Source organism: Allobosea sp. UC22_33 (assembly GCF_042700715.1).
Classification (GTDB): Bacteria; Pseudomonadota; Alphaproteobacteria; order Rhizobiales; family Beijerinckiaceae; genus Allobosea.
Genome location: NZ_CP170556.1, coordinates 5,213,668 through 5,441,217, shown reverse-complemented (window position 1 = coordinate 5,441,217; position 227,550 = coordinate 5,213,668). Strand labels below are relative to the sequence as shown.

Sequence of the window (227,550 nt, the reverse complement as noted above, 5' to 3'; positions counted from 1 at the left end):
CCGATTTCCTCGCGACCAAGGCCGGCGCCCGGCTGGTCGGCGAAGCCCGCGGCATCGACGCCGCTGGCCTCGTGCCGACCGTCGCGATCAAGAGCGCGGCCTGAACGCTCGCGCTCTCCAGTCAGGCTCTGCTGGTCAGAGCCTGACGCCCAGGCCGCGCAATTCGGCGCGCAGGTCGATGGGCTCGACGAAATGGACGGCCCGCATGCCGGCGGCGCGGGCCCCCACGATATTCTTCTCGCTGTCGTCGACGAAGATGCAGTCACCGGCCTTCAGGCCGTAGCGATCGAACAGCACCTCGTAGATCGCGCGCTCCGGCTTCAGCATCCGCTCATGGGCGGAGACGACGACGCCGTCGAAGCTCTGCAGGAACGGGAAGCGGATCAGGCACTCGGCCCATTTCTCGCGCGAGAAATTGGTGATGGCGTAGACCTTCTCGCCCTGCCGTTTCAGCTCCTCCAGCACCGCGACGCTGTCGGCGATGGTATGAGGCACGCTGTCATGCCAGCTTTCGTCGAAGGCGCGGATCTCGCGCTCCCATTCCGGATGCTGCTTGACCAGCAGGGCCACGCCCTCCTCCCAGCTCCGGCCGCGATCCTGCTCCAGATTCCAGTCGCCGGTGCAGATGTTCTGCATGAACCAGTCGAGCCGCTCGGGCTCGGGGATCAACGAGCGATAGATCAGCCGCGCATCCCAGCGCAGCAGGACGTTGCCGACATCGAAGACGACGGTGGGTGAGCTGGAAGCCATGACCAAACCCGGTTGAAAGGGCCGGCAGGACAACCCATTCACACGCTTGTGTCCAGACGTGCAGGACAGCGGCCGACCCCATCGTTTATGCCGGGGTGATGAGCACCCGCCCCACCAATACCGGCTTCCGCACCTGGCTGCCCTGGACCGACCGGCAGGGCCGGTTCTCGACCCTGCGTGGGCTGGCCTTCGCGCTGCTGCTCGTGCCGGCGCTCATGCTGCTCTACGCCGCCTGGATGCACCAGCTCGGCTCCAAGCCCTGGACGCAGGCGATCCACCAGACCGGCACCTGGACGGTGCGTATCCTCATCGCCACGCTGGCGGTCTCGCCGTTCCGCAGGCTGTTCGACTGGGGCAAGCTGATCGGCATCCGCCGCATGCTCGGCCTCGGCGTGATGGCCTATGCGCTCGGCCATCTCGCACTCTACTGCATCGACATGGCCTTCGACTGGGGGCTGATCGTCTCCGAGATCGTCAAGCGCTTCTACCTGACGATCGGCTTCGTCGCGCTGATCGGCCTCGTCGCGCAGGGCGTGACCTCGACCGACGGCATGATCCGCCGGCTCGGCAAGAACTGGCAGCGCCTGCACAATCTCGTCTATCCGATCGCGATGCTGGCGCTGCTGCATTTCGCGCTGCAATCGAAGATCGACGTTACCGAGCCGGTGCTGATGAGCGGGCTGCTCCTGCTGCTGATGCTCTATCGCGGGCTCTATCGCTGGAAGCTGCCGGTATCCGTGCCCGTGCTCGCGGGCCTGGCGCTTCTTGCTGGACTGCTCACCGCCGGCCTCGAAGCCGGCTGGTATGCGGCGACCTCGGGCGTCTCGGCCTGGCTGGTCTTCCAGGCCAATGCCGACATCCTGACCTATCAGGATTACGCCTCGATCCGGCCGGCGCATTGGGTCGTGCTCGCCGGTCTGGCAGTGGCGCTCAGTCACGGCCTGCGCGCCCGCAAGGCCCGTCCGCCACGGCAGGCGCGCGAGACCGCTGCCGCGCGGGCCGCGTGAGAGAAAAACTTTCCAAGTTTCGACATCTTCCAGATGGAAAGGGTTTCCCCCTCCAGCACTCATGCTCTAACCCTATGACATGCCTGACGACCAGCACGCCCAGCCCACGGCCGATGTCGTAGAAGCCGAGCTCGCCTCGGAGGGCATCAAGCCTACCCAGGCCCGGGTTTCGCCCTTCGTTCCGCTGCAGCAGCCGATCTTCCGCGCCGTCTGGTTCGCCAGCCTGGTCTCGAATTTCGGCGGCCTCGTCCAGGCGGTCGGCGCCTCCTGGATGATGGCCTCGATCTCGCCTTCGGCCGAGCTGGTGGCGCTGGTCCAGGCCTCGACGACACTGCCGGTGATGCTGTTCTCGCTGGCGGCCGGCGCCATCGCCGACAATTACGACCGGCGCAAGATCCTGCTGACAGCCCAGGTCTTCATGCTGCTGGTTTCGATCGGGCTTGCGGTCAGTGCCTGGTTCGGCCTGATCACGCCCTGGCTGCTGCTGACCTTCACCTTCCTGATCGGCTGCGGCACGGCGCTGAACAACCCGGCCTGGCAATCCTCGGTCGGCGACATGGTTCCGCGCCGCGACGTGCCGGCGGCGGTGACGCTGAACAGCGTCGCCTTCAACATCGCCCGCAGCGTCGGCCCCGCGATCGGCGGCGCGATCGTCGCGGCGGCCGGCGCGGTCGCCGCCTTCATCATCAACGCCTTCAGCTATATCCCCCTGCTGATCGTGCTGGCGCGCTGGTCGCCGCCCAAGGTCGAGCGGCTCCTGCCGCGCGAGACGCTGTTCATCGCGATGGGCGCGGGCATCCGCTATGTCGCGATGTCCCCGAACATCCGCACGGTCACGCTGCGCGCCTTCGTCTATGGCTTCGGCGCCATCGTGGGGCTGGCGCTCTTGCCGCTGATCGCGCGCGACCTCGTGCGCGGCGGCCCGCTGACCTATGGCGTGCTGCTCGGCGCCTTCGGCGCGGGCGCCGTCGCCGGCGCCTTCATGAGCGCGCGCCTGCGCCGGGCGATGAGCACGGAGGCGCTCGTGCGCTCGACCTTCATCGCCTATGCCTGCGGCGTCACCCTGATCGCCTTCAGCAAGACGATCTGGCTGGCGATGGCGGGCCTATGCGTCTGCGGCGCCTGCTGGGTGCTGGCGCTCTCGACCTTCAACGCGACGGTGCAGCTCTCGGCGCCGCGCTGGGTCGTCGGCCGGGCGCTGGCGATGTACCAGATGGCGACCTTCGGCGGCATGGCGATGGGCAGCTGGGCCTGGGGCCGCTCGGCACAGCATTTCGGCGTCGAGAAGGCGCTGCTGATGTCGGCGGCTGTCTTACTGGTCGGCGCCGCGCTCGGACTGCGCTACCGCCTGCCGCCGCTGGAAGAGCTCAATCTCGACCCGCTCAGCCGCTGGCGCGAGCCGAAGGTCGCGGTCGATATCGAGCCGCGCTCGGGCCCGGTCATCGTCACCATCGAATACATCATCAAGCCCGAGGACGTCGTCGCCTTCCTGACCGTGATGGCGGAGCGCCGGCGCATCCGGCGCCGCGACGGCGCCCGGCACTGGACCCTGCTGCGCGACCTGACCGACCCGACGCTCTGGATCGAGCGCTACGACAGCCCGACCTGGGTCGAATATGTCCGACAGAACCAGCGCGTCACCCAGGCGGATGCCGAGATCGGCGAGCAGGTCCGCGCGCTGCATAGCGGCCCGAACCCGCCGGTGGTCCATCGCATGATCGAGCGGCAGACGGCCTCGCTGCCGCAATTCGCGGCGAGCCGGACGCCGACGCTGGCGGACTCGCTCAACGACCCCACGCGGCCCGCGTAGGAAGTCGGCCTCAGCCGACGATCCAGAGGCCGGCGAGGCCGACCATGCCGACGATGATCCGCCACCAGGCGAAGGGCGCGAAGCCGCGCTTCGAGACGAAATCGAGGAAGCTGCGCACCACGATCAGTGCCGAGATGAAGGCGGCGACGAAGCCGACGCCGATCATGACGCCATCGTCGAAGGTGAGGAACTTGTAGCTCTTGAGCAGGTCGTAGGCGAAGGCGCCGGCCATGGTCGGCATCGCCAGGAAGAAGGAGAACTCGGCCGCCGCGCGCTTGCTGGCGCCGAGCAGCATGGCGCCGACGATTGTCGAGCCCGAGCGCGAGACCCCGGGTACCATCGCCAGGCACTGGATCAGGCCGATCTTGAAATACATCGGCAGCGGGAAGGTGGTCGCGTCGGTATGCTTCTCCTGCAGCTCCAGCTCATCGACGACGAGCAGGATCAGGCCGCCGGCGATCAGCGTGCAGCAGACGATGAAGGGGTTGAACAGCACGGTCTTGATGAAGCCGTGCAGCAGCGCGCCGATCACGGCCGCCGGCAGGAAGGCGATGAGCACGCCGATGACGAAACGCCGCGCCGAGGGGTCGCTGAGGATGCGCAGGGCGATATCGAGCAGGCGGCGGAAATAGACCAGCGTGATCGCCAGGATCGCGCCGAGCTGGACCAGCACCTCGAAGGTCTTGCCATTGGATTCGAAGCCGAGGAAATGGCCGAGCAGGAGCAGATGCCCGGTCGAGGAGACGGGTAGGAACTCGGTCAAGCCCTCGACGATGCCGAGGATGAAGGCTTCGATCAGGTTGTGCATGGAAGACTTTCCTCGCGCGAATCGGGCCTTGCGGATTTCAATCCGCGCCGGCCTGTCGCCGGCTTACGCCCAGCTCTTTGCAAATTGGTTACCACTTTGCGAAGCAGCAGAGGCAAATTGCAGGCATCGCCGTCGTCGCGGGTTGTGGCGTTTTTCCGGCATGATTATAGCAAGCCGCCGTCGCCTATCGGGTCGCTGCAAGCCCGGCGGCCCTGCTTCCGTCGCATTTTGCCTGCTTCACAGTCTTCATGAGTGCCATGGCGACCCTTTATCATTATCCGCTATGCCCGCATTCGCGTTTCATCCGCCTCGCGCTCAGCGAGTTCGGCATGGAGGCCGAACTGGTCGAGGAACGCGTCTGGGAGCGCCGGCGGGAGTTCATCGAGCTCAACACCGCGGGCACCACGCCTGTCTTTCAGGAGCAGAACGGGCTTGCCGTCCCCGGCGCCGGGCCGATCGCGGAATATCTCGACGAGACGCGGGGCCTGGCGCTCGGCGATCGCCGCCTGCTGCCGGAAGGCCCGGGCGAGCGCGTCGAGGTGCGCCGCCTGCTCGACTGGTTCAACATTAAGTTCCATGAGGAGATCACCGGCCCGCTCGTGCTGGAAAAGGTGATGAAGCGGTTCATGAGCCGCGACGATGGCGGCGGCTCGCCCGACATGAGCACGATCCGCGCGGCGCGCGCCAATGTGCGCTATCATCTGCGCTATATCTCCTGGCTGCTGGCCAAGCGGAACTGGCTCGCGGGGGCGCAGATGAGCTATGCCGATCTGGCGGCGGCGGCGCATCTGTCCTGCGTCGACTATCTCGGCGACGTGCCCTGGGAAGAGGATGAGGCGGCTCGCGCATGGTATGCGAGGATCAAGTCGAGACCGAGCTTCCGGCCGCTGCTGAGCGACCGCGTGCCGGGCATGGCTCCGAGCGCCCATTACGACAATCTGGATTTTTGAAGGCCGAGAAGCTGAAGCGCGCCGTCGCCGAGCGCGCGCTCACTGAGGGCTTCGCGGTGATGCGCGTCGCCGGCGCCGATGCGATCCCGCAGGCGCCGGAGCGGCTCGAAGCCTGGCTCGCCAACGGCTACCAGGGCGAGATGGGCTGGATGGCGGAACGGCAGGCGCAGCGCGCCGATCCACGCCAGCTCTGGAGCGAGGTTCGCTCCGTCGTCATGCTCGGCATGAACTATGCCGGCGAGGGCGATCCGCTCGCCATGCTCGCCCAGCCCGACAAGGCGGCGATCTCGCTCTATGCGAGACGGCGCGACTATCACGACGTCATCAAGGGCAAGCTGAAGAGCGTCGCGGGCCTGCTCGCGGCGCGTGGCGGCGCCGACGTCAAGGTCTTCGTCGACACCGCCCCCGTCATGGAGAAGCCGCTGGCGCAGGCGGCCGGGCTCGGCTGGCAGGGCAAGCACACCGTGCTGGTCTCGCGCGAGCACGGCTCCTGGCTGCTGTTAGGGGCGATCTACACCACCGCCGAACTGCCGGCCGACACGGCGGAGCGTGACCATTGCGGCTCCTGCCGGCGCTGCCTCGACATCTGCCCGACCGACGCCTTTCCGGCGCCCTATCAGCTCGATGCGCGCCGCTGCATCTCCTATCTCACCATCGAACACGCGGGCCATATCGATGCGAGCCTCCGGCCCGGCATCGGCAACCGCGTCTTCGGCTGCGACGATTGCCTCGCCGTCTGCCCCTGGAACAAGTTCGCCGCGACGGCGCAGGAAACCCGGCTCGCGCTCAAGGACGAGCTCGACGGGCTCGACCTCGCCGCACTGGCCCAGCTCGACGATCCCGCCTTCCGAGTGCTCTTCGCGGGCACGCCGGTGAAGCGCACCGGGCGCGACCGCTTCCTGCGCAATGTGCTGATCGCGATCGGCAATAGCGCCCGCCCCGAGCTGATCGACAGCGCCCTGCCCCATCTCGCCGACCCCTCCCCGCTCGTCCGTGCCATGGCGGTCTGGGCGCTGGGCAGGCTCAATGCCGAACGCGCCAGAGACCTTGCCAGCGCAGGGCTCCGAGACGAAACCGACCCGCAGGTGCGCGCCGAATGGCATGCGCTCGTGCCCCAGACGGAAGACGCCGCATGAACATCCTGATCCTCGGCCTCGGCTATTCCGCCGGGTTCTTCGCGCGTGCCGCGCGGGCGCGGGGCTGGGAGGTGACGGGCACCGTACGCTCCGCCGAGAAGGCGGCGGAACTCAGCCGCCAGGGCATCCGGACGCTGGTCTTCGGCGGCTTCGCGGTCTCGTCAGCGCTCGCCAAGGCTGTGGCGGAGGCCGATGCCGTGCTGGTCTCGGTGCAGCCGGCGGAGGATGGCGACCCCGCGCTCGGCCCCTTGAGCACCGCGCTTGCCGCAGCCCCCAACCTGCGCTGGATCGGCTATCTCTCGACCATCGGCGTCTATGGCGACCAGGGCGGCACCTGGATCGACGAAGCCACCCCGCCGGCCCCGACCAATGCCCGCACCCGCCAGCGCGTCGAGATCGAGGAGGCCTGGCTGCAGCTTGGCCGCGACAGCGGCAAGTCCGTGCAGATCTTCCGCCTCTCGGGCATCTATGGGCCCGGCCGCAACGCCATCACCAAGCTGCGCGCGGGCACGGCGAACCGGCTGGTCAAGCCGGGGCAGGTCTTCAACCGCATCCATGTCGACGATATCGCGGGCGTCTTGATGGCCTCGCTGGCGCAGCCGCGGCAGGGCGCGATCTACAACGTCACCGATGACGAGCCCGCCCCGCCGCAGGATGTCATCACCTTGGCCGCGGAGCTGACCGGTCTCGAACCGCCGCCAGAAGTCCCGTTCGAACAGGCCAGACTCTCGCCGATGGCGGCGAGCTTCTATGGCGAGAGCAAGCGCGTCTCGAACGCGCTGGTGAAGCGGGAATTCGGCTATGCCTTCCGCTATCCGACCTATCGCGAGGCGCTGCGCGCGCTGGCCGAAGCCGGCGAGTAAGCCGGCTCAGGCGGCGTGGCGCGGGCCTTCGCCGCCGTAATAATCGGCATAGCGCTTGTCGATCGCCGAGACCGGCAGCACGACGAGCACGTCGGTGGTACCGAACTGGCGATCGATGACGGCGCCGGTGCCGAAGCGGGCGCCGAGCCGCAGGTAACCCTTGATCAAGGGCGGCAATTGCTTGAGCGCGAGTTTGGCATCGACCATCTCGGGCGGCAGGCGGTCCATGCCGACAAAATGCTCGGCATGTGCGGTCGCGGCCCAGTCGCCCTCCGAGCGGGCGTGGTGATGCAGGAAGCTCAGCGGCAGTGCCAGAGCATCGGGCTCGACGCCGTCGAAGGAAGCGCAGCCGAACATGGCATCGATGCGGTGATGCTGGAGATAGGCCCAGATGCCGGACCAGAGCAGTTCCACCGTCCGCTTGGTGCGATAGGGCTTCAGCACACAGGAGCGGCCGAGCTCGAGGAAGCGCTGGCCTGAATGCTGCGCCAGCATCGGGCCGAGATCGAACTCGCCCTGGGTGTAGAAGCCGCCGAGCCGTTCTGCCGCACTCTGGCGCATCAGGCGATAGGTGCCGACAACCTTGGGCTTGATGCCGCCGAAGCGGCCACGCGCCGCATGGTCGATGACGAGGAGATGGTCGCAGGCCTTGTCGAAGCGATCGGCATCGCGGCGGAACATGCGCGAGATCACGTCGGGCTTAGCCGACATTTCCTGATAGAAGACGCGATAGCGCAGGCGCTGCGCCCGCCAGATCTCGCGCGGACCGCGCGCAAGGCGAACCTCAAGCGAGCCGATTCGGCCGAGAGTGCCAGATAGCGGTGGCGTTTCATCGATCTCGGCGCCCGGCCGGCGCATGGCTCCACCCTTCATCAATATCAACGGGGCGAACCGCGAGAACGGATTGCCGGCTGAATACCGGCTCGGCAGCGCGTTCTTGCCTCCAGAAACGTGCAATGCCATCGCTTCTCTCATCTCCTGCCGCTACCGGCATGAGGTAGGCTTGCTCCGGTGATCTTACAACTTCGCGACGAAACTGCGTCGGAGCGATGACGGTCGTCAAGCCGACAGGCTGCCGGCCGCGCTTTGCGACAGGCGTTCCAGCCAGCGCAGCAGCGCTTCGCGCTCCAGCGGCTTCGCCAGGCAATCGTCCATCCCGGCGGCGAAAGCGGCCGCCCGGTCGGCGGCAGAGACATTGGCGGTGACCGCCACCAGCGGCAGCGTGGCGGCACGGCCGAGCCGTCTTTCCAGGGCGCGGACGGCGCGGGCGCAATCGAGCCCCGTCATCAGGGGCATGCGGATATCGAGCAGAGCGAGCGCCAATGGCGGCGCCGTGCCGGCAAAGCTGGCCTCGATCCGCTTCAGAGCCTCGCGCCCGTCGCGCGCCCAGATCGCCGTGCAGCCGAAGCGCTCCAGCGTGCGCGTCGCCAGCAGGGCGTTGATCTCGTTGTCTTCCGCGACCAGCACCGTCAGGCCGGTGCCGGGTTGGCGCCCGGACGTCGCGGCGAGCGCGGGGGGCCCGCCAATGGCCGACGCCCCCGGCTGGAGCCCGTTGCCCAGTCGTTCGTAGAGCGAGCGCGTCCGCACCGGCTTGATCAGGAAACCGGAGAAGCCGGCCGCCCGGGGCGAGCCGAACTGCCGGCGGGCATGGGGCGAGAGCAGGATGAGGCAATCGCGAATGCCGACAGCCGACGCAGCCGATGCCAGCTCCTTTGCCGGCACATCACCGAGCGCATGATCGATCAGCACCGCCGTGACCGGGACCTGCCCGACGAGCTTCGCCCGCGCCGCCTCTGCCGTTCCGGCGACGGAGACCGAGGCTCCCGTCACCCGGATCGTCTCGGCCAGGAAGCGAACAGCGAAGGGCGCAGGCGAAACAAGCAGGACATGGTGCTGCGGCCAATGCGGAATCCGGGCCGCCGGCACATCGAGCGCGGCCACAAGCGGCAAGCTGACGCGGAATACCGCGCCCTCGCCGAGCCTGCTTTCGGCGCGAACCTCGCCTCCCATCAGGCGGGCGAGGCGGCGAACGATGGCGAGGCCGAGGCCGGTGCCGGCCTGCCCCGCGGCTGCGCCATGGTCGAGCTGCTCGAACTCGCCGAAGATGGTGTCGAGCCGGTCAGCCGGGATGCCCGGCCCGGTATCGGCGACGGTGATCTCGAGGCGATCATCCACCTGGGCCAGACTGAGGCCGACGCCGCCCGCTTCCGTGAACTTCACGGCATTGCCGACGAGGTTCAGCAGGATCTGGCGCAAACGGTCGCGGTCGCCGACGAGCCGCGCCGGCAGGTCTGGTGCGATATGGGCCGCGAGCTCGAGCCCCTTGGCCTGCGCGCGCGGCGCCATCAATTCCGCGACCGTCTCGACGAGCTGGACCGGATCGAAAGCCTCCTCGAACAGCTCGAGCTTGCCGGCCTCGACCTTGGCGAAGTCGAGGATGTCGTCGACCAGCGCCAGCAAGGCCTCTCCCGAGGTGCGCAAGGCCGCGACATAGGTCGCCTGCTCCGCATCGGGGCCTGTATCCGTCAGGAGGTCGGCCATCCCGAGAATGCCGTTGAGCGGCGTCCGGAACTCGTGGCTGACGGTCGCGAGGAAGCGCGACTTCGCCTCGTTCGCCGCTTCGGCCCGCGCCCGCGCCTCGACCAGCGCATCCTCGCCGGCGATGCGTGCCGAGATGTCGCGGCCGACGCGCTGGATCAGCGTGCGCCCGTCCGGGCCGGGCACGGCGGTCTCGACCCAGGAAATCCAGCGCTCGCCCTCATAGGTCGCGAGGCATTCGTCGAAGCTGCGGGTCCCGCCCTCAAGCAGGACGACAGGCCGGCTGGCGAGCTGCGGCAGCAGCATCTCGCTGCCGACAAGGTCCTGCTCCCCGGCCCCGAACAAGGCCGCATAGGCCCGGTTGGCATAGACGATCCGCACGCCGTCGCGCCGGACGATCAGGTCGCCCTGGGCTTCGATCAGGCTGCGATAGCGTTCCTCGCTATCGGCGAGATTCCAGAGCCGGTCGTTGAGCGCCTCGGCGTCGTGGACGAGCGCAGCCACCTGATCGCGCAGGCCGCTGCGCTGACGCAGCAGCCACAGCACGGCCCCTCCCGCCGGGAGAAGCAGTGTCGCGAAGGCAAGGGCGAGCCATGACCAGATCGAAGAAGCCATGCCCTTCGATCTACGCAGATCGCCTTGAAAAAGCCGCCTGGGAAAGCCGCGAATTCGACCGGTCGGATGCGAGGACCTGTTAACCCTGCAGCCGTCACGCAGCCTGGACGAGATCCTCCCCGCGCGCCCGATACGATAGCGCTTCCGCCAGATGACGCCGGCCGACCTTCGCTTCTCCGTCGAGATCGGCGAGGGTGCGTGCGACCTTCAGCACGCGATGATAGGCGCGTGCCGTCAATCGCAAGGCCTCGGCCGCGTCCCGCAGCAGCGCGAGGCCGGCATTATCCGGCCGCGCGACCTCCTCGATCACCGGCACCGGGCAGGCGGCATTGGTCATGACGTGGCCGAGGCCCAGGCTCTCGAAGCGCGATGCCTGGATTTCGCGGGCCGCGGCGACACGCGCGGCGACCGTTGCCGAGCTTTCGCCCGCGGCCGGGCGGATCAGGTCCGCCGCCGTCACCGCGGGCACGTCGATCGCGATGTCGATCCGGTCGAGCAGCGGGCCGGAGACGCGCGCCTGGTACTGCGCCATGCAGCGCTCGTTCGGCTGGCGGCGGCAGGCGAAACCTGGCTCGGTCGCCCGGCCGCAGCGGCACGGGTTCATCGCCGCGACGAGCTGGAAGCGCGCGGGATAGACGACGCGATGATTGGCACGGGAAATCAGCACATCGCCGGTCTCCATCGGCTGACGCAGGGCGTCGAGCGCCTGCGGCTGGAACTCCGGCAATTCGTCGAGGAAGAGCACGCCGTGATGGGCGAGCGAGACCTCGCCCGGCCGGGCCTGCAAGCCGCCACCGACCAGCGCCGCCATCGAGGCCGAATGATGCGGGGCCCGGAATGGCCGCCGATCGGTCAGGGCGCCGTCAGCAAGCTTTCCGGCCACCGAGAGCACCATAGAGACCTCAAGCAACTCGCGCGGCGAGAGCGGCGGCAGGATCGAGGGCAGGCGGCTCGCCAGCATCGACTTGCCGGCGCCGGGCGGGCCGTTCATCAGGAGATTGTGCCCGCCCGCCGCCGCGATCTCCAGAACGCGCCTTGCACTTTCCTGGCCCTTGACGTCGGCGAGATCGGGCAAGGGGCCGGCCTGACGCGCCACCGCCGGCTCTGGCCGGGCCATGACCTGCGTGCCCTTGAAATGATTGGCGAGCTGGATCAGCGAGCGCGGCGCCAGGATATCGATATCCGCAGCCGCCCAGGCTGCTTCCGGACCGGAGGCGGCCGGGCAGATCAGCCCCTGGCCTTTCGCATAGGCAGCGATGGCCGCAGGCAGGACACCCGCCACGGGCGTGATCGAACCGTCGAGCGCCAACTCGCCGAGGACCGCGTAGCCGGACAGAGCATCGGCGGGGATCGCGCCGATCGCGGCCATCACGGCGAGCGCGATCGGGAGATCGTAATGGCTGCCTTCCTTGGGCAGGTCGGCCGGGGCGAGATTGACCGTGACGCGCTTGGCCGGGAGCGCGAGCCCCGAAGCGATGAGCGCGGCGCGGACCCGCTCGCGGCTTTCGGCGACGGCCTTGTCGGGGAGGCCAACCAGCACGAAGGCGACGCCGCCCGGCGCGATCTGGACCTGCACGTCGACGGCGCGCGCCTCGATGCCCTCGAACGCTACCGTCGCGACCCGCGCCACCATCTCGGCCCCGCTCCCCTGCCCCTCGGGAAGGCTAGCGAAGCTTCGGCGGCAACGCAAGAACATACAGGGAACTCAACAGATCAAAAAGAAGGGGAGGCGATGCCTCCCCTTTTGTCGTCAGGCCTCGACGCCGAGGCCGATCTGGCAGGCGACGCCGGTGCCGCCGAGGCCGCAATAGCCGGCCGGGTTCTTCGCCAGATACTGCTGATGGTAGTCCTCGGCGAAATAGAGCGTCGGCGCCTCCCGGATCTCGGTCGTGATCGGGCCGTAGCCGCCGGCGGCCAATGCCTTGCCATACTCCTCCCGCGAACGCTCGGCGGCAGCCTGCTGCTCGGCGTCATAGGTGTAGATCGCCGAACGGTACTGCGTGCCGATATCGCCGCCCTGCCGCATGCCCTGGGTCGGGTCGTGGTTCTCCCAGAAGATCTTCAGCAGGTCCTCATAGGACATCTTCGCGGGATCGAAGACGACCAGGACGATTTCGGTATGGCCGGTCAGGCCGCTGCAGACCTCTTCGTAGGTCGGATTGGGCGTCGAGCCGCCGGCATAGCCCACGGCGGTCACCCAGATGCCCTCGCCGCTCTGCCAGAACTTGCGTTCCGCGCCCCAGAAGCAGCCGAGGCCGAAGACGGCCTTGCGGGTTCCCGCGGGATAGGGGCCGGCCAGGGGACGGCCATTGACGAAATGGGTCTCGGCGGTCGGCATCGCCGCGGCGCGGCCGGGCAGAGCCTCGGCGGCGGTCGGAATCTCGGTCTTCTTGCGCAGGGAGAACATCTCTGGCTCCGTTTCGTTCGAGCTCGACGGCAATGTAAGCATCCAGGTCCGGTTCGGACAGGGGCGGAAACGCGGGCGTGCCATCACCGACGCGTGACGATGCCGATAACCTCGTCCGGGCGCCGCCCCAGCCAGAGCAACGCGAAGCCAAGCAGGAGCGCAGCAGCGGCCGCCGGAGCGCGCATCAGGCTCAGCAGCAGCGGGTCCCAGAGCCAGGGATGGAGATTGCGCTCGATCGCCGGCTGGATCAGTTGATAACGCTCCTGGATGACGGCGATCAGCACCTCACTGACCGGGGTGAAGCGCAGTCCCGCATTCGCGATGGACCGCGCGCCATCGATCACGAGCGCAACGAACCCCGCGGCGACGGACAGGTAACCGATCAACCGAAGAAGAAACCGCACCGCCTGCTCCCGCCGCAATCCACCGGCTGCGCGGCGAACCTCCCGTCCGGCGCAGCCGCTCCGGCGACCAGATGTGGCCTCGCCAGCCGCAGATCGCAACCGATTGCTGGTGATTTAGCGGGATTGTGCAAAACACTGCATCTCGGCCCTTGAAAGATGGCGGGCTGGCAGTCATAAGCAGCGCGCCGGACAGGTGGCCGAGTGGTTGAAGGCGCACGCCTGGAAAGTGTGTATACGGGAAACCGTATCGCGGGTTCGAATCCCGCCCTGTCCGCCATACTGATTTCCCCACGACATCGCTGATGCCGCCGAACCCATTGTTCCGGCGGCCTTTTCGTTGCGCCTGGGGCGGCGTTGACGGCCTCCGGCTCCTCATATTCGCCGGATCGAGGCTCTGTCCGCCGATCACGCGCCAGGGCCTGCCCCCCGGATCTGCCCTCCAGCCATGTCGGGGAGCCTGCCCGTCGAGGGGCCTCTGGAATGCTCGTCGAGCAGTGCCCTGTGACGGGCCGCCTGCCCGGCATAATGGGCCGGGTTGCCGCGCAGGAAGGCGAGCTCCGCGGGCTTGATCGCGCGCATTTTGCGCGCGGGGCAGCCGGCCCATAGCGCCCCCGACGCAACCACCTTGCCCGGCGCCACGACGGCGCCGGCGGCGACGATCGCGCCCGGCTCGATGACGGCACCGTCCAGCACGATTGCGCCGATCCCGATCATCGCGCCATCGCCGATCCGACAGCCGTGCAGCACGGCACGGTGCCCGACGGTGACATCCGACCCGATGATGGCCGGCCCCTGCCCGCAGGTGGTGTGGATCACCGCGCCGTCCTGGATGTTGCTGCGGTCGCCGATCCGGATCTCCTCCTCGTCGCCGCGCAGAACCGCGCCGTACCAGATCGAGCTTTCGACGCCGATCGAGACGCGGCCGATCACCACCGCGCCGGGCGCAACGAAGCTCGAACCATGAAGCTTCGGTGCGATGCCATCGAGCGGCGCGATCAGCCCGTATCGCCCTGCGGCGTTCATGCGCGCCGCCTCAGCCCGAGAATCTCGCGGGTTTCGGCCGGCGTGGCGATCGCATAGCCCATGTTCTCGAGGATGCTGCGCGCCTTCTCCACCAGCTGTCCGTTGGTCGCGAACACGCCGCGCGACAGATAGAGATTGTCCTCCAGGCCGACACGGACATTGCCGCCCATCAAGGCGGCCTGCGCCACGATGGGCATCTGGTCACGCCCAATGCCGAAGGCGGCCCAGACCGCTCCCGGCGGCAGAAGGCCGCGCTGATAGAGGATCGTTTCGGGATTGCTCGGCGCGCCCCATTTGACGCCGGTGACCATCTGGAACAGCGGCGCGCCTTCGATCAGGCCTTCCGCGATCAGTTGCTTGCCGAATTCGATATCGCCGGCCGAGAACACCTCCAGCTCCGGCTTGATCCCGAGCGCGGCGAAGCGCTTCGCCATCACCCGCAAGGTCCGCGTGGTGTTGAGATAGACGAACTCGGTCTGGCCCTCGATCTGGTTGCCCGTGGTGATGTCGAGCGAGGCGAGCTCCGGCAGGTTGTCCTGCAGATGCAGCATCCGGTCCGCCGCCGATGCGACGTCGCTTTCGGGCAGCGCCCGGCCTTCGTTCTCCGGATCGGGCAGAAAGACCGCGCCCATGCCGCAGGACAGGTTGAGGACGATATCCGTCCCCGTCGAACGGATGCGGTCGACCACCTCCTTGAACAGGGCCGGGTCGCGGCTGCCCTCGCCGGTCTGCGGATTGCGCACATGGATATGGGTGATGCTGGCGCCGGCGGCCGCAGCCTCGAGAGCGGCTGCGGCGATCTCAGCGGGCGTCACCGGCATGGCCGGATGCTTCCGGTTGAACGGCGCGCCGCCGGTGACGGCGCAGGTCAGGATGATCTTGCGGGAGGTATCCATCTTGGCTCTCTGTCTGGGCAGGCCGCGCTCGACACCTCTTCGAGGCCGATAGCGGACGAAAAGCGAAGGAATCCGGGTTCAGGCGGGCGACCACCGCGTGCGCTTCTCGGCCGCCCTGAGGCTGGCGACGAGGTCCATCAACCGCCGGTCGCGCCAGCGCTGGCGTTCGCCGATCCTGTCGCGGTCGAGCCGGGCCGTGCGATCGGCCTCGATCACGTCGAGGGCACGACCCGTCCAGAGCGGCTCGGCATCTTCCACGCCGATGATGCGGCGATAGAGCCCGCCATAGCGCTCGACATAGTCGCGGATGCCGGCCGGCGCGTTGAGCTCCATGGTCTCGAACGGGCCCATGAAGGACCAGCGCAGGCCCAGCCCCTTGGCGATTGCCAGATCGATCTCGCCGGGGCCGGCGACGCCCTCGTCGACGATGCGCAGCGCCTCGTGGATGAGCGCACCCTGCAGGCGGTTGACCACGAACCCGTCCGCCTCGCGCTTCAGCACGATCGGCGACTGGCCGGCCGCGACCATCAGCCTTTCCGTCCGCGCGACGACGGCCGGGTCGGTCCAGGGCGCCGGCACGAGCTGCACCAGCGGGACGAGGTAGGGCGGGTTGATCGGATGTGCGACGAGGCAGCGTTCGCGGTGGCGCACGCCGCGGGTGAACAGCGACGGCACGAAGGCCGAGGTCGAGCTGGCCAGCACGGTCTCGGGACCGGTCAATTCGCCCATGCGCTCGAAGATGGCGGATTTGTCGGGAATCGTCTCCGGCGCGCATTCCTGGACATGCACCACGCCCGCCAGGGCATCCGCGAGATCGACGCGCGGCCGGATATGGGCCAGGACCTCTTTCGGAGAGCGGCCCGCAAGCAAGTCGAATTCGGCCATGTCGTCGAGCGCGGCCGCGACGACCTCAAGGGCGGCGGCCAGAATCTCGTCGTTGCGGTCGTTGAGATGCACGGGGTGGCCGGCCCGCGCGAAGCAGATCGCCCAGGCGACGCCGATGAGCCCCGCCCCCACCACGGCGACGGGAGGATGATCGGTTGAGGTGCTGGCCATGTCAGCGGCCCTTTCGCGATTCGATGCCGCACCAGTCGGCGACGAAGAGCGCAACGGTTTTCGTGACCCGGCGCAGGCTTTCCAGATCGACGCATTCGTCGATGCCGTGCAGGTTTTCCGAGATCGGCCCGTAGACCAGCGAGGGGATGCCGGCATTCAGGCCGAGCACGCGGGCATCCGAGCCGAAGGCGATGACGGTCTCGCGCAGCGGCCGGCCGAAGGCCTGCTGATGGGCGCTCTCCAGGGCCGGCCTGACGGTCTCGATCCCTCGTGCCAGGAAGCCGGGAAAGCGGTTGCCGCGGAAGCTGATCTGCGGGGGATTGGCCTTGAGGAACGGATCGGAAGCCGTCGCGGTCTCGACGGCTTCCGTCAGCGCCGCCATCACCTCGGCGGGGTCCTGATCGGGATAGGCCGCGAGCCGGCCTGAGAAGGTGCAGAAGCCCGGCGCGCTCGACGGCCAGTTGCCGCCTTCGATCTGGCCGATATTGAGCCGGATCGGATGCGGATGGTCGGCATAGGCCGGATGACGGTTCTCCGGTGCATTGCAGCGGTCTTCGACCTTCCGCAGCGCTTCCATCACGGTGAAAGCCTTTTCGATGACGTTCGGCGTCCGGCCCTGGAAGCCGGAGGCGTGCGCCGGCGTGCCGCGCAGACGGACATGGAACCAGACGATGCCGATCTGCGTGGTGATCAGATCCTCCGCAGTCGGCTCCAGCACGAGGGCGGCATCGGCGGTGTAGCCTCTGGCGACGCAGGCGAGCGTGCCGTTGCCCGAGGATTCCTCGTCGACCACCGACTGGACATGGATGCGCCCGAGCGGATCGAAACCGGCCTTGCGGATGGCCTCGACTCCAAACAGACCGGCGAGCAGGCCGGCCTTCATGTCGCCGCTGCCACGGCCATAGAGCTTGCCGTTCGCGATGCGGGGTTCGAAGGGCGGCGTGGTCCAGTCCTCGGGATCGCCGGTCGGGACGACGTCGACATGGCCGTTGAGGATCAGCGACCGGCCACGATCGCTGCCGGCGTTCAGGGTGCCGACGACGTTGAAGGTCTGGTCGTAGTCGAGCACGGCCGGACCGTAACCGGGCATGTCTTCCAGATCGGAAGCGGCGAAGGTCCATCTGTCCACGTCGTAGCCCCGCGCGCCGAGCTCGGCGGCCATGACCTCCTGCGCCGGCGCCTCGCGGCAGCAGAAGGAGGGCGCGGCGACGAGGCGCTGCGCGACCTTGACCTGCTCGTCGAAACCCGCGTCGACCGCAGCGAGAATGGCCGTCCGTATGTCCGCGTTCATGACCGGTTGTCCTGCTCTTGAAGGATGGGATTGGGGGCGCGGCGCCATTGCCGGACACGGTCCGCCAGCGAAGCCAGGCCATTGGGAAAATAGAGCACCGACAGCACGATCAGGCCGCCATAGACGAGCATCCGGTACTGCCCGAGGTCGCGCATCAGCTCGACCGAGATGACCAGAAGAGCAGCGCCGAGGATCGGCCCGGTGACCGTGCCGATGCCGCCGACGAGGGCCATCGCGATCACCAGCACCATGATGTCGACGCCGAGCACGGAGGAAGGCGTCAGCACGATGATGTAATGGGCGTAGAACGCACCGATCAGGCCGACGATGAAGGCGCTGATGAAGAACAGGGCGATCTTGTAGGCGGCGATGTTGACGCCGAGGCTCTCGGCGGCGTCCTGACCGTCGCGCATCGCGATCACGCGCATGCCATGGGCCGAGTTGCGGGCGGCGAGGATACCCGCGGTCACGACGGCGAAGACCAGCCAGGCCAAGTAGAAATAGCCGAGCTTGTAGGCCGGCGTGAACCTGACGAGGCCGATGCCCGGCAGGTTGAGCGGATCGAAGCCGGGGATGCCGATCAGGCCGAGCTCGCCACGGGTGATGCCGCGCAGGTTGGAGACGATGATCCGGACGATCTCGGCGAAGGCCAGCGTAATGATCGCGATATGCGGCACCGACCTGATCCTGAGCACCGGCAGGGCGATCAGCACGCCGGCGACGCTGGTCAGGAGCGCCGCGATCCAGATCGTGATCCAGGGGCTGAGCCCGGCATGCATGGAGAGCAGCGCCGAGCCATAGGCGCCCATGCCGAAGAAGACGTGGTGGCCGAAGGTCTTCATGCCGCCGAAGCCGGTCACGAGATTCCAGGCCTGCGCGAAGACCGCGTAGATCAGCGCCAGGATCATGATGTGCAGCGCATAGCCGTTGCGGAAGATCAGCGGCAGCAGGGCGATCGCCAGCATCGCGATCAGGAAGACGGGCCAGTTCGGGACACGCATCGGGCCGCTCCTAACTCTTGCCCAGCAGGCCGGAAGGCCGCAGCCAGATGACCAGGATCACGGTCGCGAAGGCGATCACGTCGCGCCATTCCGACGAGGTCAGCGTGATGCCGATGGCCTCGACGATGCCCAGCACGAACCCGGCTAGGATCGCGCCGGGAAAGCTGCCGATGCCGCCCATGATCACCACGACGAAGCCTTTGAGCAGATGCGGCACGCCGATCCACGGATTGACCGCGAAGATCGGAGCGAGCACCACCGCGGCGATCGCGGCCAGCCCGCAGCCGATGGCGAAGGTCAGCATGCGGATGCGCTGGACCGGCACGCCGACCACGGCCGCCGCATCGGGCTGCTGGGCCGTCGCCCGGATCGCCCAGCCGGTGCGGGAGTATTTCAGGAAGAGCGTCATCGCGACGATGACGCTGACGCAGGTCAGGAAGACCAGCACGCGCTGCAACGGCATGGTGATGCCGGCAAAACCGATGCTGCCGTCGAGATAATACGGCACGGTCTGGTATTTCTCGCCCCAGAGCAGGAAGGCGATGTTCTGCAGCAGAACGGAGATGCCGAGCGTCACCGCGATGGTCGAGAACTCCCAGCCCTCGCGGTTCATCAGCGGCTGGATCGCGGCGCGGTAGACCAGCGCCGAGAAGGCCGTGACCAGGACGACCGCAAAGACGGCGGCGACCACGAGCGGCAGGCCGAGTTGCGTCGAGAAGACGAAGAGCCCGAAGGCGGCGAGCATGAAGAACTCGCCCTGCGCGAAATTGAGGATACGCTGCGTGCCGTAGATCAGCGCGACGCCGGCGCCGATCAGGGCATACATCGAACCGGAGACGAGCCCGTTCAGGATCTGGGTGACGAACAGCTCAGGCGACATGGCCATCTCCCGCCTGACCCGCCGTCTCCACTCCCAGATAGACCTGCCGGATCGTCTCGTTCTCGAGCATGCCCAGCCCCGAGCCCTCGATGACGATGCGGCCGCTTTCGAGCAGGTAGCCTCGATCGGACAGCGAGAAGGACAAATGCGCGTTCTGCTCGTTGAAGATCACCGCGATCCCGCGATCCTTCACGGCGCGCATCACATCGGCGATCTGGTCGACGATCTTGGGCGACAGGCCGAGGAAGGGCTCGTCCATCATCAGGTAGCGCGGCGCACCCATCAGGCCGCGCGCGATCGCCACCATCTGCTGCTGGCCGCCGGAGAGCTGGCCGGCCGCCGCATTCGCCTTCTGGTCGATCAGCGGGAAAAGCTGCCGGACCCAGGCGAGGTTCTCGTCGAACTGGGCCGCCGCCACGGGATGGAAGGCGCCCATGCGCACGTTCTCGATCACGGTCATCGCCGGGAAGAGGCAGCGCCGCTCCATGATCAGGCCGACGCGGCGGGCGAGCATCTCGTGGGTGGGCACGCCGAGCAGCGTCTCGCCGTCGAGCGTCACCGCGCCGGAGCTCGCCTTCACCAGGCCGATGATCGCCTTGAGGATCGTGCTCTTGCCCGAGCCGTTCGGCCCCATGATCGCGGCGATCTCGCCGGCTGCGACCTGCAGCGAGACGTTCCAGAGGATCTGCGTGCTGCCGTAATGGACGTTGAGATTCTCGACCTTAAGCATGCTTGCGCCCCAGATAGAGCGACTGCACGGTGGGATGACCGACGACCTCCGCCGGGGCGCCGGTCACGACCGTCCTGCCATTGTCGAGAAACATCAGCCGGTCCGCGAGCTGCGAGATCACGCGCATGTTGTGCTCGATGATGACGATCGTCATGCCCTCGCGCTTCAGCCTCACGACGAGATCGATGAGGCCTGGGATCGCGCTCTGGTCGACGCCGCCGGTGACCTCGTCCATCAGGAGCAGCTTCGGCTCGGTGGCGAGCGCCCGGGCAAGCTCCAGACGCTTGCGCTGTCCGGTGCTCAACTGCTTGCCCAGCGTCGTGCGCTTGGCCTCCAGCCCGACGAAGCCGATATATTGCTGGGCGCGCTCGCGCGCCGTGGCGATCCGGTTGCAGCGCGCGAGCGTGCCGACCATCACGTTCTCCTCGACGGTCAGCTCGGCGAAGGGCTGCGTGATCTGGAAGGTGCGGGCGAGGCCGAGTTCGGCGCGGCGATGCGGCTTGCTGCGGCTGATGTCCCGCCCGAGGAATTCGATGCGGCCGGCCGTCGGCTGGTAGAGCCCGGCGAGGGTGTTGAACAAGGTCGTCTTGCCGGCACCGTTGGGGCCGAGCAGGCCGAGAATTTCACCCGCGGACACCTCGAAGCTCGCGTCGCTGACGGCGACCAATCCACCGAATCTCTTCGTCAGGTTGGCGACGCGCAGGATGGTCGTCATCTCGGGAGCTCCCAGATTGCGCGAGGGGGCGGTGCCGTGCGGATGACCGCGCGGCCCATCGGCGAGATCGCGATCCCGGTGACTTATTGAGGCTGGTAGGCCGCGGTGGCGGCGGTGGCCGGCCAGATCGCGCGGTGTTCGCCGTTCTGGATCTGGCTGGCGGGAAGCGCGAGATACTCGGCGCCCATCATCGGCGAATGGGTCTTGGGATCGAACACCCAGCGGCCGAGCATGCATTTGTAATCGGTCGCCGCCATCGCCGCATTGAGCTTGTCGAAATCGAGCGTCTTGGCCCGCTTCATGGCGTCGATCATGACGTTGCCGATGCAGTAGCCCAGCGCATGATCCTGGCTGATCCTGACGTTGAGCTCCGTCTTCAGCCGCTCGGCGAAGTCCCGGTGCGACGGGTTGTTGGCGGGGTCGTAGATCAGCGGCACCGAGAGGAGCCCGTTCTTCTCGGGGCCGGACCCGGCCATGAATTCGGTATAATTGCCGTAGGGCACGGCGACATGCAGGGCTTTCAGCCCGCGCTCCTTCATCTGCTTGACCAGCGCGATGCCTGAATTGGCAGCCGTGAACACGGAGACGACGACATCGGGCTTGCTGGCGGTCAGTTTCGCGAGCTGCGGGTAGAAATCGGAATTGCCGACGGGGACGACCTCGGTGCCGCCGGCCTTCCAGCCGGCCGCCGCCAGCAGCTTCTGGATGTCGTCCTGGTTCGAGGCGCCGTAATCGGTGTCCTCGACGATGAAGGCGACCGTCTTGCCGCCGAGATTGACTTTGCCGTCCTTTTCGAGCGAGGCGAGCAGGCCCGCGACCGTCGCGGCATAGGCATCCGAATTCCAGCCGGGCTTCCAGACATTGGCGTATTTCTTGGGCTCGGCAGCGATCTTGCGCGCGATCTGGATCGAGACGTTCTGCCCGCTCAGGAAGAGCTTGTCGGGGAAGCTCGGCGCCAGCTCCATCACCGCCAGAGCCACTGAAGACGCGACGAGGCTATGGAAGAGCGCATCGACATTGTCGCGCGTCAGCAGCTTCTGGGCGGCAGCGAGCCCGAGTTCCGGCTTGCCCTGGCTGTCCTCGAAGAGGAACGAAATATCGCGCTTCTTCCCGTCGATCTCCACGCCACCGGCGGCATTGGCTTCCTTAGCAACGATCTCGAAGGCCTGCTTCATCGAAACGCCAAGATTTGCGGCAGGCCCGGATAACGGCGCGATGGCGCCAATACGAACGAGATCTTGCTGGGCGATGGCCACCCCTGACATTGACAAGGCAAAACCTGTGGCCAGCGCCACATTGCGCAGACTGAACATCGTGGTCCCCTCGTGATTGCGTTCTTTGCGACGGCTTTTCTTGGTCCGCGACTATAGGGGCGCTCGACGCGTTGTCAATCGATCATCGATCATATATGAAAATTGGAAAGAAGGTTGGAGCCAGATGCCGTTGAAGAAGCCGATCGTGGCCGTGAGCCTGCGCGAGCAGGTCTATAACCAGCTCTGCGAAGCGATCATGCGGGGCGAATACGCCCCCGGCGACGTGCTGAAGATCAGCGCGATCGCCGAGGCCAGCCAGACCAGCCTGGTGCCGGTGCGCGAAGCCATGCAGAACCTCGCGGCGGAAGGCGCGATCGAGATGCTGCACAACCGCTCGGCCCGGATTCCGCTGACGAGCCGCGAAGATTATCGGCAGCTCACCGCCATCCGCATGAATCTCGAAGGCATGGCCGCCGAAGAGGCCGCCGCCAACCTGACCGATGCCGATATCGACGATCTCGTCCGCACGAATGCCGGGATGGCCGAGGCCGTCATGACCCGCGACACCGAGAAGATCCTGCCCTGGAACCGGGAATTCCATTTCACGATCTATGACCGGGCTCGGTCGCCGATCCTGTCGCGGCTGATCAAGACGCTCTGGCTGCGCGCGGGGCCGATCCTCAATGCCAGCCTGACCGGATCGGTGGACGGCATGTCGCTGCACCACACCGGCCTCGCCGAGCACGAGGCGATCATCGAAGCCGCCCGCAACCGCGACGCCGCGGCGCTGAAGGCGAAGATCATGGAAGACATCTTCTGCGCGAGCACGTGGTACGTGAAGTACTACGACTTCGAACGCATCTGAGGCTCGCCGGACATCGATGTCTGCGCTCTGGCGGCGGCACCAGCGGACCGCCACGCAAGGCACCTGTTCGTCCGTGAACGCTTCTCAAGCCGGGAGCTTGCTCCTACGGTCGCCGCAGGACACGCGAACCCGGCTCAGGAAGGCTTCCATGGCGCGCCATCACTTCGTTCCGACCCATTATTCGAACGTGCTCGCCACCCTGCCGCCGGTGCTGGAGATCGCCAGCGGCGACAGCGTCGTCACCACCACGCTCGATGCGGCCGGCTTCGGCGGCGACAGCGCGCAGCATGCCCCGCGCGGCAACCCGATGACCGGCCCGTTCTTCGTCACCGGGGCAGAGCCCGGCGACGCGCTGCTGGTGACGATCGAGCGGATGACGCCGAACCGGAAGACCGGCTGGACCTATTCGCCGCTGGCGCCGGGCGTGCTCGACCCCGGCATGCTGCACGAACTGCCGAAGCGCGAGCGCTACGAATGGGCGATTGACGCGGAAGCCGGCACGGTGAAGCTGCTGGAGCCCTCCGCCCGCATCAAGGACTGGAGCTTTCAGCTGGCGCCGATGCTCGGCTGCTTCGGCGTAGCACCGGAACGCGGCCAGGCGATCTCGACCGCGACCAGCGGCGCCAATGGCGGCAACATGGACTACCGGCTGTTCGGGCCGGGCGCGACGATCGCCTTCCCGGTCTTCGTCGACGGCGCGCTGCTCTTCCTCGGCGACGGCCATGCCTGCCAGGGCGATGGCGAGATCGCCGGCACCGGCGTCGAGACCTCGTTCGAGGTCGAATTCTCGGTGAAGCTCGTCAAGAAACAGAACCTGCGCTGGCCGCGCTGCGAGACCGAGACCGACCTGCTGGTGATCGCGAGCGGGCGCCCGCTCGACCAGCCCCTGCAATTCGCCACGACGGAATTGCTGCGCTGGGTCGGCGATGCCCTCGGCGTCGATCCCATCGAGGCGAGCCACCTGCTCGGGCAGGCCGTGCGCTACGACATCGCCAATGTCTTCAACCCCGCCTATTGCGTCGCCGCCCGGCTGGAGAAGACCGAACTGACGCGCGCGATGTCGTTCCGCAGTCGCTGAGCGCCTTTCATCGTCCTTCGAAACGCCGACCAAGAAGACCAACCATGTCCACGGATAAAGCCGCCCTGAAGAGCGAACTGCTTCAGGCGATCGATGCGCGTCGCGACGAGATCGTCGCGCTGCTGCAACGCTTCCTGCGCATCAAGAGCGTCAACCCGCCGGGCGACACGCGCGAGGCCGCTGCCTTCGTGCGCGAATTGCTCGATGCCGCCGGCGTGCCGCATCGCACGGAGGCTTTCGTGCCGGAGATGCCGAACATCATCAGCCGCTGGGAGGCCGGGAAGCCCGGCCGCCATCTCATGCTCAACGGCCATATGGATATCTTCCCCGTCACCAACGAGAAGCTCTGGGATGCGGATATCGTCGACGGCAAGATCATGGGTCGCGGCGCCTCCGACATGAAGACCGGGACGCTCGCCTCGATCCTGGCCTTCTGCCAGCTCTATCCCCATCGCGAGAAGCTCAACGGGGCGCTGTCGCTGACCGTGGTCTCGGACGAGCAATCCGGCGGGCGCTACGGCACCAAGTTCCTGTTCGATACGTTCGGCGACGAGATGGAGGCCGATTGCTGCCTCAACGGCGAGCCGAGCGGCCTCGCCAATCTGCGCTTCACCGAGAAGGGCACCTTGCGCTTCTCGCTCTCGGCCAGGAGCATCGGCGGCCATGGCGGCTACGCCCATCGCGCACGCAACCCGATCGCGGATGTGAGCCGGCTCGTGACCGCGATCTATGACCGCTACCATCTCAAGCTCGCCGCACTGCCGCCGGAGATCGACGCGGTGCTGACCTCGCCGGAGACGATCGCGGCGGCCGACCTCAATCTCGGCAAGGGCGCCGGCGATGTCGCAAGGCGGATCACCGTCAATGTCGGCATCCTGCAGGGCGGGCAGAAGGCGACGCAGATCCCGACGCATTGCATCGCCCATCTCGACATGCGCATCCCGATCGGCTCCGACCGCGACGCGATCCGCGCCGATCTCGAGGCGCTCGCCCGCGAGGCCGATTGCGAGATGGTGGTCAACGAGGACCACAGCTATCCCGCGAGCCTGACCGATCCGTTCAGCGAGATGGCCAATATCCTGCGCGGCAATATCCGCGAGCTGCTCGGCCATGACGCGCCGCCGGTGTCGAGCCTGGGCGGCACCGATACGCGCTACTGGCGCTGGCGCGGCGTGCCCGCCCTGATCTGCGGGCCATCGCCGATCAGCATGGGCACCGACGAGGAGCACGTCACCATCGACGAGGCGATCGCGGTGATGAAGCTGCATGTCGCCTGCGCGGTCGATTATCTCGGCTCGACCGGGAAGTAAGGCTCAGGCCTCGGGGACCGGCGCCGCTTCGGCAAGCAGTCCTTGCGCCTTGAGATCGGACCAGAGCGCGGCCGGCACCGGTCGCGCTACGAGGTCGAGATTGCGGGCGACCTCCTGCGGCGTGACGGCGCCGAGCACAATCGTGGCAACGGCCGGATGGGCGGCGCAGAAGGCGAGCGCCGCCTGCGGCAGGGCGACGCCATGGCTGGTGCAGACCGCCGCGATGCGGGCGACGCGGGCCAGCACCTCGGGCGGCGCCGGCTTGTAGTTGTAGAAGGCGCCGGGCTTTGCCCCGGTGGCGAGGATGCCGGAGTTGAAGACGCCAGCCAGCATCACCGCGATCTTCTTCTCCAGTGCCAGCGGCAGGAATTCCGGCAAGGCGCCCTGCTCCAGCAGCGAGTAGCGGCCGGCCAGCATCATCACGTCGAAATCGCCGGCGCGGGCAAACCGCACGCACATCTCGGCTTCGTTGACGCCGACGCCGATCGCCTTGACCGCGCCGGACGAACGCAGCGTCTCAAGGGCTCGATAGGCGCCATCCATGGCCTCGGTGAAGCGTTGCTCCATCCGGTCGCCATCGGTCCGACATCGACATCGTGGATCAGCAGGATGTCGATATGGTCGGTGCCGAGCCGGAGCAGCGATTGCTCGAAGGAGCGCATCGCGCCGTCATAGGAATAATCGACCACCGCCGGATGCGGCAGGCCGCCGGCATAGCCGGAGCCGTCGCCTTTCGGCGCGCCGGCCTGCATCCAGCGCCCGACCTTGGTCGAGAGGATGACGCTCTCGCGCGGCACGCTGCGGAGCGCGGCGCCGATGCGATGCTCGGAGAGGCCATGGCCGTAGAGCGGCGAGGTATCGAGGAGGTTGATGCCGGCCGCGAGCGCGGCGCGGACCGTGTCCTGCGCCGTGACCTCGTCGAGATGCCCATAGAGATCGCCGAGCGGCGCGCCGCCGAAGCCGATCAGGCTGGGGCTGAGACCCGCGAAGGGGCGGCCCGGCGGAACGGGAAAGGACGGAGCGGCCGCGTTCGCCATGGAAGACCCGGTTCAGACAAGGGCCGGCAGAGTTGCGGATCGGCGGCGGGCACGCAAGCCTGCCTCCGCTCATCCCCGCGACAATCCGCGGGTCTCGCCGTCAGCGCGCCAGCCAGCCGCCGTCGACCGGCAGGACGACGCCGTGGATGTACGCGGCAGCGTCCGAGGCGAGGAACACGGCGGCCCCGCCGAGCTCATGCGGGTTGCCCCAATGCCCGGCCGGGATGCGCGCCAGGATCGCCTCGTTGCGGGCGGGGTCGGCGCGCAGCGCTTCCGTGTTGTTGGTGACGAAATAGCCCGGCGCGATCGCGTTGACGTTGATGCCCTTCCCCGCCCATTCGCAGGCGAGCAGGCGCGTGAGGCCCGCAAGCCCGCTCTTCGAGGCCGTGTAGGAGGGGATGCGGATGCCGCCCTGAAATGCGAGCAGCGAGGCGATGTTGATGACCTTGCCGCCCTTGCCGTCGGCGAGCATGCGTTTCGCGACCCCTTGCGTCAGAAAGAAGGTCGACTTCAGGTTGACGTCCATCACCGCGTCCCAATCGGCCTCAGTGAAGTCGATCGCGTCGGCGCGGCGGATGATGCCGGCATTGTTGACGAGAATGTCGAGGCGCGAGCCATCGGCCTTGGCGGCGGCATCCGCCTGCTCGACGATGCCGGCGATCGGCTCCAACGTCCCGAGGTCGGCAGCGATCTCATGGAAGGGGCGGCCGGTCTCGGCGACCAGCGCCTTGGTCTCGGCCATGCTGGAACGGCCGACGGCGACGATGCCCGCGCCGGCTTCAGCGAGCGCGACCGCGATCGCCTGGCCCAAGCCCGTATTGGCGCCGGTGACGATGGCCGTGCGGCCGGTGAGGTCGAAGGGCGAGGCCATCAGCGCAAGTCCCCGGTCGCGACCATGTCCATGTCGGTATAGTCGACATTGTCGCCGCCCATCCCCCAGATGAAGGAATAGGCCTTCGTCCCAACGCCGGAATGGATCGACCAGCCCGGCGAGAGGATCGCCTGCTCGTTGGCGACGACGAGATGGCGGGTCTCCTGCGGCTCGCCCATCAAGTGGAAGACGCGGGCGTCTTCGGGCACGTCGAAATAGAGATAGATCTCGCAGCGCCGGTCGTGGGTATGCGAGGGCATGGTGTTCCAGATGCTGCCCTCGTCCAGCGTGGTCACGCCCATGACGAGCTGGCAGGTCTCGCAGACGCCCGGGATGATGTACTGGCGGATCGTCCGCTTGTTGGCAGTGGCCTGCTCGCCGAGATGCAGCGTCTTGGCATCGGCCTCGCGGATCACCCTGGTCGGATGCACCGCATGGGCCGGGGTCGAGAGCAGGTAGAACTTGGCGGGGTTGCCGGCATCGTCGCTGGCGAAGGAAACCTCCCCCGCTTCCTTGCCGATATAGAGCGCATCGCGCTTGGCGAGCGGATAGTCCTTGCCGTCGACCGAGACCTTGCCCGACCCGCCAACATTGACGACACCGAGCTCACGCCGCCTGAGAAAGGCGTCGGTGCCGACTGCCTTCGGCGTCGGCAGCACGACCGGCTTCGTGGTCGGCATGGCACCGCCGACGATGACGCGGTCGAGATGGCTATAGGTCAGCCTGACCTCGCCGGCGACGAACAGCGTCTCGATCAGGAAATGGTAGCGCAGCTCGGCGGTATCGAAGCGCTTCACGGCCTCGGGATGCGAAACCTGGCGGATGTCGATGGTCATGTCGTCTCCAATCGTGCGACCGGCGAGGCAGCGCGCCGTGGCCGCTCCGAACCGTCGCCCATGTCGAAATAGGGGCTGTTGAGGGCGGCGACCGCGTCGAGGTCGTCGAAGAGCTTGCCGAGATGCTCGCCCATGGCGTGGGCGGCGGCTTCCGCATCGCCGCGCCGGATCGCCTCGACCACCGCGCCATGCTCGCGCAGCACGCGCTCCATGCGGCCCTGCTGCGGCAGGGTGAGCCGGCGGAAGCGGTCCATCTGCAATTTCACCTGTTGGGTGAAGCGCCAGATCCCGGGATAGCCGGCGAGTTCGGCGATGCCGGCATGGAAGGCATCGTCGGATTGATGGAACAGCTCGCGCTCGCCGCGATCGGCACGCGCGGCCAGCTCATCCATGATGCGGGCGAGGCCATCGGCCCGGCCGGCGCCATGCCGGGCCGCGAGCCTTGCGCAGGTCTCCTCCAGCGAACGGCGGATCACCAGTGCCTCGGGCAAGGCCCGAAACGGGATCAGCGAAGCGAAGGTGCCCGATTGCGGGAAGATCGAGACCAGCCCCTCGTCGGCGAGCTTGAGCAAGGCCTCGCGCACCGGCGTACGGCTGACCGCGTGGGCCTCGGCGATTTCCTTCTCGACGATCGGGCTGCCGGGCGGGATGGCGAGCGAGACGATCTCGGCACGCAGCGCGTCGCGGATCACCGCCGCGGCCGTGCGCCGTCCCGATGAGCCCGAACCCGCAGCCACGATGCCGCCAGCCGCCACTGAGCGCCCTCCCGAGATTTCGTTTCGCAATTCATATATTAGTATATTAGTTTCAATCAAGTCGATTTCGGACCTGTCGGCAAACGCATCAGGGCCGCTGCGGCGGCAGCGGCCCTGATGCGCATTGATACGAAACAGCTCACGTCCCTCCGGAACCACCGGGTCATCCCGGGCTTGACCCGGGATCCATGCCGGAACGCTTCCGATCAAGGTTCAGGCATGGATCCCGGCTCTTCGCTTCGGCCGGGATGACGCCACCGGTTGGCGCGCCCGCAATCAGGCCCCGACATTCGCGAGCACGTCGGCGCGCAGGAAGCGCTCGATGAACAGCATGAACAGCACCGAGGGCACGAGCAGGATCAGCGCCGTGATCGAGGCGACCTGATAGTTGCCGCCCATCGCCGCGTTGTAGAGCAGCAGCGGCAAAGTGGTGACCTGCGGCACGCCGACGAAGAAGGTGCCGGTGAATTCGTCGAGCGATTCCAGGAAGACGAAGATGCCGCTGGCGATGATGCCGGGTGCGGCCAGGGGCAGCGTCACCGTGAAGAAGGCCTTGAGCGGCGACGCCCCGATATTGCGGGCGGCGAGCTCGAGATCCTTGTCGACGGCGGCGAAGGCGGCGGCCGCGATCCAGACCGAATAGACCAGGCCATGCGCGGCATGGACGAGCACGACGGCGAAGACCGTGCCGTTGATGCCGATATTGTAGAAGACGCGGGCGACGTTGATGTAGATCGCGACGGACGGGAAAGCCTGCGGCAGCAGGAAGAGCACCATGAAGAAGGCGCGCGCCGGCAGCTTCAATCGCGCCAGCGCGTAGCCGGCGGGTATCGAGAGCGCGAGCGCGACGAGCACGGTCAGCACCGCGATCCAGACCGAGGTCGCGAGCGAGGCCATGGCGTCGCCGGTCGGGCGGAAGACCTGCTCCCAGTAGCGCGTGCCGTAGACGACCGGCAGCTTGTAGGGCGTGTACCAGCGCTCGGCGACCGACCAGAGCGCCAGATTGACCAGCGGGCCGATCAGGAAGAAGGCGAAGGCCGCGAGCGCGAAGGCCGCAAGGACCATGCGCAGGCCGGAGGCGACGCGGATCATGGCGTGCCCTCCTTCGCCATGCCGCGCTTGAGATAGATGATCGCCGCGCCGGCCGAGATCAGATAGGTGATGACGCCGAGCGCATTGGCGGTGGCGTAGTCGCCATAGGCATTGATGCGGAAGGCCATGTCGACGGTCAGCATGGTCGGCTGCGAGCCTGCGACCATCATCGGCACCGAGAGCACCGAGAGCATCGTCACGAAGGAGAGGACGAGCGCGACGAGGAGCTGCGGCATCACCTGTGGCAGAGCCAATTCGACGAGGACGCGCATCCGCGATGCCCCGAGATTGCGGCCGGCTTCCAGCGTGGCGCGGTCGAGCGCGGCGAGCGCGCCGGCCAACAGCAGCGCGACGAAGGGCGTCTGCTTCCAGACGAAGGTCGCGATGATGCCGCGCCAGTCGAGGAAGCTCACCGCCTGTAACGGCTCCATCAAGCCCATCGAGACGAAGGTATTGTTCATCAAGCCGTTCTTGGCGAGGAAGGTGCGCATGCACTGCGCCGCGACGATGAAGGGGATGAAGAGCGGCCAGCGATAGAGCGCCTTCAGCGTGCCGACGATCCAGCGGTTCTCACCGAGGGTCAGCGTGCCGGCGATGACGATGGCGGCGAGGCCAGTCAGCAGGCAGGAGGCGAGCACGATGACGACGGTGAAGACGACATCGCCGGAATAGAGTTCCCAGGCCTTGCCGAAGGCCTGCAGCGAGAAGCCGCCCTCAGGCCCGGTGAAGGCCGAGATCAGCGAGAAGCAGAGCGGATAAAGGAACAGCGCCGCGACGAGCGCGAGGCCGGGCGCGATCAGCAGCAGGGCGAGATTGCGTTGGGACAGGGACATTCTCTGGTTCCGGCAAACCAATCCGCGGCAGCGGAAAAAGCCGTCATGGTCGGGCTTGACCCGACCATCTCGGAAACCAGAGCGAACTGGTCATGAGATCCTCGGGTCAAACCCGAGGATGACGGAGGATGAAGCCGGGTTGACGCGGTGTTCCCCACGCCATCCCGTCAGGCGAAGCTTAGTTCGCGACCTTCTTCTCGTAGCCCTCGAGAATGTCGTTGAAATAGGGCGCGATCGGGAAGGGCTTGCCGTTGGCGGCGAGCTCGGCCGGGGTGACGTCGGTGAAGAGCTTGTCCCAGGCGGCCTTGTCGAGCTTGCCTTCGAGGTTCTTGGCGTCGATGCCCGGATACCAGTTGAACTTCTTGACGATGCCGTCGGCCTGCACCTGCGGCGAGGTCGCAAGCGCGATGAACTGCTCCGCCAGCTTCTTATGCGCCGACTTCTCCGGCACGGCGTAATACATCGGCTGGCCGGGCATGCCGGGCGAGACGAGCTTCAGCTTCATGTTCGGCGGCAGCTTGCCGTCGGCCTGCCAGGAATAGAACATGTCGACCCAGACCGGGCCGATCGCGATCTCGCCGCGGTTCAGCATGTCGAGCGTGCCGGCATTGCCGGGGGTGATCACGGCGTTCTTGTTGAACTCCTTGAGCTCGGCAAAGGCCTTGTCCCAGCTCGTCTTGGTGGCCGCGTCATAGGGGCCCTTCATCAGCTTGTCGGCGTCGCCGCCGAAGGCATAGACCCAGCCGGCGACGAAGGAGACGCCGGACATGCCGCCCTTGATGCCGTTATAGCCGAACTGCTTGGGGTTCTTCTTGGCCCAGTCGGCGAGCTCGGCGAAGGTCGCCGGCGGCGTCTTGACCATGTCGGCATTGTAGGCGAGCGCGGTCTGCGACTGGAACATCGGGATGACGAAGCCGCCGACATCGGTGCCGAGCGAGTTCCTGGCGGAGTCGCCGGTGGCGAGCTTCGCGGTCTCGACATTGGCCGTGTACTTGTTGAGCAGGCCTTCCTTGACCATCTGGCCGGCGGCCTTCTGGTGGATGACCACGACGTCGAAATCGGTGGTCGCGGCGCCCTTCTGGGCGTCGAGCTTCTCGTAGATCTTCTGCGAGCCGGAATCGCCCGGACCGGTGCCGACCGAGACGACCTTCACGCCCGGATGGGCCTTCTCGAACATCGGGCCGAGATAGTCCTTGACGTAGTCGACCATGTTCTGGTCGCCGGCGGAGGCGACGTTGAGGGTCTGCGCGGATAGCGGCGAAGCCACGATCAGCGCAGCAAGCGAGCAGGCAAGCGTGATAATGCGCATGTGTCTGACTCCCTGTCAGGCGGCAATCCCGGCCTCGGTCGCCGGGAAGATGTGAAGGCGCTGCAGCGGAATGCGCAGCCCGACCTTCGTTCCGAGTTCGTGACGGGCGACATCGTCGACCGTGATCTGGCGGCCGGCGGCTTCGACCTTGTAGCGGTAGATGCCACCGGGATAGGCACGCGCGGCGATCGTGCCGGGAACGACGAGATCGCCGCCGGCCGCCACCGCGTCATGCGCATCGAGGCTCGCGACATCGTCGCGGAAATAGGCGAGCGCCTCGCCGTTCGGCAAAGCGGCCGCGGCTTCGCCGGCAAGCGTCGCGTGGGCATCGCCGGCTGCGACCGAAGACTGGCCTTCGCCCCGCCGGACGCTGAGCGGCAGGACGTTCTCCGCGCCCATGAAATTCGCGACGAAGGCGCTGGCCGGGCGGTCATAGACCTCTTCGGGCGTGCCGACCTGGGCGATATGGCCGGCCTGCATGATGACCAGCCGGTCGGCCATGGTCATGGCCTCCTCGCGGTCATGCGTGACATGGACGGCGGTGAGGCCGAGCCGCTGCTGGATGGCGCGGATCTCATGGCGCATCACCATGCGGATCTTGGCGTCGAGATTGGAGAGCGGCTCGTCGAGCAGAAGAATGCCGGGATCGATGGCGAGCGCACGGCCGAGCGCGACGCGCTGCCGCTGGCCGCCGGAGAGCGCCGTGACCTTGCGATCCTCATAGCCGGAGAGGCCGAGGAAGCTCAGCATCTCGCCGACCTTGGCCGCGATCTCGGCCCTGGACTTGCCACGCAGCTTGAGGCCGTAGCCGATATTCTGGAGCACGGTCATATGCGGCCAGAGCGCATAGGACTGGAAGACCATGGCCATGCCGCGCTTTTCCGGCGGCAAGCCCGCGACATCGCGACCGCCGACGACGATCGAACCATCCTCGACCGGGACGAAGCCGGAGAGCGAACGCAGCAGGGTGGTCTTGCCGCAGCCGGACGAGCCGAGAAGCGCGGTAAAGCTGCCGGGCGTGAAGTCCAGGTCGATGCCATGAAGCACGCGCGTGCCGCCATAGGCGACCTTGAGACCGCGCACGCCGATGGCTGCGCCGCTACCCGCTCTGGCTTGCGTTTCCGGCTGCAAGGCGCCTACTCCCCCGGTTCTGCTCTTATCGCCTGACAATGGAATATTTCTTCCACAATCGGCTCAGTTGAAATAAACGTTACGCACGGGGCGCAGTCTATGCAAGAGCTTTGTGAAGGGCGGATGACAGTGCGGATTCATTCTCTCTGGCTGATGCCGGCGCCTGCGGACGAGGCGATGCTGGCCGGGATCGTCGGTGACCTGTCGAGCCGTTTCGGCACGCCACTCTTCGCCCCGCATCTGACATTGCAAGGCGATACCGAGACGCCCCCCGAACGGCTTGAACAGGCGATCACGGCCGCTGCCGGCGCGGTCGAGACCTTCGCGGAACCCGTCTCCGTCGTCGAAGGAAGCGATGCCTATTTCCGCTCGTTCTATGCCCGCTTCGCCGTCTCGCCGGCCTTGGCGACGCTCAAGCAGGGGCTCGATCCGGAGAGCTTCGCCAGCTTCATGCCGCATGTCTCGCTGCTCTACGGGCCGGTCGAGGTCGCTGCGAAGGCTGCGGCCATCGCCGAGATCGATGCCCGCCTCGCCGGCCGTCCTATCCGCTTCGACCGGATCGGTATCGTGACCTCCGGCCAGGACGTTCCGATCGCCGACTGGCGGGTCGTCGCGAGCGTCGCGCTGCGTTCGGCCTGAGCTTTCCCGCTATTCTCCGGTCAGCTCGCGATTGCGGCGGCTGACCTCCTCGCTATAGCGCTTGATCGCATGCGCCTCGCTGAGGATGCCGACGAGGCGACGGCTGTCGCGGTCGGCGACCACGGGCAGCGCCTCGCTCTCGGCCGCCTCGAAGAGCTTCAGCGTGTCGCGCACCGACATGTCGGCGAGCAGCATCCGGTCCGGGTTGCGCAGGAGATGGCGCACGGTGCGCGGCGCGGGCTCCGCCGCCGCCTCCTCGTCCAGCGCCGGATCGGGCTCGTAGAGCGCGCCGGGGGGCACCATGCCGGCATAGGCGTCCCCGGGGCCGACCGCGACGAGGTAATTGGTCGAGCCCGGCGGGTATTTCAGCCGGGCTTCGGCGATGGTCGCGTCGGCCGCGATCTTCGGCACCTCGATGCGCATCATGCTGCCGGCCGTGAGATCACGCATCCAGCCGACATCATGGGCGCCGCGGATACTCTCGCCGCGCAGATGGAAGCGCCAGGTCGCGAAGGAGAAGCCGAAGAGGCGGCGCGTGACGAGCGAGGCGGCGCCGGCCGCGCCGACCACAGCGAGCGTCAATTTGAGGTCCCCGGTCATCTCAAGCGCAAGCAACGTCATCGTCATCGGCCCGCCGACGATCGAGACCGCGAGCGAGCTCATGCCGACCAGCGCGAATAGCGTCTCGTGTCCGGCGAGATTGGGGAAGGCGAGGCCGAGCAGGCCGATGAAGAGACGCCCGGTCAGCACGCCGAGCAGCAGCGAGGCAAAAAACAGGCCGCCGCGGAAGCCGGAGCCGATCGAGACCGAGGAGGCCAATGCCTTGGCGACGAGCACCAGCGCGAAGAGCAGCAGGTTGGCATCCATGCTGACATAGAGGTTGATCGCGCCATGACCGGCCGAGAAGACGGAAGGGTTCCAGACCGCCAGCGCGCCGACGACGAGACCGCCGAAGGCGGGCCGGAGCCAGGTCGGGATCCGCGAGCGCCGGAACCCCGCCTCGACGAAGGCGGCCGTACGCATCACGACGATACCGGCAAGCCCGCAAGCGGCGCCGAGCAGGACGACGAGCGGGAGATTCGCCATGGTGATCGTGCCGATCGGCGGCACCTCGACGGCGAGCAGCGCCGGTGCGAGCACGCTATGCGTCACTGTCGCCATGAAGGTCGCCGCCATCACCGGCGCGAAAGCGGCGATCGAATAGCTGCCGAGGATCAGTTCGAAGGCATAGAAGGCGCCGGTCAGGGGCGCGTCGAAGGCCGCGCCGATGGCGCCGCCTGCGGCGCAGCCGACCATCAGGCGCATATCCGCCCGGCGCAGGCGCAAGCGGCGGCCGATATGCGAGGCGAGCCCGCTCGCGGCCTGCGTATAGCCGGCTTCCAACCCGACAGAGGCGCCCGCACCGCTGGAGCCCATGGTCTGCAGCGCGACGAAGACGCTGTCGCGCAAGGACATGCGCCCGCCATGCAAGGCATTGGCCTCGATCGGATCGATCGGCTGCTTGCGGCGGCGGAAGAACAGCCAGGAGGCGAAGCCGATGGCGAGGCCGCCGAGAACTGGCCCGGCCATCGCTCGCCAGGCGGGAATCGTGGTGGTGATCGAGAGCCGCTGACCCTGCGCGAGGCCGAAGATCAGCTCATGCAGGAGCTGCGTGGTGAAGGACATCGCCAGCACGGTGAGCCCGGCAAGCACGCCGACCACGCAGGCGAGCACCACGATGCCGATCTCGCTGGAGCGGACGAGCGCGCGCCAGCCCTGCGATGCATCGCTGGTCCCGGCTAGCGCTTCGGTGGCTTTCACGGTGATCAAGGCAAGGCCCGTCAGGCTCGTTCGTCACGTCCGTCCGCGGTCGCATATCGGAGCGGCCGGAACAAGACGACCCGGCCATGGCGGCCCCGCCCCTGCCGCAGGACGGTTACGCGATCGGGACCGTGAGCCCTGTCTTGACCCGGTCCATGGCGACGAAGGAGCGAAACTTGCGGATATTGGAATTGGCGAAGAACAGGCGCCGCGTCAGCGCCTCATAGGCCGCCATGCTCGGCACCAGCACGACCAGCATGAAATCGACCTCGCCGGTGACGTAATAGCATTGCTGCACCTCGGGCGCGGCGAGAAAGGCGCTCTTGGCCGCGTCGATATCGGGCGCGGTCTCGCTGACCAGTTCGATCTCGACGAAGAGCGTGATCGGATGGCCGAGCGCGGCGGGATCGACCACAGCGACATTGGCGCGGATGACGCCGTTAGCCTCCATCCGGCGGATGCGGCGCTGCACGGCCGGGGCCGAGAGGTTGACGCGCTCGCCGATCACCCGCTGCGGCGTGGTGTTGTCCTGCTGGAGGATGGCGAGGATCGCCCGGTCGAAAGCGTCGAGTTGATGAGCGGTCGGCTCGGCCATGCCTCATCCCGAGAAAGAAACTTGCAAGGTCACGGGTCAAATCCAGCGCCTTTTTCGCTTGGGATGCAATATCCATTCAGGCAACCCAGCCAGACGAGGCCGCCATGTTCCTGCTCAACCATCATCCGGACTACCGCACCGCCCTGCACCCGAAGGATGTCGCGACGCTGGGACCCGCCGGGGCGGACGCGATCGCGGCGCATCTGGCCGCACGGCCGAACCATGTCCCGACCCCGCTCCATAGCCTCCCGGCACTGGCCGCCGCACTCGGCGTCGGCGCGCTCTACATCAAGGACGAAGGCCAGCGCCTCGGGCTGGGCAGCTTCAAGGCGCTCGGCGGGGCCTATGCGGTGATCCGGCTGGCGCTTGAAGCGGCGTCCGAAAAGCTCGGCCGGCAGCTCGGCGATGCCGACATCAACGATCCCACCGTGCGCGAGGCGGCGGCCGGCATGACCTTCGCCTGCGCGACCGACGGCAACCATGGCCGCTCGGTCGCGCAGGGCGCGCAACTGCTGGGTGCGAAGGCCGTGATCTTCGTCCATGGCGGCGTCAGCGACGAGCGCGTCGCCGCCATCGCCCGCTTCGGCGCCGAGATGGTGCGCGTCGACGGCACCTATGACGATTCCGTGGTCGAGGCTGCGCGCGTCGCGATGCAGCGCGGCTGGACCATCGTCTCCGACACCTCCTGGGACGGTTACGAGCGCATCCCGGGCCTGGTCATGCAGGGCTACACCGCCATCGCCCGCGAGGGACTGGCGCAGATGCAAGCACAGTTCGGCGGAGAGCGGCCGAGCCATGTCTTCGTGCAGGCCGGCGTCGGCGGCATCGCCGCCGCGCTCGCCGCGCAGATGCAGACCAGCTTCGGCGATGACAGACCGTTCTTCACGGTGGTCGAGCCGTCGCGCGCGGCTTGCATCTTCGAGGCGGCCAAGAACGGAAAGCCCGGCAAAATCCCGCATGGCGCGCCGACCGTGATGGCGATGCTCGAATGCTACGATCCCTCGCCGCTGGCGCTGCGGGTGCTCTATCGCGCCGCCGATGCCTTCATGACCGCCAAGGATTCCGATGCGGTCGAAGCGATGAACCGGCTCGCCCGGCCGGCTGCGGGCGACCCTGCCATCGTCGCAGGCGAAAGCGGCGGGGCCGGGCTCGCCGGCCTGCTCGCGGCGCTGCGCGACCCGCAGGCCCGTGCCGCGCTGAAGCTCGACGGCAGCTCCCGCGTCTTCCTGGTCAATACCGAGGGGGCGACCGACCCGGCGCGTTATGCCGAACTCGTCGGGCTGAAGCCGGAGGAGGTCGCGTGACCGCGCAAACCTTCGAGCGCCTGACGCTGCATTCGCAGAGCCATTCGCCCTATGCGCGCAAGACCATCGTCTTCGCGCATGAGGCGGGCATCGCCGACCGGCTCGCGATCATCGACCAGGAGACAAGCCCGACCAACCGCAACCCGGAGGTCTTCGCGGTCAATCCGCTCGGCAAGGTGCCGGTCCTGATCACGCCGGAGGCCGGCGCGATCTTCGATTCGCTGGTGATCTGCGACTATCTCGACGGGCTCCACGACGGTCTCCGGCTGATACCGGCCGAGGGCAAGTCGCGCTGGCAGGCTCTGCGCCTGCATGCCATCGCGCAGGGGCTCTGCGATGCCGGCATCGCATTGCGCTGGGAGACGCTGCGCCGGCCGGAGCATCTGCGCTATCCGCCGCTTCAAGAGGGTCAGGCGGCCAAGCTCGTCGAGAGCTTCGACGTACTGGAGCGCGACGAGAATTTCGATGAGCCCGTCCATATCGGCCATATCGGGCTGGCGACGGCGCTCGCCTGGCTGGAATTCCGCGACCTGCCGGATTTCCGCGATCGGCGACCGCGACTGACACGCTGGTACGAGGCGTTCTCGGAGCGCGCCTCGATGCGAGCGAGCGCCTATCACGGCGAAACGCAGGACCGGCCGGCGGCTTAAGGCCATTGCCGCATGACCGGCTGACGTCGTAGCAGGGCCTGGCAGCGCGGCCTTTCCCCGGCCGTGCCGGAGACCGCGCATGAAGCTTCGTCCCGATACGCTGGCGATGACCGCCGTCCTCGCCATGCTGACGGCGCTCGGGCCGCTTTCGACCGATTTCTATCTGCCGTCCCTGCCCGAGATCGCGCGGGTGATGGATACGGATGTCGCTGGCGCGCAGGCAACGCTCTCCTCATTCCTGTTCGGCTTCGCCGCCGGGCAGATCGTCTGGGGACCGCTCTCGGATCGTCTCGGCCGCAAGCCGATTCTGCTGGCAGGCCTCACCCTGTTCGGACTCGCGACGTTGGCCTGCGCCTTCGCGCCCTCTATCGAAGCGCTCACCCTGGCGCGGGCCTTCCAGGCGCTCGGCGCCTCCGGGCCGATCGTGCTCGGCCGCGCGATGGTGCGCGATCTCTATGACGGGCCGCGCGCCGGGCGCGAGCTCGCCCGCATGGGCATGATCATGGGGCTGGTGCCGGCGATCGCGCCGGTGATCGGCGGCGTGCTGCAGGTCGCCTTCGGCTGGCGCTCGACCTTCCTCGCCTCGCTCGTCTTCGGGCTGGCGCTCGCCATGGTCATCGTCACGGTGATGCCGGAGACGCTGCGGGCGCGCTCGCCGCAGCCGCTCTCCCTCGTCAGCATCTTCAGGGGCTTCGGGATGCTGCTGCATAACCGCGCCTTCCGCGTCTATGTCGCGCTGACGGCGCTGGCCTATGCCGGGCTCTTCGCCTTCATCTCCGGCTCGTCCTTCGTGCTGATCGGCGTCTACGGGCTGACGCCGATCGCATACGGCTTCTCCTTCGGCTTCGGCGTGCTCGGCTACATCTTGGGCACGATCATCGCCCAGCGCCTCGTCGGGCGGCGCGGCATGGACGGGGTCATCGCCATCGGCGTTGCCTGCCTCGCCGGCGGCGGATTGATCATGCTGGTCTGCGTGCTCACCGGTATCGGCGGCGCGGCCGGGGTCGTCGTGCCGATGGCGCTCTATGCCTGCGGCGTCGGGCTGACCATGCCGCAGGCCCAGGCCTCGGCGATGATGCCGTTCCCGGACCGGGCCGGCGCGGCCTCCTCCTTCAACGGGCTCTGCCAGATGCTGCTCTCGGCCTGCGTCGGATTGCTGGTCGGGCACCTGCTCAAGAACGCCGCGCTGCCCCTGCCGCTGGTGATGTCGGCGCTGGGCGTGACGGCGCTCGTCCTGTTCCGCGCGACGCGCGGCATCCGGGCGGCGAAGGCGTAGGCTTCAGCCGCCGAAGAGCCGCTCGAAGAAGTTCTTCTCCTGCGGCGCCGGGCGAACCCAGCCGCTGTCGCCCTGGGGCTGGGCCGGCGCGGCCGGGAACCGCGCATCGGCAACCGGTGCGCCATCGCCGATCGCCTTCGGCGCGCCCTGCCACAAGCCGCCGGGCAGCGGGATGGGCTGTGCGCCGGCATGCGCCGCCTTCATGTATTTGCCCCAGATCTCGCCGGGGAGGCCGGCGCCGGTGACACGCTTCATCTTCGAAGCGTCGTCGTTGCCGACCCAGACGGCCGTGACGAGCTTGGCGGTGAAGCCGACGAACCAGGCATCGCCATAATCCTGCGTCGTGCCCGATTTGCCGCCGACCTGCCAGCCCGGAATGTTGAACTTGCTGCCGGTGCCGCCGTTCATCACGCCATTGAACATGGTGTTGATCATGGCGAGATTCTGCGGCTGGATGACCGGGCCGAGATTCGCAGCCTTGCGAGCGTAGACGACCTTGCCATTGGTCTGGCGCACCTCGCGGATGACATAGGGCAGCACCGACTGGCCGCCATTGGCGAAAGTCGCGTAGGCGGCCGTCAACTCCAGCGGCGTCACCTCCGATGTCCCGAGCGCCAGCGACAGGTTCGGCTGCAGGGCCGAGTTGATGCCGAGGCGCTGCGCCGTGCGGATGACCTCCCTGGGCGTCACCTCCTGGATCAGCCGGGCGGCAACTGTGTTGAGCGAATGCTGCATCGCCGTCGCGAGCGTCACCGGGCCGCGATAATTGCGCGAATAGTTTTCCGGCTCCCAGCCCTTGATCGAGACAGGAGCGTCGTCGCGGATGGTGTCGGGCGTCATGCCCTTCTCGAGCGCGGTCAGGTAGACGAAGGGCTTGAATGACGAGCCGGGCTGGCGATGCGCGGCCGTAGCGCGGTTGAACTGGCTCTTGGTGTAGTCGCGCCCGCCGATCAGCGCGCGGATCGCCCCGTCCGGAGCAAGCGAAACCACGGCGCCCTGCGAGGCATTCAGCTTGGAGCCCTGCGCCGACAGCGCATCGACGAGCGTCGTCTCGGCCGAGGACTGCAGCTTCGAATCGATCGTGGTGAGGACTGAGACGTCGCCTTCGACCGCGCCGATGAAATCATCGAGCACGTCCATGACGTAGTCGGCGGCGTAGTTCACCGAGCCGGCACCGACCCGCTCGGGCACCTCGGCCGGTGCAGTCAGCGCGGTCTTGGCGGCGGCCTGGGTAATGAAGCCCTGGTCGGTCATCGCGGCGATGACGAGCTGGGCACGCTTCTCGGCCAGATCGGGATTGCGGTTGGGCGCGAGCCGCGACGGGGCCTGGACAAGCCCGGCCAGCATCGCCGCCTCGGCGATCGTCACCGAACGCGCCGACTTGTTGAAATAGCGCTGCGCGGCGGCCTCGACACCATAAGCACCGGAACCGAAATAGACGCGGTTCAGGTAGAGCTCGAAAATCTGGTCCTTGGTGTAGGTGCGCTCCAGCCAGAGCGCCAGGATCGCCTCCTGGATCTTGCGGGCGGCGGTACGGTCCTGGGTCAGGAAGAGATTCTTCGCGAGCTGCTGGGTCAGCGTCGAGCCGCCCTGCGCCACGCCGCGCCCGCGCAGATTGGTGACGAGCGCGCGGGTGATGCCGATCGGGTCGATGCCGAAATGCTCGTAGAAGCGCCGGTCCTCGATGGCGACGAAGGCACGCGGCAGATACGGCGGAATCTCTCCGATCGTGACGGTGCGCCCGCCGGTCTCGCCGCGATTGGCAAGCAGCGAGCCGTCGGCGGCGAGGATCGCGATGTTGGGCGGCCGCTTCGGCACGGTGAGCTGGTCGATCGGCGGCAGTTGCGAGGCGTGATAGGCGACGAGCCCGCCGATGCCGATGACGCACCAGAGACCGAGCACCATCGACCAGTAGAACAGGCCGCCCAGGAGCGAGCGGCGGCCACGCCGGCCGCGGCGCTTGCCGCCACCTCCGCCACCACCGCTGCGCTTGTCACGCTTCGGCGGGTTGCGGAGTTGCCGGCTCGGCTCGGGCTGCGCCGGGGCGTTGCGGAAGCGTGAGGGGCGATCGTCTGGAGAAAGGCGCATGTCACCGTCCACGTGACGCTCGTCACGCTCATAACCAAAGGAGGGCTCGCGCCGCTCCCCTCGTGCAATCCGGTCGTTCATCCTGCCCCGTTTTCGGCCGCCAAGCCGCCTCGCAATGCGGTCAGGTCACACAGGATTCAAACATGGCGCTTTTAAGGGTTCGTAAAGCGTGCACTGCGGCAGAGGCCGCGGTGTCGTCGCGCAAACGTGAAGTGATTTGCAAACACGCAAACGGAATCGTCATCGACTGGGATATTGCGCAAGTTCGGATTGCTCGCCTAGAACCCGCGACGGCACCAACCCATCCTTCCGATATCTGATCAAGGACCCTTGCATGCAGTCTCTGTCCCGCTACGCGCCGTACACGCTCGGTCTGCTCCGCATCTTCACTGCGCTGACCTTCATCTCGCACGGCACGCAGAAGCTGTTCGGCTTTCCGCAGCCGCCGTCCTGGGGCTTGCCTGCTGCGATGAGCCTCCCCTGGATCGCCGGCGTGCTGGAGATCGTCGGCGGCACCCTCGTCCTGGTCGGCTTCCTGACCCGCCCGGCCGCCTTCATCCTCTCGGGCCTGATGGCCGTCGCCTACTGGATGGCGCATGGCTCGAAGGGCTTCTATCCGCTGCTGAACGGCGGCGAGGCCGCTATGCTGTTCTGCTTCATCTTCCTCTACATCGCCACCGCCGGTCCGGGCGCCTTCGCCGTCGAATCCCGCAAGAACTGACGCATCGACAGCGCCGAAAACAGGAAAGGCCCGCTCCCTTACCGGAAGCGGGCCTTTTTCATGCCTGAAGCGACGCGACTCAGACCGCCGCGGAAATCCAGCGCGAGAGATCGCTCTTGGGGGCGGCGCCGACCTTCTGCGAGGCGAGCTTGCCGTCCTTGAACAGCATCAGGGTCGGGATCGAGCGGATGCCGAACTGGGCCGGGATCTGCTGATTCTCGTCGACGTTCATCTTGACGATCTTGACCTTGCCGTTGAGCTCGGTCGCGATTTCCTCGAGCGCCGGGCCGATCATGCGGCAGGGGCCGCACCATTCCGCCCAGAAATCCACCACGACCGGCTCGGACGACTTCAGCACGTCGGCCTCGAAGCTCTGATCGGTAACCTTGCTCGTTGCCATGACTGGCCGCCTTTCGGTTTCAATGGGCGGCAATGCCACCCTTCGCCAGCGAAGCTATGAACGCCGGCCCCCCGGGTCAAGGCGCGTGCACCGCAGGGCTGAATCGTGCCGGCTGCGTCACGAGCCGCCCGAGACGAGGCTCGCCCCGACATTGATCGCCATCGCCAGGATCGAGGTATTGAAGACGAAGGCGAGAATCGAGTGCAGCAGCACGACGCCGCGCGCCTCGCGCGTGGTCACGCCGACATCCGAGGTCTGCGAGGTGCAGCCGATCGTATAGGCGAAATACAGGAAATCGACATAGTCGGGATCGGCCTCGCCGGGGAAATCGAGACAGGGCTCCTTCCTGCCGCCGCGGTAATAGACGCCGGCATAATGCAGCGTGAAGAACGCGTGCAGCAGCGTCCATGAACACAGGATCGTGACGCCGCCGAGCGCGAGATGCAGGCCGCGATCCGGGGCGGGCACGGCGCCGATGCCGGTGAGCTGAAGCACGATGGCGACAAAACTCGCCCCCGTCGCCAGGCAGGCGATGACGAGGATGGCGAAGGCGCCCTCGTCCTGCCGCTCGGCCCGCGCCCGGATCTGCTCGACCGTTTCGGTGAACATCGTCGTCGCAAGCAGGCCAAGATAGAGGATAGCGCCCGCATCCCAGGCGACCAGCAGCCGCGTCGCCCAGCGCCAGTTGCCGGGCAGCAGCAGGACGAGCAGGATTCCAGCGGCCAGAGCCGCCACAAGGCGCGGGCGCAGGGCGAGAGAATGTGGCAGGATCTTCATGGCCGGAACGATCCCTCGGTTGTGCTGCCGCGCTCGCCGGCCCCAAGCGCGGCGAGCGCCTGATCGAGCCGGCCGGCATCCAGTTCGAAACAGGTGAGACTGGCGGTATAGATCGCCAAGGCCCTTACGGTGCGGCCCGGATAGATCTCTCGCATCAGCGCGGCATAGGCGGCGAGCTGCGCGACCGTCGTGACGGGAATGGCATCGACCTCGCGCGGCGGCCGCGCCGTGGTCTTGAAATCGGCGACGATGACGGCGTCGGCGGTGACGGCCATCCGGTCGATCCGGCCGGAGACGGCACGCCATTCGCCGTCCGGCATGCGGATCGAGCCCGCGACAGGCACTTCCGCCAAAGCGTCGGGTGCAAAGAGCCCGGCCAGCGCGGGCGCCCCCAGCAAGCGCACGGCATCCGCGACGATGGTGGTTCGCCTCTCGGGGCGAAGCGCTCCGCCGCGCGCTTCGGCAAGGGCTTCAGCAGCTACAAGGCGACGCGTCTCGGGAACGCCCGGCAGGACTTGCAGAAGCAGATGGGCCAGCCGGCCCGCCGCAGCAGCCTCGGCCAGGAAGGGGCCGTCGCCGGGCCGCTCCTCGCCATCGGCAGCGGTGAGAGCGCTCGACGGCTTCAGCGGCGGCAAGGGCTCGGCCTCGCGGATGACGCGCTTCGCCAGCCAATCCGGCACGGCGAGGGGCTTTGCCTCGGCCTCCAACCGGCTGGCCTCGTTCTCTATCGACGACGGCGCCGAGACCATGAAGCGCAGAACCGCCTCGTCGCCTTCGCCGAGTTGCTGCAAGCCGGCATCCGACTGCATCAGCCCCTGCTCGATCATCGCGTACCAGCTTCCGGGCGGTGCCTCGCCCTTGGGCTGCGCGCCGCAGACGATTAGGCGATCCTCGGCGCGGGTCATCGCAACATAAAGCAGGCGGTGATGCTCCTCGACCATCTGCGCGACCACCCTGTCCTTGGCCGCTTCGGTCGCCTGAACGTCTTCGGCGGAGGCCGGTGGCCAGAGCGGCACGAGCCCGCCTGATGGCGTCCGCACGGCGAGGATCTTCGGCAGGCGCCTCGCGCCCGGCTCGACGCCGAGATCGGCGAGAATGACGATCTTGGCCTCAAGCCCCTTTTCGAGCCGTGCACGGTCATGACGCGGACTTCGCCGGCGCTGGCCGAGAGATCGCGCTTCACATCGGCGGCGCTGCCAGCGACATGCTGGAGGAAACCGGCGAGCGAGGGGCCGTAGCGCCGCTCGTGATCGAGCGCGGCGTTGAGGAAGGCGTCGAGCGCATCGCCCGCTTCGGCGCCGAGCCGGGCCAGCGCCAGATTGCGCCCGCCGCCGGGGCCGAGCAGGTCGGCGAAGAAGCGGAACGGTCCTTGCCGCCCGGCCTGCTGCGTCCAGTGGACGAGCTTCGCTTCGGCCGCGGCATAGCGCGGCTCTTCCGCCGCGGCTTCCTGCAAGGCGGTGCGCAGCGAGCCCTGGCGGTTCGGCGCGAGGCGGAGAAGGTCGTCGTCGTCGAGATCGATCAGCGGCGTCTTGAGAGCGGTCGCGAGCGTCAGATCGTCGTCGGGCAGGAGCAGGGCGCGGCCGAGCACGACGAGGTCTTCCACCGCCGGATGCTCCGCCAATGTCAGCCTGTCGCGACCGGCGACGGGGACATCGGCATCCTTCAGCGCCTTGACGATCGCCTCGAACAGCGCGCCGCGCTGGCGCAGCAGGATCATGACGTCGCCGGCCGCGAAGGGATGGCCGAGATCGTCGCGGCGGTCGCGATGCCAGCGCTGTAAGGTCCGCGCGATGCGCTCGGCGAGTTTCACCGTGCCGCCGCGGCGCTCCGGCGCATCGACCGGCGTGGTCCAGGCGTCGGGCGGCTCGCCCGTGTCATTGGCGGCGATCGGCCAGATATCGACGGTGCCGGGTGCATTGCGACGGACGGTGTCGTGGATTTCCGGCCGCTCCGCGCCGTCGAAGACGAGCCCGCGCGCATGCTCGGGCAAGGCGAAGACGGCATCGACCGCCTGCATGATGTCCGGCGCCGAGCGGAAGGAGGTGTTGAGGCTGATCGCCTCGAAATCCCGCTCCGCCGCTCTGATACGCTGGCCGAGCGCGCGGCGTTCCTCGCCGAAGGCGGCAGGTGCGGCGCCCTGGAAGCCGTAGATCGACTGCTTCTCGTCGCCGACGACGAAGATGGTGCGCGGCTTGGCCCGGAGATCGTCTCCGCCCGTGAACTCCTCCGCGAGCTTGCGCAGGATCGCCCATTGCGCCTCGCCGGTATCCTGCGCCTCGTCGAGCAGGATGTGGTCGATGCCGGCATCGAGCTTGTAGAGCACCCAGGCGGCTTCGACCCGCTCCAGCAGCGAGCGCGTGCGCCCGATCAGGTCGTCATAGTCGAGCAGCGAGCGCAGGCTCTTCTGGCGCTGGTAGGAAGCGAGCATGCGCGTCACCAGCAAGGCGAGCGCCGCGCTGCGATCGCGGATCGCGACGGCGTTCAATTGCTCGGAGGCGGCCAACAGGAGGGTGGCAAGTTCCTCCAGCGTGACAAGCAAGGCGCCGTCGAACTCGGATTTGCCCTTGCCGCGGATATTGGCGTTGATCGTGCTCTCGCCAGTGATGAAACCGCGCCGGCAGAAACCGACGGGATCGCCGTCATCCTGTCCGGCGAGAAGGGTGCGCAGGTTGGTCGCGAAGTTCTGGCGGGTGGCGCTGCCGGCCTGAAGCGCCTCGATCAGGGCAAGCAATCCCGGCAAAGCCGCCAGATCGGCGCGGAAGCGCGCCTTGATCGCATCGGCCGACAGGTCCGGCGCGATGCCGAGGAAGGCGGCAATGCCTGCTGTCACCGCCTCCGGATCACGGGCGCGGCCGTTCTCGTCGCTGAAGAGCGCGCGCTGTCGCAAAGCCTCCTGGAACATCGTCTCGAAGGAGTCCTGCGCCGCGAGCCGCGCCAGCAGATCGAGCGCGCGCGCCTCCGGTCCGTTCGGCGCGGCGGCGACGAGGGCGAGCAATTCACGACGGGCCGAACGCAGCATCTCGGCCTGCGCCAGATCGTCGGCGACCTCGAAACGGGGCGGCACATTCGCCTCGAAGGGCGCGGACTGGAGCACGCGGGTGCAGAAAGCGTGAATGGTCTCGATGCGCAGGCCGCCCGGGGTCTCCAGCGCCTGCGCGAAGAGGCGGCGGGCCTTGGCCCGCTCGGCCATCGTCGGCGCGCGGCCGGTGAGCTGCGTCAGCTCTCGCCCCAGCGCCTCGTCGGACAGCGTCGCCCAGTTGCTCAGCGCCTTGAAGATGCGGTTCGCCATATTGGCGGCGGCCGCCTTGGTATAGGTGATGCAGAGCATCCGGCTGGGCGCGACATCGTCGAGCAAAAGCCGGAGCACGCGGTTGACCAGCACATGGGTCTTGCCCGAGCCGGCATTGGCCGAAACCCAGGCGGAGAGGCCGGGATCGGCGGCTTGCGCCTGGCGCTGGTTGGTCAGCGGCGGGACGATCCAGCCGAGCTTCATGCCTCGCCCCCTTCGTCACCACCGGGCGCGGCCGACCATTCCTTGACGCGGGCCAGATGATCGTAGGGGCTGGCATAGCGGATGTAGTCAGGCGCACGGCGCGAGACGAAGGGCTCGCGGCTGGAGCGCAAGCGATCGAGATATTCGAGCAGGCGTTCGAGATGGCGTGCGGCGACATCGGCCAAGGGTTCGTCGCCGAATTCCAGCGGCTTGTCCTTGGCCCAGCCTTTGGGATCGTGGTGGAGCTTCATGTAGAGCACCGCCGCGACCGGCGTCGGGCCCGCCAAACCCTCGAAGCCGGCGCGGGCGGCAAGCTCCGCCTCCAGCGTCAGTTGCGGGGCAAAGCCCTTCTCGACCTGCGCCTTGCTCGGCGGCGCGCCGGTCTTGAAATCGACGATGCGCAGCGCCGGTTCGCGCGTCAGTTCGATCCGGTCGGCCCGGCCGCTCAGGCGAAAGCTGCTGCCATCGGCGAGCGGAAAGCTCGCGCCGGTGAAGAGCTCGACGCCGATATTGGCGATGTCGCTGCGTCGACGCTCCTCCCAGCGGATGAAATGACCGGCGGTCAGCAGGAAGCGCGGCCACCAGAAGGCCTTGACCTCAGGAACGTCGTCATAGGCGCGGAAGAGCCGGGCGCCGATCCCGACCAGTTGGCTCAGCGCATCGGCAGGCAGCCCTTCCGGATAGGTCGTGGTGAATTCCTCGACGATGCCGTGCAGGAGCTTGCCGCGATCCTGCGCGGTCGGATCGGCCACGAGATCGTCGAGCGCATCGAGCTTCAGGATCTTGCGGGCGTGGATCTGATAGGGATCGCGATAGAGCGTCTCGACCTCGGTTACGCTGAGCGAGAGCGGCTGAAGGTCGCGCGGCGGACGTGGCGCCGGGCGGCTGATCGGCTTCGCGTTTGCGGGGGCGCTCAACACGCCGGCCAAGGCCCGCAGCTTCCCGCCTTCGTCCACGGCCTTCGTCCAGACCGGTTGCGGCGTCACCGCCTGCAGGCGCTGCCAGAAGCGCGACGCGATGGTCTCGGCCTCGCCGGCCTTGCGCGGGCGCGTCAGCGTGACCTCGGGCGCGAGCGCCGCCATGACGAAATCATGGGCGGTCTGGCCGATGCGCCGCTCCGGCGGCGAGAGGCCGAGCTCGGCGCGCATCGGCCGGTTGATGAAGGAATCGGTCGTGGTCTGCGGCGGCCAGACGGTTTCGTTCAGGCCGCCGAGAACGACATGGTCGGCCTCCAGCAGGCGCGCTTCGAGCAGGCCCCAGATCGCGACGCGCGGATAGCCCGGCGCCGCCCGCTTGACCACGGTTTCCGCCAGAAGCCCATCGAGAATGGCGACGAAATCGCGTGCCGTCCCGTTCGGCGGCATCACGGGCTCGGCGCCGGCCAGCTCGTCGAAAAGCCCGGAGAGCGCTTCGCCATCCGGCCCGACGAAGGCGAGCGGTGTGCCGGCCTCGCTCAGGCTCAAGGCGGTAACAGTCGCGCATGCCGCCGAAACGACGGCGGCCAATGACGGCGCCTCGGCAGCGAACGCCTCGCGCAAAGATGCGCTGGCCGCGCCGAGCGCATGCAGCACCTTCGCCGCGGCTGCCTGATCTTCGGCCGTCAGGCGCTTGCGCGGACGCGGGACATGCCCGCTCTCGCGGATCGCCTCCCAATTCGCCAGTGCGGCCTCAAGACCTGGCATGCCGCGGCCGACCGCTTGGCCGCGCCATGTCCCGATCTCGAGCGCAGCGGCTCCACGCGCGAGCGCATCCCGGCCGAGGCCCAGACGGCAGAGCGGATGGGCCAGCAGCGGCACAAGGGCGATCGGCGCCATCTCGGCCAGTACAGCTTCGAGGATGAGCCGCAGCAGCGAGCCCGCCGGCCAGCGCCCGAGCGGCAGACCGGCGGAATCATCGACCTCGACACCCCAGCGCTTGAGCTCGACGGCGACGCGCTCGGCGAGGCCGCGATCCGGCGTCACCAGTGCCGCGTGGGCGCCCGGCCGCTCCAAGGTCTCACGCAAGGCGATGGCGACGATCAGCGCCTCCTCGCGCTCGTCCGCGGCTTCGACGACGCGCAGGCCTTTGAAACCCTCAGCCGCCATCGCTTGCGGGATGCGGGCGCCGATATCGGACCAGAGTTCCGTGACCGAGGCGGGCAGCATCGCCTCGCGCAGCAACGCAGCGCGGGCCCGGCGCGCGGCATCAGGCTGCGACAGCTCGCGCACGTCGTCGCGGACCGCTTCGAGCGTCTCCAGCAGGTGGTGCAGGGCCGCTTGCGGGTGGGACGGGGCAGGTTCCCTGATGATCGCGTCCCAGGCGCGCTGCTCCAGGCCGAGATCGATGCCGGGCAGGACCACGGCGCCATTCGGCAGGCGGGCGATGGCCGCGAGCAAACGTGCGGTCGCGGGGACCGTGCCGGTCGAGCCGGCCGCGATGATCGGCCCGGCCGCACCGCCGGCAAGCAGACGGTCGCGCTCGGCCGCGAGCATGCGGTTGCGGAAGTCGGCCGGGTCGCAGGCGCCGCGCTCGGCCAGGATTTCGGGCCAGGCCTCGCCGAGAATGGCGAGGAAGCCCGCATTGAGCTGCCAGACGCGGTCGAAGCGGGCGGCATCGAGCGAGGCGAGCCGTTCGACCGAGACGCCTTCCGTCTGCATCTGGTCAAGCAGGGCGGCGAGGTCGCCGGCGAGCCCATAGGCTTCGGCCAGCGTCGCCGGCACCAGGGCGGGCTCGCTCGGATCGAGCCGGAGATGGTTGCGATTGGCCGTGCGGCCCCAGGCATCGACCAGCCGCGTCAACAGCATGCGGCGTTCGAGCGGTGCGATCGGGGCGACGCGCTCTTCCGCCCAGGCGCCGGCACCGATCAGCGCCGTCTCCGCCTCGTCGACATCGCCGAGCGGGACGATGCGCGGGAGCAGCAGCGGCTTGCCGCCGAGCTTGCCGGCGAGGATCGCAGCGAAGGCTCGGGCGGCACGACGCGTCGGCAGGTAGAGCGTCGTCCGTGCCATCGCGGCGGGATCGGCGGGGTCATGGACCGGCCCGAGCCGGCCATCCAGCATCGCCTGCGCCAGCACCTCCAGGAAGGGCGCGCCGGCCGGGATGCTGAACAGGTTGAGCTCAGGCATCGACCGGCTGGGCGGCGGCGAAAGCGGCCTCGGCCGGCGCGATCGCCTCCGGCCGGTCGACATGCAGCCAGCGGCCTTTGAGGACATGGCCGGAAAGCCGCCCACGCGCGATGGCTCGGTCGAAGAGCAGGTTGAACGAGAACGAGGCCGGCGTGTCCACGAAGAAGTCCGGCGTCACGATCGCGATGCCGGCATAGACGTATGGTGCGCTTGCGGCCGCGCCGCGCCGCGCCAGACGGCCCTCGTCGTCGCGGAAGAAATCGCCGGGGCCGTTGAAGCCGACGCTGCTCTCGCGCTCCGCCAGCAGCAGCAGCATATCCATCTTGTCGCCATCCCAGGCGGCGGCCATCGCGCCGAAATTGGAGACGCCGCGCTCGCTCCAGAGCGAATCCGAGTTGACGCTGAAGAACGGCCCGTCGCCGAGCAGCGGCAAGGCCTTCCTGGCGCCGCCGCCGGTTTCGAGCAATTCGCCACGCTCGTCCGAGATGGTGATGCGCGGGCGCATGCGGCTGGCGACATGCGCCTCGACCTGCCCGGCGAGGTGATGGACGTTGACGACCGCCTCCTCGACACCGGCCTCCGCCAGCCGGTCGAGCGCATGGTCGAGCATCGCCTTGCCGCCGATTTTCACCAGCGGCTTGGGCAGCGTATCGGTGATCGGGCGCATGCGCTGCCCGAGGCCGGCCGCCAGCACGATCGCCCGGCGGATCGGCGGCGAAGCGGTTGTGGTCACGCGAATCTCCGTGTCGATCTGCCTGAGCTTAATCCGCCGCTTCGGTCTCGAACAGCTTCGGCATATGCGCCTGATACCAGGCCTTCAGCTCTTCGAGGGCGGGGTGATCGAGATTGCGGCGCAGATAGCCCTCGATGCGCGGCAGATGCTTGAGGTAGTCCGGCTTGCCGTCGCGCTTGTCGAGGCGGGCGAAGATGCCGGCGATCTTGGTGTTGCGCTGCGCGCCGAGGATGGCATAGGCGCGGGCGAAATCGGCCAGGTCAAAATCCGGCGTATCGGCCCGACGGGCCGCGCCATAGGCTGCGAGCAATCGCAGTTCCAGCGAAGCCGGCATATCGACGCGCGCGTCCTGGCCGAGCGAGGCCAGGTCATAGGCGGGGTGGCCGAGCACCGCGTCCTGGAAATCGATCAGGCCGAGCTTGGCATGGCCTTCGCGCCCTTCGAGCCAGATCAGGTTCGGCGAATGGTAGTCGCGCAAGGTCCAAGTCGCCGGCTGGGCGAGGATCTCGTCGAAGAGCTTGTTCCAGATCCGCGCGAACTCGGCCTGCGTCACCGCCGGCAGCGTCACGCCGGCGATATGCGGCGCATACCATTCCAGGATTAATTCGGCCTCGATCGCCATGGCCTGACGGTCGTATTCGGGGATGGCGTGGTCGATTCCTTCGGCAACCGGCAGGATCGCCGGCAAGGTATGGCGGTGAAGATCGGCGAGCAGCCGTGCCGCAGCCTCGTAGCGCTCGGCGATCGGCCGGCGCTCGGCATCGATCACGCCCTCGTTGCCGAGATTTTCCAGGACGAGCAGGCCGGTGTTCAGGTCCTCGGCCAGGATGTCCGGCGCGGAATAGCCAAGCGAGCGCAGGCCGCGATCCATCGCGACGAAGGCTTCGACATTCTCGGCGAGATGGGCGAGCGCGCTATAGGGCTTGCCGAGGCGGATCGGCGGGCCATCCGGACGCGGCGGCGAGATCATGAGGATCGAACTCTCGCCACTCGGCCGGGTCAGGCGTTCATAGGCCCGCGTCGAGGCGTCGCCGAGCATGAAGTCGCGGCGAGCTTCCCCCCAGCCGGCAGCGTCGAGGAGCCGGCGCGACGCGACCGCGATCGCGAGGCGCTGCTTCCAGAGCACGCCGCCCGAGAGATCGGCGATGCGGCCGGTCTCGGGATGATCGGGGTCGACATCGAGCACGATGTCGAGGCGGCGCCCGGCAGGCAGGCGCGAGCCCGCCCGGTCCGGCCATTCGACCAGCAGGATCAGGCGATCGATATCCTCGACCAGCCCGATATCGTCGAGCTCGTCGGGGGAGCGCACGCGGTAGAGATCGGCATGGAGCACCGTGCCCTGCGCGGTCTCGTAGCTCTGAACCAGCGTGAAGGTCGGGCTCGGCGCCTCCAGCGCCGGATCGCGCGCAAGTTCGCGCAGGATGGCCCGCGCCAGCAGCGACTTGCCGGAACCGAGATGGCCCGAGAGCGCGACGATGTCGCCGGGCTTGAGAATGGCGGCGATATCGGCGGCGAGGCGCAGCGTCGCCGCCTCGTCCGCCAGCAGAAGCCGGTGCGTGCCGGCCTTGCGGGCTTCTTCCGTCATTCGGCGGCATCCGAGAGCGGCACGCCCTGGGCCGGGAAGACCGCCGTCACCCGCGTGCCGCTGCCAGGGGCGGAATCGAGCTCGACATGGCCGCCATGGAGCTCGACGATCGAGCGGACGATGGAGAGGCCGAGGCCGACGCCGCGATGGCTGGAGCCGAGCGAATGGCTCTCGAAGCGCTCGAACACCTTCTCCACGACCTCGGCCGGAATGCCCCGGCCCTGATCGGCGACCGTGATGCGGATATCTCCGCCGGTGCGCGTCGCGTTCACCGTGATGGTCTGGCCGGCGGAGGAGAAGCCGATGGCATTGGAGAGCAGGTTGAACAGCACCTGCCGCAAGCGCTTGCCGTCGGCCCGCAGCGGGCCGGTGCGCGGGTCGATCTCAACCTTGAGATCGAGCTTGGTATCCGTCAGCCGATCGTTCAATCCAGCCGCTGCCTGGGCGATGGTGTCGGCGACATCGACATCCTGGATTTCGAGCGTCAGCGCGCCGTTGTCGATCGTGGCGAGGTCTAGAATGTCATTGATGATGGCGAGCAGCGCGCCCGACGAACGGACGATATGGGAGGTGTAGTCGCGCTGCTTCTCGTTGAGCGCGCCGACCGTCTCGGTGCCCAGCAATTGCGCGAAGCCGATGATGTTGGTGAGCGGCGAGCGCAATTCGTAGGAGACGTGATGGACGAAATCCTCGCGCAGCCGCGAGATCGTCTCCAGCGCCTCGTTCTTCTCGGTCAGAGCGCGCTCGACATTCACGCTGGCCGTGACGTCGGCGAAGGAGATCAGCGTCGCGCCGTCCGGCAGCGGTGCCGCGGCCATGTCGAGCACCGTGCCGTCGCGCCGCTCGATGCGGCTGCTGTAATCCTCGCGCGCGTCGCGCACGCCGGTGACGACGCTGTGCAATTCGCTCCAGACCTCGTCCTGCGGGAAGAGCGGCCGGCAGAGCCGGATGACCTCGTCGATATGCGGCGCGCTGGCCGCGAGATCGCCGCCCTGGATGCGCCAGGACTGGGCGAAGGCCGGGTTGGAGAGCTTGAGCCGCCCGTCCGAGCCGAACACGGCGACCCCCTCGCGCAGCGAATCCAGCGTCTCGCGCTGGGTACGGGAAAGGGCGTTGAAGCGCGATTCCAGCGTGAAGCGCTCGGTGACGTCGTCATAGAGATAGGTGACGCCGCCCTGCGGATTGGGGCTGGCCACGACATGGACGGTGCGCCCGTCCGGCAGATACCACCAGTCCTCGCTGGCACGCGTCGCGGTATAGGCGGCCTGTGCCGCCGCCTTCCAGCTGCGGTAGTCGCCCAGCTCGGGCAGACGCCGCTCGGCGCGCAGCCTGTCGAGAATCTCGCCGTCGGTCGGCTGACCGTCGAGGAAGCCGCCTTCCAGCGACCAGAGCGTCTCGAAGCCGGCATTGCGGTAGACGAGCCGCTGGGCGCCGTCGAAGACCGCAACCGCCGTCTTGAGCCGGTCGAGCGTGCCGACATGGGCGTCCATCTGGCGCTGCAGGTCGGCGCGGATCGCCTCCAGCTCGCTCATGTCGATGGCAAAGCCGGCATAGCCGGTCGCGGTCGGCAATTCCATGATGTCGAGCGTGCGCCGCTGGCCGGAAACGACGGCCGGCGAGCGCGCGGCGAAGGTCCCGCCTTCGCGCCGTGCGCGCGCTGCGGCGTCGCGTTCGGTGCGATCGAGCAGCTCGAGCCCACCCTTCACGACGGTCGCTGCGTCAATGGCTTCGACGGCGCGGGCATAGGCAGCGTTGACCCAGGTCAGGCGGCCGTCGGCATTGCGCATCCAGGCCGGGTGCGGCAACCCGGCGAGCAAGCTGGACAGCGCCGCATGGCCTGCGGTCACGCGCTCGAGCTCGCCGCGCAGGGTCATGACCTGCGCTCGCTCGCCCGTCACCTCGCGGAAGCGGATCACCGCGCGCCCGGCGACGGGGCGCCCTTCGACATCGATGAAGGGCCCCGCCTTGCTGCGCAGCGTGACATTGAACGCCTCGCCGCGCTGCTTGAGCGCATCGGTCGCGAGTTCCAGGCGCTTGGCATCGGCCGGGGGCGCCCAGCTGCCATAAGCCAGCGCCAGCGTCGCACCGGGAGCACCCAGAAAGCCGCTATCGCCTTCGAACACGGGCTCGGCGTCGCGGCCCTTCCAGCTCACCACCACCTGCGGATCGGCCGCGAGCAGGATGGAAAGCCGCTCCTGGTGGCTGCGTGCCGCTTCGAGATCGGCCGCGAGCTTGGCCTCGCGCTTCTGCCAGCGCGTCCGCTCGCGCACATAGATCAACGATGTCGTCGTGGCGAAGACGGTCAGGCCCGCCAGAACCAGCGAAAGCCCGCCGGAACTCATGGTGTCGAATGGGGCGGGCGCCAGCCATTCGCTGCGCGCCATGCCGGGAACGGTGACCGACGCCGCCGCCAGCGCGGGCAGCAATGCGCGCAAACGCCGGCCGCCATCTCGCCCCTGTCGCCTCGCCCGTGCCATTCTTGCGTCCGTCGTCTCTCCGGCGGCCTCAAGCCGCCCTATCCATCGGGCTCGTCGGAATCGGCCAGGGGAGCTGGCAGGGCTGCCATCTCCGGAGGGGCCGATCCACGCTCGCCACCACGCCAATCACATCAGAGCTTTCGATCCGGCCCGCGCATCGCGGCGGCCGAATCAGTCCCACTCTAATCACCGCTGGAGTCCGTCAGGAAGTGCTTAATGGCCGGTAAATCGTTCGATTTTGCGGGCGAACCGGCTCACGGCCGGGGACCATCAACGCCTAGCGGCATGGAGGCGTATCGGCACAATCTGTAGTGTTTCCGGGGGTGATTCCCAGAAGGCACAGCCATAAAAAAAGGCCCGGCTGACGCCGGGCCTCGCGATCGGGAGCGCCGTGGCGCCTGTCAGTAGCGATAGAGCTCGGGCTTGAACGGCCCCGACACCGGCAGGCCGAGATACTTGGCCTGCGCATCGTTGAGCACGGTCAACTTGGCGCCGACCTTGGCCAGATGCAGCGCCGCGACCTTCTCGTCGAGATGCTTCGGCAGGGTGTAGACCTTGTTCTCGTACTTGGCGTGGTGGTTCCAGAGCTCGATCTGGGCCAGTGTCTGGTTCGAGAACGAGCAGGACATCACGAAGGACGGATGACCGGTCGCGTTGCCGAGATTCACGAGGCGACCTTCCGAGAGCAGGATGATGCGCTTGCCGTCGGGGAACTCGACCTCGTCGACCTGCGGCTTGACGTTGTCCCACTTGAAGTTCTTCAGGCCGGCGACCTGAATCTCCGAGTCGAAATGGCCGATATTGCAGACGATGGCGCGGTGCTTCATCGCGCGCATGTGCTCGACGGTGATGACGTCGAGATTGCCGGTGGCGGTCACGAAGATGTCGGCGCGCGGAGCGGCGTCCTCCATGGTGACGACCTCATAGCCCTCCATCGCCGCCTGCAGGGCGCAGATCGGGTCGATCTCGGTGACGAGCACGCGGCAGCCGGCCTGGCGCAGCGAGGCGGCCGAGCCCTTGCCGACGTCGCCATAGCCGGCGACGGCCGCGACCTTTCCCGACATCATGACGTCGGTGCCGCGGCGGATGGCGTCGACCAGCGACTCGCGGCAGCCATAGAGGTTGTCGAACTTCGACTTGGTGACGCTGTCGTTGACGTTGATCGCCGGGAAGGGCATGCGGCCGGCCTTGGCCAGCTCGTAAAGGCGGTGCACGCCGGTGGTGGTCTCCTCGGAGACGCCCTTGATCGCGGCGCGGGTCTTGGTGAACCAGCCCGGATTGGCCTTGAGCTGGCGCTTGATCAGCGCGAAGAAGATCGTCTCTTCCTCGTTGCCCGGCTTGTCCAGGAACTCGGCCTTGCCGGCCTCGGCTTCGGCGCCGAGGATGATCAGCATGGTCAGGTCGCCGCCGTCGTCGAGGATCATGTTCGGCGTGCCGCCGTCGCCCCAGGTCGCGGTCTTCAGCACGTATTCCCAGTACTCCTCCAGCGTCTCGCCCTTGATGGCGAAGACGGGGGTGCCGGTCGCGGCGATCGCGGCGGCGGCGTGGTCCTGGGTCGAGAAGATGTTGCAGGACGACCAGCGCACGTCGGCGCCGAGATCCTTCAGCGTCTCGATCAGCACCGCGGTCTGGATGGTCATGTGCAGGCAGCCAGCGATGCGGGCGCCCTTGAGCGGGAACTTGCCCTTGTGCTCGGCGCGGATCGCCATCAGGCCCGGCATCTCGTCCTGGGCCATGTTGATTTCCTTGCGGCCGTAATCCGCAAGCGAGATGTCCTTGACGATGTAATCCGACACGGGTGGCTCCAATCGCTCAGCCTGAATGATGGCGGCTCTCTAGCAGTGAGCGGAGCGAAAGGCAATCAAAGATATAAAGATGTCTTTATATGATTGGAACGGATCGGCTTGAAAGCATCAAAGCCAGCCGCGTTCGCGCAAGCGCCGCAACGATATCCGACCACGCAGAAGCTCGATGAAGAACCAGGCGACCAGAAACAGAGAGATGATGCCGCCGACGATCTCGACCCAGCCGAAGATCGCCGGCATGGCAGCCTATTCCCCCTCGCCGAACTTGTCGGCGATCAGGGCCGCCAGCGCATCCAGTGCGGGTTTCGCCTCGGCCCCCTTGGCGACGATGGTGATCGTCGAGCCGATGCCGGCGCCGAGCGTCAGCACGCCCATGATCGAGGTGGCGCCCACCGTCTCGCCGCAGCGGCTGACCGTGATGTCGGCTTCATAGCGGGCGGCGCATTGCACGAATTTCGCGGTGGCGCGGGCGTGCAGTCCCTTCTTGTTGACGATCTGGAACTCGCCGTAGAGGGCCCCGGTGGGAATGTCGACGTCGGGGCAGTCGCAGTCTTCGTCCATCCTGCCCCTCTCGCGGCACCGTTACTTGCCAGCCAGCACGCGGCTGGCGACCGTGATGTACTTTCGTCCCGCATCCTGCGCGCTGGTGACGGCTTCGTCGAGAGTCTTTTCCTCGCGCACGCTGGCGAGCTTGATCAGCATCGGCAGGTTGACGCCCGCCACGACGTCGACACGGCCCGGCTCCATCACCGAGATCGCCAGGTTGGAGGGCGTGCCCCCGAACATGTCGGTGAGGATGATGACGCCGCGGTCGGTCTCGACCTGCTCGACGGCGGCGATGATGTCGCGGCGCCGGCTTTCCATGTCGTCATCGGGAGCGATGGCGATGGTCGCAAGGTTCTTTTGAGGGCCGACGACGTGTTCGAGCGCAGCGCGGAACTCCGTCGCCAAATGCCCATGCGTCACGAGGACCAGTCCGATCATTCAATCCAACACCGGAGAGCGCCGTCGGGCGCCCGGACAAGGTCGCGGTTTATGCGTCAGGAGCGCGGTATACGCAAGCCGTCGACCGTCAAACTTGTCGAAATCGTGGTTAGCGCTCCGCCTCTGTGAACAAGTCCAAGGCGTTCAACGCAAGCCTCTCGTCGCCGGCGCGCCCGGTCATGCGCAGGCGCGGGAGGTCGATGCCGACGAGGCTCTCGACGAGATCCTCGGGCTCGGGCATCCGCGCCGGCTCCTCGGCAGCCAGATCGACGATCAGCCGGATCACGACGGCTTCCGTGTGCGGCTCGGGCGTGAGGCCGAGCCCCCGCCGTTCGATGATCCCCTCCAACGGCGCGACCGGGCGCGCCACCAGCCGATCACCAGTCGCCAGAAGCTCGGTGCGGTCGTCGGCGACGAGCCGGGCGAAGCGCCCCGCCTGCGACACGAGCGTGATCAGGGCGAGCGCGAGCGTCGACTTGCCGCTTCCCGAGGCGCCGCGGATCAGGATTCCGGCTTCGCCCACGGCGATCACGGTCGCGTGGATACGGGTCCGCTCCCGCGCGGGCGCCGTGCCCCTCCCGGCGTCAGGCCGCATGGGCGTAAGCCGCCGGCAGGCAGACGATGAAGCGGGCGCCGAGGCGCTGCGCCTCGCCATCCGGGCCGATCGGACCCAACCGGTTCTCGGCCCGGATCGAGCCGCGATGCGCCTCGACGATCTGGCGCGAGATCGACAGGCCGAGGCCGGAATTCTGGCCGAAACCCTCGTTCGGCCGGTCGGTGTAGAAGCGCTCGAAGATGCGCTCCAGCGCATGCGGCTCGATGCCCGGCCCCTCGTCCTCGACCGTGACCAGCACGTCGTTGGCAACGCGCGACAGCATGACCTTCACCGGCTTGTCGGGCGGCGAGAACGAACGGGCGTTGTCGATCAGGTTGACCAGGACCTGGCCGATCCGGGAATCGTGGCCGAGCACGAGGAAAGCGTCGTCGCCGAGGCGCTGATTGCGCCGGTCGCTGCTCAGCTCGATCTTCGCCTGGCCTTCGCGCCGCGTCTCGTTCTGGATCGTCACGACGGCACCCAGGACCTGCCCGACATCGACCGGCGCGGAATCGTTGCGGGCAAGCTCGGCATCGAGCCGCGAGGCGTCGGAGATATCCGAGATCAGGCGGTCGAGCCGGCGGACGTCATGCTGGATCACCGCCATCAGCCGGCCGCGGGCATCGTCCGTCTTGGCGCGCGGCAGGGTCTCGACGGCGCTGCGCAACGAGGTCAGCGGGTTCTTCAGCTCGTGGGCGACGTCGGCCGCGAAGCTCTCGATCGCCTCGATGCGGCTGTAGAGCGCCTTGGTCATGTCGCGCAGCGTGCCGGAGAGATGGCCGATCTCGTCGTGACGGTTGCTGAAATCCGGAATCTGCTCGCGCGACTTGACGCCGCGCCGCACCCGCTGGGCGGCCTCCGCCAGCTTGCGGATCGGCTCGGCGATGGTTCCGGCCAGCAGGATCGAGAGCACGATCATCACGCCGGCCGCGATCGCGAAGACCTGGAAGATCGCGAAGCGCTCGGCGGCGATCACCGCATCGATGTCACCGCCCTGCGTGGACAGCAGCAGCGCGCCCTTCACGGTGCGGAAGCGCTGCACGGGCACCGCGACGGAGACGATGGTCTGGCCGCGGGTGTTGACGCGGACCACGCTTGCCGGCGCGCCGTTCAGGGCGCGCGCGACCTCCGGATAGGATTTGCCGTTGGCGTTCTCGAAATCGTCATAGGTCGGGACATCGGCCTTGCCGAGCCGGTTGCGCAGCATGTTCCAGGTGCGCTCCAGCAGCGGCGGCTCGTCGGGCTCGCCGACGCGCGGCAGGTCGAGGCGCAGCACGTCGCCGCGCGAATAGAGGCTGCGCGAGTCGATGGTGAGCATGCCGTCCTTGTCGTAGACCCGCGCGCGGGTCTTGGTCGGCGTCACCAGGCGGCGCAGGAGCGGGGCGACCTTCTCGGGATTGATCGAGAAATCGAGCGGGTCCTCGGCGATGCCGGCGCTCTCGCCAGCCTGAAGCTGCAGCAGCTTGTCGGGGTCGATGGTGATCGTGTCGATCTCGACCGTGGCCGAGGAGGCGATCGCGCCCGCGATGATCTCGCCCTGGGTCAGGAGGCTCTGGACGCGGGCCTCGATCAGCCCCTCGCGGAACTGGTTGAGATAAAGGAAGCCGATCAGCAGCGCGACGAGGCCGCCGAGATTGAGGACGAGGATGCGCCGCGTCAGGCTGGAGGCGGCGCGCAGCGAGATCGCGCGCGCCATGCGCTTCCAGCCGATGCCGACGCGGCGGCGCAGTACGGCGCGCCAGCCGGCAGGCTGTGCAGGCGTTCTGGCCTCGTTGTCGACGGTTGCCATGGCTGCGGCTTGCTTCGCGCTCGGGAGGAAGGCGGCGGCGAATCCGCCGCGCACCGGCCTTCCTCGTATCGGATGTCTTGGCCTCAGGTTTCCTTGAAGCGATAGCCCACGCCGTAGAGCGTCTCGATCATGTCGAACTCGGCATCGACCTGATTGAACTTCTTGCGCAGGCGCTTGATGTGGCTGTCGATGGTGCGATCGTCGACATAGACCTCGTCGTCATAGGCTGCGTCCATCAGGGCATTGCGGCTCTTGACCACCCCCGGGCGCTGCGCCAGCGACTGCAGGATCAGGAACTCGGTGACGGTGAGCGTCACCGGCTCGCCGCGCCAGGTGCAGGTATGGCGCTCCGGGTCCATGCGCAGCAGGCCGCGCTCCAGCGCCTTGGCATCCTCGGCGCGCGGAGCGACGGTCGGGTCCTTGGCGCCGGCCCGGCGCAGGATCGCCTTGACGCGTTCGACCAGCAGGCGCTGCGAGAACGGCTTCCGGATGAAGTCGTCGGCGCCCATCTTCAGGCCGAAGAGCTCGTCGATCTCCTCGTCCTTCGAAGTCAGGAAGATGACCGGGAGATCGGATTTCTGGCGGAGCCGCCGCAGCAGCTCCATGCCGTCCATGCGTGGCATCTTGATGTCGAAGATCGCCAGATCCGGCGGGTTCTGCTTCAACCCGTCGAGGGCCGAGGCACCATCGGTATAGGTCATGATGCGATAGCCCTCGGCCTCGAGGGCGATCGAAACCGATGTCAGGATGTTGCGGTCGTCATCGACCAGCGCAATCGTTGGCATAAGGCTTTCGTCTCTTGTTCTCGTTGCAATACAGGGTTCCCCTCCCGCGCGAGAGGGGCCAAAGCATGGCGGCAATCTAGCCGGGACGTGGCGATTTGCCTATGACCCCGTATCACAAGCCGGAAATCGCAGGGAGGTTCCATGGCCAAGGCCGCCAAGGACGTGATTCAGCCGATGGACGAGGCCGTGCGCGCGGAGGCCAAAGGCCTGCTGCGCGAAGCCCGCTCCGCCGCGCTGGCCACGCTCGGCCCCGACGGGCACCCTTCCGCGAGCCTCGTCGGGATCGCCACCGACATCGACGGCACGCCGGTCATCCTGATCTCGGGGCTCGCCGCCCATACCGGCAACCTGGCGGCCGATCCGCGCGCCTCGCTCCTGATCTCGCCCGGCGGCAAGGGCGACCCGCTCGCCCATGCCCGGATCACGCTGAAGGTCCGCGCCCGCAAGATCGAACGCGAGAGCGAGGAGGGAGCCCGCATCCGCCGGCGCTATCTCGCGCGCCAGCCGAAATCGGCGCTCTATGCCGATTTCCCGGATTTCTCATTCTTGGCCCTCGATATCGAAGGCGCCAGCCTGAATGGCGGCTTCGCGCGCGCCTTCGCGCCGACACCGGCCGACCTGTTGAGCGACCCGGCCCATGCCGCCGCGCTGGCGGAGGTGGAAGCTGGCGCCGTCGCGCATATGAACGAGGACCATGCCGACGCAATCGGCCTCTACGCGACTGGTTTGCTCGGCGCCAAGCCCGGGGACTGGCGCGCCATCGGGCTCGACCCGGACGGGCTCGACATGGCGCTCGGCAGCGCGACGCTGCGCCTGCCCTTCCCGGCCTCCGTGGACGGCCCCGGCGCCTTGCGGCGTGTCCTCGCGGAACTGGCTGCACAGGCGCGTGCCAAGGCAGCATGACCTCGCCGAAACCGCCTGTGAGATCGGTGGCGGCACGAGCGCGCGGCCATTTACCACAGGTTGAAATTCAATCGATTTAGAAGCCGACGCAAGGTCATCGGGCCTTTTCAATGACTTGAGCGAGGCGCCGCATCGCCTTAAAGACCATCGTGGCCTGCAGAGGCTGTCAGGGACCGCGAAACCCTGCAGCCTCCGGGGCCTCGCCTTCGACGCCTGGGCCCTGCCACCCGCCCCGGCGCATTCGTGAAGACAACGGGCCGCCGACAGAATGGCCGGCCTCCGGAGGAATTCAGTGGACAATATCGGTCAGTTCAATGCCGCCCAAGGCGCCGAGGGCTTCGGCTTCCGCAAGCTGAAGGCCGTGCACTGGAACCTGGAAGCGCCGCAGCTCTACGAGGAGTCGCTGGACCGGGGCGAATCCCGGCTCGCCCGCGGCGGCGCGCTCTGCGCCGATACCGGCACCCATACCGGCCGTTCGCCCAAGGACAAGTTCACGGTGCGCGACGCGCTGACCGAGAACACCGTCTGGTGGGAGAACAACCAGGCGATGTCGCCGGAGCATTTCGAGACGCTTCTGGCCGATTTCCTGGCCCATGCCGAGGGCAAGGAGCTGTTCGCGCAGGACCTTTATGGCGGCGCCGACCCCGTCCACCGCGTCAAGGCCCGCGTCTTCACCGAGATGGCCTGGCACTCGCTCTTCATCCGCAACCTGCTGATCCGCCCGCCGCGCGACGAGATCAACGCCTATGTGCCGGAGATGACGATCGTCGACCTGCCGAGCTTCAAGGCCGATCCGAAACGCCATGGCTGCCGCAGCGAGACCGTCGTCGCGATCGACTTCACCCGTAAGATCGTGCTGATCGGCGGCTCGGCCTATGCCGGCGAGATGAAGAAATCGGTCTTCACCTATCTGAACTACGTCCTGCCGACCAAGGGCGTAGTGCCGATGCACTGCTCGGCTAATGTCGGCGCCAAGGACGATTCCGCGATCTTCTTCGGCCTCTCCGGCACCGGCAAGACCACGCTCTCGGCCGACCCCGAGCGCACGCTGATCGGCGACGACGAGCACGGCTGGTCGAAGGAAGGCATCTTCAATTTCGAGGGCGGCTGCTACGCCAAGACGATCCGGCTCTCGGCCGAGGCCGAGCCGATGATCCACGCGGCCTCGCTGCATTTCGGCACCGTGCTCGAGAACATCGTCATGGACCCGATCACCCGCGAGGTCGATTTCGACGATCAGTCGAAGACCGAGAACACTCGCTCGGCCTATCCGCTCGACTTCATCCCCAACGCCTCGCGCACCGGCCGCGCCGGCATCCCCAAGAACATCGTGATGCTGACCGCCGACGCCTTCGGCGTGATGCCGCCGATCGCCAAGCTGACCCCGGCCGAGGCGATGTACCACTTCCTCTCCGGCTACACCGCCAAGGTCGCCGGCACGGAGCGCGGCCTCACCGGCGTCGAGCCTGAGTTCTCGACCTGCTTCGGCTCGCCCTTCCTGCCGCGCCACCCGTCGGAATACGCCAACCTGCTGCGCGACTTCATCGCCAAGCACCATGTCGATTGCTGGCTGGTGAACACCGGCTGGACCGGCGGCAAATACGGCACCGGCCGGCGCATGCCGATCCGCGTGACGCGCCGCCTGCTCTCCTCGGCGCTCGACGGCTCGCTCAACCGCGCCGATTTCCGCCGTGATCCCTATTTCGGTTTCGCGGTGCCGACCTCGGTGCCCGGCGTCGAGCCGCATATCCTCTATCCCGTGAAGACCTGGCAGGATAAGGCCGCCTTCGCCGAGACGGCCAAGAACCTCACGGAGATGTTCGCCAAGAACTTCGCCAAGTTCGAGGACCATGTCGACGACGCCGTGAAGGCTGCGGCACCGACGAGTTCGCTCGCGGCCTGAGACCCGCCTGTCATTCCGTGCGCGTTGCAGCATGAAATGCTGCTGCGCAGACACGGGACCGTCCAGCGGAAGAGGCGCCGATCCAGAATGACCGCGTTTGGGATGGATCGAGAAATCGGGTACGAGAGGCGGCCATGGGCCGCCTCTTTTTCATTGTGCTGAAGCTTCTCCTCACCCTCGTCCTGCTCGGTGCCGCGCTCTGGGGGGCGGGCTTCCTGCTGTTCCGCCTGTCGGGCGCGATCGCGACCATCGCGGCGATCGGCTTCGGCATCGCGGCGCTGGCCGGGCTCGTCGGCATCTGGACCAGCGACGCGCGCCTGTCGCTGGGCTTCGCCATGGTCTTCGTCGGTTTGCTCGGATGGTGGAGCAGCTTCCAGCCCTCGCATGACCGGAACTGGATCCCCGAACTCGCGAAACTGCCGAGCATCGCGCGAGAGAGCGACGCGATCACCGTCTCCAATCTCCGCGATTTCCGCTGGCGCACGGAAGAGGATTTCGACCAGCGCTGGGAGACGCGGCGCTACAATCTCGCGTCCATCACCGGCGCCGACGCGTTCCTGACCTACTGGTCAGGCGAGACGATCGCGCATCTGATGATCAGCTTCACGTTTTCCGATTCCGTCCCGCTCACCATCTCGATCGAGGTGCGGCGCGAGAAGGGCGAGGATTGGTCAGCGCTGGCCGGCTTCTTCCGCAGCTACGAGATGGCCTATGTCGCCGCCGACGAGCGCGACATCGTGGGCTTGCGCACCCATGCGCGGCGCGAGGATGCCCGGCTTTTCCGACTCAGCGTCTCGGGAGCTCAGGCGCGCGACCTGCTCGTCGCCTATATCGGGGATATCAACGACCTCGCCGCCAAGCCGCGCTGGTACAACACGCTGACGACCAATTGCACCACGGTGGTGTACCACCTCGTCGCCAGCGTCTCGCCGGGCTGGAAGTTCTCGCTGCCGCTGGACCCGCGCGTGCTGCTGTCAGGCTATCTGCCGGGCTATCTCCAGCAGATCGGCGCGATCCGGCAAGATATCCCGCTGGAGGAGCTGGTCCGGGCCGCCCGCATCGGCGACCACGCGCGCACGCTCTCGCTGGACGATCCGCAGTTCTCGGCGAAGATCCGCGAGGGCGTGCCGACCGGGCGGCCGTGACACCGCTGTCTTTCCGTGCGCGCTGCGGCGCGAAGTGCCGCTGCGCAGACACGGGACCGCGGGCAGGATAGGGCGCCCTCCGCGGCGAGCGCGCGGAAAGAGCGCCTCTTCCGGGCAACGGTCCCGTGTCTGCGCAGCAGCATTGCATGCTGCTGCGCAGACACGGGATGACACCCTTCTCCTACCGGAAGAACAGCAGCGTCTGCACGATGAATAACGGGATCAGGATCGCGCCCGACCAGAGCATGTAGCCGAAGAAGCTCGGCATCTTCACCTTCCGGTCCTTGGCGATGGCGTAGACCATGAAGTTCGGGGCGTTGCCGATATAGCTGTTGGCGCCCATGAAGACCGCGCCGGCCGAGATCGCCGTCAGCGTCAGCGCGCCCGTCGTCATCAGCGCCTTGGGGTCGCCGCCCGCCAGCTCGAAGAAGACGAGATAGGTCGGCGCGTTGTCGAGAAAGGAGGAGAGCGCGCCCGTCAGCCAGAAATAGGCTGTCGTGTTGGCGCTGCCATCGGCATTGGTGACCAGCGATACCAGCGACGCGAAGGCGCCGGCCTTGCCCGCCTGCAGCATTGCCAGAACCGGGATGATGCAGATGAAGATGCCGGCGAAGAGCTTGGCGACCTCCTTGATCGGCCCCCAGCTGAACTCGTTGCCGGCGCGGACCGGGCCAGGCGTGAGCTTCAGCGACAGGCCGGCGAGGGCGAGCAGGATCACGTCGCGCAGCAGATTCTGCCCCTCGACGGGCACGCCATGCACGGTGAAAGCCACACCCGGCTTCCAGTTCGCCGACATCAGGATTGCGGCGATCACGCCGCCGAGCAGCAGGATGTTGACCTTGCCCCAGAGCTTGATGGCGCGGTCCGGCGTCGGGTCCTTGAGCCTGGGATAGCCCTCCTCCTTGCGGAAGAAGAAGCTGTCGAGCGCGTAGAACAGGGCGAGCAGGACGATGACCGCGAAAGCCGTCTCGGGCAGCAGATGCGTCGTGGTCCAGAAGAAATCGACGCCGCGCAGGAAGCCGAGGAAGAGCGGGGGGTCGCCAAGCGGGGTCAGCGATCCCCCGATATTCGAGACGAGGAAGATGAAGAAGACCACGACATGGACATTGAAGCGCCGGTCGTCATTCGCCCGCAGAACCGGCCGGATCATGATGATCGAGGCTCCGGTCGTGCCGACGAAGCTCGCCAGCACCGAGCCGATCGCCAGCAGCACCGTGTTGGTCGCCGGGGTGCCATGCAGGTTGCCGGAGATCAGGATGCCGCCCGCGATGGTGAAGAGCGCGAAGAGCAGGATGATGAACGGGATGTAGTCGAGCAGCGCGGTATGCAGCAGCGCGCCGAGCGCCGGATCGGCGCCGCGCAGCAGGACGAGCGGCACCAGCGTCAACGCGGCCCAGAAGGCGGCGAACTTGCCATAGTGATGCTCCCAGAGATGCGGGAACAGCACGGGGCCGAGCGCGATCGAGAGCAGCATGCCGGCAAAGGGCAGAGCCCAGCCGGCGCCCATGCCGGCGCCGCCGATATCGCCCGCCGCCCAGGCGGTGCCGGGCACCGCTACGAGCGCAAGCGATGCCATCGCGATCAGCCGGCCGGCCGCCCCCGTCACGACGCAGCCCGCCTTACGGCTTCGGCGGCGTGCCGATGACCGGCGGCGCGTTGAGGTCGAATCCACCCGGCAGGCCCGTGCCACCGAGGCCGGGGATCTGGATCGAATCGAACTGCTTGTCGATCGCCTTCTGGTCGAGCTGCACCGCCGAGGCCTTGTAGTGCATCACCATGCTCGGGAAGATCACGACGAGCGCGACCATGATGCACTGGATCACGACGAAAGGCACCGCGCCCCAGTAGATCTGGCCGGTGGTGACCGGCTCCATCATCCGGCCGGTGACCTTGTCCCGGTAGGCGTTCTTCGGCGCGACCGAGCGCAGGAAGAACAGCGCGAAGCCGAAGGGCGGGTGCATGAAGGAGGTCTGCATGTTCACGCCGAGGATGACGCCGAACCAGATCAGATCGATGCCGAGCTTCTCCGCGGCGGGGCCGAGCAGCGGCACGATGATGAAGGCCAGCTCGAAGAAGTCGAGGAAGAAGGCGAGCAGGAAGACCATCACGTTGACGACGATCAGGAAGCCCGTCGCGCCGCCGGGCAGGCCGACCAGCAGATGCTCGACCCAGAGATGGCCGTTGACACCGTAGAAGGTCAGCGAGAACACGCGCGCGCCGACCAGGATGAAGAGCACGAAGGCCGAGAGCTTGGCGGTCGATTCCGTCGCCTGCTTCAGCAGGTCGAAGGTCATGCGCTTCTTGCCATAGGCGAGCAGGATCGCGCCGGCCGCACCCATCGCGCCGCCTTCCGTCGGCGTCGCGACGCCGATGAAGATCGTGCCGAGCACCAGGAAGATCAGCGCCAGCGGCGGCACCATCACGAAGACGACCTGCTCGGCCATGCGCGAGAGCAGGCCGAGGCCGAGGGCCTTGTTGACCAGCGCAATGACGAAGGAGATCGCCACCATGAGCGACATCGTCAGGATGACGAAATCGGCGCCCGCAGTCAGCTTGGTGAAGAGCTTCATATAGGCGTAGGCGAGGCTCAGCGAGAGCAGCGCCACGACGAGCAGCGACAGGCGCCGCGTCTTGCCGTCGGCATCGCGCAGGGTCTGCGCTTCCGGCGGCAGGCCGGGCGCGCGATTGGGATAGACGATCGTGACGAGGAAGACGTAGCCAGCATACATCGCCGCGAGCACGAGGCCGGGGATGAAGGCGCCCTCGTACATGTCGCCGACCGAACGGCCGAGCTGGTCGGCGAGCACGATCAGGACGAGCGAGGGCGGGATGATCTGGGCGAGCGTGCCGGAGGCCGCGATGACACCCGAGGCCAGGCGCCGGTCATAGCCGTAGCGCAGCATGATCGGCAGCGAGATCAGGCCCATCGAGATCACCGAGGCCGCGACGACGCCGGTGGTCGCGGCGAGCAGGGCGCCGACGAAGATCACCGCATAGGCGAGGCCGCCGCGGATCGGCCCGAAGAGCTGGCCGATCGTGTCGAGCAGGTCCTCGGCCATGCCGGAACGTTCGAGGATCAGGCCCATGAAGGTGAAGAACGGCACGGCCAGCAGCACGTCGTTGTTCATCGTGCCGTAGATGCGCTCCGGCAGCGCCTGCAGGAAGTTCTCCTGGAACAGGCCGAGCTCGATGCCGATCAGCGCGAAGAGCAGGCCGTTGGCGGCGAGCGCGAAGGCGACGGGATAGCCGAGCAGCAGGAAGACGACGAGCGCGGCGAACATCACCGGCGCCATGTTGACGCGCAGGAAATCGCCGATGCCGCCGCCCGCCGCGAAGGCGTCGCCGGTATGGAGGCCGAAGAAGGCGAGGAGCGTGAGCGCGAGCAGCAGGCCGGCGACGCGCGGAAGGCGATGAGCGTGCATGGGACGGTTCCGGACTTCTTGCGGGCCGCTCACGAGGCGAGGCCCTGTTCCTTGGCTTGGTCGAGCAGGCGCTGGGCTTCGGCCTCGGCCGCCGCGGCATGGCCGAGCGCCGCTTCCTGATCCTCAAGATCGCCGCGCATGATCGCGATCGTCTTGATGATCTCGGAGATGCCCTGGAAGGTGAGCATCACGAAGCCGATGACGACGAGGCCCTTGGCTGGCCATTGCGGCAGGCCGCCGGCCGAAAGCGATTGCTCGTTGATCGCGTAGGAGCGCATGAAGAACGGCCAGGAATGATAGACGATCAGCAGGCAGAACGGCATCAGGAAGAGCACGTGGCCGACGAGCTCGATCCACTGGCGAACACGCTTCGGCAGCATCGCGTTCACGATGTCGATGCGGATGTGCTCCTTCACCTGCATCGTCCATGACGCGCACATCAGGAAGACCGCGCCGAACAGCATCCATTGCAGTTCGAGCCAGGCATTCGACGAGACGTTGAAGACCTTGCGGATGATGGCGTTGACCGTCGCGACGATCACCGCCGCGAGGATCAGCCAGGCAACCTTCTTGCCGATCTGGCCGTTGACCGCGTCGATGACGCGGCTGATGCCGAGGAGACCCTTCACATTCCCGCTCCCGTCGAGAGGCGCCATGGACCGGATATGTGCAGCCGGTTCGTGTTTATGCGCAGTTTATGAGCTGGATCGGTATAGGAGGGATGTGCGCCACGCAAGACGGTGCGGGCCTTATCCATTGGACCAAAGGCGAAGGGATACGACTGCCTGTTTTTGCGGCAGAAAATTGCGGCCTTGCGCCTTGGCTCGCCGGTGCGGCGAAGAATCGTTATGTTCGCGTTCATCTTCGGAGAACAATATTCTCCGGCCCGCTTCCCACCGTCGATTCGAGGCGCCGATGTGCCGCTTCCTCGCCTATTCCGGCGTTCCCGTCTTCCTTGAGGACTTCGTCGCCTCGCCGTGCCATTCGCTGATCCACCAGTCGCTCCATGCCGAGGAGGCCAAGACCGGCACCAATGGCGACGGCTTCGGCGTCGGCTGGTATGGCGAGCGGCCCGAGCCCGGCCAGTATCGCGAGGTCAGGCCCGCATGGTCCGACGAGAACCTGCTCTCGATCGCGCGGCAGGTGCGCTCGCACCTGTTCTTCGCCCATGTCCGCGCCGCGACCGGCACCGCGACGACGCGGGCGAACTGCCACCCCTTCGTCCATGGCCGCTATCTCTTCATGCATAACGGCCAGATCGGCGGTTACGGCACAATCCGCCGGCGGCTGGAAGCGCTGATCCCTGATGCGCTCTACGGCGTCCGCGCCGGCACGACCGACTCCGAGGCGCTGTTCTTGCTCGCGCTGTCCCATCTGGCGGAAGGAATGGCGCCGGGCGATGCGCTGGCGGCGGCGCTCTCCGACGCGCTGTCCCTGATGCAGCAGGCCGGCATCCGCGAGCCGCTGCGCTGCGCGGCGGCGCTGGCCGATGGCGACAGCATCCACGCCATCCGCTGGTCCTCGGACGCGAAGCCGCCGAGCCTCTATGTCTGCGAGCGGCCGGACAGCGTCGTCATCGCCTCCGAGCCGGTCGATGCGGCGCGCGAATGCTGGCAGGCGCTGCCCTGCAACACGCTGGTCACGGTGCAGGGCGGCGCGGTCACCTTCTCACCCTTCGAGATCGCGCTGAAACAGGCGGCTTGAGCCGACCTCGGCCCCTTCGCTTCAAGCCGCGGCCGGGCAGGACTGCCATGCGCCGCGCGCCCTGACACGCGCCCGGTTGCGTTCCTACGTCGAGAGCCTAGCCTTGCCATTCAGCAAGGCTCTCTCCGCGAAAGGCATGGGCGATGAAGAAGGGTTCCGATCTTCTGGTCGAGGCACTGGAGAACGAGGGCGTCGATCGCGTCTTCGGCGTTCCCGGCGAGGAAAATCTCGACGTCGTCGAATCCCTGCGCAAATCGAAGATCGAGCTGGTGCTGACCCGGCACGAGCAGGCCGCCGCCTTCATGGCCGCGACGCATGGGCGCCTGACCGGCCGCCCCGGCGTCTGCATCGCGACGCTCGGCCCCGGCGCGCTGAATTTCTCGACCGGGGCGGCCTATGCCCATCTCGGCGGGATGCCGATGATCCTGCTCACCGGGCAGAAGCCGATCATGAGCGCCAAGCAGGCGCGCTTTCAGATCGTCGATGTCGTCGCCTCGATGCGCCCGCTGACCAAGATGACGCGCCAGATCGTCAGCCCCGGCAGCATCCCTTCCGTGGTGCGCGACGCCTTCCGCGTCGCGATGGAGGAGCGGCCGGGACCCGTCCATCTCGAACTGCCCGAGGATGTCGCGGCCGAGGAGGTCGAGGATATCCCGATGATCCCGGTTCATTCGCTCGACCGTCCGATCGCGCCGCCTGCCCCGCTGGACCACGCTGCCCGGATGATCCTCGCCGCCAAGCGCCCGCTGGTGATGATCGGCGCCGCCGGCAACCGGCCGCGGCTGGTCGAGCCGCTCTCGGCCGCCGTGCGCCGTATCGGCCTGCCCTTCTTCAACACGCAGATGGGCAAGGGCGCCGTCACCGGTGGCTCCAACCTCTATCTCGGCACCGCCGCGCTCTCCGAGGGCGACTATGTTCATGAGGCCGTCGCCGCCGCCGACCTGATCATCGCGGTCGGCCACGACACGATCGAGAAGCCGCCCTTCCTGATGCGCCAAGCCGGCGGGCCGAAGGTGATCCATCTCGGCTTCCAGTCGGCCAATGTCGAACAGGTCTACCACCCCGATGCCGAGGTGATCGGCGATATCGGCGTCACCATGACGGGCCTCGCCGACCGGCTGGAGGGCAAGCTGCCCGAGCAGAAGCAGACGTTGGAGCTGCGCCAGAAGATCTTGGCGAAGATCAATGCCCGCGCCGAGGAGGACCGCTTCCCGGTGACGCCGCAGCGGCTCGTCCATGACGTGCGCGCGGTGATGCCGGAGGACGGCATGGTCTGCCTCGACAACGGCATGTACAAGATCTGGTTCGCGCGGAACTACCGCACCCATGTCGCCAATACGCTGCTGCTCGACAATGCGCTGGCGACGATGGGCGCAGGGCTGCCTTCCGCGATGATGGCGGCGATGCTGCATCCCGAACGGCGCGTCATGGCCGTCTGCGGCGATGGCGGCTTCATGATGAACTCGCAGGAGATGGAGACGGCGGTCCGGCTCGGGCTCAATCTCGTCGTGCTCGTCCTCAACGACGGCGCCTATGGCATGATCCGCTGGAAGCAGGCGGTCGACAAGTTCCCGGATTACGGCATGACTTTCGGCAATCCCGATTTCGTGCGCTATGCCGAGGCCTATGGCGCCAAGGGCTCGCGCGTGACCTCGGCCGAGGCGCTGGTGCCGACGCTGGAAGCCGCATTCAAGGGCGGCGGCGTCCATCTCGTCGATTGCCCGATCGACTATTCCGAGAACACCCGCGTCCTCGTCGAGGAACTCAAGAACAAGGTGCCGGACGTCGATCTGGCTTAAGTCACGCTTCATCGCTCTCCGCGGGTCATCCCGGGCTTGACCCGGGATCCATGCCGGAGCGCTCCCGATGAAGGCTCAGGCATGGATCCCGGATCTCCGCTTCGCTGCGTCCGGGATGACCCGCGCCATTCCGAGGAGAAAGACCATGCTCAGGGTTGTTTCAGGCCTACGACCGCGCCCCGATCACCGAGATCGAGACCGATGACGAGGCCGCGCTCGAACGCAAGCTGCAGGCGGCGCAGGCCGTCTTCAGGGACCGCGACAACTGGCTGAAGCCGCATCAGCGCATCGCGATCCTGCGCAAGCTCGCGGGGCTCCTCGAAGCAAGGCGCGACCATTTCGCCATGCAGATCGCGCGCGAGGGCGGCAAGCCGCTGCCGGACGCGATCGTCGAGGCGAACCGGGCCGTCGACGGCGTCTACAATGCCGCCGAGGAACTCAGGAACTTCGCCGGCCGCGAGATCCCGATGGGACTGTCGGCGGCCGCCGCCGATCGCTGGGCCTTCACCACCAAGGAGCCGATCGGCATCGTCGCGGCGATCTCCGCCTTCAACCACCCGCTCAACCTGATCGTGCATCAGGTCGCGCCGGCGATCGCGGTCGGCTGCCCGGTCATCGTCAAGCCGGCCGGCACGACGCCGCTCTCCTGCATCGACTTCGTCAAGCTGGTGCATGAGGCCGGGTTGCCCGAGGCCTGGTGCCAGACCTTCGTCCCGCTGGAGACGGCGCTGGCGGAGAAGTTCGCCACCGATCCGCGCATCGCGTTCCTCAGTTTCATCGGTTCGGCCAAGGTCGGCTGGCACCTGCATTCGAAGCTCGCCCATGGCGCCCGCTCGGCGCTGGAGCATGGCGGCGTCGCGCCCGCGATCGTCGACAAGAGCGCCGATCTCGAAGGGATCATCGAACCGATCGTGAAGGGCGGCTACTACCATGCCGGCCAGGTCTGCGTGTCGACGCAGCGGATCTATGTCCATGACGCCATCGTCAACGACTTCACCGAGCGACTCGTGGCGCGGGTGAAGAAGCTGCGCACCGGCGATCCCACGCTGAAGGACACCGAAGTCGGCCCGCTGATCGTCCCGAAGGAGGCCGACCGCGTCGCCTCCTGGATCGACGAGGCGATCAAGGGCGGCGCCCGCCTCGCCACCGGCGGGAAGCGCCTGTCGGAGACGACGCTGGAGCCGACGGTGCTGATCGATCCCGATCCGCAAGCGCGCATCTCCAGCGAGGAGGTGTTCGGCCCGGTCGTCGCGATCTATCGCTACAGCAAGCTCGACGACGCGATCGCGCGGGCGAATTCGCTTCCCGTCGCCTTCCAGGCCAGCATATTCGCGCAGGATATCGACGTGGCGATGCGGGCGGCGAACCGGCTCGATGCCTCAGCCGTGATGGTCAACGACCCCACGACCTTCCGCACCGACTGGATGCCCTTCGCCGGCCGGCGCGTCTCCGGCTACGGCACCGGCGGCATCCCCTACACGATGCACGACATGACCCAGGAGAAGATGATCCTGCTGAAGCGGCGTTGAAGCCCTTGGTCTTTTCGTCATGACCGGGCTCGTCCCGACCATCCACGTCTTTGTTCAAGCGATAGGGCGGCCAAGACGTGGATGATCGCCACAAGGGCGATCATGACGGAATGCGCAATTCAGCCATGTTTTCGTAAGTATCCGGCCTCGGCTTGATACTTTACGATCATTCTAAACAATACGGATTCGGTTGACCCTTGCGCCGCGTCTGCCTAGGCACTGGCTGTCTGCGCCGCGAATAGCCTGATCGCGACGTGCAACCGGGCCGGGTTCGCCGTGATCGTACCGTTTCTCATCATGCTCCGCGAAGGCATCGAGGCCGCGCTGATCGTCGGCATCGTCGCGAGCTATCTGGTCAGGAGCGGGCGGCGCGAATGGCTGCCGGCGCTCTGGATCGGCGTCGGCCTCGCCTGCGCGGTCAGCCTCGCCGCGGGCGCGGCGCTCGACATCATCGTCGGTGAATTGCCCCAGCGCGGGCAGGAATTGTTCGAAGCCGTGATCGGCCTGATCGCGGCGGCGATGCTCACCTCGATGGTTTTCTGGATGCGCAAGGCGGCGCGCTCGATCAAGGGCGAGTTGCAAGCCGGCGTCGATGCCGCGCTTTCCGGCACGCACCAGGGCCTCGCGCTGGTCGGGCTCGCCTTCCTCGCCGTGGTGCGCGAGGGGCTGGAATCGGTCTTCTTCCTGCTCGCGATCTTCCAGCAGAACAGCGGCTGGGCTCCGGCCATCGGCGCGGGTCTTGGCATCGGCTTGGCGGCCGTCATCGGCTACGCCATCTATGCGCTCGGCGTGAAGCTCAACCTGCGCAGCTTCTTCCGCTGGACCGGCATCCTGATCCTGTTCGTCGCGGCCGGGCTGGTAGCCAATGCCGTGCGCTCGCTGCACGAAGCCGGGCTCTGGAACCACCTCCAGCAGGGCGTCTACGATCTCGGCACAGTGCTGCCGGCCGACGGCGCGCTCGGCGCGATCCTCTCCGGTTTCTTCGGTTATCAGGAGCGCGCGGCGCTGGGCGAGGTCATTGCCTATCTCGCCTTCCTCGTCCCGATGCTCGCCCTGTTCCTTGCCGGCGGCCGGCAAGAGCAAGCTGTAGCGGCGCCCCGTCCCGAAACGCGTCGTTCGCCGCGTCTCAAGCTGGCGGGCATCGGCACCTTGCTGCTGGCCTGTGGCGGCATCGGCGCCTTCGTCTATGCGGCAGGCACCGGCGCCCGACGCGGCGCCGAGGCCGGCACGAGCGATATCGTCATCGCGATCACCGACCGGACCTGCCAGCCGGCATCGCTGACGATCCCCGCCGGCAAGGCCAGCTTCGTCGTGACCAATCGCGGCGAACGCGTGCTGGAATGGGAAATCCTCGACGGTGTGATGGTGCTGGAGGAGCGCGAGAATATCGCGCCCGGCCAATCGCGGCGGCTGACGACGCAGCTCCATCCCGGCGAATACGCCATCACCTGCGGCTTGCTGAGCGCCCCACGCGGCCGCCTGATCGTGCAAGCCTCGACGACGCAACCGCGCCCGGCCATGACGCTGATGGACATGGTCGGTCCTGCCGCCGAATACCGCGCCGTGCTCAGCGAGCGTTCGGCCGCACTCGGCAAAGCCCTCGACACTCTCGAACAGGCCCAGAGCGACGGCGACGCGCAGACCTCCGACATCGCTCGTCGTGAAGCCGTCGCGCTGCTGCACGCCTTGCATCCGGCCACGGCTGATGATGCCGAGCTCGACGCCCTTTTCGGCAAGCTGCAGGCGGCTCTCGCCGACCATGCGGCCAATGCCGTATCGGGGATCAAACCGGCCGCCGAGGCCTTCCGCAGCGCGCTCGCCCGGCGCACCACCCTGCCGGATACGATGCTGGCCGGTGCGATCAACCTCCTGTCGTCACCCGACGGCGAGACCGCCTCGCCCGAGGACATCGCCGCCGCGCGCGATATCGCAAAGCTGCTGCTGCCCTTGACCGCGCGCGTCGATCCCGCGCTGGCGGGACGTGTCCGGACCGATCTCGTGGCCCTGCCTGACGATGCCAAGCCGGGCGGTGCCCTGCGAGCGCTGGCCGAAGACCTCGCGGCCATGCGCAAGGCGCTCGCTTTGCCTGAAGCGGAGCGCAAGTCATGACCAAGCCGGGCCAACCCTTCTCGCCCTCGCGGCGCTCGCTGCTCAGCGGCGGCGCGGCAGTTCTCGGCGGCGCCTCGTTGGCCCAGGCGGCGAGCGAACCGGTCCAGAACCCGGCAGCGGCGCCGGAAAGCGACGCGACCGCCCAGCGCCAGCCCCTTCATGGCCTCCATCAAGCCGGCATCGTCACGCCGCGCCCAGCCACCGGCCTTGTCGCCGCCTTCGACGTCACCGCGACCTCGCTCGACGAACTCGAACGGCTCTTCCGCCTGCTCAGCGAGCGCATCGCCTTCCTGATGCGGGGCGGGCCGGCCCCGACCGCCGATCCGGGCTTCCCGCCCCCCGATAGCGGAATCCTCGGCCCCGTCATCGCGCCCGACAACCTGACCGTCACCGTTGCGCTCGGCGCCTCGCTTTTCGACGAGCGTTTCGGCCTCGGCCCGCTCAAGCCGAAGCACCTGCAGCGGATGAAGCGCTTCCGCAACGATGCGCTCGACGGCGCGCTCTGCCATGGCGACCTGCTGCTGCAATTCTGCGCCAATACCGCCGATACCAATATCCATGCGCTGCGCGATATCCTGAAAAACGCGCCCGATCTCCTGCTGCTGCGCTGGAAGCAGGAAGGTACGGTACCGGTACGCCAGTCCAAATCGACCGATGCCAGACCGGGCGAACCGGCGGAGAGCGCCCGCAACCTGCTCGGCTTCCGCGACGGCACCGCCAATCCCGATGCGGCGAACAAGGCGCTGATGGATCATCTCGTCTGGGTGCAACCCGGCCCCAGTGAGCCGGACTGGGCCGTGAACGGCAGCTATCAGGTCGTCAGGATCATCCGGAATTTCGTCGAGCGCTGGGACCGCACGCCGCTTGGCGAGCAGGAAGCGATCATGGGCCGCGAGAAGGCGAGCGGCGCGCCCTTCGGCGGCAGCCAAGAATATGACGAGCCCGTCTATGCCGATGATTCCGAGGGCAAGCGCACCAGGCTCGACGCGCATATCCGGCTCGCCAATCCGCGCCGGCCGGAGACGGAAGCCAGCCGCATGCTGCGCCGGCCCTTCAACTATTCCAACGGCGTCACCCGCGCCGGGCAGCTCGACATGGGGCTGCTCTTCATCTGCTTCCAGCAGGATCTCGAGCGCAGCTTCATCGCCGTGCAGAAGCGGCTCGATGGCGAACCGCTGGAGGAATACATCAAGCCCGTCGGCGGCGGCTATTTCTTCGCCCTGCCCGGCGTGCCCGATGCCGGGAGCCATCTCGGCGCCGGCCTGATCCGGGCTGCGCGCGGCATCGCATCCGCCTCGACCCAAACTTCCCCCCGCAAGACAGGAGATTGATATGCGCTTGCGTTTCGCAGGGCTGGCCGGTGCCAGCCTGATCGCCGTGATGACCGCCGGATCGGCGCTGGCCGCCTCGCCGCTCGACCTCGTGGCTCCGGTCGCCGAGTACAAGCTCTATGTCTCCCAAGGCGTCGACCAACTGGTGAAGGACACCAAGATCTTCACCGATGCGGTCAAGGCCGGCGATCTCGCCAAGGCCAGGGCGCTCTACGCGCCGACCCGCGTCTCCTACGAGAAGATCGAGCCGGTCGCGGAATTGTTCAGCGATCTCGACGGCAAGATCGATTCCCGCGCCGACGACCATGAGAAGAAGGAAGCCGATCCCGAGTTCACCGGCTTCCACCGCATCGAATACGGGCTTTTTGCCAGGAACAGCACCGAGGGGCTTAGCCCCTTCGCCGACGGGCTGCTCGCCGACGTCACCGAATTGCAGAGCCGCATCAAGGGCTTGACGGTTCCGCCGGACAAGATGGTTGGCGGCGCCGCCGCGCTGATCGAGGAGGTCGCGGCGACCAAGATCTCCGGCGAGGAGGACCGCTACAGCCATACCGACCTCTGGGACTTCCAGGCCAATGTCGACGGCGCGAAAAAGATCGTCGACCTGCTGCGCCCGCTCGTCGTCAAGGAAGACAAGGCGCTGGCCGGGAAGATCGACGCCAATTTCGAGACCGTCGACAAGACGCTGGCCAAGTACAAGCTCGGGGATGGCGGCTTCGAGACCTATGACAAGCTGAGCGAGGCCGACCGCAAGGCGCTGGCCGCGATGATCACGACGCTGGCGGAGGATCTCTCCAAGCTGCGCGGCGTGCTCGGCCTCGGCTGACATCAACCGGTTACGTCGGCGCGCCACTCGACAGGGGGTAGCCGATGCGCCATGGACGGCGCATCGGCGCATGACGCCCATCGAAATCCCTTGAACGGATCGCCAGCATGACCGCTTCCTCCGCCAACGCTCCCGCCTCTCAGGGCCGCATCGCCTTGCTCGGCGCACCCATCGAGGTCGGCGCCTCGCGCCGCGGCGCGCTGATGGGCCCGGCCGGCCTGCGCACGGCGGGTCTCGTCGGCGTGCTGGAAAGCCTCGGCTATGCGGTCAGCGACCATGGCGACATCCTGCCGCGCGACCTGACGCCGGTCGACGGCCCGGCCCCGGCCAATGCCCGTTTCTACAACGAGATCGCCGCCTGGATGCGCGCGCTCAGCGCCCGCGCCTATGAGCTCGCACGCTCCGGCGACACGCCGATCTTCCTCGGCGGCGACCACAGCCTGTCGATGGGCTCGGTCAACGGCGTCGCGCGTCACTGGCAGGAGCAGGGCCGCAAGCTCTTCGTGCTCTGGCTCGACGCCCATGCCGATTTCAACATGCCGGCGATCTCGCCTTCCGGAAACATGCACGGCATGTCCTCGGCCTTTCTCTGCGGCGAGGCCGGGCTCGACGAGCTGCTCGGCTCGGAACCGCGCGCCTCGATCGCCTATGAGCAGCTCAGCCTGTTCGGCATCCGCTCGATCGATCCGCTGGAGAAAGCCGCCGTGAAGGCGCGGGGCGTCGACATCGCCGACATGCGCGCCATCGACGAGCACGGCGTCGGCGTGCTGATCCGCCAAGTGATCGAGAAGGTGCGCGCCGCGAACGGCGTGCTGCATGTCTCCTTCGACGTCGATTTCCTCGACCCACCGCTGGCGCCGGGCGTCGGCACCACCGTGCCGGGCGGCGCGACCTATCGCGAGGCGCATCTGGTGATGGAGCTCCTGCACGATTCCGGGCTGGTCCGCTCGATGGATATCGTCGAGCTCAACCCCTTCCTCGACGATCGCGGCCAGACCGCCCGTCTCGCGGTGGAGCTCGCCGGCAGCCTGTTCGGCCAGCAGATCACCGATCGCCAGACGCCGTCCAACGCGATCGGCGCGGCTTAAGTCGCGCTCTCGCGAAAGCCGATCTTCATTCTTCGGTGCGATAGACCCGACTGGAATGTGTCATTCCCGGTCTCGCTTCGCTTGCCCGGAATGACGCGGATGATGAGCCGGGTCAGCCATTCATGAAGATCGCGCTCGTCGGCACGGGTTTCGTCGCCGACTACTACATGACGACGCTGGCCAACCATCCGAACCTGTCGCTCACCGGCGTCTGGGATCGCGATGCCGCGCGGCTGGAAGCCTTCCGCGCCTTCCACAAGGTCTCCGCCTATCCCGATCTCAACACCCTGCTGGCTGACCCCTCCGTCCAGATCGTCGTCAATCTGACGACGCCGGAAAGCCATTACGAGATCACCAGCCGCGCGCTCGCCGCCGGCAAGCATGTCTATTGCGAGAAGCCGCTGGCGATGGAGATGGCACAGGCGGAAGCGCTGCTCAGGCAGGCTGAAGCCGTCGGACTGACCCTCGCGACCGCGCCCGCCAACGGTCTCAGCGACGCCCATCGCCTGGTCGAGGATGCCCTGCATTCCGGCCGGATCGGGATGCCGCGATTGGTCTATGCGGCGATGGAGGACGGCCCCGTCTTCCGCGACAAATGGGCAAGCTGGCGCTCGCGCTCGGGCGCGCCCTGGCCGGGGCTCCACGAATTCGAGATCGGCTGCACGCTGGAACATGCCGGCTACGCGCTGTCCTGGCTGGTCACGCTGTTCGGGCCGGTCGAGAGCCTGACCGCCTTCTCGGCCGTAACCTTCCCTAGCAAAGGCCCGGGCACCGAACGGATCACGATGGCGCCGGATTTCTCCGTGGGCTGCCTGACATTTCGCTCGGGCGTGGTTGCAAGGCTGACCAACGGACTCGCCGCGCCGCGCGATCGCTCGCTACAGGTCTTCGCCGAGAAGGGCTCGCTGACGGTGCGCGACCTCTGGGACAACCGTTCCGTGGTCCATGTCGAGGAGACCGATGCGCCCCGGCCGCTGCTCGGGCGCATCCTGACGCGGGCGGAAGCGAAGCTCGGGCGCACGCTGCCCTGGAAGCCCGCTCCGGGACGTAAGCTGGCCTATCCGGCAGCACCGACGAGCAAGGCCCTGCCCGGGTACCCCTCGCAGATCGATTTCATGCGGGGCGTCGCGGATCAGGCCGAAGCGATCCGACGCGGAGAGGTGCCGCGCTTTTCGGGCGCGCTCGCCCTGCATATCACCGAACTCGCACTGGCCCTCAACAATGCCCGCGACCTAACCCAGCCCTATCGGCCGCGCTCGAGCTTCTGACGGCCGCCGAAGCCGGTTCTCTCAGCTCACTGTTCGGAACTGCTCGCGCTGCGCGAACAGCGAGGCCGTCCCGCCGGTATGGATGAGGCAGGCCGGCTCGTCCGACGGAATGGTGCCGTTCGCGACCAGATCGAGGAAACCGGCACAGGTCTTCGCCGTATAGACATGCTCGACCAGGATGCCTTCGGTCCGGGCGAAGGCGACGATCGCGGCTTCCGAGGCAGGCGTGGGCACACCCCAGCCGCCGCCGAGATGAGCCATGTGATAGTGCAGCGGTGCCTGATCGAGCCCGCCGACCGCCAGGCCTATTCGCCGGCCGATGCCGTCATAGATCCGGCGGATGCGCGCCTCCAGCTCGGCATGCTCGTATTCGACACTGACGAGATGGATCTGGAAGGGGTGCCCGAGCATGGCATTGCCGAAGATGAAGCCTGCCTCCGTCGGCCCCATCGAGCCGGCCAGGAAGACATGGCGGAGCGGCGCCGCTTCGCGCTGCGACTGCTCGTACAGTTCGTGGGCGGCCAGCACGTAGCCGAACGCGCCCAGAACGGCGTCGCCGACGATATAGGGCGTGCGCCCCTGCCGCGTCAGCTCCGCGGCGGCGGCCTTCATCGCCGCTCCGCGCTCCTCCTCGCCGACCGGACCGATGAAGCGGGTTTCCGCGCCGAACAGCCGGTTCAGGAAGGAGCGCTCGCGATTCGTAGGGCTGTCCTCGGCATTGTGGATGATCAGGCAGTCGAGCCCCGCCATCGAGGCGGCTGCGGCCGTCAGACGGCAGAGATTGGACGTCGCCCCGCCGGCGACGAGGACGATGTCGGCCCGCTCCCGGAGCGCGGCGCCCAGCCAGAATTCGAGGCTGCGCAGCTTGTTGCCGCCGAGCCCGATCTCCATCAGGTCGTCACGCTTGATGAAGAGGCCAGGCCGCCCGAGCGTCCGCTCGAAGCCGGAGAGCCGCTGCAGCGGCGTCGGCGACTTGACCAGATCGTGGCGCGGCTCGCGCAGGATGCTCTGCAAACCCGACATCAGCTCACCGCCCCCGGTCGCACCGGCCAGCAAGGCCGGCTTCACGCCGACCGCTTCTTCCGATCGTCCTTGCGCTGATCCGGCTCGACCGCCGACTTGGATGCCCGTGCCAGCGTCGCAATCGCCAAGGGCGGCTTGCCCGACTTCTCCGAGATAACACGATCCTGCTCCATGATCGCCTCCCGAGCGGGCTCATCGCCGTCGAGCCCGCCGAGCAACGCCGTCAGAACGCGCCGATTGGAGGTTCTCGATCCGTCTTCGTAGATGACATCGAACATGGTGAACTCGGTATCGAGCGCTTTGGATTTCGTGCGCTTGGCCATTCCTGCTTCCTTCTACGGAGCGTGCAAATCGTCACTCACGCTGATGCGCTTCTCTTGCTCCCGAGCAAGCTGCCGGATGATTCGCGGCGGTCGGCGGAGCAAGGGGCGATGTCGGCCCGGATGATGCAGCCCGCAAGGGCTCGCTCGCCCAGCTCCGTGCCTTCGATCGCGGCCGATTCGGGGGATCCGGCAAAGCCCGAGCGAATCACGTGAGGTGCGACGAACGACCATGCCATCACGTTTCAGTCCGCCTGGACCCGTGCACAATGTCGGGGCGGTTCGGAGTGCCGAACCTCAATGCCAGCCGGATCAGTGTTCACGGAAGAAATTTGGTGGAGCCAGGCGGAATCGAACCGCCGACCTCTTGAATGCCATTCAAGCGCTCTCCCAACTGAGCTATGGCCCCACTCGCGATGATCGGCTTGGGGACCGATCACCAACCGGATATTGGACCGCCTCGGCGGTTCCGTCCGGGCCGCCCTGTCGGCGACGAAGCGCTCTATAGGCGGCTCGGGCGGAAGACACAAGCGCCTAATGTCGCTTTGTCGTCATCTTTTTTCTGGGCTTGAAGATCAGTTGTCCTCGTCACCCTCGATGTCGCCATCGATCAGGTCGGATACGTCGTCGTCGCCTTCCTCATCCTCCTCCAGGAAGGTGTCGTCCTCGTCATCGCCGCCGACATCCTCGACCTCGATATCGTCCTCGCTGGTGACGACGGCCTCCTTCTCGGACGCCTCGGCATCGGCCTCGTCGAGCGAGACGAGTTCGACGGCGCTGTCGGCGGCCTCGGTCTCGTCCTCCTCATCGGGCTCCGGCTTCGGCGGCACGACCGCTTTCGCCTGCGGCTCGAACATCGCCCGCGGATAAGCCTGGCCCGTATAGGGCGAGACGATCGGGTCCTTGTCGAGGTCATAGAATTTGCGGCCCGTGACCGGGCAAACGCGCTTCGTTCCGAGTTCCGGTTTCGCCACTGCGTCGGACCTTCAACTATCATGTTTTGAAAAGCAGGCGCGTCCGTTAGTCGGGGTAGGCGGCGCTGTCAAATGTTGATTTGCGCAGGGCCGCAAAGCCGGACGCCCGAAGCGGCGTTTCAGCGCGCCGCCGCACCTCGCCTTGGCGCGCCGCGCGCGAGCATGCTACGGCCTTGCGCGCATTCCTTTTCGGCCCGCTTGCAGAGACCGCGCCCCGTGTCCCACGACCATGACCCCGTTCCCGTCACCGCCCGCACTGGGGGCCCGCTCAAGGGCCGCGTCCGCGTCCCCGGCGACAAGTCGATCTCGCACCGGGCGATGATCTTCGGCCTCCTGGCGATCGGCGAGACCAAGGTCACCGGACTGCTCGAAGGCGAGGACGTGATGCGCACCGCCGCGGCGGCGCGTGCGCTTGGCGCCATCGTCCATCATGACGGGCCGGGCGCCTGGCGGGTGCAGGGCGTCGGCGTCGGCGGCTTGCGCGAACCGGCCGACGTGCTCGATTTCGGCAATGCCGGCACTGGCTCGCGCCTGATGATGGGCGTCTGCGGCTCGCACCCGATCACCACGACTTTCGATGGCGACGCCTCGCTGCGCAAGCGGCCGATGCGGCGCATCCTCGACCCGCTCGAGCAGATGGGCACCGTCGTCGTCTCGCAGCAGGAAGGCGGGCGCGTCCCATTGACGCTGCGCGGCCCGAAGGAAGCGATCCCGATCACCTACCGCCCGCCGGTCGCCTCGGCGCAGATCAAGTCGGCCGTGCTTTTGGCCGCGCTCGCCGCGCCCGGCGAGACCACGGTGATCGAGGCGGAAGCGACCCGCGACCATACCGAGAAGATGCTCGCGCATTTCGGCGCCGAGATCACGGTGACGCCCGAGGGCGAACATGGCCGGCGCATCGTGCTGAAGGGCCAGCCGGAATTGAAGGCCGCGCCGATCGTCGTGCCGGCGGATCCGTCCTCCGCCGCCTTCCCGCTGGTCGCGGGGCTGATCGTGCCGGGCTCGGACATCCTCATCGAGAGCGTGATGACCAATCCGCTGCGCTCCGGCCTGCTCACCACGCTGCGCGAGATGGGCGCCGACATCACCGTCGAGCGCGAGGCCAACGAGGGCGGCGAGACGGTCTGCGACCTGCGCGTTCGCGCCTCCAGCCTCACGGGCGTGACGGTGCCGCCGGAGCGGGCGCCGGCGATGATCGACGAATACCCGGTGCTGGCGGTGGCCGCCTCCTTCGCGACGGGCACGACGCGGATGCGCGGCCTGCAGGAACTGCGCGTCAAGGAATCCGACCGCCTCGCCGCTGTCGAGGCCGGGCTGAAAGCGGCCGGCGTGACCTGCCGGATCGAGGGCGACGACCTCATCGTCGAGGGCTCGGGCGGTGGACCGGTGCGCGGCGGCGGGCCGATCGCGACCCATCTCGACCACCGCATCGCGATGAGCTTCCTCATCCTGGGACTGGCGACGCAACAGCCGGTCGTGGTCGATGACGGTGCCATGATCGCGACGAGCTTCCCGAGCTTCATCCCCCTGATGAACGGGCTCGGAGGCCAGATCGGATGAGCGCGACGGCGCGGCCCGGCCGCCTCGTCATCGCCGTGGACGGCCCGGCAGCGTCCGGCAAGGGCACGCTGGCGCGCCGGCTCGCCGCGCATTACGGCCTGCCCTATCTCGATACCGGCCTGCTCTACCGCATGGTGGCGCGCGCCATGCTCGATGCCGGCCACGACATCCACGACGCCATCGCAGCCGAGGCGATCGTCGGCAGCTTCGACGAGACCGCCTTCCCGGAAGAGCGTTTGCGCGGCCGCGAGATCGGCGAAGCCGCTTCCGTGGTCGCAGCCATGCCGGCAGTGCGTGCCGGCCTGCTGACCCGGCAGCGGCGCTTCGCGGCGCAACCGGGCGGGGCCGTGCTCGACGGGCGCGATATCGGCACGGTGATCTGCCCGGAGGCGCCGGCCAAGCTCTTCGTCACCGCGACGCCGGAGGTGCGTGCCGCGCGCCGGCACAAGGAGCTGGTCGGGCGCGGCGAGACTGTGACCTTCGACGGCATCCTCGCCGATATCCGCCGGCGCGATGCCCGCGATTCCGGCCGCAGCGACGCGCCGCTCAAGGCGGCTGATGATGCGGTCGTGCTCGACACTTCGGCGCTGACCGTCGAGGAGGCGGCCACTGCGGCGATCGGCATCGTCGAGGGCCGCCGCGCCGCCTGAGCCCGCCGCTCGCGAATTTGCTATCGAAACAGGCGGTGTCAGCCGGATTTTCCGGCTTGGCGCGCGTCTCCCCCAAGCGCACACTCCGTATCGCGAATAGGCGACGGAGGTGGCGATGCGGCGCTGGCTGTACGGTCTCTCATGTCTGGCAGCGGCGGCGCTGTGGCAGCCCGCCCTGCCACGAGCCCAGACGGCAGTGACACCGCCCGAAGAGGTCGATGTCGCGCTCGTGCTGGCCGTCGACGTCTCCTATTCGATGGATCTCGACGAACTCGCCCTGCAGCGCAACGGCTATATCGAGGCCTTCCGCTCCAAGCAGCTTCACGACGCCATCAACAAGGGCGCGATCGGCAAGATCGCCGTGACCTATTTCGAATGGGCCGGCGGCAGTTTCCAGTACATCGTCCGGCCCTGGAAGGTGATCGACGGCCCGGCCGCGGCGATGGCCTTCGCCGAGGAGCTGGGCGAGGCGCCGACGCGGCGCGGACGGCGCACCTCGATCTCGGGCGCGATCGATCTCGGCGTGCAACTGCTGGAGCAGTCGAATGTCAGCGCGATGCGGCGCGTGATCGACATCTCCGGCGACGGCGCCAATAATGACGGGCGTCCGGTGACCGCCGCCCGCGACGAGGCCGGCGCCAAGGGCATCGCCATCAACGGCCTGCCGGTGATGCTGAAGCAGGCCGGCTATTTCGACATCGACAATCTCGACACCTACTACACCGACTGCGTCATCACCGGCATCGGCGCCTTCGTCATCCCGATCCGCGAGAAGAGCCAGTTCGTCGAGGCGACGAAATCGAAGCTGCTGCGCGAGATCGCCGAGGCGCCGGCCGATGCGACTTTCCACAAGGCGCAATCCGGCAATATCGCGACCTGCCTCGCCGGCGAGCGGCAATGGCGCGACCGGATGGGGAATTGAGGGCGGCAGCCGCGTCGGAACCCAGCCGTCAGCCCGGGCTTGACCCGGGCATCTCATGACCAGGGCGCTCCGGAGCCTCTTCCGGCCTGGGATGCTCGGGTCTGCGCTTCGCTCCACCCGAGAATGACGCCAAGTCTCACGTCCCGCGTGGCTTCGCCCGCGTCGTGGGCAGCGCAGCGGCGGGATCGTCCGGCCAGAGATGACGGGGGTAGCGGCCCTTCATCTCCGATTTCACCGCAGCCCATGAGCCGCGCCAGAAGCCCGGCAGGTCGCGCGTGACCTGGATCGGGCGATGCGCAGGCGACAGCAGTTCCAGCACGAGCGGTACGCGCCCGCCGGCCAAGGCGGGATGCGTCGCGAGGCCGTAAAGCTCCTGCACGCGCACCGAAATGGTCGGGCCGGCCTCGGCCGCGTAGTCGACCGCGAACGAGGAACCGGTCGGTGCGATGAAATGGGTCGGCGCCTCCTGATCGAGCCGGCGCTTCATCTCCCAGGGCAGCAGCCCGGCCAACGCCGAATCGAGATCGGAAGGCTGGATCGCAGCGAGCGAGGCGCGGCCGAGGAGATGCGGCGCCAGCCAGAGCTCCGGGTCCTGCCCCAACCCATCGTCCGAGAGATCGGGCCAGCCGGTTTCCGGCTCGGCCTTGCGCAGGAAGGCGGCGCGCTCGCGCAACTGGTTCTGCCCCTTGGTCCAGGGCAGCAATCCAATGCCGAGCGGCGCGATGCCCTTCGCCAGCGCTTCGGCGTTTTCGGATGTATCCGCGACGGAGAGCGGCCTTTCCGAGAGCGCGAGCGCCCCGTAGCGACGCACGGCCCGGACGCGCAGGGCGCGGGCGGCGCGGTCGAAGCTCGCTTCCTCGCGCTCGGCGATCGCAAAGGGGGCAAGGCCATGGGAAACCAGCGCCGCGATCTCGGTTTCGCTGATGGCGGCGGCAGCCATGATGCGGGCCTGCTGGGCCGAGCCGGTCATCTCGGCCACGACGATATAGGGCTCGCGCGCCAGGCGCTGGGACGGCTCCAATGCCCCGCCGCGACCATTGGCGAGGAGATACTGGCCCGAACCCGGCGCGCGCGCCTTGGCGACGCGGTCGGGATAGGCGAAGGCGAGCAGGAAGCCGGGCGAGAGGGCTTCGCCGGTATCAACCCGATCCTTGCCGATGCTGCGCTCGGCGGTTCGTGCCCAGCCTTCGGCGAGGCGGCGCATGTCGCCGGCCCGGCCGCCGCGCTCGCGGTTGAAGCGTTCCAGGCGCTCGGCGAGATCGATGGCATCGCCGCCGAGACCTCGCTCGACCAGCACGGCAGCCAGATCGGCGGCGGCATCCGCCTGCCCGAAGCGCGCGGAAGCCACGATCATGCGGGCGAGGCGCGGCGGCAGCGGCAGCGCCTGCAGGGCGCGCCCTTCCGACGTGATGCGGCCATCGGCATCGAGCGCGCCGACTGCTTCCAGAAGGCCACGCGCTTCCTTGAGGGCCGGCGCGGGCGGCGGATCGAGGAAGGCCAGCGTGGTGGGATCGCCCACGCCCCAGGCAGCGCAATCAAGCAGGAGCGGGCTCAGGTCCGCGGAGAGGATTTCCGGCCGCGCGAAGGCTTCGAGCGCGCCGGTCGCGGCCTCCTCCCAGAGCCGATAGCATACGCCCGGCTCGGTGCGGCCGGCGCGGCCCCGGCGCTGGTCGGCGGCGGCGCGGCTGGCGCGGCGGGTCTCCAATCGGGTCACGCCGATATCGGGCTCGTAGACCGGCACGCGGGCGAGGCCGGAATCGATGACGACACGGACGCCCTCGATGGTCAGCGAGGTCTCGGCGATGGCGGTTGCAAGCACGATCTTGCGCCTGCCCACAGGCGCCGGCAGCACGGCGCGATCCTGCTCGCGCTGGTCGAGCGCACCATAGAGCGGGGCGATCTCGACGGCAGGATCGCGCAATCTCTCGCGAAGACGCTCCTCGACGCGGCGGATCTCGCCCTGTCCGGGCAGGAAGACGAGCTGCGAGCCCGGCTGCTCGTTCAGCGCCAGCAGGATCGTCTCGGTGACCTGATCCTCGATGCGCTTCAGCGGGTCGCGGCTGCGATAGCGCGTCTCGATCGGATAGGCGCGGCCCTCGCTTTCGATCACCGGGTCATCGCCCAGCAATTTCGCGACGCGGGCGCCATCCAAAGTAGCCGACATCACGAGGATGCGCAGGTCCTCGCGCAGGCCGCCTTGCGCATCGAGCGCCAGGGCGAGGCCGAAATCGGCATCGAGCGAGCGCTCGTGGAATTCGTCGAAAAGCACGGCGGCGACGCCGTCCAATGCGGGATCGTCGAGGATCATCCGGGCAAAGACGCCCTCGGTCACGACCTCGATGCGCGTCTTCGGGCCGATCTTCGAGCCGAGGCGCACGCGCAAGCCGACGGTTTCGCCGACGCGCTCGCCCAGCGTCTGCGCCATCCGGTTCGCCGCGCCCCGAGCTGCCAGGCGCCTCGGTTCGAGCACGATCAGCTTGCCGCCTTTGGTCCAGGGCTCGTCGAGGAGGGCGAGCGGCACGCGCGTGGTCTTGCCGGCGCCGGGCGGAGCGACCAGCACGGCGTTTGGCCGCGCCCTCAATGAGGAGGCGAGATCGCCGAGAACGGCGTCGATCGGAAGGGCGGTGTCGAAGGGGCGCATGCCCGGCCGATGTGGCGCAGGCGCGTGCCGCACGCAAGCCACTCGCCAGCCGGCCCGTCCCATGCTAACCGCTGCGGCATGACTGAGACCGGCCAGACCCGCATCCAGAACCGCTTCCAGGCCTGCGCCCGCGAGGGCCGGGCGGCGCTCGTGACCTTCGTCACCGCCGGCGATCCCGATTTCGAGACCTCCAGCGCGATCCTCGCGGCCCTGCCCGGAGCCGGCGCCGACGTGATCGAGCTCGGCGTGCCCTTCACCGATCCGATGGCGGACGGCGTGCCGGTCCAGCTCGCCGGCCAGCGCGCGCTCAAGGCCGGCCAGACGTTGCGCAAGACGCTTGCCATGGTCGAGAGCTTCCGCAAGGCCGGCCATGACACGCCGATCGTGCTGATGGGCTATTACAATCCGATCTACGCCTATGGCGTCGACGCCTTCCTCACGGACGCCCGCCGCGTCGGCATCGACGGCCTCATCGTCGTCGACCTGCCGCCGGAAGAGGACGAGGAGCTCTGCCTGCCGGCGCTGAAGGCCGGCGTCTCCTTCATCCGCCTGGCGACGCCGACGACCGACGACAAGCGCCTGCCCAAGGTGCTGCAGAACACCTCCGGCTTCGTCTATTACGTCTCGGTCACCGGCGTGACCGGCGGCGCCATCGCCGATTACGGCGCGGTCGGCGACGCGGTCGCCCGGATCAAGCGCCATACCGACCTGCCGGTCGCGGTCGGCTTCGGCGTCAAGACCGCCGAGGATGCGGCCACCATCGCCAAGCGGGCGGACGGCGTCGTCGTCGGCTCGGCCCTGGTCGAGCGCGTCCGCCTCTCGCTCGATGACCAGGGCAAGGCCACGGAAAAGACGGTTTCGGCTGTCACCTCGCTGGTCAGCGAGCTCGCCCAGGGCATCCGCTCCGTCGCCAAGGCGGCCTGAGCCCAAGGTTTCGTTCCATGGTCGCGCCGCTTGCCCGCCGGCAGGCGCGACCCCATTTTCGGCGTGACGGCGCGTAGTCGCCGACAAGCCCATCAGGGATTCATCCGATGAACTGGATTTCCGAAGTCGTCCGGCCGCGCATCAAGACGCTGTTCAAGCGCGAGAGCCCCGAGAACCTCTGGATCAAGTGCCCCGATTCCGGGCAGATGGTGTTTCATAAGGATGTCGAGGCCAATGGCTACGTCATCCCCGGCTCCGAGCACCACATGCGCGTCACCGCGCCGGAGCGGCTGCGGCTGACCTTCGACGACGGCAAGTGGCTCGATGTCGCCCTGCCTGAGGTCGCGATCGACCCGCTGAAGTTCCGCGACGAGAAGCGCTATGTCGACCGGCTGAAGGACGCCCGCGCCAAGACCGGCATGCAGGACGCCTTCAAGATCGGCTATGGCCGGGTCAAGGGCCTGCCGATGACGCTGGCCGTGCAGGATTTCCACTTCATGGGCGGCTCGCTCGGCATGGCCGCGGGCGAAGCCTTCGTGAAGGGCGCCGAGACCGCGCTCGACAAGAAGACGCCCTATGTCGTCTTCGCGGCGTCGGGCGGCGCGCGCATGCAGGAAGGCATCCTCTCGCTGATGCAGCTGCCGCGCACGACGGTCGCGGTCCGGCGCCTGCGGGCGGCCGGCCTGCCCTATTTCGTCGTGCTGACCAATCCGACCACCGGCGGCGTCACGGCTTCCTATGCGATGCTGGGCGATGTCCATATCGCCGAGCCCGGCGCGCTGATCGGCTTCGCCGGCCCGCGCGTGATCGAGCAGACGATCCGCGAGAAGCTGCCGGACGGCTTCCAGCGCTCCGAATATCTCAAGGATCACGGCATGGTCGATATGGTCGTGCATCGCCGCGACCTGCCGGAGACGCTCGCCCGGCTCGGCCGCCTGCTGACCAAGCAGCCGGCCGTGAAGGAAGAGGCTGCGCCGCCCGCTCGTCCGGTGGCCGAGGCCGTCTGAGGAATTCTGCGGCTGGGGGCCGTTACGCCATGGGGTCTTCCGACGCATTGCTTGCGCGCTTCATGGCGCTGCATCCCAAGCTGATCGACCTCTCGCTCGGCCGCATCCTCACCCTGCTCGAAAAGCTCGGCGACCCCCAGAAGAAGCTGCCGCCGGTGATCCATGTCGCCGGCACCAACGGCAAGGGCTCGACCATCGCCTTCATGCGGGCGATCCTCGAGGCGGCCGGCCTCTCCGTCCATGTCTATATCTCGCCGCATCTGGTGCGCTTCCATGAGCGCATCCGGCTGGGCGCGCCCGGCGGCGGGCGCTTCGTCGCCGAGGACAAGCTGGTCGAGGCGCTGGAGCGCTGCGAGGCGATCAATGCCGGCGATCCCATCACTTTCTTCGAGATGACGACGGCGGCGGGGCTGCTGCTCTTCTCCGAGCATCCGGCCGATGTGCTGCTGCTGGAGGTCGGGCTCGGCGGGCGTTTCGACGCGACCAATGTCATCGCGCACCCGGCCTGCACGGTGGTGACGCCGGTCTCGCTCGACCATTCCGAATATCTCGGCGACACCGTCACCAAGATTGCCGGCGAGAAGGCCGGCATCTTCAAGCGCGGCGCGCCAGCCGTGATCGCGCCGCAGGAGCCGGAGCCGACCGCGGTTCTGGAAGCCGCGGCCGAGCGCGCGGGAGCCTCGAAGATCCTGATCGGCGCGCAGGATTTTAACGTCCATGAGGCCGGCGGGCGGCTGGTCTACGAGGATCAGGACGGCTTGCTCGACCTGCCGCTGCCGCGTCTTTCGGGCCGGCATCAGCATATCAATGCCGGCACCGCGATCGCCGCACTGCGGGCGGCTGGCTACGGCGCCCTGCCGGCGCAAGCCTTCGAAGACGGGATGCGCAACGCCGACTGGCCGGCGCGGTTGCAGCGCCTGTCGCGCGGAGCGCTGGCCGAGATCGTGCCGGAGCGCGCCGAGCTCTGGCTCGATGGCGGCCACAATCCCGATGGCGGGCGCGTGCTCGCCCAGGCCATGGCCGATCTCGCCGATCGCAACCCCGCGCCGCTGGTGATGATCGCTGGCCTGCTCTCCACCAAGGATGCCGCCGCGACGCTCGGGCATTTCAAGGGGCTGGCGCAGGGACTCTACGCCGTTCCGATCCATAATTCGCTGGCCGCGCGCCCGGCCGAGGAGGTCGCGGAGGCCGCCCGCAGCGCAGGCCTTGCCGCCGAGGTCTCCAGCTCGGTGGAGCAGGCGCTGCGGACGATCGCGGCGCGCGACTGGCCCATGCCGCCGCGCATCCTGATCTGTGGCTCCCTCTATCTCGCGGGCGAAGTGCTCTCCGACAACGGCACGCCGCCGACCTAAGCCTTTCCGCATTTCGACCTGCCTTGGGGAAAGCCATGCCCGTTCCCGGACTGACGATCCTCGGCGCCACGCTGCTTTGCAGCCTGCTCGGCGGCTGCGTCACGACCGAGGGCAGCGCGCCCGGACAGGCCGACAGTACGGAGCGGGTCGCATCCGGCAAGCGCACCTTCCTGCAGAAGACCTTCATGACGATGGACGAGCGCTGCCGGCCGATCCCGCGCCCCAAGGGCGTGCTGACCGAGCCACCGCGGCACGGCAAGGTCCGGCTGGCGACCCGCAAGGCCGCGGCCGAATACGGGCCGGGCCCGTTCCAGCATTGCAACGGCAAGGTCGGACCATCTCTTGCCTTCGAATACACCTCGAAGCCCGGCTATCGCGGGGCCGACAGCTTCCTCGTGCGCATCCGCTACGATGACGGCGAAATCCGCTACGAGCGTTTCGAAATCGCGGTCGATTGAGGAGGGCCTGATGCAGCGCAGCTTCGGAACCTCAGGCTTGCTCGCCCCATCGATCGGCCAGGGCAGCTGGTATAGCGAGCAGGGCGACCGGCGCGAGGCGATCGCCGCATTCCGGCGCGGGCTCGATCTCGGGCTGACCCATATCGACACGGCCGAGATGTATGGCGACGGCCGCGCCGAGGCGCTGATCGGCGAGGCCATCGAAGGCCGGCGCGACGGGGTTTTCCTGGTCTCGAAGGTGCTGCCCCATAACGCCTCGCGGCAGGGCGTGCGCGCCGCCTGCGAGCGCTCGCTGAAGCAGCTCAGGACCGACCGGCTCGATTGCTATCTGCTGCACTGGCGCGGCCCACACCCGCTGCCTGAGACCTTCGCCGCCTTCGAGGCGCTGAAGCAGGAGGGCAAGATCCTGTCCTGGGGCGTCAGCAATTTCGACGAGGACGATCTCGACGAGGCGCTCGCCGCCGCCGGTAAGGGCAGGATCACCTGCAACCAGGTGCTCTACCATCTGCGCGAGCGCGCGATCGAGCATGCGGTGATCCCGTGGTGCGAGCAGAACGGCGTCGCCGTCGTCGCCTACAGCCCCTTCGGCCATGACGATTTCCCGCCCCCTGGCAGCGCGCAGGGCAAGGTTCTGGCCGAGATCGCGGCAAGCCAAGGCGCGACGCCCCGGCAGGTCGCGCTCGCCTTCCTGACCCGGCGCGACAGCGTGTTCGCGATCCCGAAGGCCGGCCGTGTCGCGCATGTCGAGGACAATGCCGGCGCTTTGAACCTCGCGCTGTCCGAAGCCGAGATCGCCCGGATCGACGCAGCCTTCCCGCGCGGTCGCAAGCCTGCTTCCCTGCCGATGATCTGACCGGCTGGAAACCACGTTGCGCCTTCCGGCTTTACAAGCCGGGGCCGTCGGCGCTTTCCTAGAGTCAAGGGCGGCGGCCACCAGAGCTCGACAACGCCTCATTCAGCAGTAGCGTCTTTCGGAGTGAGTGTGATGCGTCGCGTTCTCGGCATTCTGGCCGCCCTTTTCCTGTCAGCCTTCGCCGGCGCCGCCCATGCCGGCGTCGATGTCCGGGTCGATATCGTCGCCCAGCGCATGTCGGTGACCACCACCGACGGCGAGGTCTACGACTGGAAGATTTCCTCCGGCCGTAAGGGCTTCCGTTCGCCCAATGGCGTCTACCGCCCGACCCGGCTCGAGAAGAACTGGTACTCCCGCAAATATGGCGGCGCGATGCCCCATGCCGTGTTCTTCCGCGGCGGCTATGCGATCCATGGCACCACGGCCGTGGGCGCGCTCGGCCGCCCGGCCTCGCATGGCTGCATCCGCCTGCACCCGGCCAATGCCGCCAAGCTCTTTGCGCTGGTGAAGAAGCACGGCTCCAGCCAGACCAAGATCGCGCTCAACGGCGCGGCGCCCGACAATCTCTCGCGCTTCGCCAAGGCCGCCTCGCCATCGAAGGCCAAACTCGCTAAGGCGAGCCCGTCCAAGCAGACGATCGCCAAGGCCAAGCAGCGCCATCAGGCGACGAGCATCGCCCAGCAGCGGCGCGGCGGCGATTGGGAAGCGGCGCGCGGCCAGATCCTGCTGCGCCCCGCCCTCCCGGCCGGTGCCTATGGCTACCAGCCCTATTATCCGAGCGGCTACGGCTGGCGCTGAAAGCTAGATCGCCTCAGGCACGATCCTGAGCCAGCCTTCCAGCGTCTCGCCCGGCGCCAGGCGCTGGAGCGGTGCGGCGGCTCGTGCCGGCGGCTCACTCGGCGCGCCGATGGCGTGGCTCTGCGGCTCGACGCAAAGGAAATCCGCGCCCGCCGGTGCCCAGACCACCGGGCAGTTCAGGTTGTCGCTCGCGGTCAGCGTGATGGCGAGGCCGGTCGAGGGCGTCTCGATCCGGGCGGTGCCGTCCCAGCCGAGGAAGCTCCAGGCGGTCACCGTCTCCGCCCGGAAGGGGTGGGCCTCGGCATAGGGCCCGCGATCGGCGAAAGCCTGCTGGCCCGTCGCGCGGAAAGCCTCGCCGAAGACCAGCGCGCCGGTGCTGCGCATAACAAGGCGCGTGTCGGCGGCGCAGGGAAACCAGGGATGGTGTCCCATGCCGAACGGTAGTGCCGCTTCCGCCTCGTTGGTGATCGCCATCCGGATGGTCATACCGGCCTCGTCGAGGATGACGTCCTGCACCGCCCGGTAGCGATAGGGGTCTGCCCCCTCCGTCCGGCGATGTTCGAGCACGGTATGGCTGCGGTCATACCGCAGGACATCCCAGGCCGCCTGCCAGCCGAAACCGTGGATGGCGCCGCCGGGGTCGTTCTGCGGAACGAGGAAGCGCTGCTCGCCGTCGTCGACGACGCAATCGAAGGCGCGGTTGGCGAAGGGCAGCAGTGCCCAGGTGCCGAAGAAATTCGGTGAGACCGTGCCAGGCTGCCGTCCGGCCGGCGGATAGAGCACGTCTTGGCCATGCCAGCTAAGGGAAGAGACGATGCCACCCGCCTCGGGATGGATGACGGCGTCGAGGCCGCCCGCTTTCAGTTCGAGCATCCGGCTTGTCCGATTCGTCCGCGCCATCAAGACCTGCAGCGTTGCCGGGAAGTCGGACCTTGCACAAGGCTTCCAAGCGACGGCTCTTGACCGGGCTGGGCACGATGGAGACAGTCGCGCGCCATTGCCGGAGCCTGCCATGCCCAAACCTCTGATCGCGCTCGACTGGGGAACGACCCGCGCGCGTGCCTTCCTGATCTCGGGTACGGGGGAGGTGCTGGAGCGGCGCATCGCCGATCGCGGCATCCAGTCGGTTCCGGCCGGCGGCTATCCGGAGGCCTTCGCAGAGCTCGCCGGCGACTTCCGCGAGACGGCGCCCGATGCCGCGATCGTGCTCGCCGGCATGGTCGGCAGCCGCAATGGCTGGATCGAGGCGCGCTATGTCCCCTGCCCGGCCTCGCCGGCCGAGATCGCGGCCAACGCGATCAAGGCCGCGATCGATGCCGCGACGACGGCGACGATCCTGCCCGGCCTGAGCTGCGACGACGGCGCCTTCGACGTGATGCGCGGCGAGGAGACCCTGATCGTCGGCCTCGGCCTGAGCGACGGCATCGCCTGCCTGCCCGGCACCCATTCGAAATGGGCCGAGATCCGGCAGGGCCGCATCACCCGCTTCGCCAGCTTCATGACGGGCGAGATCTACGGTCTCCTGCGCAACGATTCGATTCTCGCCCGGCTCGCCGAAGCCCCTTCGGACGCGGACGCCGTGGATGGCGCCACGCGTGGCCGCGCTGCGGCCGGCCGACCCGGCGGCCTGCTCAACACCGCTTTCGCCGCCCGCACCGAGGTTCTCGCCGGCCGGATGCCGGGCGGCGCAGTCGGGCCCTATCTCTCGGCGCTGCTGGTCGGGCAGGAGATCGCGGGGGCGGAGGCCCTGTTCGGCAAGGGCCAGACTATCCATCTCGTTGCGGACGGCGCCCTGGCCGAGAGCTATGGCGCCGGCCTGCAGGCACGGGGCCATGCCATTCAGTTGATCTCGCCCGAAGCCGCCTTCGTCGCGGGCGTCCGGCGGCTCGCGGCCGATCTCCCGGCATGATCGTCGTCTTCGGCTCGATCAATATCGATCTCGTCACGCCGGTCGAGCGCCTGCCGGGGCCGGGCGAGACCGTACTCGGCCCGGGCTATGCCCTGCATCCCGGCGGCAAGGGGGCGAACCAGGCGCTCGCCGCGCGGCGCGCCGGCGCAGATGTCGTGCTCGTCGGCGCGACCGGGCGGGACAGGTTCAGCGATGCCGCGCTGGCGCTGCTCACCGCCGAGGGCGTCGATCTCGATCATGTCGCACAGGTCGACGAGCCGACGGGCGCCGCCTTCATCGCGACGGACCGGGAGGGCGCCAACCAGATCATCGTCGCGGCCGGCGCCAATGCCGTTGTGCGGCCGGATGCCTTGCGGCAGCTCGAGCTCGCGGCGGAGGATATCCTGCTGCTGCAGCGCGAGGTTCCCGAGGAGGCCTGCCTGGAGGCTGCCCTTGCGATGAAGCGGGCTGGCGGGCGCGTGATCCTCAACCTCGCCCCGGCCGAGGCGCCTTCAGCCGCCCTGCTCGACCAGCTCGACATGCTGATCGTCAACGAGCACGAGGCGGTGGTTCTGGCGCAGGCTCTCGGCTGGCCGGAGCGGGATCCGGATGCGATCGCGCGCCGGCTCGACGGCGAGCGGCGCATCGCCACGATCGCGACGCTGGGGGCTGCCGGGGTCGTCGCCTGGATCGGCGGCACCCGGCACCGGCTCGCTGCACCGGAGGTCGCAGTCATCGACACCGTCGCGGCAGGAGACAGCTTCACCGGCGCCTTCGCCGCCGCACTCGCGGCCGGCAAGGGCGTGCCGGACGCGCTGCGCGACGGACTGGCCGCCGGCTCGCTCGCCTGCACGCGACGGGGAGCCCAGCCAAGCATCCCCCATGCAGCCGAGATCGCGGCACTGGCCGCCAGGCTTGCCGACGAATCCGGCCGGTAAGCCCGGATTAAGCCTGTCGGCATTCGCCTTGCGCCTCGCGCCCTGGTTGCGCGCAAATGCGTGCAACCTCTTCACCCTTCGTCAGGGCTCTCTCCCTCATCGTGGCCGAACCGGCAGAAGGACCGGAGGGACCGTGACGACATCACCATTGATCTGGGCGTTGAGCGTGGCCGGTGCCACCGCGGTCGGGGCATTGTCCTATACGCACCTGCTCGCCCCGCGCATGGTGGACGAAGCGCCTGCCGTCGCGGTCGCCGCAACCCCGCAGAGGGCGCCCGGACCGCGTGTGCCCACGACGCTCGCCGTCGCGGCCGATTATCGCGGGCACTATATCGTGCACCCTTCGGTCGAGAACTATCGCATCAAGATGATGGTCGATACCGGCGCCAGCGTCGTGGCGCTGACCGCAGCCGATGCGCGTGCGCTCGGAATCAGGGAGGATGCCTCGGCGCGCAAGGTCATGCTCGGGACCGCCAACGGTACGGTCATCGGCTACCGCACGGTCCTGCGGGAAATCCGGCTCGGCGAGATCGTCGTCCGCAATGTCGACGCCGTCGTCCTGCCCGAGAGCGCGCTCTCGATCAGCCTGCTGGGCAACTCCTTCCTCAGCAAGCTGCTGGGCTATGAGGTCCAGACCGGGCGCATGGTGCTGCGCGGCTAGAGCCGTTCCAGCAAAGTGCACAGCGGCTTTTGCCTTCGCAACTGCGTAGAATGTGACCTGACAGGGCGTCGAAAGCGAGCCCGAGCTCGCCGGCGGCGCACCACGGGCCGGGCCAGGCGCCGCCGACCGTCTCAGTTGAAGGGCTGGCAGGCGTTGGTGCCGGTCCGGGTCACCTGTTCGATATTCGCGGTGCCGCCGGCCACGCCATTGCGCGGGCGCGCATAGATCGGGCTGTCGCCGAGCGTGAACGATCCGGTGAGGACATAGCCGATAGCCGGCGTGTATCTGTAGCTCGAGCGCGCCATGATGACCGAGGTATTCGCAACCCGGACGCTGTCGGGAACTGTGACCGTAGCTCCCCTGGCCGGCGCGGTGCCATTGCGCTGATTGCTCCAGCAGACCCGCGCAACACCGGCCGAGTCGATCACGACGCTGGCGATGACCATGGAGGCCTTGCTGTTGTCATAAGGCATCAGGATCGTCTGCGCGGCGTTGAAGATGTTGTCGATATCCGTGGTCGAGACCGTCTGAACACGCGCCGTGAGATCGCTGAGAGCCGATGTCAGCTGCGTCACCTTGCGGTTGATCATCACAAGCTGCACCACCTCCACCATTCCGATATAGGCGACGAGCATCACCGGCAGCGTCATGGCGAACTCGACCAGCGCCACACCTTCCCGATCGCGGCAGAACCGGCGCCAGATGCGCAGACCTGTCTTTTTCCGCATGCCCATCATTCCCGATCAAGACCCTGCAGGAGGAGTCGCGCCGGACGCGACGAAGGGCTCGGCCCGGAAGGCCATGCTCACGACGATACCCCGCCGGCCCGACCCGGGGGGGCCGATGTTGGCCAGCCCGGTCGAGGCCCAGCCCGTCAGGAAAAGCTTGTAGTCGAGCACCGCGCGCACCACGACGATGTCGTTCCCCTGCGGCTGGATGTAGCCGAAGCTGGTCGTATTGAGGCTTCCGCCCGCAAGAGGATCGCTTCCCGATGTTCCGGACGTCGCAGCGGAGAAGCTGTTGTAGACGCGGACGTCGATATACAGCTTCGAGCAATCGATGAGCCCTATCGGCGCGCGGGCGCAGACGTTGTCGCGGAACTTCGTGGCATTCACTGCGCCGGTGGCCCCGGTGTAGAGCGTGCGCGACTGCCCCGTGATCAACGAGCGCGAGACCTGCGACAGCGTCTCCTCCAGGATCTGACTGGTCCAGAACATCAGGGCCGTCTCGAAGATCGCGAAGAGAAGCGCAAAGAACGGCACCGCAGCGAATCCGAACTCTACGGCAGCCACCCCGTCCTGGGAGCGACGGAAACGCCGGAGCAGCAGACAGCGAAAGCCGCGGCGCGGCGCCACACGATCCGGCAAGGGGCTATTTTTTGTTCGGTCGAACATCCATTTGCCTCGTCGAGCTTCAGCCCAGGCTAGAAAGCTCTACCGCAAAAGAATTTCCGATCGGTTAGGGGCGCCACCGGCCAACCGGAAACGGCATGAAGCTTTCGCTAACCATGGCGTCGCGCACGAGCGCGCGTCTCGCGCGCGTACTTGATCCGTAGGGCAGCCGCCGGGTCTGCCTAGTTGCGCGCGCCACCCGCCGCGAGCGCGTTGCGCGCAGCGACCTGCCCGGTGGTGCGCTCGAAGAAGCCCGGCGCATCGCCCATCTGGATCGAAGGCTCGCAATTCGGAGTGCAGGCATAGCTCTCGCGGTCCATGCCCCGTTGGACCGTCAGAACCTCGTCGGAGGCCGCGCCGACCCGCACCATCGATTCCGCCAGGAGCGTTCCGTTGGCATCCAGCGCGATCAGGTTGGTGACGCCGAAGCTCTTGCCGGTGACGATCATGACGCCGTTGCGCTGCACCGCCACATCCGCGATGGCGGGATTGCCGACGACGACTGTCTGAGCCTTCTCGGGCAGGCGCACGACCTTGGCGTGGTCGACGAGGACCATCACGCTTTCGGATTTCCCGTGCCGCGGCGCGGCCGCAGCGGCGCCGCACAGGGCCACCGAAAGGGCTATCGCGGCCATCCAGCGAGTAAGCCAACGGCGCCCTTCAGGAGCACGAATGATCAACATGGCGGCGCCTCAAGCTTTACGACCTCCTCAATGAAGCCCAAAATGATGAATCAAACCCTAAGCGCGTGGCTGGCAGCGATCTCACACGGCTGAACCCACCATACCGCAGCGGAATATCGCCGGATCCGAGCGCTTACCCTCGCATGAATTGAAAATAAATCGACCTTACACGGTCAATTAAACACCTTGTTTACCGATAAAATCTCGCCAATCCGGCTTTATTCATAAGCTCATTTTCAGCTTATGCCTGCTAAAGCGAGCGTTAACCACAGATAAAACGCGTCACGAAACAGGCCAATTCTTCGATCCTCTTAACCGATCAGCAAGACGAGCGGGCTAGTGTCGTTCCTGTCGCTGACCGAAGCCACCTCAGAGCACAGGCAGCCGTCAAACCGTGGTGTAAAGGAGTTTCAGCATGACCAATCTTTTCGCTCGCTTCGTCAAGGACGAGTCCGGCGCCACCGCCATCGAGTACGGCCTGATCGCGGCCCTCGTCGCCGTCGCCGCTATCGGCGCCATGACCACGCTCGGTGGGAACCTGAAGAGCCTGTTCACCGATATCGGCACCGAGCTCGCCAAGCGTCCGACGTAAAGCCGCGGCCGGGTATCAGCACCGACATCGCGAATTCTCGCCAATCTTCGGTGCGAGCAATCTCAAAACGCCCCGGCCAAACCGGGGCGTTCTGCCATTTCCGCAACATTTTCGCCAAGCCTCGTAAGGCTTTGGTGAGGGGTGGCTGTCATTCTGCCCGTGATTGTTGATCGGACCATGCCATGTCGCTTTCCCTGATCGTCCTACTCGGGATCTTCCCGTTCATGATGGCCTACGCCGCCGCGAGCGATCTCGTCTCGATGACGATTTCCAATCGACTCTGCCTGTTTCTCGTCGGCGCGTTCGCGCTCTGCGCCGCCCTGCTCGGCCTGAGCCTGACCGAGATCGGCTGGCATCTCGCGGCCGGCGGCCTCGTGCTCGTGGTCGCCTTCGGCCTGTTCGCGGCCGGCTGGATCGGCGGCGGCGACGCCAAGCTCGCCGCCGCGACGGCCCTGTGGTTCGGCTTCGACCAGCTCATGCCCTATCTGTCGATCGCCGGCCTGCTCGGCGGCCTCCTGACCTTCGCCATCATCATGCTGCGCGCGCGCCCGCTGCCGGCGCTCGTCGAGACATGGCCGTGGCTGCGCAGGCTGCATGCCGCCAACGAGGGCGTGCCCTATGGCATCGCGCTCGCTTTCGCCGCGCTTCTCATCCTGCCGGAAACGGCGATCTGGCACGCCGCGATCGGGATCTGATCCGCCCCGCCGCCGTAACGTCAGCGGCGTTCAAAAAATATACGACCGATTAACCATAAGTTGACGTTTCCGAACGACGATCCGGGACGAGAGCCAATCACGCTTGGCTGAGGATCGTTCGTCCATGAGTCCCGCACGCATCATCATTCTCGCGGTCGCGCTGATAGCCGGGCTGGGCGCGGCGCTGCTCGTCCAGAGCCCCAAGGCCCCCGCCCCCGTCGCAAAGATCGAACAGGCACCGACCGTGCCGGTCCTGGTCGCGGCGACCGACATCCCCGTCGGCAACACGGTGACGGCGACCGACCTGCGCTGGCTCGACTGGCCGCTGGCCAGCGTGCCCGTCGGCATCATCCGCAAGGACGAGACGCCCGAGGCCGAAAAAGAGATTATCGGGCAGGTGGCGCGCTACGCCACCCTCGGCGCCGAGCCGATCCGCCGCGAGAAGCTGATCAAGACCGATGGAACCGGCTTCCTCTCGGCCGTCCTGCCCTCGGGCATGCGTGCCGTCGCGATCTCGACCGACAGCCGCGGCGCCAACACCGCCGGCGGCTTCATCCTGCCCAACGACCGCGTCGACGTCATCTGCACCTGGCGCGGCGAATCGACCAGTGGCCGCGGCGAGGCCCATGTCACCGAAATCATCCTGCGCAACATCCGCGTCCTGGCCATCGGCCAGAACGTGCAGGAGCGCAACGGCGAGAAGGTCGTGGTCGGCGAGACCGCGACGCTCGAAATCGAACCGGGAGAGGTCGAGAAGCTGGTCCAGGCCCAGAAGACCGGCACGCTCTCGCTGGCCCTGCGCAGCCTCAAGGATGCCGGAGAGACGGCGCCGCCCGCCCAGGCCGACAATTCCCTGACGCTCGTGCGCTACGGTGTCACCTCCAAGAGCGTGAAGCCATGATCAGATCTTCTCTCCGCTTCGCGACGGCTTTCGCGCTCGTTCTGGTCGCCGGCGGCGTCCATTCCCAGACAACCGGAAGCGGCCCCGCTCCGGTCCTGAATGTCGGCTCGAGCGAGAACGCGATCTCGCGCAAGCTCGACCTCTCGATCGGGCGCTCGCTCATCGTCGAATTGCCGCGCGACGCCAAGGAGGTCTTCGTCGCCAACCCGAAGGTCGCCAACGCGGTGGTCCGGACGGCGCGCAAGCTCTTCGTGATCGGCATCGCCGACGGCTCGACCTCGATGTTCGTGATGGATGGCGACGGCCAGCAGATCACCGCGCTCGACATCAATGTCGGGCGCGACCTCAACGTGCTCAGGCAGACGCTGCGCACGGCGCTGCCGAACTCGCAGATCGAGATCAAGCCCGCGGGCGATTCGATCCTGCTCGTCGGCACGGTGCCGAACGCCTCGGACGCGACCCAGGCCGTCGATATCGCCAAGGCCTTCGTCGGCGGCGCCTCCTCCTGGCGGAGCGGAGCGGTGATCAACTCGCTCACCATCCGTGATCGCGACCAGGTGATGGTGAAGGTCACGGTGTCCGAGGTCTCGCGCAAGGCGATCAAGCAGCTCGGCATCAACTCCAGCGGCGAGTGGAAGCTCGGCAAGTTCTCGCTCACGCCCACGATCGACAACCCCTTCTCGCTGTCGCCGCAGGCCCTGTCCGCCTCGGCGATCGGCGCCGGCATCGGCAATTCCCAGAACTTCACGCTGCGGGCTCTGGAACGGGCCGGCATGGCGCGCGTCCTCGCGGAGCCGACCGTGACCGCGATCTCGGGCGAAAGCGCGAAATTCACCGCCGGCGGCGAAATCCCCGTCCCCAGCGGCTATAGCTGCGACCCGACCAAGGGGATCTGCACCGTCGGCGTCTCCTACAAGCCCATCGGCGTCGCCCTGAACTTCACGCCGATCGTGCTCTCGGCGAACAAGATCAGCATGCGCATCGCCACCGAGGTCACCGAGCTCGACTTCGAGAACCAGATCGTCCTGCAGGGCGCGCCGGGCCAGCCCACCGTCACCGTGCCCGCCTTCCGCGTGCGCAAGTCGGATACGACGGTCGAGCTGCCGTCCGGCGGCACGCTGGCCACTGCCGGCCTGATCCAGCGCGTCTCCAAGACCTCGATCAACGGCCTGCCCGGGCTGATGAACCTGCCGATCATCGGCGTGCTGTTCCGGTCGCGCGACTACCAGCGCGAGGAGACCGAGCTGATGATCACGGCAACGCCCTACATTGCCAAGCCGATGCAGCCGACCGAGGTGCAGCGGCCCGATGACGGCTTCGTCGAGACCCATGATTCCCAGGCGATCCTGCTCGGCCGGCTGAACAAGATCTACGGCAGCGGCGGCGGCCCGGTTCCCCAGGCCTACAAGGGCCGCGTCGGCTTCATCGCCGACTGAGCGCCCCAGCGACAACGATGATGGATGGCCAGACCATGACGGTTTCCTCCCGGATCGACCCGACAGCACCGCGCCTGATCGCCGCCATGCTGGCGCTCGGCGCCCTGCTCGGCGGCTGCGCCAACCGCACGGCCGAGAGCGACACCCTCGCCTATGGAGCCGACGACGTGCGCGAACGCCATCCGATCGTGCTCCGCGACGCGCCGCGCTCGCTCGACGTCTTCGTCGGACGTGCCGGCGGCAGGCTCGACGCGCGGCAGGCCGAGGATGTCGCCGGCTTCGCCCGCGAGTTCCGCCAGTCCGGAAAGGGCGGCCTGGTGGCCGAGGTCCCGACCGGCGACCGTCGCGACCGTGCCGCCCACGACACGCTCAACAGCATCCGGGCGGCCCTGTCGCGCGGCGGCGTCTCGCCCGGCGTCCTCAGCGTCCGCAGCTACCCGGTCCAGGATCCGGGCCTGGCCTCGCCGATCCGCCTGACCTTCGCCTCGCTCCAGGCGAGCGTCGCGCATCGCTGCGGGCAATGGCCGTCCGACATCGGCGCTTCCGATTTCAAGTTCTCGTCCTCGAACGCGCCCTACTGGAATCTCGGCTGCGCGTCGCAGGCGACCCTGGCCGCGCAGATCGCCGATCCGCTCGACCTCGTCCGCTCGCGCGACGAGGGCCGCCCCGACATCGTCAAGCGCATGGGCGCCATCACGAAGATCCGCGAGGGCAGGGATCCCTCGACCCAGTACCGGCAGCAGACGCCGCAGATCAACTCGACTGTCGGAGGCGGCACCTGATGCACTCAGAAGCCCACGAAAATTCGGCGGTCGACCTGCCCAGCGACGAGATCATCGCGCCGCTGCCGCGCATCACGCTGCAGGCCTTCTGCGAAACGCCGGCCGTCGCCGCGACCATGCAGGCCGCGGTCGCCGACCGGCGCATGGACAAGGCCCATGCCCGCGTCCAGATGGGCGGCCCCGCCGCTGCCGTCGAGGCCTTCCGCACGGCCCCGACGCCCAACGTCATCGTGCTCGAGGCCGTAGCCGACCCGGCGACGCTGATCGCGCATCTCGAATCCCTGTCCGAAAGCTGCGATGCCGGCACCAAGGTCGTCGTGATCGGGCATGTCAACGACGTCCAGCTCTATCGCGACCTGATACGCCGCGGCGTCAGCGAGTACCTGATCGCGCCGCTGGAGCCTCTCGACGTCCTGCGCACGCTGTCGGAACTCTATATCGCCCCCGAGGCCCGCAATCTCGGCCGCGTCATCGCGGTGATGGGCGCCAAGGGCGGTGTCGGCGCCTCGACCGTCGCCCATAACGTCTCCTGGGCGATCGCACGCAATCTCGACGCCTCGACCGTCATCGTCGACCTCGACATCGCCTTCGGCACGGCCGGCCTCAACTTCAACCAGGACCCGCCGCAAGGCATCGCGGAAGCGGTGTTCGCGCCGGAGCGCCTGGACTCCAACCTGCTGGACCGGCTCCTGTCACGCTGCAGCGACAATCTCGCGCTGCTGGCGGCACCGGCGATCCTGGACCGGACGGTCGATCTCGACGAGGACGCGCTCGAGCAGCTTCTCGAACTGCTGCGCGCCAGCGTGCCCTGCATCATCCTCGACGTACCGCATCAGTGGAACGCCTGGGTGAAGCGGACGGTGCTCGGCGCCGACGAAATCCTCATCGTCGCCGAACCCGAGCTCGCCTCCCTGCGCAACGCCAAGAACCTGGTCGACCTGTCGCGGGCCACGCGGCCGAACGATGCCGTCGCCCGGCTCGTCCTCAACCGCGTCGGCGTCCCCAAGCGGCCCGAGATCAACGCCGGAGAGTTCTCCAAGGCGCTCGGCATCGACGTGCTCAGCACGATCCCGTTCGACGCCCAATTGTTCGGCACGGCCGCCAATAACGGGCAGATGATCGCCGAGGTGCAGTCCGGCAGCAAGGCGACCGAGGCCTTCACCCAGATCGCCAGCGCGCTGACCGGGCGTGGCGAAGCCAAACGGAGCCGGCGCAGCCTGCTCGAACCGTTCGTCGCGAAGCTGAAGCGCCGCAAGGCTTCGTGAGGGACAGGAACTGACGATGACGGGGAGACGCCCGCACGCCAGACGAGAGACCGGCCCGGACCGGGCGGGGAGAGTATTGAGATGTTCGGCAAGCGATCCGCAGGCGCCGGTACGGCGCCCAATCTGAACGCGAGGGCACCCGCGGCCGTGCAGGCCGCGCCGCGCAAGCCCGAGCTCGCGCCTGTCGCCGTGGAGGAACGCAAGGTCGCGCAGGTCGCCGAGACGGCGCCACGCTCCGAAGACTACTACCAGATGAAGAGCATGATCTTCGGGGCGCTGATCGAGGCCATCGATCTGTCGCAGCTCGCGAAGCTCGACTCGGAATCGGCGCGCGAGGAAATCCGCGACATCATCAACGAGATCATCTCGCTGAAGAACGTCGTGCTCTCGATCGCCGAGCAGGAAGAACTGCTCGACGACATCTGCAACGACGTGCTCGGCTACGGGCCGCTCGAACCGCTTCTGGCCCGCGACGACATCGCCGACATCATGGTCAACGGCGCCGGGCGGACCTTCATCGAAACCGCCGGCAAGATCCAGCTCACCAATATCCGCTTCCGCGACAACGCGCAGCTGATGAACATCTGCCAGCGTATCGTCAGCCAGGTCGGCCGGCGCGTCGACGAAAGCTCGCCGATCTGCGACGCGCGCCTCGCCGACGGCTCGCGCGTCAACGTGATCGCGCCGCCGCTGGCCATCGACGGGCCGGCGCTGACCATCCGCAAGTTCAAGAAGGATAAGCTGACGCTCGACCAGCTCGTCAAGTTCGGCGCGATCTCGCCGCCGGGTGCCGAGATTCTGAAGATCATCGGACGCGTCCGCTGCAACATCGTCATCTCGGGCGGCACGGGCTCGGGCAAGACGACGCTGCTCAACTGCCTGACCAACTATATCGACGAAGACGAGCGTGTGATCACCTGCGAGGACGCGGCCGAGCTTCAGCTCCAGCAGCCGCATGTGGTGCGCCTCGAAACCCGCCCGCCCAATCTCGAAGGCACGGGCGCGGTGACGATGCGCGACCTCGTCAAGAACTGCCTGCGCATGCGCCCCGAACGCATCATCGTCGGCGAGGTGCGCGGACCGGAGGCCTTCGACCTGCTCCAGGCGATGAACACCGGTCACGACGGCTCGATGGGCACGCTGCACGCCAACTCGCCGCGCGAGTGCCTGAGCCGTATCGAATCGATGATCACCATGGGCGGCTTCTCGCTGCCCTCGAAGACGCTGCGCGAGATGATCTGCTCCTCGGTCGACGTCATCATCCAGGCCCAGCGCCTGCGCGACGGATCGCGCCGCATCACCCACATCACCGAGGTGATGGGCATGGAGGGCGAGGTGATCACCACGCAGGACCTGATGCTCTACGACATCGTCGGCGAGGATGCCGCCGGCAAGCTTGTCGGCCGGCACCGCGCCACCGGCGTCGGGCGGCCGCGCTTCTGGGAGCGTGCGCGCTATTTCAACGAGGACCAGCGCCTCGCCGCCGCTCTCGACCAGCTCGAAGACGCAGGCACCAGCAATGCCATCTGACCGGAAGCTCTCGCGGGGAAGCCGGGCATGAACATGAGCACGCTCGCCGTCGCCCTGCTGGCCATGTTCGCCGTCGGCGGCGTGGTCTACGCGCTGCTCTATCCGACGCTCAGCGGCGAAAAGCGCGCCGAGAAACGGCGCAAGGAATTCGCCGGCCCGAGCATGGCGCGCGGCATCGACCGGGAGGCGCAGGCCCGCAACAAGCGCGGCCAGATCGCACAGAGCCTGAAGGATATCGAGAATCGCGAGAACGCGCGCAACAAGGTCTCGCTCGAGCAGCGCATCGCCCAGGCGGGCCTGAGCTGGACGCTCAAGAAATATTACGGGGTCAGTGCGATGCTTGCGGTTGCGCTCGGGCTGACGCTGTGGATCGCGAGCGGGAACTGGATTCTCGGCCTGGTCGGCCTCTTCATCGGCGGCTTCGGCATGCCGGCCTGGTTCCTGAAGCGCTGCAAGGCCAAGCGCCTGAAGAAGTTCGGGGTGGAATTCCCGAATGCGCTCGACGTCATCGTGCGCGGTATCAAGGCGGGCCTGCCCGTGAACGACTGCCTGCGCATCATCGCGAACGAGGCCGTGGAGCCGGTGAAGTCAGAATTCAGGCTGATCATCGAGGCCCAGGCGCTGGGCCTGCCGCTGTCGGAAGCCACCAGCAAGCTTTTCGAGCGCATGCCCTGCGCCGAGGCCAATTTCTTCGGCATCGTCATCTCGATTCAGCAGAAGACCGGTGGCAACCTCTCCGAGACGCTCGGGAACCTGTCGCGCGTGCTGCGCGAGCGCCGCAAGATGCGGGACAAGATCGCGGCGGTGTCCATGGAAGCCAAGGCCTCGGCGGCGATCATCGGGTCGCTGCCGCCCGTGGTGGCGATCCTCGTCTGGCTCACCACCCCGAAATACATCGAAATTCTCTGGCTCAGCCAGACCGGCCAGGTCGCGCTGCTCGCGAGTGGATTGTGGATGCTGATCGGCGTTCTGATCATGCGCAAGATGATCAATTTCGACATCTGAGACGGACGATGATTAGCCAGATCGCCAACAGTGTCACCAATCCGCAGTTCATGCTGGCGCTGCTGGCCGCGATCGCGGCGGCAGCGACCGTGCTGACGATCGCGATCCCGCTGACCGAGGGCAGCAGCCTCCAGAAGCGCATGAAGAATGTCGCGACGGAGCGCGAGAAAATCCGGGCCCGCGAACGCGAGCGCCTCAACCGGCAGAACGAGAAAGTTTCGCTGCGGCAGGAACCGAAGGCCTATATGCGGCGCATCGTGGAGCGCTTCAAGTTGGGCGACTGGCTCGGCACGGAGAACGCCAAGAAGCAGCTCGCCATGGCCGGCTATCGCGGCCCCCAGGCCGAAATCACCTTCCTGTTCTTCCGCCTTGCCGTTCCCGTCGGGCTGTTCCTGTTCACGCTGTTCTACGTCTTCTTCATCAACGGTTTCGGCCAGAGTTTCATGGTCAAGATCGCCATGGCGATCGGCGGTGCCTATCTCGGCATCAAGGCCCCGGAAATCTTCCTGTCGAACCAGATCAGCAAACGGCAGGCGTCGATGCGCCTGGCTTTTCCGGACGCGCTCGACCTGCTGCTGATCTGCGTGGAATCCGGCATGTCGATCGAGCACGCCTTCCGCAAGGTCGCGGGCGAGGTCGGCAACCAGTCGGTTCCGCTGGCGGAGGAGTTCGCGCTGTGCACGGCCGAGCTCTCCTATCTGACCGACCGGCGCATCGCCTACGAGAACCTAGCGCTCCGCACGGGCCTCGAAAGCGTGAAATCGGTCTCGACCGCGCTGATCCAGGCCGAGCGCTACGGCACGCCGCTGGGTACGGCCCTGCGTACGCTCGCCCAGGAAAGCCGCGACCAGCGCATGTCGGCTGCCGAGAAGAAGGCCGCCGCGTTGCCGCCGAAACTCACCGTGCCAATGATCCTGTTCTTCCTGCCGGTACTGTTCGTCATCATCATGACGCCCGCCCTGGTGCAAGTCTTCAAGTGGAAGTGAAGACGGCGCGATCGAACCCGCCGCCGCGGAGGCCGCAGCACAAGTCGCTTTGAGAAGTGGCGGCTTGTCCCGAGAACCACGCACCAGCTTTCGAGCCAATGCCCCGGCCCCGCAGACGAAGAAGGCCGGAGCCCAGAGGCTCCGGCCTTCTTCGTTCGGTGCGATCTGCCGCGATGTCCGCGTCTCCGAAATGCCGCCTCAGGCGGGCGGGGTGACGGTGGGGCCTGCGCCCGCTCCCTGGGCGCCCTGAACCGCCGGCTGCCTCGCGGGCGCCTGGGCCCGGCCCTTGCCGCCCTTCAGCAGTTCCCAGCTGTTCTGCTGGCTGACGCTGCGCTTGAGATAGGCGATCGTGGCGGCGGCCTCGGCCGGGCTCTGGTCGCGGCGGGCCAAGGTCTCGGCCTCGCCGAAACGACCCTGCAGGCCGAGGACCAGCACGAGATTCTGGCGGACGCGGACGTCGGCTCGCTCGGAGGCCGCGGCCTCGGCCAGCACACGCTCGGCCTCGGGCAGGTTGCGCGACAGAGCGAGCGACAGCCCGTAATTCGACATGATCGTCGGCTCGTTCGGGGCGAGTTTCAGCGCCGACTGATAGATCTGCTGGGCGCGGAGGTGATCACCGAGCTGGTCGGCGACCGTCCCCTGCGCCGAGAGGATCCGCCAGTCCGGCCGCTCGGGCGAATGCGCCCGCGACAGCACGTCGTCCGCCTCCTGGAAGCGGCCGTTATCGGCGAGCGTGCGGCCATAGGCGCCGAGAAGCTCGCGGTCGTCCTGATGGATGAGGACGGCGTTCTGCAACACGGCCAGGGCCTGCGCGTTCTGGTCGAGGCTCCGCAGCGCCCGCGCATAGTGGAAGGCGGCGTCGCGGTCCTTGGGATTGGCATCGTAGCGCTTGGCCCAGGTCTCACGGTCGGCCTGCCAGTCCGAGGCCGTGCGCGGCTGGCTCGCCTGACTGCGGCCGATCGAGCCGGTGACGTCGCCGAGGCCGCCGCGGCCCTGGCAGCCGGCCAGGGCGAGCGCCGCAAGGCAGACGGCGAGGCCGAGACCAAGGCGGGAGGCCCGCACGGGCTCGCGGACTGAAAAATGGGGCCGAGCTGAAGACATGGGCCGGATCGCCTCCCGAAAACGGGTCCTCTGGATGGGTTCGTCTGGTCGATCCGGTGATAAAGCGTTAACCCTAATGCATTCTTAATCGCCTCCCCGGCGCCCCTGCCCGAAACCGAAACATCGCTCCGTGCACAGTCTTCTGATCTCCGCTCCCGCCGCCGCCATTCCCGTTCATGTCGTCTCGGCCGCCAACTGGCCCGCGCTCCAGGACCAGCTCTCCCCGGCCAACCGCAGTTTCGCCCTCGCACAGGGTTTTGCGGCCCGGGCCGGGCAGCACTGCCTGCTGCCGGATCCGCAAGGGGCGCTGGCTGCCGTCCTGCTCGGCATCGACGCCGCCGGGCGCCGGCCGGATCCCTTCGCGGCCGGGCGCCTCGCCGCATTGCTGCCCGCCAGCGACTATGCACTGTCGGGCGAGATCGGCGATCCGGCGCTCGCCGCGCTGAGCTGGCTGCTGCACGGCTACCGCTTCGACCGCTACCGCAAGCCCAGTCCCGCGCGCGCCCGGCTCGCCCTGCCTGAAGGGGTGGACGGCGAGGAGATCAGCCTGATCGCCGACTCCGCCATGCTGGCGCGCGACCTCGTCAACACGCCGGCCAGCGAACTGGGACCGGGCGAGATCGAGGCGGCCATCCGCGGGCTCGCGACCGAATGCGGCGCGACGGTCGCCAGCATCATCGGCGACGACCTGATCGCCCGCAATTTCCCGATGATCCATGCGGTGGGCCGCGCTTCGACCCGTGCGCCGCGGCTCGTCGACCTCGTCTGGGGCGATCCCGCCCATACCAAGGTGACGCTGGTCGGCAAGGGCGTCGCCTTCGACACCGGCGGGCTCAACCTCAAGCCCGACGCCTCGATGCTGCTGATGAAGAAGGACATGGGCGGCGCGGCAGCGGCGATCGCCGCGGCGCGGATGATCATGCTGGCGAAACTGCCAGTGCGTTTGCGGCTCCTGGTGCCCGCGGTCGAGAATTCCGTTTCCGGAAACTCATTCCGGCCCGGCGACGTGCTGTCGAGCCGCAAGGGCCTTTCGGTCGAGATCGGCAATACGGATGCCGAGGGCCGGCTGATCCTGGCCGATGCGCTGGCGCTCGCCGACGAGGAGGCGCCTGCGCTGCTGATCGATTTCGCGACCCTGACCGGCGCGGCGCGCACCGCGCTCGGGCCGGAGCTGCCGCCCTTCTATACGCATGACGAGACCCTCGCCGCCGGAATCGCCCAGCTCGGCATAGCCGTGAACGATCCGGTCTGGCGGCTGCCGCTCTGGCCGCCCTATGATGGGCTGCTCGATTCCAAGATCGCCGACGTCAATCACATTTCCGGCGGCGGCATGGCCGGCTCGGTGACGGCGGCGCTGTTCCTCAACCGCTTCGTCGAGAAGACGAAATCCTATGTCCATTTCGACATCTATGCCTGGAACCCCTCGACCAAGCCGGGGCGGCCGGAAGGCGGCGAATGCCAGGGCGCGCGACTGATCCATGCGCTGGTGAAGCGGCTTTATCCGCGCAGTTAAGGCTGTTCGGCGAAGGCGATTGCACGCCGACGCCGCCGCGATAATGATACGGGTCCGTAACGATCGGGATCCGTACCCTTATGCCCCTGGAGATCAAGCCTTCGCAGGCGCTCAAGCTGTGGCGGCAGGTGCATCTCGATCTGGTGCGGGACCATGACGCCGATCTCTCGGCGCGCCAGACCGCGATCCTGCTGACGGTCTATCTCGAATTGCCGCCGCATACGGTGCGCGGGCTGGCAAAGCAGCTCGGCGTGACCAAGCCGGTGATCACGCGGGCGCTCGACACGCTCGGCAAGCTTGGCCTGCTCACCCGCAAGCGCGACGAGGCCGACCGCCGCAATGTCGTGATCCAGCGCACCGTAGCCGGCGCGCTCGCCGTCGAACGCCTGGCCGATCTCGTCACGGAACATGCCAGGGAGATCGGCGGCAGCTGAAGCCTCTCCCGAACGGCCTCCCACCACGCTAGATTGCAACAATGACCGCGATTCTCGACCGCCGCATCCATGCCTTCCGCCCCGATCTCGCAGCGCGTGCGCTGACGGGGCAGGTGGAGGCCGCTCGCTTCGCCGACCCGCAAGCGATGCGCATCGTCGCGGCTTCCGCCCCCGTGCGGCGCGAGCCGCGCCCGGATGGCCCTCTCGATACCGAGGCGCTCGCCGGCGAACTGGTTGAGGTCTATGAGCGCGAGGAAGGCTGGGCCTGGGCGCAGCTCGCCAGCGACGGCTATGTCGGCTACATCCCCGACGATGCCTTGCGGCCGGACCAGCCGGCGCCGACGCATCGCGTGGCGGGCTTGCGGACCTTCGTCTATCCCGGCCCCTCGATCAAACTGCCACCGCTGACGGCGCTCTCGCTCGGCGCCAGCGTCGCTGTCGTCGAGCATAAGGGCGATTTCGCGGTGCTGGCCGATGGCGGCCATGTCTTTGCCGCCCATCTCGCGCCGCTCGACAGCCCCGAGCCGGATTTCGTCGCTGTCGCCGAGGGCTTCGTCGGCGTGCCCTATCTCTGGGGCGGCAAGACCAGCCTCGGGCTCGACTGCTCGGGGCTGACGCAGCTCAGCCTCGCGGCGGCCGGGATCGCCGCGCCGCGCGATTCCGACATGATGGAGGCGACGCTCGGCCGCGCTGTCGAATTGCGCGAGGACCTCGCCGGGCTGAAGCGCGGCGATCTCGTCTTCTGGAAGGGCCATGTCGGTATTCTGACCGCCCCCGACACGCTGCTCCATGCCAGCGGGCATGTGATGAGCGTCTATCGCGAGCCGCTGCGGGAAGCGCGCGACCGCATCCGCGCCAAGAGCTTCGGCGAGATCACGGCGATCAAGCGGCTGGGCTGACGCTCCGATCAATCAAAACGCGCCGTCATCCCGGGCGGAGCGAAGCGCAGACCCGGGATCCATTCCGGAACCTTGATCGGGAGCGCTCCGGCATGGATCCCGGATCGGCGCGGCTTCGCCGCTTGTCCGGGATGACAGGCGTTTTTTGCGGCGCCTGAAATTCAGGCGATCCCCTTCAGCCGATAGAGCGCTTCCAGCGCCTCGCGCGGGGTCATCTCGTCCGGGTCGATCCCGGCGAGGGCCTCGCGCAATCCGTCCGGCTCGCCTTCGGCAACGACCGGCGCCGGCTTGCGCTGCGGCACGGCGAAGAGCGGGAGATCGTCGACCAGCGAGGCGACCGGCTTCTCGCGCTCGGTCTTCTCAAGTTCGCCGAGGATGGCGCGGGCGCGCTCGACCACCGCCGGCGGCAGGCCTGCGAGCTTGGCGACCTGGATGCCGTAGGAGCGGTCGGCCGCGCCCGGCACGACCTCGTGCAGGAAGACGACCTCGCCCTTCCATTCGGTAACGCGCACCGTCGCATTGGCGACACGGTCGAGCCGGTCTCCGAGCGCCGTCAGCTCGTGATAATGGGTCGCGAACAGGCTGCGGCAGCGGTTGATCTCGTGGAGATGCTCGATCGCCGCCCAGGCGATCGAGAGGCCGTCGAAGGTCGCGGTGCCCCGCCCGATCTCGTCGAGGATGACCAGCGCGCGCGGGCCGGCCTGGTTCAGGATCGCGGCGGTCTCGACCATCTCGACCATGAAGGTCGAGCGGCCGCGCGCGAGATCGTCGGCGGCGCCGACGCGCGAGAACAGCCGGTCGACGATGCCGATATGCGCTGATGTCGCCGGCACGAAGGAGCCCATCTGGGCGAGCACCGCGATCAAGGCGTTCTGGCGCAGGAAGGTCGATTTACCGGCCATGTTCGGACCGGTGATCAGGCAGATGCGTCCGCCTTTCGCATCCGTGCAGGGCGGCGACAATTCGGTATCGTTGGCGACGAAGGGCTTTCCGTCGCGCTTCAACGCGGCCTCGACCACGGGATGGCGGCCGCGCTCGATGGTGAAAGCGATGCCGTCATCGACCTGCGGCCGGCTCCAGCCCTCGCGGGTTGCGAGATCGGCCAGCGCAGCGGCGACGTCGAGCTCGGCCAGCGCCAGAGCGGCGGCCTTGATCGGCTCAGCCTCGGCCAGCACCGCTTCGCTGAGCGCCGCGAAGATCGCGAGTTCGAGCTTCAGCGCGCGGTCGGCGGCGGAGGCGATCTTGGCTTCGAGCTCGCCGAGCTCGACCGAGGAGAAGCGCATCGCGTCCGACATGGTCTGGCGATGGACGAAGGTCGCGCGCCAGGGATCGCGCAGGAATTCCTCGCCCGTCGCCTGCGGAACCTCGACGAAATAGCCGAGCATGGCGTTGTGCTTGATGCGCAAAGTCCGGCAGTTGGTCTCCGCCGCGTAGCGCGCCTGCAACTGGGCGATGACCTTGCGCGAGTCGACCTGCAACAGGCGCAATTCGTCGAGCGCAGCATCGAATCCTTCGCGGACGAAGCGACCGTCGCGCCGGTTGAGCGGCAATTCGTCCGCCAATGTCGCGTTGAGGCGAACCGGCAGATCGGGATCGCTCTCGCCGAGAGCCCGCATGGCGCGGGAAAGCTCGACGGGTAATTCGCCGCGCCGGACTAGCAGGGCCGCAATCGCGCGGGCGGCATCGAGCCCGGCGCCGAGCGCCGCGAGATCGCGCGGGCCGCCACGGTCGAGCGAGAGACGCGCCAAGGCACGGGCGACGTCCGGGACCTTCTCCAGCGCGGAACGCAGATCCTCGCGCAGGCCGGCGTCAGTGACGAGCAGTTCGACCGCATCATGGCGCGCCGCGATGGCGGCGGGGTCGGTCAGCGGACCGGCGAGGCGCTCGGCCAGGAGGCGCGCGCCGCCGGGCGTCACCGTGCGGTCGATCGTGGCGAGCAGGCTGCCCTGGCGCTCGCCGCCCAGCGTGCGCGTCAGTTCGAGATTGGCGCGGGTCGCGGCGTCGATCAGCATCGTCGCCGAGCCGGCATCGCGCACCGGGGCCGAAAGCGGCGGGCGCGCGCCGAGCTGGGTGCGCTCGACATAGGCCAACGCCGCACCGGCGGCTGCGATCTCGGCCCGCGTGAAGGCGCCGAAGGCATCGAGCGTGGCAACGCCGAAGAACTCCTTCAGGCGCCGCTCGGCCGAGGCCGCATCGAGCCCGTCGCGCGCCAGCGGTGTCACGGGAATCGTGATCTCGCGCCAGAACTCCTTGAGTTCGGGATTGTCATGGATCGCATCCGGGCAGACGATCTCGCGCGGCTCCAGGCGCGAAAGCTCGATGGCGAGCCGCTCCTGCGGCGTCTCCATCACCGTGAAGCGGCCGGTCGAGATGTCGATCGCGGCCAGGCCGTAGAGCGAGGCCGCCTCGCCGGTCTTGCGGCGGGCGACGGCGACGAGGAGGCTGGCGCGGCCGGGTTCGAGCAGGCGCTCTTCGGTGATGGTGCCGGGCGTGACGAGGCGCACGACGTCGCGCTTCACCACCGATTTGTTGCCGCGCTTCCTGGCCTCGGCCGGGTCCTCGGTCTGCTCGCAGACGGCGACGCGGTGGCCGGCGGCGATCAGGCGCTGGAGATAGTCGTCGGCGCGCTCGACCGGCACGCCGCACATCGGGATGTCGTCGCCCTGGTGCTTGCCGCGCTTGGTCAGCACGATGCCGAGCGTGCGCGAGGCGATTTCGGCATCGGTGAAGAAGAGTTCGTAGAAATCGCCCATCCGGTAGAAGAGCAGGCAGTCTGGATTGGCCGCCTTGATCTCCACGTACTGCGCCATCATCGGCGTGACGCGTTCGGCGGCTGCGGCCGGCGCGGCGGAAGGGGTGGTTTCAGGAGAAGAGCTGTGGCGCATTGCGCCGGCACGCTAGCAAAATGTCCGGCCAAGGCCATCCGTTAGGACGGCTTTCAACAATTGAAAGCAAGGTCGGGCAGCCGATTCGGCCGAAGGTTCCGACATTGTTGATCATCAATCTCGTCCAGAGCCTGTTCTTCCTGCTGTTCGCGGGGTTGCTGCTGACGGTGATCGCGCCGTGGCTGGTCGGGCGGGACTGGCTGCGTCCCTGCGCGGTCGGTCTCCTGTTCGCGGCCGGCGCGCTCGTGAGCATGTCAAACCCCGTCCAGCTCCAGCCCGGTCTCGTCGTCGATTCGCGCAATACCTTCGTCATCCTGGCGGGGCCGATCGGCGGCCCCGTGGCGGCGCTTATCACCGCGGTGCCCTTGCTCGTGACGCGCGTGATGATGGGCGGCGTCGGCATGGTGACCGGCGTCAGCGGCATCGCGATCCGCATGGTGATCGGCATCGCCTTCTCGATCTGGCTGGCGCGGCGCCGGCGCCCGCTGATGGCGCGCGACATGATCCTGCTCGCCTCGCTCGATGCCGTCTGCCTGCTGGCCTCGACGCCCTTCATACCGGGCGAGGCCGGCGAGCGCTTTCTGCGCGAGGCCGTCCCGGCGATGATCCTGGTGAGCACGATCGGTATCATTCTCACCGGCATCGTCGTCATCCACGACAATGACCGCCGCGAAATCGCCTATCGCCTGCGCACCCTGATCCAGCGCGCGCCGGGCACGCTTTACCAGCGCATCGTGCGAACGGACGGCACGATGTCCTACCAGTTCGCCTCCTTCGCCATCGACAAGCTGCTGGGGATCACCAAGGAAGAGGTCGAGCGCGATCCCGAGATCTGGCTCGGCAAGCTCCTGCCCGAGGATCGTGCCCGCTTCGACCAGCAGCGGCGCGAACAGCAGGAGAGCGAGACGCTCTGGCGCTTCGAGGGGCGCTATCACGCGCCCGATGGCGGCATCGTCTGGCTGCGCAGCGAATCGACCAAGCGCCGCCTGCCCGACGGCACGCTGGTCTGGGACGGGATCCTGCTCGATATCACCGCCGAGAAGACACTGGAAACCCGCCGGGGCGAGATCGAGACGCTGCGCAAGACGACGCTTGAGGCGCTCGCGAGCGATCTGGAACGGACCGTCGGCAAGGCGCTGGGCGATGTCGGCGCGGCGCTGCACGGCATGCATGACGCCGCCGGTCAGATGGTCGAGAACGCCAACAAGACGACCCTGCGCGCCGAAAGCGTGACACAGGAAGCCGACAGCGCCTCGCGCCGCATCGGCAGCGTCGCGCTCGCGGCCGAGGAGATCGAGGCCTCAATCCGCGAACTCACCCAGCAGACCAGCCATGCCGACGACACCGTGCGCGCCGCCGCATCCTATGTCCGCAGCACGCGCAGCGACGTCGCCGGGCTGACGGAGGCCGCCGACAAGGTGCGCGCCGTACTCGACTTCATCGAGGAGATCGCGGCCCGCACCAACCTGCTCGCCCTCAACGCGACGATCGAGGCGGCCCGCGCCGGCGCGGCCGGCCGCGGCTTCGCCGTGGTGGCGGGCGAGGTCAAGACGCTCGCCGAGCAGACGCAGAAGGCGACCCGCGACATCGCCGCGACGCTGGCCGATATCCGCGGCGCCGCCGCGACCGCCTTCGAGGCCGTGGCCCATATCGAGGGCACGATGACGACGATCGAGCAGACCTCGGGCGCGATCGCCGCCGTCGTCAGCCGCCAGGCCGGCATCGCCTCGACGATCGCCACCGACGCGCAGGCCGTCGCCTTGAGCGCCGGCGCCGTCACGACGAATGTCGGCGCCGTCGGCGTCGAGGCGCGCGTCACCGGCGATGCCGCGATCCATGTCGCGGAAGCCGCCCGCAAGGTCGACGAACAGACCGAGGCGCTCGACCGCTACGTCGCCGATTTCGTGCGCAGCGTGCGCACGGCCTCGCGGGCCTGACCGCCCGCGATACCTCTCCGCTCCGTCAAGAGTTCTGTGAAGCACTCGCCGCTTGTGATCTCGGGCGCCGCCGCCTTATGCTCGGTTCCCCTCGAGGAAACGCACAAGAAAAGACGCTTCGATGAACGACCGTCCGACGACCAAGCGCGCCCGCCCGACCTTCACCGACCAGGAGGCCTTGCTGTTCCACTCGCAGGGACGGCCCGGAAAGCTGGAGATCGTGCCGACCAAACCGATGGCGACGCAGCGCGACCTCTCGCTCGCCTATTCGCCCGGCGTCGCCGTGCCGGTGCTGGCGATCGCGGAGGACCCGTCGCGCGCCTATGACTACACGACGCGCTCGAACCTCGTCGCGGTGATCACCAACGGCACCGCGATCCTCGGCCTCGGCAATCTCGGCGCGCTCGCCTCGAAGCCGGTGATGGAGGGCAAGTCGGTCCTGTTCAAGCGCTTCGCCGATGTCGACTCGATCGATCTCGAGGTCGATACCGAAGACCCGGACAAGTTCATCGATGCCGTGCGCTATCTCGGCCCGTCCTTCGGCGGCATCAATCTCGAGGACATCAAGGCCCCGGAATGCTTCATCATCGAGCAGCGCCTGCGCGAGCTGATGGACATCCCCGTCTTCCATGACGACCAGCACGGCACCGCGATCATCGCCGCCGCCGGCCTGATCAACGCGCTCGATATCACCGGACGCGACATCAAGGCGACCAAGCTCGTCATCAACGGCGCGGGCGCTGCCGCCATCGCCTGCATCGAATTGCTCAAGGCGATGGGCTTCAAGCCCGACAACGTCATCCTCTGCGACACCAAGGGCGTGATCTACCAGGGCCGCACCGAGGGCATGAACCAGTGGAAATCGGCCCATGCGGCGGTCACCGACCGGCGCACGCTGGCCCAGGCGCTGGACGGGGCCGACGCCTTCTTCGGCCTGTCGCAGAAGGGCGCGGTGACGCCGGAGATGGTCGCCTCGATGGCGCCGAACCCGATCATCTTCGCCATGGCCAATCCCGATCCGGAGATCACGCCGGAGGAGGTCCATGCCATCCGCGACGACGCGATCATGGCGACCGGCCGTTCGGATTATCCGAACCAGGTCAACAACGTGCTCGGCTTCCCCTTCATCTTCCGCGGCGCGCTCGACGTGCGCGCCACCACGATCAACATGGAGATGAAGATCGCCGCGGCCGAGTCGCTGGCGATGCTGGCGCGCGAGGACGTGCCGGACGAGGTCGCGGCCGCCTATCAGGGCTCGCGACCGCGCTACGGCAAGGACTACATCATCCCGGTGCCGTTCGATCCGCGTCTGATCCATGTCGTGCCGATGGCGGTCGCCAAGGCGGCGATGGATACCGGCGTCGCCGGCAAGCCAATCGTCGACACCGCCGCCTACAAGGCGCAGCTCTCGGCCCGGCGCGACCCGATCGCCGGCACGCTCAACCGCATCTTCGAGCGCGTCCGGCGCTATCCCAAGCGCGTCGTCTTCGCCGAGGGCGAGGAGGAGCAGGTGATCCGCGCCGCCGCCTCCTTCGTGGCGCAGGGGCTCGGCCACGCCATCCTCGTCGGCCGCGAGGACCGCATCTCGGAGGCCGCGACCTTCCTCGGCGTCGACCTCGAAGCCAAGGGCATCTCGATCCAGAACGCCCGGCTTTCCCACCGCAACAGCGCCTATGCACAGTATCTCTACGAGCGGCTGCAGCGGCAGGGCTACCTGTTCCGCGACTGCCAGCGCCTGATCAACCAGGACCGCAACCATTTCGCCGCGGCGATGGTGGCGCTGGGCGATGCCGACGCGATGGTCACCGGCGTCACCCGCAACTACTCGATCGCGCTGGAGGAGGTCCGCCGCGTCATCGACGAGAAGCCGGGGCACCGGGTGATCGGCGTCTCGATCGTGATCTCGCGTGACCGCACCGTGCTCGTGGCGGATACCGCGATCACCGAGATGCCGACGGCCCGGCAGCTCTCGGAGATCGCGATCGAGGCGGCCGGCGTCGGCCGCAGGCTCGGCTACGAGCCCAAGGTCGCGATGCTCGCCTTCTCGACCTTCGGCCACCCGGCCGGCGAGCGCTCGGAGAAGGTGCGCGAGGCCGTCGCCCTGCTCGACGGCCAGCGGGTCGATTTCGAGTATGACGGCGAGATGGCCGCCGATGTCGCGCTCAACCGCGAGGTGATGAGCCAGTATCCGTTCTGCCGCCTCTCCGGGCCGGCGAACGTGCTGATCATGCCGGCCTTCCACTCGGCTTCGATCTCGACCAAGCTGCTGCAGGAACTCGGCGGCGCGACCGTGATCGGCCCGCTGATCGTCGGCCTCGACAAGCCGATCCAGATCGTGCCGCTCGGCGCGAAGGATTCCGACATCGTCAACATGGCGGCGCTGGCTGCCTTCAATATCGGCGGCTAGTCAGCGCTTTAGACGCCGGACTCATGGCGCCGCCGCCCGCACCAGGGCGGCGGCGCCTGCCGTTCATGTCGAGTTCATTTTCGCCCGATCAGGTTCGACCCAGAGGAGACCGGAAAACCGGCCCTGGGGGACTGATTACAACCGTGCTGACGCCCGACGAGACGACAGGCGCGAGATCGGCCGTGCCTGGAGATCGCCAGGTCGCGCTGCGCTTCGCGCGTTTGACCCGTGATTTCTGGCTCGGCGAGACGGCGCGCTGCGCCTGGCTCTGGACGCTGCTGCTGGCGGCCGGCGTCATCCTCACCGTCTTCGCCAACGTCACCGTCAACCGCTGGAACGGCTGGTTCTTCGACGCGCTGGAGCGCAAGGACGGCCACAGCGCCCTCGTCGCCATGGCCGTGTTTCCCGTGATCGTGCTGGTGGTTGCCGGGCTCGGCGTCCTCATCCTGAAATCGCGCGAGACCTTCCAGGTGCATTGGCGGCGTTGGCTCACCGCCAAGCTGGTCGATGGCTGGGTCGGCGACCGGCGCTTCTTCCGCCTGAGCCTCTCCGGCAAGGAGCCGGCCAATCCGGAATACCGGATCGCCGACGATGTCCGCTGGGCAACCGAGCCGATCGTCGATTTCGCGATGGGCCTGCTCTCCTCCGTCATCACCATCGTGATGTTCATCGAGATCCTCTGGGAGATCGGCGGCAGCCTGAGCCTGAGCTGGGGCGGGAGCGAGATCACGATCCCCGCCTATCTCGTGCTCGCCGCGATCCTCTATGCCGTCATCGTCACCCTGCTGGTGACGGCCGTGGGGCGGCGCCTCGCCGGGCTCATCGCCCAGCGCACGGAAAGCGAGGCCGGCCTGCGCTTCGCGCTGATGCGCATCCGCGACCATGGCGAGGCGATCGCGCTTGCCCGCACCGAGGCCGGCGAGCGCCAGGCCGTGGCGCAGAGCCATAGCGTGCTGGTGCTGCGCTGGCTCTCCGTGATCACGCAGCGGGCGCGCCTGACCTGGATCACCAATGGCAGCAGCGCGCTGGTGCCGGTCGTGCCGCTCCTGCTCGCGGCCCCGAAATATCTCGCCGGCGAGATGACGCTGGGCGGGGTCGTGCAGGTCGCCGCCGCCTTCGTCGCCGTGCAGAACGCCTGCAACTGGCTGTTCGACAATTTCATGCGCATCGCCGAATGGCTCGCCGCCGCAAGACGCGTCAACGAACTCGCCGATGCGCTGGAAGAGGTCGAGCAAGAGCCGCCGGCACAGGGCCTCACCGTCGAGGACGGCCCGCATGACAGCCTGCGGCTGGAGGCGGTGACGCTGCATGACGGGGCCGGCCACGCGCTCGCGGCGGGCGTCAGTTTCGTGCTGCCGGCAGGCGCCGTGCTCCATGTCACCGGCGATGCCGGCTTCGCCAAGAACGCGCTGATGCAGGCCATCGCCGGGCTCTGGCAGCAGGGCGAGGGCGCGATCGTGCTGCCGCGCGGCGCCCGCGTCGCGACCGTGCCCCAGCATCTGCAACTGCCGGGGATCGGCCTGCGTCATCTCCTCCAGGGCGACCGGCCCCGCCCCGCGCCGGAAATCGCCGCGACCTTGCGCCGCTACGGCCTGTCGACCCTGACTTCGCGGCTGGATGGCGAGGAAGACTGGAACAGGAGCCTGACCCGGGCCGAGCGGCAGCGGCTCGCGCTCGCCCGGACCGAACTGGCCGATCCCGCGATCGTCCTGCTCGACGAGGCGACCAGCGCACTTGAGACCGAGGCGGCGCTGGAGGCCCTGACCGAGCTGCGCGCCGCCCTGCCCCGCGCGATCATCATCGCCTTCGGGCAGAGCCCGGGGCTGGCGGAGAGTGCCAGCCACAGGATCGTGCTGCGCCGGATCAGGGGCGTCGCCGAAATCGTCGAGCGCGAGGGTTTTGCGGAGTCCCGCATCGCCGCGACCAGCCAAGCCCGCTGACCGACCTCACAACGAAAAACCTATTCAGAGAGGAGAAACACCGTGAAGATGAATATCTGGGATGCGTTCTGGGGCCTCGAGATCGAGCAGTGCCCCTGCGACGTGCATTTCGTCGAATGGCTGGAGCAGGAGAAGCTCAGCGGCAAGCGCATCTACCATTTCGGCACCGGCGGCCACCACTATGTAGGCCTGCGCTGCGCCGAGCCGCATCTCGACAACACGGTGCTGGGCATCACCGCCTCGCCGCAGGAATACGAGTCCTTCATCAAGCTCGCGACCGACAATCCCAACGTCACGAAGACCTACAGCGCCTATTTCGGCGATATCTACACCAGCAATGCCCGCCTGTTGCCGCGCTTCGACGTCGTCACCCTGTTCCATAGCGGCGAGTTCCGGGGCGAGGCGAACGACGCCTATGGCGCGCTGACCGACCGCGAGGTGATGGACCTTTTCACCGCGCAGACCGACAAGGGCGGCTATATCCTGTTCTACAGAGGCTCCTACGCCTATGACGTGGCGGAGTGCCTGATCCCGGACTGGATGAAGGCGATGCCGGTCGAGGAGGTCGAGGGCTTCAAGACGCTGCGGATCTTCCGCAAGACGGCCTGAGCCCACTCCGGCCGCGCCCGCCTCCGGGTTCCCTCATGCGGCCCATTCGCCGCAGCGGCTTGTGAATTGTCGCCAAGGCGCTATCTGTCGGACGGGGCTCGCCCGAGCCCTGTCCGCCACCGCGCCGCCGCATCCCGCAGCGCCGCGCAACCCCGAGAGCGCATGTCGTTCGGCCCGCATGAGCCCGGAATGCCCCTGCGCAAGCGCAGCCGCTGGTGGTGGCTCGGGCCGCTGGCGAGCGTCGTCATCTTCGGTGCCTCGCTGGTCGTGCTCTGGCACATCATCAGCGGGATGGAGCCGGGCCAGCTCGCCGGCGCCTTCCAGAATGCGAGCCTGCGCCAGCTCGGCCTGGCCTGCGCCTTCACGGCGCTGAGCTACCTGCTGCTGACCGGCTACGACGCGCTGGCCTTGCGCCGGCTCGGTCTCTCGATCCCCTATCGCACCACGGCGCTGGCCTCCTTCACCAGCTATTCCGTCTCCTTCACGCTCGGCTTCCCGATCGTGACCGGCGGCACCGTGCGCTACTGGATCTATTCGCCGAAGGGCGTGCGGGCTTCCGAGGTCGCGAGCCTGACCGTGATCGCCGGCATCACCTTCTGGCTCGGGCTCGGCGCCATTCTCTGCGCCAGCCTGTTCTATGCCTCGGAAGCGGTCGCGATGCTGGCGCGGACCTCGCCGCTGATCGTCCAGGTCGTCGGCGGGCTCGTCGGCCTCGGCATCCTCGGCTATCTCGCCTGGATCGCGACCGACGAGCGCACGATCCGCGTGCGCGGCTGGAACCTTCACCTGCCCGGGCTCGGCACCACGCTCGGCCAGATGGCGCTCGGCGCCTGCGAGGTCTGCGCGGCAGCGGCCGTGCTCTTCGTGCTGCTGCCCGGCGGCTATGGCCTGGAATACCCGACCTTCCTCGCCGCCTATATCTTCGCCTGCCTGATCGGCATCGCCAGCCACGCGCCGGGCGGGCTCGGCGTGTTCGAGGCGACGATGCTGGTCGCGCTCAACCGCTTTCCCTATGAGCAGGTGCTGGGCGCGCTCCTGATCTTCCGGGTGGTCTATTACATCCTGCCCTTCGTCCTGGCGCTGGTTCTGCTGGCCCTGAACGAGATGATCCGCCGCATCCGCCGCCACGAGACCTGAGGGTCTGCTGGTATCTTGGGGAGCCACGGCGTCATTCCGGGGCGGGCCGGAGGCCCGAGCCCGGAACCCAGAACCGATGTCATCATGGATTTCGAGCCGTGGCCTGACCGCGCCTTTTTGCGGAAGCCATATCGGTTCTGGGTTCCGGCTCTTCGCTAACGCGAAGCCCCGGAATGACGGCAGCGCGTTGACAAGGCCGGATAGCCAAGCTCTGAGGGCCTCAAAGACCCTATTTCATCGCCACGATGATCAGCAGGAAAGCGAGCATCAGCAGGAGCAGGCGGAAGCTCCAGTTGATCTTGCCGAGCTGTTCGGCCGCGGTTTCCGGCCAGTCTTCCTCGCTCTCATGGACAGCTTCCGGCGCCGGAGCAGGCAACGGCGCGGCCTCGACGGCAACCGGCGAAAGGGGGCCGGGCCGCCATTCGATGGTCTCGATGAAGCCGCGCGCGGGCTGGGTCGAGCGGCCATCGGCATCGAGGCCCAGATACCAGTCGAGCAGCTCGCCATTCGCACGCCCGCGATCTTCCTCGCGGATCCAGAGGCTGGTCGTGGCGCTGAGCGAGAGTTCCTGCGCCAAGCCGGAGAGCATGTCTGCCTTGAGGGCCTCAAACACGGCCGGCGCCAGAAAGGCCTCGGCGAAGGGCAGTGCCTCGCCATTCTCGTCGCGGTAGCCGAGCATCAGGAGCAGGCGCGGCTGCTCTCCGGCCTGTGTCAGCGGCCGCAAGGTCAGGCCGATCGTGCCGGCCTCGCCCTCGAAGCCCGCGCGGCGCAGGCCGCCATCGATCACGGTCGCCTCGGCGAGGAAGCGCCGGCTCTCTTCCAGACGCCCATCACGGCTCTCGAAGCCGCCGACGAAGCGCAAGCCCGAGGCCGAGAGCCGGAAGCGCCGCGCCGCATCCTGGACATAGCGGGTCGACAAGCCCTCGATCGCCATCCGTCCGTCACTGACGGAGACGCTGCGCGCCACGCGTGATTCGTCCATATCCTCGTCCTGTTTCGCGGCGACGATAGCAGCTTGAGTTCAGCGCGTCAGGCGATGCTCCTGACAGCGTCACGCCGATGCCGCGGGATAAGGGCATCCTCGGCCGATCAAGGAGGCAAAAGACGATGGCAGACGAACTCGTTCTCTATACGAACCCGATGTCGCGCGGGCGCATCGCGCGCTGGATGATGGAGGAGATCGGCCAGCCCTATCGCGCCGAGATCGTCGGCTTCGGCGAGCCCATGAAAGGCGCCGCCTACAAGGCGATCAACCCGATGGGCAAAGTGCCGGCGCTGGTGCATGGCGATATGGTCGTCACCGAATGCGCCGCGATCTGCGCCTATATGGCCGATGCCTTTCCGCAGGCCGGGCTCGCGCCGGAGCCGGGCAGCCGGCTGCGCGGCCCGTATTACCGCTGGATGTTCTTCGCCGCCGGCCCGGTCGAGGCTGCCGTCAGCCACAAGGCCTTCGGCATGGAAGTCCCTGCCGACCGGGCACGCTCGATCGGCTACGGCACCTATGCCGATGCGATGGATACGCTCGAATACGCGGTGAGCCGCAGCGACTACCTGACCGGCGACCGCTTCAGCGCGGCCGACGTCTATGTCGGGTCGCAGGTGCTGTGGGGAATGCAGTTCGGCACGATCGAGAAGCGGCCGGCCTTCGAGGCCTACGGTGCCCGCATCTCGGCACGGCCGGCAGCCCGTCGCGCCAACGAGATCGACGATGCGCTGATGGCCGAGATGCAAAAACAGGCCTGATGCCGCAGCATGCGCCGGGAAACGCGCCCGGCGCATGGCCCATGACCGGCTGGACCGGTTGCCGCGCGCTGCCAGCAGAGCTAATCCTGCGATCAGACTATCGCCCGCCGCTGCCGGATGACCGCAGCCGCCGGGTCTTGCACGAAAAACCGCGATCGCCATGAACGACATGTCCGCCATCGCCAGGCCGCGCCACGGCATGGGCTTCTACCCCTTCGTGGGCCTCACCGCCGCGCTGATGGCGACGAATGCGCTCGCCATCGATTCGATGCTGCCGGCCCTGCCGCAGATGGCCGAGTCCCTCGGCATCGCCGAGGCCAACGAGCGGCAGTGGATCATCACCGCCTATCTGCTCGGCTTCGGCGTCTCGCAGATCTTCTATGGCACGATCTCGGATCGTTATGGCCGGCGTCCGGTCCTGCTCGTGGGCTTGACGATCTATGTCATCGCCAGCATCGCCGCGGCCTTCGCAGGCTCCTTCGAGGCGATGATGGCGGCGCGCGTGGTGCAGGGCATCGGTGCCGCCGCGACCCGCGTTCTCGTCGTCTCGATCGTGCGCGACTGCTATGCCGGCCGCGAGATGGCGCGTGTCATGTCGCTCGCCATGATCGTCTTCCTGGCCGTGCCGATCCTGGCGCCCTCGATCGGGCAGGCGATCCTCTGGGTCGCACCCTGGCGCTGGATATTCGGTGTGCTGACCGGCTTCGGTGCTGTCGTGATGATCTGGGTCCTGCTGAAGCTGCCCGAGACCCAGCATCCCGAGGATCGCAAGCCGATCGAGCCGGCGAGCGTACTGGCTTCCTTCCGCACGACGCTGACCAGCCGCATCGGCGTCGGCTACATGCTGGCCATGGCCTTCGTGCTCGGCGGCCTGTTCGGCTTCATCAACTCGGCGCAACAGGTCTTCGTCGACGTCTTCCACGCGCCGGAGCTGTTCACCACGATCTTCGCGCTGATCGCGATGTTCATGGCGGCCTCCTCGCTGCTGAACTCGCGCATCGTCGGGCGGCTCGGCATGCGCCGCGTCTCGCATGGCGCGCTGCTCGGCTATATCGCGCTGACAAGCATCCATGCGCTGGTGGCGCTCGCCGGCCATGAATCGCTCTGGAGCTTCGCGATCCTGCAGGGCGGGGCGATGTTCTGCTTCGGACTGATCGGCCCGAATTTCGGCGCCATGGCGATGGAGCCGCTCGGCCATGTCGCCGGCACGGCCTCCTCGGTGCAGGGCTTCGTGACGACGGTGATCGGCGCGCTGCTCGGCTTCTATATCGGCCAGCATTTCAACGGCACGGTCGTGCCGCTGACGCTGGGCTTCGCGCTCTGCGGCATCGCGGCGCTCGTCGTCGTGCTGATCGTGGAGAGGGGCCGGCTGTTCCACCCGGCGCCGGGCCGGGCCTGAAAGGGCTCTCCACCTTCGCACCGCCGCCTGCGGCGACGGGAATGCCTGGAATCCGCTTCGGTCCGATCGAGACCGAAAGCGGTCCGCGCTAGGCTCGGGAAAGACGCCGCCACCGCCTTCCCGCAGAACGCATCGAAGCGCTCAGGTCGTCTGCAGGTTCACGGCCGAGTTCTTGCCGGTCTTGCGGTCAGGCTCGAGATCATAGCTGACCTTCTGCCCCTCGTTCAGACCGCGCAGACCAGCGCGCGTCACCGCGCTGACATGGACGAAGACATCATTGCCGCCGCCATCCGGGGTGATGAAGCCGTAACCCTTGGTCTCGTTGAACCATTTCACGGTTCCCGTACTCACATGCCGTTCCTTCCATAGGCTCGCCGGTTCCCCCGGCGGGGCAGTGTAAAGAGCAAATCGTTCCACTTGCAACGACGCGCCGCACAACCCGTGCCGCGCCTGCGAAAAGCGTGCCGCAATGCCTCCCGCGCAAGCCCGCCGCGACGCAAGCCGCTTGCGGTCCTCGCGCCGCTCGCCCATGAACGGCGCAAGCTTGTGATCGAGGGAGCATCAGGATGAGCAATTATGTGATCGAACCGCCGGCCGTGATGGCCGTTCCGGTCGCGGGCGGCGGCTCCTTCCCGGTACGACGCATCTTCTGCGTCGGCCGCAACTATGCCGAACATGCCCGCGAGATGGGCCATGACCCCGACCGCGAGGACCCGTTCTTCTTCACCAAGCCGGCCGACGCGCTGGTGATCAACGGCGCCGACATGCCCTATCCGACGAAGACGAAAGACCTCCACCACGAGATGGAGCTCGTCGTCGCGATCGGCACCGGCGGCAGGGACATCACGGAATCCGAAGCGCTGGCTCATGTCTACGGCTATGCCGCCGGGCTCGACATGACCCGCCGCGACCTGCAGAACATCGCCAAGAAGGCCGGCCGCCCCTGGGACATGGCCAAGGGCTTCGACCTCTCCGGCCCGATCGGCGAGATCGTGCCCGCAAGCCATGCCGGCCATCCCAGCGCCGGCAAGATCGAGCTCACCGTCAACGGCGTCGTGCGCCAGAGCTCCGACCTCGCCAAGCAGATCTGGAATGTCGAGGAGACGATCGCCTATCTCTCCGGCCTCGTCGAACTGAAGCCGGGCGACCTGATCTTCACGGGCACGCCGGAAGGCGTCGCCGCCGTCGGCAAGGGCGATGTGCTCGAAGGCGTGATCGCCGGTGTCGGCACCGTCCGCACCCGCATCGCCTGATCAGACAGCCATCGCGAAGGACCGCATCATGCGCCTCACCCCCGACGCCTCCGGCGTCTTCCCGATCGCGCCGACCCCGTTCAATCCCGACGGCAGCATCGACTGGGCCTCGGCAGACCGGCTGTTCCAGTTCTATCACGACATCGGCTCGGACGGCGTCACCGTGCTCGGCATCATGGGCGAGGCGCCCAAGCTCGAGCCCGAGGAATCGGTCGAGCTGGTCAAGCGCTGCGTCGCCAGGATGGGCGGGAAGCCGATCATCGTCGGCGTCTCGGCGCCCGGCTTCGCCGCGATGCGCTCGCTCGCCCGGCAGGTGATGGATCTCGGCGCCGGCGGCGTGATGATCGCGCCGCCGCCCTCGCTGCGGACCGACGACCAGATCACCGGCTATTATGCGCAGGCCGTCGAGGCGATCGGCAGCGACATCCCCTTCGTCATCCAGGACTATCCGTTGACGCTCTCGGTAGTGATGACGCCGGCGGTGATCCGCAAGATCGTCATGGACAACCCCTCCTGCGTGATGCTGAAGCACGAGGACTGGCCGGGTCTCGAGAAGATATCGACCCTGCGCAAGTTCCAGAAAGAGGGATCGCTGCGGCCGATCTCGATCGTGACTGGCAATGGCGGCCTCTTCCTCGATTTCGAGATGGAGCGCGGCGCCGACGGCGCCAATACCGGCTACGCCTTCCCGGAGCTGCTGATCGACGTGGTGCGCCTGCAGAAGGCCGGCAAGCGCGACGAGGCCCATGACATCTTCGACGCGCATCTGCCGCTGATGCGCTACGAGCAGCAGCAGGGCGTCGGCCTGGCCGTGCGCAAGTACACGATGATGAAGCGCGGCATCCTGAGCCATGACGCCCAGCGCAAGCCGGGCTCCGTCCTCAGCGCCGCTGCGAAGGCCGAGGTGGACTATCTGCTGTCGCGCATCGCCAAGCACGATCCGCGCGCGAAGATCTGATCGATCGGAACGTCATTCTCGGGCGCCGCGCAGCGGTGACCCGAGAATCTCCGGCAAGAGATGCTCGGGTCAGGCCCGAGCATGACGCGTGGGTCTACCGGCTCAATGCCCCTTGTGCTCGCCCTCGGCGCCCTTGGCGGCGATCGAGTCGACCTTGAACTCGACATCGACGGTCCCGGCCTTCTCGAAGGTGAGCGTGCCCTTCATCATCTCGCCCTGCTTGAGCGGCTGCTTCAGGTCCATGAACATGATGTGGTAGCCGCCGGGCTTGAACTCGACCTTCTTGCCGACGGGCAATTCGACGCCCTGATCCAGCGGCCGCATCGTCATGATGCCGTCCTTCACCGCCATCTCGTGGATTTCAGAACGAGCCGCGAAGGGAACGGAAACCGAGACCAGCCGGTCGGCGGCCGGGCCGGTGTTCTCGATGGAGAGATAGCCGCCGCCGACCTTGGCGCCGGCCGGCGTGGCGCGGGACCAGGGATGGCCGATCTTGAGCGGCCCGGCCTTGAATTCATGGGCAGAGGCGAAGCCGGCCGAGAGCAGGAGAGCCGCGGCGGCGAGCGAAGAGGAAAGCTTCATGATGGATATCCCGAACGGATAAGGCCGCTGGTGCAGCCTCGTGAAAGATCGCCGTCGCCCGTTGCGGGCGGACAGGCCTGAATTGGATGCAGTGAGGCAGGCGAGGCGTTCAGCCCCGCGGCGGTGCGCGCGACTGCGCAAGCCCGGCCGCGAAGCGATGCGGCAAACCCTCCGCCAACAATGCCGGCGATGCCAGACGCGTGGCGAGCCGCCCCGGCGCCGGCACGGTCGCGGTTGGAGGCCCGGCGAGGACGGGATTGAGCGGGCAACCCTTGCAATGGGTGAGATCGCCGAGCGGGACGGGCTGGCCGTCCTCCGGAACCGGCGCGCCCGAGCAGAGCACGACACCGTCATGGCCACTCAGCGCCGCGAGCGCCGGGGCCGGCGCGAGCGCCAGAGCCAGCACGCACAACGCATAGGCGACCGCCAGCCAGGCTCCGAGCCCGGAGCGGCGAAGACGGTCGAGGAGGGCGGCGCGAGCCTGCATGGCCGCAAATGGCGCCGCTTGCCCGGTTTCGTCAAGCCGCGCATTGCCGCATCCGGCGGGCGATCGACGGCGTCCGGAGAATATTCTTCTCCAGCGTATCGTTTCTTCAAAAGAACGATCCGATTGACAAAGAGGACGATCTCCCTCAGATTGCGAGTGTTCCCGGAGCAATCGGGGAGCCGCGGAGATTTGAGCAGCAGCTTGCGCCGCGTCACCAAACGCTAAAGCGCCACGACTGGGTCGTGGGCTCCAGATCGAGGAGACTGACATGACCATGGTGAAAGCGAGCCGAAGCCCGATCCGCTTCCGCCACATGTCCTGCCGCTGTCGACGCTGAGATCGCAAGGCCGAAAGGTCCTTCCCATCCGTTCGTTCCGACACATGCCGCATCGGCGGCAGAAGGCAGTTCCATGTCCCAGCTTCATTCCCTCCCCGCCCGGGCTCGCCCGGCGCAGCAAGCCTATGTCATCGAGCTCGGCGAGGCACAGATCGGCCTCGTGAGCCGCCGTGCCGACGAGCGCGACTTCACCTTCGTCTCGGCCTCCGCCGCCTTCCGGGCGCTGGACGGGCAGCGTTTCGCAACGCCCGGCGCCGCCGAGATCGCCGCACGCCGGCTCTTCCGCTCGCAGCGGCGCACCCCACTGCTCCTGGCTTCGTGAGGCGGCGATGCAGCTTCTCTCCGCCCTCTGGGATGGCATCGCGAATTGGTTCGCCCAGGCCGTTCCCTTGACCTTCGACCCGCTCGACGCCGCGACCGCGGACGACCAGCGCCGCTCGGTCCATGACGTGACCATCGAGCAGCTCGGCATCGCCCACTGGTCCTGCCACACGCATTTCTGAGGACATGATGAACGCCCCCGTCAGACCCGGCACGCTCAGTGCCGGCGTTACCCCTTTGGCATTGCCTGATCCGGCGATCCGCTTCGAGCAGGTCGGCAAGACCTATCCGGGCCGCCGCGGCCAGCAGCCGGTCAGCGCGCTCGCCGGGATCGATCTCGACGTGCCCGCCGGGACCATTCTCGGCGTGATCGGCCGCTCCGGCGCCGGCAAGTCGACGCTGATCCGCCTCGTCAACGGGCTGGAGCGCGCCACCGAAGGGCGCATCCTGATCGAGGGCACGGATGTCACCGGCCTCACCGAATCCGGCTGGCGCCAGCAGCGCCGCCGGATCGGCATGATCTTCCAGCATTTCAACCTGCTGTCCTCGCGCACGGTCTTCGACAATGTCGCGCTGCCGCTGGAGATCGCCGGCGCTGGCAAGGCCGAGATCACGGCCAAGGTCGAGCGTCTGCTGGCGCTCGTCGGCCTGTCCGACAAGAGCGCGCGCTATCCGGCCGAGCTCTCGGGCGGGCAGAAGCAGCGCGTCGGCATCGCCAGGGCGCTCGCCACCGATCCGAAGGTGCTGCTCTGCGACGAGGCGACCTCGGCGCTCGACCCCGAGACGACGCGCTCGATCCTCGCTTTGCTGAAGCAGGTCAATCGCGAGCTCGGCATCACCATCCTGCTGATCACGCACGAGATTCCCGTCATCAAGGAGATCTGCGACCGCGTCGCGGTGATCGAGGGCGGGCGTATCGTCGAGCAGGGCGAGACCTTCGAGGTCTTCACCAACCCGCAGCATCCGACGACGGCGAGCTTCGTCGAGACGGTCACCGGCGTCGAACTGCCCGAGCATCTCGCCCATCGCATCCGGAGGGATGCGCGCCCCGGCGACAATATCGTGCTGCGCATCACCTTCCTCGGCGAGAACGCGACCGCTCCGGTGATCAGCCGGCTCAGCGCCATCGTCGGGGTCGACGTCAATATCCTGGCCGGGCGGATCGACGCCATCGCCGGCCAACCCTTCGGCAGCCTGCTCGTCACGGTGCCCTCGCGCGCCCCGGAGAGCGACGCCGTGCTCGGCGCCCTCAGGAGCCTCGGGCTCAAGGCGGAGGTGATCGGCCATGTCTCCTGACATCATCCGCCTGATCGCCCAGTCGACGCTGGATACGCTCGCCATGGTCGCAGTCGCGGCCGGGATCGGCACGGTCTTCGGCCTGCCGCTCGGCGTCTTCCTCGCCACCAGCAAGCGCGGCGAATTGTTCGCGGCGCCCGCCGCCAACCTGTTCCTCGGCACGCTGGTCAACGCCACGCGCTCGACGCCCTTCATCATCCTCGTCGTCGCGATCATCCCGTTCACCCGTCTGATCGCGGGCACCTCGATCGGCACCGCCGCCGCGATCGTGCCGCTCACCGTCGCCGCGACGCCGTTCATCGCGCGGCTGATCGAAGGTGCGGTGCGCGAGGTCGATCAGGGGCTGGTCGAGGCCGCGCGCGCCATGGGGGCCACGCCCGTGCAGATCGTGCGCAAGGTTCTGGTGCCCGAGGCCCTGCCGGCGATCGTGCTCGGCCTGACGCTGGCGCTGGTCAGCCTGATCGGCTTCTCGGCCATGGTCGGCGCGGTCGGCGGCGGCGGGCTCGGCGATCTCGGCATCCGCTACGGCTACCAGCGCTTCATGCCGGACGTGATGGCGGCGGTCGTCGCCGTGCTCATCGTCCTCGTCCAGCTCGTCCAGAGCATCGGCGACCGGCTCGCCCGCCATCTCAACAAGCGCCTGCGCCACGCCTGACGCTTCCCCGTTCATCCGCATCCGACTGAAGGAAACGACATCATGACGATCTCTCTCAACCGCCGCGCCGCGCTGCTCGCCGGCTTCGCCCTGACCCTCACCGCCGTCCCGGCTCTCGCCCAGCAGAACCAGGTGGTTCGCATCGGCGTCTCGCCCGGCCCGCATGCCGAGATCCTGGAGAAGGTGAAGCCGATCGTCGCCAAGAAGGGCATCGACCTCAAGATCATCGAGTTCTCCGACTATGTCGTGCCGAACCAGGCGCTCGATGCCGGCGAGCTGGAGGCCAATTCCTTCCAGAACCAGCCCTATCTCGACAACCAGGTGAAGGATCGCGGCTTCAAGATCGAGAGCGTCGGCCTCACCGTGAACTTCCCGCTCGGCATCTATTCGGCCAAGTACAAGGACTGGTCGCAGGTGCCGGATGGCTCGACCGTGGCGATCCAGAACGACCCGACCAATGGCGGCCGCTCGCTCCTGCTGCTGCAGGACAAGGGCGTGATCAAGCTGAAGGACGGCGTCGGCTTCAAGCCGAGCCCGGCCGACATCGTCGGCAACCCTAAGAAGCTCAAGATCATCGAGATCGAGGCCGCGCAGACCCCGCGCTCGCTGGCCGATGTCGCGGCCGCCGCGATCAACACCAACTATGCCGTCGATGCCAAGATCGATCCGGCCTCGGCGATCCTGCGCGAAGACGCCAAGGGCCCCTATGTCAACCTGATCGCCGTGCGCAGCGTCGACAAGGACAAGCCCTGGGTCAAGACGCTGGTCGAAAGCTACCACACGCCCGAGATCAAGGCCTTCGTCGCCGAGCGCTTCAAGGGCGCCGTCCTCGCCGGCTGGTAACCGTTCCTCCCCACCTGGCTCTCCAGTCAAATAGCCAGGCGCCTTGCCCCGGATGCGGACAGCATCCGGGGCTTTTCTTTTGCCTGATCAGCGCGGCAGCGGGCCGAAGGCGAAGAACTGGGTTTCGCCGGAGGAATCGTCGACGCCGTCATTATCGGTGACCACGAAGAGGTTGCCGGCCTTGTCGACCGTCATGCCCTCGACCTTGTCGAGGCCGTAGCCGCCAGCCTTCATCAGGTCCGGCGTCAGGTCGCGCAGCAGGGTCTTGGTCACGGTCGGGATGTCCGCCGCGCCGATCGCGGCCGGCTTCAGACCCTTCACCGAGAAGGTCTGGAGCGTCTTCACCGCCTTGGCGCCGAAGCCGTTGTCGCGCTCGATCACGGCGAAGCGGTCGTCACCCAGCGCGACGAGTTCGGACAGGCCCATCCAGAAGCCCGCGGCAGCTTGCGACAGCGGGTAATGCAGCACGCCCCATTCCTTGGTCGCCGGCTTGTAGGAGAGGAGCTTAGCCTTGCCCTTGGGATCGTCCTTCCATTCGCGCTGGACGGCGAGCCAGACGGTCTCGTCAGCGCCCGTGCCGGTCACCGCCACGCCCTCGAAGCCGAAGCGGACCGCATGCTTCGCGAGCGCTTCCGGCAGGCGAATCTCTTCCTCGACCTCGCCCTTGGCCGAGACGCGCAGCAGGATGTCGTCGAGCACCGCATCCTTCTTCTCGGGATTACCCTCGGAGGCCAGCCAGAAGCCGCCGCCCTCGCGGGTGGCGATGCCTTCGAGATCGTAGGAAGCGGGTTTGCCGTCCTTGGTGACGGTGAGCGCGCCGGTGATCTTCGCGGGCTTCTGCGTCGCGTCGATCTCGAGGAGGCGCGAGGGCGTATAGGCGCTGTCGGTGATCGCGAAGAGCTTGCCGGGCGCCGCGCGATCGGCAGCGAGGCCCGAGAGCGCGCCCCAGCCGATCGGCAGGCCGTTCTCGTCGGCGGACTGGATCGTCGGATAGGCGGCGGCCTGCTCGGCGCGGCGATAGATCATCACGGACGAACGCGCGCCGCCCTTCTCGCCGACATCGGTCTCGGAAGCCGAAACGAAGAGATCGCGCTGCGGGATGGCGAGCAGGCCTTCCGGACCGATGCCGGTCGGCAGCGCCTGCAGGAAGCGCGGCGCCTTGCCCGCACCCTCGTCCTTGTAGACCAGCACCAGCGAGGCGCGCTCCAGCCCGACGAAGATCAGCCGGTCGTTACCGTAGGTCGCGACCTCGATGCCCTCGGGCTCGCTGCCCTTGGCCGCCGAACGGCGCTCGGGATAATGGCCGAGGCGCATGGCGATGTGGTCGACATCGGAGCCGGAATCGAACTCGACCGTGCCGTCCTTGCGGAAGATCGTGAAGCCGCGCGAGCCGCCCTTCCAGTCACCCTCGTTGGCGGTGACGAAGCGGTCATTGTCGATCCAGCGCACGGCGTCAGGCTCGCGCGCGACGCCCTTCAGCTCCTCGGTCGGGCTGATCTTGCCGTCGCGGGTCTTGTCGATGTTCTTGAGATCGACGCTACCGGCCGAGAAATGCGTCACGACCTTGCCGGTCTTCGAGTCGACGATGACGAGGTGGTTGTTCTCCTGCAGCGTCACCACGACGAGCCCGTCTTGATTGACATCGACGAATTCCGGCTCCGGATCTGTCGGCTCGACGGCGGCGATGCCGGTCATGTCGACGATCTGGCGGGTGGCGCAGTCGATCGCGCCGTCCTTGATGCCGATCAGGGTGAGGTTGCCGGCGGGGAGCTGCGGCAGGGCGCCCTTGTTGAGCTTCTCGTCACGCTCGTTCTCGATGGCGATGACGATCTTGCCCTTGTCCTTGGTCAGCGTGACCGAGTCCGGCTGGCCGCCGAGGTCGCATTTCGCCACGACCTGCTTCGTCTTGAGGTCGACGGTGGCGAGATGGCCGGCCGGTTCCTTGAAATTGTTGCCGGAGGTGACGACCGCGACGAAGGCCTTGTCGCCGAGGATGGTGACCGAGGTGGACTCGCCTTCGAGCGGCACGAAGCCGGCCGGCTTCGGGTTGGCGGGGTCGGCGATGTCGATGATCCCCAGCGCCTTCTGCTCCGCGTCGGTATAGGCGAGCAGTGTGCCGTCGCCATTGGCGGCGATGATCTCGGAGACGGTCTTCTTGGCGGGATCGCGATCGGCCGGCAGGTTCTGCGGCACGGAGAAGGTGGCGATCCGGTTGAAGAGCGGCTCGGCCATGGCCGTGCCGCTGAGCAGGACAGCGGCGAGAGCCGCGAGGACGAGAGGCTGGCGCATGGGTTCTCACCGCTGACGGAAACAGAGGTCCGTCGGCTAGTCAGCCCATGCGACAGTCAGATGACGGTTTTCACCGAAGGGCCGCCGCGTCGCCGGCAGGCAGGGCCGCGCCCGAGCGCTTGAAGCCGATCACTTCGAGTTCGGTCACGATGGCGACCGCAGCGGCTTGCGCCAGGACGAAGGCGATACCGAGCCCGGTCGGCGCGAACCAGCCCATCAGCAGGATCGCGATACTGTCGGCGATCCAGAGCAGATTGACGCCGATCACGGCATAGATTGCGAGGTGCGGCAGGGTCTTGCGGCCTGCGAACCAGCCGAGAAGCGCCGCGCAGGGCAGCAGCACGAGGCCGGCGCCGCGCAGGAACTCCACGGGCAGGCCGAGCGGAGCGGCGAGCGGCCCGGCGGCAGCGGCGAGGATGAGGCCCATGCCGGCGCAGGCCGCGGCATCGAGGGCGAGAGCGGTGCGCAGCAGCGGCGAGGACTGGATGAGCGACATGGCATTCTCCTTGGCGGTTAGGGCCTCAAGCCCGTTTCGATGAGGGGAATGCTGACGGAACCGCGTCGGCCCGTCGATTAAGCGGGAGGTAATTGGAACCGGCCCTCGGGATCGCTAGCTTCTCCGCCATGAACACGCATCAGCCCCCTCCGATCGGCGCGCTCCTTCGCGACTGGCGCCAGCTCCGCCGCTTCAGCCAGCTCGATCTCGCACTCGAAGCCGAAATCTCGCAGAAGCACCTGAGCTTCATCGAAAGCGGCCGCTCGCGCCCGAGCCGCGAGATGGTTCTGCTCCTGGCAGAGCATCTCGGCGTGCCCCTGCGCGAGCGCAACGCATTGCTCCTGTCGGCCGGCTATGCCCCGATCTACCCGGAGCGTTCGCTGGAAGACCCGTCGCTGGATGCCGCCCGCAGCGCGATCGACCTGATCCTCAGGGGGCACGAGCCCTATCCGGCCGTCGCCGTCGACCGGCACTGGACGCTGCTGGCCTACAACAATGCCGTGACGCGGCTGCTCGGCCTCGTCGCGGATGCGGAACTGCTGCGGGCGCCCGTCAATGTGCTGCGCCTGTCGCTGCATCCGCAGGGACTCGCGCCCTTCATCCTCAATCTCGCGGAATGGCGCGCCCATCTCCTGGCGAGGCTGCGCCAGCAGGTGCGGGCGACAGCGGATGCCAAACTCGGCGAATTGCTGGGCGAGCTGATGGCCTACTCTCATCCGGGCGCCGGCACCCGCCACGAAGCCGAGGCAGAGGCCGCGATCGTGGTGCCCATGCAGTTGCGGCTCGGGGAGACCGTGCTGTCGCTGATCTCGACGACCACCGTGTTCGGCACGCCCATCGACGTCACCTTGTCGGAACTGGCGCTGGAGACCTTCTTTCCAGCCGACGCGGCGACCGCCGAAGCTCTGCGCGCCCTCGCAGCGGGAAGCGAAGCGGCGACCTGATGCTGGAACCTTTCCGTTTGATGTCGGTTGGTCTGGCGGAAAACGGCCAGGGGGCCGGACGTTCAGGAGCTAAGCGCTATGAGCAGCACGACCGACAAGATCAAGGGTCTCGCCAACGAGGCCGCCGGCAACGTCAAGCAGGCCGCCGGCAAGGCGTTCAACAAGCCGGGCCTGGAAGCCGAGGGCAAGGCCCAGGAGCTGAAGGGCGAAGCCCAGCAGGCGATCGGCAAGGGCAAGGATGCGGTCAAGAAGGCCGTCGACAAGGTCTGAGGCATCTGCCTCAAAAGCAAAAGGGCCGCCGAAAGGCGGCCCTTTTCATATTTGGTTCCGATTGCAGCTCAGGCCGTGCCGCCGAAGCCGCCGAGGAAATCCTTGACCCGGCCGAAGAAGCCCGCGGTCTCCGGGTGGTTGGTGTGCGAGCTTTCGCGCTCGAACTCCTCCAGCAATTCGCGCTGGCGGGCCGTCAATTTCTGCGGCGTCTCGACCACGACCTGGATGTAGAGGTCGCCGACCTCGCGCGAGCGCAGCACGCTCATGCCCTTGGCCTTCAGGCGGAACTGCTTGCCGGTCTGGGTGCCCTCGGGGATTTTCACCCGCGCCTGCTCGCCGGAGAGCGTCGGCACCTCGATCTCGCCGCCGAGCGCGGCTGAGACCAGCCCGATCGGCACGCGGCAGAACAGGTCGGCGCCGTCGCGCTGGAAGATCGCGTGCGGCTTGATCGAGAGGAAGATGTAGAGATCGCCGGGAGGCCCGCCGCGCAGGCCGGCCTCGCCCTCGCCGGCGAGGCGAATGCGCGTGCCGTCCTCGACGCCGGCGGGGATATTCACGGAGAGCGTGCGCTCGCGGGTGACGCGGCCGGCGCCCTGGCAGTTCTTGCAGGGGTCGTCGATGACCTCGCCGCGGCCCGAGCAGGTCGGGCAGGTCCGCTCGACCGAGAAGAAGCCCTGATTGGCACGGACGCGGCCATGGCCGCCGCAGGTCGGGCACTGACGCGATTTCGAGCCGGGCTTGGCGCCGGTGCCGGAGCAGGATTCGCAGGAGACCGAGGTCGGCACCCGGATCGACTCGTTCTTGCCGGTGAAGGCCTCTTCCAGCCCGATCTCGAGATTGTAGCGCAGGTCGGCGCCGCGCTCGCGGCCATTGGCGCCGCGCGCGCCGCCGCGACGGGCATCACCGAAGAAGGAATCGAAGATATCCGACATGAAGTCGGAGAAGTCGGCATTGCCACCGGGGCCACCGCCGCCGCCATTCTCGAAGGCCTGGTGGCCGAAGCGGTCATAGGCCGCGCGCTTCTGGCCGTCGGAGAGGACCTGGTAGGCCTCGTTGATTTCCTTGAACTTGATCTCGGCGTCCTTGTCGCCGGGATTCTTGTCCGGATGGTGCTGCATCGCGAGCTTGCGGAAAGAGCCCTTGAGCTCGACCTCCGTCACGGTCCGGCTGACGCCGAGAATCTCGTAGTAATCGCGCTTCGACATCGAAACGTCTGTCCCCGCAGCTTTGACGCGGCATGGCCGGGCAGCGAGCCCGGCCATCCGTCCAGCAGGCCATTCCCGAACGAGATGGCCGGGTCAAGCCCGGCCACAACGTCGCTTGCGTTACGAGCGCGGGTTACGCGCTCTTCTTCTTGTCGTCCGAGACGTCCTTGAAGTCGGCGTCGATGACGTCGTCCTTCTTGGCTTCCTCGGGCTGCCCGCCCTCGGCGGTGGCGCCTTCGGCCTGGCTCGCCGCATACATCGCCTCGCCCAGCTTCATCGAAGCCTGCATCAGCTCGTTGGTGCGGGCCGTGATGGCCTCGGCGTCGTCGCCGGTCAGCGCGGTCTTGAGCGCCTCAACGGCGGTCTCGATCGCGCCCTTGTCGGCCTCGGAGACCTTGTCGCCATAGTCCTTCAGCGACTTCTCGGTCGAATGCACCAGGCTCTCGCCCTGGTTCTTGGCCTCGACCACCTCGCGGCGCTTCTTGTCCTCGGCGGCGTTCGCCTCGGCATCCTTCACCATCTTCTGGATATCGGCCTCGCTGAGGCCGCCGGAAGCCTGGATCTTGATCTGCTGCTCCTTGTTGGTGGCCTTGTCCTTCGCCGTCACGGACACGATGCCGTTGGCGTCGATGTCGAAGGTCACCTCGATCTGCGGCATGCCCCGCGGAGACGGCGGAATGCCCATCAGGTCGAACTGGCCGAGCAGCTTGTTGTCGGCCGCCATCTCGCGCTCGCCCTGGAAGACCCGGATCGTCACCGCGTTCTGGTTGTCCTCGGCGGTGGAGAAGACCTGGCTCTTCTTGGTCGGGATCGTGGTGTTGCGGTCGATCAGGCGCGTGAAGACGCCGCCCAGCGTCTCGATGCCGAGCGAGAGCGGGGTCACGTCGAGCAGCAGCACGTCCTTGACGTCGCCCTGCAGCACGCCGGCCTGGACTGCCGCGCCGATGGCGACGACCTCGTCAGGGTTGACGCCCTTATGCGGCTCCTTGCCGAAGAACTGCTTCACGACCTCCTGCACCTTCGGCATGCGGGTCATGCCGCCGACGAGGACGACCTCGTCGATCTGGCCCGCCGACAGGCCGGCATCCTTGAGCGCCTTCTTGCAGGGCTCGATGGTGCGCTGGATCAGGTCGTCGACCAGGCTCTCGAACTTGGCGCGCGAGAGCTTGATGGCGAGGTGCTTCGGGCCCGAGGCATCCGCCGTGATATAGGGCAGGTTGATCTCGGTCTGGGCCGTGGTCGAGAGCTCGATCTTGGCCTTCTCCGCCGCTTCCTTCAGGCGCTGCAGAGCGAGCTTGTCCTTCTTCAGGTCGATGCCCTGCTCGCGCTTGAACTCGTCCGCGAGATACTCGACGAGGCGCATGTCGAAGTCCTCGCCGCCGAGGAAGGTGTCGCCATTGGTCGACTTCACCTCGAAGACGCCGTCGCCGATCTCGAGGATCGAGACGTCGAAGGTGCCGCCGCCGAGGTCATAGACCGCGATGGTACCGGCCTGCTTCTTGTCGAGGCCGTAGGCCAGCGCAGCCGCCGTCGGCTCGTTGATGATGCGCAGCACTTCGAGGCCAGCGATGCGGCCGGCATCCTTCGTCGCCTGGCGCTGGGCGTCGTTGAAATAGGCGGGAACCGTGATGACGGCCTGGGTGACGGGCTGGCCGAGATAGGCCTCCGCCGTCTCCTTCATCTTGGTCAGCGTGAAGGCCGAGATCTGCGACGGCGAATAATCCTTGCCGTCGGCTTCGACCCAGGCGTCGCCCGAGGAGGCCTTCTTGATCTTGTAGGGAACGAGCTTCAGGTCCTTCTGCGTCATCGGATCGTCGAAGGTCCGGCCGATGAGGCGCTTGATGGCGAAGAAGGTGCGCTCCGGGTTGGTGACGGCCTGGCGCTTCGCGGGCTGGCCGACCAGACGCTCGCCGTCATCCGTGATGGCGACGATGGAGGGCGTGGTGCGTGCGCCTTCCGAATTCTCGATGACCTTGGGCGTCGAGCCTTCCATCACTGCAACGCAGCTGTTGGTCGTGCCGAGGTCGATACCAATGACTTTACCCATGGATGGGATCCCTTTCGATTGAGCAGATCGCCGACCTGCGACGTTTGTGCGCCGCCTGCCGGCCCATGGACCGGATCGCCCCCGCTTCAGCGGCGAACGAAACCGGCATTCCACGTTTGACGGTGGTTAAACCGCCCCTTGGCGGCGTATATAGTGAGGGTGTTCCACCCCTTGCAAGACAGGCGAGCCGATTAAGAATCGGGAGCGCCGGCCGAATTGCCACCGCGACACGCTTTCCCGCCGAGTGTGGCCTTCCCGTCCTTGCGTCAGCTTGCCCGCGCCTGCATGCAGAAAGGCCGTTCCGGCTTCACTGGGCCGCCATGACACGACCGACGCGCCTCATCCTCGCCGCGCTGGCCCTCGCTTCGGCCGCGACCGCGGCGCTCGCCCAGCCGCTGCAACTGCCGGGCGCCCAGCCGTTCAACGCGCCGGGAACCCAGCAGGCCGCGCCTTCCCAGCCCGGCGCTCCGGCCGCACCGAAGCCGCCGAGCATGCCCGCCATCAAGATCGCCGGCGAGGATGCCATTCTCGGCAAGGCCCTGCATCGCCACGGCAATCACGGCGAGGCGGTCTTCTCGAAGACGGCGACGGGCTATGGCCTCAAGCTCAATCTCGACGGTTTCCAGAGCACGAACCTGGTCGATCCCTGCGCCGTCTCCTTCGGCGATGCGCCCGTCCCGGTCACCCCGCTCGGGCGTCCGGCCGGCGTTCCCCGCTACAAGCTGGAAGCCTCGATCTGCCCGATCGTCTTCGACGTGCTCGACGGTGCCTTCCTCGTGGTCGAGCCGGCCGAGCCCTGCGTTGTGCAGGCCGCGCAATGCCGGATCGATCCGCGCGGGCTCTGGGGGCCCGATGCGCGTGTGGTCGCAGGCCAAGCCAAGGAGATCGAGAAGGCCCGCGGCAGCGCCGAACGCGCCGTACGCGAGGGCTATCGGACGCTGACGGCCAAATCCGACGCCGTCGAGCAGCGCGTGATCGCGCGCGAGCAGGCCGGGTTCTCGGCCGAGCGCGAGACGATCTGCCGCGATTTCCAGCGCGAGGGCCAGTTCGGCTTCTGCGGCGCGCGGATCACCGAGGCGCGGGCCGCCTCGCTGCGTGCCCGGCTCGGGCTCAATACCGAGCCGAAGCCTGCCGCCAAGCCGAAGCCGCGACCGAAGCCCGCGCCGCTGCCGCTGGCGCCGACGCAGTAGCGGGCAGAGCGTCATCCCGTGCGCGCTGCGGCATGAAATGCCGCTGCGCAGACACGGGACCGCATGACGAGAGGGCGCCTTTCAAGCGAAAGCGCGCGTCCTGCACGAGAGGGCGCCTTTTCCTGCGCACGGTCCCGCATCTGCGCAGCAGCACTGACGTGCCGCAGCGCGTGCGGGATGACAGCTTCAGCCCATCCGCTTCGCAAGCCCGGCCTCATCGAGCCCGGCCAGCGCATCGATAAGGTGCATCGCGAAGCTGCCCGGTCCGGCCGCACGCTCGACCGCGATCTCGCCGGCGATGCCATAGGCGGTCAGCGCCGCCGCGGCCGCGATCGCCGGATCGGGCTCGACCGCCCGGCAGGCGGCCACCAGCGCGCTCGAGGCGCAGCCGAGCCCGGTCACCCTGCTCATCAATTCATGGCCATGCGCGACCGCCAGGGCCCGGTCTTCCGTCTCGATCCGGTCGACCGCGCCGGTGGTGACGCGCACGATGTCGCGCCGCAGCGCGAAAAGCGGCTCCAGCGTCGCCATTTCCGTGGCATTGCCGCGCACCAGCACGTCGAACAGGGCGAGTACGTCGCCGACCAGACGCAGCCGCAACGGCGAGAGCTCGACGAAGACCGGGTCGAGCACCAGCGGTATCAGGCGCTCCCGCGCAACGCCGACGAGCTTGGGAATGGCGCGCTCGCCTTCGAGGCTGAGCGTGCCGAGATTGATCAGGATCGCGCCCGCTCCGGCCGCAACGGCCTCGACCTCGTCGGGATGGCTGGCCATCGAGGGCACCGCCCCGACGGCCAGCAGGATGTTGGCGGTGACGTTCTGCGCCACCGTATTGGTCAGGCAGTGGACGCGCGGGCGGCGCCTGGCCACCCGCGCGAGGATCGATGCGACGCTGCCTGCGTCGAGCTTTTCGCTGAAAGCGCTCATTCAGCAGCAGGTAGATAGATACTCCCGCCCTTGTCGAGGAATTCCTTCGACTTGGCCGCCATGCCTTCCGCTGCCATAGCTTCAAGGCTCGCGCGCTCGTTGTCGCTCATCGCCAGCACCTCGGCGCGCAGGTCCTGCGTGATCTTCATCGAGCAGAATTTCGGCCCGCACATCGAGCAGAAATGCGCGACCTTGTGGGCGTCCTTCGGCAGGGTCTCGTCGTGGAACTCGCGGGCCGTGTCGGGGTCGAGCGCCAGGTTGAACTGGTCCTCCCAGCGGAAGTCGAAACGGGCGCGGGAGACCGCGTCGTCGCGGATTTTCGCGGCCGGATGGCCCTTGGCGAGATCGGCGGCATGGGCGGCGATCCGATAGGTGATGACGCCGGTCTTGACGTCGTCGCGGTTGGGGAGACCGAGATGCTCCTTCGGCGTGACGTAGCAGAGCATGGCGCAGCCGTACCAGCCGATCATCGCCGCACCGATGCCGGAGGTGATGTGGTCGTAGCCCGGCGCGATGTCGGTCGTCAGCGGTCCGAGCGTGTAGAACGGCGCCTCGCCGCACTCGCGCAGCTGCTTGTCCATGTTCTCCTTGATCTTGTGCATCGGCACATGGCCGGGGCCCTCGATCATGACCTGGCAGCCCTTGTCCCAGGCGATCTTGGTGAGCTCCCCCAGCGTCTCCAGCTCGGCGAACTGGGCGCGGTCATTGGCATCGGCGATCGAGCCCGGACGCAGGCCGTCGCCCAGCGAGAACGAAACGTCGTAGCGGCGCATGATCTCGCAGATCTCTTCGAAACGCTCGTAGAGGAAGCTCTCGCGGTGATGCGCCAGGCACCAGCGCGCCATGATCGAGCCGCCGCGCGAGACGATGCCGGTGACGCGATTGGCGGTCAGCGGGACGTAGGGGAGACGCACGCCGGCATGGATGGTGAAATAGTCGACGCCCTGCTCGGCCTGCTCGATCAGCGTGTCCTTGAACACCTCCCAGTCGAGCTTGATCGGATCGCCGCCGACCTTTTCCAGCGCCTGGTAGATCGGCACCGTGCCGATCGGGACCGGCGAGTTGCGCAGAATCCACGAGCGGATGTTGTGGATGTTGCGGCCGGTGGAGAGGTCCATCACCGTGTCGGCGCCCCAGCGGATCGCCCAGACCAGCTTCTCGACCTCTTCGGCCGCGCCGGAGGTCACCGCCGAGTTGCCGATATTGGCGTTGATCTTGACCAGGAAGTTACGGCCGATCGCCATCGGCTCCAACTCGGGATGGTTGATGTTGGCGGGGATGATGGCCCGGCCGCGCGCGATCTCCTCGCGGACGAATTCCGGAGTGACGAATTCCGGCACATTGGCACCGAAGCTCTCGCCATCGGCATGACGCTCCCGCGCGCCCTCCAGCATGGCGGCGCGGCCGAGATTCTCGCGATGGGCGACATAGATCATCTCGGGCGTGATGATCCCGGCCTTGGCGAACTCGTATTGCGTCGTCAGCTGGCCGGGCTTGGCCTGCAGGATCGGGCGCTGCGCCGGGCAGGCGGGCACGAGCTGGTCGGCTGAGATGTGGCCGTTATCGGCGGCGGTGACGGTGCGTCCCGCGACCTGCTCGAAACCGCGCGCGTCGAGCCAGGCGCGGCGCGGCTGGACCAGACCGGCATTGAGATCGATTTTCGCGTCGGTCTCGGTGAAGGGACCGCTGGGATCATAGAGGCGCACCGGCGGCTCGGCATCGGTGGTCAGGACCACCTCGCGGAAGGGCACGCGCATCTGCGGATGCTCGGGCGCGGCGACATAGATTTTGCGCGAGCCGATGATCGGCCCGGTCGTGACGCTTTGGGGGGCGGTCTTGACGCTGTTCTTCTGGGGTTTGGTGTGGGCATTCATGGGGGATCTCCTCCTTGGTACAGGTCAGGAGATCCGGCGTCGAAGCGGTTCAGTCGCTGTCTGCGGGCAAGGCTTTGCGCCCTGCGATCGCGTTCCAGTCCCTCCGCCGGTATGACCCGGATCAGGTTCGATGGGTTCAGCTTCGAAAGCCGTCTCAGCCCTTGCGGGCACCCCTCGGAACGAGGACGAGGTTAGGCGCAGCGCCGCCGATTGGCAACGGGCTGTGCGAAGCTCCGATAGGACTGGGAGGAATGGCTCAGGCGGTCCGGTCGACCAGCGCGCCCTGCCCGGCCGGCAGCACGGCTTGGGTCTGCTCGACGCTCTGCTGGAGCATGGCGAGAACGCCTTGCTCGGCCTGCGCATTCTGCTTGAGCATCTCGATGGAGAGCGCCTGCCGGGTCGAATCGGCCTGCATCGAGACAATGCTGCGGGCAAGGGAAACGGCGTCGCTCATGGCAGGCACCCTAGCCGGACAGCCCTACCAAATCCTGAACCCGACCCTTCAAGGTGCGATGATCGAGGGTACGGGCTTCGGCATCGGCGGATCGCGATCGGGCCTGACGGGAGCCTGCGTCTTGCCTTCGCCTGCACCGCGCTTCTCGTCGCGAGGCGCCACGCTGTTGGGCGCCGGCGGACGCACGGCTTCTCCCGCCCGTGGCGATAGCGGCACGCCGGGAGCACGCTGCTTGGCCGGAGGAGGCGCCGTCTGCGCTAGCACCGGCAACGCTCCCGGCAGACTCGCGACGAGCAACCCGGCCAGAACCGGAACGAGCTTTCTCATGGCGATACCTCCTTTCGGCCATCCCATGCAAACGAAACAGGCGCAGGGAACGGGTGTTCCCTGCGCCTGCGGAAGAGCGGGGCTGCTCCGAGAGCTGCCCGACCCGATCGTTACTGGTTCTGGCCGCTCAGCAGCGGCGTGATGCGCCGGAGCGTGACGCGCCGGTTCTCGCGCGCGGCCTCCTGCGTATTCACCTTCAGGTACTGCTCGCCATAGCCCTGAGTCGTCAGGTTCTCCGGCGGGATCTGGAAGTCGCGCGTCAGGATCTCCGCGACCGACTGCGCCCGGCGATCGGAGAGCGAGAGATTGTCGACATCGGCGCCGACGGCGTCGGTGTGGCCCTCGATGAGGAAGACCTCGTTGGGCGAGCGCTGGAGCGCGCGCTTCACCGAATCCGCCAGCACCGAGAGGCGCCGCACCTGATCCGGGCCCACCTGCCAGGAGCCGCTGTCGAAATTGATCGTGTCGACATCGACGCTGCGCATGCGGGCGCGCAGATCCGGCGAATAGCGGACCTCGTCCAGCGTGTAGCGGCGCGGGATCGCGGCGATCGGCGGGGCGGTGATCGTCTCGTAGATCAGCGCCTCGTCGGCCTGGCCGGCATCGACGATATAGCGCTCGCGCGGCATCGGCAGCGGCGGCGGCGGCAGCACGACGACATCGTCGGCGAAGCGCCCGGGACGATCCCGCAGCGTGTTGTCGATGATGATCACCTCGCGGTTGTCGCGGTCGATGCGGGTGCGGCGAAGCAGCCGGCCCTCCTCGTCCGTGACGGTGACGATCCGCGTGCCGTCCGGGCGCTCGAAGACCATGCGGTTCTCGTCGCCGCGGCGCTCGGAGCGACCCTGCCAGCCGAGATCGCGGAAGCGCTGGTCCTCATCGCGGCGGATGATGGCGCGGCCGTCATCGTCGCGGATGATGGTGCGGCCGGGCTCGCGGATGATGGTGACGTCACCCTCGCGCCGCTCCTCGCGGCGGCTGCGGATATCCTCGAAGCGCTGCGCTCCTTGCGTCGCCATGATGCCGCCGAGGACACCGGCGCCGAGGCCGATCGCGCCGGCCACGCCCGGCGAGATGCCGCCGCGGCGGCCATCACGCTGGGGCGGCTGGCCGGGAGGCCCTCCGACCGGCGGCTGTCCTGGAACGGCACCGGGCTGCACCGGAGCGGCAGCACCGGGCTGTGGCGCCGTGCCCGGCGCTCCGCCGGACGGCATGCCGGGAGCCGGGCGGTTCGGCTGAGCCGGCGCGGCGCCTGCGGGCGGATTCGGGGCCGCGGTGCCGGGCTGGGTCGCAGCGGGAGCGCCGGGGGCTCCAGCCGGAGGCGTTCCCGGAGCGGGGCGCGTGGGCTGAGCCGGAGCCGCACCGGCGGGCGGGGGAGGCGTGGGAGCCGTCGCCCCCGGCAGCGCCGGAGTTGCGGGAGCGCCAGGTTGGGGCGCGGCGGCCGGCGGACGCGGTTGCGAAGGCTGCGCCGAAGGCGGAACGGCCGGACCACCGCGCGGAACGGCGGAAGGCGGAGCGCCCGCGCCGGGCTGAGCGGGAGCTCCTGGCTGGGACGGAGCGGTCGGCGCCGTCGCAGGTGGCGTTCCCGGCGGACGAGGCTGCCCCGGTGCCGCCGAGGGCGGAACGGCCGGACCACCACGCGGAACAGCCGAAGGTCGGGCACCAGCACCCGGCTGGGCGGGCGCACTCGGCGCCGCGGCGGGCGGCGCTACTGGCGGGCGAGGCTGGGTCGGTGCAGCCGAAGGCGAAACGGCCGGACCACCGCGCGGAACCGCCGAGGGCGGCGCGCCAGCGCCCGGTTGGGGAGCTGCGGCCGGCGGCGCTACCGGCTGAGGCGCCGCGCGCGGCGGCGTCGGAGCCGTCGGCTCGGCTGGCGGGCGCGGGGGCGTCGGGCGGGCTGCGGGCGCCTCGCTGGGAGACGGAGCCGCGCGGGGCGCCGGTGCCTCACGCGGCATGGCAGGGCGTTCCGGCTGCGGACGCGCGGCCGGCGGCTCGGCACGCGGCTGGGGCGCCGGCATGGCAGGAGGCTGCGCCCGAGGGGCCGCCGGAGCGGGCTGCATCTGCGGCGGACGCGGGGCCTGCGGCTGAGCGGGCGCCGCGGGAGCGGCCGGCCGTTCAGGGCCGCGCTGGCCGGGCTGCGCGCCCGATGGCGGCTGCGGGCGCCGTGGCCCGCGTGGATCCTCGTCTCCGGCGGCGGGAGCCTGGGCGACCCGGTATCCGGCCTCGGCGAAGGCCTGCCCGGCTTGCGAAAGGACGAGGGCCGGCAGGACGGTCCCGACCAGCAACCAGCGTTTCGTGCGCATCTCTATTCCCGTCGTTCGTTTCAACCTGCGGGTATCAGGCCCCTTGTGGCCTGAACCCGCGATGAAGCGAAAACGGCAGGAATCGGGCAGCGGTTCCGCTGCTGCGGCGTTAGAGCCCAGCCTCGGCTTTCACATAGGCCGCGATCTCGGCATGGGTCGCGAACCAGCAATCGCCCTTCGCCTTGGCGAGGCGGACCAGTTCCTCAAGGATCCAGAAGCGCGAGCGATAGGTGATGACATGCGGGTGCATGGTCAGCAGGAAGAGCCCGCCCTCGGCATAGGCGCCCTCGAACTCGCGGCGGAAGATATCGAAGACCGCTTCCGGCGACGTATAAGGCCTCAAGCCCTGGAAGCGGTTCATGCTGAGATAGGGCGCGTCGTCGCGAATCCATTCGACCGGCAGTTCGACGATGCCGGTCGGCTCGCCCTTCTCGACGATCTCATAGGGATCGTCATCGGCGAAGAGCGAGGAATCGTAGAGCAGGCCGAGCTCGCGCTCGATCGCGAGCGTCACGTCGGAGAAATCCCAGGACGGCGTGCGCATGCCGACCGGGCGGATGCCGGTGACCTTCTCCAGCGTATCGGCCGAGCGCAGATGCAGCTCGCGCTCGTTTTCGGGCGGCACCGCCGTGTTGACCTCGTGGATCCAGCCATGGAGGCCGATCTCGTGGCCGGCGCCGATGATGCGGCGCTGCTCTTCCGGATAGAGCAGAGCGGTGACGGCCGGCACGAAAAAGCTCGCCGGGATATCCTGCCGCTTCAGCAGATCGAGGATCCGGGGCACGCCGACGCGGTTGCCATACTGGCCCCAGGAGAGGCGCCCGACCGATTTGCCGCCGTCGCGCAACTCGTTGGTCTCGTGGTCGACGTCGAAGGAAAGCGCGACCGCGCAACGGGCGCCGTTCTTCCATCTCGCGGGCTTGAGGTTGCGGCCGGCGCGAACCTGCTCGACCTTGCCGCGCCAGACCTCTTCCGGCCATTGCCAGGGCAGGAGTTCATCGGTCTGGCTCGTCATGGCGGCTCTCCTCAGGTCGTCGTCGTGCCCGGCAGCACCGGCACGGCGGCGAGCAGGCGCTTGGTGTAGTCGTGCTGCGGATGGTCGTAGACCGCGCCGGCCGGGCCGCTCTCGACGATCCTGCCGCGATACATGATGGCGACGCGGTCGCAGAGATGGCGGACGACCGAGAGGTCGTGCGAGATGAAGATCAGCGTCAGGTCGAGTTCCTGCCGAAGCCTGATCAGCAGGTTGATGATCTGCGCCTGGATCGAGACATCGAGCGAGGCGACCGGCTCGTCGCAGACGATGACGTCGGGCTGCATCGCGAGCGCGCGGGCGATGGCGACGCGCTGGCGCTGGCCGCCTGAGAACTGATGCGGGTAGCGGTCCGCGAAATCGGGATCGAGCCCGACTGCGGCCAGCCATTGCCGGACGTAATCCTTGGCCTGCGCCCGCTCGATCAAGCCATGGGCCAACGGCCCCTCGGCAATGCTGTCCCCCACCCTCATGCGCGGGTTGAGCGAGGCGAAGGGGTCCTGGAAGATCGTCTGGACACGCGTCGTGACCTTGTGCGGGTTGTCTCCCGCACTCATCACGGGCGCGCCGTCGATGCGGACGGAACCGCTGTCGGGCGCATAGATGCCGGCGGCGACGCGCCCGAGCGTCGACTTGCCGGAGCCGGATTCGCCGACGAGGCCGAGCGCCTCGCCGCGCTTCAGCACCAGCGTGACATCGTCGACCGCCTGAACCGCTGCCGGCGCCTTCGACAGGCCGGCCTTCTGGGCGAGCTTGCGGAACAGGCCAGGTGTCTGGGCGAAGCGCTTGGCGACATGCTCGATGCGGACATAGTGCACGGCATCCGCCACGACGGGCGGCGCCTGTTTCACAGCGCGCGGCGGCGGCGCGACATCGGCGCCGACGCCGCCGGCGAGCAACTTGCCGGGCGCGGAGCGCGAGGGCAGCGCGTCGAGGAGCGACCGCGTATAGGGATGCTGTGGATGGGTCAGGACATCGAGTGTCGACCCGGCCTCGACGATCCTGCCGTGCCGCATGACGCAGACATGGTCGGCGAGCGAGGCGACGACGGCGAGGTCGTGGCTGATCCAGATCAGCGCCGTGCCGAGCTCGGCGACCAGCTCCTTCATCTCGGCGAGGATCTCGGCCTGCACGGAGACGTCGAGCGCGGTCGTGGGCTCGTCGCAGATGATCAGCTTCGGCCGGTGCAGCAGGGCGATGGCGATGGCGACGCGCTGGCGCATGCCGCCGGAGAACTGATGCGGGTAGAAATCGACCTTGGCCTCCGCGTCGGGAATGCGGACCTGCGCCAGCGCCGCAATGGCGCGGCGGCGCGCCTCGGCGCTGGAGACCGTCTCATGCGCCTCCAGGGCGAGCCTGATCTGCGTGCCGATGGTCAGCATCGGGTTCAGCGTCATCATCGGGTCCTGGAAGACCATCGAGATCTGCTTGCCGCGGATTTTTCGCAGATCGGACGGAGCCAGTCCGACGAGTTCGCGCCCTTCCAGCTTGACCGAGGAGCCGGTCTCGACGCGGCCGGGCGGATCGATCAGGCCGATGATCGAGAAGCCGGTGATGCTCTTGCCCGAGCCGGATTCGCCGACGAGGCCCATGACCTCGCCGCGCTTCAGCGCGAAGGAAACGCCGTCGACCGCCTTCACCACGCCGGCGCGGGCGTGGAAATGGGTGGCAAGGTTCGTGACCTGGAGGAGAGGCGCCTCGCTCATCGCTTCAGCCTCGGATTGACCTGATCGCGGATGCGGTCGCCGACGAGGTTGATCGCGACGATCAGCACGATCAGCGCGATGCCCGGATAGATCGAGATCCAGTAGCGGCCGGACAGCATGTACTGGAAACCGTTCGCGATCAGCATGCCGAGCGAAGGCTCGGTCACCGGCAAGCCGACGCCGAGGAAGGAGAGCGTCGCCTCCAATGCGATGGCATTGGCCACCTGCACGGTCGCGACGACGATCAGGGGCGGCAGGCAGTTCGGAAAGATATGACGCAGCACGACGCGCCAGGCCGGCAGAGGCGTCGAGAGCACCGCCTCGACATAGTCCTTGCCGCGCTCGGCCGAGGCTGCGCCATGGGCCGTGCGGGCGAAATAGGCGTATTGCGCGGCGGCGAGCGCGGCGATGAGCTGCATCTTGCCCTGCCCCAGCAAGGCCGAGAGCACCAGCGCCAGCAGGATCGCCGGGAAAGCGAGCTGCAGGTCGATGACGCGCATGATGAAAGCCTCGCGGCGCCCGCCGACATAGGCGGCGCCGATGCCGAGCGAGACGCCGAGCGTGAAGGCGATGGCGCCCGCCACCAGCCCCATCTGCAGGGAAATGCGCAGGCCGTAGAGGATCGCGGAGAGCAGGTCGCGGCCCTGCGCGTCGGTGCCGAGCCAATGCGTATAGCCGCCCTCGCCGACATAGCCCGGCGGGCGGCGCGCATCGGAGAGCGAGAGATTGGCGAGGTCGTAAGGGTTCTGCGGCGCTACGAGCGGTGCCAGCAGCGCGACGCCGATGATCAGGACGACGACGGCGAGCGCGATGACCGCGGTCCTGCTCTCGCGGAACTCGGCCCAGAAGCGGGCGACGGGAGAGGCGTCCGTCATCGCGCGCCTCCCTTCCGCAACCGCGGATCGAGCCCGACATAGGCGAGGTCGACGAGGAAATTGATGGTGATGAAGACGAAGGCGACGAGCATCAGGTAGGCGACCATCACCGGCCGGTCGAGCGACTGGATCGAGTCGATGATCAGCTTGCCGATGCCCGGCCAGGAGAAGATCGTCTCGGTGACCACGGCGAAGGCGAGCGTCGAGGCGAATTCGAGGCCGAAGACGGTGACGAGCGGAATCGCGATCAGGCGCAGCACATGGCGGCGCAGCACGGTCCATTCGGAGAGGCCGGCGGCGCGGGCGAATTTCACGGTGTCGGAGAGCATGGTCTCGCGCGTGCCGGCCCTCGCGAGACGCGTCATCAGGGCCAGCTTGAAGAAGGCGAGGTTCAGCGCGGGTAGTAGCAGATGGCTCAGGCCGTTCAGCGTCAGGAAGCTCCACGCGACGCCGAAGATCGGGACGGTCTCGCCGCGCCCTCCCGCCGGCAGCCATTGCAATTCGACGGCGAAGGCCATGATCAGCACGAGGCCGATCCAGAAGGTCGGTACGGAAAAGCCGAGGATCGAGACCGTCATGATCAGCTTCGAGGCGACGCTGTCCGGCCGGTAGCCGGCATATATTCCGGCGGGAATGCCGATCAGCGCCGCGCCGCAGACCGCGATCAGCGTCAGTTCCAGCGTCGCCGGAAGGCGCGACAGGATCAGGTCCATCACCGGCATGCCGAAAACGAAGGAGCGGCCGAAATCGCCCTGCAGCACGCGGCCGAGGAAGGTCAGGTACTGCTCCCAGAGCGGCCGGTCGAGCCCGTATTGGGCGATGGTCTGGAGGCGCAGTTCCTGGCTGACATCGGGGCCGATCAGCACGTCGATCGGGTTCCCGATCGCATAGACGCCGACGAAGACCAGCACCGACATGACGAGCATGACGACGAGCGCCTGCGCCAGCCGGGAGGCGACGTGGCCTAGCATCGATGGAGTTTCCGGCGCGGCCTCACGGCCAGTTCTCCACCATCACGGCCCGCGTCTCCTCGACGCCGACCTGCCAGAGCCTGAGCATCTCCTCGTCGGGCCGTTGATAGAGACCGTGGAAATTGCCGTCGCCGAGGATTTCGCGGCGCTTGGCCGGGCTCGCGGCCTGATACTCGGCGGCATTGAAGGGCGGCTTCAGCGTCTCCGGCATCGCGACGCCGGCGAGCCGCGTCCAGGGAAAGTTTTCCATCCAGGACGCATGCGAGGCCGCCGGATCGACCGCCTGGACCGCCGCCTGGAATTGCGGCGCCGCCCACCAATTGTGCAGGCGGATGCTGGCATCGGGATGCGCATCCAGCCATTCGGTCGCGAAGTTGAGAGCCGGCGAATTGCCGCCATGGCCGTTGACCAGGACGATGCGGCGGAAGCCCGAGCGATAAAGACCGTCGAAGATGTCGCCGAGCAGGGCGGCATAGGTGCTGAGCTTCAGCGAGATGCTGCCGGGGAAATTCAGGAAGCCCGGCGTCAGGCCATAGGCCAGGACCGGAAAGACCGGAATGCCGAGCGGCTCGGCCGCCTCCTGCGCCACGCGCTCGGACAGGATGACATCGGTCGCGAGGCTCAAATAGGCATGCTGCTCGACGCTGCCGAGCGGCAGGACGCAGCGGTCGTCCCGCTTCGCCTGGGCCTCGATCTGCATCCAGTTCAAATCGGCGACACGCACGGCGCGATCCTTGCTTCGCTTTCCCAAGCGGTAGACAATCCCGGCAGGCAGCCCTGACCACCTCGCCACAGGCATCCTTGACTCCGGCGTCAGGGAGCGTCAAGTTCCATTTGGAACTAAATCGGTCGAGAGGTTTCCCCGATGCGACGCGCGCCGACCTCTCCTTCCCGCGTCGATCCGGAGCGCGAGACCGCGCTCGCCGATCTCGACCCGCTGACCGTGACCAAGCTCTGGGACAATCCCTGCTGGCTCTCCTTCCGGCTGAACTTCGTCGCCTTCCGCTTCAACGACCCGGTCTATCGCTGGATCGAGACGCGCTACGGGCTCGTGCGGCCCGAATTCGTCGCGCTCTATGCGGTGGGGCTGAAGGAGGGCGTCGCCGCCAAGAACATCGTGGCATCCTCCGGGCTGCCGAAGAACACGCTGTCGCGCGCCGTGCAGAAGCTGCTGCAGCGGCGCCTGCTCAAGCGCGAGACCGATCCGGCCGACCTGCGCAGCTATGTCCTCCATCTCACGCCGGCAGGCCGCAAGATCTTCGACGAGACCATGGTGCCGATGGTCGAGCACCAGACGGCGATGCTGGCCGCCCTCAGCGCGGACGAGCAGCGGCAGCTCTGCGCCCTGATGGACAAGCTCGTCATCGCCTCGCCCGCCTGGCCTCAGGAACTCCAGTCATAACCATAGAAAAACAGGGGATACCGTCATGACGATCGTGAAGAGCTTCCGCCTAGCCGCCTTCGCCGCCCTGCTCGGCGCCACCGTCTCGACCGGCGCTCTGGCGCAGACGCTGACGATCGGCGTCCGCGCCGGTCCGGAATCGATCGACCCGCATTTCACCGCGACCGGCACTCATGCCGAGGCGCTGAAGCATGTCTTCGATACGCTGACCTGGTCCGGCGACAAGCTCCAGATCGAGCCGCGCCTCGCGATGAGCTGGAAGACGCTGGAGCCGACGGTCTGGGAGTTCAAGCTGCGCCCCGGCGTCAAGTTCCATGACGGCTCCGACTTCACCGCCGAGGACGTGAAGTTCTCGATCGAGCGCATTCCGGTCGTCGCGGGCCCGAACCCGACGACGATCTATGTCCGGCGCGTCAAGGAGGTGAAGATCATCGATCCGCTGACGGTCCATATCGTCACCGACGGGCCGGCGCCGAACCTGCCGAACGATTTCATCCGGCTGTTCATCGTCTCGCACAAGGCCGCCGCCGGCCTGACCAAGGACAGTGCCAACGAGGCCTTCAATTCCGGCAAGGCCGCTATCGGCACCGGCCCGTACAAGTTCGTCTCCTGGACGCCGAAGGACCAGATGGTGCTGGACCGCTTCGACGGCTACTGGGGCGCGAAGGAACCCTGGGCCAAGGTCGTGCGCAAGGAGCTGCCGAACGACGCCGCCCGCGTCGCGCAGCTCAAGGCAGGGCAGGTCGACATCATCGTGCGCGCGCCGGCCTCCGACGTGCCGACGCTGAAGCGCGACGCCAAGCTCTCTGTCGCGACGATCGAGAGCGTCTATCTCTTCAACATGGAGCTCGACATGCGGGACAAGTCCCCGCAGGTCAGCGCCAAGGACGGCTCGGCCCTGCCGAAGAATCCCCTGCAGGACGCGAAGGTCCGCGAGGCGATCGACCTCGCCATCGACCGGCCGGCGCTGGCGGAGATCGCCATGGAAGGGCTCGGCACCCCCGCGAACCAGTTGGTGACGCCGACCATCGCCGGCTTCAACAAGAGCCTGCCGGCGCTCAAGCCCGATCTCGCCAAGGCGAAGAAGCTGATGGAGGAGGCCGGCTATCCCAACGGCTTCAAGGTCGGCTTCGCCTTCACCAATGACCGCCTGCCCGGCGACCGGCAGGTCGGCACCTCGATTGCGCAGATGCTGGCGCGCATCGGCATCGAGGTGAACGCCAATGCGCAGCCCGGCGCGGTGTTCTTCCCGGCGCGCACGCGCGGCGACTTCTCGCTGTCGATGTCCGGCTGGGGCACGCTGACGGGCGAGGCGAACTACACGCTCTCCTCCGTGGTCCATTCCAACGACCCGGCCAAGAAGCTCGGGGCCTTCAACGTGCTCGGCTACAAGAATGCCGAGGTCGACAAGCTGATCGAGGACGCAGCCGTCGAGATGGACGAGGCCAAGCGCAACCAGATGCTGTCCGACGCCGCCGCGATCGTCGCCAAGGACCGGCCGCGCCTGCCGATCGCCGCCGTCGGCTCGGCCTGGGCGATGCAGAAGGACAAGGTGACGATCTCGCCGCGCGTCGACGAGGACACGCTGGCGATGGACATTAAGCCCACCAGGAAGTAACGGGACCGCCTTCGCGTCACGGTCGGGCCCGCCCCGACCATCCACGCCTTCGCTTGACGCCCCGGTTCGGTGTTCAAGACGTGGATGCTCGCCACCGGGGCGAGCATGACGGCCTGCTTCGCACAACGATTGATCGGAAGACAGACATGACCCTCGCGCTCGCCATCCATGGCGGCTGCGGCACCTTGCCGAAGGCCGAGATGACGGAGGCCGAATGGGCCCAGGCCCGGTCCGACCTCGCCGGCGCATTGCGAGCCGGCTGGGCGATCCTCAGCAAGGGCGGCGCGGCGGTCGACGCCGTCGAGGCAGCCGTGCGGGTGATGGAGGATTCCCCGCATTTCAACGCCGGCCATGGCGCGGCCTTCAACAGCGACGGCGAGCATGAGCTCGACGCCTCGATCATGGACGGAGCGACGCTGGCCGCCGGCGCGGTCTGCGGCGCCAAGCGCATCCGCAACCCGATCACGGCCGCCAAGGCCTTGATGCTGCGCGGCGATCCGCTGCTGCTCGCCGGCCCCGCGGCCGATGATTTCGCCGAGCATGACGGCGTCGATACCGTCGCCAACGAGTATTTCTCGACCGAGCGCCGGCGCAAGAACCTCGCCTCGATGAAGCTGCGCGAGATCGTCGGTACCGCCGCCGAGGCGAGCGAGGCCGAGAAGCACGGCACGGTAGGCGCCGTCGCCTGCGACGCGCAGGGGCATCTGGCCGCCGCGACCTCGACCGGCGGCTATACCAACAAGCCGGTCGGCCGCGTCGGCGATTCCCCGATCATCGGTGCCGGCACCTATGCCCGTGACGGACGATGCGCCGTCTCCGGCACCGGCAAGGGCGAGTATTTCATCCGCTACTGCGTCGGCCACGAGATCGCGTCGCTGATCGCCTACAAAGGCCTCTCGCTGCAGGCCGCGACGGATGCGGTCCTCGCCGAGCTCTCCGAGCACAAGATTGGCGCGGGCCTCGTCGCCGTCGGCGCCGATGGTGCGATCGTCGCGCCCTACAACACCGAGGGCATGTATCGGGGCTGGGTGACGGCGGATGGCCTCGTCCATGTCGCCACGCATGACCATGTCGAGCTGGCGGGGCAGGCGTGAGCGAGCCCATCCTGATCTGGGGCGCCGGCGCCATCGGCGGCACGCTGGGCGCCTATTGGGCGCGGGCCGGCGTGCCGGTTCTGCTGGTCGACATCGTCCCCGAGCATGTCGAGGCCTGCCGGACCAAGGGGCTCGCCGTATCCGGGCCGGTCGAGGCCTTCACGCAGGTGGTCCCGGCCGCGACGCAGGCTGAACTGACCGGCCGGTACAGCCGCATCGTGCTCGCCGTGAAGGCCGGCGCGACGGAAGCCGCGCTCGACGCGCTCAAGCCGCATCTGGCCGAAGACGGTTTCGTGCTCTCCGCCCAGAACGGATTGAACGAGCTCGCCATCGCCAAGGCTGTCGGCGAGCGGCGCACCATGGGCTGCTTCGTCAATTTCGGCGCCGACTGGCTCGGGCCGGGCGAGATCCTCTACGGCAATCGCGGCGCGACCGTCGTCGGCGAGATCGACGGATCGATGAGTGAACGGGCCGTCGAGATGCACCGGCTGATGCGGCTGTTCGAGCCCGACGCGATCCTGACCGACAACATCTTCGGCTATCTCTGGGGCAAGCTCGCCTATGGCGCGATGCTGTTCGGAACGGCGCTGACCGACGATTCGATGTCGGCGAACTTTTCGGACCCGGAACGGCTTCCGGTCTGGCTGGCGCTCGGCCGGGAAGTCGGCGCGGTCGCGGCCAAACGCGGCGTGACCTCGCTCGGCTTCGGCGATTTCGACCCGATGGTGTTCGCGCCCGGCCGGCCGGAAGGTCCGCAGATCGAGACCATCCGCTGGCTGGCGCATTATACCGCGCAGACCGCCAAGACCCATTCCGGCATCTGGCGCGATCTCGCGGTGCGCAAGCGCAAGACCGAGGTCGACCCGCAGATCGGCGTCATCGCCATGCTCGGCCGCGAGGTCGGCATCTTGACGCCCGCGATAGAGACCCTGGTCTTGCTGATCCACGATATCGAGGACGGCCGCCGCCCGATGGCCTTCGAGACGCTCAAGGTGTTGATCGACCGATGCAAATCCGCTTCGACGGCCGCGTAGCCCTCGTCACCGGCGCAGCTCAGGGCATCGGGCGCGCGATCGCGGCCGCTCTCGCCGAGGCCGGCGCGCGCGTCCATCTCGCCGATATCGATGAGGCCGGGGTGCAGGCCGCCGCGAAAGAGATCGGCGCGACCGGCCATGCGGTCGATCTCGGCTCGCCCGAGGCCGCGCAGGCCCTGGTACGCGACATCGTGGCCGCCGATGGCCGGCTCGATCTTCTCGTCCATGCCGCCGGCGGCGTGCGCGGGCAGGTCGGCCGGGCGATCGAGGCGATTTCCGAGGATGACTGGCGCGTGATCTTCGCCGCCAATGTCGATGCCGCCTTCTTCCTGGCGCAGGCGGCGGCACCCGTGATGAAGCAGGCGGGCTACGGACGGATCGTGACGATCTCATCAGGCGCTGGGCTTCGTCCGAGCCTTACCGGCATCCAGGCCTATGCCAGCGCCAAGCACGCACTGGTCGGATTGACCAAGCAACTCGCCTGGGAGTTCGGCCCGCATGGCATCACGGTGAACTCGGTGGCGCCGGGCTTCGTGCGCTCCAATCCTGCGAGCGAGCGGCAATGGCAGAGCTATGGGCCGGAGGGGCAGAAGAAGCTGGTCGAGAGCATCCACACCCGCCGGCTCGGCACGCCCGAAGACATCGCCAACGCCACGCTGTTCTTCCTGAGCGAGCAGGCCGGCTGGATCAGCGGGCAGGTGCTCTCGGTCGATGGCGGCCGGTCTTAGAGGCCGCCGGCCGCCATTCTCGCAAACGCGGCCCGACGACAAGCAAAGCGCAGGAACGCTCTCCTGTATGGAGAGGGTAGGGTGAGGCGTCGGCCGTTGGACGCTTAGCCAGGGCCTGACCGCTGCCGCTGTGAGAGTGTGCACAACGCCTCGCGAACTTCACCGAGATACTGCGGGTCGTCGCGCGAGAATGGGGGTGTGGTCGCCAGCGCTGCTGTTCTTCCGTTAGACAAGCGCGTCATCCCGTGCGCGCTGCAGCATGCCAATGCTGCTGCGCAGACACGGGACCGTCCTTGGAGAAAGGCGTCTTTTCTGCGCGCGCTTTAGAGAAGCGCCTTTTCCTGCACACGATCCCGTGTCTGCGCAGCGGCACTGCGCGCCGCAGCGCGCACGGGAAGACAGCGGTGGTAAGGCCGCCCGGCCGGCGCTGGTCCAAGGATTTACACCTCGCCTCTGCCCCTCTCACTGATCTCGAGCTTGCCCGAGATCAGCACTTTGAGTGTCGAAGTCGGCAACCGCCGAATTCGATGCGGGAGAGGGGTTCCCCGCGACTGCTTCGGTAGGTTTCAGAGGCGGGGCTGCCTCACCCGCAGTTCATCTTGTCGGCCGGCATCTCGGCGCCGACCATCCAGCTCGTGCCGAAACGGTCGGTCAGCATGCCGAAGCGCGGCGACCAGAAGGTCTCGGCCATCGGCATCAGAATCTTGGCTCCGCCTTCGGACAGGCCGGCGAAGATACGGTCGGCCTCTTCCGGCGTCGCGACGCCGACGCTGACCGAGACCGAGCGCATCGGGCCGTCCGAGCGGTCCGGCGGCGCGTCGGAGGCCATCAACATCTGGCCGTCGATCTCCAGGCAGGCATGCAGGATCTTGTCGCGCCATTCCGCCGGGACATGCTCCTCGGCCGGCGTGCCCTTGTGGTCCATCATGGCCTGGATCTTGCCGCCCAGAACCTTGTGATAATGGGTGAAGGCTTCGCGGCAATTGCCGTCGAACATCAGATAGGTCGACAGTTTCATGGTTCTTCCTCCTCGTTGAGCACGTAAAAATCGGAGCTTGCCGGATGGCCGGGGGGCGAGGGCTCAGGCGGGGCGCTCGGCAGCCGCCTTCATGTCCTTTAGGCCGGCTTCGAAATCGCCGCCGACCATGCGGTCCATGTCCATGAAGACATGCATGATCTTGCCGATGAACGGCGTCGGGCCGGTCATGATCCAGGTCACGTTGGTCTGCTGGCCCTGCGGCGTCAGCGCAAAGACGACGTCGTTATGCGCCTCGAAGGGCTTGAGGAAATCGAGCTTGAGCCCGAGCTTGCCCGGCACCTGGGCCTCGGTGATGCGCATGCTGCCCTCGCCGACATTCTTGTCGCCGGCCCAGGCATAGGTCGCGCCGACACCGGTCTGCGGCCCGCCATAGGTGCGCTTCATCGCCGGGTCCTTCTTCTCCCAGGGCGACCAGGCGCCCCAGGCCCGGAAATCGGCGATCAGCGGATAGATGCGCTCCGGCGCGGCATTGATCGCGATGGAGCGGGTGACCTGAAACGTGTCGGGCTTGCGGGCGGCGAGGATCAGCACGACGACGATGCCGGTGGCGAGGAGGCCAAGTACGGTCAGAAGAATGGTCTTGAGCATGACGAACACCTGAAACTGAGTTGAAAGAGGGCCTTTGGCGTCAAGCGCCTGATTTATCGGGTGGTTTCGCCTTGATCGCGCGGAGCATCTCGTCCAGCCGCCCCAGGCTCTGGTCCCAGAAACGGCTGTAATGCTCCAGCCATTCCGAGACGTCCTGCAGCGGGCCGGGGTCGAGCCGGCAAGGTCGCCACTGGGCTTCCTTCCCCCGCGTGATCAGCCCGGCGCGCTCCAGCACCTTCAGGTGCTTGGAGACCGCCGGCAGGCTCATCGCGAAGGGCTCGGCCAGCTCCTTCACCGAACTCTCGCCTTGCGACAGCCGGGCCAGGATAGCGCGGCGCGTCGGGTCGGCGAGGGCTGCGAAGGTCAGGCTGAGCGGGTCCGTCGACATTGTATGAAACCGATCAGTTAATTAACTGATCGGTTTACTAATCGCATTCCTCCTGCCTGTCAACCGGGCTGGGCCGCAAGCTGGCGCGGGCCACCGCCGGTTGTTGTCAGGAGCGCGGACACGCGGCTAGAACCGAGTACAAGACGAGGAGGGTTCATGAGCTTCGAGACCGCAGCGACACCGGAAGCCGCCGTGGACCGGCTCGAACAGCTCTATGACGAGGCGCGTTCGGCCCTGCGCAGCGACCTGCAGCGCTTCTTCGACACCGGCGAGGCGCCGACGCCCGATGACCGGGAGCGCTATCGCTACCCGATGCTGCGCGTGACCTACGAGCCCTCGAAGCTGCCTGCAGCGACGCGGCGCGGCTATGCCAAATTCGCAGTGCCCGGCATCTATTCGACCACGGTGACGCAGCCGGCCGAATTCCGCGCCTATCTGCTCGACCAGCTCAAGCCGCTCGTCGCCGAGTATGGCGCGACGATCGAGACGGGCATCAGCACGCAGGAAATCCCCTACCCCTACGCGCTTGAAGGCGGCGACGAATTGGGGCGCGGCAAGATAACCGCGGCGGAACTGGCGCGCTATTTCCCGACGCCGCTGCTGGCGCTGGTCGGCGACGAGATCGCGGATGGAACCTACGACCTGATCGAGGGCGAGCCGCGCCCGCTCTCGCTGTTCGACGCGGTGCGGGTCGACTATTCGCTAAGACGGCTGGTGCATTACACCGGCACCGACTGGCGGGCGGTGCAGCCCTGGGTGCTATTGACCAACTATCACCGCTATGTCGACCAGTTCGTCCGGCTCGGCCTCGCCGAGATCGAGGCCGGCACGGCCGAGGCGCTGGTCGCGCCGGGCGGCATCCGCATCGACAGGGACGGCATCGACGTCTCGGCCGCCGAGCGGGTGATGTCGGCGCCCTGGCACCGCTTCCAGATGCCGGCCTATCACCTGATCCGCAAGGGCGGCGAGGGTGTGACCCTGGTCAATATCGGCGTCGGCCCCTCCAACGCGAAGAACATCACCGACCATCTCGCGGTGCTCCGGCCGAATTGCTGGCTGATGGTCGGCCATTGCGGGGGCCTGCGGCAGACCCAGATCATCGGCGACTATGTGCTGGCCCATGCCTATCTCCGGCAGGACCGCATCCTCGACGATCTCGTGCCGCCGGATATCCCGATTCCGGCGCTGGCCGAGGTGCAGGTCGCGCTGCAGCAGGCTGCCGCCGACATCACCGGCGAGAAGGGCGATCGGCTGAAGCAGCGCCTGCGCACCGGCACCGTCGTGACCCAGGACGACCGCAACTGGGAATTGCAATGGACCAAGGAACGGCGGCGCATCAACCTCTCGCGCGCCATCGCGGTCGACATGGAATCCGGCACGATCGCGGCGCAGGGCTATCGGCTCAGGGTGCCCTACGGCACCTTGCTCTGCGTCTCCGACAAGCCGCTGCATGGCGAGATCAAGCTGCCGGGCGCCGCCAACGCCTTCTATGAGCGCGCCGTCGGCGAACACCTGCGCATCGGGCTCGACGCGCTGGAGAAGCTGAAGGAAGCCGGCGCCACGATCCATTCGCGCAAGCTCAGGAGCTTCGACGAGCCGCCGTTCAGGTAAGAAGCGCAGGATGCCGCGCCGTCATTCCGGGGCATTGCGAAGCAATGAGCCCGGAACCCAGAGCCGATGCGCTTTGTCGCCAGCGCACTGACCGGTCCGCCTTCCCGAATCCCGGCATCGGTTCTGGATTCCAGGCTCGCCGCTATGCGGCGCCCCGGAATGACGGCGTGTTTCCAGCGAAGGCAGCCTCAGCCGAACACGCCATAGGCCAAGAGCCCCGCGATCACCCAGAGCGCGATATTGCCCCAGCGGTTGCGCCGGGCTTCGGCCCGGCCGATCGCCTCGACGCTGCGCTCGTCGAGCGAGAAGCCGTGACGCGAGGCGTCCTCGAGCTGGCCGAGCACGCGCTCGGCGCGGACCACCGTCTCCGGCAGCGCCGCGAGCGAACCAAGCAGGGAGCGGGCGCCGCGCCCGGCCTCCTCCAGCCGGCCGATCGGCCCAAGATTATGCGTGATCCAGCTCCGCACCACCGGATCGGCCGTGCCCCACATGTCCAGATGCGGATCGAGCGTGCGCGCCACGCCCTCGACCACGACCATCGTCTTCTGGAGCATGACCAGCTCGGTGCGGGTCGCCATGTCGAACATGCCGGTAATCTCGAAGAGCAGGGTCAGCACCTTGGCCATCGAGATCTGGTCGGCGCGCTTGTCATGGATCGGCTCGCCGACGGCGCGGATCGCCTGGGCGAAATCCGCGACATCGTGATGGGCCGGGACATAGCCGGCCTCGAAATGCACCTGCGCCACGCGCGTATAATCGCGGGTGATGAAGCCGAGCAGGATTTCGGCCAGGAAGCGCCGCTCCTTCAGGCCGAGCCGGCCCATGATGCCGCCATCGACCGCGACGAGGCGCCCCTCCGCATCGACGAAAAGGTTTCCGGGATGCATGTCGGCATGGAAGAAGCCGTCGCGGATCGCGTGCTTCAGGAAGGACTGGATGATGTTGCGGGCGAGCTCCGGCAGGTCGTGGCCGGCCGCGCGCAGGCCCTCGACATCGGAGAGGCGGACGCCATCGATCCATTCGTCGACCAGCATCTCGCGGGCCGTGAGCTGCCAGTCCGGCTCCGGCACGCGGAAATCGGTGTCGTCCTTGGTATTCTCCGCGAATTCGGAGAGGGCGGCGGCTTCCAGCCTGAGGTCCATCTCCATCGCGACCGAGCGGGCCAGCGTCTCGACCACGCCGGTAAAGCGCAGGCGTTGCGCTTCGGCAGAGCGCTGCTCGGCCATCTCCGCACCGAAGCGCATCGCGGCGAGATCGCGGTTGAAACGGTCGCGGATGCCCGGCCGCAGGATCTTCACCGCAACCTCGCGGCCATCCTTCAGCCGGGCGCGGTGGACCTGGGCGATCGAGGCGGCGGCGACCGGCTCGCTGAATTCCGGGAACAAAGTCTCCAGCTTCACCCCATGCGCCGCCTCGACGATGGCGCGCGCTTCCGCCATCGGGAAGGCCGGCATCCGATCCTGCAGGGCCGAGAGGTCTTCGGCGATCTTCATGCCGACGACATCGGGCCGCGTCGCCAGGAACTGGCCGAACTTCACATAGGACGGGCCGAGCCGGGTCATCGCCGCCGCGAGCCGCGTCGCGGAGGAGCCGGCGCCGCGCCGCTCGATCAAGCGGCCGACGCGGATCAGCCCGCGCGCCAGCGGCGGCAAGACGGAGGGATCGACCAGCGCCAGCGCGCCCTCGCGCGCCAGCACGAAGCCGACACGCGCGCCGCGAGCCAAGTGGAAGAAGGAGGAGATCATGCGGTTCCAGCCGTCATGGTCGGGCCTGACCCGACCATCTCATGCCGGAAAAGGCTCCCTTCGAGAGATGCTCGGGTCAAGCCCGAGCATGACGCGGGACGACCCATCACAGCTTCCAGCCGGAATGCAGCGCCACGACGCCGCCGGTCATCGGCGTGAATTTCGCGCGGCGGAAGCCGGCATCCTCGATCATGTTGGCGAAGGCCTGCGGCTTCGGGAACTTGCGGATCGACTCGACGAGATACTGGTAGGGCTCGGCCTCGCCAGTGACCATGCGGCCCATCGGCGGGATGACCTTGAAGGAATAGGTCTCGTAGATCTTGTCGAGCAGGGGCACGTCGACATGGCTGAATTCGAGGCAGAGGAAGCGCCCACCGCGCTTCAGCACGCGATAGGCCTCGGCCAGCGCCTTGTCGATGCGCGGCACGTTCCGGATGCCGAAGGCGATGGTGTAGCAGTCGAAATGGTCGTCGGGCAGGCCGAGTTCCTCGGCATTGCCCTGAACGAAGCGGATGCGGTCATTGTCCGGAAAGCGCTTGTCGGCGCGCTCGCGGCCGACGCGCAGCATGTCGGCATTGATGTCGAGCACGGTGACGTCGGTCTGCGAGCCACCGGCCTCCAGCACCGAGAAGGCGACATCGCCCGTGCCGCCGGCCACATCGAGATGGTGGAAGGGCCGGTCCCTGGCCGGATTGATCGCGGTCAGGAGCGCGCTCTTCCAGACCCGGTGCAGGCCGCCCGACATCAGGTCGTTCATCAGGTCATAGCGGTTGGCGACCTTGTGGAAGACGTCGTCGACCTTCGCCTGCTTCTCGGCGAGCTTCACCGTCTCGAAGCCGAAATGGGTGGTGTCGGAAGCTGCTGTCACGGTCGGGCCGGCCTTGTGCAAATCTGTCTTGTCTTCGCCTGAGGCGATCAATAGCCAAAGGCGGCGGGCTTGTCGCGGGCCCTCTCGACGCAGGCTTTATGTGAGGTCGCTGATATGCCGGAGCTACCCGAGGTCGAAACCGTCCGGCGCGGGCTGGAGCCCGCGATGCTGGGCGAGCGCTTCGCCCGCGTCGAACTCCGCCGGCCGAACCTGCGCTTTCCCCTGCCGGAGCGCTTCACTGAGCGCCTGACAGGCCGGCGGATCGAGGCCCTGTCGCGGCGGGCGAAATACCTGATCGCCGATCTCGACGACGGCCAGGCGCTCGTGATGCATCTGGGCATGAGCGGGCGCTTCATCGTCGAGGCGCCCGGAACGCCGCCGACCGAGCCCGGCGCCTATTACAATGAGATCGGCCGGCACCTGATCCACGACCATGTCGTGTTCGAGATGGGGGACCGGTGCGCGCGTCACTTATAACGACGTGCGCCGCTTCGGATTCATGGACCTCGTGCCGCGGGCCGAGCTTGCCACCTCGAAGCATTTCGCGGGCATGGGCATCGAGCCGCTCGGCAATGAGCTCTCCGGCGAGACGCTGGCGAAGCTCTTCGCGGGCAAGTTCGCGCCCTTGAAGGCGGCCCTGCTCGACCAGCGGCTCGTGGCGGGCCTCGGCAATATCTATGTCTGCGAGGCGCTGTTCCGGGCCGGGCTCCACCCCGAGGCCGAAGCCGGAACGATAGCGACACCGACGGGGCGGCCGCGCGACAAGGCGCATGAGCTCGCCCGCATCATCCGCGAGGTGCTGGAAGAGGCGGTCGCCGCGGGGGGCTCGACGCTGCGCGACTTCGCCCATGCCGACGGTTCGCTCGGTTATTTCCAGCACCGCTTCAAGGTGTATGACCGCGAGGGCGAGACCTGCGTCACGCCGGGCTGCGGCCAGTTGGTGAAGCGGCTGGTGCAGTCGGGGCGCTCGACGTTCTATTGCGAGAGCTGCCAGCCAGCCAAGCGCCCCTAGCGCCTCAACGACGTGGCTGCTCGGGGAATTCGAGCTTCGTGACGTCGTAGCCGAGCGCAGCCGCGCGCGCGACCAGCCGCTTGCGCTGGGCGGCACCGATCTGCGGATCGCGCGTGAAGATATAGAGATCGCGCAGCGTCGGATCGGCCGAGATGAACCAACTGTAGTCGTCGGCGCGGTCCAGGACCCAGTAGTCACGCTGGACGGGCACGAAACCATAGAGCTTGTAGTCCACACGCAGCTTGGCATTGAAGCCGGGGTCCAGGATCGTGCCGGGTCCGCCGACCGTCTTGAGCTCGCCCTGCGGGCTGCCCATGCGGCAGGAATCGAGCACCTGAATGCCGCCCTTGCGGTCCGGTCCGTATTCGGTCGCACCGGCCACGCAGCCATCCGTGATCGTCATGGGGCGGCGTGCGATCTCGCGCCAAGTGCCGGTATAGAAGCGTGCGACGTCGATCCGCTTGCGCGGTTCGGGCGCTTTGTCCGCGCCCGTCATCGCGGTTCCAGCACAGCCGGCGAGCGTAAGGGCCGCGACGGCAGCGAGCAGGATGGATTTCATGGCGGCCTCCCACTGGACCAGCGGCCGATCTCGCCGCGCTTCCATGGGAATACGCACGGGGCCACCCGCCGGATCCCTGCGTTCTCCCGCTTCTGATGATCTTTGCGCATTTCGCATTGCCGCTCCTGCCCGTGGACTTGACCTGCTGACGCCCGCTAAAGCTTTCGGGATAGAACCATCCGGGAGGCCGCCATGGCTTATGAGACCATTCTCGTCGAGACGAAGGGCAAGGTCGGGCTGATCACGCTCAACCGCCCGCAGGCGCTGAACGCGCTGAACGGCCAGCTCATCGGCGAGATCAACCAGGCGCTCGACGGGTTCGAGAGGGATGACGGCATCGGCTGCGTCGTCCTCACCGGCTCGGAAAAGGCCTTCGCCGCCGGCGCCGACATCAAGGAAATGCAGAGCCGGACGTTTCCGGGCACCTATCTCGACGACAAGTTCGCGGATTGGGACCGGATCGGCCAGCGCCGCAAGCCGATCGTCGCGGCGGTCGCGGGCTTCGCGCTCGGCGGCGGCTGCGAGCTCGCCATGATGTGCGACTTCATCATCGCCGCCGACAACGCGAAATTCGGCCAGCCCGAGATCAATCTCGGCGTCATCCCCGGCGCCGGCGGCACGCAGCGCCTGACCAAGGCGGTCGGCAAGGCCAAGGCGATGGACCTGATCCTGACCGGCCGGATGATGAATGCCGAGGAGGCCGAGCGCTCCGGCCTCGTCGCGCGCGTCGTGCCGCTGGCCGACCTCCTGACCGAGACGCTGAAGGCGGCCGAGCAGATCGCGGCGAAGTCGCTGCCTTCCGTGCTGATGGCCAAGGAATCGGTCGAGCGCGCCTTCGAGGTGACGCTGCAGGAAGGCCTGCGCTTCGAGCGCCGCGTCTTCTCCTCGCTCTTCGCCACCGCCGACCAGAAGGAGGGGATGTCCGCCTTCGCCGAGAAGCGGAAGCCCGATTTCAAGAACAGCTGAGCCGCCGGCCATCGCCTGCCGCATGGCGGCGTCGAGCGCCGCCGCCTTGATGAACCGACGCTCCTGCTGGCAGATAGCTCCCGTCTTTCGCCAGCAGGATTTCCCGCGATGAACGCCCAGACCGGACCGTCCCTCCCGACCTATGCCGATGTCGAGGCCGCGGCCGGAAGGCTCAAGGGCATCGCCCATCACACGCCGGCGATGAGCTCCGCCACCGCCAACCGGCGGACGCAAGCCAGCCTCGTCTTCAAGCCCGAGAACCTGCAGCGCATGGGCGCCTTCAAGTTCCGCGGCGGCTATAACGCGATCGCCTCGCTTTCGCCCGAGCAGAAGAAGGCCGGCGTCGTCACCTATTCCTCCGGAAACCATGCCCAGGCCATCGCCTATGCCGGGCAGCTTCTCGGCGTGCCGACCACGATCATCATGCCGAACGACGCTCCTGCCGCGAAGGTCGCGGCGACCGAGGGCTATGGCGGGCAGGTCATCCGCTATGACCGCTATACCGAGAACCGGCTCGAGATCGGCAACCGCCTCTCGGCCGAGCGCGGGCTGACGATCATTCCGCCCTACGATCATCCTGACGTCATCGCCGGGCAGGGCACCGCGACCAAGGAGCTGATCGAGGATGCCGGCCCGCTCGACATCCTGCTCGTGCCGCTCGGCGGCGGCGGCCTGCTCGCCGGCGCCTGCCTGACGGCAAAGGCGTTGAACCCGGGCTGCCGCATCTTCGGCGTCGAGCCGGAGGCCGGCAATGACGGCCAGCAATCGCTGCGCAAGGGCGAGATCGTCGCGATCGGCGTGCCCAAGACCATCGCCGACGGGGCGCAGACCGCCTTCCTCGGCGACCTGACCTTTCCGATCATCCAGCGCGAGGTCGAGGATATCGTCACCGTCAGCGACGCGGCCCTCGTCGACGCCATGCGCTTCTTCGCCGAGCGGATGAAGCTCGTGGTCGAGCCGACCGGGTGCCTCGCGGCGGCCGCTGCCTTCACCGGGGCCGTGCCGGTCGAGGGCAAGCGGGTCGGGATCATCCTCTCCGGCGGCAATGTCGATCTGGCGGGTTTCGCCGCCTTCATCGCGCCCTCCGCGTGAGATCGGGAGGCTTTGGGCAATTCCAGCGTTGACGTAGCGCCGGCAAGCGACTATAGCCCCACCACTCGCGGCGGCCCGCGCAAGCTCGGCCGCCGCGCACGTTTTTCCAGCAAGGATGCGGCCAGCCCCGCCGGCAATGACGCCAGGCGACCGGTCGCGATGAAGAGACGAGGACGTTTCGATGGCCAATACGACGTCGGCCAAGAAGGCTACGCGCAAGATCGCTCGCCGCACCGAGGTCAACAAGGCGCGCCGCTCGCGGATGCGCACCTTCCTGCGCAAGGTCGAGGAGGCGATCGCCTCCGGGGACAAGGCGGTCGCCGCCGAGGCCCTGAAGGCCGCTCAGCCGGAAATCATGCGCGCCGCGCAGAAGGGCGTAGTTCACAAGAACACCGCCTCGCGCAAGGTCTCGCGCCTCGCTCACCGCATCGGCGCGCTGGCTTCCTGAGCCAGACATCCCGATCGTTTCGACGACCCGAAAGCCCGGCCGCAAGGCCGGGCTTTTTCGTTGGCTTCAAGGCCTCTGTGGCGCCTCCGCCACAGCCTCCCGAGGAACAAAACAAAGCTGCCTTCAAGCCATTTTCCTAAGCTTTCCACGGCTTTGCCGACTTGACTCTCGGACGCCCTTCAGGGCGCGAAATCGCTCTTCGGACCGGACTCTGCCGCTCATAAAAAGATGTGATTTTTCATCATCTTAGCGGGCAAAGGATTTTGGAAGACGGAATCGCGGCGACTCTGCGGCAGGCTTTCCGGGGGCGCGCAAAAAAAGATTCGGCCGGCACCGGAAGGGGGGACATGAAGAAAATCTTAAGTTCCCCAACCAATTGCAGCGGACTGCCCCATGGTTAGGAACGGCCCGCGCGCGGCGAGTTCTCGGAAGCCGGCTGAAAGGGGTGTTGCAGCCCGTCGAGAGCGCCTTGTAAGGTCCCCCTCATCGCCGGGCGGACAGCAATGACCGCCGCGGGATTTCCAGAGATGATAAGCGTTTTGGCTCGCGACCATGGAGGTTGGAGGATGTGACCCTTTGTCTTTCTTGATTGAGATGAAGGGTGGCGTCGTCCCTCGGCGAGCCTTCCAGGCGTAATCAACAGAACCGGAACCGGAGCCTGAAGCGGCGCGTCGCGCCCGTCGGGACCGGAACCATTTTGACCAGAACAGCAGAACCAGGACGACGGTCAGGAAGCGGCCGCCGAACCCAAGCTGCGCACATTTTCAAAGAACGGGGCCATTGATGTTCGAGCGGCAGAATTTCGGGGACATTGTCGAGACGACGCCGGTGGTGGTGACGATCGCTGCGGAAGAGACCGCCGTCACCCGGGTAGAGGAGGTTTCGATTCAGGACGCTTGGGAGCGCGTGCGTCGGCGCCTGCGGGCGGAGCTCGGCGAGGATGTCTTCTCGAGCTGGTTCGGCCGGCTGGAGATCGCCGGGATCGTCGAGGGCGTGGCCTATCTCACCGTCCCCACCCGCTTCCTCAAGAGCTGGCTCGAGGCGCATTATACCGAGCGCCTGCGGGTGAACTGCATGGCCGAGCTGCCGGCGCCGAACGGCGTGATGCTGTCGGTGCGCACCGTATCGCGCGACCCCGCCGCCCAGCCGCAGATCGAGGCCCTGCGCAACCGCCCGACGACCGTGGCGAGCCCCGCGCCGAGCGAGGCTGGCCGCCCCGCCATCGTTAGCCTGCCCCAGGCCGGCGAGAGCGACCTCGTCGACGCCTGCGGCACCGGGCTCGACCGGCGCATGAGCTTCCAGAGCTTCGTCGTTGGCAAGTCGAACCAGCTCGCCTTCGCGGCGGCCGAGCGCATCGCCGCGGCGCCCGCGGGCCAGAGCCCCTATAACCCGCTCTATCTCCATGCCGGCGTCGGCCTCGGCAAGACGCATCTGCTGCAGGCCATCGCCCAGGAAGCGCGCCGCCAGGGCAAGCGCGTCGCCTATTTCACCGCCGACCGCTTCATGTACGGCTTCGTCGCGGCGCTGAAGTCGCAGACGGCGCTCGCCTTCAAGGAGAAGCTGCGCGGCATCGACCTGCTCGTCGTCGACGATGTGCAGTTCATCCAGGGCAAGTCGATCCAGCAGGAATTCGGCCACACGATCAACGCGCTGCTCGATGCCGGCAAGCAGATCGTCGTCGCCGGCGACCGCCTCGCCGGGGAGCTCGAGGCCCTCGACGAGCGCATCCGCTCGCGGCTCGGCGGCGGCCTGGTGGTCGAGGTCGGCGAACTCGACGAGACTCTGCGCGCCACGATCCTCTCCAGCCGGCTGGAGGCGCTGCAAGCCGCCCATCCGAATTTCCAGGTCAGCCCCGATGTCATCGCCTATGTCTCGCGCGTCGTCGCGACCAATGGCCGCGACCTCGACGGCGCCGCCAACCGCCTGCTCGCCCATGCGACGCTGTCGGGCCAGCTCGTGACGCTGGAGACGGCGGAAGCCGCGATCCGCGACCTCGTTCGCACCCGCGAGCCGCGCCGCGTCAAGATCGAGGACATCCAGAAGCTGGTCGCAACGCGCTACAATGTCAGCCGCGCCGACATCCTCTCGGAGCGCCGCACCGCGGCCGTGGTGAAGCCGCGCCAGATCGCGATGTATCTGTCGAAGGCGCTGACGCCGCGCTCGCTGCCCGAGATCGGCCGCCGCTTCGGCGGGCGCGACCACACGACCGTGCTGCACGCCGTGCGCAAGATCGAGAAGGCGATCAGCGAGGACCGCTCGCTGCATGACGAGGTCGATCTGCTGAAGCGCATGCTGCAGGAGTGATATCCGCGGACATTAGCCACTGCCGTCGAATGGTTGTGGTTGCCGGAGCGGGCAGGCCTTGCGCCTCCGCCCGGTGTCCGGCAATGTCGCCGGCCACTCATTCGGCTCGCGCAGCGATGCGCGGGCGGCCAGCGCCAGAAGACTAGACAATCATGAAGGTCACGGTCGAACGTTCCACGCTGCTCAAGTCGCTCGGCCACGTCCATCGCGTGGTGGAGCGCCGCAATACGATCCCGATCCTGTCGAACCTGCTGCTCTCGGCCTCCGAGGCCGGCCTGCGGCTGAAGGCGACCGATCTCGATATCGAGGTGGTGGAGACGATCCCTGCGGATGCAGCCGAGCCCGGCGCCACGACCGTTCCGGCCCACACCCTCTACGACATCGTCCGCAAATTGCCTGATGGCGCCCAGGTCTCGCTGGAAACCACCGGCGATAGCGGCCTCGTGCTGCGCTCCGGCCGCTCGCGCTTCCAGCTTCAGACCCTGCCCGAAAGCGATTTCCCGGATATCACCGCGGGCGAGATGGCCCATCGCTTCGTCCTGCCGGCCGGCGAATTGAAGCGCCTGATCGACAAGACCCAGTTCGCGATCTCCACAGAGGAGACGCGCTACTATCTCAACGGCATCTATCTCCACACCATCGATGTCGATGGCCACCCGGTGCTGCGCGCGGTTGCGACCGACGGGCATCGTCTCGCCCGCGTCGATACCGCCGCCCCGAAGGGCTCGGTCGGCATGCCCGGCGTGATCGTGCCGCGCAAGGCCGTCTCCGAAATCCAGAAGCTGCTGGAAGACGGCGAGAGCGAGGTCGCGGTCGAGCTCTCCGGCTCGAAGATCCGCGTCGCGACGGCCAGCGTCGTGCTGACCTCGAAGCTGATCGACGGCACCTTCCCGGACTACCAGCGCGTCATCCCGAGCGGCAACGACAAGCGCCTGACCGTCGACAAGGGCGATTTCGCCGCGTCGGTCGATCGCGTCTCGACGATCTCGTCCGAGCGTGGCCGCGCCGTGAAGCTCTCGATGGCCGAGGGTCGCATGACGCTCTCCGTCACCAACCCGGATTCGGGTTCGGCGACCGAGGAGATCGAGGTCGATTACGAGGCGAGCCCGCTCGATATCGGCTTCAACGCCCGCTACCTGATGGATATCGCCGCCCAGCTCGACGGCGACACCGCGCTGCTCAAGCTCGCCGATCCGGGATCGCCGACCGTGATCCAGGATCGCGAAGGGGCCTCCGCGCTCTATGTGCTGATGCCGATGCGCGTCTAGCAGCTGGCTCATGGCCGCCGTCGCGCGCCTGATCCTGCAGGATTTCCGTTCCTACGAGGCCCTCGATCTCCCGGTCGAGGGCCAAATCGTTGCGCTCGCAGGCGAGAACGGAGCCGGCAAGACCAATATCCTCGAAGCGCTCTCGCTGTTCACGCCGGGGCGCGGCCTGCGCCGCGCCGAGATCACGGCAATGGCGCGGCAGGGCGGCGACGGCTCCTTCGCCGCCTCGCTCACGCTCGCCGATGAGGCGGGCCGGCTCGGCATCGGGCTCGGACCGCTCGATGCAGAGGGACGACGGCCGCGGCTCGCGCGCATCGACGGCGCCACTGTCGGCTCTGCGCTCGCCTTCAGCGATTATCTGCGCGTGGTCTGGCTGACGCCCGATCTTGACGGCCTGTTCCGGGGCGCGGCCGGCGACCGGCGCCGCTTCCTCGACAGGCTGGTGCTGGCGATCGACCCCAGCCATGCGACGCGCTCGAACGCGCTGGAGCGGGCGCTGCGCTCGCGCAACCGCATCCTCGAAGAAAGCCCTAACCAGGGGCAATGGCTCGACGCCGTCGAGCGCGAGGTCGCCGAGCTCGGCGTCGCGGTTGCCGCCGCGCGCGCCGAGACGGTGGCGCGGCTTTCCGCCATCATCGCCGAGACGCGGGACGAGGCTTCGCCCTTCCCCTTCGCCGATATCGCGCTCTCCGGCGAGATCGATGCGCTGGTCGCGCGCCTGCCGGCCGTCGATGCCGAGGATGCCTATCGCGACCTGCTGGGCCAGAGCCGCCATCGCGACCGGGCGGCCGGGCGCACGCTCGCCGGGCCGCAGGCCTCCGATCTGGAGGTCCGGCACGGGCCGAAGGACATACCCGCAGGCCAGGGCTCGACCGGCGAGCAAAAGGCGCTGCTGATCGGGCTCGTGCTGGCGCATGCCAGGCTGGTCGCGGCGATGAGCGGCATCGCGCCGCTCGTCCTGCTCGACGAGATCGCCGCCCATCTCGATCCGCGCCGCCGCGCTGCGCTCTACGAGGGGCTGACCGGGCTCGGCTGCCAGGTCTGGATGACCGGGGCGGACGCTGCCCTGTTCGGCGATCTGCCGGCCGGCGCGCAGCGCTTTTCGGTGACGCCGGGGCGGATCGATCCGCTCGATTGATCGGTCAGGCCACGGCTTGCGATAGGACGCCTGCCGCTGGTCCTGCTAGTCTCCATCATCCTCGGAGACTTTGACCATGGACATCTCCAGCCTCGCCCTGTTCGCCGGCGTCTATTTCCTCGCCGTCGCCTCGCCCGGTCCGGCCATCGCGGCTTTGGTCGCGCGTTCGCTATCCTCGGGCTTCCAGCGTTCGCTGCCCTTCCTCGCAGGCATCGTCGCGGGCGATCTCGTCTGGTTCACGCTGACCGCGCTGGGCTTGAGCGTGCTGATGCAGAGCTTCCACGGCATCTTCGTCGCGATCAAATATGCCGGCTGCGCCTATCTCCTCTATCTCGCCTGGAAGGCCTGGACGGCGCCGGCCGAAGCACCGAAGCCCTCCGCTGCCGCCCGTGGCGAGGGTGCGCGCCTGTTCCTCGGCGGCATTGCGCTGACGCTCGGCAATCCCAAGGTCATGGTGTTCTTCCTGTCGATCCTGCCGCTGGTGATCGATCTCAACGCGATGAGCACGCTCGCCTTCGTCGAGGTCGCCGCGCTGATCGCCCCGATCATCACGGGCACGCTGATGGCCTATGCCTATGCGGCCGACCGGGCGCGGCGCCTCGTCGCCAGCCCGCGCGCGATGCGCTGGATCAACCGGACGACCGGCGGCGTGATGGCGGGCGCGGCCGCCGCGATCGCGACGCGGAGCTGAGCGGCTTGGCTCTGGCGGCCGGCCTCATCGATCTCGGCTTCGCGCTGTTCCATGCCGCGTTCCGGCGGCTATTCGGCTGGCCGGAGCGGCTTGCACCCTCAGGCAGCCTGAACACGGCGATCACGCAGACGCTCAACGCGATGCTGATCTTCGTCTTCCTGGCCTATGGCGCGACCCTGATCTGGCTGGCCGGGCAGGGCAATGTCCACCCCGTGCTGCCGCTGGTGGGCGCCGCGTTCTGGGGCCTGCGGCTCACGCTGCAATTCATCTGGTTCGACCTCAAGCCCTGGCCGTCCAAGCTGATCACGGCGGTTTTCGCTCTGGCGATCGTGATCCATCTGCTGGCCGTCAAAGTCTGAAACCCATCCAGCCTTCACGCCGTCATCCCGGACGGAGCGAAGCGGAGATCCGGGATCCATCGTAGAGCGCAGCGCCTTACGATCGATCCCCGGGCAAGCCCGGGATGACGGTGGTGGTTCCGAGGGATATCGACACAGGCTTTGGCCTCGAAAGGCTGGCCAAGCGCGCCCGGCTGCGGCACATCCCTTGTCCATGTCGCCATCCCGCGAATCAGACGCCCGCGCGATCCTCAAATCCGTCTGGGGCTACGACGATTTCCGCCCCGGCCAATGGGAGGTGATCGCCGCCGCGCTCGATGGCGAAGACGTCTTCGCGGTGATGCCGACCGGCTCCGGCAAGTCGATGTGCTACCAGTTGCCGGCGCTGGTCGCGGGCGGGCTGACGCTGGTCGTCTCGCCGCTGATCGCCCTGATGCGCGACCAGGTCGGGCAGCTCGTGCGGGCCGGCGTATCGGCCGCCTCGCTCAACTCGATGAATACGGAGGAAGAGGCGGCGCAGGCCTGGGACAGGCTGAATTCCGGCGATCTCAGGCTGCTCTTCGTCTCGCCCGAACGCCTGGCCGGCGAGGGGCTGGTTTCGCGGCTGAAGCGCCTCGGCGTGACCCGGCTCGCCATCGACGAGGCGCATTGCGTCTCGCAATGGGGCCATGATTTCCGCCCGGAATATCGCCTGCTCGCCAAGACGCGCGAAGCTTTGGGCGGCGTGTCGGTGACGGCGCTGACCGCGACAGCCGACCGGCAGACCCAGGCCGATATCGCCCAGCAGCTCTTCCCGCAGCCGCCGCGCATGGTGGTGCATTCCTTCGACCGGCCGAACCTGAAGCTTGCCTTCGCGCCGAAGGAGCAGCCGCGCCGGCAGATCGACGATTTCCTGCGCCGGCACCGCAATGGCTCCGGCATCGTCTACTGCTCATCGCGCAGCAAGACCGAGCGGTTGGCCACCGCGCTCAGCGAAAAGGGCTGGAACGCCCTGCCCTATCATGCCGGGCTGGAGCAGGAGACGCGCAACCGCAACCAGGACATCTTCCTGCAGGAGGACGGCGTCGTCGTCTGCGCCACCATCGCCTTCGGCATGGGCATCAACAAGCCGGACGTGCGCTTCGTCGTCCATGCCGATATGCCGGGCTCGATCGAGGGCTATTACCAGGAGATCGGCCGCGCCGGGCGCGACGGGCTGCCGGCGGATACGCTGACCCTCTACGGCGTCGACGACATGTCGCTCCGGCGCCGTCAGATCGACGAGAAGCCGATCGACGACGAGCGCCGGCGCATCGAGCACAAGCGCCTCAACGCGATGATCGATCTCTGCGAGAACGCGCTCTGCCGGCGCAGCGCCTTGCTCGCCTATTTCGGCGAGGAGACGCCGACCTGCCGCCATGGCAACGCGCCGTTCCGCTGCGACCTGTGCAGCACAGACGCGCCGGCCTTGCAGGATGCGACGCTCGATGCGCGAAAACTGCTCTCGGCGGTGATCCGCTCGGGCGAGCGCTTCGGCGCCGGCCATCTCGCCGATATCCTGACGGGGACGACGACCGAGGTCATCCGCCGCCAGAACCATGACGGCCTGAAGACCTTCGGCGTCGGTGCCGACAAGCCCAAGGCCGCCTGGATGGGCCTGACGCGCAAGCTTTTCGCCGCCGGCGCGCTGGCTGAGGCCAGCATCGAGCATGGCGGCTTCAAGCTGACGCCGAAGGGCGAGGACATCCTGTTCGGGCGCGAGGAGATCGCGCTCAGGGCCGACCCCTTCGCCGAGCGGCGCTCCCGCCGTTCCGAGCGCGATGCGGCCCGCGCCGACGGGCTCGATGAGGGCACGGCCGGCCTGTTCGAGCATCTGCGCAAGCTCAGGCTCCAGATCGCCCGCGAGGAGGGCGTCGCGGCCTATATCATCTTCACCGACCGGACGCTGATCGCGATGGCCCGCGAGCGGCCGCTGGGCTTGGACGAGATGCGGGCGATCGAGGGCGTCGGCGAGCGCAAGCTCGCGCAGTATGGCGAAGCCTTCGTCGAGGCGATCTCGGAGTTTCGAGGGTAGGCGGACAGCTTTTCGTTGTCCGCTAGGTCATCCCGGCCGGAGCGCAGCGAAGAGCCGGGATCCATGCCTGAACCTTTTCGGGAATGCTCCGGCATGGATCCCGGGTCTCCCTTCGGTCGCCCGGGATGACGGCGTGTTTCCATCGCGCGATTTCGGGGACGAAACCACCCCTATACGCGCACGTACGCGTAGGCGCGTGAAAAAGCCATCGTCAGACCCTATATTGTGATTTCGAATCAGGAACATCGCGGGCGCCCGCTCGCCCGTACAGGGACCACTTCATGACCGATGCCGCGCTCAGCGCCCAGCCCGACGACTACGGCGCCGATTCCATCAAGGTTCTCAAGGGCCTGGACGCGGTGCGCAAGCGGCCGGGCATGTATATCGGCGATACCGATGACGGCTCCGGCCTGCACCACATGGTCTACGAGGTCGTCGACAACGCGATCGACGAGGCGCTCGCCGGCCATGCCGATCTCGTCACGGTGACGCTGAATGCCGAGGGATCGGTCACCGTCAGCGACAACGGACGCGGCATTCCGACCGATATCCACAGCGAGGAAGGCATCTCGGCGGCCGAGGTCATCATGACCCAGCTCCATGCCGGCGGTAAGTTCGACCAGAACTCCTACAAGGTTTCGGGCGGCCTGCACGGCGTCGGCGTCTCCGTCGTCAACGCGCTCTCGGTCTCGCTCAAGCTGCGCATCTGGCGCGGCGGCAAAGAGCATTACATGGAATTCCGCCATGGCGACGCAGTGGCGCCGCTCGCCGTCGTCGGCCCGCAGGGCGACAGGCGCGGCACCGAGGTGACCTTCACCCCTTCGCAGGAGACCTTCACCAACGTCGACTTCGACTACAAGACGCTGGAGCACCGCCTGCGCGAGCTCGCCTTCCTGAACTCGGGCGTCCGCATCGTGCTGACCGATGCGCGCCATGCCGAGGTCGTGCGCGAAGAGCTGATGTACGATGGCGGCGTCGAGGCCTTCGTGCGCTATCTCGACCGCGCGAAGTCGTCGGTGATCGAGAAGCCGATCATGCTGACCTCGGAGAAGGACGGCATCACCGTCGATGTCGCGCTGTGGTGGAACGACAGCTACCACGAGAACGTGCTCTGCTTCACCAACAACATCCCGCAGCGCGACGGCGGCACCCATCTCGCCGGCTTCCGCGCCGCGCTGACGCGCCAGATCACCGGCTATGCCGAGAGCTCCGGCATCTCCAAGAAGGAGAAGGTCTCGCTCACCGGCGACGATTGCCGCGAAGGCCTGACCGCGATCGTCTCGGTCAAGGTGCCCGATCCGAAATTCTCCTCGCAGACCAAGGACAAGCTGGTTTCCTCGGAAGTCCGCCCGGTCGTCGAGAACGTCGTCAACCAGGCGCTGTCGGAATGGCTGGAGGAGCATCCGGGCGAGGCCAAGACCATCGTCGGCAAGGTGGCGGAAGCGGCCGCCGCCCGCGAGGCCGCCCGCAAGGCGCGCGACCTCACCCGCCGCAAGGGCGCGCTCGATATCGCCTCCCTGCCGGGCAAACTGGCCGATTGCCAGGAGCGCGACCCCGCCAAATCCGAACTCTTCATCGTCGAGGGTGACTCGGCCGGCGGCTCCGCCAAGCAGGGCCGCGCCCGCGAATACCAGGCCGTGCTGCCGCTGCGCGGCAAGATCCTGAACGTCGAGCGGGCTCGCTTCGACAAGATGCTCTCGTCGGACCAGGTGGGTACGCTGATCACCGCGCTCGGCGCCGGCATCGGCCGCGCCGAGGCCGACCAAGGCGGCTTCAACCTGGCGAAGCTGCGCTACCACAAGATCATCATCATGACCGACGCCGACGTCGACGGCGCCCATATCCGCACCCTGCTGCTGACCTTCTTCTACCGGCAGATGCCGGAGCTGATCGATGCCGGCCATCTCTTCATCGCGCAGCCGCCGCTCTACAAGGCGGCGCGCGGCAAGAGCCATGTCTATCTCAAGGACGAGCGGGCGCTGGAGCAGTATCTGGTCGACTCGACGCTGGACGGCGCGACCTTCCGCACCAGCGAGGGCGTCGAGCGCGGCGGCGAAGACCTGCGCGTCCTGATCGAGGAAGCCCGCAACGTCCGCAACGCGCTGGCGCAACTGCATTCGCGCTATGACCGCCGTGTCGTCGAGCAGATGGCGATCGCCGGCGTGCTGCATCCGGTCAGCGAAGACGACGAGGCCAAGGCGAACGAAGCGGCGGCCTATGTCGCGCGCCGGCTCGATGCGATCTCGGACGAGCTGGAACGCGGCTGGGAGGGCAAGGTCAGCGAGGGCGGCTTCGTCTTCTCGCGGATGATCCGCGGCGTGAAGCAGGCGGCGACGATCGACGCCGGGCTCCTCGCCAGCGCCGAAGCACGCAAGCTCGACGCCGCCGCGACTTCTCTTCAGGAAGCCTATGCGAAGCCGGGCATGCTCAGCCGCAAGGGCGACACCTTCACGGTCAACGGCCCGAGCGACCTGTTCGACGCGGTCTCGACCATCGGCAAGAAGGGCGTCTCGCTGCAGCGCTACAAAGGCCTGGGCGAGATGAACCCCGACCAGCTCTGGGAGACGACGCTCGACCGCGACGTCCGCTCGCTTTTACGCGTCAAGAACGACCAGAACGACGAGGCCGACGATCTCTTCGTCAAGCTGATGGGCGATGTCGTCGAGCCGCGGCGCGAGTTCATCCAGACCAATGCGCTGAACGCGACGGTCGATATCTGATCATCGCGACGTATGTGTTGTCGAGTTTCGGGGGTGTGAGCGCCCCCAATTACAAGGATTCTGCACCATTTAGCCGGACAGTAATGATTTGGGACGCCTCACCTGACACCTACACTCGAAGCGTAGAGAATAACATATCCTCTTCGCTTCGACTCGATAGGCGACGCTTTAGAGACCAATCTGATTGCCAAATAGTATTATTTTAGTTGAGCGAATTTTTTTCGTCCATTCATATATACTTGGAATTGATTTTTCCGGTTTTCCCCGCATCTGTGAAGACATCAACCCGAAATTTAAAATTAGAAACTTACCGACCCGCTAGCGCATGCCGCTTTTTCAAGCGCAGCGGAACTTACCTTGTCGCCACAGTGAGCCCGCCCTTTCGCCGTTGAAGCCCACGCCCTAAATTCGGTTCCAACCCCCTCACTGGCCTTGGACACCGATCGATGACCGCCGCGACCACCGAGCACCGTAGCTTCGAAGCTGACGTTTCCCGCCTTCTGCATATGATGGTTCACTCGGTCTATTCGGACCGAGACGTCTTCCTTCGGGAGCTGATCTCAAACGCCGCAGACGCCTGCGAAAAGCTCCGCTACGAGGCGATCGCCAAGCCGGAACTTCTCGGCGAAGAACCTAGGCTCGCGATTACCATTTCCGCTGATGCCGAGGCAGCCAAGCTCGTGATCGCGGATAATGGCATCGGCATGAGCCGCGACGAGATGATCGAGGCTCTGGGGACGATCGCCCGATCGGGCACGCGCAACTTCATGGAACGCGTCGCTGCGGCCGAGGGCAAGGAAGGCGCTCAGCTCATCGGTCAGTTCGGCGTCGGCTTCTACTCGGCTTTCATGGTCGCGGGAGAAGTCGAGGTCGTCAGCCGTCGTGCAGGCAGCGACGAGGCCTGGGTCTGGTCCTCCAGTGGCAAGGGTGAGTTCACCGTGGCGCCCGTCGCGGAGGACGAAATCCCCTCTCGCGGCACTCGGGTGACGCTGCATTTGCTCGACGACGCCAAGACCTACGCTGAACGCTGGACGTTGGAGCGCATTGTCAGGGAGCAGTCTGGCCATGTCCCGGTCCCAATTACGCTGATTGAGAAGCCCGGAGCGGAGGCTACAACGCTTGCGGACGGCGCGGCGCTCTGGACCAAGCCGAAAGGACAGATCTCGAAGGAGGAGTACGCCGACTTCTATCGCGGTGTTGCCGGGCAATATGACGAGCCAGCTGCCACGATCCATTTTCGCGCGGAAGGCCTGCACGAGTACACCGCGCTCGCCTTCGTGCCGGGCGCCCGCCCGTTCGACCTCTTCGACGCCGACCGCAAGGGGCGGATCAAGCTGTATGTGAAGCGCATCTTCATCACGGATGAAGCCGAGTTGATGCCGCGCTACCTGCGGTTTGTTCGCGGCATCGTCGACACGACCGATCTCCCGCTGAATGTCTCTCGCGAGATGATCCAGGATAGCCCCCTGCTCGGCGCCATCAAGAAAGGCGTGACCAATCGGGTGCTGTCCGATCTGACCAAACTCGCGGACCAGGACGCAGACGCCTTCGCGAAGATCTGGGAGAACTTCGGCGGTGTCATCAAGGAAGGCCTTTACGAGGATTACGAGCGCCGCGCACAACTGCTTGGCCTCGCGCGGTTCCGGACCACCGCCTCAGGTGAGGGTTTGCGTAGCCTCAAGGACTATGTTGGCAGCCTCAAGGAGAACCAGACGGCGATCTACTACATCGCCGGCGATGATGCCGGCCGGATCGCGTCCTCGCCACAGCTTGAAGGGTTTCGTGCGCGTGGCATCGAGGTGCTGCTTCTTTCCGATCCGGTTGACAGCTTCTGGGCCTCGGCAGCGCCTGAATTCGAAGGCAAGCCCTTCAAGTCGGCAACGCAAGGAGCTGCGGACCTCGGTCTGATTCCGCTTCTCGACGGTGTTGCACCACTCTCATCAGACACAAGCGAGGAGATCGCATCCCTTCTCGCCTCGATGAAGGAAACCTTGGCGAACGAAGTCGCGGATGTCCGATCCTCCGATCGGCTGACCGAAAGCGCGGTATGCCTTGTCGCGTCCGACCAGGGCCCGGATCGTCAATTCGAACGCCTGCTCAGCGCAGCCGGCCGCATCGACAGTGCAGCCAAGCCCATTCTCGAGGTGAACCCACGCCATACGATGGTCACGGCGCTCGCGGCGGTGAAGGAGGATGCGTTGCGCGCTGACATCGCTCACCTGCTCCTTGATACCGCTCGCGTCCTGGACGGCGAGCGCCCAGCCGATGCGAGCGGATTCGCCGATCGGCTCGGCCGCGTGATCGCGAGAAGCCTCGGCAGTTAATCGCACCGGGAAGCTCGGGAGAATAATAAGCCCGCCGTCGGGTAAACGGCGGGCCTCTGACATCTGTCAGGACTTGGCGGATCCGGCCATCGCCGGGAAACTGGCTGCCCTCTTGTCGGTTGCGGCCGTTAACATGCGCGGCAACGCATCCAACTGGAGAGAAGGCGGGCGCCATGATGGCACCGCGCGGACAACCAGATGGTGACGCCGTTGGTCCCTGCAAGGTGTCAATAAATCTAAGACCATCTCTTGTGAGAAATTTCCTCGACGGTCGGATCGCGTATCGCAAAGCCTAACCCGAATCTGCGATAGCGCGGCCATGTCCTACCCGCCTCGCAATCCGCCTATGAAATTCTCTCTCCTCCACGGGGGAAGAGGTCTCGACTTGGTCTGATCTCTGGAAGCACGATGCGAGGTAGTGATGCTCGCCAGGCAGCCTCTTGCGAAGCGAAATGAGATTTTCGACGAGCCCGGCAAGGGTATGAAGTTCAAGCGAGGCGACGCCGCGGTCGCGCATCTGCGTGCGGAGATCGAGAGATATTCTACGCTGAAGGAGTCCGCAGGCGGGTAGATCGCGGTTCGGCTAGTCTCCGCAGTGGACGAGGATCTCGTCCCCCAGCTTGGCTGCACCGCTCTCGATGACGCGGGCAGTGATACCGCCGAGTCCGCGTACGGCATTGTACCCGCCGATACCGAGAATCTCCTCCATTCGCGAACACGGATGGCAGTCGCCAGTGGTCTGCAGGACCGCGGTCCCGATCCTGAACCGCTTGTCCTTCAGTGCGAGTAGGTTGATGCCTTGAGTGACGACGTTGCGCCTCAGGTCGCCGGGTAAAGCTTGGGCGCGTCCGAGATGGCTGGCGATCGCGCCGAGATGCTCGGACTGGATCAAAGTGACCTGACGTGCACCCTGAGCCCGGGTGTAACGATCTCCGAGCACGCCTTTCGTCACGTCGAAATCCACTTTCGGAAGCTCAACCAGGTCCTCCCGGCGGCCCGGCCGGATGCCCAGCCAAACCACCTGTCCGGCACGGATAGGAGCGTTAAACAACCGCGCGAGTGAGGATGCTGGATTTAGAGGCATGGGCCGACAATAGCTGCCTAGCGTGCTGAGAGCCGCTGAAAGATGTTTCGGGCAACGCCGATCACTCGTTCCCGCAATTCGGGGCGTGTCGCCAGCATCCATCCGGTCGCGCCTGCCAGTATCAACCTTGTCATTGTGAGTGTCCCCGAGTGCTTTTCCAGCGTTGCGCTAGATAGTTCGAAACGCGCTCCCAGTGGATAGGTTCTCGAAATTGGTGCTGCTCGGAAACCGCGGCCGAGCGTAGCAAGGGTCGTCGATGCGTGCGTGCCGGCGAAAGATGCCGAACGCCACGCAAGCGACCACGCGCGGGGCCGGTAGGTTGTCTCCGTCCGTATCGAGGAACCAGATGCCGCGCTGGCGACGCGGATACGAGTTTTCAATCCGCGGAATGACAGTGCGCGGAACAAGCTTCCGCAGAATCCTAAAACGGCCAGTGTGCTCCAGTTGAGCGATTTCTTCATCGTCCCAACCAGCGGGTTGAGACGCTGCAGGCAGGCGTTTCCTCGACACCGGCCGTGGCGCCTTGCGGTAGCCGGGCGATCGGACTGCCGTTCATCCTGAGCCGGGGTTCCCCAGCCATCGTCGCATGCAAGTCTGAGGAACACGGTGGGCTGCTGCGATAGGCACATCCTGGCCCGTAGCCGACATCTGGAAGGTCTGCTTCCGGGCGCGTGATGAAGCGGGCGGGCTGCCAGAGATGGCCCGAAGGGGCCCTAGGAACCTCCGCTTCGGGATATGCTGACATCCCCGGCTCAGGCACCGTTCTTGATTAGCTCACGCGCGATGATGGTACGCTGGATTTGGTTGGTCCCTTCGTAGATTTGGGTGATCTTGGCGTCGCGGTAGAGCCGCTCGACCTCGAAGCCGCGCATATAGCCGGAACCGCCGAAGACCTGCACGGCATTGGCCGTCTGCGCCACCGCCATGTCGCTGGCGAAGCACTTGGCCATCGAGGAGGCGGAGGTCGCGGGCTTCCCGTGGTCGATCAGCAGCGCGGCACGCTCGACCAGTGCTCGGGCGGCGGCGATATCCTTGGCCATGTCCGCCAGCAGCCATTGCAGGCCCTGGTTGTCGAGGATCGGCTTGCCGAACTGGCGCCGGTCGCGGGCATAAGCCAGCGCCGCCTCCAATCCGGCCTGCGCGATGCCGACTGCCAGCGAGGCGATGCCGACGCGGCCCTTCTCCAGCACACTCATCATGATGTGGAAGCCGCGCCCCTTCGGGCCGAGCAGCGCCTCGCGCGGGACGGTCACGCCATCGAAGGAGAGCGCGCCGACCTGGCTCGCGCGCTGGCCCATCTTGTGCTCCTTCGGCCCCCGCGAGACGCCCGGCGCATGCAGGTCGACCAGAAAGATGCTCATGCCGCGATGGCCGGCGGCCGGATCGGTCGAGGCCAGCACGAAGCCGAGATCGGCGGCGGGAGCGTTGTGGATCCAGAGCTTGCCGCCGTCGATGACATAGCCCTCTGCAGTCTCGCGCGCGGTAGTGCGGACGTTCGAGAGGTCGGAACCGGCCTCGGCCTCGGTCAGGCAATAGGCGACGCGCGTCTTGCCGGCGAGGATGTCGGGCAGGTGCTTGCGCTGCTCGGGCGTGCCGTAACGGGTCAGCAGCGTGCCGATCAACTCGACGAGACCGCATTGGTCGGCGACGGAGGCATAGCCGCGCGACAATTCCTCCATGACGATCGAGTAGGCGTAAGTGTCGAGACCGGCGCCGCCATGCTCCTCTGGCACGGTGATGCCGAACAGACCGAGCGCGCCCATCTGGCGGTAGATCTCGGCCGGGAAGGTCTCGTCACGGTCGAGATCGGCGGCAACGGGCCTGACGACCTCCTCGGCGAAGCGCCGGGCGGTCTCGCGGGTTTGGTCGTAGATTTCGGCGTCGAGCAGAGGCGCATGCATGACCTGCCCTCCTCTCAGGCGACGCCGTTGAGGGCGCAGAGATGTGCCATCCGCCGCGCGGCCAGCTCGGGATCGATCAGCAGCCCCGACTGGTCCGCGAGGCGGAAGAGATCGGCATAATGCAGGATGCCGCGCGCCGATTCAGCGCCGCCGACCATGCGGAAATGGCTCTGGAAGCCGTTGAGCCAAGCGAGGAAGACGACGCCGCATTTGTAATGCTGCGTCGGCGCCTCGAAGAGCCGGCGCGAGAGCGCGACGGTGGGGTCGAGGATCGCATGGAATCCGGCGCGGTCACCCGCCTCCAGCCTGGCGAAGGCCGCGGCCGCAGCCGGCGCGATCGGGTCGAAGATGCCGAGCAGACCGTGCGAGAAGCCCTGCTCGTCACCGCCGATCAGCTCCGCGTAGTTGAAGTCGTCGCCGGTATACATGACGACGCCCGCCGGCAGGCGGCGGCGCATGGTGATCTCCTTGCCGGCGTTGAGCAGCGAGATCTTGATGCCGTCGATCTTGCCGGCGTGCTCGCGGATCAGGGTGAGCACCGTCTCCATCGCCGGCTCGAAATCGCGGCTGCCCCAGTAGCCGGCGAGCGCCGGATCGAACATCTCGCCGAGCCAATGCAGGATCACCTTGCCGCGGCATTGGCGGATCAGGCGGCCATAGACGGCAAGATAATCCTCCGGCCCCTTCGCGACGCGGCAGAGCGCGCGGCTCGCCATCAGGATGATCTTGCCGCCATGCTCCTCGATATGGCCGATCTGCTCCTCATAGGCGTGGATCACATCGTCGAGGCTGCGCGCATCCTGCGGAGCAAGCTGGTCGGTGCCGGCACCGCAGGCGAGATCGGCCCCCGGCGTCGCCTTGGCCTCGGCAAGGACGCGGGTGATCAATTCGGCGGCGTTCTGCCAGTCCAGCCCCATGCCGCGCTGGGAGGTGTCCATCGCCTCGGCGATCTTGAAGCCGAGGCCCCAGAGATGGCGCCGGAAGGCCAGCGTCGCATCCCAATCGACGGCCGGCTCGCGCCAGGGATCGACCAGCTTCAGCGGGTCGGCGACGACATGGGCGGCGGCATAGACGGTGCGGACGCCGTTGGCCTTGGCCGTCTGCGGGAAAGGCGAAGGCGGCGCCAGCCTGTAGCGCTCGCTGCTGCCATCCATGCGGGGCAGGCTGATCTCGACCATCGCTTCCTCCTGTGAATTTATTGGAACGTTCCAATTATGAAACGCGTTTCCAGCCTTATAAAGAGGCAATAAAGGCTTTGAAAGAGACATATTGCGCATCGATCCACTCACTGATAATGGAACGTTCCAAGAAAAGAACAGCGCCACGCGCATCAGGGACGAAACCATGCCGCAGCCGCAAGGCAGCAAGGGAAAGGTGACGATCATCGAGATCGCGGACGCCGCCGGCGTCTCGAAATCGACGGTCTCGCTCGTCCTCACCGGCCGCGGCGCAGTGAAGCCCGAGACCCGCCAGCACGTACTGCAGACCATGGACCGGCTCGGCTATGTCTATAATCGCGGCGCCGCCAATCTGCGCAACGCGCAATCCCGCATCGTCGGCCTCGTCCTCAACGACCTCTCCAACCCGTTCTTCGCGGAGTTCGCCATCGGCGTGGAGAAGGTGCTGCAGATGGCCGGCTATGTCGCCTTCATGGCCAACACCGCCGAGAGCGTGGTGCGGCAGGAGCAGGTGATGCGGATGATGCGCGAGCACGGCGCCGGCGGCATCATCCTCTGCCCCGCGCTGGATACCCGGCCCGAGCATCTCGACTGGGCCAAGGCGGCCGGAACTGCGCTGCTGGTCGCGATCCGCCGCCTGCCCGGCGCCGATGGTAGCATCGTCGTGCCCGAGAACCTCCTCGGCGCCAGCCGGGTCACCCGCCACCTGATCAATCTCGGCCATGAGCGCATCGCCTTTCTCGGCGGCATGCATTCGATGGTCGTCCGGCATGAGCGGCATGGTGGCTTCCTTTCGGCGATGGAAGCGTCCGGCCGCAGCGTCGATCCGGCGCTCAACCTCGAGAGCATGCCGACCCGCGACGGCGGCTTCAGCGCGATGAGCGCGGTGCTCTCGCTCGCCGACCGGCCGACCGCGGTCGTCTGCTACAACGACGTCACAGCGATCGGCGCCATGCTCGCCGCCGCGCGGCACGGCCTCGTCGTCGGGCGCGACATCGCGATCGTCGGCTTCGACGATACCAGCGAGGCGCGCCATGTCTCGCCGGCGCTGACCACCGTCGCGGTCGATCCGGTCGGCCTCGGCGAGCGCGCAGCAGCCCTCCTGCTCAAGCAGATCAACGATCCCGCCGCGGAGCCGGAAAGCTTCATCGGCCCCGCCCATCTCGTCATCCGCGAATCCTGCGGCGCCTACCAGCGCGCACTCGCCGCCGCCGGCTGAACCCTTTCCGAAGAGACAAGAGATCATGGCCTTCCCCCGCATCCTCTCCGCCGACGAAGCAGCCGCCCTGATCCCGGACGAGGCGATCGTCACGGTCTCCTCCTCCTCCGGCCTCGGCTGTCCCGATGCGGTTCTCACGGCAATCGGCCGGCGCTTCGAGGCTTCCGGCCACCCGCGCAACCTGACGACGCTGCATCCGATCGCGGCCGGCGACATGTGGGGCGTCAAGGGCGTCGACCACATCGCCAAGCCCGGCCTGCTGGCGCGGATCATGGGCGGCTCCTACCCGTCCGGCCCCTCCTCGGCCGAGCCCCCTGCGATCTGGAAGATGGTCACGGGCAACGAAATCCCGGCCTACAACATTCCGAGCGGCATCCTGTTCGACATGCATCGCGAGGCCGCCGCCAAGCGTCCGGGCGTGCTGACCAAGATCGGCATGGATACCTTCGTCGATCCCAAGCATCAGGGCTGCGCGATGAACGCGCGCGCCATGGCCGAGCCGATCGTCAGTCGCGTCGAATTCGACGGCGAGGACTGGCTCTATTTCCGCAGCATCGTGCCGAAGGTCGCGATCATCCGCGCCACCACGGCGGACGAGCGCGGGAACCTCTCCTACGAGCATGAGGGCGGCCTGCTCGGGCCGCTCGATCAGGCGCTGGCCGTGCGCAACAATGGCGGCATCGTCATCGCGCAGGTGAAGCGCGTGGTCGAGGCCGGCAGCCTCAACACGCAGGCCGTCTTCGTGCCCGGCATCCTCGTCGATGCCATCGTGGTGGCGCCCGACCAGATGCAGACGACGCAGACGGTCTACGACCCCGCCATCTCCGGCGAGGTGCGCCGGCCGCTGTCGAGCTTCGAGACCCCGGCCTTCGACGTCGCCAAGGTGATCGCACGCCGCGTCGCGCAGGAACTGCGCCATGGCGACGCCGTCAATATCGGCTTCGGCATCTCCGCCAATGTCCCGCGCATCCTGATTGAGGAAGGCCAGCACGGCGCTGTGACCTGGGTGATTGAGCAGGGTGCCGTCGGCGGCGTGCCGCTGCTCGAATTCCAGTTCGGCTGCGCCTCCAATGCCGAGGCGATCGTGCCCTCCCCCTACCAGTTCACATACTTTCAGGGCGCGGGCTTCGACATGTCACTGCTCTCCTTCCTGCAGATCGACCGGCAGGGCTGCGTCAACGTCTCGAAGCTCGGCGTGCGCCCGCATGTCACGGCGGGTGCCGGCGGCTTCATCGACATCACCGCGCGCGCCAAGCGCATCGTCTTCTCCGGCTATTTCAGCGCCGCCGCCAAGCTCGCGATCGCGGATGGCAAGCTCGTCATCGAGAAGGAAGGCAAGGTGAAGAAGCTGGTCGAGGCGGTCGAGCACATCTCCTTCTCCGGGCCTCGTGCGATCGCCCAGGGCCAGGACATCACCTATGTCACCGAGCGCTGCGTGATGAAGCTGACGGCGGAGGGCATCGTCGTCACCGAGATCGCGCCCGGCGTCGATCTGGAGCGCGATATCCTCAGCCAGAGCGAGTTCCCGCTGCTGGTGCCCAAGCCGCCGAAGCTGATGGACGCTGCGCTCTTCAACGAGGCGCTGATCGGCCTCGAAGTTCCGGCGAGGGCGGCATGAGCGATCCCGTCCGCCTCGATATCGCCGCCGGCATCGCGACGATCACGCTCGCCCGACCGGAAAAGCTCAACGCGCTCGACGACGTCATGGTCGGGCTGCTCGGCCGCTTCGCCGACGCCATCGATGCCGACCGCTCGGTGCGCGCGGTCATCCTTACGGCCGAGGGCAAGGCCTTCTGCGCCGGCGGCGACATCGTCGCCTGGGGCGGGGTTGTCTCCGCTGGAGATGGGTCAGGGCTGGGTGCGCTCCGGCCACCGCGTCTTCGACAAGCTGGCGCGCATGAAGCCGCCGGTCATCGCCGCGATGAACGGCCATGCGCTCGGCGGCGGGCTGGAACTCGCCGTCACCGCCGATATCCGCGTCTGCGAGGTTCAGGCCAAGATCGGCCTACCCGAAACCGGGCTCGGCATGATTCCCGGCTGGTCGGGCACGCAGCGTCTCGTAAACCGCCTGGGCGGGCAGGTCGCACGGCGCCTTGCACTCACCGGCGAGATCGTCACCGCCGAGCAGGCGCTTTCGCTCGGCATCGTCGATCAGGTCGTCGAGAAGGGCGGCGCGCTCGCGGCGGCACAGGCCATGGCCGAACGCATCTGCCAGCGCGGCCCGGTCGCCAATATCGTCGTCAAGCAGCTCATCAATGCTGCCGAGGACGAGGATAGCGGCGCGGTCATGGAAGCGCTGGCGAGCTCGCTCGTCTCCTATACCGACGACGTCAAGGAAGGCGTCTCCGCCTTCCAGCAGAAGCGCACGCCGACCTATCGGGGAGAATGAGATGACGCGCCCCGTTGCCCTCATCACCGGCGCGAGACGCGGCATCGGCCGCGCCATCGGCGTGGCGCTGGCCAAGGCCGGCCACGACATCGCCTTCACCGATATCGCCGAGGACGAGGCCGTCGCCGAAGCCGCAATGCTGTTCGAAGCGGTCGGCGCGAAGGCGCACTTCTTCAGGCACGATGTCGCGGCAGTCCCGAGCCATGCCGGCCTCGTCGCCGATGTGAAGGCCGCCTTCGGCCGGCTCGACCTCTTCGTCTCCAATGCCGGCATCGGCGCGCCCGTGCGCGGCGACATGCTGGAGATCACCGAGGAGAGCTTCGACCTCGTGATCGACATCAACCTGCGCGGGGCCGCCTTCCTGAGCCAGGAAGTCGCCAAAGCGATGCTTGCGGACAGGCCGGAGCGGCCGGCGATCGTCTTCATCACCTCGGCCTCGACGGAGCTGATCTCGATCGACCGGGCGCAATATTGCGTCTCGAAGCTCGGCCTCTCGATGTGGGCGAAGGCGCTCGCGGTCAGGCTGGCACCGGAGGGCATTCCCGTCTTCGAGATCCGGCCGGGCGTGATCCGCACCGACATGACCGCGAAGGTCGCGGCCAAGTATGACGCGCGCATCGCCGACGGGCTGATCCCCGCCGGGCGCTGGGGCGAAGGCGAGGATGTCGCTGCCGCCGTCGCCGCCCTGACCAGCGGGCAATTCGCCTATGCGACGGGGACGGTGATCAACGTCGATGGCGGCTTGCTGATCCCGCGATTGTAGCAAGACTGGACCGACAACAACGAGAAGCCAGCGGCAAGCCGGCCGGATATTCAAGGAGGACAGAATCGATGAAGTCTGTTGAGCAGCGGAAGCTCCGGAGGGGCTTGCCCGCATGAGCTATGAGTTCGATTTTGCCGACGTCTTCGCGGCCTGGCCCGAATTACTGCAGGGGCTGTTCAATTCGCTCGTGCTCTCGGCCCTGGCGATGGCGATCGGCATGGTGGTCTCGGTCGCCGGCGCGCTCGGCAAGACCTCGGGGCCGAAATGGCTGGTCTGGATCATCGACGAATATATCGAACTGATCCGCAACACGCCGTTCCTGATCCAGATCTTCATGATCTATTTCGGCCTGCCCTCGCTCGGCCTGAAGATGACCTCGAACACGGCGGCGCTGCTGGCGCTGGTCGTGAATGTCGGCGCCTATGGCATCGAGATCATCCGCGCCGGCATCGAGAGCATCCAGAAGGGGCAGATCGAGGCCGGCAAGTCGCTGGGCATGCGTCCGCTCCAGATTTTCCGCTACATCATCCTGAAGCCCGCGATCCAGGCGATCTACCCCTCGCTGACCAGCCAGTTCATCCTGCTGATGCTCAACACCAGCGTCTGCTCGGCGATCGCGGCGAGCGAGCTGACGGCGGTGGCCGGCGACATCCAGTCGCGCACCTTCCGCAGCTTCGAGGTCTATTTCGTCGTCACATGCATGTATCTCGGCCTCTCCGTCTTCTTCTGGTCGGTCTTCGCCGCGATCGAGCGCACATTGCTGCGCAAGCCAACTCGGTGAGGTGAGACGATGCGCACACTCGGCTCTCCCGACATCATCTACATCCTCATGGCGGTGCGCTGGACGCTGCTGCTCTCGCTGGTCGCCTTCCTCGGCGGGGCGGTCGGCGGCGCGCTGGTCGCGCTTGCCCGCACCGGCGAGTACAAATGGCTCAGGATCGCCTCGGCCGGCTACATCAAGGTCTTCCAGGGCACGCCGCTCCTGATGCAGCTCTTCCTCGCCTTCTTCGTGCCGGGGCTGTTCGGCTGGTCGGTCGATCCCTGGACGGCGGCAGCACTTGGCCTCTCGCTCCATGCCAGCGCCTTCCTCGGCGAGATCTGGCGCGGCGCGATCGAGGTCGTGCCGCGCGGACAATGGGAGGCGGCGACCTCGCTCGGCCTGCGCTACGCCCCGAAGATGGTGCTGATCATCGCCCCTCAGGCGATCCGCATCGCGATCCCGCCGACGATCGGCTTCCTCGTGCAGTTGATCAAGGGCACCTCGCTCGCCTCGATCATCGGCTTCGTCGAGCTGACGCGCGCGGCGCAGATCATCAACAACGCCACCTTCCGGCCCTTCACGATCTTCGCGCTGGTGGCGCTGGTCTACTACGTCATCTGCCGGCCGCTCTCGGCCTACAGCAAGAGAATGGAGCAGAAGCTCCTCGTCGCCGCGCGCTAAGCGCGGCTGCGCAACACGAAGCCCACCCTCAGAGGAGAACGACCCATGTCACTGTTTAAATCGATTTGCCGCCGCAGCCTTGGCGCGCTGGTCTTCGCCGGCCTTGCCGCCGCTGCACTCAACGCCGCTCCGGCCCAGGCCGCCACGCCCGACGAGATCAAGGCTCGCGGCAAGCTGATGGTCGGCGTGCTGACCGACTATCCGCCCTTCGGCGGCACCGACGCGCAGCAGAACCCGGCCGGCTACGATGCCGACGTCGCCGCCCTGATGGCCAAGGCGCTCGGCGTGAAGCTGGAGCTCGTCCCGGTCACCGGCCCGAACCGCATACCCTACCTGCTGACCAACAAGGTCGACGTGCTGATCGCCACCTTCGGCATCACCGCCGAGCGCCAGAAGCAGGTGCTCTTCTCCAATCCCTACAGCACGCTGACGATCTACGTGCTTGCCCCCAAGAGCCTGAACATCAAGACCGCGGAGGACCTGAAGCCGGTCACGATCAGCGTCGCGCGCGCCTCGACCCAGGACACCGCGATCAGCGCCGTCGCGCCGGCCGGCACGCCGCTCAAGCGCTTCGACGACGATGCGACCGCGCTGCAGGCCCTGATTTCCGGCCAGGTCCAGGCGATGGGCGCCAGCAACACCATCCTCGCCCAGCTCCTCAAGGACTACCCGCAGCTCAATATCGAGCCGAAGCTCACCCTGCGCGAGCAGGCCAACGGCATGGCCTTCCGCAAAGCCGATACAGCGCTGGCCGAGTTCTCCAACAAGTTCATCGCCGAGATCGAGGCCAACGGCGACCTCTCCAAGATCAACCAGAAGTGGTTCGGCATCCCGCTGCCGAAGCTGCCGGCGATGCCGCAGTTCTGATCCTGAAAACGGGTGTCCGGCCGCATGCCGGACACCCATTTCACCCTGTTACAGAACGGTTTTGCAGATGTCCGCGACAGCCCCAGCCGCCACCGGTCACGAGATCGGCGATGTGATCATCGAGATGCGCAAGGTCGACAAGTTCTATGGCGACTTCCACGTCCTGCGCGATATCGACCTCACCGTCTCGCGCGGCGAGCGCATCGTCATCTGCGGTCCCTCGGGCTCGGGCAAGTCGACGCTGATCCGCTGCCTGAATCAGCTCGAAGAGCATCAGAAGGGCGAGATCGTCATCGACGGCACCACCGTCCATGCCAGGCTCAAGGGCATCGAGGACATCCGCCGCGAGATCGGCATGGTCTTCCAGAGCTTCAACCTGTTCCCGCATCTCACCGCGCTGGAGAACTGCACGCTGGCGCCGATGAAGGTGCGCGGCACGCCCAAGGCCGAGGCCGAGGCGGCAGCCCGCAAGATCCTGGAACGCGTCCATATTCCCGAGCAGGCGCATAAATACCCGGTCCAGCTCTCGGGCGGCCAGCAGCAGCGCGTCGCGATCGCCCGTTCGCTCTGCATGAACCCGAAGATCATGCTGTTCGACGAGCCGACCTCGGCGCTCGATCCCGAGATGGTCAGCGAGGTCCTCGACACCATGGTCGAGCTCGCCGAGAGCGGCATGACCATGATCTGCGTCACCCATGAGATGGGCTTCGCCCGCAAGGTCGCCGACCGCGTGATCTTCATGGATGCCGGCGAGATCGTCGAGATGTCCCCGCCGGAGCAGTTCTTCTCGGCCCCGCAGAGCGAACGAACCCGCAAGTTCCTTGGTCAGATCCTGCACCACGCCTAGCGCGGCTTTTGCCGGGGCTCGATGTGGTGGCGTGGCCGGAATAACCCTAGCCTGTCCTGCGAACGGATCGGCTGCCGAAAGCGTCGTCAATCTGGATATCGATTTCGCACACGTTGTCGTGGCAGCGGAGCGCCCTCTGTTGGTCTGGGGGATGACCTGCCGGACGAGTTGAGAGGCCTCCCTTAGGCGCAAGGCTCACCAAGCTGGATCGGGCGTGAAGTAGCCGGCAGTTTTGCGGCTCGCGACAAAGAGATCCTCAATGCGGCGATCTGGGTCTTTTGCGGACATGACGAGCTTGTCAGCGAGCAGCTCCGCCAGTTTGCTCCAACGAATAGAGAAGGCGTCTTCCCAGGGCAGTCAACCGCCCCGGTTTTGTCGGAGGCCCCAACTCCGGAGAGGATGGGACTATGACGGGCAAGACGACGAACAAGTTCTCGCCTGAGGTGCGCGCCCGCGCGGTGCGGATGGTGCTGGATCACGAGGCCGAGCATCCGTCGCGCTGGGCGGCGATCATGTCGATCGCGGGCAAAATCGGCTGTACGGCGCAGACGCTCAACGAGTGGGTGAAGAAGGCCGAGGTCGACAGCGGCCGCAAGCCCGGGCTGACGACCGACATGGCGGCCAAACTCAAGGCTCTCGAACGCGAGAACCGGGAACTGCGGCAACCGGTATTAGAAGCTGCATCTCCCACCTAGAGTAAATCAACGCGCTGATTGTCGGCTTTCAGGCAAGCACCGAATGTCCGCTTATGGCGCGTCTCAGTCAAAACCCAGAGCAACGTGTTCCCTTCGCGACGAGCGAATGAGCCGAGCCCTTTATCGAGCGGCTTCACTCGCGACTGGAAATCCGCGCATGCGCGGAGCACCGATCGCGAGGGCGAACGCGATCATCAGGAGGATCGCCGCAGCGAGAAACGGCAGTTGCGGCGAGATCTGATGCAGGGCCGCCCCGGTTAGCGGGCCGATCGCCAGGCCCAATCCCTGGCCGACCACATTGAGGCCGGCGGCCTTTCCCTGGGCGCTTGGTCCCGTCCGCAGGCTGAGCGAGGCCAGATTGCCGGGCAGCATAAGCCCCAGAGCGACGCCGAGCAGGACGAGTGCGCCGAACAGTTCCGCATAGTCTCGCGCGAAGGCGGCGAAGAGCAGGGCCATCGCCGCCAGCAGCGCGCCTGCGCCAAGCAGCGTCTCCGGCCTCAAGGCAAGCACGCGCAGCACTGCGCCCTGCACGACGATCATCGCCAAGGCCGTCGCCATCAACGCCAGTCCCGCCTTGGCGATGGAGTCGTCCGATGTGAACCCGAATGCGTCTTGCAGGCGCAGCGCCACGACCTGCTGCACGATGCTGTAGGCAGATATGGAAACGAGCGTGATCGCGAAGAACGGCCAGATGCGCGAGAGGTTCAGGTCAGCGGCAGGACAGACAGCCTCCGGATTAATCCGCAGCGGCTCCGGGGCGAGCAGGGCCACGCTCGCGAGCGCCAGCCCGGCAAGGCCCGAAGCGAGCAGGAAGGCCAGCATCGCATCGCTGCCCCCGATGCGCCATGCCAGGGCCGAGCCGATGATCGCGCCGAGCCCGTATGCTGCGCCGAGGATCCCCATGCCGCCGGCGCGCGCTTCCGGCGCCGTGATGTCCGCGACATAGCCCTGGGATGCGGGGAGAAGGCCTGCGGACAGTAATGTCTGCGCCGATCGTGCCGCGACGAAGAGGCAGAGCGCCAGAGCAGCGCTCATGGTCCCGTCCAGCCGGCGCCCGACGATGAAGCCGAATGCCAAGGGGGCGAGCATCGCCCCGGCGAGCGCAATTATGAGCACGGGGCGGCGACCTATGCGCTCGGTCAGATATCCCCAGCTCGGTGCCGCGATCATCAGCAAGAGGGCGGAGGCGGAAAGGATCGCGCCCGTCTGGATGTCCGTGAAGCCGAGACGGCGCCCGAGCGGCGGCAGCACCACGACCAGAAAGGATTGGCCCGCCGCATTGGCCATGAGGGCGAGGAACAATGCGAGCTGCGCCAGGCCGTGTCGGGGTGATGGCATGATGTCCTCGAAACTGGATAGCCAAGGCAAACGCGGCATCCCGCTGCCGGGCAGCGGACGGCAGTGCCCCCGATCAATCGGCCCCGTCTCCCTCGGCGAAGCGGCGGAGCGCTTCCGGATTGGTGATGGCGATCGAGCGGTAGGTGTTGGTTAGCCATCCGGCCTCGGCGAAGCGCTTGATGGCAGCGTTGACCTGTTTGCGCGAGGCGTTGGCCATGACGCCGACCTCGCTCTGGGTCAGCGGGATCGGTGCCTCCCCGATCCAGGTCGTGCGCTGCAGAACCGAGGCGATCCGCCGATCCGCCTCGGGCTTTTGCAGATCGTGGATCACGCGAAACAGGAACTCCACAGTCATCATCAGCATGAGCGCGACATGGTGCACCACCGCCGGATCGCGCGCGGCCATCTGATCCATCGCATCGAGCGGAAGATGCAGCATCGTTGTTTCGATCACGGCCCTGAGCTCGCCTCTCCGCGGCTTGCGTGTGAGAAAGCAGCCTTCACCGGTCCAATGGCCAGGAACCCCCAGAAGGATCAGGCGCGGCGTCGCATCGGCCGGGGCGAGGCTTGCGCTGACGGTACCCGCCACGAGCCCGTAAACCCCGCCCGGCGGATCGCCGAGATGGAACACAGGCTCGCCCGGCGCGAAGTGCAGCAACTGCGAGCGCCGCAACACTTCGGTCCGGAACGTCTCCGGCACCAGAGGCAGCCAGCCGCGTTCGCTCATGACATGCTCGGCATAAGCCTTGCTGACGCGCTCCATGAAAAAACCTCGACTTTGTCCGATTTCGGACAATTATCCTTTTTGCAGCGTTTATACCAGCGGTTGTAGCGCGCCGCCTCCTTGTTGTCGGTCTCACTCAAGACGGACGGCGTTCGATGGCTGGCGCGCGACAAGATGGCATTCGGGGCGGAAAAGTGACGCACGGCTCTGGGAGGAAAGACGATGCAAGCCACCATGAGGGCGTGATCGCTCTGCAAACCTCCTCGCATGATCTCTCTGGAACAACCGCTTCTGGCCCGGCTGTTCGCGGTCGCGCCCGCCTGACGGCCTGCGCGTTGGCCGCCATCGCCCTCCTGGCGACGACGCCGGCACCTGCCATGCCGATCGGAACTCCCACCCAGGATCCGGGGCTTGTAGCGCTCGCCGCGGCCGCAGTCCGCGCGGGCGTGGTTCGGGGGCCGCGTCGCTGTGTCGCTGCCGGGCGTGCCGTCGGCACGACGCGCCCGGTCCGTTCACCTCGGCCGGGCGTGCGTCCGCTGCCGCCGCCCGGCCCATGGGTCAGGCCGCCAGCCTATTGGTGGCATCCGGGAATGGCCGTCGCGGCCGGCGCAGCCATCGGTTTCGTCTCGGCGGCCGCCGCTGCGAGCTGGGCCGGCCCCCCGCCGACATCCGGCTATTGCTGGTACTATACCGATGCCGACCGGTCGAAAGGGTTCTGGGATGCCTGCCCGAAATGACCCCGGCGCGATGGCCGGGCGCTGCCGGCAGATCCTCCAGAGCAATGTGAAGGATGCAAGGTCATGAAGCGGCTTCTCGCAATTGCGGCGATTCTGGCCGGTGTCCTTCCGGTCGAGGCTGCGGATTTGCCGCCCGCGGCGAAGAGCCCCCCCTCGTTCGCCCTGGCTACCGGCCCGACGTTCTCCTTCACCGGCTATGGCTGGGCCTCGGCGCTGAACGGACGCGCCTCGACGCTGCCGCCGCTGCCCGCGGCCAAGGTCGACCTCAGCTTCGGGGACATCCTAAAGGACTTCAACGGCGGGCTGATGGGCGTCGCCGAGACGCGGATCGGCAACTGGGGGTTCATCGCCGATGCCATGTTCAGTCAGGTGACGTCGGGTGCGACACTGCCCGGGCCGTATTTTTCCAGCGTGAAACTGCGCTCGCAGACGCTCACGCTGCAAGCCACAGTCCTGTATCGGCTCTACAGCGACGCCACCTTCGACGTCGATCTCGGCGCAGGGCTGCGCTTCTGGAATCTCGATAACCGCCTGAAGATCGGGCCGGGCGCGCTCAACCTCGCCATCGAGCATTCCGAAGCGGAGAACTGGCTCGATCCGGTGCTGGCCGGCCGGCTGATCGCCCGCCTCGGGGGGCCATGGAGCGTGACCCTGATCGGAGATGTCGGGGGCTTCGATGTGGGCTCGCGGCTGACCTGGCAGGCGCTCGGAACCGTGAACTACCGCTGGAACGAGAACTGGATGCTCCACGCCGGCTATCGCGCCCTGCATGTCGATTACCGCAGCGGCCGCTTCCTCTACGACACGACCATGCACGGCCCGATCTTGGCCGCGACATATCGGTTCTGACGGCGCGCCGGAGACGCTCATGTCCATGCTCGACATCTTCGCCTGGCTCGTCCTGATCGTGCTGTTGTTCAGCACAATCACCGTCGTGGTCCTGGCCGCCATGCTGCCGGGGATGATCGCGCGGCGGCGCGGCCACCCATGGGCCACCGCCGTCTCCGTCGGCGGCTGGGTCACCCTCTTCCTCGGCTTCGTGCTGTGGCCGGTGGTTCTGATCTGGGCCTATGTCGACGCGCCAGTGCGGCCGGCCGGTGATGCGGAGGCGGTGCGATGATCATCGTTCTCCTCAACGTCTATCTCGTCCTGCTCTTCCTGCTGGTGAAGCTCGGGGTGGTGCGGCTGAACCTGTTCTGGAAGGTCTCGCCGGTCCTCGTCCTGCTGCTCCTGCTTATCGGCCTGTTCATCCCGATGAACTGGGGCGCTCCCCAAGGTGCCGCGCTCGTTGTGCGCAATTCCGTGGCGATCGTGCCGTCCGTCGCGGGCGAGGTGATCAACGTTCCCGTCGAGGCGAACCGGCCGATCAAGGAGGGGGATGTCCTGTTCAGGATCGACCCCATCCCGTTCGAGGCGACGGTCAAGACCCTCAAGGCCCAACTTGCCTTCGCCGAACTGCGGCTTGAACAGATGAGCCAGCTCCAAAGCCGCGGCACCGGCAGGAGCTTCGATGTCGAGCAGCGCGAGGCCGAGGTCGGCCAGTTGCGTGCGCAGCTCGAAGCGGCGCAATGGAACCTCGACAAGACGACCGTCCGGGCGCCGGCCGATGGCTATGTGACGAATGTCGCCCTGCGGAAAGGCGCGCGGGTAGCCAGCCTGCCGCTCGCCCCGGTGATGGCCTTCATCGATACGTCGAAGACCGTTGTCGGTGTTTCGATCGACCAGATCGCCGTCCGCTATGTCGCTCCGGGCCAGCCGGTGGAGCTGACGTTCAAGACACGGCCCGGCGTCATAGTGAATGGTCGGGTCGAGAGCGTCCTGCAGGCGATCGCGAGCGGGCAGGCCCAGACCTCAGGTGCCGCCGTCGCGCCTCGCGCCGTCATGGCTCTGCCGTTCGTCGTGCGTGTCAAGCTGGACGACGCGGCATTCGCCGACGCTCTTCCCGCAGGCGCCATCGGCGATGCCGCGATCTTCACCGATCAGGTCAAGCCCGCTCATCTGATCCGCCGTGTGATCCTCCGGCAGCTTGCGATCCTCAACTACGTCAACCCCTTCTGAGCCGTCCACGCCTTCGCCGGGAGAACATCATCATGGCAAGCTCCTCCTCCATCGACAGACGGGCCCTTCTCGCATCGCTCGCGAGCATCGGCGCGGCAACCTCCCTCGGCCCGATTGCGAGCCCCTCGGCCGCCCGGGCGGCCGAAGCCGAGACGCTGCGCGCGATCGCAAAGGAGGCGACGATCTGGGGCTTCCCGCTCGTCGATAATTACCGCATCCAGTATTCGTACTTCGCGGATCGTGGTGGCCCCGAATTCAAGGCGCCCTGGAACACGATCGCCAACACGGCGCGTGTCTACACGCCCGAGGACAAGGCGATCCAGACGCCGAACTCGGACACGCCCTATTCCTATATCGGCGCCGACCTGCGCAGCGAGCCGCTGGTGATCAAGGTCCCAGCCGTAGAGGCAGGGCGTTATTACTCGCTGCAGTTCATCGACCAGTACACCTTCAACTTCGCCTATATCGGCAGCCGCGCCACAGGCAACGAGGCCGGCAGCTTCCTGCTCGCCGGGCCGGGGTGGAAGGGGCGCAAGCCCCCGGGAGTGAAAAGCGTCATCCGCTGTGAAACTGATTTCGCCTTCGTGCTCTACCGGACCCAGCTCTTCGAGCCGTCCGACATCGAGAAGATCAAGGCGATCCAGGCGGGTTACAAGGTGCAGCCGCTCTCGCAGTTTCTCGGCAAGCCGGCGCCGGCGGCCGCGCCCGCCATCGACTTTCCCCGGCCACTCTCGTCCGAGCAGCAGCGGAATTCGGCCGAATTCTTCCAGATCCTGAACTTCATCCTGCAGTTCTGCCCCACACATGCTTCCGAGCAGGGCTTGCGTCGGCGCTTCGAACGCATTGGCGTCGGACCGGGCAAGGCGCTGGATATCGCCAAGCTTGCACCAGAGCGGCGCAAGGCGCTTGAGGACGGCATGGCCGATGCCTGGAAGGCCTTCGCCGCCTTCAAGGTCAGCGACCTCGACACCGGCAAGCGCACTGCGGCAGAGGGCTTCGGAACGCGGAGCTTCCTGAAGAACGACTACATGATCCGCATGGCTTCGGCCGCGCTGGGCATCTACGGCAATTCGAAGGAGGAGGCACTCTACCCCTTCTATTACACCGATTCCGCCGGTAAGCCGCTGAACGGCAAGGACGGACGCTATACGTTGCGGTTCGATCCGAAGAGCTCGTTCCCGGTCAACGCCTTCTGGTCGCTCACTGTCTACGAGTTGCCACAGAGCCTGCTCTCAGCGAACGCGATCAACCGCTACCTCATCAACTCCCCGATGCTGCCTTCGCTGAAGCGGGATCCAGACGGGTTGGTGACGCTGTATCTCCAGCATGAATCCCCAGGGCCGGACCGTGAGGCGAACTGGCTTCCCGTGCCCTCCGGACCGTTCTGGACGACGCTGCGCCTCTACTGGCCCAAGCGCGAGGCACTTGATCGCCGATGGAAGCAGCCGTCGCTTGTTCGAGCCGCCTGACAGAAGGAAGTGATATCATGAGAAAGACGTTCGCGATGGTGGCCACAACCGCCATCTTCGCAAGCTGGTCCGCGCAGGCGCAGGCTCCCGAGCCCAAGCCGGTGCCCGTCAATGTCGAGAATTTCGCGCGGGCGGAGTCGGACCTCTATTTCGCTGGCATCGTCAGGAATGGCGGCTTCGGCAAGTTCGACCATACACGGGAGCCCGCACCGCTCGACAAGCAGACCGTCATCCGCCTCAACCGCGACACCCTTTATTCGTCCGCGGTATTCGACCTCGATGCCGGGCCGGTCACGATCACGATCCCCGATGCCGGCCGGCGCTTCATTTCGATGCAGGTATTCGACGAGGATCAGTACACGCATCAGGTCGCCTATAAGCCGGGCCGCTATACCTTGACGCGCGAGAGCGTCGGTACGCGCTACGTCGCCGTGGCGTTCCGCACGCTGGCGGATCCGGCCGACAGGGACGACATGAAGCAGGCCCACTCTGTTCAGGACGCAATTAAGGTCGAGCAGCCGGGCGGGCCAGGCAAGTTCGAGGTACCGGCCTGGGACCAGGCCAGCCAGAAGAAGGTCCGCGACTTGCTGATCGCGCTCAGCGATACCCTGCCCGACAAGAACCGGATGTTCGGCACGCGGGCGGAGGTCGATCCGGTTCGCTTCCTGCTTGGCGCGGCCTCGGCCTGGGGCGGCAACCCCGACAAGGAAGCTGTCTATCTCAATGTCGTCCCCGAGAAGAACGACGGCAGGACGGTCCACGGCCTTAAGGTGCCGGCGAGCGTGCCGGTCGACGCCTTCTGGTCAGTCAGCCTCTATAATAAGGACGGCTTCTTCGAGAAAAACGAACTCGGCGCCTATTCGCTCAACAGCATCACCGCGAAGAAGGGTGCCGACGGCGTTGTCGACATCCAGTTCGGCGGCTGCGATGGCGTGCTCCCCAATTGCCTCCCGATCATGGAAGGCTGGAACTACATGGTCCGGCTCTACAGACCCCGAGCGGAAGTTCTGAACGGGACCTGGACCTTCCCGGCCGCTGCGGCGAAGTAAGAAGCGGTCTGGCAGAGACGCTGCCGGCAACGCCAACCTTGGACATCCGAGGAGCTTCAGAAGCTGAAATTGCTCGCAGCAAAGGGGCCCTGAAGTCGATTGCGAAGGCAATGACCCGTAGTGAAGAGTCAATAAAGGATCGCGCAAAGCTCGACGGCATTGATATCGCCAAACTGCGCTAGACCATTGAGCTCCGAAGCTGATTCTGCGAATCAGAACCTCATCGCCGCGGCAATCGCGTTTCCTACGATGATCCTCGGCGCCTAGGTGTGCTTGCCCGAGGCAGTTCTACGGGGACTGCCTCGGGAGGTACGGACGCCGATAACTTGCGCCATCAGCACTAGGTTTATCGGAATGCGTGGAATTTAGGATTTGGCTTTGAGCGCCTTCGCGACGGCCTCGCCGAACGCGCGCGCCGAGGCAGGATTCTGGCCAGTAATCAGGCGGCCGTCGACGACGACTCGGCTTTGGAATATCGGCGCCTCCTCGAAGACAGCTCCCGCCGCTTTGAGCGCGCCTTCGAGCTCGAATGGCACAATCTTGTCGTATGCGCGAGCGGCCTCTTCCTCTGCGGCGAAGCCGGTCAGCTTGCGGCCTTTGATCAGTTTCTCGCCATTGGCCAATGTAACGCCGAGCAGCCCGGCGGGACCGTGACAGACCGCGCTGATGATGCCGTTGCGATCGTAAATCGAGCGGACGATCGAATCGAGTTCCGGATTGTTGACGAAGTCCCACATCGGGCCGTGACCGCCTACGAGCTGGATTGCTGAGTACTTGCTGGGGTCGACGTCAGAAAGCTTGATTGAGTTCGCGATCTTGTTGCGGTGTCCGGGGTTCGTCCAGAAGTCGAGTGTGGCCTGGTCTTTCAGGTCGAAGCCGTCGAACGGAGCTAGACCACCTTTGGGGCTGGCGATGTCGAAGTCGATGCCGGCCTTGTCGTAGACCTCGACGGGGTGTGTAAGCTCCGGAAACCAGTACCCACCGACGAGGTTTGGCGCCTTCTTGTCGAGGCTGGAGACGACAATCAGAATCTTCTTGGAGTTGTTCGTCTGGGCGCCGGCAGCGCCGGGTATCGCGAGGGCGGTCGCGAGGGAGAAGACGAGAGCGGCAAAGCTCTTGAACATGGAACTCTATCCTTTCCGGTGGAACACCTTGGCGGTATCGCCTCGGCAGTCGCGCCCGGATAGTCGCGGACACTAAATTGATTGTTTAGCCAGACAATGCATTCACGATTGCATTACCCGCCATATGCGATCCTATCGCCACCCTGGAGGACCGATGAGCCGCCAAAGCCGCTTCGACGGGTTGCCCGAGTTTTTGGCCATCGCGCGGGAACGGAGCATCCGCAGAGCGGCCGTCGCGCTTGACGTCACACCAGGAGCGGTGAGCCAAGCGCTTCAGCGCCTCGAGCGCCGTCTCGGCCTCGCGCTCTTCCATCGCACAACGCGACGCATGTCGCTGACCGGGCCTGGCGAGGCGTTACTGGCGAGGATCGCCCCGGCTGCTGACGCCATCGACGCCGGGTTGGAGGAGGCGCTCCAGGCGTCTGAGCAGCCCATGGGAACGCTCAGGCTGATCGTCGAAAGGCTGGCGATGACGCAGGTCCTGCCTACCGTGCTGCCGGCTTTCCGCGAGGCCTATCCAATGGTGGGCGTCGATATCACCGTTAGGAATCGTCAAACCAACTTCGTCGGCGAAGGCTTTGACGCGGGCATCATGATCGGCTCATACATCCCGCAGGAAATGATCGCTGTTCGACTCTCGCCGTCGTTTCGCTGGGCCGTCTTCGGTTCACCGACTTATTTTGCCGCGCACGGTAGACCTCTACAGCCGGCCGACATCGCCATGCACCGCTGCATCCGCTTCCGGCGGCCTATTAAGGACGACATCTATCGATGGGAGTTCGTCGAAGACGGTAAGGAGGTCCGCATCGAGCCGGAAGGACCGATGACCGTCAACGATGCCGAGTTGATGCGGCAGATGGCGTCGCAAGGGCTCGGGTTGATCTACTCGTCGACCTATCACGCAGCGAAGGAGATCGAGGCCGGACTGCTGGAGCCCGTCCTACTCGACCATTCGCCAAGTGCCGACGCGCTCTACCTCTATTTTGCGCGCACTGCGCAGGACCAACCGAAGTTGCGTGCATTCATAGATACATGCGTGCGTCTTCGGCGCCCGGATCCGAGCATCTAGCAACCGGTGCACCCGAGCGATAGCCGGAGGCGATCGTCACCGGTCGGAATTGGCTGGTCCGGGTCGAGAACCGTTAGCGCGGAGCGTCTGCTTCTAGGCAAGGGCCCGATGTCAGGACGTGGCGCCATTGAGAAGCGGTTCGCCATCAGACTACTCGGACTTGGGCCCCCGGATGAGCCGAAATCGCGAGGCCACAAAATGACCACGGAGACCGGCTCCGCTCTGCTCCCTGAATCATCGACGGGACGGAAGTGTCATGAAACCGGATCTTACCGCACAAATCGCGCGATCGAATGACGAGGAGGTCGAGCGAGCCAAGGAAGCCGCAACCCAACCCTCCACCATCGACACGATCGGCGACACCGTCACGCAGCTTGATAGTCTAGACCAGATAGTCGAGCTCGGGGGTGTCGTGTTGAATGGCCTGCGTATCACCGGCGACTGTATCGCCGCCGTCTGCGACGCGATTCCAAGCTTTGATTAGCGCCTTGCCCGCGCGCTGCGGAGCGATGGATTGAAGGCTTTCGTCGCCGGCCTCTGTGCGATGAAGGCTTCGCTTCTTGGTTTCGTTTCGGCCTTTGCGCTGAGTTTCTTGAGCCTTGGCTATATAAGCCTCGCTCTGTACGGCGTGGTCTCGCCGGTGCTCACGCAAATGTATCCTCCGCTGGAGACGTGGCGGGGACCTTGGGTGTGGCCAGTTCTGGTCGGCGTTGCGATCCTATGGTCGCTGAGTTTTCTCATCGCTGGCGCCGTCGACCTACAGCTTCATGCACGTCACTTGTCGAACGGAATGCGTGGGTTGGCCTATCTCGCCATTCTGTGGCTCGGCGCGCTCGCGTCATGGTTCGTGGTGCTTGGGCTCAACTGGCCGGGATAGTCACCGCAGCCTCTTGCCGGACCATCCAGTCTTCGCAACAGGAGATATCGATGCAAAATCGCAGTCTGCGCGTTCTAACCTGCTCATTGTTTCTTGTGTTCGCACTACCTGCGTCTGCCGCGCAGCGGGCCATTTTGGACTACCGCAAGGATGGCTCCGAACGACCGCCGACAGTGCCGGAGAACACACGAGCGGCTCTCGTCAGCGCCATTCCGGGCAATGCAAAGGATATTGTCGTGCTAAGCCACGACCGAGGCAGCTTCTCCGATACAGGAGTGAGCGAAGACATTTACCTTATTGCCGACAAAGCGCCTGTCGCCGCCGAACCATTTGCCCCAGGACCGGCACAGCTCCTGGTGACGATCAAGGACAGTAGGACCTCTGTCTGGAAGCTGCCTTCCGAACTGCGCTACCAGCGTATCGCCGGCACTGTCGATGCTGATCGCGACGGTCGCGACGAACTCCTCCTCGAAGCCGTCTTCTACAATATGGGACAATCAATCATCTCCGTTGATCTCGTTGCGCTGGGTGCAAACGGAGGCGCAGCCGTCCGTCAAAATCTCAAGGATGTCGTCACAGACAATTGCGACAACCCAGTCGGCAAGCGCGAAAAGCGTGCGAGCACGATCGCCCTCGGCAACAACGGAAAGCTCATTGCGAAGCAATACAGCCAACGATGCGGCTAGGTGATGCCGCGGCTGGAGGGTGTCGCGGACGGCCCATGCGAGCTTCGTGCTCGACGCGTTGGAGCAGGCCCTGCACGAGCGCCGACCTGTACACCGCGGTAGGCTGGTGCATCATTCGGATCGCGGCCCGCAATATGTCAGCATCCGCTATGACGGATGACCGATACGGGCCTTGCCTTTTACGATCGCTGCCGGGCGATCATGGCGGAGGCGGAGCAGGCCGAGGCGCTGGTCATGCAGGCTCAGTCGGAACCGCACGGCCGCATCCGCCTCAGCTGTCCCACCGGAATGTTGGAGCCGATCTCGGGCCTAATATCGTCCTTCCTGGCCAAATATCCCAAGGTGCGTCTGCAACTCGTTGCGACTGACCGGCCCGTCGATCTGATCGCGGAGCGGATCGATCTGGCGCTGCGGGTTCGCGCGGCCCTGACGAGCGACGCCGCCCTGACGATGCGCACGCTTGGGCTCTCGACACGCATTCTCGTCGCCGCGCCACGGCTCGCGAGCCAGGTGGCCGACGTTGCCCAGTTGGCCGCGCTACCCACCCTCGCGACCAGTGACGATGCGGACGATCTGGAATGGCAGCTCGAATCCGAAGACGGCGGCACTCGCGCCGTCCGTATCACGCCACGGATGGGTTGCGCCGATATGATGGCGGTTCGCCAGGCCGCTATCGACGGACTGGGCGTCGCGATCCTGCCTGATCATGTCTGCCGTGAGGCGCTTTCCGATGGGCGCCTCGTCCGCGTACTGCCAGCGTGGCACGGGCTCAAAGGCATCGTGCATTTGGTCTTCACGACCCGGCGCGGTCTGCCACCGGCGGTCCGGGCGTTGATCGATCATCTCGCCGCTGGATTTCAGAGAGAGTTGGCCACGAAGGCGACAATGTAAGGCTCGCGTTACGCGGCGTCACGCAAATACTCCGTCATGCGCAAGACACAAGCTCGGTTGGGTCGGCTTTCGGGCAGTGCGCTAGAGTCCGCTTGTGGCGCGAGCTGGCAGCTGACCACGGTAGATGGCGGTCAAATTCAGCGCGTTGGTGATATAGATCAGATCCTCAGGTGTGAGCACGCTGCAGGAGTGGATTGTGACTGAGCGATTTGAACGGCACCGCCAACCCTAGACCTCTGAGGAGCTTCAGAAGCTGAAATTGCTGGCTGGAAAGGGCATGGCCCTGAAGGCGATTGCGAAGGCAATGACCCGTAGCGAAGAGTCCATAAAAGATCGCGCGAAGCTCGATGGCATCGGGATCGCCAAACTCCGCTAGACTAGCGGGCTCTGGAGTGAAATCTCGCGTCAGAACCCTACGCGTGCGCTCTCGGGAAAAGCGGCGACGTCCGCTTCTGGCGCACCGCTATCCCGCCTCGTTCGAGCGGATAATCCAAATGACTTTGGTTTCGACGTCGGCGAGGTTGCGAAACCAGTGCGGCTGTCGGCTGTCGAACTGAAACGCGTCGCCCACTTCGAGCACGTGAACCTGGTCGGCAATCCGCAACTCGAAGCGGCCCTGCATGACGTAGCCTGCCTTTTCCCCGTTACGGCGCCATGGATCTTCGCCGGAGCCCCCACCTACCTCGATCGACAGCATGAGCACTTCCATCTCGGCGTGGCCGGGGGGTGACAGAAGCTCCTTGATCAGGCCTCTTTTGCTGAATGCCAACGTCGCGCGATGACCGGCGCGCGTTATCGTTCCCTCCTCGGCGCTTCGGTCGTCTGGTGCCTCGAAAAAGCTTGCAAGAGGAACTTTCAAGGCCACGCGCAGGCGGTCCAGGAGCTTCAGCGACGGCGAGGTCTTGCCGCGTTCGATATGGCTGAGCATCCCGACGGAAATCTGGCTGAGCGCGGACAGTGCAGCCAGCGTCAAATCCCTCTCCACCCGCAAATTGCGAATGCGCTCACCCAGCCCGAGCAAGGTGTTGGTGTCGAGATCGGCGTCAACATCAGCGTCGGACATTCAGGGACCATTCGTAGCCGGCATCGGAAGAGGCAGCGAGGCACAGTGGCGGATTTATAGGCTGAATGAACTTTTCTGACGAGAGCCTCGTCATCCGCCTTGTCAAATTATATTCTGATGATACAAATTTTCATAACGACCCGCAACATGAGGCGATTAACGAGGTCACTTTGCTTCACTGGCGCCGGAGTACGGCATTTTATGCCAATTTTGGCGAAAATCCAGATGATTGCGAGAGTGAGCGCTTAGCGGCGATTGAACTGGCGAAATCGGTGTTCAATCGCAGTGAAATTATGATGCTGCATCCAGCCGTACCGGATCAATGATGGGGATTGTCATGTCTAAGCTCTCATCCACTCGCAGAGGCGTGAATGCCTTGCTTCTCGGGACGGCCCTCGCCTCCCTCCTTCCAGCCGTATCGTTCGCCAACCCGCAGTCCGGCGGCACGCTGACCATCACGACGACCCCCGAGCCGGCGATCATCACCAACGCCCTGAGTTCGGCACCGACCACGGCAGAACTGGCCACGAAGATATTCGACGGTTTGCTCGAATACGACATCGACCTGAAGCCGAAGCCCTCGCTGGCCGAGAGCTGGACCATCTCGCCGGACGGCAAGACCATCACCTTCAAGCTGAGGCAAGGCGTCACCTGGCATGACGGCAAGCCCTTCACCAGCGCAGATGTGCAGTTCTCGCTGATAGAGGTGGTGAAGAAGTTTCACCCGCGCGGCCAGGGCAATCTCGGGCCGGTTCAGTCGATCGACACGCCCGACAGCCACACGGCCGTGTTCAACCTCGCCCACCCCTATCCGCCGCTGATGATGGGCCTTTCGAGTTTGGAATCGCCAATCGTTCCGCGGCACATCTACGAGGGCACGGACTTCCGCAACAACCCGGCGGTCAACAATCCGATCGGGACCGGCCCCTTCAAGTTTGCGCGCTGGGAAAAGGGCAACTTCATTCAGCTCGACAAGAACGAGAACTACTGGCGCCCCGGTCGCCCCTATCTTGACCGCCTGATCATCCGCTTCGTCGCCGACTCCGTCACGCGTGCGGCCGGCATCGAGCGCGGCGAGATCGACGTCGCCACCTTCGGCACCATCAATCCCGTCGAGATGCGTCGCCTCGAGGGCTTGCCGCACCTGACTATCGCCAAGGGCGGTTACGAGGCCATTGCGCCACTAATGATGCTGGAGCTGAACGTCCAGAAGCCCCCCTTCGACGACAAACGGGTGCGGCTCGCCGTCGCTTATGCGCTTGATCGAACCTTTATTACCCGCGCCATCTGGCACGGCTTCGGCAAGCCGGCGGTCGGCCCGATTTCCTCCTTCATGAAAGGGAACGGTGCCTTCACCGACCAGAACATCCTTCGCTTCGACGTCAAGGACCGGCTTGAGATCGCCAACCGGCTGCTGGATGAGGCTGGCCTGAAGCGCGGCGCGAACGGCATGCGGGTCAAGATATTCCATGATCCTGCACCGTTCGGCGAGGATTGGCGGCGCATGGGCGAATATATCAAGCAGGCTCTCGCCCGTGTCGGCATCGACGTCGAGCTGCGCAATCGCGACTATCCGTCATTCGTGCGCCTCGTTCACAACGAGTACGACTTCAACATGACGTCGACCTGGTCGATCGGCATGGCCGACCCGACGCTCGGCGTGCAGCGCCAAACCTGGTCGAAAACGATCAACCGCAACGTGCCGTTCGGCAACGTTTCACAATACACCAATCCGGAGGTCGACAAGCTCTGGGAAGCCGCCCAGGTCGAGATCGATCCGACCAAGCGGAACCAGATCTTCCACAAGTTGCAGGAGCTCCTCGTCGCCGACAGCCCGATCATCTGGCTGATGGAGATGGATCTCGTCGCGGTGCAGAACCGGCGTGTGCAGGATCTGATCACCTCGCCGCTCGGCCTTCGCGGCGGTCTCTACGACACCTGGATCAAGCCCTGAAGCCAAGTCCGTTTCGGCGCCGGCTGTGAGCCGGCGCCGCGTCTCCTCGCAGAGGTCGAAGGTATGTGGTTCGCCCGCGGCAGATACATCATCGAGCGCCTGATACGTGGCCTTCCCATCATCTTCGCCATCGTGGTCGTAAATTTCTTCCTGGTGCGCCTCGCGCCGGGTGACGCGGCGCAGGTGCTAGCCGGCGAAGCTGGCGCCGCAAGCCCGGAATATCTTGAGCAGATCCGCCGTCAGTTCGGCTTGGATCAGCCTCTCTACATCCAGTTCTTCAGCTACATGAAGAACATCCTCGTCTTCGACCTCGGCTATTCATTCCGCCACGGCCGGGAGGTTTCGTCCCTCATTTTCGAGCGTTTCGGAGCGACCGCGCTGCTGATGGGTGCTGCCATGACGGCTTCGGTCACCATGGGCATCGTACTCGGCGCGATCGCCGCGATGCGGGACCGCACCGTGATCAGCCACCTTATCGTCATCTTCGCCGTTGTCTCCTATGCCACGCCTCTGTTCTGGGTCGGGCTGATGCTGATCATCGTCTTCTCGATCCAGCTCGGCTGGTTCCCGACGAGTGGGATCATCACCGTCGGCGCCGATTATACCGGCCTGCGCGCGGTGCTGGACGTGCTCCACCACCTCGTCCTGCCAGCCGTTGCGCTGTCCTGCTTTTACATGGCCCTTTACACCCGTCTCATGCGCTCCTCGTTGCTGGAGACGTTGGGGCAGGACTTCATCCGCACGGCCAGGGCTAAGGGCCTTGGCGACCGAACGATCGTTTCGACGCATGCGCTGCGTAATGCCGCCCTGCCCGTGGTGACCATGGCCGGTGTGCAGGTCTCAGGCATGCTTGGCGGCTCCGTTATCGTCGAATCCGTCTTCGGCTGGCCCGGCCTCGGGTTGCTCGCGTTCGAGTCGCTTTTTGCCCGCGACATCAACCTGCTGCTCGGAATCTTCTTCCTGTCCTCGATCCTCGTCGTAGCGACCAACGCCGTCGTGGACGTGATCTACACCGTCGTCGACCCGCGCATCGCGCTGAACACGGGGCGCTCCAATGGCTGAGGCCTTCGCCCCGCGGCGCAGCCTGCTGCGTCGGATCCTCACCAACCCCGCCGGAGCAATCGGGTTTGGATTGCTCTCTTGCATCGTCGTCCTGGCTCTGGCAGCACCTTGGCTCTATCCCGACGGCCCGTTCGAGATGGTCGGCATGCCGTTCAGCCCGCCCCTTGGCGAGCAGATCCTCGGCACCGACATGCTTGGTCGGGACATCGCGGCCGGCATAGCTTATGGCGCGCGCATCTCGCTGATCGTCGGCGGCGTCGCCACCCTTTTCATTGTCGTCCTCGGCACGCTGGTTGGTGGCCTTGCGGGCTATTACGGCGGCTGGATCGACTCCGCCGTGATGCGGGCCACCGAATTCTTCCAGACGATCCCGACCTTCATTGGCGCGATCGTCATCGTCGCGATCCTCGGCGCGACATTGCCCAACGTCATTGGAGCCATCGCGATCGTGTCCTGGGCGCCGTTGGCTCGGCTGGTCCGTGCCGAAGTGATCAGCGTCAAGAGCCGAGATTTCATCTCGGCCAGCATCGCGATCGGCGTCGGAGACCTGCGCATCATTCTGGTACACATCCTGCCGAACGTGCTCTCGACCATTGTGGTGGCCGGTTCACTGATGGTGGCGACGGCAATCTTGTTCGAGGCCGGCCTGTCCTTCCTGGGCCTCGGTGATCCCAACATCATGACTTGGGGCTTCATGATCGGCGCCGGCCGTGCGGCCATTCGCACGGCTTGGTGGATGGTGACGCTGCCAGGACTTGCTGTGCTCGTGACAGTGCTGGCCATCAACCTCGTCGGCGACGCGTTGAACGAAGCCCTCAATCCCCGGCTCGACCGATAACGGCGAAGAGCTGCTGGCTTCCCCCTGCAAACCCACCTGAAAGGGAAATCATGAAATACATCACTGCGCGCGTTCGACCGGAAAAGGTCTTCCATGGCTACGACAAGGACAACCAGATCATCACTAGCCAGCTACCGAACAAGGAGTTTGTAGAGAAGGTGATTAGGATCGACCGGATCCTCTCCTTCACCGAGAATTACATCTTCATCGAATGCCCGCACGAGACGGTGCAAACTTGGGAGTACGAAGGCAGCCTCGAGGACATCAAGTCGCGCCTGCGTGACGCCGATCTGCTGATCAAGTAACCCCTTCGGGAGGCGCCCCATGCCGGTGCGCCTCCCTCGTCCTTACGGCAAGCCGCCCAACTCAACCACGAGCGTCAATCATGGACAGCTCCCGACTGCCCTTTAGAATTGCCCTGAGCGTCAACGGGAAGCCTGTATACGTCGCGGTGGATGTCCGGCGCACGCTGCTAGACCTCCTGCGCGAGGATCTGCTGCTAACCGGGACCAAAAAGGGTTGCGACCACGGCCAGTGTGGCGCCTGCACCGTCCTCATCGGCGGCCGGCGGGTGCTCTCCTGCCTCAAGCTTGCCGCCTCTGCCGAAGGTCAGTCTGTGACCACAATCGAGGGGGTCGGCACCACGAACGAACTCCATCCGCTGCAGCAGGCCTTCATTCGACACGACGCGCTGCAATGCGGCTACTGCACGGCTGGCCAGATCATGTCTGCACTGGAGATTGTCGCGGACAGCGCGATCACGACGCGCGAGCAGGTCCGCGAACAGATGAGCGGCAACCTGTGCCGCTGCGGCGCCTATAACGGCATTGTTGATGCCATCATGGATGTGAAAGCCCAACTGGACGCAGGCGCCCATGCGGCCGTTTGAATTCCATCGCGCGGCCTCGATCGGCGAGGCGCTGGATCTGCTCGCACAGCCCGGGACGCACCCGCTCGCTGGTGGCACCACGATCATCGACCTGATGAAGCTCGGTGTGGAAAATCCCGTCGCGCTGGTAGACATCGGAGCCCTCCCCCTCGGCGGCATCGAGCTTACCAACGACGTGCTTCGCATTGGCGCATTGGCCAGCAACAGCGCCGTCGCGGCCGAACGGACGGTGCGTTCGGCGTTTCCCGCCATATCCGAAGCCCTGCTCTCCGGCGCCTCCGGCCAGATCCGCAACGCGGCCTCGATGGCTGGAAATCTGCTTCAGCGTACGCGCTGCGCCTTCTTCCGCTCGCACGACTGGCCCTGCAACAAGCGCGTGGCCGGTTCCGGATGCCCGGCGCAGGAGGGGGCGAACACCCACCACGCCGTCCTCGGGACGAGCGAACATTGCCTTGCCGTCAACCCATCCGACGTGGCGGTCGCGCTTCTGGCACTCGACGCCGTAATCGCTATTCGCTGCCACGCAACGGCTCGGGAGGTTCCGCTCGCGGATTTCTATCGCCTGCCGGGCATCACGCCGCACGTCGAGACGGTCATGCACCCTGGCGAACTGATCACCCATATCGACGTGCCGAAGAGCCGGCTGGGTCCGAAATCGACCTACCTCAAGCTACGCGGTCGCGCCTCCTATGAATTCGCCAGCGCCTCAGTAGCCGCCGCTGTGTTCTGCGAGACAGGGCTCGTGGCGGAAGTCGCGGTGGCGCTCGGGGGTCTTGGAACCGTGCCATGGCGGGACCGCGAAGCCGAAGCGCTGCTTCTCGGCAAGCCACTGACCAAAGAGACAATCGCGGTCTTCTGCCGGGCGCTTCTAGCCCCGGCCCGGCCGACGGAGGCCAACCGCTACAAGCTCGACCTGGCAAGCGGCGCCATCCACCGGGCCTTGATGCGGAGCGCCGCATGCTGAAGCAGATCGGATCGGCCCGCTCCCGGATGGACGGCCCACAGAAGGTCACCGGCGGTGCGGCTTACGCCGCAGACCGCAGGTCCGCTGGGCAGCTTTATGCGCTGGCCGTCCGCAGCCCCGTACCCGCGGGAACCATCGCGGTGCTCGACACGTCAGCCGCTCTTGCCCTGCCGAATGTCGTCGCAGTCTACACGCATGAAAACGCGGCCGGCGCATTGGGCTGGCGACCGAGCGCGGAGTTCATGGCCCTCAGCGGGGAGGCGCTCGGCCGTACCGCGCTGGCCGCTGCAGAGCCTACGCCCCCGCCGGCCTACCTGCCCCTCGCCGGTCCCGAGATCGTCTTCGCCGGGCAGTGGATCGCCGTCGTGGTCGCGGAATCGCTCGAAGCGGCCCGCGAGGGCGTACTGTGCATTACGCCGGAGGTAGAAGCCAGCGCAGCGTCTGTCCATCCCTGCGCTGCTAGCGACGACTTTATCGAACCCGGCTTCTTCTTCGCCGCGGACATGCAGGTCCAACGCGGCGACTGGCCAGGCGAGACGAAGGACGCGGCGCTGGCAGGAACCTACCGCACGCCGATGCACCTGCATCACCCGATGGAACCGTCGGCCACGGTCGCTGCCTGGGAGGGCGACACGGTCACGGTCCACGATTCCACGCAAGGCGCGAGCGCGGCGCGCGACTACATCGCACAATCGCTTGGGATCCCTGCTGAGAAAGTCCGGGTCGTTGCGTCCTATGTCGGCGGCGGCTTCGGCGGCAAGAACCAGATGTGGCCGCACCAGGCGCTTGCCGCGCACATCGCACGCACGCTCGCCCGGTCTGTCCGCCTGCAACTGACGCGTGCCGACATGGCGGTCGCTTCCGGACACCGCTCCGAGACAGAGCAGGACGTCGAGTTGCACGTCGACGGCAACGGGTCTTTGAGAGGACTGCGCCATGTGTCGCGGGTGCCCACATCCCTGCGCGGCAACTTCTTCGAGCCCTGCGGACTCAATACCCTGCTGCTGTACGACAGCATGGCCCTCGACGTGCGCCATCAGGTGGCAAGAAAGAACATCCCGAGCCCGACGCCGTTCCGCGCCCCCGGGGAGACGCCGGGTTCCTTCGCCGTCGAATGCGCAATGGACGAGCTGGCCTTCCGGCTCGACCTGAACCCTCTGGAACTCCGCCGGCGCAATTTCGCAGTGCGCGATCCGTATCATCAGCGAGACTGGTCTTCGAACCGCCTTCTGGATTGCTACGAGCGGGGCGGCGATGCCTTTGGCTGGCCGCGGGATATGCCACGCCCTCGGTCGATGCAGGACGGTGATGTGCTGGTAGGCTACGGCATGGCCACCACCGCCTATCCCGCTCCGGCCCTGCCGGCGACGGTGAGGCTGCGGGTGAACATCGACGGACCGCTGATCGTCGAGACATCCGCTACCGACATCGGCACCGGCATGTACACCATCCTGGCGCAGACCGTCGCCGATATGCTGAGCCACCCCTTCGAGGATATCGAGGTTCGCCTGGGCGATTCGAGTCTCCCGGCAGCCCCTACGGCTGGACGATCGAAGTCGACGGCGAGCCTGCTGCCCGCGGCCGCAAAGGCCTGCGAGGCGCTGCGCAAACAGCTCGATGCATTGGCGCAGGGCCATTCCTTCCCAGTATCGTCAAACCAATCACCGAGCGCGACCCTTCGAGCGGCGGGTCTGACCGAGCTTGTGGCGGAAGGCAGCTCGATGGGAATGGGAGATATGAGGAAGGACCGTAGCTACTACTCCTTCGGCGCGCATTTCGTTGAGGTCCGCATCGACGAAGCTCTCGGGCGCCTGCGTGTCTCCCGCGTCGTCAGCGCGCTCGATTGTGGCCGCATCATCAATCCGAAGACCGCGACCAGTCAGATCAAGGGCGGCATCATCTTCGGCATCGGCATGGCGCTTATGGAGGCGGTTGAGTTTCATCCCACGCGTCACCGGATCGTTGGGGACAATCTCGCCGACTATGCCGTTCCGGTGAATGCCGACGTTCCGGAGATCGACGTGATCTTCGTCGACAGCCCCGACGAGGAATTCAACCAGTTCGGCGCGCGGGGCCTCGGCGAGATCGGCGTTCCCGGCATGGCCGCGGCAATCGCCAACGCTGTGTTCAACGCGACGGGTCGGCGGTTCCGCAGCCTGCCAATCACGCCCGCAGGGCTCGTGGCCCCCTGCGGAATGGGTGGCGATAGATCGATGACGGGTCGATTTCGCACGTAACAGAACGCGCGTCACGGGTCCGTTTTCGGGCGAAGAGCGAGCTTCCGCTTATGGCACAACGCAGACCGGAGTATTAGCGCTGGGGCTTTCGCGAAAGTTTGAAGTCTAAGGCGAGCGTTTGAGATCGAGCTGCTCCCGACCACATTGTCAGGCGCGGCAAATGAAGTGAAAATTCGGTTTCTCGCGTCACTTCGACCATGCGGTCCTTCATCATTGAAAGGCAAAACGACGCCGACTCGGCTATCTTTCGAGGGCTTCAAGACGGTACCCTTCAATAGACATCCGTTTGATAGCGACCGCTCTTTCGCAAGGACGCGACATAGGCAATTGCTTCCTCGCTGGAGCGTCCGCCATGTACCGCGACGACATCCACCAGTGCGCGCTCGACATCCTTGGCCATACGTTTGGCGTCGCCGCAGACGTAGAAGTGCGCGCCTTTCTCCAGCCATGACCAGAACTCGCCGCCGCGCTCGCGCATGCGATCCTGGACATAGACCTTCTCGCCGTCGCGCGACCAGGCCAGCGTCAGGTTGGTCAGGAAGCCCCGATCCTTCATCCCCTGGAGCTCGTCTTCATAGAAGAAATCGCAGGTCCGACGCTGATGGCCGAAGAACAGCCAGTTGCGGCCCGGCGCCTTCGTCGCCTGCCGGTCATGCAGGAAGGCGCGGAAGGGCGCGACGCCCGTGCCCGGGCCGCACATGATGACCGGCGTCGCCGGATTGGCAGGCAGGCCGAAGCCATGGGCGCGCTGGACATAGACCGGGACCTTGTCGCCGGGCGCGACGCGTTCGGCGAGGAAGGTCGAGGCCACGCCCCAGCGCGGGCGGGAGCCGATCCTATAGCGCACCGCATCGACCGTCAGCGTGATCCGGCCGGGCGTGGCGTTATGCGACGAGGAGATCGAGTAGAGCCGCGGCTGGAGCGGATCGAGCGCCTCGACGAAGGCCTCGGCCGAGAGCCGGGCCTGCGAGAACTTGTGCAGCGCGCCGAGCACGTCGAGCCGGTCGAGATCGCCGTCCGGGTCTTCGCCGGCTGCAAGACGCCTCGCCTTGGCGCGGGCCTCGCCTCCGGTGACGTAGGAGATGAGCTGGAACAGGGAGTCCGGCGCCGGACCCAGCGCGCAGTCTTCCATGAGCGTATCGCGCAAGGGCTTGCCGCCGATCTCGGCATCCGGCCGCGCGCCCAGCAATGCGATCACCGCGTCGACGAGGCGGGCATCGTTCTGCGCGACGATGCCGAACGCGTCGCCGACGACATAGTCGAGCCCGCATTCGGCGAGGTCGAATTCAACATGCCAGGTCTCCTTCTCGGAACCCTCGCCGTTAAGCTTGCGGCGCGAGAGGAATGTCGCGAGCGCCGGGTTCTCGCGGCAGCGGCCTTTGGGGCCCAGTTCTCTGGCGGGTGCAGCATCGGTTAGGGTGGTCGTAGTGGAAGCACCCGTTTCCTCCACCAGCGCCTTGATCTGGCGCAGGGTCTCCTTGCCGCCCGGCGCGCAGAGATTGAGCCGGGCCTCGGCCCCTGATGCGATCGCGGCGGAATAGGTCTCGCAGACATAGCCGCATTGCCCGCAATCCTGCTGCGCCATGGCAGCATAGAGCTTGCGGGGCAACGGCTTGCCGTCGGCCAGCGTCATGCGTTCGGCCATTTCCAGCGATGGGTCGTGCCAAGGTGCGCCGTCTTCCGCCTCCGCCATGACGGCGGCGTTCTCGGCCGGCGACAGTGCGGTCAAGCCGGCATTGTCGAGCGAGAGCAGCCCGGCAAAGAAGCCGTTGAGCCAAGAGCGCTGCTCCTCGCTGAAGGGGGCGGTTTCGGGCAGCACCTGGACGATCGGGCTCGGGCTCTGCGCGGTCATGCCGCGTCTCCGATCTGCTCGACCAGGGCTTGCAGGGCCGCGATCTCATGGCGGCGGGCGAAAGCGACGAAGCTTTCGTCGGGCGCTTCGCGGTGCACCTGCCAGCTGCGCAGGATCGCCTCGACCAAGGCCGGCGCATCCTCCGCCTTCACATTGGTCCGGAATTCGCGGCCCATGCCGCCCTCGACGCCGAAGCCGCCGCCGACGAAGACATGGTAGCCGGGCACGGTGTCACCCTCGTCATTGACGGGGACCTTGGTGCCGATCAGCCCGAGATCGCCGATATAGTGCTGGGCGCAGGAGTTGTGGCAGCCGGTCAGGTGGATGTTGACGGCGGTATCGAGCGTGATGCGCGGCTCGCAATGGGCGGCGATGGCGAGCGCATCCTCCTTGGTATGGGCACCGGCGAATTTGCAGCCCGTCGCGCCGGTGCAGGCGATCAATCCGGCCCGCAGAACCGAGGTCTCGGCCGAGAGGCCGATGGCCTGGAGATTGGCGAGCACGTCATCGACCTTGGCGTCGGGCACGCCGGAGATCAGCAGGTTCTGCCAGACGGTGAGGCGGATATCGCCGTCGCCGCATTCTTGCGCGATCGAAGCAATGACGCGCATCTGCTGCACGGTGAGCTTGCCGACGGGCAGGGCCACGCCGATCCAGTTGAGGCCGGGCTGGGCTTGACCGTGGACGCCGATATGGGCGAGCCGGTCATAGACCGGGCGCGGCCTGACGAAGGCGCCATCGAGCCGGACCAGGCGCCGGTCGAGCTTCTCCTCGACGGCGGCGAGGAACGTGTCGAAGCCCCAGGCATCGAGCACATATTTGAGCCGGGACTTGCTGCGGTCGGTGCGATTCCCGTTGGCGATGAAGACACGCACGATCGCATCGGCGACCGCGATCACGTCTGACGGGGCGACGACCACGCCGGTGTCGCGGGCGAGGTCCTTATGGCCGGTGATGCCGCCGAGCGCGAGACGATACCAGATGCCGGACTCGACAGTCTGCCCCTCGAAAGATGCCCCGTCCGCGATCTCGATGGCCTGGAAACCGATATCGTTGGTGTCCTCCAGCGTCGCGATCGAGCCGGCGCCATCGAAGGCGACGTTGAACTTGCGCGGCAGCCCGTAAAGCGAGCGGTCGTTCAGGATGTGATGGTGCCAGGCGCGGGCATGCGGGCGCGTGTCCAGAAGTTCGAGCGGGTCGATGCCGGCGGTGGCCGAGCCCGTGACGTTGCGGATATTGTCGGCGCCCGACCCTTTCGCAGTGAGCCCGAGATCGGCCAGGCCTTCGAGAAACGCTGCGCCGTTCTCGGCGGAAATCTCCCGCACCTGAAGATTGGCGCGTGTCGTCACATGCGAATATCCGCCGCCCAGCGTCTCCGCGAGATCGGCGACGCCGGCGAATTGCCATGCCTTGAGGATGCCGTTGGGGATGCGCAAACGGCACATGTAGCTGTTCTGCGCAGGCGCCACGTAGAACAGGCCGTGATAGCGCCAGCGGAAATTATCCTCGGGCTTTGGATAGGAGCCTGCCGCCGCCTGCTCCTTGAAGCGGGCATAGGCGTCGAAGGGGTGCTCGGCCGCCTTCCATTTCTCCTGGTCAACCAGCTTGCCGCCGGCAGCGACCGTCCTGGCCTGTGCCTCGGCATGCTCCTTGTCGGGTCCATCAGGTATGGCCGAAGCACTGCCCGGCGCGCCGCCAAGCGGGCTCAACCCCCGCGCCGTGCGGGCCGACTGCATGCCGCTGACGAAGCCTTCGAGGTAGCGCTTCTGATCGGGGGTGAAATCGTCGCTCATGGCCGGCGCCGTCACGCCGCCTCGACGAAGCGATGGCGCTCGTAGAGGAACTTCAGCACGGCCTCGCGCGCGGCGATGTAGGTGCGGTCGGAGACCAGTTCTAGGCGCTTGCGCGGGCGGGGAAGCCGCACGTCCAGCACCTCGCCGATGCGAGCGGAGGGGCCGTTGGTCAGCATCACGATCCGGTCCGAGAGCAGCACCGCCTCGTCCACGTCATGCGTGATCATGATCATGGTGTTGCCGAGCGCAGCGTGGATCTGCATCACCGAGTCCTGCAGATGGGCGCGGGTCAGTGCGTCGAGCGCGCCGAAGGGCTCGTCGAGCAGCAGGATCTTCGGCTCCATGGCGAGACCCCGCGCGATGCCGACGCGCTGCTTCATGCCGCCCGAGATTTCGCCGGGGCGCTTGTCCCTGGCATGGCCCATCTGCACGAGGTCGAGATTGTGCATGATCCAGTCATGCCGCTCGGCCTTGCTCTTCTTGGCTCCGAAGACCTTGTTCACGGCGAGCGCGACATTATCGTAGACGGTGAGCCAGGGGAGCAGGGAATGGTTCTGGAAGACCACGGCCCGGTCCGGCCCCGGCGCGTTGACCTCCTTGCCTTCGAGCAGGATCGCACCCGCGCTGACCGGCGACAGCCCCGCGATGAGGTTGAGCAGGGTCGACTTGCCGCAGCCGGAATGCCCGATGATCGAGACGAACTCGCCCGTGTCGATGACGAGCGTGACGTCCTTCAGCACTTCGGTGATTGCTGCGCCGCGCTGGAAGTGTTTGTCGACATGATCGATCTTGAGATAGCTCATTGCCTTGCTCCTCAGTTGGTCGCAGTGCCGCGGGTGACGACATGGCCGATGAGGGCAACGAGGCGGTCGAGCAGGAAGCCGACCACGCCGATATAGACCAGCGCCACGATGATGTCGGAGAGGCGCGAGGAGTTCCATGCGTCCCAGATGAAGAAGCCGATGCCGACGCCGCCAGTCAGCATCTCGGCGGCGACAATGGCGAGCCAGGACAGGCCGACGCCGATCCGAAGCCCGGTGAAGATGTAGGGCGCGGCCGACGGCACCATGATCTTGTAGAAGAACTCGATTTGATTCAGCCGCAGCACCTTGGCGACGTTGCGGTAGTCCTGCGGGATGTTGCGGATGCCGACGGCCGTGTTGATGATCACCGGCCAGATCGCGGTGATGAAGATCACGAAGATTGCAGAGGGTTGGCTGTCGCGGAAGGCGGCGAGCGATAGCGGCAGCCAGGCCAGCGGCGGAACGGTGCGCAGCACCTGGAAGACCGGGTCGAGCCCGCGCGTCGCCCAGATCGACTGGCCAACCAGGGCGCCGAGCAGCACGCCGACCACCGCCGCCAGGCTGAAACCGATGGCGACACGCTGGAGCGAGACGAGGATGCGCCAGCCCAGTCCGATATCCTGCGACCCCGCCCAGTAGAATGGCTGGACGATGAGATCCTTCGCCTCGTTCCAGATCTTGCTCGGCGGCGGCAGCGAGGATTGCGGGCCGGAGGCCGCGAGCTCCCAAAACAGCAGGATCATTGCGACCGTGATCAGCGGCGGCAGCAGGTTGGCGAGCGCATTCTTCCCCCAGGGGACCAACCTCGCGGCGAAGGGTTTCGCAGGGGCGGCGGGCAAGGCGACGATCTCCGGCATTTTCCCGGGGAGCGTGACAACGGCCGCACTGGCCGTCGCGCCTTTCAAGACAGGCTGACCCATGTTCCAGTCTCTCCTCTGACCGAGATCGTCCGTCGCGTTCGTCATGCCGCCTCGCTCGCGCGTGCCTACGCGCCGATGCGGCGGATTTCGGGGAGGCAGGAGCCGCAATTGGTCCCTGCCTTGAGCTGAAGGCCGATCTCCTCGGCCGTCGCGGCGCCCGCCTCGAAGGCGGCGCGGATCGCGTTGAGGCCGACGCCGAAGCAGGCGCAGACGGTCGGCCCGGGATCGGCACCACCGAGGTTGCGTCCCGAGAGCAGGGCAAGCCTGCTCTCAACGGTCGCCGACGGGTCGGCGAAGATCGCCTTGACCGTGTCCCAGAGCGGCGCGCGCCCGGCGGGCGCGAGAAAGAGGGCGGCCTCAAGCCGGCCCTCCTGAAGCACGGCACAGCGATAGCTGCCGCCGTCGCAGTCGATCAACTCAGTCAGTTCGCCCGCGCCGAAACGCTCGCGCATCAAGGCCGCGAGGGCATCGACGGGTGCGTCGGTGGCGAAGAGCCGGCCTTCGCCACCCTGTACGGCAAGCCGCGCCCACCAGCTCTGCTCCGGCAGCACGAAGGGCTCGCGCGACAGGACGAAGCCCTCAAAGCGATAAGCGGTGGGTGTGACGGAAACCGGCGTGGCCTTCATCTCGGGCTGGCCGGAAAAGGGGTCGCAAAGCGACTGCGTCAGGGCGCCGATCCGCGCATTGGAGGCCGTCTCGCCGGACCAATGGATCGGCGCGAAGAGCACGCCTTCGGCGACGCCTGCGTCGGCCACGACCTTGAGCACCGCGCCGCCATGGCCGCCGGTGAGGCGAGCGAAGCCGCCGTCGCTCAGTCCGAAGCGCGTGATGTCGGCGGGGTTTACGGAGACCGAAGGCTCGGCGACATGCGCGCTGAGCCGCGGGCTGAGGCCGGTCCGGGTCATCGTATGCCAGTGGTCGCGGACGCGCCCGGTGTTGAGCAGCAGCGGGAAAGCCTCGCTCACCGTCGAGGCGAGTTGCGGCACGGCGAGCGGGCGCATCTGTGCGCGGCTACCGGGACCGAAGAAACGGCCGTCACCGAACAGCCTTGCAGTGCCCTCGGGGCGGTGGGCTGGAACGGGCCACTGCATCGGCCGCAGCGCATCATAAGTTGCCTTGTCGAGCCTGGCATGGGCGCCGATGTCGAAATCACGCGTACCTTGGTTCTCGAAGGCGGAGAGTGCGGCGTGCTCGGCATAGATCGCGTCCGGGCCGGCGAAAGTGAAAGCCGTACCGAAGCCGAGGCGCTTGGCGACCTCGCCAATGATCCACCAATCCGGCTTCACCTCGCCAGGCAGCGGCAGGAAGGCGCGCTGGCGCGAGATGCGGCGCTCCGAATTGGTGACGGTGCCGTCCTTCTCGCCCCAAGCGGCGGCCGGCAGGATGTAATGCGGCTTCGTCGCGAGCGTGTCGTTCGAAAGCACGTTCTCGGAGACGACGAAGAGATCGAGGTCGGCGAGCACGGCGCGCACCTTGTCGGCCTCGGGGAGGGAGACAGCCGGGTTCGTCGCCATTACCCATAGCGCCCGGATGTGCCGCTCGGCGGCGGCCTCGATCATCTGTATGGCCTTGAGCCCCTCCCCTCGGGCGATGGCCGGCGCCTGCCAGAAGCGGCGGACGCGATCGATCTCGTCCGGTGCGTAGCCCATATGGGCGGCGAGCATGTTGGCGAGCCCGCCGACTTCGCGTCCGCCCATCGCATTGGGCTGACCGGTCAGGGAGAAGGGGCCGCAGCCTGGCCGCCCGATCCGGCCGGTGGCGAGATGGCAGTTCAGGATTGCCGCGACCTTGTCGGTGCCTTGGGCGGACTGGTTGACCCCCTGGCTCCAGGCCGTGACGACATGCGGCGTGCTGGCCCAGAGTTCGTAGAAGGCCGCGATCTGCCCGGCTGCAAGGCCGGTGACGGCGGAAATCGAGGCGATGTCGGGAGCGATCTCGCGCGCATTGGCGAGCGTCTCGTTGAAGCCAGCGACATGGCGCGAAACATAAGTGCGATCGACGAGGCCGCGATCGGCGAGATGGACGAGCAACCCCGCGAAAAGCGCAGCGTCGAAGCCCGGCTTCAACGCCATCACCATGTCGGCGTCTTCTGCCGTCGCGGTGATGCGGGGATCGAGCACGACGAGGCGTGCGCCGCGCTCGCGCCGGTTGTCCTGCATCCGCCGGAACAGAATCGGATGGCACCACGCCGTGTTGGAGCCGACGAGCACGATCAGGTCGGCACTGTCGAAATCCTCATAGGCGCCGGGCACCGTATCCGAGCCGAAGACCCGGCGCTGTGCCGCAACCGTCGAGGACATGCACAGCCGCGAGTTGGTATCGATATGCGGCGTGCCGATGAAGCCCTTCGCCAGCTTGTTGGCGACATAATAATCCTCGGTCAGGAGCTGGCCTGAGAGGTAGAAGGCGATGGCCTCGGGGCCGTGATCGGCGGCTATCGTCCGCAACCCGGCGGCGATGGCATCAAGCACTTCACTCCAGCCGATCCTATCGTAATTCCCGGTGGCGTTGCGTTTAAGCGGGTGCAGGACCCGACTGCCGAGACCGAGCGTCTCGCCTAGCGCCGAGCCCTTCGAGCAGAGCCGCCCCCGATTGGCCGGATGCTCCGCATCGCCGGCGATGGCTGCTCCGCCCAACCCATCCGGCGTCGCCAGAACACCGCAGCCGACCCCGCAATAGGGGCAGGTCGTGCGCGTTGTGGCCGGTGCGAGGGGAGCGTCGTGGCGCATCAGGCGGCTTCCCTGATGCAATAACTCTCGCCGAAGGGCAGATCGGCGCGGATCGCGCTGATGTCCTGCCCCGAGCGGATCAGCCCGAGATAGAACAGCGCGCCCTGTGTATCGCCGACGAGGACGCAGCCGGCGAGCCGCCCTTCGCGCAGCACGAACTTGCGGTAGATGCCGGCTGAGGGATCGCGCAGAACGACGGTCTCGGTGCCGTCGCCGCCCTCGAATTCACCGGCCGAGAAGACACCGACGCCAGAGACCTTCAGGTTGGTCGCGAGCAGCGAGCCCCGATAGGCCGCATCCTGGCCGGCAAGCCGCGCAGCCAGCACCCGCGCTTGCTCATAGGCGGGCTCGACCAGTCCATAGGCAAGGCCGCGATGCTCCGCGCATTCGCCGATGGCGAAAATGGAGGGGTCGTCGGTGGCGAGGCCGTCATCGACCAGAACGCCGCGCCCGACGCTCAAGCCCGCGGCGCGGGCGAGCCCGGTATTCGGGCGCACGCCGACGGCGATGACCACGAGATCGGCAGGGATCTCCGCCCCGTCGGCGAGCTCGACGGCCGCGACATGTCCTTCGCCGCGAAAACCCTTCGTCTCCGCGCCGAGGCGGACATCGATGCCCCGAGCGGCCATGGCCGCGGAGAGGAGGCTGGCGCCTTCATGATCGAGCTGGCGTTCCATCAGGCGATCGACGAGATGCAGCAGCGTCACCGATCCCCCGGCTCTCGCGAGCCCATAGGCCGCCTCGAGCCCGAGCAACCCTCCGCCGATGACGACGATGCGGGCGCCACGCCGCGCATAGGCCTGCATCGTGCCGACATCGGCGGTGTCGCGGAATGTGACGACTCCGGCGAGATCGCGACCGAGAAAGGGCGGCCGGAGCGGCGTCGAACCGGTCGCGAGCACGAGCTTGCCATAGGGCAGCGCCGGGCCGCCTCGCAGCGTCACCGTCTGCGCCGCACGATCGATGTTGTCCACGGGGCGGCCATAGAAGGTCGAAATGCCGCGCGCGCGCCACCATGCTGCCGGCTTGAGCTCGATCTCCGGCTCGCCGATCTCGCCCGCCAGCAGCGGCGAGAGCAGCACCCTGTTATAGGCCAATCGCGGCTCGTCCCCGATCACGGCGACGGAATAGCGCCCGAGCGCGCGCTGGCTGAGCTCGTCGGCCAGCCGCGTCGCCGCCATGCCGTTGCCGACGATGATAAGGGGCTCGGCCATGGTGTCAGGCTACCCGCTTGATCTTCAGCGCCTTGAGGTAGTCCATTGGCGCTGCCGCATCGAACTTCGTGCCGTCGAAGAAGGTCTCGACGCCGCGGGAATCCGCCGTCGGGGCGCCGGTAACGCCCAGCGTCTTCGCGGCCTCGCGCCAGAGATCGGCGCGATTCGTGCTGTCGACCAGCGCCTTGATGTCGATCGTCGGGTCGAATTTGCCCCAGCGGATATTCTCGGTGACGAACCAGGTGTCGAGGCTCTTCCAGGGATAGGAGCTCGCGCCGCCTTCGCCCCAGAACTTCATGTAGAGATTGGTGCCCTTCGCCTCGCGGCCATTGCCGTAATTGATGTCGCCGAGCAGGCGCTTGTTGATGTCGTTGGTGGGAACGTTGAACCATTGGCGCTTGCCGACGATCTCGGCGAGTTCCTGGCGGTTCTCCATCCTGTCGGCCCATTGCTGGGCTTCCATCACAGCCATCAGGATGGCCTGCGTTGCCTTCGGGTTCGCATCGACGAAATCGGCGCGCATGCCCAAGATCTTCTCGGGATGGCGGCCCCAGAGTTCGCCCGTGGTCAGCGCGGTATAGCCGATGTTCTGGTTGACGAGCTGCTCGTTCCACGGCTCCCCAACGCAGAAGCAGTCCATGGTGCCGACCTTCATGTTCGCCACCATCTGCGGCGGCGGCACGACGATGACCTTGATCTCGGTGTCGGGATCGATGCCGCCGGCGGCGAGCCAGTAGCGGATCCAGAGATCATGGGTGCCGCCGGGGAAGGTCATGGCGGCGGTCAGTTCCTTGCCGGCGGCCTTCTTGCGCTCGAAGGCCTGCTTCAGCGGCGAGGCGTCCTTCTGGACGTTGAGGTCCTTGTATTCGTTGGAGACCGAGATCGCCTGCCCGTCCTCGTTGAGGTTGAGCAGCGTGTACATGGGCAGCGGCTGGCCGTTCTGCATCACCTTGCCGGTCGCATAGAGATGCGTCTTCGGGCGCAGGATGTGGCCGCCGTCGATGCCGTTGTTCTTGAAGCCGAGCGCCATGTTGTCGCGCGTCGCGCCCCATGAGGCCTGCTTGGCGATGTCCATGTCGGGCAGGCCGTGCTTGGCGAAGAGCCCCTTTTCCTTGGCGATGATCACCGGCGAGGCGTCGGTGAGCGCGATATAGCCGAGACGCGTGCCCTTGACCTCGGGACCGGTCCCTTGCGCGAAGGCGCCGGAGGGCAGGGCGGTCTTCGCCGCCGCCAGCAAGGCGGCTGCGCCCGACAGGTTGAGGAAGTCGCGTCGGCTTGGAGCCGCCAGCCGGGCTGCGACCGCCTTGTTGCGGGTCTTGAAGCTAAGCGTCATCGATCGCCTCTCGGTTGCTGAAAAGCCGCCTGCCCGATTCAATCCCGAATGCGAAAAACGCCGCGCGAAAGACGCCTTGGCAGGCGCATTCGACAGCGACGTTGCTGTATCGTCCGGATCGGGGATGGCGCGGGCAGCGTTGGCCGCGTCGCATCAGTCGTTACAAGGATCGTGCCAACCGCTTTGCGGGAGCCCTAGCCTTGAATTGCGATAGATTCGGGAAGGGGCGCGCGGCAGCGCAAGCTTGATTGCCTTGCTGCGGTGCACAATCAATTCGCCCCTGCCTAATCGATGGGCTGCTCTTGGCTTGTTGCAAGAATGCCTGCGAATGCGGCAGGCAGGAATACGCCCCGCGCGATATCGCGCGTCTGCGGCGTTACCGCGACCTGCCCGGCCCGCTCCATGCCATAAAGGACCCACTCGGCGTCATCGGGGTCGGGACGCAAGGCTTCCCGGTCGAAACGGATGAACCGCTCGACCTTGCGCGTCAGCCGGTCGGCTCCCTGGATCAGCTCGCCATGCAGGATGCGTTCGATGAGCGGCGCCGGCAGCGCGAGCCGGTCCGGGGCTGAGAGATGTTGCGCCATGCGCGCGAAATTCTGCGGCAGACAGGCCCATGCACTGGCCTTCAGGATCGCGGAACCTAGCTTCGAAACGGCGGCCGGGCGCTTCTCGATATCGTCGGCACGCCAGGCCAGCACCTTGTCGTGGCAGTCGCGGCGCAGGTCGACGCTGGCATGGACCATCGCGCCGACGCCGGCCGCGACGGCCGCCGTGTTCCAGGGCGCTCCGGCGCAGAAGCCGTCGATCCGCCCGCTGGCGAGCGCCTCGACGGTCTGCGGAGGAGGCACGACCTCGAACCGGATGTCTTCGCCGAGCTTGAGGCCGCCCTGCTCAAGCCATTCACCGAGCAGATAGATATGCGTCGAGAAGCCGAAGACCGCCGCGAAGGTCAGCGGCGGCAGGCCGGCGGCCTTGCGGCGTGCGACCAGGGCAGCAAGCGCTTGGGCCGTGACGCCCGGATCGGCCAGGTCGCCATCGGCCAGCCGCGCGAGTTCCTCGAAGCGCCGCAGCGAAAGGGTGATCGCCGCCCCGTCGCGGTTGAGCGCCAGCGGCGCCGCCATCGGGGCTTTCACGCCACCGATGCCGAGCGTCGCGGCAATGGCCGCCGGGCCGAGCATGTGCGCGGCGTCGAACAGGCGCACGTTCAGCTTGTCGCGCAGGTTGGACCACGAGACCTCGCGGACCAGTTCGAGATTGAGCCCCTCGTTCTCGGCGAAGCCCTCGTCCTTCGCCAGCACGACCAGCGCGCAATCGACCAGCGGCATGAAGCCGACCCGCAGGTGCAGCGTCGTCATTTCAGCATCTCCGCGGCGGTGATGAGGGAGCGCGCGATCTCGACGAGCTTGCGCTTCTCGTTCATCGCGGTGCGGCGCATCAGGGCATAGGCCTCGTCTTCCGACAGGCCCTTCAGCCGCATGACGATGCTTTTGGCGCGATCGATCGTCTTACGGTCCTCCAGCTGCGAGCGGGCTTCGTCTAGCTCCTCGCGCAGCTTGCGGAACGCATTGAAGCGGCTGATGCAGGTCTGCAGGATTGGCTGCATCCGCTCCTTCTTCAGCCCGTCGACGATATAGGCGGAGACGCCCGCCTCCACGGCCGCCTCGATCGAGGCCGAATCCGACTGGTCGACGAACATGGTGATCGGCCGGCGGACATGCCGGCTGACGAGGAACATGTCGGCCAACGCGTCGCGGCTGGGGTCTTCGAGGTCGATCACCACGACATCGGGATCATGGGTTTCGATCGCGGCGACGAGACCGGTCGTCGCCGTGATGCGGATGAGTTGATCATAGCCCGCTTCCCGCAAGCCTTCCTCGATGATGGCGGCTCGAACCTGGTTCGCATCGACGATTAGGATCCGAAGATTGGGCACCATGCCTTTCGATCGTTCCTTTGGAGTGATCCGGCATCACTCAATCAGGAATCGTGCCACCGCTACTCTAGAGGGCGAGGACAGCGGAAAGCCAACGAGGCGGTCGGTTTGGAGGTGACCATCGCTGGCGAAACAGCCCATATCGCATTCAGGATTCGAGGAGGCGCGCCGCACACCAACGAGATGTCTGCTTCCTGGCAAGCGCTCAATGTCGGCAAAGGCGCAAGCTGCGCTCACCGTCGCCTCATTTAATCGCTGATGTGAGCAGATCGTATATCCTCGCGGACGCAAGAACCTGATCGTGGAAGAGAGATATGGCGCGACGGCAGCAAACCACACCGGCCCTATTCTCAAGCTGTTCCGTGACCAGGCGCAGGACGACGCAATCGAGGAAGAGGTTGAGCGACGCCTTCCTCAGCGCTCGATTGACAAGCGGCAGCGAACAGGGCGGCCCTGATGGCCACTTGGGCGGAACCGGCGTAGCCTCTTGCGCGTTCCTTCAACGAGACACCTCTAACCTCAACTCGGCTCCGTCAGCCCCGCTGTCGGGGCTTTTCCTTGTGCTCGGAACGCGATCGCCCTCTGGCTGGTTGGAAAGGCATCCACCAAAGGAGGAAACCATGGACCACTCCAAGCACGTTCGTCTCGCGCCGGCGGAGTTCACCGCCGACATTCTCAATGGTGCCACAATCTATGGGCCGGGCGACGAGAAAATCGGCTCTATCTTACACCTTCATGGCTCTCAGGTGGTCATCGATGTGGGTGGCTTC

At 66.9% G+C, this 227,550-nt stretch carries 205 protein-coding genes, 2 tRNA genes, 6 pseudogenes and 1 riboswitch (2 of these 214 cut by a window edge); of the genes and pseudogenes, 116 read left to right on the top strand and 97 right to left on the bottom strand.

Annotation, left to right across the window (positions count from 1 at the left end; translation table 11 throughout):
• Positions 1-104, top strand: the 3' portion of a protein-coding gene (locus ACFJGT_RS26305; protein ID WP_377844520.1) for a saccharopine dehydrogenase C-terminal domain-containing protein. 1,024 nt of this gene lie to the left of the window's left edge; only the last 104 of its 1,128 coding nucleotides appear in the window; the start codon falls outside the window, past its left edge; the stop codon is at positions 102-104.
• 31 nt (positions 105-135) lie between these two features.
• Here the strand turns inward: ACFJGT_RS26305 and ACFJGT_RS26300 are convergent, their stop codons facing one another.
• Positions 136-750 (bottom strand): HAD family hydrolase, encoded by a 615-nt coding sequence (locus ACFJGT_RS26300; RefSeq protein ID WP_377844518.1) that lies wholly within the window; start codon positions 748-750, stop codon positions 136-138.
• 98 nt (positions 751-848) lie between these two features.
• Here ACFJGT_RS26300 and ACFJGT_RS26295 point away from each other — a divergent pair, with 98 nt between their 5' ends.
• A complete protein-coding gene (locus tag ACFJGT_RS26295) occupies positions 849-1,757 on the top strand; it encodes a sulfite oxidase heme-binding subunit YedZ (protein WP_377844516.1) in 909 nt (302 codons plus the stop codon).
• 79 nt (positions 1,758-1,836) lie between these two features.
• The gene (locus ACFJGT_RS26290) at positions 1,837-3,567 is read left to right on the top strand and encodes an MFS transporter (RefSeq protein WP_377844513.1); all 1,731 of its coding nucleotides are present in this window, start codon (positions 1,837-1,839) and stop codon (positions 3,565-3,567) included.
• A 10-nt stretch (positions 3,568-3,577) separates the two neighbouring features.
• Here the strand turns inward: ACFJGT_RS26290 and ACFJGT_RS26285 are convergent, their stop codons facing one another.
• Positions 3,578-4,375 carry an undecaprenyl-diphosphate phosphatase gene (locus ACFJGT_RS26285; protein ID WP_377844511.1) on the bottom strand — a complete coding sequence of 266 codons (798 nt, stop codon included), beginning with the start codon at positions 4,373-4,375 and terminating at the stop codon, positions 3,578-3,580.
• Positions 4,376-4,632: 257 nt separating this feature from the next.
• On the opposite strand from ACFJGT_RS26285, the gene ACFJGT_RS26280 reads away from it, so the two are divergent.
• Genes ACFJGT_RS26280 through ACFJGT_RS26270 form a run of 3 tightly spaced genes read left to right on the top strand, consistent with a single transcriptional unit; the run spans position 4,633 to position 7,324 of the window.
• Complete coding sequence (locus tag ACFJGT_RS26280) at positions 4,633-5,325, top strand: glutathione S-transferase family protein (RefSeq protein WP_377844509.1); 693 nt, start codon at positions 4,633-4,635, stop codon at positions 5,323-5,325.
• Positions 5,322-6,461 (top strand): tRNA epoxyqueuosine(34) reductase QueG, encoded by a 1,140-nt coding sequence (gene queG / locus ACFJGT_RS26275; RefSeq protein WP_377844506.1) that lies wholly within the window; start codon positions 5,322-5,324, stop codon positions 6,459-6,461. The genes ACFJGT_RS26280 and queG overlap by 4 nt, the downstream gene beginning before the upstream one ends.
• Entirely contained in the window at positions 6,458-7,324 is an 867-nt protein-coding gene (locus ACFJGT_RS26270; protein WP_377844503.1) for an SDR family oxidoreductase, read from the top strand. Before queG ends, ACFJGT_RS26270 begins: the two co-directional genes overlap by 4 nt.
• 6 nt (positions 7,325-7,330) lie before the next feature.
• Here the strand turns inward: ACFJGT_RS26270 and ACFJGT_RS26265 are convergent, their stop codons facing one another.
• The 5 genes from ACFJGT_RS26265 to ACFJGT_RS26245 form a co-directional block, all read right to left on the bottom strand.
• On the bottom strand, positions 7,331-8,287 hold the full coding sequence (locus tag ACFJGT_RS26265; RefSeq protein WP_377844501.1) for a GNAT family N-acetyltransferase: 957 nt from the start codon (positions 8,285-8,287) through the stop codon (positions 7,331-7,333).
• A 96-nt stretch (positions 8,288-8,383) separates the two neighbouring features.
• Positions 8,384-10,477, bottom strand: coding sequence for an ATP-binding protein (locus ACFJGT_RS26260; RefSeq protein WP_377844499.1), 2,094 nt, complete (start codon positions 10,475-10,477; stop codon positions 8,384-8,386).
• Between the two features lie 94 nt (positions 10,478-10,571).
• Positions 10,572-12,110 carry a YifB family Mg chelatase-like AAA ATPase gene (locus ACFJGT_RS26255; RefSeq protein WP_377844497.1) on the bottom strand — a complete coding sequence of 513 codons (1,539 nt, stop codon included), beginning with the start codon at positions 12,108-12,110 and terminating at the stop codon, positions 10,572-10,574.
• A 117-nt stretch (positions 12,111-12,227) separates the two neighbouring features.
• Entirely contained in the window at positions 12,228-12,884 is a 657-nt protein-coding gene (gene msrA / locus ACFJGT_RS26250) for a peptide-methionine (S)-S-oxide reductase MsrA (RefSeq protein WP_377844495.1), read from the bottom strand.
• Positions 12,885-12,967: 83 nt separating this feature from the next.
• Positions 12,968-13,306, bottom strand: coding sequence for a hypothetical protein (locus ACFJGT_RS26245; RefSeq protein WP_377844493.1), 339 nt, complete (start codon positions 13,304-13,306; stop codon positions 12,968-12,970).
• A 169-nt stretch (positions 13,307-13,475) separates the two neighbouring features.
• Here ACFJGT_RS26245 and ACFJGT_RS26240 point away from each other — a divergent pair.
• Positions 13,476-13,565: transfer RNA gene (locus ACFJGT_RS26240), tRNA-Ser, on the top strand.
• 128 nt (positions 13,566-13,693) lie between these two features.
• Here the strand turns inward: ACFJGT_RS26240 and ACFJGT_RS26235 are convergent.
• The 9 genes from ACFJGT_RS26235 to ACFJGT_RS26195 all read right to left on the bottom strand — a co-directional run bounded on the left by ACFJGT_RS26235 (position 13,694) and on the right by ACFJGT_RS26195 (position 22,145).
• Positions 13,694-14,311: a gamma carbonic anhydrase family protein gene (locus tag ACFJGT_RS26235; protein ID WP_377844491.1), complete on the bottom strand. Its 618-nt coding sequence runs from the start codon at positions 14,309-14,311 to the stop codon at positions 13,694-13,696.
• Entirely contained in the window at positions 14,308-15,207 is a 900-nt protein-coding gene (locus tag ACFJGT_RS26230) for a 3-keto-5-aminohexanoate cleavage protein (RefSeq protein WP_377844489.1), read from the bottom strand. Before ACFJGT_RS26230 ends, ACFJGT_RS26235 begins: the two co-directional genes overlap by 4 nt.
• Before the next feature lie 78 nt (positions 15,208-15,285).
• Positions 15,286-16,263, bottom strand: a complete 978-nt coding sequence (locus ACFJGT_RS26225) for a 3-hydroxyacyl-CoA dehydrogenase (RefSeq protein WP_377844487.1) — start codon at positions 16,261-16,263, stop codon at positions 15,286-15,288.
• Position 16,264: 1 nt separating this feature from the next.
• Entirely contained in the window at positions 16,265-17,554 is a 1,290-nt protein-coding gene (locus ACFJGT_RS26220; protein WP_377844485.1) for an ArgE/DapE family deacylase, read from the bottom strand.
• A complete protein-coding gene (locus ACFJGT_RS26215; RefSeq protein ID WP_377844483.1) occupies positions 17,551-18,555 on the bottom strand; it encodes a branched-chain amino acid ABC transporter permease in 1,005 nt (334 codons plus the stop codon). The genes ACFJGT_RS26220 and ACFJGT_RS26215 overlap by 4 nt, the downstream gene beginning before the upstream one ends.
• Before the next feature lie 10 nt (positions 18,556-18,565).
• A complete protein-coding gene (locus ACFJGT_RS26210) occupies positions 18,566-19,435 on the bottom strand; it encodes a branched-chain amino acid ABC transporter permease (protein WP_377844480.1) in 870 nt (289 codons plus the stop codon).
• Positions 19,425-20,165, bottom strand: a complete 741-nt coding sequence (locus ACFJGT_RS26205; protein ID WP_377844478.1) for an ABC transporter ATP-binding protein — start codon at positions 20,163-20,165, stop codon at positions 19,425-19,427. Before ACFJGT_RS26205 ends, ACFJGT_RS26210 begins: the two co-directional genes overlap by 11 nt.
• The gene (locus tag ACFJGT_RS26200) at positions 20,158-20,880 is read right to left on the bottom strand and encodes an ABC transporter ATP-binding protein (protein ID WP_377844476.1); all 723 of its coding nucleotides are present in this window, start codon (positions 20,878-20,880) and stop codon (positions 20,158-20,160) included. The genes ACFJGT_RS26205 and ACFJGT_RS26200 overlap by 8 nt, the downstream gene beginning before the upstream one ends.
• Before the next feature lie 83 nt (positions 20,881-20,963).
• On the bottom strand, positions 20,964-22,145 hold the full coding sequence (locus ACFJGT_RS26195; protein ID WP_377844474.1) for an ABC transporter substrate-binding protein: 1,182 nt from the start codon (positions 22,143-22,145) through the stop codon (positions 20,964-20,966).
• Positions 22,146-22,317: 172 nt separating this feature from the next.
• On the opposite strand from ACFJGT_RS26195, the gene ACFJGT_RS26190 reads away from it, so the two are divergent.
• From ACFJGT_RS26190 to ACFJGT_RS26180, 3 genes are all read left to right on the top strand, one after another.
• Entirely contained in the window at positions 22,318-22,998 is a 681-nt protein-coding gene (locus ACFJGT_RS26190; RefSeq protein ID WP_377844471.1) for a GntR family transcriptional regulator, read from the top strand.
• Positions 22,999-23,146: 148 nt separating this feature from the next.
• Positions 23,147-24,076, top strand: a complete 930-nt coding sequence (locus tag ACFJGT_RS26185; protein ID WP_377844468.1) for an acetamidase/formamidase family protein — start codon at positions 23,147-23,149, stop codon at positions 24,074-24,076.
• Between the two features lie 44 nt (positions 24,077-24,120).
• The gene (locus ACFJGT_RS26180; protein ID WP_377844466.1) at positions 24,121-25,386 is read left to right on the top strand and encodes a M20/M25/M40 family metallo-hydrolase; all 1,266 of its coding nucleotides are present in this window, start codon (positions 24,121-24,123) and stop codon (positions 25,384-25,386) included.
• A gap of 3 nt (positions 25,387-25,389) precedes the next feature.
• Here the strand turns inward: ACFJGT_RS26180 and ACFJGT_RS26175 are convergent, their stop codons facing one another.
• The 9 genes from ACFJGT_RS26175 to ACFJGT_RS26135 form a co-directional block, all read right to left on the bottom strand.
• Positions 25,390-25,872, bottom strand: coding sequence for an aldo/keto reductase (locus tag ACFJGT_RS26175; protein ID WP_377849080.1), 483 nt, complete (start codon positions 25,870-25,872; stop codon positions 25,390-25,392).
• Positions 25,806-26,423: an aldo/keto reductase gene (locus tag ACFJGT_RS26170; RefSeq protein WP_377844464.1), complete on the bottom strand. Its 618-nt coding sequence runs from the start codon at positions 26,421-26,423 to the stop codon at positions 25,806-25,808. Before ACFJGT_RS26170 ends, ACFJGT_RS26175 begins: the two co-directional genes overlap by 67 nt.
• Before the next feature lie 100 nt (positions 26,424-26,523).
• Entirely contained in the window at positions 26,524-27,294 is a 771-nt protein-coding gene (gene kduD, locus ACFJGT_RS26165; protein ID WP_377844461.1) for a 2-dehydro-3-deoxy-D-gluconate 5-dehydrogenase KduD, read from the bottom strand.
• Positions 27,294-28,130 (bottom strand): 5-dehydro-4-deoxy-D-glucuronate isomerase, encoded by an 837-nt coding sequence (gene kduI, locus ACFJGT_RS26160; protein WP_377844459.1) that lies wholly within the window; start codon positions 28,128-28,130, stop codon positions 27,294-27,296. The genes kduD and kduI overlap by 1 nt, the downstream gene beginning before the upstream one ends.
• Complete coding sequence (locus tag ACFJGT_RS26155) at positions 28,127-29,044, bottom strand: GntR family transcriptional regulator (protein ID WP_377844456.1); 918 nt, start codon at positions 29,042-29,044, stop codon at positions 28,127-28,129. The genes kduI and ACFJGT_RS26155 overlap by 4 nt, the downstream gene beginning before the upstream one ends.
• Positions 29,045-29,161: 117 nt before the next feature.
• Complete coding sequence (locus ACFJGT_RS26150) at positions 29,162-29,977, bottom strand: ABC transporter permease (protein WP_377844454.1); 816 nt, start codon at positions 29,975-29,977, stop codon at positions 29,162-29,164.
• Complete coding sequence (locus tag ACFJGT_RS26145; protein ID WP_377849079.1) at positions 29,974-30,804, bottom strand: ABC transporter permease; 831 nt, start codon at positions 30,802-30,804, stop codon at positions 29,974-29,976. Before ACFJGT_RS26145 ends, ACFJGT_RS26150 begins: the two co-directional genes overlap by 4 nt.
• Before the next feature lie 184 nt (positions 30,805-30,988).
• Positions 30,989-32,119 (bottom strand): extracellular solute-binding protein, encoded by a 1,131-nt coding sequence (locus ACFJGT_RS26140; RefSeq protein ID WP_377844449.1) that lies wholly within the window; start codon positions 32,117-32,119, stop codon positions 30,989-30,991.
• A gap of 15 nt (positions 32,120-32,134) precedes the next feature.
• Complete coding sequence (locus tag ACFJGT_RS26135) at positions 32,135-33,202, bottom strand: ABC transporter ATP-binding protein (RefSeq protein WP_377844446.1); 1,068 nt, start codon at positions 33,200-33,202, stop codon at positions 32,135-32,137.
• A gap of 171 nt (positions 33,203-33,373) precedes the next feature.
• Here ACFJGT_RS26135 and ACFJGT_RS26130 point away from each other — a divergent pair, with 171 nt between their 5' ends.
• Complete coding sequence (locus ACFJGT_RS26130) at positions 33,374-33,889, top strand: haloacid dehalogenase (RefSeq protein ID WP_377844444.1); 516 nt, start codon at positions 33,374-33,376, stop codon at positions 33,887-33,889.
• A gap of 9 nt (positions 33,890-33,898) precedes the next feature.
• On the opposite strand, the gene ACFJGT_RS26125 is transcribed toward ACFJGT_RS26130, so the two are convergent.
• Positions 33,899-35,689 carry a chloride channel protein gene (locus tag ACFJGT_RS26125; RefSeq protein ID WP_377849078.1) on the bottom strand — a complete coding sequence of 597 codons (1,791 nt, stop codon included), beginning with the start codon at positions 35,687-35,689 and terminating at the stop codon, positions 33,899-33,901.
• A gap of 115 nt (positions 35,690-35,804) precedes the next feature.
• Complete coding sequence (locus ACFJGT_RS26120) at positions 35,805-36,284, bottom strand: Lrp/AsnC family transcriptional regulator (protein WP_377844442.1); 480 nt, start codon at positions 36,282-36,284, stop codon at positions 35,805-35,807.
• Positions 36,285-36,388: 104 nt separating this feature from the next.
• Here ACFJGT_RS26120 and ACFJGT_RS26115 point away from each other — a divergent pair, with 104 nt between their 5' ends.
• The 3 genes from ACFJGT_RS26115 (at position 36,389) to ACFJGT_RS26105 (ending at position 39,514) form a co-directional block, all read left to right on the top strand.
• On the top strand, positions 36,389-37,588 hold the full coding sequence (locus ACFJGT_RS26115; RefSeq protein WP_377844439.1) for a diaminopropionate ammonia-lyase: 1,200 nt from the start codon (positions 36,389-36,391) through the stop codon (positions 37,586-37,588).
• Between the two features lie 20 nt (positions 37,589-37,608).
• Positions 37,609-38,238, top strand: a complete 630-nt coding sequence (locus tag ACFJGT_RS26110) for a glutathione S-transferase family protein (RefSeq protein WP_377849077.1) — start codon at positions 37,609-37,611, stop codon at positions 38,236-38,238.
• Between the two features lie 79 nt (positions 38,239-38,317).
• Positions 38,318-39,514 carry a multidrug effflux MFS transporter gene (locus ACFJGT_RS26105; protein ID WP_377844437.1) on the top strand — a complete coding sequence of 399 codons (1,197 nt, stop codon included), beginning with the start codon at positions 38,318-38,320 and terminating at the stop codon, positions 39,512-39,514.
• Between the two features lie 3 nt (positions 39,515-39,517).
• On the opposite strand, the gene ACFJGT_RS26100 is transcribed toward ACFJGT_RS26105, so the two are convergent.
• Positions 39,518-41,683 (bottom strand): transglycosylase domain-containing protein, encoded by a 2,166-nt coding sequence (locus ACFJGT_RS26100; RefSeq protein ID WP_377844435.1) that lies wholly within the window; start codon positions 41,681-41,683, stop codon positions 39,518-39,520.
• Between the two features lie 253 nt (positions 41,684-41,936).
• Between ACFJGT_RS26100 and ACFJGT_RS26095 the strand changes: the two genes are divergently transcribed.
• The gene (locus ACFJGT_RS26095; RefSeq protein WP_377844432.1) at positions 41,937-42,323 is read left to right on the top strand and encodes a DoxX family protein; all 387 of its coding nucleotides are present in this window, start codon (positions 41,937-41,939) and stop codon (positions 42,321-42,323) included.
• 79 nt (positions 42,324-42,402) lie between these two features.
• Here ACFJGT_RS26095 and trxA read toward each other — a convergent pair whose 3' ends face one another.
• The 15 genes from trxA to ACFJGT_RS26020 all read right to left on the bottom strand — a co-directional run bounded on the left by trxA (position 42,403) and on the right by ACFJGT_RS26020 (position 60,850).
• Entirely contained in the window at positions 42,403-42,723 is a 321-nt protein-coding gene (gene trxA / locus ACFJGT_RS26090) for a thioredoxin (RefSeq protein ID WP_038366779.1), read from the bottom strand.
• Positions 42,724-42,840: 117 nt separating this feature from the next.
• A complete protein-coding gene (locus tag ACFJGT_RS26085; protein ID WP_377844429.1) occupies positions 42,841-43,500 on the bottom strand; it encodes a DUF1345 domain-containing protein in 660 nt (219 codons plus the stop codon).
• Positions 43,497-44,441, bottom strand: coding sequence for a PD-(D/E)XK nuclease family protein (locus tag ACFJGT_RS26080; RefSeq protein WP_377844425.1), 945 nt, complete (start codon positions 44,439-44,441; stop codon positions 43,497-43,499). Before ACFJGT_RS26080 ends, ACFJGT_RS26085 begins: the two co-directional genes overlap by 4 nt.
• Entirely contained in the window at positions 44,402-46,993 is a 2,592-nt protein-coding gene (gene addA, locus ACFJGT_RS26075) for a double-strand break repair helicase AddA (RefSeq protein ID WP_377844422.1), read from the bottom strand. Before addA ends, ACFJGT_RS26080 begins: the two co-directional genes overlap by 40 nt.
• The gene (gene addB / locus ACFJGT_RS26070) at positions 46,990-50,097 is read right to left on the bottom strand and encodes a double-strand break repair protein AddB (protein WP_377844420.1); all 3,108 of its coding nucleotides are present in this window, start codon (positions 50,095-50,097) and stop codon (positions 46,990-46,992) included. The genes addA and addB overlap by 4 nt, the downstream gene beginning before the upstream one ends.
• Positions 50,090-50,830, bottom strand: coding sequence for a nucleotidyltransferase family protein (locus tag ACFJGT_RS26065; protein WP_377844418.1), 741 nt, complete (start codon positions 50,828-50,830; stop codon positions 50,090-50,092). Before ACFJGT_RS26065 ends, addB begins: the two co-directional genes overlap by 8 nt.
• Positions 50,831-50,858: 28 nt before the next feature.
• A complete protein-coding gene (gene tsaE, locus ACFJGT_RS26060) occupies positions 50,859-52,415 on the bottom strand; it encodes a tRNA (adenosine(37)-N6)-threonylcarbamoyltransferase complex ATPase subunit type 1 TsaE (RefSeq protein WP_377844415.1) in 1,557 nt (518 codons plus the stop codon).
• Complete coding sequence (locus ACFJGT_RS26055; protein ID WP_377844411.1) at positions 52,412-54,850, bottom strand: ATP-binding protein; 2,439 nt, start codon at positions 54,848-54,850, stop codon at positions 52,412-52,414. The genes tsaE and ACFJGT_RS26055 overlap by 4 nt, the downstream gene beginning before the upstream one ends.
• A 443-nt stretch (positions 54,851-55,293) precedes the next feature.
• Positions 55,294-56,700: an adenosylhomocysteinase gene (gene ahcY, locus ACFJGT_RS26050; RefSeq protein ID WP_377844408.1), complete on the bottom strand. Its 1,407-nt coding sequence runs from the start codon at positions 56,698-56,700 to the stop codon at positions 55,294-55,296.
• A 105-nt stretch (positions 56,701-56,805) separates the two neighbouring features.
• Positions 56,806-56,937 carry a hypothetical protein gene (locus ACFJGT_RS26045; protein WP_377844406.1) on the bottom strand — a complete coding sequence of 44 codons (132 nt, stop codon included), beginning with the start codon at positions 56,935-56,937 and terminating at the stop codon, positions 56,806-56,808.
• A 6-nt stretch (positions 56,938-56,943) separates the two neighbouring features.
• Positions 56,944-57,258, bottom strand: a complete 315-nt coding sequence (locus ACFJGT_RS26040) for an HPr family phosphocarrier protein (RefSeq protein WP_377844404.1) — start codon at positions 57,256-57,258, stop codon at positions 56,944-56,946.
• Between the two features lie 21 nt (positions 57,259-57,279).
• Complete coding sequence (locus tag ACFJGT_RS26035) at positions 57,280-57,681, bottom strand: PTS sugar transporter subunit IIA (RefSeq protein WP_377844399.1); 402 nt, start codon at positions 57,679-57,681, stop codon at positions 57,280-57,282.
• A gap of 109 nt (positions 57,682-57,790) precedes the next feature.
• Positions 57,791-58,276: an HPr kinase/phosphorylase gene (locus ACFJGT_RS26030; RefSeq protein WP_377844397.1), complete on the bottom strand. Its 486-nt coding sequence runs from the start codon at positions 58,274-58,276 to the stop codon at positions 57,791-57,793.
• Positions 58,266-60,065, bottom strand: coding sequence for a stimulus-sensing domain-containing protein (locus ACFJGT_RS26025; protein ID WP_377844393.1), 1,800 nt, complete (start codon positions 60,063-60,065; stop codon positions 58,266-58,268). The genes ACFJGT_RS26030 and ACFJGT_RS26025 overlap by 11 nt, the downstream gene beginning before the upstream one ends.
• 83 nt (positions 60,066-60,148) lie before the next feature.
• On the bottom strand, positions 60,149-60,850 hold the full coding sequence (locus ACFJGT_RS26020) for a response regulator transcription factor (RefSeq protein WP_199085238.1): 702 nt from the start codon (positions 60,848-60,850) through the stop codon (positions 60,149-60,151).
• A gap of 141 nt (positions 60,851-60,991) precedes the next feature.
• Here ACFJGT_RS26020 and ACFJGT_RS26015 point away from each other — a divergent pair, with 141 nt between their 5' ends.
• The 3 genes from ACFJGT_RS26015 to ACFJGT_RS26005 all read left to right on the top strand — a co-directional run bounded on the left by ACFJGT_RS26015 (position 60,992) and on the right by ACFJGT_RS26005 (position 64,801).
• The gene (locus tag ACFJGT_RS26015; RefSeq protein WP_377844390.1) at positions 60,992-61,753 is read left to right on the top strand and encodes a HugZ family protein; all 762 of its coding nucleotides are present in this window, start codon (positions 60,992-60,994) and stop codon (positions 61,751-61,753) included.
• Positions 61,754-62,021: 268 nt separating this feature from the next.
• A complete protein-coding gene (locus tag ACFJGT_RS26010) occupies positions 62,022-63,656 on the top strand; it encodes a phosphoenolpyruvate carboxykinase (RefSeq protein WP_377844387.1) in 1,635 nt (544 codons plus the stop codon).
• A gap of 134 nt (positions 63,657-63,790) precedes the next feature.
• On the top strand, positions 63,791-64,801 hold the full coding sequence (locus ACFJGT_RS26005) for a DUF4105 domain-containing protein (RefSeq protein WP_377844384.1): 1,011 nt from the start codon (positions 63,791-63,793) through the stop codon (positions 64,799-64,801).
• 181 nt (positions 64,802-64,982) lie between these two features.
• On the opposite strand, the gene ACFJGT_RS26000 is transcribed toward ACFJGT_RS26005, so the two are convergent.
• The 3 genes from ACFJGT_RS26000 to ACFJGT_RS25990 all read right to left on the bottom strand — a co-directional run bounded on the left by ACFJGT_RS26000 (position 64,983) and on the right by ACFJGT_RS25990 (position 68,852).
• On the bottom strand, positions 64,983-66,377 hold the full coding sequence (locus ACFJGT_RS26000) for a sodium:proton antiporter (protein WP_377849076.1): 1,395 nt from the start codon (positions 66,375-66,377) through the stop codon (positions 64,983-64,985).
• A 43-nt stretch (positions 66,378-66,420) separates the two neighbouring features.
• Positions 66,421-68,118: a TRAP transporter large permease subunit gene (locus tag ACFJGT_RS25995; protein WP_377849075.1), complete on the bottom strand. Its 1,698-nt coding sequence runs from the start codon at positions 68,116-68,118 to the stop codon at positions 66,421-66,423.
• A 134-nt stretch (positions 68,119-68,252) separates the two neighbouring features.
• Positions 68,253-68,852, bottom strand: coding sequence for a TRAP transporter small permease subunit (locus tag ACFJGT_RS25990; RefSeq protein WP_377844382.1), 600 nt, complete (start codon positions 68,850-68,852; stop codon positions 68,253-68,255).
• Between the two features lie 286 nt (positions 68,853-69,138).
• Between ACFJGT_RS25990 and ACFJGT_RS25985 the strand changes: the two genes are divergently transcribed.
• The 9 genes and pseudogenes from ACFJGT_RS25985 to ACFJGT_RS25945 all read left to right on the top strand — a co-directional run bounded on the left by ACFJGT_RS25985 (position 69,139) and on the right by ACFJGT_RS25945 (position 79,877).
• Positions 69,139-69,927, top strand: a complete 789-nt coding sequence (locus ACFJGT_RS25985) for a class II glutamine amidotransferase (RefSeq protein ID WP_377844380.1) — start codon at positions 69,139-69,141, stop codon at positions 69,925-69,927.
• A 143-nt stretch (positions 69,928-70,070) separates the two neighbouring features.
• Positions 70,071-71,726, top strand: a complete 1,656-nt coding sequence (locus ACFJGT_RS25980) for an acetolactate synthase large subunit (protein ID WP_377844377.1) — start codon at positions 70,071-70,073, stop codon at positions 71,724-71,726.
• A gap of 155 nt (positions 71,727-71,881) precedes the next feature.
• Positions 71,882-73,255, top strand: coding sequence for an aldehyde dehydrogenase family protein (locus tag ACFJGT_RS25975; RefSeq protein ID WP_377844374.1), 1,374 nt, complete (start codon positions 71,882-71,884; stop codon positions 73,253-73,255).
• Between the two features lie 276 nt (positions 73,256-73,531).
• Positions 73,532-74,323 (top strand): annotated as a pseudogene (gene efeU / locus ACFJGT_RS25970) (iron uptake transporter permease EfeU); the annotation flags it as partial.
• Positions 74,300-75,364, top strand: a complete 1,065-nt coding sequence (locus tag ACFJGT_RS25965; RefSeq protein WP_377849074.1) for a cupredoxin domain-containing protein — start codon at positions 74,300-74,302, stop codon at positions 75,362-75,364. The pseudogene efeU and the gene ACFJGT_RS25965, both read left to right, overlap by 24 nt.
• Complete coding sequence (efeB, locus tag ACFJGT_RS25960; protein ID WP_377844372.1) at positions 75,361-76,695, top strand: iron uptake transporter deferrochelatase/peroxidase subunit; 1,335 nt, start codon at positions 75,361-75,363, stop codon at positions 76,693-76,695. The genes ACFJGT_RS25965 and efeB overlap by 4 nt, the downstream gene beginning before the upstream one ends.
• A 1-nt stretch (position 76,696) precedes the next feature.
• Positions 76,697-77,521, top strand: coding sequence for an iron uptake system protein EfeO (gene efeO / locus ACFJGT_RS25955; protein WP_377844369.1), 825 nt, complete (start codon positions 76,697-76,699; stop codon positions 77,519-77,521).
• A 107-nt stretch (positions 77,522-77,628) separates the two neighbouring features.
• Positions 77,629-78,609: an arginase gene (gene rocF, locus ACFJGT_RS25950; protein ID WP_377844366.1), complete on the top strand. Its 981-nt coding sequence runs from the start codon at positions 77,629-77,631 to the stop codon at positions 78,607-78,609.
• A 122-nt stretch (positions 78,610-78,731) separates the two neighbouring features.
• Positions 78,732-79,877: a Gfo/Idh/MocA family protein gene (locus ACFJGT_RS25945; RefSeq protein WP_377844364.1), complete on the top strand. Its 1,146-nt coding sequence runs from the start codon at positions 78,732-78,734 to the stop codon at positions 79,875-79,877.
• Between the two features lie 21 nt (positions 79,878-79,898).
• On the opposite strand, the gene ACFJGT_RS25940 is transcribed toward ACFJGT_RS25945, so the two are convergent.
• The 4 genes from ACFJGT_RS25940 to ACFJGT_RS25925 form a co-directional block, all read right to left on the bottom strand.
• Positions 79,899-80,945 carry a pyridoxal-phosphate dependent enzyme gene (locus ACFJGT_RS25940; protein ID WP_377844362.1) on the bottom strand — a complete coding sequence of 349 codons (1,047 nt, stop codon included), beginning with the start codon at positions 80,943-80,945 and terminating at the stop codon, positions 79,899-79,901.
• The gene (locus ACFJGT_RS25935) at positions 80,942-81,223 is read right to left on the bottom strand and encodes a hypothetical protein (protein ID WP_377844361.1); all 282 of its coding nucleotides are present in this window, start codon (positions 81,221-81,223) and stop codon (positions 80,942-80,944) included. The genes ACFJGT_RS25940 and ACFJGT_RS25935 overlap by 4 nt, the downstream gene beginning before the upstream one ends.
• Positions 81,224-81,553: 330 nt before the next feature.
• A tRNA-Ala gene (locus tag ACFJGT_RS25930) sits at positions 81,554-81,629 on the bottom strand.
• A 166-nt stretch (positions 81,630-81,795) separates the two neighbouring features.
• Positions 81,796-82,194 (bottom strand): TIGR02300 family protein, encoded by a 399-nt coding sequence (locus tag ACFJGT_RS25925; RefSeq protein ID WP_377844358.1) that lies wholly within the window; start codon positions 82,192-82,194, stop codon positions 81,796-81,798.
• A gap of 216 nt (positions 82,195-82,410) precedes the next feature.
• On the opposite strand from ACFJGT_RS25925, the gene aroA reads away from it, so the two are divergent.
• From aroA to ACFJGT_RS25910, 3 genes are all read left to right on the top strand, one after another.
• Positions 82,411-83,754: a 3-phosphoshikimate 1-carboxyvinyltransferase gene (gene aroA, locus ACFJGT_RS25920; protein WP_377844356.1), complete on the top strand. Its 1,344-nt coding sequence runs from the start codon at positions 82,411-82,413 to the stop codon at positions 83,752-83,754.
• Positions 83,751-84,404, top strand: a complete 654-nt coding sequence (gene cmk, locus ACFJGT_RS25915) for a (d)CMP kinase (protein WP_377844354.1) — start codon at positions 83,751-83,753, stop codon at positions 84,402-84,404. The genes aroA and cmk overlap by 4 nt, the downstream gene beginning before the upstream one ends.
• A gap of 115 nt (positions 84,405-84,519) precedes the next feature.
• Positions 84,520-85,326 (top strand): DUF1194 domain-containing protein, encoded by an 807-nt coding sequence (locus ACFJGT_RS25910; protein ID WP_377844352.1) that lies wholly within the window; start codon positions 84,520-84,522, stop codon positions 85,324-85,326.
• Positions 85,327-85,462: 136 nt separating this feature from the next.
• On the opposite strand, the gene hrpB is transcribed toward ACFJGT_RS25910, so the two are convergent.
• Entirely contained in the window at positions 85,463-87,967 is a 2,505-nt protein-coding gene (hrpB, locus tag ACFJGT_RS25905) for an ATP-dependent helicase HrpB (protein ID WP_377844350.1), read from the bottom strand.
• 78 nt (positions 87,968-88,045) lie between these two features.
• On the opposite strand from hrpB, the gene trpA reads away from it, so the two are divergent.
• The 6 genes from trpA (at position 88,046) to ACFJGT_RS25875 (ending at position 93,359) form a co-directional block, all read left to right on the top strand.
• Positions 88,046-88,891: a tryptophan synthase subunit alpha gene (trpA, locus tag ACFJGT_RS25900; protein ID WP_377844348.1), complete on the top strand. Its 846-nt coding sequence runs from the start codon at positions 88,046-88,048 to the stop codon at positions 88,889-88,891.
• A gap of 107 nt (positions 88,892-88,998) precedes the next feature.
• Positions 88,999-89,898 (top strand): acetyl-CoA carboxylase, carboxyltransferase subunit beta, encoded by a 900-nt coding sequence (accD, locus tag ACFJGT_RS25895; RefSeq protein ID WP_377844345.1) that lies wholly within the window; start codon positions 88,999-89,001, stop codon positions 89,896-89,898.
• Positions 89,899-89,927: 29 nt separating this feature from the next.
• Entirely contained in the window at positions 89,928-91,250 is a 1,323-nt protein-coding gene (locus ACFJGT_RS25890) for a bifunctional folylpolyglutamate synthase/dihydrofolate synthase (protein WP_377844342.1), read from the top strand.
• A gap of 35 nt (positions 91,251-91,285) precedes the next feature.
• Complete coding sequence (locus ACFJGT_RS25885; RefSeq protein WP_377844340.1) at positions 91,286-91,708, top strand: hypothetical protein; 423 nt, start codon at positions 91,286-91,288, stop codon at positions 91,706-91,708.
• Between the two features lie 10 nt (positions 91,709-91,718).
• Positions 91,719-92,561 carry an aldo/keto reductase gene (locus tag ACFJGT_RS25880; RefSeq protein ID WP_377844338.1) on the top strand — a complete coding sequence of 281 codons (843 nt, stop codon included), beginning with the start codon at positions 91,719-91,721 and terminating at the stop codon, positions 92,559-92,561.
• 132 nt (positions 92,562-92,693) lie between these two features.
• Complete coding sequence (locus tag ACFJGT_RS25875; RefSeq protein WP_377844336.1) at positions 92,694-93,359, top strand: L,D-transpeptidase; 666 nt, start codon at positions 92,694-92,696, stop codon at positions 93,357-93,359.
• A 3-nt stretch (positions 93,360-93,362) separates the two neighbouring features.
• On the opposite strand, the gene ACFJGT_RS25870 is transcribed toward ACFJGT_RS25875, so the two are convergent.
• Positions 93,363-94,232: a hypothetical protein gene (locus ACFJGT_RS25870; RefSeq protein WP_377844334.1), complete on the bottom strand. Its 870-nt coding sequence runs from the start codon at positions 94,230-94,232 to the stop codon at positions 93,363-93,365.
• A gap of 139 nt (positions 94,233-94,371) precedes the next feature.
• Here ACFJGT_RS25870 and ACFJGT_RS25865 point away from each other — a divergent pair, with 139 nt between their 5' ends.
• The 3 genes from ACFJGT_RS25865 to ACFJGT_RS25855 all read left to right on the top strand — a co-directional run bounded on the left by ACFJGT_RS25865 (position 94,372) and on the right by ACFJGT_RS25855 (position 96,846).
• Positions 94,372-95,268 (top strand): 2-dehydro-3-deoxygalactonokinase, encoded by an 897-nt coding sequence (locus ACFJGT_RS25865; protein WP_377844332.1) that lies wholly within the window; start codon positions 94,372-94,374, stop codon positions 95,266-95,268.
• A complete protein-coding gene (locus tag ACFJGT_RS25860; RefSeq protein WP_377844330.1) occupies positions 95,265-96,185 on the top strand; it encodes a ribokinase in 921 nt (306 codons plus the stop codon). Before ACFJGT_RS25865 ends, ACFJGT_RS25860 begins: the two co-directional genes overlap by 4 nt.
• Before the next feature lie 133 nt (positions 96,186-96,318).
• Positions 96,319-96,846, top strand: coding sequence for a TIGR02281 family clan AA aspartic protease (locus ACFJGT_RS25855; RefSeq protein WP_377844328.1), 528 nt, complete (start codon positions 96,319-96,321; stop codon positions 96,844-96,846).
• A 131-nt stretch (positions 96,847-96,977) separates the two neighbouring features.
• Here the strand turns inward: ACFJGT_RS25855 and ACFJGT_RS25850 are convergent, their stop codons facing one another.
• The 3 genes from ACFJGT_RS25850 to ACFJGT_RS25840 all read right to left on the bottom strand — a co-directional run bounded on the left by ACFJGT_RS25850 (position 96,978) and on the right by ACFJGT_RS25840 (position 98,872).
• Complete coding sequence (locus tag ACFJGT_RS25850; protein WP_377844325.1) at positions 96,978-97,574, bottom strand: TadE/TadG family type IV pilus assembly protein; 597 nt, start codon at positions 97,572-97,574, stop codon at positions 96,978-96,980.
• 15 nt (positions 97,575-97,589) lie between these two features.
• On the bottom strand, positions 97,590-98,240 hold the full coding sequence (locus ACFJGT_RS25845) for a TadE/TadG family type IV pilus assembly protein (protein ID WP_377844322.1): 651 nt from the start codon (positions 98,238-98,240) through the stop codon (positions 97,590-97,592).
• A 179-nt stretch (positions 98,241-98,419) separates the two neighbouring features.
• Entirely contained in the window at positions 98,420-98,872 is a 453-nt protein-coding gene (locus ACFJGT_RS25840; protein WP_377844320.1) for a pilus assembly protein N-terminal domain-containing protein, read from the bottom strand.
• A 463-nt stretch (positions 98,873-99,335) separates the two neighbouring features.
• On the opposite strand from ACFJGT_RS25840, the gene ACFJGT_RS25835 reads away from it, so the two are divergent.
• The 9 genes from ACFJGT_RS25835 to ACFJGT_RS25795 all read left to right on the top strand — a co-directional run bounded on the left by ACFJGT_RS25835 (position 99,336) and on the right by ACFJGT_RS25795 (position 108,112).
• Positions 99,336-99,512, top strand: a complete 177-nt coding sequence (locus ACFJGT_RS25835; protein WP_377844318.1) for a Flp family type IVb pilin — start codon at positions 99,336-99,338, stop codon at positions 99,510-99,512.
• A 182-nt stretch (positions 99,513-99,694) separates the two neighbouring features.
• A complete protein-coding gene (locus tag ACFJGT_RS25830; protein ID WP_377844316.1) occupies positions 99,695-100,207 on the top strand; it encodes a prepilin peptidase in 513 nt (170 codons plus the stop codon).
• 124 nt (positions 100,208-100,331) lie between these two features.
• Entirely contained in the window at positions 100,332-101,108 is a 777-nt protein-coding gene (cpaB, locus tag ACFJGT_RS25825; RefSeq protein ID WP_377844314.1) for a Flp pilus assembly protein CpaB, read from the top strand.
• A complete protein-coding gene (locus ACFJGT_RS25820) occupies positions 101,105-102,544 on the top strand; it encodes a type II and III secretion system protein family protein (RefSeq protein ID WP_377844312.1) in 1,440 nt (479 codons plus the stop codon). Before cpaB ends, ACFJGT_RS25820 begins: the two co-directional genes overlap by 4 nt.
• 35 nt (positions 102,545-102,579) lie before the next feature.
• Positions 102,580-103,326: a CpaD family pilus assembly protein gene (locus ACFJGT_RS25815; protein WP_377844310.1), complete on the top strand. Its 747-nt coding sequence runs from the start codon at positions 102,580-102,582 to the stop codon at positions 103,324-103,326.
• Positions 103,326-104,591, top strand: coding sequence for a CpaE family protein (locus tag ACFJGT_RS25810; protein WP_377844307.1), 1,266 nt, complete (start codon positions 103,326-103,328; stop codon positions 104,589-104,591). The genes ACFJGT_RS25815 and ACFJGT_RS25810 overlap by 1 nt, the downstream gene beginning before the upstream one ends.
• Before the next feature lie 81 nt (positions 104,592-104,672).
• The gene (locus ACFJGT_RS25805; protein WP_377844305.1) at positions 104,673-106,121 is read left to right on the top strand and encodes a CpaF family protein; all 1,449 of its coding nucleotides are present in this window, start codon (positions 104,673-104,675) and stop codon (positions 106,119-106,121) included.
• 27 nt (positions 106,122-106,148) lie between these two features.
• On the top strand, positions 106,149-107,126 hold the full coding sequence (locus tag ACFJGT_RS25800) for a type II secretion system F family protein (protein ID WP_377844303.1): 978 nt from the start codon (positions 106,149-106,151) through the stop codon (positions 107,124-107,126).
• 8 nt (positions 107,127-107,134) lie between these two features.
• Positions 107,135-108,112, top strand: a complete 978-nt coding sequence (locus ACFJGT_RS25795) for a type II secretion system F family protein (RefSeq protein WP_377844301.1) — start codon at positions 107,135-107,137, stop codon at positions 108,110-108,112.
• A 198-nt stretch (positions 108,113-108,310) separates the two neighbouring features.
• Here ACFJGT_RS25795 and ACFJGT_RS25790 read toward each other — a convergent pair whose 3' ends face one another.
• A complete protein-coding gene (locus ACFJGT_RS25790; protein WP_377844298.1) occupies positions 108,311-109,174 on the bottom strand; it encodes a tetratricopeptide repeat protein in 864 nt (287 codons plus the stop codon).
• 169 nt (positions 109,175-109,343) lie between these two features.
• On the opposite strand from ACFJGT_RS25790, the gene ACFJGT_RS25785 reads away from it, so the two are divergent.
• The 3 genes from ACFJGT_RS25785 (at position 109,344) to ACFJGT_RS25775 (ending at position 112,059) form a co-directional block, all read left to right on the top strand.
• Complete coding sequence (locus ACFJGT_RS25785; protein ID WP_377844296.1) at positions 109,344-110,726, top strand: leucyl aminopeptidase family protein; 1,383 nt, start codon at positions 109,344-109,346, stop codon at positions 110,724-110,726.
• 80 nt (positions 110,727-110,806) lie between these two features.
• Positions 110,807-111,160, top strand: coding sequence for a MarR family winged helix-turn-helix transcriptional regulator (locus tag ACFJGT_RS25780; RefSeq protein ID WP_199091118.1), 354 nt, complete (start codon positions 110,807-110,809; stop codon positions 111,158-111,160).
• Positions 111,161-111,201: 41 nt separating this feature from the next.
• Complete coding sequence (locus ACFJGT_RS25775; RefSeq protein ID WP_377844292.1) at positions 111,202-112,059, top strand: NlpC/P60 family protein; 858 nt, start codon at positions 111,202-111,204, stop codon at positions 112,057-112,059.
• Positions 112,060-112,220: 161 nt separating this feature from the next.
• Here the strand turns inward: ACFJGT_RS25775 and mutS are convergent, their stop codons facing one another.
• The gene (mutS, locus tag ACFJGT_RS25770) at positions 112,221-114,944 is read right to left on the bottom strand and encodes a DNA mismatch repair protein MutS (RefSeq protein ID WP_377844289.1); all 2,724 of its coding nucleotides are present in this window, start codon (positions 114,942-114,944) and stop codon (positions 112,221-112,223) included.
• Between the two features lie 107 nt (positions 114,945-115,051).
• On the opposite strand from mutS, the gene ACFJGT_RS25765 reads away from it, so the two are divergent.
• From ACFJGT_RS25765 to ACFJGT_RS25745, 5 genes are all read left to right on the top strand, one after another.
• Positions 115,052-116,881, top strand: coding sequence for a methyl-accepting chemotaxis protein (locus ACFJGT_RS25765; protein ID WP_377844286.1), 1,830 nt, complete (start codon positions 115,052-115,054; stop codon positions 116,879-116,881).
• 121 nt (positions 116,882-117,002) lie between these two features.
• Complete coding sequence (locus ACFJGT_RS25760) at positions 117,003-119,288, top strand: NADP-dependent malic enzyme (protein WP_377844284.1); 2,286 nt, start codon at positions 117,003-117,005, stop codon at positions 119,286-119,288.
• A gap of 182 nt (positions 119,289-119,470) precedes the next feature.
• Positions 119,471-121,228 (top strand): ABC transporter ATP-binding protein/permease, encoded by a 1,758-nt coding sequence (locus ACFJGT_RS25755; protein ID WP_377844281.1) that lies wholly within the window; start codon positions 119,471-119,473, stop codon positions 121,226-121,228.
• A 42-nt stretch (positions 121,229-121,270) separates the two neighbouring features.
• Positions 121,271-121,837 (top strand): hypothetical protein, encoded by a 567-nt coding sequence (locus ACFJGT_RS25750; protein ID WP_377844279.1) that lies wholly within the window; start codon positions 121,271-121,273, stop codon positions 121,835-121,837.
• Positions 121,838-122,026: 189 nt separating this feature from the next.
• Positions 122,027-122,974, top strand: coding sequence for a lysylphosphatidylglycerol synthase domain-containing protein (locus tag ACFJGT_RS25745; protein ID WP_377844277.1), 948 nt, complete (start codon positions 122,027-122,029; stop codon positions 122,972-122,974).
• Positions 122,975-123,203: 229 nt separating this feature from the next.
• On the opposite strand, the gene ACFJGT_RS25740 is transcribed toward ACFJGT_RS25745, so the two are convergent.
• A complete protein-coding gene (locus ACFJGT_RS25740) occupies positions 123,204-123,956 on the bottom strand; it encodes a hypothetical protein (RefSeq protein ID WP_377844275.1) in 753 nt (250 codons plus the stop codon).
• A 125-nt stretch (positions 123,957-124,081) separates the two neighbouring features.
• Between ACFJGT_RS25740 and ACFJGT_RS25735 the strand changes: the two genes are divergently transcribed.
• Both ACFJGT_RS25735 and ACFJGT_RS25730 read left to right on the top strand, forming a co-directional pair.
• Positions 124,082-124,717: a glutathione S-transferase family protein gene (locus ACFJGT_RS25735; protein ID WP_377844273.1), complete on the top strand. Its 636-nt coding sequence runs from the start codon at positions 124,082-124,084 to the stop codon at positions 124,715-124,717.
• Between the two features lie 160 nt (positions 124,718-124,877).
• Positions 124,878-126,116 carry a multidrug effflux MFS transporter gene (locus tag ACFJGT_RS25730; RefSeq protein ID WP_377844271.1) on the top strand — a complete coding sequence of 413 codons (1,239 nt, stop codon included), beginning with the start codon at positions 124,878-124,880 and terminating at the stop codon, positions 126,114-126,116.
• A 141-nt stretch (positions 126,117-126,257) separates the two neighbouring features.
• Here ACFJGT_RS25730 and ACFJGT_RS25725 read toward each other — a convergent pair whose 3' ends face one another.
• Positions 126,258-126,467, bottom strand: coding sequence for a cold-shock protein (locus ACFJGT_RS25725; RefSeq protein WP_061971665.1), 210 nt, complete (start codon positions 126,465-126,467; stop codon positions 126,258-126,260).
• 215 nt (positions 126,468-126,682) lie between these two features.
• On the opposite strand from ACFJGT_RS25725, the gene ACFJGT_RS25720 reads away from it, so the two are divergent.
• Both ACFJGT_RS25720 and ACFJGT_RS25715 read left to right on the top strand, forming a co-directional pair.
• On the top strand, positions 126,683-127,369 hold the full coding sequence (locus tag ACFJGT_RS25720; protein WP_377844268.1) for a fumarylacetoacetate hydrolase family protein: 687 nt from the start codon (positions 126,683-126,685) through the stop codon (positions 127,367-127,369).
• Positions 127,370-127,397: 28 nt separating this feature from the next.
• Complete coding sequence (locus ACFJGT_RS25715; RefSeq protein WP_377844265.1) at positions 127,398-128,327, top strand: dihydrodipicolinate synthase family protein; 930 nt, start codon at positions 127,398-127,400, stop codon at positions 128,325-128,327.
• Positions 128,328-128,429: 102 nt separating this feature from the next.
• Here ACFJGT_RS25715 and ACFJGT_RS25710 read toward each other — a convergent pair whose 3' ends face one another.
• Together ACFJGT_RS25710 and ACFJGT_RS25705 are read right to left on the bottom strand one after the other, a co-directional pair.
• Positions 128,430-128,909 carry a copper chaperone PCu(A)C gene (locus ACFJGT_RS25710; RefSeq protein WP_377844263.1) on the bottom strand — a complete coding sequence of 160 codons (480 nt, stop codon included), beginning with the start codon at positions 128,907-128,909 and terminating at the stop codon, positions 128,430-128,432.
• Between the two features lie 109 nt (positions 128,910-129,018).
• Positions 129,019-129,396: a hypothetical protein gene (locus ACFJGT_RS25705; protein WP_377844261.1), complete on the bottom strand. Its 378-nt coding sequence runs from the start codon at positions 129,394-129,396 to the stop codon at positions 129,019-129,021.
• 410 nt (positions 129,397-129,806) lie between these two features.
• Here ACFJGT_RS25705 and ACFJGT_RS25700 point away from each other — a divergent pair, with 410 nt between their 5' ends.
• From ACFJGT_RS25700 to ACFJGT_RS25680, 5 genes are read left to right on the top strand one after another with little or no spacing between them, the layout of a single operon-like run.
• Complete coding sequence (locus tag ACFJGT_RS25700; protein WP_377844259.1) at positions 129,807-130,055, top strand: hypothetical protein; 249 nt, start codon at positions 129,807-129,809, stop codon at positions 130,053-130,055.
• A 7-nt stretch (positions 130,056-130,062) separates the two neighbouring features.
• Positions 130,063-130,236: a hypothetical protein gene (locus tag ACFJGT_RS25695; RefSeq protein WP_377844257.1), complete on the top strand. Its 174-nt coding sequence runs from the start codon at positions 130,063-130,065 to the stop codon at positions 130,234-130,236.
• Positions 130,237-130,243: 7 nt separating this feature from the next.
• Positions 130,244-131,350: a methionine ABC transporter ATP-binding protein gene (locus tag ACFJGT_RS25690; RefSeq protein WP_377844254.1), complete on the top strand. Its 1,107-nt coding sequence runs from the start codon at positions 130,244-130,246 to the stop codon at positions 131,348-131,350.
• Positions 131,340-132,005 carry a methionine ABC transporter permease gene (locus ACFJGT_RS25685; RefSeq protein WP_377844252.1) on the top strand — a complete coding sequence of 222 codons (666 nt, stop codon included), beginning with the start codon at positions 131,340-131,342 and terminating at the stop codon, positions 132,003-132,005. Before ACFJGT_RS25690 ends, ACFJGT_RS25685 begins: the two co-directional genes overlap by 11 nt.
• 42 nt (positions 132,006-132,047) lie before the next feature.
• Positions 132,048-132,848 carry a MetQ/NlpA family ABC transporter substrate-binding protein gene (locus ACFJGT_RS25680; RefSeq protein ID WP_377844246.1) on the top strand — a complete coding sequence of 267 codons (801 nt, stop codon included), beginning with the start codon at positions 132,048-132,050 and terminating at the stop codon, positions 132,846-132,848.
• Between the two features lie 87 nt (positions 132,849-132,935).
• Here the strand turns inward: ACFJGT_RS25680 and ACFJGT_RS25675 are convergent, their stop codons facing one another.
• Positions 132,936-135,137 carry an esterase-like activity of phytase family protein gene (locus ACFJGT_RS25675; RefSeq protein ID WP_377844243.1) on the bottom strand — a complete coding sequence of 734 codons (2,202 nt, stop codon included), beginning with the start codon at positions 135,135-135,137 and terminating at the stop codon, positions 132,936-132,938.
• Positions 135,138-135,207: 70 nt separating this feature from the next.
• On the bottom strand, positions 135,208-135,633 hold the full coding sequence (locus ACFJGT_RS25670; protein WP_377844241.1) for a hypothetical protein: 426 nt from the start codon (positions 135,631-135,633) through the stop codon (positions 135,208-135,210).
• 128 nt (positions 135,634-135,761) lie between these two features.
• On the opposite strand from ACFJGT_RS25670, the gene ACFJGT_RS25665 reads away from it, so the two are divergent.
• Both ACFJGT_RS25665 and ACFJGT_RS25660 read left to right on the top strand, forming a co-directional pair.
• Positions 135,762-136,577: a helix-turn-helix domain-containing protein gene (locus tag ACFJGT_RS25665; RefSeq protein WP_377844238.1), complete on the top strand. Its 816-nt coding sequence runs from the start codon at positions 135,762-135,764 to the stop codon at positions 136,575-136,577.
• A gap of 78 nt (positions 136,578-136,655) precedes the next feature.
• Positions 136,656-136,847 carry a CsbD family protein gene (locus tag ACFJGT_RS25660; protein WP_377844236.1) on the top strand — a complete coding sequence of 64 codons (192 nt, stop codon included), beginning with the start codon at positions 136,656-136,658 and terminating at the stop codon, positions 136,845-136,847.
• A 68-nt stretch (positions 136,848-136,915) separates the two neighbouring features.
• Here the strand turns inward: ACFJGT_RS25660 and dnaJ are convergent, their stop codons facing one another.
• Entirely contained in the window at positions 136,916-138,052 is a 1,137-nt protein-coding gene (gene dnaJ / locus ACFJGT_RS25655; RefSeq protein WP_377844234.1) for a molecular chaperone DnaJ, read from the bottom strand.
• A gap of 133 nt (positions 138,053-138,185) precedes the next feature.
• Positions 138,186-140,099, bottom strand: a complete 1,914-nt coding sequence (gene dnaK / locus ACFJGT_RS25650) for a molecular chaperone DnaK (protein ID WP_377844231.1) — start codon at positions 140,097-140,099, stop codon at positions 138,186-138,188.
• A gap of 320 nt (positions 140,100-140,419) precedes the next feature.
• Between dnaK and ACFJGT_RS25645 the strand changes: the two genes are divergently transcribed.
• Complete coding sequence (locus ACFJGT_RS25645; RefSeq protein ID WP_377844229.1) at positions 140,420-141,289, top strand: hypothetical protein; 870 nt, start codon at positions 140,420-140,422, stop codon at positions 141,287-141,289.
• Between the two features lie 186 nt (positions 141,290-141,475).
• Here ACFJGT_RS25645 and ACFJGT_RS25640 read toward each other — a convergent pair whose 3' ends face one another.
• From ACFJGT_RS25640 to ACFJGT_RS25595, 10 genes are all read right to left on the bottom strand, one after another.
• Positions 141,476-142,216 carry a hydroxyethylthiazole kinase gene (locus ACFJGT_RS25640; protein WP_377844227.1) on the bottom strand — a complete coding sequence of 247 codons (741 nt, stop codon included), beginning with the start codon at positions 142,214-142,216 and terminating at the stop codon, positions 141,476-141,478.
• Complete coding sequence (thiC, locus tag ACFJGT_RS25635) at positions 142,213-144,090, bottom strand: phosphomethylpyrimidine synthase ThiC (RefSeq protein ID WP_377844225.1); 1,878 nt, start codon at positions 144,088-144,090, stop codon at positions 142,213-142,215. Before thiC ends, ACFJGT_RS25640 begins: the two co-directional genes overlap by 4 nt.
• An 80-nt stretch (positions 144,091-144,170) precedes the next feature.
• A riboswitch (TPP riboswitch) is annotated at positions 144,171-144,275 on the bottom strand.
• A 71-nt stretch (positions 144,276-144,346) separates the two neighbouring features.
• Complete coding sequence (locus ACFJGT_RS25630; RefSeq protein WP_377844223.1) at positions 144,347-144,544, bottom strand: hypothetical protein; 198 nt, start codon at positions 144,542-144,544, stop codon at positions 144,347-144,349.
• Between the two features lie 48 nt (positions 144,545-144,592).
• Complete coding sequence (locus ACFJGT_RS25625; protein WP_377844221.1) at positions 144,593-144,871, bottom strand: hypothetical protein; 279 nt, start codon at positions 144,869-144,871, stop codon at positions 144,593-144,595.
• Between the two features lie 110 nt (positions 144,872-144,981).
• A complete protein-coding gene (locus ACFJGT_RS25620) occupies positions 144,982-146,085 on the bottom strand; it encodes an OmpA family protein (RefSeq protein WP_377844219.1) in 1,104 nt (367 codons plus the stop codon).
• Positions 146,086-147,283: 1,198 nt separating this feature from the next.
• On the bottom strand, positions 147,284-148,189 hold the full coding sequence (locus ACFJGT_RS25615) for a polysaccharide deacetylase (RefSeq protein WP_377844217.1): 906 nt from the start codon (positions 148,187-148,189) through the stop codon (positions 147,284-147,286).
• A gap of 11 nt (positions 148,190-148,200) precedes the next feature.
• Positions 148,201-149,913: a dipeptide ABC transporter ATP-binding protein gene (locus tag ACFJGT_RS25610; RefSeq protein ID WP_377844215.1), complete on the bottom strand. Its 1,713-nt coding sequence runs from the start codon at positions 149,911-149,913 to the stop codon at positions 148,201-148,203.
• On the bottom strand, positions 149,910-150,788 hold the full coding sequence (locus ACFJGT_RS25605; protein ID WP_377844213.1) for an ABC transporter permease: 879 nt from the start codon (positions 150,786-150,788) through the stop codon (positions 149,910-149,912). The genes ACFJGT_RS25610 and ACFJGT_RS25605 overlap by 4 nt, the downstream gene beginning before the upstream one ends.
• Positions 150,785-151,759 carry an ABC transporter permease gene (locus ACFJGT_RS25600; protein ID WP_377844210.1) on the bottom strand — a complete coding sequence of 325 codons (975 nt, stop codon included), beginning with the start codon at positions 151,757-151,759 and terminating at the stop codon, positions 150,785-150,787. The genes ACFJGT_RS25605 and ACFJGT_RS25600 overlap by 4 nt, the downstream gene beginning before the upstream one ends.
• Before the next feature lie 22 nt (positions 151,760-151,781).
• Positions 151,782-152,483 carry a creatininase family protein gene (locus ACFJGT_RS25595; protein ID WP_377844208.1) on the bottom strand — a complete coding sequence of 234 codons (702 nt, stop codon included), beginning with the start codon at positions 152,481-152,483 and terminating at the stop codon, positions 151,782-151,784.
• Positions 152,484-152,624: 141 nt separating this feature from the next.
• On the opposite strand from ACFJGT_RS25595, the gene ACFJGT_RS25590 reads away from it, so the two are divergent.
• The 5 genes from ACFJGT_RS25590 to ACFJGT_RS25570 all read left to right on the top strand — a co-directional run bounded on the left by ACFJGT_RS25590 (position 152,625) and on the right by ACFJGT_RS25570 (position 157,635).
• Positions 152,625-153,161, top strand: a complete 537-nt coding sequence (locus tag ACFJGT_RS25590; RefSeq protein ID WP_377844206.1) for a MarR family winged helix-turn-helix transcriptional regulator — start codon at positions 152,625-152,627, stop codon at positions 153,159-153,161.
• A 25-nt stretch (positions 153,162-153,186) separates the two neighbouring features.
• Complete coding sequence (locus ACFJGT_RS25585; protein WP_377844203.1) at positions 153,187-154,779, top strand: ABC transporter substrate-binding protein; 1,593 nt, start codon at positions 153,187-153,189, stop codon at positions 154,777-154,779.
• A 146-nt stretch (positions 154,780-154,925) separates the two neighbouring features.
• On the top strand, positions 154,926-155,873 hold the full coding sequence (locus ACFJGT_RS25580) for an isoaspartyl peptidase/L-asparaginase family protein (protein WP_377844201.1): 948 nt from the start codon (positions 154,926-154,928) through the stop codon (positions 155,871-155,873).
• Positions 155,870-156,907, top strand: coding sequence for a ketopantoate reductase family protein (locus ACFJGT_RS25575; protein WP_377844198.1), 1,038 nt, complete (start codon positions 155,870-155,872; stop codon positions 156,905-156,907). Before ACFJGT_RS25580 ends, ACFJGT_RS25575 begins: the two co-directional genes overlap by 4 nt.
• Positions 156,880-157,635, top strand: a complete 756-nt coding sequence (locus tag ACFJGT_RS25570) for an SDR family NAD(P)-dependent oxidoreductase (protein ID WP_377844196.1) — start codon at positions 156,880-156,882, stop codon at positions 157,633-157,635. The genes ACFJGT_RS25575 and ACFJGT_RS25570 overlap by 28 nt, the downstream gene beginning before the upstream one ends.
• A gap of 583 nt (positions 157,636-158,218) precedes the next feature.
• Here ACFJGT_RS25570 and ACFJGT_RS25565 read toward each other — a convergent pair.
• The 3 genes from ACFJGT_RS25565 to ACFJGT_RS25555 form a co-directional block, all read right to left on the bottom strand.
• Complete coding sequence (locus tag ACFJGT_RS25565) at positions 158,219-158,653, bottom strand: VOC family protein (RefSeq protein ID WP_377844193.1); 435 nt, start codon at positions 158,651-158,653, stop codon at positions 158,219-158,221.
• Between the two features lie 63 nt (positions 158,654-158,716).
• Positions 158,717-159,262, bottom strand: coding sequence for an SRPBCC family protein (locus tag ACFJGT_RS25560; RefSeq protein ID WP_377844191.1), 546 nt, complete (start codon positions 159,260-159,262; stop codon positions 158,717-158,719).
• Between the two features lie 40 nt (positions 159,263-159,302).
• Complete coding sequence (locus tag ACFJGT_RS25555) at positions 159,303-159,650, bottom strand: ArsR/SmtB family transcription factor (RefSeq protein ID WP_377844189.1); 348 nt, start codon at positions 159,648-159,650, stop codon at positions 159,303-159,305.
• 156 nt (positions 159,651-159,806) lie between these two features.
• On the opposite strand from ACFJGT_RS25555, the gene ACFJGT_RS25550 reads away from it, so the two are divergent.
• On the top strand, positions 159,807-161,261 hold the full coding sequence (locus tag ACFJGT_RS25550) for an AMP nucleosidase (RefSeq protein WP_377844186.1): 1,455 nt from the start codon (positions 159,807-159,809) through the stop codon (positions 161,259-161,261).
• 188 nt (positions 161,262-161,449) lie between these two features.
• On the opposite strand, the gene ubiB is transcribed toward ACFJGT_RS25550, so the two are convergent.
• Both ubiB and ubiE read right to left on the bottom strand, forming a co-directional pair.
• On the bottom strand, positions 161,450-163,006 hold the full coding sequence (gene ubiB, locus ACFJGT_RS25545; protein WP_377844184.1) for a 2-polyprenylphenol 6-hydroxylase: 1,557 nt from the start codon (positions 163,004-163,006) through the stop codon (positions 161,450-161,452).
• Between the two features lie 106 nt (positions 163,007-163,112).
• Complete coding sequence (gene ubiE, locus ACFJGT_RS25540; protein ID WP_377844182.1) at positions 163,113-163,874, bottom strand: bifunctional demethylmenaquinone methyltransferase/2-methoxy-6-polyprenyl-1,4-benzoquinol methylase UbiE; 762 nt, start codon at positions 163,872-163,874, stop codon at positions 163,113-163,115.
• 114 nt (positions 163,875-163,988) lie between these two features.
• Here ubiE and mutM point away from each other — a divergent pair.
• Positions 163,989-164,886: pseudogene (gene mutM, locus ACFJGT_RS25535) on the top strand (bifunctional DNA-formamidopyrimidine glycosylase/DNA-(apurinic or apyrimidinic site) lyase).
• A 4-nt stretch (positions 164,887-164,890) separates the two neighbouring features.
• Here mutM and ACFJGT_RS25530 read toward each other — a convergent pair.
• Positions 164,891-165,445 (bottom strand): lipocalin family protein, encoded by a 555-nt coding sequence (locus ACFJGT_RS25530; protein WP_248311365.1) that lies wholly within the window; start codon positions 165,443-165,445, stop codon positions 164,891-164,893.
• 192 nt (positions 165,446-165,637) lie between these two features.
• On the opposite strand from ACFJGT_RS25530, the gene ACFJGT_RS25525 reads away from it, so the two are divergent.
• From ACFJGT_RS25525 to htpG, 11 genes are all read left to right on the top strand, one after another.
• The gene (locus tag ACFJGT_RS25525) at positions 165,638-166,411 is read left to right on the top strand and encodes an enoyl-CoA hydratase (protein ID WP_377844179.1); all 774 of its coding nucleotides are present in this window, start codon (positions 165,638-165,640) and stop codon (positions 166,409-166,411) included.
• 108 nt (positions 166,412-166,519) lie between these two features.
• Complete coding sequence (locus ACFJGT_RS25520) at positions 166,520-167,503, top strand: threo-3-hydroxy-L-aspartate ammonia-lyase (RefSeq protein WP_377844177.1); 984 nt, start codon at positions 166,520-166,522, stop codon at positions 167,501-167,503.
• Between the two features lie 181 nt (positions 167,504-167,684).
• Positions 167,685-167,951, top strand: coding sequence for a 30S ribosomal protein S20 (rpsT, locus tag ACFJGT_RS25515; protein WP_047581773.1), 267 nt, complete (start codon positions 167,685-167,687; stop codon positions 167,949-167,951).
• A 783-nt stretch (positions 167,952-168,734) separates the two neighbouring features.
• The gene (gene dnaA / locus ACFJGT_RS25510; RefSeq protein WP_377844175.1) at positions 168,735-170,255 is read left to right on the top strand and encodes a chromosomal replication initiator protein DnaA; all 1,521 of its coding nucleotides are present in this window, start codon (positions 168,735-168,737) and stop codon (positions 170,253-170,255) included.
• 152 nt (positions 170,256-170,407) lie between these two features.
• Positions 170,408-171,523 (top strand): DNA polymerase III subunit beta, encoded by a 1,116-nt coding sequence (gene dnaN, locus ACFJGT_RS25505; RefSeq protein WP_377844173.1) that lies wholly within the window; start codon positions 170,408-170,410, stop codon positions 171,521-171,523.
• A 10-nt stretch (positions 171,524-171,533) separates the two neighbouring features.
• Positions 171,534-172,661, top strand: coding sequence for a DNA replication/repair protein RecF (recF, locus tag ACFJGT_RS25500; protein WP_377844170.1), 1,128 nt, complete (start codon positions 171,534-171,536; stop codon positions 172,659-172,661).
• 76 nt (positions 172,662-172,737) lie between these two features.
• Positions 172,738-173,352: a LysE family translocator gene (locus ACFJGT_RS25495; protein ID WP_377844167.1), complete on the top strand. Its 615-nt coding sequence runs from the start codon at positions 172,738-172,740 to the stop codon at positions 173,350-173,352.
• A gap of 5 nt (positions 173,353-173,357) precedes the next feature.
• Positions 173,358-173,711: a hypothetical protein gene (locus ACFJGT_RS25490; protein WP_377844164.1), complete on the top strand. Its 354-nt coding sequence runs from the start codon at positions 173,358-173,360 to the stop codon at positions 173,709-173,711.
• A gap of 193 nt (positions 173,712-173,904) precedes the next feature.
• Positions 173,905-175,743 (top strand): DNA helicase RecQ, encoded by a 1,839-nt coding sequence (gene recQ, locus ACFJGT_RS25485; protein ID WP_377844162.1) that lies wholly within the window; start codon positions 173,905-173,907, stop codon positions 175,741-175,743.
• A gap of 281 nt (positions 175,744-176,024) precedes the next feature.
• Complete coding sequence (gyrB, locus tag ACFJGT_RS25480; RefSeq protein ID WP_377844160.1) at positions 176,025-178,463, top strand: DNA topoisomerase (ATP-hydrolyzing) subunit B; 2,439 nt, start codon at positions 176,025-176,027, stop codon at positions 178,461-178,463.
• A gap of 446 nt (positions 178,464-178,909) precedes the next feature.
• Positions 178,910-180,787 (top strand): molecular chaperone HtpG, encoded by a 1,878-nt coding sequence (htpG, locus tag ACFJGT_RS25475; protein ID WP_377844157.1) that lies wholly within the window; start codon positions 178,910-178,912, stop codon positions 180,785-180,787.
• Between the two features lie 583 nt (positions 180,788-181,370).
• Here htpG and ACFJGT_RS25470 read toward each other — a convergent pair.
• The 3 genes from ACFJGT_RS25470 to ACFJGT_RS25460 all read right to left on the bottom strand — a co-directional run bounded on the left by ACFJGT_RS25470 (position 181,371) and on the right by ACFJGT_RS25460 (position 184,950).
• Positions 181,371-181,751, bottom strand: coding sequence for an MOSC domain-containing protein (locus ACFJGT_RS25470; protein WP_377844155.1), 381 nt, complete (start codon positions 181,749-181,751; stop codon positions 181,371-181,373).
• A gap of 872 nt (positions 181,752-182,623) precedes the next feature.
• On the bottom strand, positions 182,624-183,772 hold the full coding sequence (locus ACFJGT_RS25465) for an acyl-CoA dehydrogenase family protein (RefSeq protein WP_377844153.1): 1,149 nt from the start codon (positions 183,770-183,772) through the stop codon (positions 182,624-182,626).
• 14 nt (positions 183,773-183,786) lie between these two features.
• Positions 183,787-184,950: a dihydrodipicolinate synthase family protein gene (locus ACFJGT_RS25460; RefSeq protein ID WP_377844150.1), complete on the bottom strand. Its 1,164-nt coding sequence runs from the start codon at positions 184,948-184,950 to the stop codon at positions 183,787-183,789.
• Positions 184,951-185,116: 166 nt separating this feature from the next.
• On the opposite strand from ACFJGT_RS25460, the gene ACFJGT_RS25455 reads away from it, so the two are divergent.
• The 9 genes and pseudogenes from ACFJGT_RS25455 to ACFJGT_RS25415 all read left to right on the top strand — a co-directional run.
• A complete protein-coding gene (locus ACFJGT_RS25455; protein ID WP_377844148.1) occupies positions 185,117-186,169 on the top strand; it encodes a LacI family DNA-binding transcriptional regulator in 1,053 nt (350 codons plus the stop codon).
• Between the two features lie 25 nt (positions 186,170-186,194).
• Entirely contained in the window at positions 186,195-187,787 is a 1,593-nt protein-coding gene (locus tag ACFJGT_RS25450) for an acyl CoA:acetate/3-ketoacid CoA transferase (RefSeq protein WP_377844146.1), read from the top strand.
• Positions 187,784-188,558, top strand: a pseudogene (locus tag ACFJGT_RS25445) (enoyl-CoA hydratase/isomerase family protein). The gene ACFJGT_RS25450 and the pseudogene ACFJGT_RS25445 overlap by 4 nt, the downstream one beginning before the upstream one ends.
• 1 nt (position 188,559) lies before the next feature.
• Positions 188,560-189,321 (top strand): 3-ketoacyl-ACP reductase, encoded by a 762-nt coding sequence (locus ACFJGT_RS25440; protein WP_377844144.1) that lies wholly within the window; start codon positions 188,560-188,562, stop codon positions 189,319-189,321.
• A gap of 112 nt (positions 189,322-189,433) precedes the next feature.
• Entirely contained in the window at positions 189,434-190,102 is a 669-nt protein-coding gene (locus ACFJGT_RS25435) for an amino acid ABC transporter permease (RefSeq protein WP_377844143.1), read from the top strand.
• 9 nt (positions 190,103-190,111) lie between these two features.
• Complete coding sequence (locus tag ACFJGT_RS25430) at positions 190,112-190,762, top strand: amino acid ABC transporter permease (protein ID WP_377844142.1); 651 nt, start codon at positions 190,112-190,114, stop codon at positions 190,760-190,762.
• 45 nt (positions 190,763-190,807) lie between these two features.
• Positions 190,808-191,629 (top strand): transporter substrate-binding domain-containing protein, encoded by an 822-nt coding sequence (locus ACFJGT_RS25425; protein ID WP_377844140.1) that lies wholly within the window; start codon positions 190,808-190,810, stop codon positions 191,627-191,629.
• A gap of 67 nt (positions 191,630-191,696) precedes the next feature.
• Positions 191,697-192,476, top strand: a complete 780-nt coding sequence (locus ACFJGT_RS25420) for an amino acid ABC transporter ATP-binding protein (protein WP_377844137.1) — start codon at positions 191,697-191,699, stop codon at positions 192,474-192,476.
• Positions 192,477-192,883: 407 nt separating this feature from the next.
• A pseudogene (locus ACFJGT_RS25415) lies at positions 192,884-193,141 on the top strand (transposase); the annotation flags it as partial.
• Positions 193,142-193,291: 150 nt separating this feature from the next.
• Here ACFJGT_RS25415 and ACFJGT_RS25410 read toward each other — a convergent pair.
• Together ACFJGT_RS25410 and ACFJGT_RS25405 are read right to left on the bottom strand one after the other, a co-directional pair.
• Positions 193,292-194,509, bottom strand: a complete 1,218-nt coding sequence (locus ACFJGT_RS25410; RefSeq protein ID WP_377844135.1) for an MFS transporter — start codon at positions 194,507-194,509, stop codon at positions 193,292-193,294.
• Positions 194,510-194,582: 73 nt separating this feature from the next.
• Positions 194,583-195,272: a Crp/Fnr family transcriptional regulator gene (locus ACFJGT_RS25405; RefSeq protein WP_377844133.1), complete on the bottom strand. Its 690-nt coding sequence runs from the start codon at positions 195,270-195,272 to the stop codon at positions 194,583-194,585.
• A 551-nt stretch (positions 195,273-195,823) separates the two neighbouring features.
• Here ACFJGT_RS25405 and ACFJGT_RS25400 point away from each other — a divergent pair.
• The 6 genes from ACFJGT_RS25400 to ACFJGT_RS25375 all read left to right on the top strand — a co-directional run bounded on the left by ACFJGT_RS25400 (position 195,824) and on the right by ACFJGT_RS25375 (position 200,546).
• Positions 195,824-195,970 (top strand): hypothetical protein, encoded by a 147-nt coding sequence (locus ACFJGT_RS25400; RefSeq protein ID WP_377844131.1) that lies wholly within the window; start codon positions 195,824-195,826, stop codon positions 195,968-195,970.
• Between the two features lie 63 nt (positions 195,971-196,033).
• On the top strand, positions 196,034-196,819 hold the full coding sequence (locus ACFJGT_RS25395; protein WP_377844129.1) for a hypothetical protein: 786 nt from the start codon (positions 196,034-196,036) through the stop codon (positions 196,817-196,819).
• Positions 196,820-196,838: 19 nt separating this feature from the next.
• On the top strand, positions 196,839-197,090 hold the full coding sequence (locus ACFJGT_RS25390; RefSeq protein WP_377844127.1) for a DUF3302 domain-containing protein: 252 nt from the start codon (positions 196,839-196,841) through the stop codon (positions 197,088-197,090).
• Positions 197,087-198,028 (top strand): HlyD family secretion protein, encoded by a 942-nt coding sequence (locus ACFJGT_RS25385; RefSeq protein ID WP_377844125.1) that lies wholly within the window; start codon positions 197,087-197,089, stop codon positions 198,026-198,028. Before ACFJGT_RS25390 ends, ACFJGT_RS25385 begins: the two co-directional genes overlap by 4 nt.
• 32 nt (positions 198,029-198,060) lie before the next feature.
• On the top strand, positions 198,061-199,497 hold the full coding sequence (locus tag ACFJGT_RS25380; protein WP_377844123.1) for a DUF1254 domain-containing protein: 1,437 nt from the start codon (positions 198,061-198,063) through the stop codon (positions 199,495-199,497).
• 17 nt (positions 199,498-199,514) lie between these two features.
• Positions 199,515-200,546, top strand: coding sequence for a DUF1254 domain-containing protein (locus tag ACFJGT_RS25375; protein WP_377844121.1), 1,032 nt, complete (start codon positions 199,515-199,517; stop codon positions 200,544-200,546).
• 365 nt (positions 200,547-200,911) lie between these two features.
• Here the strand turns inward: ACFJGT_RS25375 and ACFJGT_RS25370 are convergent, their stop codons facing one another.
• Positions 200,912-201,670 carry a type 1 glutamine amidotransferase domain-containing protein gene (locus tag ACFJGT_RS25370; RefSeq protein WP_377844119.1) on the bottom strand — a complete coding sequence of 253 codons (759 nt, stop codon included), beginning with the start codon at positions 201,668-201,670 and terminating at the stop codon, positions 200,912-200,914.
• A 154-nt stretch (positions 201,671-201,824) separates the two neighbouring features.
• Between ACFJGT_RS25370 and ACFJGT_RS25365 the strand changes: the two genes are divergently transcribed.
• The 6 genes and pseudogenes from ACFJGT_RS25365 to ACFJGT_RS25340 all read left to right on the top strand — a co-directional run.
• Entirely contained in the window at positions 201,825-202,739 is a 915-nt protein-coding gene (locus ACFJGT_RS25365; protein WP_377844116.1) for a LysR family transcriptional regulator, read from the top strand.
• 256 nt (positions 202,740-202,995) lie between these two features.
• Positions 202,996-203,223: a hypothetical protein gene (locus ACFJGT_RS25360; RefSeq protein ID WP_377844114.1), complete on the top strand. Its 228-nt coding sequence runs from the start codon at positions 202,996-202,998 to the stop codon at positions 203,221-203,223.
• A 30-nt stretch (positions 203,224-203,253) separates the two neighbouring features.
• On the top strand, positions 203,254-203,616 hold the full coding sequence (locus ACFJGT_RS25355) for a hypothetical protein (protein WP_377844112.1): 363 nt from the start codon (positions 203,254-203,256) through the stop codon (positions 203,614-203,616).
• 50 nt (positions 203,617-203,666) lie between these two features.
• On the top strand, positions 203,667-204,302 hold the full coding sequence (locus ACFJGT_RS25350) for a hypothetical protein (RefSeq protein WP_377844110.1): 636 nt from the start codon (positions 203,667-203,669) through the stop codon (positions 204,300-204,302).
• A gap of 10 nt (positions 204,303-204,312) precedes the next feature.
• Positions 204,313-204,453: pseudogene (locus tag ACFJGT_RS25345) on the top strand (IS3 family transposase); the annotation flags it as partial.
• A gap of 2 nt (positions 204,454-204,455) precedes the next feature.
• Positions 204,456-205,193 (top strand): annotated as a pseudogene (locus ACFJGT_RS25340) (LysR substrate-binding domain-containing protein); the annotation flags it as partial.
• A 463-nt stretch (positions 205,194-205,656) separates the two neighbouring features.
• On the opposite strand, the gene ACFJGT_RS25335 reads toward ACFJGT_RS25340, so the two are convergent.
• Positions 205,657-206,256 carry a helix-turn-helix domain-containing protein gene (locus tag ACFJGT_RS25335; protein ID WP_377844107.1) on the bottom strand — a complete coding sequence of 200 codons (600 nt, stop codon included), beginning with the start codon at positions 206,254-206,256 and terminating at the stop codon, positions 205,657-205,659.
• 65 nt (positions 206,257-206,321) lie between these two features.
• On the opposite strand from ACFJGT_RS25335, the gene ACFJGT_RS25330 reads away from it, so the two are divergent.
• From ACFJGT_RS25330 to ACFJGT_RS25295, 8 genes are all read left to right on the top strand, one after another.
• Positions 206,322-206,582 carry a hypothetical protein gene (locus tag ACFJGT_RS25330; protein ID WP_377844105.1) on the top strand — a complete coding sequence of 87 codons (261 nt, stop codon included), beginning with the start codon at positions 206,322-206,324 and terminating at the stop codon, positions 206,580-206,582.
• Positions 206,583-206,632: 50 nt separating this feature from the next.
• On the top strand, positions 206,633-208,210 hold the full coding sequence (locus tag ACFJGT_RS25325; RefSeq protein ID WP_377844103.1) for an ABC transporter substrate-binding protein: 1,578 nt from the start codon (positions 206,633-206,635) through the stop codon (positions 208,208-208,210).
• A 63-nt stretch (positions 208,211-208,273) separates the two neighbouring features.
• Positions 208,274-209,272, top strand: a complete 999-nt coding sequence (locus ACFJGT_RS25320) for an ABC transporter permease (RefSeq protein WP_377844101.1) — start codon at positions 208,274-208,276, stop codon at positions 209,270-209,272.
• Entirely contained in the window at positions 209,265-210,110 is an 846-nt protein-coding gene (locus tag ACFJGT_RS25315; protein WP_377844099.1) for an ABC transporter permease, read from the top strand. The genes ACFJGT_RS25320 and ACFJGT_RS25315 overlap by 8 nt, the downstream gene beginning before the upstream one ends.
• Positions 210,111-210,160: 50 nt before the next feature.
• Positions 210,161-210,415, top strand: coding sequence for a hypothetical protein (locus tag ACFJGT_RS25310; RefSeq protein ID WP_377844097.1), 255 nt, complete (start codon positions 210,161-210,163; stop codon positions 210,413-210,415).
• Between the two features lie 80 nt (positions 210,416-210,495).
• On the top strand, positions 210,496-210,999 hold the full coding sequence (locus ACFJGT_RS25305) for a (2Fe-2S)-binding protein (RefSeq protein WP_377844095.1): 504 nt from the start codon (positions 210,496-210,498) through the stop codon (positions 210,997-210,999).
• Positions 210,986-211,963, top strand: coding sequence for an FAD binding domain-containing protein (locus ACFJGT_RS25300; RefSeq protein ID WP_377844092.1), 978 nt, complete (start codon positions 210,986-210,988; stop codon positions 211,961-211,963). Before ACFJGT_RS25305 ends, ACFJGT_RS25300 begins: the two co-directional genes overlap by 14 nt.
• A complete protein-coding gene (locus ACFJGT_RS25295; protein WP_377844090.1) occupies positions 211,957-214,200 on the top strand; it encodes a xanthine dehydrogenase family protein molybdopterin-binding subunit in 2,244 nt (747 codons plus the stop codon). Before ACFJGT_RS25300 ends, ACFJGT_RS25295 begins: the two co-directional genes overlap by 7 nt.
• 271 nt (positions 214,201-214,471) lie before the next feature.
• Here ACFJGT_RS25295 and ACFJGT_RS25290 read toward each other — a convergent pair whose 3' ends face one another.
• The 9 genes from ACFJGT_RS25290 to ACFJGT_RS25250 all read right to left on the bottom strand — a co-directional run bounded on the left by ACFJGT_RS25290 (position 214,472) and on the right by ACFJGT_RS25250 (position 226,783).
• Positions 214,472-216,052, bottom strand: a complete 1,581-nt coding sequence (locus ACFJGT_RS25290) for a sulfite reductase subunit alpha (protein ID WP_377844087.1) — start codon at positions 216,050-216,052, stop codon at positions 214,472-214,474.
• Positions 216,049-217,845 (bottom strand): NirA family protein, encoded by a 1,797-nt coding sequence (locus tag ACFJGT_RS25285; RefSeq protein ID WP_377844085.1) that lies wholly within the window; start codon positions 217,843-217,845, stop codon positions 216,049-216,051. Before ACFJGT_RS25285 ends, ACFJGT_RS25290 begins: the two co-directional genes overlap by 4 nt.
• Positions 217,846-217,856: 11 nt before the next feature.
• Positions 217,857-218,648: an ABC transporter ATP-binding protein gene (locus ACFJGT_RS25280; RefSeq protein WP_377844083.1), complete on the bottom strand. Its 792-nt coding sequence runs from the start codon at positions 218,646-218,648 to the stop codon at positions 217,857-217,859.
• 11 nt (positions 218,649-218,659) lie between these two features.
• The gene (gene ntrB, locus ACFJGT_RS25275; RefSeq protein WP_377844081.1) at positions 218,660-219,568 is read right to left on the bottom strand and encodes a nitrate ABC transporter permease; all 909 of its coding nucleotides are present in this window, start codon (positions 219,566-219,568) and stop codon (positions 218,660-218,662) included.
• 65 nt (positions 219,569-219,633) lie between these two features.
• On the bottom strand, positions 219,634-222,297 hold the full coding sequence (locus ACFJGT_RS25270) for a molybdopterin-dependent oxidoreductase (protein ID WP_377844079.1): 2,664 nt from the start codon (positions 222,295-222,297) through the stop codon (positions 219,634-219,636).
• Positions 222,297-223,511, bottom strand: coding sequence for an NAD(P)/FAD-dependent oxidoreductase (locus ACFJGT_RS25265; protein WP_377844076.1), 1,215 nt, complete (start codon positions 223,509-223,511; stop codon positions 222,297-222,299). The genes ACFJGT_RS25270 and ACFJGT_RS25265 overlap by 1 nt, the downstream gene beginning before the upstream one ends.
• A 4-nt stretch (positions 223,512-223,515) precedes the next feature.
• Positions 223,516-224,844 carry a CmpA/NrtA family ABC transporter substrate-binding protein gene (locus ACFJGT_RS25260; RefSeq protein WP_377844074.1) on the bottom strand — a complete coding sequence of 443 codons (1,329 nt, stop codon included), beginning with the start codon at positions 224,842-224,844 and terminating at the stop codon, positions 223,516-223,518.
• Positions 224,845-225,128: 284 nt separating this feature from the next.
• Positions 225,129-226,202 carry a CmpA/NrtA family ABC transporter substrate-binding protein gene (locus ACFJGT_RS25255; protein WP_377844072.1) on the bottom strand — a complete coding sequence of 358 codons (1,074 nt, stop codon included), beginning with the start codon at positions 226,200-226,202 and terminating at the stop codon, positions 225,129-225,131.
• Complete coding sequence (locus ACFJGT_RS25250; RefSeq protein WP_377844070.1) at positions 226,199-226,783, bottom strand: ANTAR domain-containing response regulator; 585 nt, start codon at positions 226,781-226,783, stop codon at positions 226,199-226,201. The genes ACFJGT_RS25255 and ACFJGT_RS25250 overlap by 4 nt, the downstream gene beginning before the upstream one ends.
• A 617-nt stretch (positions 226,784-227,400) precedes the next feature.
• On the opposite strand from ACFJGT_RS25250, the gene ACFJGT_RS25245 reads away from it, so the two are divergent.
• On the top strand, positions 227,401-227,550 hold the 5' portion of the coding sequence (locus ACFJGT_RS25245; RefSeq protein WP_377844068.1) for a PRC-barrel domain containing protein. The gene runs 138 nt beyond the window's last position; the window shows 150 of its 288 coding nt (coding positions 1-150); it begins with the start codon at positions 227,401-227,403; the stop codon falls past the right edge of the window.

Coding starts and splice junctions, on each gene's coding strand:
- ACFJGT_RS26300 (WP_377844518.1), bottom strand. CDS start 750: ATGGCTTCCAGCTCACCCACCGTCGTCTTCGATGTCGGCAACGTCCTG.
- ACFJGT_RS26295 (WP_377844516.1), top strand. CDS start 849: ATGAGCACCCGCCCCACCAATACCGGCTTCCGCACCTGGCTGCCCTGG.
- ACFJGT_RS26290 (WP_377844513.1), top strand. CDS start 1,837: ATGCCTGACGACCAGCACGCCCAGCCCACGGCCGATGTCGTAGAAGCC.
- ACFJGT_RS26285 (WP_377844511.1), bottom strand. CDS start 4,375: ATGCACAACCTGATCGAAGCCTTCATCCTCGGCATCGTCGAGGGCTTG.
- ACFJGT_RS26280 (WP_377844509.1), top strand. CDS start 4,633: ATGGCGACCCTTTATCATTATCCGCTATGCCCGCATTCGCGTTTCATC.
- ACFJGT_RS26270 (WP_377844503.1), top strand. CDS start 6,458: ATGAACATCCTGATCCTCGGCCTCGGCTATTCCGCCGGGTTCTTCGCG.
- ACFJGT_RS26265 (WP_377844501.1), bottom strand. CDS start 8,287: ATGGCATTGCACGTTTCTGGAGGCAAGAACGCGCTGCCGAGCCGGTAT.
- ACFJGT_RS26260 (WP_377844499.1), bottom strand. CDS start 10,477: ATGGCTTCTTCGATCTGGTCATGGCTCGCCCTTGCCTTCGCGACACTG.
- ACFJGT_RS26255 (WP_377844497.1), bottom strand. CDS start 12,110: ATGGTGGCGCGGGTCGCGACGGTAGCGTTCGAGGGCATCGAGGCGCGC.
- msrA (WP_377844495.1), bottom strand. CDS start 12,884: ATGTTCTCCCTGCGCAAGAAGACCGAGATTCCGACCGCCGCCGAGGCT.
- ACFJGT_RS26235 (WP_377844491.1), bottom strand. CDS start 14,311: ATGAACGCCGCAGGGCGATACGGGCTGATCGCGCCGCTCGATGGCATC.
- ACFJGT_RS26230 (WP_377844489.1), bottom strand. CDS start 15,207: ATGGATACCTCCCGCAAGATCATCCTGACCTGCGCCGTCACCGGCGGC.
- ACFJGT_RS26225 (WP_377844487.1), bottom strand. CDS start 16,263: ATGGCCAGCACCTCAACCGATCATCCTCCCGTCGCCGTGGTGGGGGCG.
- ACFJGT_RS26220 (WP_377844485.1), bottom strand. CDS start 17,554: ATGAACGCGGACATACGGACGGCCATTCTCGCTGCGGTCGACGCGGGT.
- ACFJGT_RS26215 (WP_377844483.1), bottom strand. CDS start 18,555: ATGCGTGTCCCGAACTGGCCCGTCTTCCTGATCGCGATGCTGGCGATC.
- ACFJGT_RS26210 (WP_377844480.1), bottom strand. CDS start 19,435: ATGTCGCCTGAGCTGTTCGTCACCCAGATCCTGAACGGGCTCGTCTCC.
- ACFJGT_RS26205 (WP_377844478.1), bottom strand. CDS start 20,165: ATGCTTAAGGTCGAGAATCTCAACGTCCATTACGGCAGCACGCAGATC.
- ACFJGT_RS26200 (WP_377844476.1), bottom strand. CDS start 20,880: ATGACGACCATCCTGCGCGTCGCCAACCTGACGAAGAGATTCGGTGGA.
- ACFJGT_RS26195 (WP_377844474.1), bottom strand. CDS start 22,145: ATGTCAGGGGTGGCCATCGCCCAGCAAGATCTCGTTCGTATTGGCGCC.
- ACFJGT_RS26190 (WP_377844471.1), top strand. CDS start 22,318: ATGCCGTTGAAGAAGCCGATCGTGGCCGTGAGCCTGCGCGAGCAGGTC.
- ACFJGT_RS26185 (WP_377844468.1), top strand. CDS start 23,147: ATGGCGCGCCATCACTTCGTTCCGACCCATTATTCGAACGTGCTCGCC.
- ACFJGT_RS26180 (WP_377844466.1), top strand. CDS start 24,121: ATGTCCACGGATAAAGCCGCCCTGAAGAGCGAACTGCTTCAGGCGATC.
- ACFJGT_RS26170 (WP_377844464.1), bottom strand. CDS start 26,423: ATGGCGAACGCGGCCGCTCCGTCCTTTCCCGTTCCGCCGGGCCGCCCC.
- kduD (WP_377844461.1), bottom strand. CDS start 27,294: ATGGCCTCGCCCTTCGACCTCACCGGCCGCACGGCCATCGTCACCGGC.
- kduI (WP_377844459.1), bottom strand. CDS start 28,130: ATGACCATCGACATCCGCCAGGTTTCGCATCCCGAGGCCGTGAAGCGC.
- ACFJGT_RS26150 (WP_377844454.1), bottom strand. CDS start 29,977: ATGATCCGCGTCGCCTCCGGCCTGCGCATGGTCCTTGCGGCCTTCGCG.
- ACFJGT_RS26140 (WP_377844449.1), bottom strand. CDS start 32,119: ATGCGCATTATCACGCTTGCCTGCTCGCTTGCTGCGCTGATCGTGGCT.
- ACFJGT_RS26130 (WP_377844444.1), top strand. CDS start 33,374: ATGACAGTGCGGATTCATTCTCTCTGGCTGATGCCGGCGCCTGCGGAC.
- ACFJGT_RS26120 (WP_377844442.1), bottom strand. CDS start 36,284: ATGGCCGAGCCGACCGCTCATCAACTCGACGCTTTCGACCGGGCGATC.
- ACFJGT_RS26115 (WP_377844439.1), top strand. CDS start 36,389: ATGTTCCTGCTCAACCATCATCCGGACTACCGCACCGCCCTGCACCCG.
- ACFJGT_RS26105 (WP_377844437.1), top strand. CDS start 38,318: ATGAAGCTTCGTCCCGATACGCTGGCGATGACCGCCGTCCTCGCCATG.
- ACFJGT_RS26100 (WP_377844435.1), bottom strand. CDS start 41,683: ATGAACGACCGGATTGCACGAGGGGAGCGGCGCGAGCCCTCCTTTGGT.
- ACFJGT_RS26095 (WP_377844432.1), top strand. CDS start 41,937: ATGCAGTCTCTGTCCCGCTACGCGCCGTACACGCTCGGTCTGCTCCGC.
- trxA (WP_038366779.1), bottom strand. CDS start 42,723: ATGGCAACGAGCAAGGTTACCGATCAGAGCTTCGAGGCCGACGTGCTG.
- ACFJGT_RS26085 (WP_377844429.1), bottom strand. CDS start 43,500: ATGAAGATCCTGCCACATTCTCTCGCCCTGCGCCCGCGCCTTGTGGCG.
- ACFJGT_RS26080 (WP_377844425.1), bottom strand. CDS start 44,441: ATGGTCGAGGAGCATCACCGCCTGCTTTATGTTGCGATGACCCGCGCC.
- addA (WP_377844422.1), bottom strand. CDS start 46,993: ATGAAGCTCGGCTGGATCGTCCCGCCGCTGACCAACCAGCGCCAGGCG.
- addB (WP_377844420.1), bottom strand. CDS start 50,097: ATGCCTGAGCTCAACCTGTTCAGCATCCCGGCCGGCGCGCCCTTCCTG.
- tsaE (WP_377844415.1), bottom strand. CDS start 52,415: ATGACGGAAGAAGCCCGCAAGGCCGGCACGCACCGGCTTCTGCTGGCG.
- ACFJGT_RS26045 (WP_377844406.1), bottom strand. CDS start 56,937: ATGCCGGCGATCTTCGGCTGGGTCGAGATCGTCGGCGGCATCATCTCT.
- ACFJGT_RS26040 (WP_377844404.1), bottom strand. CDS start 57,258: ATGGACGAAGACTGCGACTGCCCCGACGTCGACATTCCCACCGGGGCC.
- ACFJGT_RS26035 (WP_377844399.1), bottom strand. CDS start 57,681: ATGATCGGACTGGTCCTCGTGACGCATGGGCATTTGGCGACGGAGTTC.
- ACFJGT_RS26030 (WP_377844397.1), bottom strand. CDS start 58,276: ATGCGGCCTGACGCCGGGAGGGGCACGGCGCCCGCGCGGGAGCGGACC.
- ACFJGT_RS26025 (WP_377844393.1), bottom strand. CDS start 60,065: ATGGCAACCGTCGACAACGAGGCCAGAACGCCTGCACAGCCTGCCGGC.
- ACFJGT_RS26020 (WP_199085238.1), bottom strand. CDS start 60,850: ATGCCAACGATTGCGCTGGTCGATGACGACCGCAACATCCTGACATCG.
- ACFJGT_RS26015 (WP_377844390.1), top strand. CDS start 60,992: ATGGCCAAGGCCGCCAAGGACGTGATTCAGCCGATGGACGAGGCCGTG.
- ACFJGT_RS26010 (WP_377844387.1), top strand. CDS start 62,022: ATGGCCGGCCTCCGGAGGAATTCAGTGGACAATATCGGTCAGTTCAAT.
- ACFJGT_RS26005 (WP_377844384.1), top strand. CDS start 63,791: ATGGGCCGCCTCTTTTTCATTGTGCTGAAGCTTCTCCTCACCCTCGTC.
- ACFJGT_RS26000 (WP_377849076.1), bottom strand. CDS start 66,377: ATGGCATCGCTTGCGCTCGTAGCGGTGCCCGGCACCGCCTGGGCGGCG.
- ACFJGT_RS25985 (WP_377844380.1), top strand. CDS start 69,139: ATGTGCCGCTTCCTCGCCTATTCCGGCGTTCCCGTCTTCCTTGAGGAC.
- ACFJGT_RS25980 (WP_377844377.1), top strand. CDS start 70,071: ATGAAGAAGGGTTCCGATCTTCTGGTCGAGGCACTGGAGAACGAGGGC.
- ACFJGT_RS25965 (WP_377849074.1), top strand. CDS start 74,300: ATGCTCGCCCTGTTCCTTGCCGGCGGCCGGCAAGAGCAAGCTGTAGCG.
- efeB (WP_377844372.1), top strand. CDS start 75,361: ATGACCAAGCCGGGCCAACCCTTCTCGCCCTCGCGGCGCTCGCTGCTC.
- efeO (WP_377844369.1), top strand. CDS start 76,697: ATGCGCTTGCGTTTCGCAGGGCTGGCCGGTGCCAGCCTGATCGCCGTG.
- rocF (WP_377844366.1), top strand. CDS start 77,629: ATGACCGCTTCCTCCGCCAACGCTCCCGCCTCTCAGGGCCGCATCGCC.
- ACFJGT_RS25945 (WP_377844364.1), top strand. CDS start 78,732: ATGAAGATCGCGCTCGTCGGCACGGGTTTCGTCGCCGACTACTACATG.
- ACFJGT_RS25935 (WP_377844361.1), bottom strand. CDS start 81,223: ATGGCCAAGCGCACGAAATCCAAAGCGCTCGATACCGAGTTCACCATG.
- cmk (WP_377844354.1), top strand. CDS start 83,751: ATGAGCGCGACGGCGCGGCCCGGCCGCCTCGTCATCGCCGTGGACGGC.
- ACFJGT_RS25910 (WP_377844352.1), top strand. CDS start 84,520: ATGCGGCGCTGGCTGTACGGTCTCTCATGTCTGGCAGCGGCGGCGCTG.
- hrpB (WP_377844350.1), bottom strand. CDS start 87,967: ATGCGCCCCTTCGACACCGCCCTTCCGATCGACGCCGTTCTCGGCGAT.
- trpA (WP_377844348.1), top strand. CDS start 88,046: ATGACTGAGACCGGCCAGACCCGCATCCAGAACCGCTTCCAGGCCTGC.
- accD (WP_377844345.1), top strand. CDS start 88,999: ATGAACTGGATTTCCGAAGTCGTCCGGCCGCGCATCAAGACGCTGTTC.
- ACFJGT_RS25890 (WP_377844342.1), top strand. CDS start 89,928: ATGGGGTCTTCCGACGCATTGCTTGCGCGCTTCATGGCGCTGCATCCC.
- ACFJGT_RS25885 (WP_377844340.1), top strand. CDS start 91,286: ATGCCCGTTCCCGGACTGACGATCCTCGGCGCCACGCTGCTTTGCAGC.
- ACFJGT_RS25880 (WP_377844338.1), top strand. CDS start 91,719: ATGCAGCGCAGCTTCGGAACCTCAGGCTTGCTCGCCCCATCGATCGGC.
- ACFJGT_RS25875 (WP_377844336.1), top strand. CDS start 92,694: ATGCGTCGCGTTCTCGGCATTCTGGCCGCCCTTTTCCTGTCAGCCTTC.
- ACFJGT_RS25870 (WP_377844334.1), bottom strand. CDS start 94,232: ATGCTCGAACTGAAAGCGGGCGGCCTCGACGCCGTCATCCATCCCGAG.
- ACFJGT_RS25865 (WP_377844332.1), top strand. CDS start 94,372: ATGCCCAAACCTCTGATCGCGCTCGACTGGGGAACGACCCGCGCGCGT.
- ACFJGT_RS25860 (WP_377844330.1), top strand. CDS start 95,265: ATGATCGTCGTCTTCGGCTCGATCAATATCGATCTCGTCACGCCGGTC.
- ACFJGT_RS25850 (WP_377844325.1), bottom strand. CDS start 97,574: ATGCGGAAAAAGACAGGTCTGCGCATCTGGCGCCGGTTCTGCCGCGAT.
- ACFJGT_RS25845 (WP_377844322.1), bottom strand. CDS start 98,240: ATGTTCGACCGAACAAAAAATAGCCCCTTGCCGGATCGTGTGGCGCCG.
- ACFJGT_RS25840 (WP_377844320.1), bottom strand. CDS start 98,872: ATGGCCGCGATAGCCCTTTCGGTGGCCCTGTGCGGCGCCGCTGCGGCC.
- ACFJGT_RS25835 (WP_377844318.1), top strand. CDS start 99,336: ATGACCAATCTTTTCGCTCGCTTCGTCAAGGACGAGTCCGGCGCCACC.
- ACFJGT_RS25830 (WP_377844316.1), top strand. CDS start 99,695: ATGTCGCTTTCCCTGATCGTCCTACTCGGGATCTTCCCGTTCATGATG.
- cpaB (WP_377844314.1), top strand. CDS start 100,332: ATGAGTCCCGCACGCATCATCATTCTCGCGGTCGCGCTGATAGCCGGG.
- ACFJGT_RS25820 (WP_377844312.1), top strand. CDS start 101,105: ATGATCAGATCTTCTCTCCGCTTCGCGACGGCTTTCGCGCTCGTTCTG.
- ACFJGT_RS25815 (WP_377844310.1), top strand. CDS start 102,580: ATGACGGTTTCCTCCCGGATCGACCCGACAGCACCGCGCCTGATCGCC.
- ACFJGT_RS25810 (WP_377844307.1), top strand. CDS start 103,326: ATGCACTCAGAAGCCCACGAAAATTCGGCGGTCGACCTGCCCAGCGAC.
- ACFJGT_RS25805 (WP_377844305.1), top strand. CDS start 104,673: ATGTTCGGCAAGCGATCCGCAGGCGCCGGTACGGCGCCCAATCTGAAC.
- ACFJGT_RS25800 (WP_377844303.1), top strand. CDS start 106,149: ATGAACATGAGCACGCTCGCCGTCGCCCTGCTGGCCATGTTCGCCGTC.
- ACFJGT_RS25795 (WP_377844301.1), top strand. CDS start 107,135: ATGATTAGCCAGATCGCCAACAGTGTCACCAATCCGCAGTTCATGCTG.
- ACFJGT_RS25780 (WP_199091118.1), top strand. CDS start 110,807: ATGCCCCTGGAGATCAAGCCTTCGCAGGCGCTCAAGCTGTGGCGGCAG.
- ACFJGT_RS25775 (WP_377844292.1), top strand. CDS start 111,202: ATGACCGCGATTCTCGACCGCCGCATCCATGCCTTCCGCCCCGATCTC.
- mutS (WP_377844289.1), bottom strand. CDS start 114,944: ATGCGCCACAGCTCTTCTCCTGAAACCACCCCTTCCGCCGCGCCGGCC.
- ACFJGT_RS25760 (WP_377844284.1), top strand. CDS start 117,003: ATGAACGACCGTCCGACGACCAAGCGCGCCCGCCCGACCTTCACCGAC.
- ACFJGT_RS25745 (WP_377844277.1), top strand. CDS start 122,027: ATGCCCCTGCGCAAGCGCAGCCGCTGGTGGTGGCTCGGGCCGCTGGCG.
- ACFJGT_RS25740 (WP_377844275.1), bottom strand. CDS start 123,956: ATGGACGAATCACGCGTGGCGCGCAGCGTCTCCGTCAGTGACGGACGG.
- ACFJGT_RS25735 (WP_377844273.1), top strand. CDS start 124,082: ATGGCAGACGAACTCGTTCTCTATACGAACCCGATGTCGCGCGGGCGC.
- ACFJGT_RS25730 (WP_377844271.1), top strand. CDS start 124,878: ATGAACGACATGTCCGCCATCGCCAGGCCGCGCCACGGCATGGGCTTC.
- ACFJGT_RS25720 (WP_377844268.1), top strand. CDS start 126,683: ATGAGCAATTATGTGATCGAACCGCCGGCCGTGATGGCCGTTCCGGTC.
- ACFJGT_RS25715 (WP_377844265.1), top strand. CDS start 127,398: ATGCGCCTCACCCCCGACGCCTCCGGCGTCTTCCCGATCGCGCCGACC.
- ACFJGT_RS25710 (WP_377844263.1), bottom strand. CDS start 128,909: ATGAAGCTTTCCTCTTCGCTCGCCGCCGCGGCTCTCCTGCTCTCGGCC.
- ACFJGT_RS25705 (WP_377844261.1), bottom strand. CDS start 129,396: ATGCAGGCTCGCGCCGCCCTCCTCGACCGTCTTCGCCGCTCCGGGCTC.
- ACFJGT_RS25700 (WP_377844259.1), top strand. CDS start 129,807: ATGTCCCAGCTTCATTCCCTCCCCGCCCGGGCTCGCCCGGCGCAGCAA.
- ACFJGT_RS25695 (WP_377844257.1), top strand. CDS start 130,063: ATGCAGCTTCTCTCCGCCCTCTGGGATGGCATCGCGAATTGGTTCGCC.
- ACFJGT_RS25690 (WP_377844254.1), top strand. CDS start 130,244: ATGAACGCCCCCGTCAGACCCGGCACGCTCAGTGCCGGCGTTACCCCT.
- ACFJGT_RS25685 (WP_377844252.1), top strand. CDS start 131,340: ATGTCTCCTGACATCATCCGCCTGATCGCCCAGTCGACGCTGGATACG.
- ACFJGT_RS25680 (WP_377844246.1), top strand. CDS start 132,048: ATGACGATCTCTCTCAACCGCCGCGCCGCGCTGCTCGCCGGCTTCGCC.
- ACFJGT_RS25675 (WP_377844243.1), bottom strand. CDS start 135,137: ATGCGCCAGCCTCTCGTCCTCGCGGCTCTCGCCGCTGTCCTGCTCAGC.
- ACFJGT_RS25670 (WP_377844241.1), bottom strand. CDS start 135,633: ATGTCGCTCATCCAGTCCTCGCCGCTGCTGCGCACCGCTCTCGCCCTC.
- ACFJGT_RS25665 (WP_377844238.1), top strand. CDS start 135,762: ATGAACACGCATCAGCCCCCTCCGATCGGCGCGCTCCTTCGCGACTGG.
- ACFJGT_RS25660 (WP_377844236.1), top strand. CDS start 136,656: ATGAGCAGCACGACCGACAAGATCAAGGGTCTCGCCAACGAGGCCGCC.
- dnaJ (WP_377844234.1), bottom strand. CDS start 138,052: ATGTCGAAGCGCGATTACTACGAGATTCTCGGCGTCAGCCGGACCGTG.
- dnaK (WP_377844231.1), bottom strand. CDS start 140,099: ATGGGTAAAGTCATTGGTATCGACCTCGGCACGACCAACAGCTGCGTT.
- ACFJGT_RS25645 (WP_377844229.1), top strand. CDS start 140,420: ATGACACGACCGACGCGCCTCATCCTCGCCGCGCTGGCCCTCGCTTCG.
- ACFJGT_RS25640 (WP_377844227.1), bottom strand. CDS start 142,216: ATGAGCGCTTTCAGCGAAAAGCTCGACGCAGGCAGCGTCGCATCGATC.
- thiC (WP_377844225.1), bottom strand. CDS start 144,090: ATGAATGCCCACACCAAACCCCAGAAGAACAGCGTCAAGACCGCCCCC.
- ACFJGT_RS25630 (WP_377844223.1), bottom strand. CDS start 144,544: ATGAGCGACGCCGTTTCCCTTGCCCGCAGCATTGTCTCGATGCAGGCC.
- ACFJGT_RS25625 (WP_377844221.1), bottom strand. CDS start 144,871: ATGAGAAAGCTCGTTCCGGTTCTGGCCGGGTTGCTCGTCGCGAGTCTG.
- ACFJGT_RS25620 (WP_377844219.1), bottom strand. CDS start 146,085: ATGCCGTCCGGCGGAGCGCCGGGCACGGCGCCACAGCCCGGTGCTGCC.
- ACFJGT_RS25615 (WP_377844217.1), bottom strand. CDS start 148,189: ATGACGAGCCAGACCGATGAACTCCTGCCCTGGCAATGGCCGGAAGAG.
- ACFJGT_RS25610 (WP_377844215.1), bottom strand. CDS start 149,913: ATGAGCGAGGCGCCTCTCCTCCAGGTCACGAACCTTGCCACCCATTTC.
- ACFJGT_RS25605 (WP_377844213.1), bottom strand. CDS start 150,788: ATGACGGACGCCTCTCCCGTCGCCCGCTTCTGGGCCGAGTTCCGCGAG.
- ACFJGT_RS25600 (WP_377844210.1), bottom strand. CDS start 151,759: ATGCTAGGCCACGTCGCCTCCCGGCTGGCGCAGGCGCTCGTCGTCATG.
- ACFJGT_RS25590 (WP_377844206.1), top strand. CDS start 152,625: ATGCGACGCGCGCCGACCTCTCCTTCCCGCGTCGATCCGGAGCGCGAG.
- ACFJGT_RS25585 (WP_377844203.1), top strand. CDS start 153,187: ATGACGATCGTGAAGAGCTTCCGCCTAGCCGCCTTCGCCGCCCTGCTC.
- ACFJGT_RS25580 (WP_377844201.1), top strand. CDS start 154,926: ATGACCCTCGCGCTCGCCATCCATGGCGGCTGCGGCACCTTGCCGAAG.
- ACFJGT_RS25570 (WP_377844196.1), top strand. CDS start 156,880: ATGCAAATCCGCTTCGACGGCCGCGTAGCCCTCGTCACCGGCGCAGCT.
- ACFJGT_RS25565 (WP_377844193.1), bottom strand. CDS start 158,653: ATGAAACTGTCGACCTATCTGATGTTCGACGGCAATTGCCGCGAAGCC.
- ACFJGT_RS25560 (WP_377844191.1), bottom strand. CDS start 159,262: ATGCTCAAGACCATTCTTCTGACCGTACTTGGCCTCCTCGCCACCGGC.
- ACFJGT_RS25555 (WP_377844189.1), bottom strand. CDS start 159,650: ATGTCGACGGACCCGCTCAGCCTGACCTTCGCAGCCCTCGCCGACCCG.
- ACFJGT_RS25550 (WP_377844186.1), top strand. CDS start 159,807: ATGAGCTTCGAGACCGCAGCGACACCGGAAGCCGCCGTGGACCGGCTC.
- ubiB (WP_377844184.1), bottom strand. CDS start 163,006: ATGATCTCCTCCTTCTTCCACTTGGCTCGCGGCGCGCGTGTCGGCTTC.
- ACFJGT_RS25530 (WP_248311365.1), bottom strand. CDS start 165,445: ATGAAATCCATCCTGCTCGCTGCCGTCGCGGCCCTTACGCTCGCCGGC.
- ACFJGT_RS25525 (WP_377844179.1), top strand. CDS start 165,638: ATGGCTTATGAGACCATTCTCGTCGAGACGAAGGGCAAGGTCGGGCTG.
- ACFJGT_RS25520 (WP_377844177.1), top strand. CDS start 166,520: ATGAACGCCCAGACCGGACCGTCCCTCCCGACCTATGCCGATGTCGAG.
- rpsT (WP_047581773.1), top strand. CDS start 167,685: ATGGCCAATACGACGTCGGCCAAGAAGGCTACGCGCAAGATCGCTCGC.
- dnaA (WP_377844175.1), top strand. CDS start 168,735: ATGTTCGAGCGGCAGAATTTCGGGGACATTGTCGAGACGACGCCGGTG.
- dnaN (WP_377844173.1), top strand. CDS start 170,408: ATGAAGGTCACGGTCGAACGTTCCACGCTGCTCAAGTCGCTCGGCCAC.
- recF (WP_377844170.1), top strand. CDS start 171,534: ATGGCCGCCGTCGCGCGCCTGATCCTGCAGGATTTCCGTTCCTACGAG.
- ACFJGT_RS25495 (WP_377844167.1), top strand. CDS start 172,738: ATGGACATCTCCAGCCTCGCCCTGTTCGCCGGCGTCTATTTCCTCGCC.
- recQ (WP_377844162.1), top strand. CDS start 173,905: ATGTCGCCATCCCGCGAATCAGACGCCCGCGCGATCCTCAAATCCGTC.
- gyrB (WP_377844160.1), top strand. CDS start 176,025: ATGACCGATGCCGCGCTCAGCGCCCAGCCCGACGACTACGGCGCCGAT.
- htpG (WP_377844157.1), top strand. CDS start 178,910: ATGACCGCCGCGACCACCGAGCACCGTAGCTTCGAAGCTGACGTTTCC.
- ACFJGT_RS25465 (WP_377844153.1), bottom strand. CDS start 183,772: ATGCATGCGCCTCTGCTCGACGCCGAAATCTACGACCAAACCCGCGAG.
- ACFJGT_RS25460 (WP_377844150.1), bottom strand. CDS start 184,950: ATGGTCGAGATCAGCCTGCCCCGCATGGATGGCAGCAGCGAGCGCTAC.
- ACFJGT_RS25455 (WP_377844148.1), top strand. CDS start 185,117: ATGCCGCAGCCGCAAGGCAGCAAGGGAAAGGTGACGATCATCGAGATC.
- ACFJGT_RS25450 (WP_377844146.1), top strand. CDS start 186,195: ATGGCCTTCCCCCGCATCCTCTCCGCCGACGAAGCAGCCGCCCTGATC.
- ACFJGT_RS25440 (WP_377844144.1), top strand. CDS start 188,560: ATGACGCGCCCCGTTGCCCTCATCACCGGCGCGAGACGCGGCATCGGC.
- ACFJGT_RS25435 (WP_377844143.1), top strand. CDS start 189,434: ATGAGCTATGAGTTCGATTTTGCCGACGTCTTCGCGGCCTGGCCCGAA.
- ACFJGT_RS25430 (WP_377844142.1), top strand. CDS start 190,112: ATGCGCACACTCGGCTCTCCCGACATCATCTACATCCTCATGGCGGTG.
- ACFJGT_RS25425 (WP_377844140.1), top strand. CDS start 190,808: ATGTCACTGTTTAAATCGATTTGCCGCCGCAGCCTTGGCGCGCTGGTC.
- ACFJGT_RS25420 (WP_377844137.1), top strand. CDS start 191,697: ATGTCCGCGACAGCCCCAGCCGCCACCGGTCACGAGATCGGCGATGTG.
- ACFJGT_RS25410 (WP_377844135.1), bottom strand. CDS start 194,509: ATGCCATCACCCCGACACGGCCTGGCGCAGCTCGCATTGTTCCTCGCC.
- ACFJGT_RS25405 (WP_377844133.1), bottom strand. CDS start 195,272: ATGGAGCGCGTCAGCAAGGCTTATGCCGAGCATGTCATGAGCGAACGC.
- ACFJGT_RS25400 (WP_377844131.1), top strand. CDS start 195,824: ATGGCCGTCGCGGCCGGCGCAGCCATCGGTTTCGTCTCGGCGGCCGCC.
- ACFJGT_RS25395 (WP_377844129.1), top strand. CDS start 196,034: ATGAAGCGGCTTCTCGCAATTGCGGCGATTCTGGCCGGTGTCCTTCCG.
- ACFJGT_RS25390 (WP_377844127.1), top strand. CDS start 196,839: ATGTCCATGCTCGACATCTTCGCCTGGCTCGTCCTGATCGTGCTGTTG.
- ACFJGT_RS25385 (WP_377844125.1), top strand. CDS start 197,087: ATGATCATCGTTCTCCTCAACGTCTATCTCGTCCTGCTCTTCCTGCTG.
- ACFJGT_RS25380 (WP_377844123.1), top strand. CDS start 198,061: ATGGCAAGCTCCTCCTCCATCGACAGACGGGCCCTTCTCGCATCGCTC.
- ACFJGT_RS25375 (WP_377844121.1), top strand. CDS start 199,515: ATGAGAAAGACGTTCGCGATGGTGGCCACAACCGCCATCTTCGCAAGC.
- ACFJGT_RS25370 (WP_377844119.1), bottom strand. CDS start 201,670: ATGTTCAAGAGCTTTGCCGCTCTCGTCTTCTCCCTCGCGACCGCCCTC.
- ACFJGT_RS25365 (WP_377844116.1), top strand. CDS start 201,825: ATGAGCCGCCAAAGCCGCTTCGACGGGTTGCCCGAGTTTTTGGCCATC.
- ACFJGT_RS25360 (WP_377844114.1), top strand. CDS start 202,996: ATGAAACCGGATCTTACCGCACAAATCGCGCGATCGAATGACGAGGAG.
- ACFJGT_RS25350 (WP_377844110.1), top strand. CDS start 203,667: ATGCAAAATCGCAGTCTGCGCGTTCTAACCTGCTCATTGTTTCTTGTG.
- ACFJGT_RS25335 (WP_377844107.1), bottom strand. CDS start 206,256: ATGTCCGACGCTGATGTTGACGCCGATCTCGACACCAACACCTTGCTC.
- ACFJGT_RS25330 (WP_377844105.1), top strand. CDS start 206,322: ATGAACTTTTCTGACGAGAGCCTCGTCATCCGCCTTGTCAAATTATAT.
- ACFJGT_RS25320 (WP_377844101.1), top strand. CDS start 208,274: ATGTGGTTCGCCCGCGGCAGATACATCATCGAGCGCCTGATACGTGGC.
- ACFJGT_RS25315 (WP_377844099.1), top strand. CDS start 209,265: ATGGCTGAGGCCTTCGCCCCGCGGCGCAGCCTGCTGCGTCGGATCCTC.
- ACFJGT_RS25310 (WP_377844097.1), top strand. CDS start 210,161: ATGAAATACATCACTGCGCGCGTTCGACCGGAAAAGGTCTTCCATGGC.
- ACFJGT_RS25305 (WP_377844095.1), top strand. CDS start 210,496: ATGGACAGCTCCCGACTGCCCTTTAGAATTGCCCTGAGCGTCAACGGG.
- ACFJGT_RS25300 (WP_377844092.1), top strand. CDS start 210,986: ATGCGGCCGTTTGAATTCCATCGCGCGGCCTCGATCGGCGAGGCGCTG.
- ACFJGT_RS25295 (WP_377844090.1), top strand. CDS start 211,957: ATGCTGAAGCAGATCGGATCGGCCCGCTCCCGGATGGACGGCCCACAG.
- ACFJGT_RS25290 (WP_377844087.1), bottom strand. CDS start 216,052: ATGACCGCGCAGAGCCCGAGCCCGATCGTCCAGGTGCTGCCCGAAACC.
- ACFJGT_RS25285 (WP_377844085.1), bottom strand. CDS start 217,845: ATGAGCGACGATTTCACCCCCGATCAGAAGCGCTACCTCGAAGGCTTC.
- ACFJGT_RS25280 (WP_377844083.1), bottom strand. CDS start 218,648: ATGAGCTATCTCAAGATCGATCATGTCGACAAACACTTCCAGCGCGGC.
- ntrB (WP_377844081.1), bottom strand. CDS start 219,568: ATGGGTCAGCCTGTCTTGAAAGGCGCGACGGCCAGTGCGGCCGTTGTC.
- ACFJGT_RS25270 (WP_377844079.1), bottom strand. CDS start 222,297: ATGCGCCACGACGCTCCCCTCGCACCGGCCACAACGCGCACGACCTGC.
- ACFJGT_RS25265 (WP_377844076.1), bottom strand. CDS start 223,511: ATGGCCGAGCCCCTTATCATCGTCGGCAACGGCATGGCGGCGACGCGG.
- ACFJGT_RS25260 (WP_377844074.1), bottom strand. CDS start 224,844: ATGACGCTTAGCTTCAAGACCCGCAACAAGGCGGTCGCAGCCCGGCTG.
- ACFJGT_RS25255 (WP_377844072.1), bottom strand. CDS start 226,202: ATGACGACGCTGCACCTGCGGGTCGGCTTCATGCCGCTGGTCGATTGC.
- ACFJGT_RS25250 (WP_377844070.1), bottom strand. CDS start 226,783: ATGGTGCCCAATCTTCGGATCCTAATCGTCGATGCGAACCAGGTTCGA.